Raw genomic sequence first — 225858 nt, forward strand, 5'->3', positions numbered from 1 at the left:
TGAAAGTCCCTTTCGCCCGGTAGCGTCCGGCGGAGGCTCCCACCGGGGCTCCGTACAGCGGAAGGTATTGACGATGCGAAGAACCTCTTCCCTGCGCCTGGCCATCGTGGGGGCCGCTGCAGCGGCCGTCCTGGCCACCGGCGCCGCTTCCGGCGCGGTGAGCGCCGCCCCGACCGGCGCAGCCTCTGCGGGCGCAGCAGCCTGCGAACCCGGCAGCACGCTGAGCACTGCTGCCCGCGTCGCCGACGGCGCCACCGCGCAGGAGCCGAAGCTCTACCCGGACAACGAGGCCAATGCCTACGGGGTCCTGCCCGACTCGGCCTACCTCGGCGACGGGAACGTCGAGGTCGAGACGGTCTTCCACTCCATCTCGGACCACCCCCTGACCGCGGCCGAGAAGCAGCGGATGACGACCATGATCAACGACCAGATGGACGTCCTCAACGCCGCGTTCTCTGGTCAGACCGCACCGGCCGCCGCGGACACCCCGTTCAGGTTCTCGCTGGCCAAGATCAACTGGGTCGTGGACCCCAGCTGGTACACCGTGGTGCCCGGCAAGAACGAGCGTGACATGAAGGCGGCCCTCCACGAAGGCGACTCCCGAACGCTCAACGTCTACTCCGCCGACATCGGCGGCGGGCTGCTCGGCTGGGCCTACTTCCCCAAGGGCTACAACAACGGCCGCGACTACATCGACGGCGTGGTGCTGCTCGACGAGTCGATGCCCGGTGGCACGGCGGGCAAGTACGCCCTCGGCGACACCCTGACGCACGAGGTCGGCCACTGGCTGATGCTGGAGCACACCTTCGCCCACGGCTGCTCGGCCTCGGGCGACTACGTCGCCGACACCCCGAAGGAGGCCCAGCCGCAGTTCAACTGCCCGGTGGGAGCCGACACCTGCGCCGCGCCGGGCAACGACCCGATCCACAACTTCATGGACTACACGCAGGACTCGTGCATGGACATGTTCACGCGCGGCCAGGCCGAGCGGATGAGCGACGCGTGGGTGGCGTTCCGCGCCAGTGGGGCCGGAAGCAAGGGCTGAGAGCCTTCCACGTTCGAGGTGGAAACGCCGAGGGAACCCGGCGTTTCCACCTCGAGGCACGATGTGGTGGTCGGGGTAGCCGGATTTGAACCGGCGGCCTTCCGCTCCCAAAGCGGACGCGCTACCAACCTGCGCCATACCCCGTTCCCGGCGAGCCGATTTCAGCACTCGCGAGAGCGGGCATTAGGCTAGCGCCTCGGATCCTCGGCCCCCGGCCGGGGTCCACGCGGGTGTAGCTCAATGGTAGAGCCCCAGTCTTCCAAACTGGCTACGCGAGTTCGATTCTCGTCACCCGCTCCACCCACGAAGCCGCAGGTCAGGGCCCTCCCCCGACCTGCGGCTTCGTCGTTCTCCGTTGCCTGACCACGGCGGCGTGCCCACTACGTGCCCAATCCGCAACGGTTCCTCGGGCGATCACGAGGCCCTGTCGGACTCATCGACGAGGTCCTCAACTCGCTCCACGAGCAGGTTCAGGGCGTCTGCGATGACCCGGTCCCGATCTGCGGTGCGGTGCTGGTAGATCAGCGCGGCCCGCATGCTCGAGTGGCCCATCCGCCCCATGAGCTCGCGTGTCGAGGCGCCCGTGGCAGCGGCCAGGTGGTTCCCGGTGTGGCGGAAGTCGTGGAAGTGGACCGCTTCCGAGATGTCAGCCTCGACGCGGGCCCGCTTCCAGCCCTGGGAGAAGTGGCTGCGGCGCGGGGACGAGCCCTTCGGCCCCACGAACAACCGGCCGTCATCTCCCGGTTCGGCGTAACGCTGGAGGTGGTCGACCAGCTCGTCAGCGACCCACCGAGGCAGTGCGACGGTTCGCGTTCCGGCGGCTGTCTTGGGTGCCTTCACGACCAGCGACCCATTGACCTCGGCCACCGCACGTCGGACGTGCAGCCGCGCCCCAGCCAGGTCGAGATCCGCCCGGGTCAGTCCCAGGAGCTCGCCGTAACGAAGGGATCCGAAGACGGCCAGGAGCACCATGGCCCGGTAGCGATGCTCGATGACGCCAGCGAGGCGAAAGACCTCGTCAAGCGCGAGCACAGGCCGTTCGGGTGTCCGGTCAACGCTCGCTCCCTTGATCCGGCACGGATTCCGCACGATGACCTCGTCGTCGACGGCCGTGGCGAAGATGGATCGCACCAACCGATAGGCCTTCGACGTCGTGCTCTGACCCAGTCCGCCATCGATGAGCCCCTGTCTCCAACCGCGGATCGGCGGACAGGTGCGCTTGGCGCCGCCCGGAACCAGTTCCAGCACAAGGGCATGCAGCTGGTTGACCTTGTACGTGTGCTCCTGCCCGATGGCACGGTGCCGGTCGACCAGGATCCGCAGCACCTCCCGCTGCGCGTCGGGGACCACCGGCCGCAGCCCGGTCATCCGGGTGCCGACCAAGGCGACCGAGTGGGCGTCCGTGGCGTCGGCCTTGCGGCCCTGCCCGGTGGCGAACACCCGGGCGCGGGCCGACAGGGCCGGCGGCACATCGACGACTTGCTCACCTGCAGCGATGAGCCGGTTCGCGACATGCCGGCCGATCCCGTTGCAGCCCTCGACCGCCCACGTCCGCTCCGGCCACGCCTGGACGTGGGCGAGCATTGCCGCGAAGCCCTCGAGGTCGGTGCCGAACCGTCCACCTCCCAGCACGGCCTCATCGGCGCTCATGACCTCGATCGTCACGCTGCGCTTGTGCGGGTCCACCCCGATCACCACCTGCGGTGGCTGACTCCTGTTCACGGTGACTCCTTGCTCTTGACCCGGTGTGGTTCGAGCGCGGAGGGCACCGCTACTTCCGGCAGCACAGTCCCTTCTTCAGCCTCTCCGGCCCTGCGGTGCCCGGGCGGCGCAAGCCAGATGAGAGTCACACCCCGAAGGAAGGACAGCCGCTGATGAGAGCGACCAACCCGGACACCTGGACCGAGCCTGCGCGGGCACCGATCCTGCCGTCAATGAAACAAGTACGCAGAGCGTGTGCCTAGTTCGAGCGCGGCTCAAGCGATCTGGGGGACGCTTTGGGTGGCAACGCCTACCCTGACCGCATGAAGCCTGTCGCCCTCACCGCTCTAAGGGCCGCAGTTGTCATATGCGGGGTGCTTGCGGTGGCGTGGCTGGTACAACGCTTCGTCTTCCTCCCAAGCATCCCGCTTTGGTGGCGCATGACGTGCGTGGCGGCTCCAATGATCCTCGGCATTGTCTTGGTCGGGCTGGCCGACCGGCTTGAGAGAACGAGACGCAGCCGACACCGTGGTTGAAGCGGCGTGGCGAGTGGAACGTCCACAACTGCCGCTGTTAGCGCCGTCATGCCGAGTTGAGGACGTTTCGACCGTGCCGATGAGCGAACAGCGGCGTGCTGGGTCGGCCTCGGTGGGAGTGTGTCCCCGTGCAGAGCTCGAAGCCCGGCCACAGGAGCCCGAACGGTTCGGACGTTGTCCCCCTGCGCGAGGCCACGCGTGCCTGGTTCCTGGTGTCCTTGCAGACCTTCGGTGGCCCGGCCGGGCAGATCGCCGTCATGCAGCGGATGCTGGTCGAAGAACGCCGCTGGATCGGTCAGCAGCGGTTCCTGTTCGCCCTCAGTTTCTGCACACTGCTGCCCGGCCCTGAGGCGCAACAGCTGGCGACCTACGTCGGATGGCTCCTCAACGGGATCCGAGGAGCCCTCATCGCCGGTGTGCTGTTTGTGCTCCCCGGAGTCGTGGTCCTACTCGCGCTCTCCGCCATCTACGTCGGCTACGGGGATACCACTGCGGTGGAGGCCGTTTTCCTCGGCTTGGGGCCCGCCGTCATCGCGATCGTTGTCCAAGCCCTCGTCCGGGTCGGCGGCCGGGCCCTAACCGCACGATGGAAGGTCGTCGTCGCCGCCTGTTCCCTCATCGCCCTGGCCTTCTTCGCCGCCCCCTTCCCGGTCGTGATCGCCGCCGCAGCCCTGATCGGGTGGCTGATCGGCCGCGCCACCAAGACCACCCCGCAGGCACCGACCGCCGAGAGAACCTCAGGGCCGCCACCCCTCATCAGCGACGCCGCACTCCACCACGAGCGGCCATCACAACGACACAGCCTGCTCGTGCTGGTCACCGGGCTGGTGCTCTGGTTAGCCCCCGTCGCCGCCGCAGCGGCCGCCTTCGGCACCAACAGCGTCTTCGTCGAACAGGGCAAGTTCTTCTCCGGTGCCGCCGTGGTCACCTTCGGCGGCGCCTACGCCGTCCTGGCCTACGTCGCCCAGCAGGCCGTCAACACCTACCACTGGCTGACCGGCAGCCAGATGGTCCACGGCCTCGCCCTCGCCGAAACGACCCCCGGGCCTCTCATCATGGTCGTCCAGTTCGTCGCGTTCCTCGGGGCCTATCACGACCCCGGCTCGCTGAACCCGTGGGTGGCAGCAGTCATCGCCTCGCTCCTGACGACGTGGGTGACGTTCGTTCCCTCGATCCTCTTCGTGGTCCTCGGAGCCCCCTACGTTGAGCGCCTCCGTGCCAACCACAGCCTCTCCGCGGCACTGTCGGGCATCACCGCCGCCGTCGTCGGCGTCATCGCCAACCTCGCTCTCTACTTCGCACTTCACACCCTGTTCTCCGACACCCAGCAGCACACGTGGGGACCGGTCAAAACGAGCCTGCCCGTCCCCGGAACCGTCGTCTGGTCCGCAGTGGCCATCACGATCCTCGGTTTCCTGACGACCTTCCGCCTCAAGTGGAGCGTCCTGCGAACGCTGGGCATATGCGCCCTCGCAGGGGTCGCGTGGCAGGTCGCCGGAGCCCTTACCTGACTGCCGAGCGTCCCCTCATGCCGCTGTCCCCGTGGTCATGCCGAGTTGAGCGCGTCGTACCGAGGCTACTTACCGCGCCCATCGCTGTAGTCGTCTCCGGCATTCTGCGTGGTGTTCCGCGGCGCTCGTCAGCATCCCGGGTTGCGTGCTGAACGCCAGAATCGGGGTTCGGCGTTTCCGCCCGTCGCCATCGGTCCAGATCACCGTGGAGGAGTCTGTGATCTCGACGATGGCGGTCCGCGGAATGGCTCGGCTGCGGAGGTACCCATGCACCACCAATTCGCCCTGTCGAGTCTGGGCCGAGAGGCGGTACCCACGGACGGCAAGGACGAGCCCTGGAACGCCAAGGAGAACCAGCGCTCGCTCGGCTCCCGTGCCAAGAGACAAGGGCAGGAGGGACAAGGCGATTGTGCAGACGCCCGGAAACGCATTCGCCACTCGGTTCGTGGGGCTCGGGCGCAGGATCACGCACGTAGTGTCCTGTGACAGGGATGCCGCCGGGCGCACGGACATGCCGCGATCCGCTCGGTCCTGTGATCGGGTGTCGAGCATCGGCTGACACACGACCGTCAAGCATCACCCGAGACAGGACACAGGCCTTTCGGCGCTGTTGCTGAATTGACCTCTAAGAAGATCAAGGCGCGGCTCCGCCGCGCTGGCCGGGCCTCGCGGCCCCGGCCGTGAGGGGAGCCTGGCCTCACCGACGAGCCGCCGACCCGACTCCGCAGCATCCGGCCGGCACCCCCGAGCCCGTCAAGGCCGCAGCTTCCAGCCCGGTCACGGTGCACACTCCGTGTACCGCCACAGCACCTCGTGATGCCCGGGCGGCCTTGACCTGCACGAGGGCCGACCTCCACTGCTCCGCCATCGGGTCGGCGCCTCTTCCTGGCCGTCCGCGTGCCCACTACGTGCCCAATGCGTGAGCGATCAGCGGCTCGACGGGGTACCCAGCGGTGTCTGGTTCGTGCTCAACCCGACGGCCGCGCAGGGGCTGGCCGCCCTTCCAAACTGGCTACGCGAGTTCGATTCTCGTCACCCGCTCCACCCACGAAGCCGCAGGTCAGGGGCCTCCCCCGACCTGCGGCTTCGTCGTTCCTGCCCTGCTCTCCCGTGCGGGCGTGCCACCCAGGTGCCCGATCGACGGGGGCCAGGCAGGAGCCTCCGGAGGGAGTTGCGGCCCTGCCCGGGGCCGGGTCGAGGCCGCATCGTGAACGGGTGGACAGTCGACGGCGCGTCGGTGCTCCGCGCCCGCCGCCCGAACTGGTGGACGGGCGCAGCCGCCGCGTGGTCGAGCTCTCGCCTGTCTGCTCAACCAGAACACCCGGTACCCCGGCGGTGCCGCGTGCCCGGGCGCGGTGCCAGCAGCCCTGCAGCCGTACCTGGACGAAGGGGCTGGGCTGGTGCAGATGCCGTGCCCGGAACAGCGCTCATGGGGTGGAGTGCGCCGGCCGCCCATGTTGTGGGTGCTCACCCACCGGCGGGCGGCCGCTGCGGCTCCGCTGGTGCTGCCGGTGATCGAGAGGTACCTGCGGTGGCGGTACGCCCGCCTGGCCGGCACCGTGGCGCGCGATGTCGCCGACGCCGCCGGTGCGGGCGTGGAGGTGGTGGCGGTGGTCGGGGTGGCAGGCTCGCCGAGCTGCGGCGTGAGGACCACCATGGACCTCGGTGTCGCCGCGCGACGGGTCGGCCGGTCGACCCACGACCTCACCAGGGCCTGGTTGACCGACGAGGTGGTCGCAGCTGCGGAGCGACCCGGTCGGGGACTGTTCACCACCGCGTTGCAGCGGCAGCTCGCCCGACGCCACCTGGACGTGCCGTTCACCGAGCACAGGCTGCCCGGCCCCGGCGACCCGGGAACCCGGTAACGGCTGGCGGAGGGGTCAGTCGCGGCGCAGTGCCCGTGCGATGGCGCCCGTGGCGTACAGCCCTTCCAGGGCCGCGCCCGGCGAGACCAGGCCGGATACCGGGGAGAGCACGACGTGCTCGAGCCCGGCCGCCTGGTACTCGCGCAGCCGGCGCACCGCCTGCTCGACGGTCCCCCACAGGAGCGGCCCCCGGGTGAGGATCTCGGTCGGGACGGCGGCGATGGCGCGCTCGAGGTCGGCCCTGTCCTGCTGCTCGGGCAGGAACTGCCCGAGGCCGGTGAAGTCGTCCCCGAACGGGTGGGTGGCCCCGACGGCCCGCCACTGGGCAGCGGGCACGACGAGCGCGAGAGCCCGGATGGGGCGGGTGTCGAGCATGGCGCGGGCCCCGGCCTCGGTGCGGGCGATGACGGTGAACCGGTGCAGCGCCGCGGTGACGGAGGCGGGGTTGCGTCCGGCCGCGGAGGCGGCGTCCCGCACGGTGGCCAGCTGGGTCGCGTACTGCTCGGGGCTGGTGACCATGGTCGGGTACCAGCCGTCGCCGTACCGACCGGCCAGGCTCAGGGTGCGGGGCCCGTGCGCGGCGACCCACACCCTCGGGTTCCGGCCCTTGGGGGCGCGCAGGTCCACGCGGGCGTCGTCGAGGCGGAAGTGCCGTCCGGTGAGGTTCAGCGGACCGGGCGCACCGGCGTCCAGGCAGAGTCGGATGACCTGCAGCGCCTCCTCGAGCCGACTGGTGCGCCCGGCGTACTCGAGCCCGTAGGGCGCGATGTTGAGCAGCTCCCCGGCACCGATGCCGAGCACCGGGGCCCTGTCGGTCATGTGCGCGACGGTCATCAGGGCCTGCGCGATGACGACGGGGTGACGTCGGATGGGGTCGGTGACGCCGACGCCGAGCTGCAGACGGCCGGCCCGGGAGGCGACCCAGCCCATGAGCGCCTGGTAGTCGAGGTGGTCGTGCGGGGTGGGCTTGCGCTTGGCCAGCCACGTGAAGTCCTGGTCCCAGAGCACGCTGGGAAACAGGTTCTGGAAGTGGTCGATGACCATGACCGAGTCCAGCCGCATCGCCCGAGCCGCCAGCAGGTAGGCCCGCACTGCGCTCAAGGGTGGTTGGGTGCCCAGCTGCAACCCGACCCGCACCCGTCCGCTCACCGGGACCGCCCCCCGCTGAGGACGGCACCGAGCCGGGCGAACTCGGTGCGCACGTGCTCATCGAGGTCGGCGGCGAACCCACGGGACAGGTAGAGCCCGAGGAGCGGATCGGCGACCCGGCCGGGCCCGGCCCACCCCGCCCGGACCGTGTGGCGCACCCGCACGGAGGGGACCTCGTCGCTGCGGGCAGGGGCGTCCTCGAGGTCGAGGCGCAGGCGCACCGGCAGCGGCACGCCCTGGTGCAGCTGCCACACCACCCGACGGTCCGCGACGACCTCGACGACCTTGCCGGCGAACCTCAGCCGCCGCCGTCCGACCCGCTCGTCCATCAGGACCCGGTCGCCGACGTGGTCGGGCCGGCGGCTGCGGAACGTGATGTGGAACCGGTCGTGCACCCCCGGCCACCACGACCGGTAAGCCGAGTCCGTCGGCTCCAGCATGAACCGCAGCACCTCACCCGCGCTGGCCCCGGGCACCACGGCTGTCGAGACGAGCTCGAGCACGATGCCACCTCCCGCCACAGTGACGAGCCTCGAGCCGCATCCGGTGCAGGCTCCCACCCCACGGTCGCCCGGCACGGCCGTCGTCGCCAGTGGCCAAGGTCCCGGCGCGGGACCCCGGGCGGGGCTCAGCCCGTGCGCCGCCCGCCCGAGAGCCGCACGACGGCCCGCAGGTCCGTGACGGACCGTCCCGCGGCGAGGCCCTTGGCCTCGAAACCGTCGTGGGGCCGCCACGCCGGACGCGCGGCCGCGCCGACCTCGAACGCGCGGTGGGCCTCGAGCTCGTCGAGGGCGTGCGCCGCGTAGCTCTCGTGGTCGGTGGCGACGAGCAGCGCGCCTCCCGGCTCGAGCCGTTCGGCGATGAGGTCGAGGGTGTGCTCGCGGATGAAGCGCCGCTTGAGGTGCCGCGCCTTGGGCCACGGGTCGGGGAAGAACAGGTGCACCGCGTGCAGCGAGCGCGGGGCGATGCGCGTCTCGAGCAGCGCGACCGCGTCACCGATGTGGGCCCACAGGTTCCGCACTCCCCGCGCGTGGGCCGCCGCGAGCATGCGCGCAACCCCTGGTGGGTGGACGTCGACGGCGAGGACGTCGTGCCCGGGGTGCTCCACGGCATACGCGATGGCGGCCGCTCCGTGGCCGCACCCGATGTCGAGCACGAGCGGGGCTCGGCGACCGAACGCCACCTCGGGATCGAGCGGCCCCTCCGGTATGCCGTGCCGCGGCCCGAGCTCCGCGAGCCGGCTCTGGGTGAGCGGAGACATCCGGCCGCGACGGGCGTTGTAGGTGCGCACGCGAGGCTCACTGGTCACGGGCGTCAAGGGTAGGTCACCGCAGGACCTGCCCTGCGCGGACCGGGGCCCGGCCGCGCGTGCGGCCGGGCCCCGGCAGGGGGAGCTCGTCGGCGTCAGGGAGTGACGGCCTCGAGGGCGTCGACCATGCCCGCACCGTAGAACCCGGTGCCCTTCGCGCCGCCCTCGCAGGTGGCGTCGGCGACCCCGTCGTCGGTGTAGTCGTAGACCTCGGGGCAGGCCAGGGTGTCGGCCTCCTGCTGCAGCGTCTTCACCGCCTGCTGGTTGCTCAGGCTGGTGTCGGCGCCGCGCACCAGCGCCACGACGCCGGCGGCGTGCGGTCCGGCCATCGAGGTGCCCTGCTTGTAGCCCCAGGTGCCGCCCTTGGTGGTCGAGAGGATCGCGTCGGCGGGGTTGGACTTCGGGGCGTTCCAGCTCAGCCAGGCGTCGCCGCCGGGGGCCGTGACGTCGATGACGTTGTAGCCGTAGTTGGAGTAGTAGGCCTTCTCCGCGGTCGGGCCCACGGAGGAGACGGTCACGACGTTGTCGAGCTCGGCCGGCATGTCGTAGCAGCGGTGGTCGGTGTAGCGGACCTCCGGCTCCTCACCGACCGGGTGGTTGTTGGGGCTGCCCGAGTCCTCGATCGGCTTAGACAGGTCCCAGCGCGAGTTGCCGGAGGAGGCGACGTTGACGACGTCCTTCTTCTCCGAGTACTTCAGCGCCCGCTCGACGGCCGTGATGACCGCCTTCTCGTCCTCGTTGGCCTTGCACCACAGGTAGTACGGGTCGATGAAGTAGGAGTTGTTCGTGACCTCCATGCCCTTCTCGGCAGCCCAGATGAAGCCGCAGATGGCGTACTCCGGGTAGATGTAGCCGTCGTCGTCGACCACCTTGACGGCGGCGAGCTTGACGTTGGGAGCGACACCGACGATGCCGACGCCGTTGCGCGCTGCGGCGATCGTGCCCGCCACGTGCGTCCCGTGGTCGGAGCCGCTGCGGCCCCACGCGCTCGGTGCGGTGTTGGGCACGCCCTTGTCGACGCAGCTCACCGACTGCGACGGATCGACGTTGGCGGCGAGGTCGGGGTGGTCGGCCTCGATGCCGGAGTCGAGGACGCCGACGGTGATGGCGCGGTTGCCGTCGGTCGTCAGGTGCGCCTTGTCGGCCTTGATCATCCGCATGTCCCACTGCTTGTCGTTCAGGGGCTCCGCGGTGTCGTCACCACCTGACGTGCCGGGACCGAGCCCGCTCACCGTGCCGGTGGCGGGCGCGGTCGGCGGCTGGAAGGCGTGCAGGGCGCGAGTGGGGCCGGCCGCGACGATGCCCGACTCGCCACGGGCGATGTCGTCGAACTCGTCGTCGGAGGCCTCGGCGATCACGACGCCGATCTGCGGCCACTCCATGGTGACGGTGCCGCCCGCGGCCTTGGTGGCGGCGACAGCCTTGTCGGTGCCGGTGCCGCCCTGGACGACGACGAACGAGGTCGGCGCGCCGAGCGGCTCGGCGACTGCGGGCGAAGCGGCGACGACGCCGACGGTGCCGACGGTGCCGCAGGCCGCGGTCAGGGACAGTGCGATGAGCTTGTGGCCCAGGCGTGATGTCGAAGGGGTCAAGACGGTGTCCTCCTGGTCGTGGGGTCTCGCGGGTGCGCACCCCCCTGTGGACCCTGACAAGTCGGACAAACCGGGGTCAATGGTCCGCGATTCAAGAAAGCGTCAAGATCCACGGGGGGTGCGGACCGGCTCGCCACCGTCCGCATCGCGAGAACCTGGACCGCGCATTCGATAACCAGTGGTTATGTCGGTGATAATGCGGCGTGCGCATCTCTCGTTTCCCCAGCATCGTCGACGACGTCAACGTCCGCCTCATCGCCGGTGGCGTCCTCGTCGTGTCCGCCCTGGCGCTGGCGACCGGCCAGTGGTGGCTGTATGCCGTCCTCGCTGCCGAGTTCGTCCTCCGCGCCGGATGGGGTCCGTCGGCCAGCCCGCTGGCCCGGGGCATCCAGCGCTTCGTCCGTCCGCGAGTGGCGGCCGCGCCGCGCTACACGGCGGGGCCGCCGAAGCGGTTCGCCGCGACCATCGGGGCGGTCATGACCGGCGCCGCAGCCATCCTCGGGCTCGTGGCCACCCTGACCGGGTCCTCGGCGGCCGGCACCGCGGTGCTCGTGATCGGCGTGGTCATGGTGCTCTTCCCCGCCCTCGAGGCCTTCTTCGGCTTCTGCGTCGGGTGCGTGCTGTTCGGCCTGCTCATGCGCACCGGGCTCGTGCCCGAGGAGATCTGCCTCGACTGCGCCGACCTGACCCGGCGCTCCTCCAGCACTGGGGCTCAGGCAGGCGCGTCCGCCTGAGCAGCCTGCGCCGGACCGGTCGCTGCGCGTCCGGTCAGCGGCGCCACACGATGACCGCCGCGCGGTCGTCGGTCTCGCCCGCCCGGGCTGAGACGCACATCCGCTCGGCCATGCCCTCGAAGCCGCGGGTGATCATCCGCTCGGCGGTGCCGAGCATGCGGTCGATGCCGTCGCGCAGGTCGCGGGTGCGGGTCTCGATCACGCCGTCGGTGTAGAGCAGCAACGCGTCACCGCGCTGAAGCATGCCGGTGGTGCGCGGGAAGCCGACCCCCTCGCTGACTCCGAGGACCGGCCCCTCCACGGCCTCGAGCATCTCCCAGCGGCCCGACCCGGCCGAGAAGCGGGCGACCGGCGGGTGACCCGCGGAGCCGATGCTGAAGGCACCGGTCTCGAGGTCGATGAAGGCGTGCGCCGCAGTCGCGAAGCCCTCGTCCCAGTGCTGGCGCATCAGGTAGGCGTTGGCTGCGGGTAGGAACCGGTCGACCGGCATGGATCCCAGCAGGCCACCGAAGGCGCCCGACAGGAGCAGCGACCGCGTCCCGGCTGCGACACCCTTGCCGGAGACGTCGACCAGGGCGATCTCCAGGCATCCGTCGGTCTTGCTCGTGACGACGAAGTCGCCCGAGAAGGAGTCGCCGTAGGCGGAGAGCACGCACAGCTCGGCGCCCCAGTCCTGCGGGAGGTCGGGCAGCTCGCCCTGGGTGAGCAGCCGGTCCCGCAGGTCGACGAGCATGGTCTCGCCGAGGCTCCCCTGCACGCCGAGCCGGGCCCGGGAGGTGGCCACGGAGAACATGATGACCATCACCAGCAGCAGCACCACGAAGGCGTTGAGGTAGACGAGCGGGTCGCCCTCGCTGCGCTCGATGGCCGCCCACGCGGCGCAGACCACCAGGACGCCGTCGACGACCGCCAGGTGGCGCGGCCGCAACAACAGGCCCGCCAGCACCGCGAAGGGGATGAACCCGGAGAAGGGCACGACGGTGGGCCACTGGTGCATCGCGATGGCGGCGAGCAGCGCGCCGACGCTGAGCACGGTCGCCGTGGCGGGCTGCACCGCCCGCGTCCAGATCGCGCTCGGGTGCGCACGGAGGTAGCGCTGAAGGCGGATGGCCCGCCTGCGGCGGGCCAACACCTCGCTATGGACTTCCACGTCGTACGGCACCTCGCAGCGGCCGGACCGCATCCGGACAGGGGGTCGATGCGGGCCGGCGCTCAGCCCGCCGGGACAGCCTAGTGACTGAGCCCTGCTCCGCCACCGTCAATCCACAGAACCCGGCAGGGGCGGCAGGGCACCGGACTGCTCGTAGGCGGTCAGCATGTCGATCCGCCGCTGGTGCCGGGTCTCGCCGGAGTACTCGGTGCCCAGGAAGGTCCGCACCATGGCCTTGGCCTCGTCGCTGCTGTTCATCCGGGCGCCGATCGACAGCACGAGCGCGTTGTTGTGCTCACGGGCCAGCCGCGCCAGCTCCTCGTTGTAGCAGAGCGCCGCCCGGATGCCGGCGACCTTGTTGGCGGCCATCTGCTCGCCGTTGCCCGACCCGCCGAGCACGATGCCGAGCGAGCCGGGGTCTGCAGCCACGCCCTCGGCCGCCCGCAGGCAGAAGACCGGGTAGTCGTCCTGTGCGTCGTAGTCGTGCGGGCCGTGGTTGGTCACTTCGTGTCCCTCCTCCTCGAGGAAGGCGACGAGCTCGCCGAGCAGCTCGTATGCGGCGTGGTCGCCGCCGATGTGGACGCGCATGGACGTTCTCCTCGTCAGTTCGGGCCTAGTCGAAGATCGGGCCTACCGTCCGGCTCCGCTTGAGCTCGAAGAACCCTTGCGTACCGGCCACCAGGACGCAACCGTCCCAGAGCCGCCCGGCGTCCTCTCCCTTGGGGGCCGGACTGACCACCGGCCCGAAGAACGCGACCCCGTTGACGGCCACCACCGGGGTGCCCACCTCGTCGCCGACGAGGTCGATGGCGCGCTGGTGGCTGGCGCGCAGCCGGTCGTCGACCTCGTCGCTGCCTGCGAACCGCGCGAGGCCGGGGTCGATGCCGACCTCGTCGAGCGCCGCGGCGACCACGGCGTCGAGGTCCTTCTCGTCCTGGACGTGGATCCGGGTGCCCATCGCGTCGTACAGGGGCTTGACGACCTTGTCGCCGTACTCACGGGCGGCGGCGATGACGACGCGGACGGGTCCCCAACCGCGGTCCATGAGCGCGCGGTAGTCCTCGGGCAGGTCGCGTCCCTCGTTCAGGACGGACAGGCTCATGACCGACCAGGTGACGTCAACCGGGCGGACCTGCTCGACCTCCGTCATCCAGCGCGAGGTCATCCAGGCCCACGGGCAGAGCGGGTCGAACCAGAACTCTGCGGCCGACCGGGTCCGGGTGTTCGTGGAGTCACTCATAGCGCAGCATTCTGCCATTTCCGGCGAATCAGGCCTCAACGGGCAGAGTGCCTCAGTCCCTGCCGGGGCCGCTGACCGGCGTGCCATCATGGCCGCCATCCACGCCCAGACCACCAGGAGACTTCCCGTGCCCGGCAAGAACCTGACCCGCGACGAGGCCATCGCCCGCGCCGCGATCGTGAGTGTCGACCACTACGACGTCGAGCTCGACCTGACCACCTCCGAGAAGACGTTCCGCACCCGCACCACGGTGACGTTCTCCAGCCCCGAGCCGGGCGCCTCCACCTTCATCGACCTCATCGCCGAGTCGGTCGAGTCGATCACGCTCAACGGCGAGTCGCTCGACCCGGCCGCGCACTTCGACGGCGTCCGCGTGCAGGTCCCCTCCCTCGCCGAGCACAACGAGCTCACCATCGACGCGACCGGCGTCTACATGAACACGGGCGAGGGCCTTCACCGCTTCGTCGACCCGGTCGACAACGAGGTCTACCTCTACTCGCAGTTCGAGGTGGCCGACTGCCGCCGCATGTTCGCCGTCTTCGAGCAGCCCGACCTCAAGGCCAGCTACGCGTTCACGGTCACGGCGCCGAGCCACTGGGAGGTCGTCTCCAACTCCCCCACCCCCGAGCCCAGCCCGGCCGGTGACGGCGTCGCCACCTGGGCCTTCGAGCCCACCCCGCGCATGTCGTGCTACATCACGGCGCTGGTCGCCGGCCCGTACGCCGTGGTGCGCGACGAGGTGGAGACCCGCAAGGGCACCGTGCCGTTGGGCATCTTCTGCCGCAAGTCGATGCTGCAGCACCTCGACGCCGACAACATCTTCGACTGCACCAAGCGCGGGTTCGCATTCTTCGAGAACGAGTTCGACAGCGAGTACCCGTTCGCCAAGTACGACCAGCTGTTCACGCCGGAGTACAACATGGGCGCGATGGAGAACGCCGGCGCCGTCACCATCAACGAGATCTACGTCTTCCGCGCCAAGGTCACCGAGGCGATCATCGAGCGCCGCGCGCTGACGATCCTGCACGAGCTGGCCCACATGTGGTTCGGCAACCTCGTGACGATGAAGTGGTGGAACGACCTGTGGCTCAACGAGTCGTTCGCCGAGTGGGCCTCCACGACCTGCCAGGCAGAGGCCACCCAGTGGGAGACCGCCTGGACCACCTTCGGCACCTCGGAGAAGGCGTGGGCCTACCGCCAGGACCAGCTCTCCTCCACGCACCCGATCGTCGCCCCGATCCGCGACCTCGAGGACGTCGAGGTCAACTTCGACGGCATCACCTACGCCAAGGGCGCCTCGGTGCTCAAGCAGCTGGTGGCCTACGTCGGCCGTGAGCCGTTCGTCGCCGGCCTGCGCAGCTACTTCGCCAAGCACGCCTGGGGCAACACCACCCTGGCCGACCTGCTCGACGAGCTGGCCGCCACCTCTGGCCGCGACCTCGACACCTGGAGCAAGCTCTGGCTCGAGACCGCCGGCGTCAACACGCTGCGTCCCGAGGTCGAGGTCGACGAGCAGGGCGTGATCACCTCGGCGCGGATCGTGCAGACGTATGCCGAGGGCTACGAGACGCTGCGCCCGCACCGCCTGGCGGTGGGCCTGTACGCCGTGGAGGGCGATGCCCTGGTGCGCACCGACCGCCTCGAGCTCGACGTCGACGGCGAGAGCACCGACGTGCCCGAGCTCGTCGGCAGGGCCCAGCCCGACCTCCTGCTCGTCAACGACGACGACCTGGCCTACGCCAAGATCCGTCTCGACGAGCGCTCGCTCGCCACCGCGTTGGCGCACCCCCGCGGATTCCAGGACAGCCTGCCGCGCGCGCTCGTGCTCGGCGCCGCCTGGGACATGACCCGTGACGCCGAGATGCCCGCGCGCGCCTTCGTCGACCTCGTGCTGGCCTCGCTGCCCGGCGAGACGGACTCCACCCTGCTGCGCACCCTGCTCGGCCAGCTCCAGACGACGGTGCTCCTGTACACCGCTGAGGAGCGCCGCCAGGAGACCCTCGCCCGCACCGTGGCGTCCCTGAAGGAGCTGGCGCGGCGGGCCGAGCCGGCCAGCGACGCCCAGCTCCAGCTCGTGACCACGTATGCCGGGATGCTCACCTCCGCCGACGACGCCGGCTACGTCCGTGGCCTGCTCGAGGGCACCGAGGTGCTCGACGGCCTGGCCATCGACACCGAGATGCGGTGGACGCTGCTGACCTCGATGGCGGCCGCCGGCGCAGCCGACGAGGCGCAGGTGCGCGCCGAGCGCGAGCGCGACAACACCTCGACCGGTCGCGAGCGCGAGGCCCGCGCGCTGGCGGCCCGCCCCACACCCGAGGCCAAGGCAGCGGCATGGGCGGCCGGGGTGGAGTCCGACCAGCTGCCCAACAGCGTGCTCGACGCGACGAGCCTCGGCTTTGGCCGTGCGGTCGACCCGACGCTGCTGCTTCCTTACGTCGAGAAGTACCACGCGATGCTGCTCGAGGTCTGGGGCAGGCGCACGCACGCGATCGCCGAGTCGATCGTCCAGCAGTTCTACCCGGCCGCCCTGGCGAACCAGGAGCTGCTCGACGCCACCCAGGCCTGGCTCGACGCCCACCACGACGCCCCCGCCGCGCTCGTGCGCCTGGTCTCGGAGAACCGCGACAGCATCGCCCGCGCGCTGCGGGCGCAGGAGCGCGACGCCCGGGGCTGACGCCGCACCGACTTTGTGCCGGGGGCTCGCCTCCCACGGTCACGGGCCGCCTCAGGCGCGCCCCCGGCATACGAGGTCGTTGGCTCGCTGCCTCGAGCGGGCCATCACGCGCCCCAGAGCGTGAGTCGGTTCACAGTGCCGTGCGCAGCGGGCGTGCCCGTTTCGAATCGGGCTGCCCGTCATGGGAACAATGGCCCGCATGACGTTGAGCTTGGTGCTGGACCAGTTCGTGGAGACCATCTCCGCGGTGACACCCGAGAGCGCGTGGGAGTGGTTCTCCGGCTGGCCCCTGATGGTGCTGGTGACCCTGCTCGCGGCCGTGGTGCTGCGGTGGCTGTTGAACCGCTCGATCGACCGGGTCGTCAACGTCACGCTGGCCAAGGCCGACGCCCGGCGGGAGAAGCAGGGCGGCCGTGCCAGCCGGGTGCTCAGCAACGCCACGGGCATCGCGCACGAGCGTCACCGCCAGCGCACCCTGACCATGGGGTCGCTGCTGCGCAACATCGTCACCATCGCCATCGCGATCCTCACGACCCTGACGATCCTGTCGACGGTCGGTGTCGACCTCGCCCCGCTGCTCGCCACCGCCGGTGTCGGTGGTGTGGCCCTCGGCTTCGGCGCGCAGAGCCTCGTGAAGGACTTCCTCTCCGGGATCTTCATGATCCTCGAGGACCAGTACGGCGTCGGTGACATCGTCGACACCGGTGAGGCCATCGGCACCGTGGAGGAGGTCTCGCTGCGGGTGACGCGGCTGCGCGACCCCAGCGGCGTCGTCTGGTACGTCCGCAACGGCGAGATCATCCGGATCGGCAACAAGAGCCAGGGCTGGTCGACCGCGCTCGTCGACATCCCGGTCTCCTACGCGGAGAACCTCGAGAAGGTCATCCCGCTGATCCGCGAAGTCGTGCACCGCCTCGACGAGGAGCCCGCGTGGAAGGACATGCTCCTCGAGGAGCCGCAGGTGCTCGGTGTCGAGTCCGTCAGCGGCACGGCCGTCACGATCCGAGTGCTGGCCAAGACCGCCCCTGAGCAGCAGTACGGCGTCTCCCGCGAGATCCGCGAGCGCGTCAAGGCAGCCTTCGACGCGGCCGGGGTGCAGGGGCCGCCGCTGACGCCGTTCGGACCTGCCGGGCGGTGAGTGAGAGACTGTCCCGGTGATTCCAGCGGGGCAGCAGCAGAGCTTCTACGACCAGGTCGGCGGGCACCAGACCTTCCGCAGGCTGGTGCACGAGTTCTACCGCGGGGTGGCCGGCGACCCCGACCTGCGGGCGCTCTACCCCGAGGAGGACCTCGGGCCCGCGGAGGACCGCCTGCGGATGTTCCTCGAGCAGTACTGGGGTGGCCCGACGACCTACTCCGAGCAGCGGGGCCACCCGCGGCTGCGGATGCGGCACGTGCCCTTCAAGGTCACGCCGACCCAGCGCGACCGATGGCTGCTGCACATGATGGCCGCCGTCGACACCCTCGGCCTCGCCCCGGCCGACGACCTCCTGCTGCGCGACTACCTCGAGCGGGCCGCCCACTCGCTCGTCAACGCCTTCGAGGACTGACGGCACCGTCTTTCGTCACGCCTCGCGCTCGACCCGGCAGAGGTTGCTGCCCCAGGGGTATGCAGCAACGTGGGTCGGCCGCAGCAACTCGTGCTAGCAGAGGTTGCTGCACGTCACGACCATGTGAAATTTCTTGCTTGATTCGCAAGACTTTGCGAAATGGAGTTCACTCCGCGCGCCAACTCGTGGATCATGGTGGCCCGTGACCGACGTTCTCGACTCCCCCGCCCGCACCGCTGAGCTGCTGCACGCGCCGGACTCCCCCGACGCCGCGTGGTGGCGCAGCGCCGTCATCTACCAGATCTACCCGCGGTCCTGGGCCGACGGCAACGGCGACGGCATCGGCGACCTGCCCGGCGTGACAGCGCGCCTGCCGTACCTCAAGGCGCTCGGTGTCGACGCGGTGTGGTTCTCCCCGTTCTACCGCTCCCCGCAGGCCGACGCCGGCTACGACGTGGCCGACTACCGCGACATCGACCCGCTCTTCGGCACCCTCGAGGACGCCGACGCCATGCTGGCCGCCGCCCGCGAGCTGGGCCTGAAGGTGATCGTCGACCTCGTGCCCAACCACTCCTCCGACGAGCACGAGTGGTTCCGGGCCGCGCTGGCCGCCGGCCCGGGCAGCCCCGAGCGCGAGCGCTACATGTTCCGCGACGGCCAGGGCGAGGACGGCAGCGAGCCGCCGAACGACTGGCACTCGGTCTTCGGCGGGTCGGCCTGGACCCGCGTCGAGGACGGCCAGTGGTACCTGCACCTGTTCGACTCCAAGCAGCCGGACTTCAACTGGGAGCACCCCGAGGTGCGCGCCGAGTTCGAGTCGATCCTGCGCTTCTGGCTCGACCGCGGCGTCGACGGCTTCCGCGTCGACGTGGCGCACGGCCTCATCAAGGAGCAGGGCCTGCCGCACTGGAGCGCCGACCTGCACCTGCTCGACGAGGGCCGCCACGGCGCCGACTCCCCCAAGCCCCCGATGTGGGACCAGGACGGCGTCCACGAGATCTACCGCCGATGGCGCGAGATCCTCAACTCCTACGGCCAGCCCGACCGCATCCTGTGCGCCGAGGCCTGGGTGGAGCCGCAGGAGCGCGCGGTGATGTACGTCCGCAGCGACGAGATGCACCAGGCGTTCAACTTCGACTTCCTCGGCACCGCCTGGCGTGCCGACGACCTGCGTGCGGTCATCGCGTCGTCGCTGCAGGCCGCGGACTCCGTGGGCGCGCCGAGCACCTGGGTGCTGTCTAACCACGACGTCGTGCGCCACGCCTCGCGCCTCGGCCTGCCGGTCGGCAGCAAGCGCCCCAACGGCATCAGCGCCGCCGACCCGCAGCCCGACCGCGAGCTCGGCCTGAAGCGCGCCCGCGCTGCGACCACCCTGATGCTCGGCCTCCCCGGCGGCGCCTACCTCTACCAGGGCGAGGAGCTCGGCCTGCCGGACTCCACCGACATGCCGCACGAGTACCGGCAGGACCCGGCCTTCCACCGCACCGGCGGTGAGGAGATCGGCCGGGACGGGTGCCGGGTGCCGATGCCGTGGCAGGGCGACGCCCCGTCCTTCGGCTTCGGCCCCTCGGAGAGCACCTGGCTCCCCCAGCCCGCGGTCTACGGCGAGTACGCCGTCGACCAGCAGGAGGGCGTTGCCGGCTCCACGCTCGAGCTCTACCGCCAGCTGCTCACCACCCGTCGGCAGCGTTCGCTCGGCACCGGTGGGCTGCGCTTCGTCGAGGGCTTCGGTGACGACGTGGTGGCCCTCGAGAACACCGGCGCCGGTGACGGCTCCACCCTGGTGCTGGCCAACCTCGGCGACGCAGCGGTGGCCCTGCCCGAGGGTGCCCGCGTGCTGGTCGCCTCCGGCCCGCTGGACGCCGACGGCCGCGTGCCCGCCGACACAGCGGTGTGGGCGGCGCTCTGACCCACCCGCCCCCGGCGCACCGGCACCGCTGACGAGAACGTCGGCGGCTCCCACGGCAGACTGAAGCCGTGAGAGCCGCCGACTTCCCGTACCTGGACGCGAGCACCCCGATCGGCCTCGCCCACCGCGGCGGCGCCCTGCACGCCGACAACCTCGACCTCGAGAACACCCTGGCCGCGTTCCGCACCGCGGTCCGGCTCGGCTACCGCTACCTCGAGACCGACGTGCACGCCACCGCGGACGGTCACCTGCTGGCGTTCCACGACACGCACCTCGACCGGGTCACCGACGCCTCCGGCGCCGTCGCCGACCTGCCGTATGCCGCGGTGCGCGAGGCCCGCATCAACGGCACCGAGGAGATCCCCCTCCTCGCCCACCTGCTCGAGGAGTTCCCCGACGCCCGGGTCAACATCGACGTCAAGGCCCCCGGTGCGGTCGAGCCGCTCGTGCGCACCATCCGCGAGCACGACGCGGTCGACCGGGTGTGCGTCGGGTCGTTCTCCGAGCGCCGGCTGCGCGCCGTCCGCCGCGCCCTCGGGCCCCGGCTGGCGACGGCCGCCGGGCAGGTCGGGGTGGCCGCACTCCGCTTCGGTCCTGGGGTGCTCACGCGGTGGCTGCGGACACCGTCCCCGGTGCTGCAGATCCCGCCGCAGCACACGGTGGCGGGCCGTCGGGTCACCCTCGTGACCCGGGGCCTGGTGGATCGGGTGCACCGCCACGGCAAGCATCTGCACGTGTGGACCATCGACGACCGCGAGGAGATGCACCGCCTCCTCGACCTCGGGGTCGACGGCATCGTCTCCGACCGCATCGACACCCTCGCGGAGGTCCTCACCGAACGGGGCGGCACGCTGGCGGGGTGAAACCACGGCCACATCGGGCAGCCGCAGGTCACGGGGACCAAAGACCTGACTTCAGGGAAATCCGCGAAAATGCCTGCGCGCCTACGTGACATCACCGTAATGTCGACGTCATCGACGGCCCCTGACCCCGGCCGCATCCTTACTCGTGGCGCTGCTCTGGACCGCACGGTGGCCCTGCCTCTACCCGGTGACCCCCACGTGGAGCAGCGCATGATCAACACGACCACGACCCCTCTCACCGCCGACCTGACCGACCTGGCGAGCGCGTCGGTGCGCGAGCTCCTCGGCATGCTGACGCACATCGAGGACAGCCTGCGGTCGACGCCGTTCCTCGTCTCGGACGGGCAGGCCATGGTGGTCAACCCCGAGGTGGCACCGCTGCTGTCGCGGCAGCGGTCGGTCGTGGCCCAGCTGCGCACCCGGCGGGCGACGTGGCGCGGGGGTCCCGGCCCAGCCGCTCGGGTGGGCGGGGCGACCCTCGCAGCAGCGAGATCGGCCTCGGCGTCGTGGCCGCGCCCGCCCTGGACGTAGGAGCAGAGCCCGCTTCTCGGGCGGCGCCTACGGACGCAGCCCCTCGGAGACCACCTGCTGGGCCACCGTGCGGAGCACGAGGTTGCGGTCGCGCGCGTAGCGCCGGATCCGGGCGAACGCCTCGTCGACGGTGATGCCCTCCGCGGCGGCCACCATGCCCTTGGCCTGCTCGATGACCACCCGGCTGTCCAACGCGGTCTGCAGCTGCTCGGCGAGCTGCTCCTGCTGGCGCAGCTTCGAGGCGTTGACGAGGTAGCCGGTCGCCATGTCGGCGAGGGCGGCGGCGGCGGCCACGTCCTCCTCGGGCCACTCCCGGGGCTCGCCGGCATACAGGCTCAAGGCGCCGACGCTCCACTCCCCCAGCCGCATCGGCACCGCGGCCACCGCGCGCAGGCCGAGCCGCTCCGCCGCCTCGGGGACACCCTCCCAGCCGGGCACCTGCTCACGAAGGTCCGTCACCGTGACCGCCGTCCCAGTGCGGTGGGCGTCCCAGGTCGGACCGGCCTCCAGCTGCTCCTGCAACCGCTCGAGGTCGGCCACGGCGTTGGGCAGCGCGCTCGCCAGGGTGAGGTGGCCGTCGACCGCGAGCGCCACCCCGCTGCCGGTGAGGCTGAGCACCGCGGTCACCCGGTCGGTGAGCTCCTCGAGCATCGTCTGCGTGTCGTAGGGCGTCAGCAGGGTGTGCGTGAAGGCGGAGAGCGTCTGGACGAACAGGGGGTGGTCGTACACCGCCTCGCCACCTCCTCACCCAGGTGCGGGGCCTCGCCCCGAGAGGAGCAGTATCGCGCAGGCGGCGCGCCCGTGCCGCCGGTTCGGGGCAACCCCGGGGCAGGGTGGGGCTCAGCGCACGAGGACGTGCCCGACCGGCGTGGACAGCCGTGTCCAGCGACCGTGCGCGAACACCGTGACCTCGGCGCCGGCCGGCGTGAACCCCAGCACGTATGCCGCGAAGGCACCGCCCGCCGGGAAGGGCGGCACGGTGGTGGTGCTGCGCTGCCAGACCCGCTGACGCAGCGCAGCCACCGCGTGGCCGCCGGCCTGCTGCGGGGTGCCCTGCGCCACCTCCTCGATCCCCTCGCGCGCGGCCTCGTTGACCACGTCGGCGGCGAGGCTGCCGACCCGCTCCCAGCCGCCGCGCGGTGGGGCCACCGCCGCCCACGGTGCGCGCACGCTCACCGGTGGCACGGCGAGCGCTGGCCGTCCGGGGTCGGTGTCGCGACGGGCCAGCCGGTCGGAGACCGCTGCCAGGGACACGATCACGTCGACGGCGGAGTCCTCGGCCAGCGGCATGGTGCGCAGGCCGATGACGGCGCCCTCCGCCAGCAGCCCGGTCCCGGGCAGCACGCCGACGTAGGCGGCGAGGGTGCGGCCGTTCGCCTGCAACCTGATGGCACCCTCGGGGTCCACGGACTTCGCCCGCGCCACCAGTGTGCCGAGGTCGGCGAGAGCCTCGGCGTCGGGGAACCGCAGGTCGGTCATCGACGGCGCCAGCGGAACGGCACCGGCTCGCCCTCGTGCCGCTGCAGGGTGGCCTTCTCCGCCTCCGCCAGCCGCCGCGGCTTGCCGTCGGTGAAGCTGTACAGCACCAGGGTCGTCTCGGCCCGGGCGTAGAGCGCCTCGCCGACCCCCGCCGGGTCGCGGACCTCGTACGCGAGGTCGAAGGAGGCGCCGCCGATGCGGGTGGCCCACATGTCCACGGCGATCGGGGCGTGCCGGAACTTCAGGGGGGCGAGGTACTCGATCTCGTGGCGCGCGACGAGGACTCCCTGGTCGAGCACCGAACGCTCGTCGCCGAACCACTCCTGGAACCCGATGACCCGCGCGTCCTCGAGCAGGCGCAGGAACTGCACGTTGTTGACGTGTCCGTAGGCGTCCATGTCGCTCCAGCGCAGCGGGACGTCGGCGCTGTATCGCTCCGCTCTCACGTTGGCCATGCGGGCCATCCTCCCATCCCGGCTTCGCCGCCTCGGGTCGAGGCTGTCCACAGGTCCCGGGGGTGCGGGGCCCGCTCTGTCGGCCACGCGGCATACGGTGGTGCGCATGTCTGCCACCACCGCAAGCACTGGCCTCACCGAGGAGGCGACCACCGTCCTGCGGCGCCTCGTCGGCCGCGAGGACGCCGCCTTCCGCGACGGCCAGCTCGAGGCCGTGGAGGCGCTCGTGGGGTCGCGCCAGCGGGTGCTGGTGGTGCAGCGCACCGGGTGGGGCAAGTCGGCGGTGTACTTCGTGTCGACCGCCCTGCGCCGGGCCCAGGGCGCCGGGCCCACCGTGATCGTCTCGCCCCTTCTGGCGCTCATGCGTGACCAGATCGGGGCGGCGCAGCGCGCCGGCATCCGCGCGGTGTCGATGAACTCGGCCAACGCCGAGGAGTGGGGCCGGGTCAGCGCGGCACTGGCCGCCGACGAGGTCGACGTCCTGCTGGTCAGCCCCGAGCGGCTCAACAACCCGCGCTTCCGCGACGAGCAGCTGCCCGACCTCGCGCGCCGGTGCGGCCTGCTGGTGGTCGACGAGGCCCACTGCGTCAGCGACTGGGGCCACGACTTCCGGCCCGACTACCGCCGCATCCGCGACCTGCTCACCACGCTTCCGGACCACACCCCCGTCCTGGCCACGACCGCCACCGCGAACGCCCGGGTCGTCACCGACGTCGTGGAGCAGCTGGGCGCGGGAGGCCACGAGGTGCTCACGCTGCGCGGTGGGCTGGCGCGTGAGTCGCTGCGCCTCGGGGTGCTGCGCCAGACCTCGCCCGAGCAGCGGCTGGCCTGGCTGCTCGCCCACCTCGACGACCTGCCGGGCAGCGGCATCGTCTACTGCCTGACCGTCTCCGCGGCCGAGGACGTCGCGGCCGCCCTGCGGGAGGCGGGGCACGCCGTGCAGGCCTACACCGGCCGCACCGACCCGGCCGACCGCGAGCGCCTCGAGGCCGCGCTGCGCGACAACGAGGTGAAGGCCCTGGTCGCTACCAGCGCGCTCGGCATGGGCTTCGACAAGCCCGACCTCGGGTTCGTGCTGCACCTCGGCGCCCCCTCCTCCCCCGTTGCCTACTACCAGCAGGTGGGTCGCGCCGGTCGCGCGACCGAGCGGGCCGACGTGCTGCTGCTGCCGGGGCCGGAGGACAAGGAGATCTGGGCGTACTTCGCGTCGGCCTCCATGCCGCGGCAGGACCAGGCCGACGCGGTGCTCAAGGCGCTGGCGGAGTCGTCACGGCCGCTGTCGACCGTGGCGCTCGAGACCATCGTCGACGTGCGCCGCACCCGGCTCGAGCTGCTGCTGAAGGTGCTCGACGTCGACGGCGCCGTGCAGCGCGTGTCGGGCGGTTGGACGGCGACCGGACAGCCCTGGGCCTATGACGCGGAGCGCTACGCGCGGGTCAGCGAGGCACGCCGGCGCGAGCAGGGCCTCATGCTCGACTACGAGCGCACCACGCAGTGCCGCATGGCCTTCCTGCAGGAGTCGCTCGACGACGCCACCGCCGCGCCGTGCGACCGCTGCGACGCCTGTGCCGGACCGTGGTTCCCGACCGACATCCCCGAGACCGCGGTCGTCTCGGCGCGCGGGCGGCTGGAGCGCGCCGGGGTCGAGCTCGAGCCGCGGTCACAGTGGCCGAGCGGCATGGATCGCCTCGGCGTGCCACTGAAGGGGCGGATCCCCGCGACGGAGGCCATGGAGACCGGGCGGGCCCTCGCACGACTGACCGACCTCGGGTGGGGGCAGCGGCTGCGCGGACTCCTGCGGGAGGACGCCCCGGTCGACGCCGAGCTGCTCCGGGCGTGCGTGCCGGTGCTGCGCGACTGGGGCTGGGCGCAGCGGCCGGCAGCCGTCGTCGCGGTCCCCTCGCGCAGGCGGCCCCAGCTCGTGCTGTCCGCGGCCCGGGGCCTGGCCGAGATCGGCCGGCTGCCCTTCCTCGGCTCGCTCGACCTCGTCGCGGAGGGGCCGGTGGGCGAGGCCGGTGGCAACAGCGCCTTCCGGCTCGCCGGGGTGTGGGGCCGGCTCGCCGTGGGACCGGCGCTTGCCGAGGCGCTCTCGCAGGTGCCCGGGCCGGTGCTGCTCGTCGACGACGTCGCCTCCTCGCGCTGGACCCTCACGGTGGCGTCGCAGGCGCTGCGGGAGGCGGGCGCCGAGGGCGTGCTGCCCTTCGTCCTCGCCGTCGAGGGGTAGCACCCAGGTCTGGCCCGCCGGCGGGCGCCGCGGGCGGGCGAGCACGAGCGGGCGCCCCGGGCGGGCGAGCACGAGCGGGCGCCCCGGGCGGGCGAGCACGGGCACCGGCTATCGTCGCCGGGTGACCACGAGCGACGAGAAGCCCCGCCTCGACCCCCTCGCCGACCTTCTCGACGTCCTCGACCTCGACGAGCTCGGCACCGCGCAGATCGCGGTCCGCGGCCTGCCCGACGACGACGAGACCGACCTCGGCGAGTCGCAGGCCCAGGTCTTCGTGGGCCGCAGCCAGCCCCAGCCCCACGGCCGGGTGTTCGGCGGGCAGGTGCTGGCCCAGTCCGTCGTCGCGGCGGGTCGCACGGTGGCCGACGTCGACGGCGGCCGGCGGTCCATCCACTCCCTGCACGCCTACTTCGTGCGCCCGGGTGACGACAGCCACCCGATCCGGTTCGCCGTGGAGCGGATGCGCGACGGCAACTCGTTCTCCACCCGGCGGGTGCACGCCATCCAGTACGGCAAGACGATCCTGTCGATGATCGCCTCGTTCCAGGCACCGGCCGAGGGACTCGACCACCAGGCCGAGATGCCGGCGGCGCCGGACCCCGAGATGCTGCCGTCGGTCGAGGAGACGCTCGGCACCATCGACCACCCCGCCGCGCAGTTCTTCGCCTACCAGCGACCGATCGACCTGCGGCACGTCGAGGGCCACCTCTACCTCAAGCCGGGAGCCCAGCGGGCGGCGCACCAGTCGGTCTGGCTCAAGGCGATCGGCTCGCTCCCCGACGACCCGCTGCTGCACGCGGCCGTCCTCGCGTACGCCTCGGACTACTCGCTGCTCGAGTCGGTGCTGCGCAAGCACGGGCTCGCGTGGTCGGACCGCCGGCTCCGCCCGGCGAGCCTCGACCACGCCATGTGGTTCCACCGCCGGGGTCGCGCCGACGACTGGATCCTCTACACCCAGCACTCGCCGTCGGCCTCCAGCGGCCGGGGGCTGGGGGCCGGCCAGATGTTCGCCCCGGACGGCACGCTCCTGGCCACCGTGGCGCAGGAGGGCATGATCCGCGTGAAGGACTCGTGATGCCCGAGCGCGACCCCGGGCGCTGGGTCGTCGACGACCTGCGGCCGCAGGACCGTGAAGCCTGGTCCCGCCTGCACAGGGGGTACCTCGAGTTCTACGAGTCGGCGCGTCCGGTCGAGGTCTCAACGGTCGTGTGGTCGTGGCTGATGGACCCGGACCACGAGCTCGAGGCTGTCGTGGTGCGGCCGGCAGCCGACGCCGAGCCCGTGGGACTGGCGCACTACCGGCCGTTCCCCAGGCCGCTCCACGGCAGCACCGCCTGCTTCCTCGACGACCTGTTCGTCGCCCCCGGGGAGCGGGGCACCGGCGCGGTGGACGCGCTGCTGGCGGCCCTGCAGGAGCGCTGCGGCGAGCGCGGCTGGAGCCACGTCCGCTGGGTCACCAGGGCGTCCAACACCACGGCGCAGTCGACCTACGACCGGCTGGCGGTGCGCACCGACCTCCTGACCTACGACCTCGACGCCGCGCCCCGGCCGCTCGAGACCGCTGACTGGTCCGTCGACTCCGCTCCCTGACGGAGCCGCACCACCGCGACGCCGTGGCCGGGCAGCCTCAGCCCCTGGTCGTCGACCGCGGTGGCTGCGGGGTCCCACGCGAGCAGCACCGAGCGGATGCCGGCCGGCACCGGAACCGTCTGCTCGGCCTCGTTGAGGTTGGCAACCGTGCAGACAGCGCCCCGACGCATGACCAGCCACCGGTTGTCGTCGTGGCAGGCAACCTCGACCCGGTCGAGCCGGCCGTCACCGAGGTCGGCCTCGCTGCGCCGCAGGGCGATCAGGTCGCGGTACCAGCCCAGCATCCGGGCGTGACCGCGCTCGCGGGCCTCGGCCCAGTCGAGCTGGCTGCGCCGGTAGGTCGCCTCGTCCTGCGGGTCCGGCACGTCGTCGAAAGCCCAGCCGTGCGACTCGAACTCGCTCCGACGACCCTCGGAGACGGCCTCGCGGAGCTCGGCGTCGCCGAAGTCGGTGAAGAACTGGAACGGCGTGCTCGCCGCCCACTCCTCACCCATGAACAGCATCGGCGTGTAGGGCGCGGTGAGGTAGAGGGCCGCGCCGACGGCCTGCTGTCCCGGCGAGGTGATCGCGCTGATGCGGTCGCCCACGGCGCGGTTGCCCACCTGGTCATGGGTCTGCAGGTAGGCCAGGAAGCGGCGGCCGTCGACGGCCGCTCGGTCGACCCGGGCGCCCCACTCGCTCTCGCGGAAGCTCGAGTACCGGCCGTCATGCAGGAACACCTGGGTGAGCGTCTTGGCCAGCACGGTGAGGGGACCACCGTCCGGCAGCGGCGGGCTGAAGCCCCCGAAGTCGGCGTAGTAGCCCTGGCGCTCCCCCGTCAGTGAGACGTGGAGGGCGTGGTGCACGTCGTCGTCCCACTGCGCGTCCATGCCCCGGCCGCCCTCGGAGGTCGGCGTGACCATGGCCGGGTCGTTGAGGTCGCTCTCGGCGATCAGCGTCAGCGGGCGCCCGAGCCGGAGCTCGAGGGCCTTGACCTCGTCGGCGAGCTGCGCCAGGACGTGCCGGTCGGAGTCGTCGCGCAGCTCGTGCACCGCGTCGAGCCGCAGCGCGTCGACGCGGAACTCCCCGAACCAGCGAAGCGCGTTGTCGATGATCCAGCGGCGGACCTCTTGGCTGCCCTCCTGGTCGAGGTTCAGCGCCGCACCCCACGGGGTGGCGTGCGCGTCGGTGAAGTACGGCCCGAAGGTGCCGAGGTAGTTCCCCGCGGGGCCGAGGTGGTTGTAGACCACGTCCAGGCACACCCCGAGCCCGCGCTGGTGGCAGGCGTCGACGAAGCGCTGCAGGGCAGCCGGCCCCCCGTAGGCCTCGTGCACGGCATACGGGGCGACGCCGTCGTAACCCCAGTTCCACCGGCCGTCGAAGGCGGCCACCGGCATGAGCTCCACGACGTCGACCCCGAGGTCGACGAGGTGGTCGAGCCTGCCGACGGCGGAGTCCAAGGTGCCCTCAGGGGTGAACGTGCCGACATGCAGCTCGTAGACGACGCCACCGAGCGTCCCGAGGCCCTGCTGCGGGCCCGCCCAGGTGCTGTCGGTCCACTCGTGGGCGCCGGTGTCGAAGGTGCGGCTCGGGCCGTGCACGCCGTGGGGCTGCCAGGCGCTGCGCGGGTCCGGGCGGGGCTCACCCCCGTCGACGCTGAAGGCGTAGTCGAGCGGCCCGCTCGCAGCCGTGGTCCGCCAGGTCCACCAGCCACCCCCTGCTGCCGTCATGGACTGGACCGCCGGGTCCTCGTCCGGGGAACCGACGTGCACGGCCACGCGCTGGGCGTCGGGCGCCCAGACCCTGAGCTCGTGGCTCCTCGATGCCTGGCCCGTGGGCCGGCCCCGGCCCGCCGTCGTCGTTCTGCTGCCGCGCTGTTCAGTACTCATCGCGGACAAGCAAAGCGACCGGCAGGCCGGCGAGCAACTCCGCCACCGGGATGCCCTCGCTGTCGTGGGTCGAGGTGGTCTGCCCCGTGAGCAGGTCGCGCCAGGTGCCCGGTGGCAGGGAGACCCGGTGGGCACCCCAGCCCCCGGCCGCCTCGAGGCCCGCGGCCAGCCTGGTCACCACGGCGACCGCCTGCACGCCGGACGCGTCGCCCCGACCGACACCGAGGGCGTGCGGGGTGGTCGCCGCGAGGGGCTCGTAGGCCGCGGCCTCGCCGGTGAACCACTCCGGGTGCTTGCGCCGCAGGCGCAGCGCCCGCGAGGTGACGAGCAGCTTGTCGTCGTCGAGGTCGGCGGGGGCCGCTCCCCCGTCGAGCGCCTCGAGCCGGCGTCGGCGCTCGGTGAAGTCGACCGGCCGCCTGTTGTCGGGGTCGACGAGTGAGAGGTCGACCAGCTCGGTGCCCTGGTAGACGTCGGGCACCCCCGGCATGACGAGCTGGAGCAGCTTCTGCCCCAGGACGGCCGCGCGGGTGTACTCCCCCGTCTCCTCGTGCCAGGCCTCGATGTGCCTTGCGAGCGCCGGGTCGGAAGCGAGCCCGTCGACGAAACGGGCAACGGCCTCCTCGTAGCCCTCGTCGGGGTCGGTCCACGTCGTGTGCGCCTTGGCCTCGCGGACGGCCTTGGTGGCATAGCCCTGGAGCCGCTCGCGGTCGATCGGCCAGGCACCCACGGCCGTCTGCCACAGGAGGTACTCGGTCGCAGCGTCGAGCCGCTCCTGCCGGTGGGGCTTCGCCAGCCGACGTGCCTCGTCGAGCCACCGCCCCCACTCGTGGGGACGCTCGGAGATGACGCCGATGCGGGCCCTGACGTCCTCGGAGCGCTTGGTGTCGTGGGTGGACAGCGTGGTCATGGCGGTCGGCCACGAGGCCAGCTGCCGCTCGGCGAAGTCGTGCAGCTCCCCCACGCCGGTGCCGAGGTGCGCCGGGTTGCCGCCGACCTCGTTGAGCGACACCAGCCGGACGTAGCGGTAGAAGGCGGTGTCCTCGATGGCCTTGGCCATCACCGGCCCACAGGTCTGCTGGAACCGCACCACGAGGTCGTCGGCTGCTGCCCGGTCGGCCGGCTCCGCGCCGGTGCCCAGGACCAGCTGGCGGATCCGGGAGAGGGTCCGGTGGTCCGAGTCGGCCAGCGTGGTCTCGGCCCGGTCGCACGCCTCCTCGACCACCGCGACCTGCTCGGACCGCGCCCGCTCCCCCGGCCTGATGTAGGCGCGGTAGCGGTCCATGGCGACGAGCAGCGCCTCGAGCGCGCGCCGCGACGCCGCAGGATCGAGGTCCGGGTCGACCCGCGCCACCAGACGCAGCAACCGGTTGACCTCGGCCGTCTGGATCCGTTCGACGACAAGGCGTTTCGCCTCGTCGATGATCTCCTCGAGGGCGCGGTGGTCGCCGGTCAGCTCGCGCGCCAGCGCGGTCAGGTCGCCCTCGGACGACGGGTCGACGAACACGCCGCCGACCCGCAGCAGGGTGTCGTAGCCGGTCGTGCCGGCACAGCGCCAGTCGTCCGGCAGCTCCTCGTGGCCCTCCAAGATCTTCTCGGCCACGACCCACGAGTCGCCGGTGGCCTCAGCGAGCCGGTCGAGGTAGCCGCGCGGGTCGGCCAGGCCGTCGGGGTGGTCGATGCGCAGGCCGTCGAGCTCGCCCTTGCGGACCAGCTCGAGCAGCAGGGCGTGGGTGGCGTCGAAGACCTCCGGGTCCTCGACCCGTACCGCCGCGAGCGTGGTGACGTCGAAGAAGCGCCGGTAGTTCAGCTCGTCGCCGCCCTCGCGCCAGTAGGCGAGCCGGTACGCCTGTGCCGCAAGCAGATCGGGAAGGTCGAGGCTCTCGGTGCCGGGACGCACGGGGAACTGGTGGTCGTGGTAGCGCACCACCGTCTCGTCGCCGTTCTGCCCGCCCGAGTGCTCGACGGCCAGCTCGCCGTCCGCCAGCACCTCCTCGAGCGCGGCGCCCAGCACCGGCATGAGCACCCGCCCGTCACCTGCCTCCCAGTCGATGTCGAACCAGTGCGCGAACTCGGAGTCCCTGCCCTCGCGCAGCAGCGACCACCACTGGTGGTTGAGGTATGCCGGCGACGGCACCGTCATGTGGTTCGGCACCACGTCCGCGACGGCGCGGACGCCGTGCTCGCGCAGCCGCGCCACCATCCGGTCGTAGGCCTCGCGACCGCCCGCCTCCTCGTTGAGCCGGCTGTGGTCGACGACGTCGTAGCCGTGCGTCGAGCCGGGGGCGGGCTGCAGCACCGGAGACAGGTAGGCGTGCGAAACTCCCAGCGCCGCAAGGTAGTCCGCTTGCGCGGACGCGTCCTCGAAGGTGAAGGTGGGCTGGATCTGCAGACGGTACGTGGCCGACGGGACAGGACGCCCGGGTGCCGGGCGGTGCGCCACGCGGCCGGACGGCATACCGGTCATCGGCGCCGCTCGGCGGCGCCTGCCGCAGACGTGGCCTGCCGCTCCAGGGGGCAGCGCAGCACCACGACGCTGCGTGCCTGCGCGGTCACCTGCGACCCGGGCGTGAAGACGAGCTCCGGGTCGATGTCCTGCGCGCCGGTGTCGATGTCGACCAGCCAGCCACCGCCGTAGTCCTCGTCGGGCAGGGTGAACCGCAGGGGCTCGTGGTGGCCGTTGAAGAGGACGAGGAAGTTGTCGTCGACGATGCGCTGGCCGCGGGTGTCGGGCTCGGGGATCGTCGAGCCGTTGAGGAAGACCGCCATCGACCTGGCGTAGCCGTTGGCCCAGCTCTCCTCGTCCATGTGCCCGCCACCGGGCTCGAACCACTCGATGTCGCCGACCTCCGACTCGCCGCCGTGGTCAGGACTGCCGGCGAAGAATCTGCGCCGGTGGAAGACAGGGTGCTCCCGGCGCAGCTCGATCAGGCGACGCGTGAAGTGGAGCAGGTCCAGCTGGTCCTCGTCGAGGTCCCAGTCGACCCACGAGATCTCGTTGTCCTGGCAGTAGCCGTTGTTGTTGCCGCCCTGGGTGCGACCGATCTCGTCGCCGTGCAGGAGCATCGGCACGCCCTGCGAGACCAGGAGCGTCGTGAGGAAGTTGCGTTGCTGGCGCAGGCGCAGGTCGGCCACCTCGGGGTCGTCGGTCGGCCCCTCGACGCCGCAGTTCCACGAGCGGTTGTGGCTCTCGCCGTCGTTGCCTCCCTCACCGTTGGCGTCGTTGTGCTTCTCGTTGTAGGACACCAGGTCTCGCAAGGTGAACCCGTCGTGGGCCGTGACGAAGTTGATCGACGCGATGGGGTGCCGGCCGTCGCCCTGGTAGAGGTCGGAGGAGCCGGTGATGCGCGAGGCGAACTCCCCGAGCGTTGCGGCCTCGCCGCGCCAGAAGTCGCGCACCGTGTCGCGGTACTTGCCGTTCCACTCGGTCCACAGAGGCGGGAAGTTGCCCACCTGGTAACCGCCCTCGCCGACGTCCCAGGGCTCCGCGATGAGCTTGACCTGGCTGACGACCGGGTCCTGCTGGACGAGGTCGAAGAAGGCCGACAGCTTGTCGACCTCGTGGAACTGGCGGGCCAGGGTGGCGGCGAGGTCGAAGCGGAAGCCGTCGACGTGCATCTCGGTGACCCAGTAGCGCAGCGAGTCCATGATCAGCTGGAGCACGTGCGGGCTGCGCATGAGCAGGCTGTTGCCGGTGCCCGTCGTGTCGTAGTAGTGCGCCTTGTCGTCGTCGACGAGCCGGTAGTAGTTGGCGTTGTCTATGCCGCGGAAGGAGAGCGTCGGGCCCATGTGGTTGCCCTCGGCGGTGTGGTTGTAGACGACGTCGAGGATGACCTCGATGCCGGCCTCGTGGAGCGACTTGACCATGCCCTTGAACTCGGCGACCTGCTCGCCGCGCGTGCCGAAGGCGGCGTACTCGTTGTGGGGCGCGAGGAAGCCGATGGTGTTGTAGCCCCAATAGTTCCGCAGACCCTTGTCGAGCAGGGTGAAGTCCTGCACGAACTGGTGCACCGGCATCAGCTCGATCGCGGTGATGCCGAGCTCCTGCAGGTGGGCGATGGTCACCGGGTGACCGATGCCGGCGTAGGTGCCGCGGATCTCCTCCGGGATGTCGGGGTGGTTCTGCGTGAGGCCCTTGACGTGGGCCTCGTAGATGACGCTCTCGTGGTACTGGTGCCTCGGCGACCGGTCCTGGCCCCAGTCGAAGAAGGGGTTGACGACAACCGACAGCATCGTGTGGCCAAGGCTGTCGTGAGTGTTGAGCTCGTCCGCGTTGTCGGCCTCGCCGTCCTCGAAGTGGTAGGAGAACAGGGACTCGTCGCCGTCGGACATGCCGTCGAAGGCCTTGGCGTAGGGGTCGAGCAGCAGCTTCGAGGGGTTGCACCGGTGCCCGTGGGCCGGGTCGTAGGGACCGTGCACCCGGTAGCCGTAGCGCTGGCCGGGCTGGACGCCCGGGATGTAGCCGTGCCAGACGAAGCCGTCGACCTCCGGGAGGTCGATGCGGGTCTCCTCGCCGTCGTCCCCGATCAGGCACAGCTCGACGCGCTCGGCCGCCTCGGAGAAGAGGGCGAAGTTGACGCCGGTGCCGTCGTAGGTCGCGCCGAGGGGGTAGGCGTTGCCGGGCCAGATCTCCATGGGTCCCTTTCATAAGGGGTGTGGGGTGCGGCGAAGGCCGCAGGACGTCCGAGGACGTCAGCGGCCTCAATCCGCCATTGTGCTGTATGCCGGGCGGCAGCACGATTCCTCCGCGGCCCCTGGACCACCTGCAGTAAGCGGCCGCTCAGTAAACTCGGGCCACCTGCCGCAACCCGAACCTGGAGGACCCATGAGCACCCCGCGCGTCGCCATCGTGACCGGAGCCGCCCGCGGCATCGGAGCCGCCACCGCCCAGCGCCTGGCGAAGGACGGCCACGCCGTCGCGGTGCTCGACCTCGACGAGGCGGCCTGCGCGTCGACCGTCGAGGCCGTCACGGCTGCCGGCGGCCGCGCCATCGCCGTCGGGGTGGATGTGTCGAAGGCGGACCAGGTCGAGGCCGCGGTCGCGCGCGTGGCCGACGAGCTCGGCGCGCCGACGATCCTGGTGAACAACGCCGGCATCATCCGCGACAACCTGATCTTCAAGATGACCGAGGACGACTGGGACGCCGTCATGGCAGTGCACCTGCGCGGCGCCTTCCTCATGACCAGGGCGGTGCAGGCCCACATGACGCAGGAGAAGTGGGGCCGGATCGTCAACCTCTCCTCCAGCTCGGCCCAGGGCAACCGCGGACAGGCAAACTACTCGGCTGCCAAGGCCGGCCTGCAGGGCTTCAGCAAGACGCTCGCCATCGAGCTCGGCAAGTTCGGGGTCACCGCCAACGCCGTCGCCCCCGGCTTCATCCAGACCGAGATGACCAGGTCGACCGCCGAGCGCATGGGCGTCTCGTTCGAGGACTTCATCGCCCACTCGGCGTCCCAGATCCCCGTGCAGCGGGTCGGCCAGCCCGAGGACATCGCCGCGACGATCTCGTTCCTCTGCAGCGAGGACGCCGGCTTCGTCTCCGGCCAGGTCATCTACGTCGCGGGCGGCCCGCTCGACTGACCAGCCGGCCCGAAGCCGACCCGCCCCGAGCCGCCTCCCACCTAGACTCCTCCCGCGCCGGCAGTCGGCGTGCGGGGCAGCGGCAGGGGGAAACGGCGATGGAACAGCCACCGCAGGTGGCCCGGCCCACGCGGGCGCCGATCGAGGTCCGCTGCGACAAAGCCGTGACGTCAGCCCTGACGCGCGCTGCCGTGGGACGGGCGCTGCTCGGCTGGACCGGCTTCGGGCTCGCGATGGCCGCTGCCCTGAGCGGGGCGACGGTCGGCCTGCTGTTCCGCTCCCTCGTCATGGCGGCCGTCGTGACGGCCGTGGTCATGGCGTTCCAGGTGGGGCTCGTCCTCCGGTACGCCCGCCGCAGCATCCGCCTCACAGCTGCCCCGGGTCAGGTGATCACCACCGCCTACGACGTCGAGGGGCGGCTCGTGCTGACCACCGCCCTCGGCACAGCCGTTCTCGACGCCGGGTCCGTGGACCGTGTCCGTCGCGGCCGCGCGACCGTGGCCTTCAGGTACCGGCGGAGCCGCGCCTGGGGGCTGCTCGCAGCCCGGCTGCTCACCGCCGACGATGCCGCGTTCCTGCTCGGCGACCCGGCCCCCTCCCGGCACCGCCCCCTGGCCCTGCGCAGCGCCGACGGTGTGATGAGCACCATCGGGCTCCTGCTCTTCCTCGCGTGGGCGGCCTTCGCTCCGGGGCTGGTGTCCCTGGTGCTGGCCGGCGCCGTGGCGCTGGCGTTCCTCGCCTTCCTCGCCGGACCGGCCCTCGCGGTCCGACGCGCCCTGCCCGTGGGAGAGCTGGTCATGGCCGACGTCACGGAGCGCGGCCTCGCCGTACACCAGCACCTCGAGCGCGCGTTCCTGCCGTGGCCCACGTTCCGCTCCGTCGGGGTGACCCGTCACGCCGTCGTCCTACGCGCCGGCACGGGTCACGTCGCCCTCCCCCGGGCTCTCTTCCCGGTGGGAGACCTCGGCCGCCTCCAGGACAGCGTCAGGAACGTCCAGACCAGCGCGGCTTGAGGGTGGCACCCCAGCCGGGCACCACGGCATACGCGGCGGTGGTCGACGGACGCCGGAACGAGGGCTCCCATGAGGGGGTTGACGAGGTCCGGAGAGAGGCGCATAGTTTCCCTATTGGTTAATAAACCGAATGGTTAAGGAACATGTCGCCCGACCCGCTCAGCACCACGTTCGCCGCCCTGGCGGACCCGACCCGTCGAGCGATCCTCGAACGCCTCGCCGAGGGGGACGCCACAGTCGGCGAGCTGGCCGAGCCGTTCGACATGACCCTGCCTGCCATCTCCAAGCACCTGGCCGTCCTCGAGCGGGCCGGCCTCATCGCCAAGAGCCGACACGGCCAGCAGCGCCTGTGCCGGATCACGGCCAACCCGCTGAAGAACGCGGACACCTGGCTGAACGAGTACCGCCGCCACTGGGAGGCCAACCTCGACAGCCTCGATGCCTACCTCACAAGGCTCCAGTCACAGGAGAAGAAGCCATGAGCAGCACGACCCACGAGCGCGCCACCGTCACCACCGAGGGCGCCGACATCGTCATCACCCGCCGCTTCCACGCCCCCGCCCGGCTCGTCTACGAGGTCATGACCACGCCCGAGCACGTCCGCCAGTGGTGGGGAGCCGGCTACGGCACCATGACCGACTGCGAGATCGACCTTCGGGTCGGCGGTCGGTGGCACTTCGCCCAGCTCTCCCAGGGCCAGGAGGTCTCGTTCTCCGGCGAGTACCTCGAGCTCGACCCGCCCCACCGCATGGTGCACACGGAGAAGTTCGACAACCTGCCCGACAGCGAGCCGTCGACCATCGTCACGACGTTCACCGAGGAGGACGGCGTCACCACGCTGCACGCGGTGTGCACCTACGACTCCCCGGAGACCGTCGAGCAGGTCGTGGCGACGGGCATGGAGGGCGGCCTCCAGTCGTCCTACGACGCGATCGACGACCTGCTCGCCCGCCTCGGCTGACAACCCGGAGGGCGCACGAAACGCAGCCGTATGCCGGCGTGCCCACACGGCATACGGCAGCGGGCGGTGGTGGCCGTCGCCACCACCGCCCGTTCGCGCGCAGGTCTGCTCAGAGGCCGAGGTCGCGGCCGATGAGCTCCTTCATGATCTCGTTGGAGCCGGCCCAGATCTTCGACACGCGGGCGTCGCGCCAGGCGCGGGCCACGCGGTACTCGTTCATGAAGCCGTAGCCGCCGTAGAGCTGCACGCACTCGTCGAGCACGTCGTTCTGCACCTGCGCGGACCACCACTTGGCCTTGGCCGCGTCGACGGGGGTCAGCTTCCGCTCGGCGTGCGCCTCGATGCAGTCGTCGACGAACGCCTGGGTGACCTCGAGCTTGGTCTGCAGCTCGGCGATCTTGAACTTGTTGTGCTGGAACGAGCCGACCGGCTGGCCGAACGCCTTGCGCTCCTTGGTGTACTCGATCGTCTCGCGGAGGATCTGGAAGGCGTGCGCGGTGTTGGCGACGGCCGCACCCACCCGCTCCTGCGACAGGCGCTGCATCATCGCGATGAAGCCCATGCCCTCCTCGCCGAGACGGTTGGCGTCGGGGACGCGGACGTTCTCGAAGAACAGCTCGGAGGTGTCGGCCTCCTCCTGGCCGACCTTGTCGAGCTTGCGGCCACGGCTGAAGCCCTCCATGCCCGCCTCGACCATGAACAGCGTGATGCCCTTGGCGCCCTTGGCGGGGTCCGTCCGAGCGGCGACGATGACGAGGTCGGCCTGGAAGCCGTTGGTGATGAAGGTCTTGGAGCCGTTCAGCACCCAGTCGCCCGAACCGTCACCCGCGGGCACCGCCGTGGTCTTGAGCGCCGCGAGGTCGGAGCCGCCCGAGGGCTCGGTCATCGCGATGGCGCAGATCAGGTCGCCGTTGGCCATGCCCGGCAGCCACCGCTCCTTCTGCTCCCGGGTGCCGAGGTCGACGATGTAGGGAGGGCAGACGTCGGAGTGGATGCCGAAGCACGACGAGACCGCGAAGTTGAACGCGGCGATCTCCTCGGCCACGACGGCGTTGAAGCGGTAGTCCTCGGCGCCCGCGCCCCCGAACTCCTCGGGGATGTCGAGCCCGAAGAGGCCCTGCTTCCCGGCCTCCTTCCAGATGTCGCGGTCGATCGACTTCACCTCGAGCATCTGCTCGGCACGCGGCTTGAGCGTGCGCTCGACGAACTCCCGGACGGAACTGCGGAAGGCCTCGTGGTCGGGGCCGTAGACGTTGCGGGGCATGATGCCTACCTCCAAGTAACTAAGCGCTTGCTTAGTCTGTGACGGCTGCGGCATGCTGTCAACCATGTCGACCCCCGGGCGCTCCGTGGACGCTGCGACCGACGCCGCCCAGCGGCTCATGGAGGCCGCAGCCGACGCCTTCGCCGCAAAGGGCTTCCACGCCACGACCACCCGCGACATCGCCTCCCGCGCCGGCCTCTCCCCCGCCGGCGTCTACGTGCACTTCGCGTCCAAGGAGGACCTGCTCTTCCAGCTCAGCCGCGAGGGCCACGAGGTGGCCCGCGACCTGCTCGTCACCGCCGCCGACACGGCTGGCACACCGACGGAGGCGCTGCGCGCGATCATGCGGGTCTTCTCGCAGTGGCACGCCGAGCACTTCCGGGTGGCGCGCATCGTCCAGTACGAGTTCCAGAACCTCACCCCCGAGCACCGGGAGGCGGTCCTCGGCCTGCGCAAGGAGATCGACGGCGTGGTCCGCGACGTGCTCACGAAGGGTGTGGCCAGCGGCGAGTTCAGCGTGACCGACGTGGCCGACACGGCCCTCGCCCTGCTGTCCATGGCCGTCGACGTGGCCCGCTGGTACGACCCTGAGATCAAGCGCACCCCGGAGGCGATCGGGCGCACCTACGGCGAGCTCGGCCTGCGGCTCGTGACCTGAGGCCATACCCGCGCACCCAACAGGCTCGCCGGTGGATGATGGGCCATGGGCTCCACCGGACCGACCGAGGTCACTGCCGAGGTCGAGCGCAAGTACGACGTCGACCCGGCGACGATCCTGCCCACCCTGGCCGGCGTCGACGGCATCGCCCGGGTCGGGCAACCGGTGGAGCACCTCCTGGAGGCCGTCTACTACGACACCGCGGGCCTCGACCTCGCCCGCAGCCGGATCACGCTGCGCCGCAGGACCGGCTGCGCGGACGCCGGCTGGCACCTCAAGCTGCCGGGACCTGATGACCTCCGCACCGAGGTGCGGCTCCCCCTCGACGCCACCGACGACCCCGCCGCCGTGCCCGAGGCGCTGCTCGAACCGGTGCGCACCGTGGTGCGCGACCGGCCCCTCGCCCCCGTGGCCCTGCTCCGGTCGCGACGTCGCGAGCAGGACCTCCTCGACGACCGCGGCAGGGTGGTGGCGCACCTGTGCGACGACGAGGTGGAGGCCGAGTCCCCGGCAGGACGCGGCGGGACCGAGCGCTGGCGTGAGTGGGAGGTCGAGCTCACCGGCGACGACACCGGGCTGCTCGACACCGTCGAGGAGCGGCTTCTGGCGGCCGGGGCCGCCCCGGCCGGCCACAGCTCGAAACTGCGCCGGGCCCTCGGCGACCGGTTGCCCCGGTCGACGACGCCACCCCCTGGACCCGACGGCCGGGGGTGGTCGAAGGCGAGCACGGCTGACGTCCTTCGTGCCTACCTCGGGGAGCACCGCGCGGCCCTGCACCACCACGACCCCGGCGTCCGTGCGGGTGACCCGGAGTCCGTGCACAAGATGCGCGTCGCGGCCCGACGGCTCCGCTCGGCCCTCACCACCTACCGCCCGGTGCTCGGCAGGGACGTGGCCGACCCCCTGCGCGCCGAGCTGCGGTGGCTCGGCCTGGCCCTGAGCGGAGCGCGCGACACCCATGTGCTGCGCTCACGCCTGAGCGGTGTGCTGGATGCCGAGCCGCCCGAGCTCGTGGTCGGGCCGGTCGTCGCGCGCCTCGAGCAGGAGCTCGGCTCCACCGAGCGCGATGGCCAGCGGTGCGCCGTGCAGGCCCTGGGGAGCAGCCGGTACTACCGGCTCCTGGACGCCCTCGACGCCGTCGTCGACTCGGACCCGGGTGACCGGGGCGACCGAGGGTACCTGGGCCACGCGGAGTCAGCCGGTCGCGCTGCCACCGAGGTCCCGGCACTGGTGCGGCGTGACTGGAGACGGCTGCGCCGAGCGGTCGAGGAGGTAGGGCGCGCGGCCGGCAGCGACGCCCACGACCGCGCCCTGCACGAGGCGCGCAAGAAGGCCAAGCGGCTGCGCTACGCGGCGGAGTCCGCCGCGACGGTCCGTCCCCGGGAAGCCACCGCCCTGGCCACCGCCGCGGAGGCCGTGCAGGAGGCCCTCGGCGAGCACCACGACACGGTCGTGGCCCGCGCACACCTGCGCTCGGTCGCCATGACGGCCCACCTGAGCGGCGAGAACGCCTTCACCTTCGGGCGGCTGCACGCGTTGGAGCAGTGGCGGGCGGCGCGCGCCGAGCAGGCCTTCGACGCGGCGTGGGCGTCGCTCTCGAAGCGCCGCCTGCGTCGCTGGCTGCGCCCCCCGCCGCACTGAGCAGGACGGCGTGGCGTCCTACGGGACCATGGCCCCTGCCGGTGCCACCGCGCCCGGGCGACCGTGCAGGGTGGAGGTGGTCGACATGTCAGCACCGGAGGTGCCTTCCAGACACCACCCGAGCAGGTCTGCTGCGGGGCCCGGGGGCTCGGGCAGCGTACGCCGGGCGGTGGTCGGTTGGGGCTTCTGGCTCTGGAGCGTGCCCGCTCTCGTGTTCCTGGTCGGGGCCGCGCGCCGCGAGTGGCCCGCGCTCTCCGGCCAGGGAGCCCTCAGGCCAGCACCCGCCGCATGACCGGTCGCGCCCGTGAGGTGCGACCGACCTCCTCGAACCCCGCAGCGACGAACGTCGACCGCGTCCCGTGGTACAGCTCGCTGGACGCCCGGCGCTCGCCGGGAGACACGGCGACGGGGTAGCCCTCGACAGCACTGGCTCCGTGGGCTGCCGCGAACTCCACCGCTGCCTCCAACAGGGCGCTCGCGGCACCACGGCGCCTGAAGCCGACCCGCACCACGAAGCAGGTCACGGACCACACGGACGGGTCGGCCAGGGTGTCGGCGCCGACGACCGCCGCCAGGGCCCGGTGACGCCCCAGCCGGGGGTACCCGGCTCGTGGCGCCACGGCCACCCACCCCGCCGGCTCCGCGTCCGAGTAGGCGAGCAGTCCGGGCGCGGCGGCCTCCGCGTCGAGGACCTGCGCCTGCAGCGCGTCACGGTTGGCCTCGCGGGTCGTCTGCCGCCAGTCCTGACCCGCAAGGCGGAAGAACTGACACCAACATGACGCCGGGTCGCCGCGGGTGCCGAAGACGGCGACGGCGTCGTCCCATCGAGCCGGTGTCAGGGGCTCGACGCGGACGACGCCGTCGGTGCTCAAGGCGCTCTGCGCGGCTGCGCTAGTCGCGCGTCAGCTTCCGGTACGTGACCCGGTGCGGCCGGGCCGCGTCGGCGCCGAGGCGGTCGACCTTGTTGGCCTCGTACGACTCGAAGTTGCCCTCGAACCAGTACCACTTGCTCGGGTCCTGCTCGTCGCCCTCGTACGCGAGGATGTGCGTGGCCACGCGGTCGAGGAACCACCGGTCGTGCGAGATGACCACCGCGCAGCCCGGGAACTCGAGCAGCGCGTTCTCGAGGGAGCCGAGCGTCTCGACGTCGAGGTCGTTGGTGGGCTCGTCGAGCAGCAGCAGGTTGCCGCCCTGCTTCAGGGTGAGGGCGAGGTTGAGGCGGTTGCGCTCACCACCGGAGAGCACCCCCGCCTTCTTCTGCTGGTCCGGGCCCTTGAAGCCGAACTGGGAGACGTAGGCCCGGGACGGGATCTCGACGTGGCCGACCTTGATGTGGTCGAGGCCGTCGGAGACGACCTCCCAGATGTTCTTCTCGGGGTCGATGCCGCCGCGGTTCTGGTCGACGTACGAGATCGAGACCGTCTCACCGACCTTGACGCTGCCCTCGTCGGGCTCCTCGAAGCCCACGATCGTCTTGAAGAGCGTGGTCTTGCCGACGCCGTTGGGGCCGATGACGCCGACGATGCCGTTGCGCGGCAGCGTGAACGACAGGTTGTCGATGAGGACGCGGTCGCCGAAGCCCTTCTTCAGGTCCTTGACCTCGATGACCGTCGAGCCCAGGCGCGGGCCCGGCGGGATCTGGATCTCCTCGAAGTCGAGCTTGCGCGTGCGCTCGGCCTCCGCGGCCATCTCCTCGTAGCGCTGCAGGCGAGCCTTGGACTTCGCCTGGCGGCCCTTGGCGTTCGAGCGCACCCACTCCAGCTCGTCCTTGAGGCGCTTCTGGAGCTTGGCGTCCTTCTTGCCCTGGACCTGCAGGCGCTCGGCCTTCTTCTCCAGGTAGGTCGAGTAGTTGCCCTCGTAGGGGTAGAGCCTGCCGCGGTCGACCTCGGCGATCCACTGCGCCACGTTGTCGAGGAAGTAGCGGTCGTGGGTGACGGCGATGACGGCGCCCGGGTAGGAGGCCAGGTGCTGCTCGAGCCAGAGCACCGACTCGGCGTCGAGGTGGTTGGTGGGCTCGTCGAGGAGCAGCAGGTCGGGCTTGCTCAGCAGCAGCTTGCACAGTGCGACCCGGCGACGCTCACCACCGGAGAGCACCGTGACGTCGGCGTCCGGCGGCGGGCAGCGCAGGGCGTCCATGGCCTGCTCGAGCTGGGAGTCGAGGTCCCACGCGTCGGCGTGGTCGATCTCCTCCTGGAGCTTGCCCATCTCGGCCATCAGCGCGTCGAAGTCGGCGTCCGGCTCGGCCATCTCCGCGGAGATCTCGTTGAACCGGTCGACCTTGCGCTTGATCTCGCCGAGGCCCTCCTCGACGTTGCCGAGGACGGTCTTCTCCTCGTTGAGCGGCGGCTCCTGCAGCAGGATGCCCACGGTCGCACCGGCGGCCAGGCGGGCCTCACCGTTCGACGGCTGGTCCAGCCCGGCCATGATCTTCAGGATCGTCGACTTGCCCGCGCCGTTGGGACCGACCATGCCGATCTTCGCGCCGGGGTAGAACGACATCGTGACGTCGTCGAGGATGACCTTCTCGTTGTGCGCCTTGCGGGCGCGGGTCATGACGTAGATGAACTCGGGCATGGGGGCAAGGCTATCTGTCCCGGCCCCCATGGCCCGAATTGCGTCAGGCGCTGGCCAGGGCCCCCACGGCCGGCTCGAAGGTGCCGTCCTCCTCCACGACGTAGTCGTCGGTCTCGGCGTCGAAGCCGGGCTCGCCGCTGGCCCGGGCGTGCGCGGCCTGGACGGCCTCGTCGGACATCCGGTCGGTGCGGTCGACCTGCGGCCGGGTGACCTTGGTGAAGCCCGTCGTGCCGTAGGACAGGTCGTGCCCGACGCTGTAGGCGTCGATCTCCACCGTGGTGGCCGGGGTGTCGTCCTGGCGCATCCACTGGTTGACCCGCATCCGGCCGTGCACGACGACGGGGTCGCCCTTGTGGAGCGAGTTCGCGACGTTGGCCCCGAGGGACCGGAAGGCCGTCACGTTGACGAAGCTGGTCCCGGCGTCCTCGAACTCGCCCGTCTGTCGGTTGACCCGCCGGGCGGTCGACGCGATGCGGAACGCCGCGAAGGGCACGCCGCCGGTCTTGGTGGTCCTGGCCTCCGGGTCTGCCACCAGCCGGCCGCACACGGTCACATAGATCTCGTTCACTGCTCTCACCTCATCTGGTCGGTGCTCCCCCGCGGGAGCGCGACCAGAGTCGCGGCGCGTCGGCCCACCGCGACACCGCCCGACCGCGCCCTGTGGACGGTGGGGCCGACGGTCTGCGGCTGTGGACGTCAGGCGCGGGCGCCGGACGTCAGGCGCGGGCGCGGTCCAGGTGCTCCCGGGTGGAGGCGTGCCGGCGCAGCACCTCCTGCACGGGGGCGATGATCCTCGCCCTCGCGACGCCGTCGACGGCATCGCGCAGCCTGCCGCCGATCAGCTCGGCACGGCGCCGGGCACCGACCTTGGCGAAGGCACGCGCCGCCAGCGCCAGCAGCCACCCGAACAGCAGGCCCCCGGCGAGGAGCAGGAAGGGCCACGGCAGGGGGCCCAGGCGCGGTGTGCCGATCTCCGGCAGCTGGAGCCAGCCGACGACCCCCAGCACCACGAGCCACACGAGCCCAACCAGCGACGCGAGCGCCAGCACGGTCTGGACGTAGCCGAGGACGCTCCACCACAAGGGGTCGCGGGCCCGCAGCGGCGTGCGCATGACGGCCTGGTCGAGGGAGTCCGCGAGCTCCGGCCCGGGCGGCGTCGCCGCGTCGGCGACGGCATCCGCCCAGGGCGCCGGCAGCCCCTCCGCGGCCCGGTCCCCCACCCGGCGGGTGGCGAGGTCCACGGCGGCGCGTGCCGCGGGCGTGGCAGGGGGCAGCGACGAGCGCCCGAGGGCGCTGCGCACGTCGGCTGCGCTGATGCCGGGCAGCGCCTTGGTGCCGTCCTTGGCATCTCCCTTGTCGAGGCGCAGCCGCTTGAGCGGGTCCGGGCGCAGGGCCCGCACCCAGCGCGTGAACGGCCAGCCGGTGCGCGACAGGGCCTCCTCGCGGTAGTCGCGCTCGACGGCGGACACGACAGTGGGTATGCCGGCGGCGCGGGACAGCGCCTCGACCAGCTCGTTGTCGTCGGAGTCGCCGACGGTCTTCTCGGAGTCGGCGACCCCCTGGCGCAGGCGACCCGAGACCGCGCGGATGTCGGCGGCGAGGCGATGCCGGGCAGCGTTCTGCCCGGCCACCGCAGCGGCCAGGCGCAGCCGGAGGTCCTCGACCCCGTTGCCCGTCCGGGCGGAGGTGGCCAGCACCTGCAGACCCTTCATCCCGTCGAGCTCGGCGAGGCGCACCAGGTCGGCCCGCACCGCCGAGACTGCGTCCCGCTCGAGCCGGTCGGTCTGGTTGAGCACGACGACCGTCACGGTGTTGTGCGTCGTCAGCGCCCTCAGGTAGTCGTCGTGCAGCCGCGCGTCGGCGTACTTCTGCGGGTCGGTGACCCACACGAAGACGTCGACGAGGGCGAGGATGCGTTCGGCCTCCCGGCGGTGCTCGAGCACCCGCGAGTCGAAGTCGGGCAGGTCGAGGAGCACCAGTCCGTCGAGGCTGCCGGTGTGCACCACATCGGCGCCGCCGGCGCCGGCCCCTGCGCTCTCGACGTGGTGGCGCTGCCCCACCGAGAGCCAGTCGAGCAGCTCCGTCGCGCTCTCCTCGCCCCACACCGCCGCAGTGGGGCGTGAGGTCGTGGGCCTGCGGGCACCCACCGGTGCCACGTCGGCGCCCACGAGGACGTTGAACAGGCTCGACTTCCCCGAGCCGGTCGCACCGGCCAGCGCGACCACGGTGTGGCCACCCCGCAGCGACGTGCGGGCCCGCACCTTCTCGATGACCTCGTGGCCGGCTGCCCGCTGCCCGGCGTCGAGCTGGCCGTTGCCCTCCTCGAGGGCCCGCGTCAGGGCCCGCGAGCGGTCGGCCAGCTCCTCGGCAGCGATCCCCTTGACCTGCTTGCTGCCCATCATCACCGGGCTCATCGAACCGCCTTCACCGCTGCTGCCGCGTCTGCCAGGCGCGCGGCCTGGTCACTGTCAACCTCAACGCCCGCGAGGACCTTCTCGTAGCGAGCCTGCTCACCGGCATACAGGTCGGTCACCCGCTCGAGCAGGCGCTGCCGGGCCTTGGCCGCCATCTCGCGCACCGCCTGGTCGCCGAAGATCGCCTCGAGCACCTTCTGGGCCAGGACGGCGGTGCCACCGGCGATGCCGACCTCGGCGCCGACGAGGCCACCGGTGTGGGCGAACGCCACCAACATGAGGATGACGCCGATGCCGTTGACCCCGTAGGCCGCGATGCGGGCGGTGGTCCGCCGGTCACGACCCTCGGCTCGCACGAGGTCGAGCACCTCGCCCTGCCAGTCGCGCACCATCCGCTCGATGTCCTCGGCCAGGTGCGGCGACGCCTTGGCCAGGTCGGGGTGCTCGGCGAGCAGCACGGCGCCTCCCGGCAGCGAGCGCCAGGCCCGCGCCGAGGTCGTCGCTGCGGACTGCGCGTGGGCCGACACGAGTGCGGCGACGCCGGTCTGCAGCGCCTCGCCGAGGTCGCCGCTGGGCGGCGGAGCGCCCTTGAGGGCGGCGGTGATCCGGTCACGCATCCGCGAGACCGCCGACTCCACCTGCCTGAAGAACTCGCCGGTGCCGACGAACTCCTGCCAGCGCGCGAGCACCTCGCCGCGCAGGAGGGTGCCGTCGGTCATGCCGTGCTCGACACCCTCGCGGGCGCCGGCATAGGCCTGCTCGTGTGCCGCGCGCAGCGCCTTGGCCGCCTCCCGCTGCCGGGTGCTGGCGTTGGCCAGCTCGACCGTGCGGCTGTCGAGTGAGTCGAGCGCACCGCCCAGGGTCTGCTTGACCACGCTGGCCCGGGCCCGCGCGTCGCTCGCCAGGGCGGACAGCCACGACTTCAGTCGGGTGACCGACCCCTCCGGCAGGCGACCCTCGGCGGTCAGGGCACTCTCGGGGATGCCGAAGATCGGGGCCGTCGCCAGGCCCTGCTCGCGGAGCATGGAGGCCAGGTGCGCGCGGATCTCGGTCATGGCCTCGGGCGGCACGCGGTCGAGGACGATCGCCACCGCGGTGCCCCGGTCGGAGGCCTCGCGCAGCAGGGCCCACGGGACGGCGTCGGCATACCGCGCCGCCGTGGTGACGAAGAGCCAGAGGTCGGCGGCGGCGAGCAGCTGGGCCGCCAGGGCGCGGTTGGCCGAGACGACGGAGTCGATGTCCGGTGCGTCGAGCAGCGCCATGCCCGGTGGGAGGGAGCGGGACGGCACGAGGCGCACCGAGCCCGCCCCGTCGTCGCCGGACCCACCACCGGTCACCCGGCTCAACCCCGGGAGGATGCGGTCGTCGACGAACCAGGCGTGGTCGTCGGGGTGGTGCACCAGCACTGGGGTGGTCGTCGTCGGCCGCAGGATGCCGGAGCGGCTCACCTCGGCGTCGACGATGGAGTTGACCAGGGTCGACTTGCCCGCGCCGGTGGAGCCGCCGATGACCGCCAGGAGGGGGGCGTCGAGCGAGGAGAGACGGGGCAGCACGTAGTCGTCGAGCTGGTGCAGCAGCGCGTCGCGGTGCGCCTTCGCCGTCTGCGACTCCGGGATCTCGAGCGGGAGCGTGGAGCCGGCCACTTCGCCGCGGAGAGCCGTGACGGCATGCAGCAGAACGTTCTCCTCGGCCCCTGACACACTCACACGCACAAGCCTAGCCAACCCGGGGCAAACCACCGGCACGGCAGGCCGGTGCACCGAGCCCGGGACTAGCGCCGACGGAAGTAGTCGTCGTAGCCGTTGGTCGTGGCGCCGTCGGGCGCGATCCACTCGACGGGCTCGACACCCTCGGCGGGGGCGAGGACCTCGACGGTGTCCGGGTCCGTGGCGGCCTCCCGGACGGGCGAGGGGTCGGCGGCGGCAACGGCGGACCCGTCACCGAGGCGCAGCCACCACAGGACGAAGAGGGCCTGGAGCACCAGCGCAACGAGGGGCCACGCCAGGGCGGACGAGCGCTGGAGCGGCGTGTCGAAGTCCGAGACCCCCTCGGGCGCCATCGTCCACGCCCAGGCCGCGCCCGCGACGAGGTGGCAGAGGGTGAGGACGACGGCCACGGCGCCCACGGCCGCCACCTCCCACCGCAGCACCGCGGCGCTGACCACCGGTCGCCGGTCGGCGAGCACGGCAGTCGCACCCACGAGCAGGCCGCCGGCGACCATCAGCGACAGGGGCGCCCGGAACACCGAGTAGCCGACGGCCATCGCCAGCCGGTCCCAGCTGAAGGCGTCCGGCCGAGTCTGCATGGTGGTCGGGTCCGGCTCCTGCCCCGCCATGAGGTACGACTCGCGGACCTCGAACACGGCCAGCACGAGCAGCAGCACCACTGCCACCTCGAGCAGCCGCACCGCCACCATCCGGAACTGCGCCTCGCTCATGGCGCCCGGTCGTCCCATGCGAGTCCCCCCTCGTCGCCACCGCCTCGCGGCGCCGGCGCGATCACAATAGGGCGCATGCGGATGTTCGTGGCGGTGGTTCCCCCGGACGAGGCCCTCGACCACCTCGCCGACTACCTCGAGTCGCGCCAGGAGGCCGGCGCCGAGCTGCGCTGGACCGACCCGAACCAGTGGCACGTCACGCTCTCCTTCATGGGCGAGGTGCCCGACCGGGCCGTCGAGCCCCTGGTCGAGCGCCTCGGGCGGCGAGCGACCCGCTTCGCGCCCGAGACGGTGCGCATCGAGGGCGCGGGGGCGTTCCCCAACCCCTACCGGGCGAGGGTGCTGTGGGCCGGCGTCGGCGAGGAGGTGGAGGGCGGCCTGCGGTCGCTCGCCACCGGCATACGGCACGCGTGCAGCGCCGCCGGGGCCGCGCCGGAGGGTGGCCGGTTCCACCCCCACGTCACCCTGGCCCGGCTGCGCCGGCCGATGGAGGCCACGCGGTGGCTGCGGGTGCTGGAGGCGTATGCCGGGCCGGACTGGACCGCGGGCGAGGTCAGCCTGATCGCGTCGCACCTCGGCGAGGGACGCGGCAACCGGCCGCGCTACGAGGAGGTCGCCACGTTCCCCCTCGGGCCCGGGCAGGGCGAGGCGGGCTGAGCGCCCCCGGCAGGACTCGAACCTGCGACCTCGGGATTAGAAGGCCCTTGCTCTATCCAGCTGAGCTACGGGGGCAGACCGGGGCCGGGCCCCGCCGCGCGCACAGTGTATGCGGAAGCCGGTGACGCACCTGCCATGATCTCCCCGTGGCGGACATCGAGGTCGTGTGGCGCAAGGTCAGCGACGACCCCGCGCTGGCAGACCTGCTCGACGACCGCGAGCGCGAGCGCGCCGCCCGCCGGGGCAACCCTGCCCGCTACACCACGGCCCATGCTCTCCTGCGCGCCGCGGTGGCCGAACGGGTCGGCGACACTCCGCGCGCCGTCGCCTTCGACCGCACCTGCGCCACGTGCGGCAGCCACCGCCACGGCAAGCCCACCGTCGTCGGCCACCCCGACCTGTCGGTGAGCCTGTCGTATGCCGGCGAGCTGGCCGTCGTGGCCCTCTCGCGTGCCGGCGAGGTGGGGGTCGACGTCGAGGTGGTCGACGACAGCGACTTCGAGGGTTTCGACGTGGTGACCCTCGACCCGTCGGAGGCTCCCGCCCTAGAGGACCTGACGGGCGGCGAGCTGGCACGGGCCCGGGCCCAGGTCTGGTCCCGCAAGGAGGCGGTGCTCAAGGCCTCCGGTCACGGGCTCGCCGTCGACCCCCGGCAGGTCGTGGTCTCCGGGCCCCGGGAGCCCGCGGCCCTGGTGGCGTGGAGGGGCGAGCACCCTCTCGGCAGCCCGGCGCAGCTCGCCGACGTGGCGCTCGGCGACGCGGGCCACGTCGCGGCGGTGGCCCTGCTGGCCTCCGAGCCGGCGACCGTGCGGGTCGTCAGCGCCTGAGCCGGCGCAGGGCCAGCTCGGCGAGCAGGGCTGCCGCGTCGGGCAGCAACGCGTCGTCGAAGGCCGCCCTCGGGGAGTGGTTGTCAGGGGCGTGCTCCCAGTCGTCCGACGGGCAGACGCTGAGGTTGACGTAGGCGCTCGGGACCTCTTGGGCCACGAACGAGAAGTCCTCCGAGCCCATCTCGGGCTCGAGCATGGTCGCGTACCGCTCGTGGCCGAAGAGGTCGACGATCGTCTCGTGGACGAACGCGTACTCGTCGGGGTCGTTGACCGTGACGGGGTAGCCGATGGTGAAGTCGACCTCGGCCTCGAGCCCGTGGGCAGCCGCGATGCCCCGGGCGAGCCGCTCGATGCGCTCCCGCACGGCCACCCGCGTGTCCTCGGACAGGGTGCGCAGCGTCGCCTCGAACACCGCGTCGTCGGGAATGATGTTGTCCTTCGTGCCACCGGCGATCCGCCCGACGGTGACGACCACGGGGTCGAAGACGTCGAAGCTCCGCGTGACCATCGACTGCAGCGCCACGACCATCTCGCAGGCCGCGGGGATGGGGTCCTTGGTGCGGAAGGGCGCCGACCCGTGGCCGCCCCGGCCGACCACCCGCACCCTCACCTCGTCCGCGGCCGCCATCAGCGGCCCCGGACGGCCGAACCAGACGCCGCGGGGGAACTCCGCCGAGTAGACGTGCAGCGCGTAGGCGGCGTCCACCCGTCGGCCGGCTGCCTCGAGGACCCCCTCGCGGATCATCGGCTCCGCCCCGCCCGGCCCCTCCTCCCCCGGCTGGAACATGAGCACGACGTCACCCGCGAGGTCGTCGCGCAGGGCGTGCAGGACCCGGGCGGCGCCGACGAGGCCTGCCACGTGGAGGTCGTGGCCGCAGGCGTGCATCAACCCCTCGTGCGTGGAGGCGTGGTCGATGTCGAGGTCCTCGGTGACCGGCAGGCCGTCCATATCGCCGCGCAGCAGCACCACCTGCCGTTCCCCGCCGTCGGCCGGCTCCGCCCCGCCGCGCAGCACCGCGACCACCGACGACAGCTCCTTGCCCACGCTGACCTCGAGGCCCAGCCCGTCCAGCGCGTCGAGCACGAGGCTCTGGCTGATCGGCAGCTCGTTCCCGAGTTCGGGGACCCGGTGGAGCCGGCGCCGGAGCGCCACGAGGTCGTCGGCGATGGACTGGGCGACGTGGAGGGTGCGCACCCGCGCAACGCTAGTACGCAGCCCCGGTGAACTCCCGGCGCCTCACGACGAGGGTGTCGAGCAGGCGCCGCTCGGACTCGAGGGCATTCGCGTCGGCGGCGCTGTGGTACATCCGCTGCCGCAGCAGGGCCAGCTCGCTGGCGGCGTCCTGGTAGGCACGCATCGAGGCGAGCGCAGCACGTCCTCCGGTCTGGCGCGCCCAGACCCGCGCCCCGCGCCGCAGCGACATGCGCGAGAGCATGTGGACCTCGCCGGGCGTCAGCCAGCCGGCATCGGCGTAGGGCATGAGGAACCGGCCGATGAGGCGACCCTCGCGAGCCCGGGCCCAGACCACCAGGCCGATGAAGGACAGGAAGATCGGGATCTCGACGAGGAGGAAGACGGCCACCAGGCCCTGTCCGCCGCTGATGGCCGCCAGGTTCCAGATGCCGTGCAGCAGCACCGCGAGCGCGAAGCCCGCCAGCGGCGCACCCAGCCGCACCCCCGCGCCCCGACTCGTGGCCGCCATGCCGACGCCGATGCCGAACACCACCGTGAAGATCGGGTGGGCGAACGGCGTGACGAGGCAGCGGGCGATGAAGACGCCGGTGAGCACCTGCTCGCCACCCTCGACGTAGGCCAACCCGAGGTACTGGATGTTCTCCGTGAAGGCGAAGCCCGCGGCGGCCACGCCTGCGTAGACCATCCCGTCGATCACGCCGTCGAACTCGCGGCGCCGCAGCTGCCACACGAGGAGGACGAACAGGCCCTTGGCCGCCTCCTCCACGACGGGGGCGACGAACACCGCGGTGGTCAGCCTTGCCTGCTCCGGGTCGGTCGCCGCCGAGAACACCACGTGGGCGCTCGTGTTCAGCAGGCCGGCCAGCACGGCGGCGATGAGCGCGCCCCACAGGAAGGCGGCGACGAGGTACTTGGTGGGCTCGGCCTCGAAGCGGTCGAGCCACAGGAAGGTCGGGATGACGATGGCCAGCGGGATGGCGGCCAGCAGGATCGCCAGGAAGGAGGTGAGGACGCCCAGCGTCATGCCGTAGTAGGCGGCGAGGACCAGGCCGGTGAGCGCGAACCCGACCACGGCGACCCCGGTGATGATCCAGCCGCGCAGCATCCCCCGCGAGGTGGCTCTTCCCGACACCGGCGCGGGCTGGTGTCCGGAGGCGCTGGGCGGCCCCCCGGCATACCCCTGCCGTTGGTGCGTCGGTCCCCACGTCATGGCGGCAGGCTAGTGCAGCCCACTGCGCGCGGCCGGTGTCCGCCGGTGGCCATAGGGTGTGCGCGTGGCACAGAACCCAACCGAGCGCTCCGTGAACGACCGGATCGTCTGGATCGACTGCGAGATGACCGGCCTGTCCCTCGAACGCGACGCGCTGATCGAGGTGGCGGCCCTGGTCACCGACTTCGAGCTCAACCAGCTCGGTGACGGCGTCGACCTCGTGATCGCCCCGCCGGCGGAGGCGCTCGAGCAGATGGACGACTTCGTGCGCGGGATGCACACCACCTCGGGTCTCCTCGACGACCTCGAGAAGGGCGTGACCCTCGAGGACGCGCAGGCGCAGGTGCTCGCCTACGTCCGCGAGTGGGTGCCCGAGCCGCGCAAGGCGCCGCTGGGAGGCAACACCGTCGGCACCGACCGCAACTTCCTCGCCCGCGACATGCCCGAGCTCGAGAGCCACCTGCACTACCGGATCATCGACGTCTCCTCGATCAAGGAGCTTGCCCGGCGCTGGTACCCGAGGGCCTACTTCAACGCACCGGCGAAGTCCGGTGGCCACCGGGCCCTCGCCGACATCCGCGAGTCCATCGCCGAGCTGCGCTACTACCGCGAGGCGGTGTTCGTGCCGCAGCCGGGACCCGACAGCGACAGCGCCAAGGAGATGGCCGCCCGGCACGTCATCGACCCGTGAGGGCCCCTGGCAGCGGGCCCGGGTGCCGGGTGGCCGAAGGGGTGGTCATGAGCACCCCTTCGGAGCAGGTAGCATAGGCGCCGCTGAATCCACGACCGGCGAAAATCCGGTCGTGTGGCTTGGTGGGTGTAGCTCAGCTGGTAGAGCGCTGCGTTGTGGTCGCAGATGTCGCGGGTTCAAGTCCCGTCACTCACCCCAAGGAGCTGTGGGTCCGGGCCTTCCCTGAGGGGAGGGCACGGGCCCACAGCTGTTTCGTGTCGCGGAACTTCCCATCGTGGCCCTCGTCGCGCCGTGGGCCGGGCGCGGTGTGCCGCAGGCCGTGGGCGAGGATGGGTCACGTGTTCATGGAGTCCGAGGGCAAGAAGCGACTGATCCGGATCTCGGTGTGGGTGGCGATCGCCTCGCTCCTGCTGGCCGTGCTGTCCTCCCTCGCCACGGCGCTCGCTGCCTCCGCCCACGCCGCGCTGCGGTCGATGACCCCGGGGGCCGGGTCGACGGTGACGACGCCGCCGACCACGGTGGTCCTGACCTTCAACGAGGTGATCAGCACCAGCTTCGCCACCGTCACCGTGACCGACGACGACGGCCGCTCGGTCTCCCGGGGCAGGCCGGCGGTGTCCGGGAAGACCGTGACCCAGCCACTGGCGGAGGTCGGGTCCGGCCGCTACACGGTGCTCTTCCGGGTCGTCAGCGAGGACGGGCACCCGGTCTCGCAGAAGGCGAGCTTCACCGTCGCGCTGCCCTCCGACACGAGCACGGCGCCGCCCGCCACCTCAGCGGCCCAGCCGACCTCCGCCACCCCCTCCTCGACCTCCAGCCCTGTGCCCGACACGGCTCAGGGGGTTGGCGGCAACGACGAGGAGTCGGGATCGAACGCCCTCCTGTGGGGCCTCGGAGCCGGCGCCCTCGCGGTCGCCGGAGCCGGCGCCGCGCTCTGGGGATGGCGGCGCCAGAAGGGCGAATGACGTGCTGGGACCGCCGATTTCGTCCTGCGGTCCGGGTGGTGCTAACGTTCTCTCCCGTTGCGCCATTAGCTCAATTGGCAGAGCAGCTGACTCTTAATCAGCGGGTTCGGGGTTCGAGTCCCTGATGGCGCACCACGCACCACCGACCACAGTCGGTCACGACAGGTCCCCGGGCTCACCAGAGCACCGGGGATCAGTTGTCTCTGGCGCGGACATCCTCCTCCGACTCTCCCTCCGGCGTATGACCCGAGTGGGCTACACCAACGGGAGTGCCTGAAGATCACCCCTTTGGGGAAGGTTGCTTCAGGCTGCCATCCCTACCGTTGAGTTCAATCAGTAGAACCGGGGCGGCACGAAGAGCGACAAGGCCCCGAGGATCGCGGTCCGCGGTACGGGACGCCACCCTCGGCGGCCGGTTCCACCTCGGCTGGAGGGGAGCGCACGATGACTGCATCGCCTGGTGCCATCAGGTCCGGGGGCATCGCCCGGGTCGCCGCGCCGCTCCCGCCCTCTGCCCCCCTGGCCGCCGGCCGAGCTTTCCCCGGCCCTGTCAGCGGCTCCTCCTGTGCTCCGGCCTCCCTGGGGGTGCTCGGCAGCGCCGGGACTGCTCGTGTTCTCACCGAAGGGAATTCGCCATGCGCCGGTTGATCGAGGTCGTGCTGAAGTTCCGGCTCCTCGTCGTTGCCCTTGCCGTCGGCCTCGTCGCCATCGGTGCGACGCAGCTGAGAGACCTGTCGGTCGACGTGCATCCGGAGTTCTCCCCCACCCAGGTCGAGGTGCAGACCGAGGCGCTCGGGCTCTCGGCCGAGGAGGTGGAGCAGCTCATCACGGTGCCGCTCGAGCAGGACCTCCTCGTCGGCGTGCCCTTCCTCGAAGAGATCGAGTCCGCCTCACTCCCCGGCCTGTCCTCGGTGGTCATGACCTTCGAGCCCGGCACTCCCCTGCTCGACGCGCGGCAGGTGGTGCAGGAGCGCCTCACCCAGGCGGTGGGGATCGCCGGCCTGCCCGCGGTGGCCAAGCTGCCCCAGATGATCCAGCCGGTCTCCGCCAACCGCCGGGTCTCCATGATCGAGCTGTCCTCCGAGTCGCTCAGCCAGATGGACGTGTCGGTGCTCGCCCGCTGGGTGATCGGGCCGCGGCTCATGAGCGTCCCCGGTGTGGCCAACGTGTCGGTCTGGGGCTTCCGCGACCGGCAGCTGCAGGTGCTGGTCGACCCGGAGGAGCTGCAGCGGAACAGGACCACCCTCTCCCAGGTCATCTCGACGGCCGGCAACGCCCTCGAGGTCTCCCCGCTGTCCTTCCTCGAGGCCTCCTCTCCCGGGACCGGCGGCTTCATCGACACGGTGAACCAGCGCCTCAACATCTTCCACGAGCAGACCATCACGACGGCTGAGGAGCTCGCCCAGGTGCCGCTGGAGCCGGCAGGCGAAGGTGCAGCCCCTGCCCCTGCCGGACGCACCCTCGGCGACGTGGCCAAGGTGGTCGAGAGCTCGCAGCCCCTCATCGGCGACGCGGTCTGCCCCGGCGGCGAGAAGTGCCTGTTCCTGGTGATCGAGAAGTTCCCGAATGCCAACACCCTCGAGGTCACGAACGGCGTCGACTCGGCCCTCGCGGCCATGAAGCCGGGCCTGGGCGACGTCGCCTTCGACACCTCGCTCTACCGTCCCGCCACCTTCATCGAGTCCTCCCTCCAGAACCTGGGCTGGGCCCTTCTGCTCGGCGGCGGGCTGCTCCTCCTGGTGCTCGGCCTGCTGCTGTGGGACTGGCGACGGCTCGTCATCAGCGCCGTGGCGATCGCGACCTCGCTGGGCGCTGCCGTCACGGTCCTGTACCTCACCGACACCACGGTCAACTTCATGGTGACCGCAGGCCTGGTGCTCGGCCTGACGGCCGTCGTCTACGACTCCGTGGTCGACCCCGACCGCCTGGCGCGGAGGCTACGCACCGGCCGCGGCTCCGTCGACGGCACCGGGGCGACGCCCGACCAGCGCGCGACCGTCGCCACCACCACCGCGGACACCCGCCGCACGCTCCTGTTCGCCACGCTCGTGGCGGCGAGCGCGACGATCCCGCTGTTCTTCGTGCAGCGCGAGGGCGAGGCGTTCTTCCCGCCGCTCATGCTCTCGTACCTGCTGGCCATCGGGGTCTCGATGGTGGTGGCCCTGACGATCACGCCGGTGCTGGGGCTGATGCTGCTCGGCCGAGGCTCCACCAAGAGCCCGGCGGCCCCCTGGCTTCGCCGGCTCTCCGGCGGGTACGAGCGCAGGGCCCCACGCCTGGTGGGCCGTACCGGTCTGGCCCTCGTCACCGCCGGACTGCTGGCCGTGGCCGGCCTCGCGGCCCTGCCGTTCCTGGACGTGTCGCTGCGTCCGACGCTGAAGGAGCGCGACGTGCTGGTGCAGCTCGAGGCCCCTCCCGGCACGTCGTTGCCGAAGATGAGTGAGCTCGCGCGGCAGGCCGTGGACGACCTGGGCGAGATCCCGGGGGTCACCAACGTGGGCGCGCAGGTCGGGCGTGCAGTGACGTCCGACCAGATCGTGAACGTCAACTCCGGTCAGGTGTGGGTCAAGGTCGGCCCGGACGCGGACTACGACGGCACGGTCGCAGCCATCGAGAGGACCGTCGGATCGCTGCAGGGCGTCTCGACCGACGTCCTGACGTACTCGGAGGAGCGGGTGACCGACATCCTCGGGCAGTCGGAGGATGACGTCACGGTTCGGGTCTACGGAGAGAACGAGCAGGTGCTCTCCGACAAGGCCGACGAGATCCAGCGCGCGGTGGCCGGCATCGACGGCGTCACCAAGGCAACCGTGGAGCGCCCCCTCGACGAGCCCACGGTCACGGTCAAGGTCGACCTCGCGCGGGCCCAGGCTGCCGGTGTGAAGCCCGGTGACGTGCGCCGGGCAGCGGCAACCCTGCTCGGCGGCATGACGGTAGGCAACCTCTTCGAGCAGCAGAAGGTGTTCGACGTGGTCGTCTGGGGTGCGCCTGAGATCCGGCAGAGCGAGCAGCAGATCGAGAACCTCCTCGTGGACACGCCCGACGGCGGCCACGTCCGCATCGGTGAAGTGGCGACCGTCGCCGTGGAGCCGAACCCCACCGTCATCCGGCACGAGTCGGTGGCCACCTACCTCGACGTTTCGGCGAGCGTCTCCGGGCGCAGCATCGAAGCCGTGCTCGACGAGGTGGACGACCGCGTGCACAAGGTCACCTTCCCGCTCGAGCACCACGCGGAGCTGCTCGGCGACCACAACACCTTCACCTCAGAGCAGACCCCTCTCATCTGGGTCTCCGTCGCCGTCCTCATCGGCATCTTCCTGCTCCTCCAGGCCGCCCTGCGCAGCTGGAGCCTGGCCTCCGTGGCGCTCGGCACGCTGCCGCTCGCCCTTGCCGGCGGCGCGGTCGCCGCCTGGGTGACCGGTGGCACCCTGACCATCGGGTCCATCGCCGGGCTGGTCGCCATCGTGGGGATCGCCACCCGTGCAGCCCTCGTGCTGCTCCACGGCTACGAGGAGCTGCACCGGTCCGAGGGTGTGCCATTCGGTCCGGGGCTCGTGGTGCGGGGCACCCGTGAACACCTCTCCTCCACCCTGGTCGCCCTCCTCGGCACCGCTGCGCTGTTCGCACCGCTGGCGGTCGCCGGCGACGCCGCCGGCCTCGAGATCGTCCAGCCCATGGCCGTCGTCGTCCTCGGTGGGATCGTGGCAACGGCGCTGGTCAACCTGCTCGTCGTGCCGGCCCTCTACCTCGCGCTCGGCCGCACCCCGGACGGGTCCCGGTGGACCGATGACCTGTCGGAGCCCGTCGTCCCGGCCCGCCGTGACGAGCCGGTGACCGAAGGGGTCATGCGCCGGGTCCGGCCGGCGCTCCTCGCGGCGCCGCTCGCACTCGGTCTGGCCGGGTGCGGCGGTGCCATCACCGACTCCTACGAGATCAAGCACGAGCCCGCGAGCGTGCAGACCGTCGCCGGGAGCGACCACCCGCGCGTGGTGCTGGAGGCGCAGGCGGCCAAACGGCTCTCGGTCGACACCACCACCGTCGTCAGGCGTGGCGACCACCTGGTGGTGCCGACTTCGGCGACCTTCGTCGATCCCGAGGGCCACTGGTGGGTCTACACCAGCCCCGAGCCACTGGTGTTCGAGCGCCACGGCATCACCGTGGCCACCGAGGCCGACGGCATGGCCTACCTCTCCGAGGGGCCGCCGGCCGGGACGAAGGTCGTGACGACCGGGGTCCCCGAGATCTACGGCGTCGAGGACGCGGTCGGCCACTGACGGCCGACCGAGGCAGAGAGGGCTCCAACCATGCGCTGGATCGTCGCGTCAAGCCTGAAGTTCCGCTACATCGTCGTCGCGCTCACCGCGTTCCTGATGTTCTTCGGGGTCCAGCAGGTGGGGAACACCGCCGTGGACGTCTTCCCCGAGTTCGCACCGCCGAAGGTCGAGGTGCACACCATCGCGGTCGGGCTCGCGCCGACCGAGGTGGAAGAGCTCATCACGATCCCCCTCGAGCAGTCCTTCAACGCGATCCCCGGCGTCGACACGATCCGGTCGCGCTCGGTCGAGCAGCTCTCCCAGGTCGTGCTGTTCTTCGACAAGGGCACCGACCTGCTCGAGGCGAGGCAGCTCGTCGCCGAGCGCATCGCCCAGGTCACACCGACGCTGCCCACGTGGGCGGCGCCACCGGTGATGCTGCAGCCGCTGTCCGCCACGAGCCGGGTGCTCAAGATCGGCCTGTCGTCGTCCGACCCCGAGATCGACATGATGGACCTGTCGATGGCGGCCTACTGGAAGATCCGGTCGCGCCTGCTGCGCGTGCCGGGTGTCGCCAACGTGCCGATCTGGGGCGAGCGGCTCGACATGCTCCAGGTGCGTGCCGACCCGCAACGGCTGGCCGAGCAGGACGTCACCCTCGAGCAGGTCATGACCACCACGTCGGACGCCCTCGACGCCGGGCTGCTGCGCTACTCCCCCGGTCACTTCATCGGCCGGGGCGGCTTCGTCGACGGAGCGGAACAGCGCCTCCAGGTGCGGCACGTCCAGCCCATCGTGACGCACGAGCAGCTCGCCGAGCTGCCGATCGTCACCGGTGACGGGCGCACGATCCGTCTCGACCAGGTCGCCGACCTCGTGCGCGACCACCAGCCACTCATCGGCGACGCGGTGATCAACGAGGGCGACGGGCTCATGCTCATCGTCGAGAAGCTGCCGTGGGCCAACACCCTCGACGTCACCAAGGGGGTCGAGCAGGCTCTCGCCGAGCTCGAGCCGGCGCTCACCGGCATCACCGTCGACTCGGCGATCTTCCGGCCTGCCACGTTCATCGAGGACGCGATCAGCAACCTGACGCGCGCCCTGTGGCTGGGCGCGCTGCTGATGATCGGGATGCTCATCCTGTTCCTCTATTCCTGGCGCACGGCGCTGGTCAGCGTCGTGGCGATCCCGCTGTCGCTCATCACCGCCATGCTGGTGCTGAACTGGAGCGGCGCGACGATCAACACGATGATCCTCGCCGGCTTCGTCATAGCCCTGGGCGACATCGTCGACGACGCCATCATCGACATCGAGAACGTCGTCAGACGCCTGAGGGAGCACCGCGCCAGCGGCGGCACCAGGTCGACCGCCCGCGTCATCCTCGACGCCTCGCTGGAGGTTCGTGGCGCCATCGTCTACGCCACGGTCATCGAGGTGGTCGCGATCCTGCCGATCTTCATGCTGGCCGGGCTGTCCGGGTCGTTCTTCCAGCCCTTGGCGCTGGCCTACGCCCTCGCCCTGCTGGCCTCCATGGTCGTGGCGCTGACCGTCACCCCCGCGATGAGCCTGATCCTCTTCCGCAGCGAGAAGTCGCTCGCCCACCGCGAGTCCCCGGTCGTCCCGCCCATGAAGCGCATGTACGAGCGGATGCTCGTGCGCGTGGTCAGGCGACCGCGGGCAGCGTACGCCGCCGTCGCGGTGGTCACCGCCGCCGGGCTGGCGGTCCTGCCGGTGTTGGGGCAGTCGCTGCTGCCCAGCTTCAAGGAGCGCGACTTCCTCATGCACTGGCTGGCCAAGCCCGACACCTCGCTCACCGAGGAGGTGCGCACCACCAAGGCCGTCAACGCCGAGCTGCTGACCATTCCGGGTGTCCGCAACGCGGGCTCGCACATCGGCAACGCCCTGCTCGGTGACGAGCCCTACGGCGTCTACTTCGGCGAGAACTGGATCAGCGTCGACCGGTCGGTCGACTACGACAAGACCGTCGACAGCATCAAGGGTGTCGTCGACGGCTACCCGGGCATCTACCGCGACGTGCTCACCTACCTCAAGGAGCGCATCCGCGAGGTCCTCACGGGCAGCAGCGAGCCCATCACCATCCGGGTGTACGGCCAGGACCTCGACGAGCTCCGCAAGAAGGCCGAGGAGGTCGACGCCATCCTCGGCGAGGTACCGGGGGTGGGCGACCACACGGTCGACTTCCAGGACAACATCCCCCAGCTCAAGGTCGAGGTCGACCTGGCGAAGGCGAAGCAGTACGGCGTCAAACCCGGTGACGTCCGCCGCGCCGCTGCCTGGATGATGGCGGGCGAGGAAGTCGGAGACCTGTACGTGGGCGGCAAGGCCTACGACGTGCAGGTCTGGACCGCCCCCGAGGTGCGCAGCAGCGTCACGGACCTGAAGAACCTGCCGATCGACACCCCGAGCGGCGAGCGCGTCAAGCTCTCGCAGGTGGCCGACATCACCATCGAGGCGGTACCGAACGTCGTGCGCCACGAGAACCTGTTCCGTGCCCTCGACGTCGAGGCCGGTCTCGACGGAACGCGTGACCTGGGGTCGGTGGTCAAGGACATCGAGAAGCGGATGGACCAGGTCGACTGGCCCCTGGAGTACCGGGCGGAGATGCTCGGGGAGTACACCGAGCGGCAGCAGGCCCAGCGAAGCCTGCTCATCGCGAGCGCCGTCGCCGCCCTGGTGATCTTCCTGCTCCTCCAGGTCTCCTACAGCAGCTGGCGCCTGGCGACGTTGTCCTTCCTCACGCTGCCGGTCGCGCTGGTCGGCGGCCTCCTGGCTGCCTACCTCTTCGGCGGCAAGGTGATCTCGCTCGGGTCGCTGGTCGGCTTCCTCACGGTCTTCGGCATCGTGGCCCGCAACGGCATCATGCTCATCAGCCACTGCCAGCACCTCGAACGCGAGGAGGGCGAGCCCTTCGGCCCCAACCTGGTCATCCGGGCGGCCAAGGAGCGGCTCGTGCCGATCATGATGACCGTGCTGACGACCGGGCTGGCCCTGATCCCGCTGCTGGTCACCGGGTCCATCCCCGGCCAGGAGATCGAGCACCCCATGGCGGTCGTCATCGTGGGCGGCCTCATCATGGCCACCTTGATCAACCTGTTCGTCGTGCCGTCTCTGTACCTGCGCTTCGCAAAGCGCCGGCCCCGTCCGTCCAAGGGCGCGCAGGATGCGGCCCAGCCGGCCTGACCCCACCACCCCCCAGGTATGCCGCGGACTCACCCCCGCGGCATACCCGTGCCCCGTCCACGGGGCACCACCAGGCGCTGGACACCCGCCTCCTCCGCCCGTCCTACGCCGGCATCGGACGAACGGGCAGGATGCTCGCGCGCCTGCGAGGGCAGGGCTGAGGTCTCCGTCACACTGGAGACCGGCGACCGGAGACGCTCCGGCGCCGGCAGGCGGCAACGGCGCCGGCTGTGGAGGACGAGCAGGGAGTGCAGTCATGCCCAAACCCGCTGGGTGGTACCCCGATCCGCAGGTCGAGCGGCAGCGTCGGTACTGGGACGGCCAGAAGTGGACGGAGCGCCGGGCACCCGTGGTGATCCCCCGCTCGAGCCCCTACCTCGAGCAGGTGCAGGCCCGCAGCACCCAGCACTAGGGCACCGGCTCAGAGGTAGAGACCGGTCTGCCCGTCCTGGACGCGCTGGGCGGCCACTGCGTGGATGTCCCGCTCCCGCAGCAGCACGTAGTCGCGTGACTGCAGCTCGACCTCGGCGCGCTCCTCGGGGTCGAAGAGGACTCGGTCGTCCACCTTCACCTGGCGCACGCTCGCGCCCACGGCGACGACCCGCGCCCACGCCAGGCGCCTGCCGACACTGGCCGTCGCCGGGATGACGATGCCACCGCCGGAGCGCCGCTCCCCCTCGGTCTCCATGGACACGAGCACGCGGTCGTGCAGCATCCTGATGGGGAGCCGCTCGGCGGGGTCCTTCCTGTCGGCCACCGGTTCAGCCGCGGCGGCGGCGCAACACGCCCAGGCCGATCAAGGCCACGCCGGCTGCGGCGAGCGCAGCCACCCGCTCGGTGCGGAGCTGGCCGTCAGGCGTCCGGGTGGCCTCGACGAGCTTGGCCTTCAGGCCCTCCACCTGGCGCCGCGCGACCTCCTTGGGCGAGGTGCGGTGCTGCAGCTCGTCGACGGTGCCGGCGAGACGCACACGTGCCGCCACGATCTCGGCCTCGATCTGGTCCACCGACCTGTTCTGGGTGCTCTCACTCATGCCTGGCTCCTTTGCGGCCTAGTTCAGTCGAGCCCGAGGTCACGGCGCAGCTTGGCGACGTGGCCGGTGGCCTTGACGTTGTACCACGCGTGCGAGACGGTGCCCTGCTCGTCGAGGACCACCGTGCTGCGGATGACGCCCTCGACGGTCTTGCCGTAGAGCTTCTTCTCCCCGAAGGCCCCCCACTTGCGCATGACCGCCTTGTCGGGGTCCGAGAGCAGCGTCAGGGTCAGCGCGTCGCGCTCCCGGAACTTCGCCAGCTTCTCCGGCTTGTCGGGCGAGACCCCGAGCACCTCGTAGCCGTCCCTGCGCAGCGACTCCAGGCTGTCGGAGAAGTCGCAGGCCTGCTTGGTGCAGCCGGGCGTCATCGCCGCCGGGTAGAAGTACACGATCACCTTGCGCCCGCGCAGGTCCGACAGCCGCACCTCACCGCCCTGGTCGTCGGCCAGGGCGAAGTCGGGGGCGGCGTCCCCGGGGGTCAGGCGGTCGCTCACGGTGTGGCTCCTCGGCAGATTCGTTATTGCAACTCATTTGCAATAAACTGATTTCCAGTTGGCCTCCAACGTATCCCAGCCGTCCCAGAAGCACCTCAGGAGTCGCTCGTGCACGTGCCAGACGGATTCCTCGACGTCCCCACGTCCTTGGCGACGGCCGGCCTGGCGGTCGTCGGCGTCGGGGTGGCACTCCGTGGCGCCCGGCGCGAGCTCGACGACCGCACGGCTCCCCTGGCCGGACTCGTGGCGGCATTCGTCTTCGCCGCCCAGATGCTCAAGTTCCCCGTCGGAGCAGGCACCTCGGGCCACCTGCTCGGCGGAGCCCTCGCTGCCGTGCTGGTCGGGCCCTGGACCGCCACGTTGAGCATGTCCGTGGTGCTCCTCGTCCAGAGCCTGTTGTTCGCCGACGGGGGGCTCACCGCGCTCGGCACCAACATCACCCTCCTGGGCATCGTCGGCGTGTGGACCGGCTGGCTGGTCTTCCGCGGCGCCCAGCGAGTGCTTCCCCAGCGTGCCTCGATGGTGGTGCCCGCGGCGGCGGTCGCCGCGCTCGTCTCCGTGCCGGCAGCGGCGCTCGCCTTCACGGCCCTGTATGCCGTGGGAGGCCAGGTGCCCATCCCCCTGGTCCCGCTCGCGATGACGATGGTGGGCTGGCACACGCTGATCGGCCTCGGCGAGGCGGCCATCACGGGCCTGGCGGTCTCCACCGTGGTGCTCGTGCGGCCCGACCTCGTGCACGGCGCCCGGCGAGTGCTCGCCCGACGGCACCTGGTCGTGGTCAGGCCCGAGCAGGACTCCGTGGCCGCATGAGGCGCGTCAGCACCCGAGCCCTCGTGGTCACCGGCCTGCTCCTCGCGCTGTTCCTGGCCGGAGTCGCCTCGTTCTACGCCTCCAGCCACCCCGACGGCCTGGAGTACGTCGCCGAGCAGGCCGGGTTCGCCGACACCGCGCAGGAGCACGCCGCGGCCGGCTCGCCGCTGGCCGACTACGCCACGAGCGGCGTCCCCGACCAGCGCGTCTCCGGCGGTCTCGCCGGTGTCGCGGGCGTCGTCATCGTCGGCGCACTCGGCGGCGGCCTGGCCTGGGTGCTCCGCCGCCGGCGCAGCGACGACCGGTCCGCGACATCCGAGCCGGGCGCGTCCGAGCGCGACCACCCGACCTCGGTGGGCAGGTAGCCGTGGGCGCCGGTCACGGACACCACCTGCACTTCCACGGGCACTCCCGCCTGCACCGGATGCCCGCGCACCTCAAGCTGGTCTCGATGCTGTCGTTCGTCGTGCTCGTGGTCGCCACACCACGTGAGCAGTACTGGGCCTTCGGTGTCTACGCCGCTCTGCTCCTGGGCGTCATCGCCGTCTCCGGCGTTCCCTTCGGCTACCTCGCCAGGCGCATGGTCGTCGAGGTGCCGTTCGTGGTCTTCGCCGCGCTCATGCCCTTCGTGGCAACGGGGCCGCGGGTCGAGGTCGGACCGCTGACGCTCTCCGAGCAGGGCCTGCTCGCCGCTTGGGGCCTGCTCGCCAAGGGCACCCTCGGCGTGCTGGCGTCGCTCACCCTCGGGGCGACCACCGAGCCGCGCGACCTGCTCGCCGGGCTCGAGCGGCTGCGCCTGCCGCACCAGCTGGTGCAGATCATGGGCTTCATGATGCGCTACCTCGAGGTGGTCACCAGCGAGCTGAAGCGCATGCGCATCGCCCGCGAGTCGCGCGGTTTCGCGGCCACCTCGGTCCGCGCCTGGCCTGCCCTGGCCTCCACAGCGGGTGCCCTGTTCATCCGCTCCTACGAGCGGGGCGAGCGCATCCACCTTGCGATGCTCTCCCGCGGCTACACCGGCCGACTCCCGGTGACCCACCACGCCACGGCGACGCCCGCGCAGTGGGCCCAGGCCGGCATACTGCCCGGCCTCGCCGTGGCCACGGCGGCAGTGGCGGTGGCGCTGTGAGCACGCCCGTCCTCGACGTCCGCGGACTGGCCTACGCCTACCCGGACGGCCACCAGGCGCTGTACGGCGTGAACCTCCACGTCCACCGCGGCGAGCGGGTGGCGCTGCTGGGCCCGAACGGCGCCGGCAAGACGACGCTCGTGCTGCACCTCAACGGCATCCTGACCGCCGGCGCCGGTTCGGTGGAGGTCTCCGGGCTTCCGGTGGCCAAGGAGAACCTGCTCGAGATCCGCCGGCGCGTCGGGGTGGTGTTCCAGGACCCCGACGACCAGCTCTTCATGCCGTCGGTGCGCGACGACGTCGCGTTCGGCCCGGCCAACCTCGGGCTGCGCGGGGCTGCGCTCGAGAAGCGGGTCGTCGACGCCCTCGACCGGGTCGGCATGGTCGACTTCATCGACCGCCCGCCGCACCACCTGTCGTTCGGGCAGCGGCGCCGGGTGGCGGTGGCCACCGTGCTGGCCATGGAGCCGGAGGTCCTCGTGCTCGACGAGCCGTCGAGCAACCTCGACCCGGCGTCGCGGCGCGAGCTCGCCGACATCCTGCGATCGCTCGACGTCACCGTGCTGATGGTCACCCACGACCTGCCCTACGCCTACGAGCTGTGTGCCCGGTCGGTGGTGCTCTCCGACGGCGTGGTGGTGGCCGACGGGTCGACCCGCGACGTGCTCACCGACGACGCGCTCATGGCGGCCCACCGCCTCGAGCTGCCGTTCGGCTTCGACCCGCGGATGATCCCGGCCCCCTGACCCTCCGGCCGGGACACCTACGCCTGCGCCCACTCGGGTCGGTCCGACCCCCACCGTCGGGCGGGCCACGCGAACTGCACCGGTCCGTCGCCGATCCGCAACGCCGGGCGCGCCTGCACGACACGGCCGTAGTCGGTGTCCGCCGTGGTCAGCCACGGCGAGGGGTCATTGACCGGGTGGGCCGGCGCGTCGAGGGCGTCGGTGCGCAGCAGCCAGTGTGCGGTGCGGGCGAGGTGCGCCTGCACCCGCCAGGTGCCACCGACCTCGGCGCGCCGGCGCAGCGCCGTCATGACGCCCGCTGCGAGCAGGTAGCCGGTGGCGTGGTCGAGCGCCTGGGCGGGCAGCACCCCGGGACGCTCGCCGTCGCCTGACTCGATCAGCGCGATGCCTGTGGCGGCCTGCACGATGCTGTCGAAACCTCGACGCGCGCCCCACGGGCCGTCGGGGGTCCAGGCGCTCAGCGAGGCGACGACCAGCGACGGGTGGCGCGCCGCCAGCACCTCGTTCTCGAGGCCGAACGCGGCGAGGGCTCCCGGCCGGTAGCCCGTGACGAGCACATCGGCTCGCTCCAGCAGTCCGTGCAACCGGTCGCGGTCCTGGGCCCGGTGCAGGTCCAGCAGCGTGGAGCGCTTGCCGCTGCCCGTGTCGATGTGCTGGGGCTCCAGCTCCGGCAGGGTCGGCGAGTCGACCCGCAGGACCTCGCAGCCGAGGAAGGCCAGCGTCCGCGTGGCGACGGGCCCGGCGATGACCCGGGTCAGGTCGAGCACACGGGGACGACGCGAGAGGGGCACCGTGGCGGCGGGGGCGACGGAGTCGACCGAGAGCACCGGGCGGTCCTGCACCGCCTGCGCCTGCTGGCCCGCGAACCACTCCCTGTGGTCGCGCACCCGCACGGCGACGCCGCCATCGCGGGTGACCCGGTCCTCGACGTCCTGCGCCGTGAGCTCGCCCACGGCCGCCCCCAGGCCCTCCCGGGTGGCGTCGCCCGGCAGCTGCAGGGCGTGCAGCAGCCGCTCGCGGTGGTGGGGGTAGTTGGCGTGGGTGCGGACCCACCCGTCAGCGGCCCGGAAGAAGCCCGACAGCGGCGCGAACGACTCGCGCGACCGGCCGTCGACGCTCAGGGAGGTGTCGCTGCGGAAGGCCACCGACACCGCGAGCGGGTCGACGAGCACGCGGTCCCCGCCCACGGCGGCCAGGCCGGCCAGACCGGCCGCGGCCACCGCTCCGCAGGCGAGGGTGTTGACCGGCAACCTCGACGGCAGGCCGTTTCCACCGGCCACGGCCAGCCGGTCGGCGGCAAAGTCCTCGTCGAGGTCGAGTGCCGGAAGGACCTCGCGCAGCAGGTGGTTCACCCTGGTGATGCTAGGCCGTGGCTGGGCGAGGTCGTGGTCGAGCAGGGCGGTCACCCTTTCGTGTGACCCCTTGGCGCCAATGGTTACGTGGTTGGGCGTATTTCCCTCCGCGCCCCTCTCGCTCCGCCCGGGAAGGTGCCACCATGTCGACGTGCGGTGGCAACCGCGCATGCGTGGGGAGGACCAGATGGGGGCGAGGGACATGCGCATGAGCTCACGGAAGTCACGGGTCGGGTTCGCCCTGGTGGGCAGCGTGGGCGCGCTCAGCCTGGCCGCGTCGCCGGCTGCGGCCGCACCGACGACGACGGCCCTCTGGCACATGGACGAACCGGCCGGCACCAGAACCATGGTCGACCACTCCGGCTGGCACAACGACGGCAGTGTCCCAGCGGGGGTCACGGCCGGCATCGCGGGAGCAGCCGGCAGCGCCTACCACTTCGACGGCCGCTCGCTGGTGCGGGTGCCGCACGACTCCTCCCTCAACCCGGGCACGGCGCCGATCACGATCACCGCCTGGATCCGGGTGCCTGCCAACCTGGTCACGGGCGACTACAACGTCGTCCAGAAGGGCGTGGCGACCACGACGGGCGGCGCCTACAAGCTGGAGATCCACGCGAGCACCACGACGAAGTTCGGCTTCCCGGCGTGCGCCTTCAACGGCCCGACCACGGCCAAGAACCGGGTCTACGGACCGGTGCGGGTCAACGACGGGAAGTGGCACCGGGTCGAGTGCCACCTGACTGCCACGCAGGCGTATGCCGTGGTGGACGGCCAGAGCGGGCCGGTGGCCAAGCGCGCGGTCAGCTCGATCTCCAACACCACCGACGTGACCCTGGGCGGCAAGCCGACCAACAAGCACTACTTCGTCGGCGACCTCGACGAGGTGTCGATCCGGATCGGCTAGCCGCGCACCGGCCTCGCGGCTGGGCGCCCCGGGCGCGTGGCCGCGGCCGGGGTATCGGACGACGGCGACCTCACCGCCCTGCGCGTGGACAACTCGAAGCTCGTGTTCCTCGAGCAGCGCGCCCCCGGAACCCTGCAGGTGTGGGCCGAGCCGTTCACGCCCTTGCGCGTCCCGAAGATGTTCAACCTGCGCACCGACCCCTACGAGCGCGCGGACGTCACCTCCAACACCTACTAGGACTGGATGTTCGACCACGCCTGGCTCTGCGTGCCCCTGCAGTCCTACGTCGCCGAGATGCTCCAGACGTTCGCAGAGTTCCCGCCGCGGCAGAAGCCCGCCACCTTCAGCCTCGATAGGTGCTGCAGAAGCTGCAGACCGGCATCCCCAGCCCATGAGCGAACCCGCGACGACCGTGCCTGCCGGTGCACCTCGGGCCGAGGACCTGGTGTGGGTCCCGGGGGGCACCTTCCGCATGGGCTCCGATGAGCACTACCCCGAGGAGGGCCCGACCCGCGACGTCGCGGTCAACGGCCTCCGGGTCTGCCGGCGCGGCCTTGTCCTGCCGACCGAGGCGCAGTGGGAGCACGCTGCGCGCGGAGGACTCGACGGCGCGGCCTCCACGTGGGGTGATGAAGCGGAGCCAGCCGGGCTGCGGCTCGCGAACTTCTGGCACGGGGACTTCCCGTGGCGGGCCGCCCGCGGGTACGGCCGCACGACACCCGTGGGGTCGTTTCCCGCCAACGGCTACGGGCTCTTCGACATGGCGGGCAACCTGTGGGAGTGGACCCAGGACTGGTACACCGAAGGACGCTGGCCTGACGTGTCCGCCTGCTGCGTGCCCAGGGACCCCCGGGGAGGCTCGCAGGAGGACAGCTACGACCCGGCGCAGCCGCAGTTCCGCGTGGCGCGGAAGGTCGTCAAGGGCGGGTCGTTCCTCTGTGCCGACAGCTACTGCCGTCGCTACCGCCCGGCCGCGAGGCGACCGCAGGTGGTGGACACCGGCATGAGCCACATCGGCTTCCGGTGCGTGAGCTCGCCGAGTGCGCAAGGCGGGACTTGAACCCGCACGCCCGAAGGCACAGGAACCTAAATCCTGCACGTCTGCCAATTCCGTCACTTGCGCGCGCGCCCACTGTAGTGGTGCGGCTGCGAGCGGTCGGCGGGGTGGCTGTGGTCCCAGGACGCGGCGGCGCTGTCCGAGGCGGGGCCTACTGTGGAGCCCATGGCATCACCAGCACTCGGCGCCCACGTCGACCAGGCCGACCCGATCAGCGCAGCCAAGGAGCGCGGCGCCACCATCGCGCAGTTCTTCCTCGGGGACCCGCAGGGCTACAAGGGGCCGGAGTGGGAGTACGCCGGTGGCCCCGAAGCGCTGCGGGCCGACGCCGAGGCGGCCGGCATCGAGCTGTACGTCCATGCGCCCTACCTGATCAACGTGGCGACGACGAACAACCGGATCCGCATCCCCAGCCGCAAGCTGCTGCAGCAGCACATGGACGCGGCCGCCTCGATCGGCGCCAAGGGGCTGATCGTCCACGGCGGGCACGTCAACAAGGCCGATGACCCCGAGAAGGGCTTCGACAACTGGCGCAAGGCGGTCGCGGCCACGGACCTCAAGGTCCCGCTGCTCATCGAGAACACCGCCGGCGGCGACAACGCGATGGCGCGCCACCTCGACCGGATCGGGCGGTTGTGGGAGGCCATCTCGGGAGCCGAGGGCTTCGAGATGGTCGGCTTCTGCCTCGACACCTGCCACGCGCACGCCGGCGGCAACGACCTGGCCACGGTCGTCGACGACGTCCGCGCCATCACCGGGCGCATCGACCTCGTGCACTGCAACGACAGCCGCGACGAGTTCGGCTCCGGCGCCGACCGCCACACCAACCTCGGATCAGGCCTCATCCACCCCGACGAGCTCGCCGCCGTGCTGCGCTCCGCCCGGGCGCCGGTGGTCGTGGAGACACCGGGCGGCGTGGAAGGTCAGACCGCTGACCTGGAGTGGGTGCGCCAGGAGCTCGCCTAGCGGCCCAGCAGCTCGCGCAGGTGCGGCACCATCGCACGGAACGCCTTGCCGCGGTGCGAGATCGCGTTCTTCTCCTCCTTGGACAGCTCGGCGCAGTGACGTGTCTGCCCCTCCGGGACAAGGATCGGGTCGTAGCCGAAACCGTTGGTGCCCCTGGGTTCCCGGGCGACGGTGCCCGGCATACGGCCCTCGGCGGAGCGCACGGTGCCGTCCGGCAGGGCGAGCACGGCTGCGCACACGAACGCGGCGCCGCGGTGCTCGTCCTTGACGTCGGCGAGCTGGTCGAGCAGCAGCTCGAGGTTGGCCCGGTCGTTGCCGTGGCTGCCGACCCAGCGGGCGCTGAAGATGCCCGGGGCACCGCCGAGCACGTCGACGGCCAGGCCCGAGTCGTCCGCGATCGCGGGCAGCCCGGTGGCCTGTGCCACCGCCACGGCCTTGAGGCGGGCGTTCTCCACGAAGGTGACGCCGTCCTCGACGACGTCCGGTGCGTTCGGGAAGTCGGAGGCACCGACGATCTCGAGGCCGAGCTCCTCGCAGACGTCGGCCAGGATGTGGCGCAGCTCCACGACCTTGTGGTGGTTGCGCGTGGCGAGCACCAGCTTCGTCATCGCACGCGCTCCCGAGGGGTCGCGGCGAGGGCGCCCTCCTGCAGGGCCGTCAGGTCGGCGCAGCCCTTGGCGGCGAGGTCGAGCAGGCCGTTGAGCAGGTCGCGGTCGAAAGGCTTGCCCTCGGCCGTGCCCTGCACCTCGACGTACTCCCCCGAACCGGTCATGACGACGTTCATGTCGGTGCCCGCGCCCACGTCCTCGGGGTAGTCGAGGTCGAGGACCGGCTCGCCGTCGATGATCCCGACGGAGATGGCCGCGACCGACCCGGTCAGCGGCTTGGCACTGGCCGACAGCAGCCCCTTGGCCCGGGCGTCCTCGATCGCGTCGACCAGCGCCACGTAGGCGCCGGTGATGGCAGCGGTGCGGGTGCCGCCGTCGGCCTGCAGCACGTCACAGTCGAGCACGATCGTGTTCTCGCCCAGCGCCTTGGTGTCGATGATCGCCCGCAGGCTGCGTCCGATCAGACGGGAGATCTCGTGGGTGCGTCCTCCGACGCGGCCCTTGCGGGACTCGCGGTCGCTGCGCGTGTTGGTCGATCGCGGCAGCATCTCGTACTCCGCTGTGACCCAGCCGGTGCCCTGTCCCTTCAGCCAGCGCGGGACGCCGGCGGTGAAGGAGGCGGCGCAGAGCACGCGGGTGCGGCCGAACTCCACGAGCACGCTTCCCTCGGCGTGGTCGAGCCAGTTGCGCGTGATGCGCACCTCGCGGAGCTGGTCGGGGGCGCGGCCGTCGTGACGAGTCATGGCCGCAAGGCTAGCGACCGGCCGCTGCGGGTCAGTCGTCGGCGTGCTCCGGCGGCCACACCACGGCGAACCGCTCGAAGACGCACTCCAGGTTGTCGTCGTAGTCCAGCCCCATGCGGGCGCACGACCGCTGCCAGTAGCCGCGGTGTGCGTCGAGCCACCACTCCCGGGTGCGCTCGCCCTCACCCTCGTCGTAGGCGAAGGCCTCGTCCACGCTGGCGACCGGCCCCACACGGAGCTCGAGGGAGCGCATCACCAGGCGCGGCTGACCGCGTCCGTCGCAGGCGATCCAGTGTGACCCGATGCGTGGGAGCTCCTCGTCGCCGTCGGCGAACTCGGCCACCAGCGCGGCGGTGGCGCGCTTGGGTCCGTTGATCACCGCCTCGAGCAGCTCGTCGGCCATCTCCGGGGAGTCGCCGAAGTACTCGGCCGGCGGCGACTCGGCGTCGTGGTGCCGGTCCGGGTGGGCCTTCGTGTACGCATCCCACATCCGCTCAGCGGCGGCCTCGTCGATGGTGATCACACAGCCACCCTAGGGCGACGTCACCTCACGCCGGGGCTAGATCGCGTAGGTGGCGTCGGGCCTGGCGAGCTCCACCTCGCCCGGCCACACCGCGGCGGCCTGCGCACGGCATACGGCCGGGTCGTTCCACGACGGCAGGTGGGTGAGCATCAGCCGCGACACTCCCCCGGCGTCCACCGCCGCCTGGGCGGCGCGGCTGCCGGAGAGGTGGATGTCGCGCGCGGCGTCGCGACCGTCGACGAACGCGGCGTCGGCGAGCACGAGGTCGGCACCGGTGAACAGCGGCGTGAGCGCGTCACAGGTGTCGGTGTCGCCGCTGTAGGCGAGGACCCGGCCGCCGGCCTCGACCCGGAACCCGTAGGTCTCGACCGGGTGGTTGACGCGGTACGGCGTCACGGTGAACGGTCCCACGGTCACCGGCTGCTGGTCGGTGAGCCCGTGGAAGACGAACTCGTGGTTCATCCCCCCGTCGTCGAGCCCGTGGTAGGCCAGTTCGATCCGCTCGGCGGTGTCCTTGGGCCCGTAGACCGGGAGCGGGTCCGGCAGCGGGCCCGACGGCTGGTACTTGCGCGTGACGTAGAGGCCGAGCAGGTCGACACAGTGGTCGGGGTGCAGGTGGCTGACCATCACGGCGTCGAGGTCGGCGGGGTCGATGTGGCGCTGCAGCGCGCCGAGCGCCCCGCTGCCGAGGTCGAGCAGGAGGTTGACGTCGCGGCCGTCGTGCTCGGCGCGCAGCAGATAGCTCGACGCCGGCGAGTTGGGGCCGGCGAACGAGCCCGAGCACCCCACGATGGTCAGCCTCATGCCGTCACCACCGAGGCGGGACGGGCGGCGACGGCCTCCGGGCCGAGGAACCGCCGGGCGAGCCGGGCGAACTCGTCGGGGTCGCCTGTGGTGAGGAACTCGTGCTCGGGTTCCGGCAGGTGGTCGGGCCGCAGCGCGTCGGCGTCGGCGAGCAGGCGGAAGACGTCCTTGGCGGTCTCCTCCGCGCTGGAGACCAGGGTGACGCCGTCGCCCATCACGTAGGAGATGACGCCGGTCAGCAGCGGGTAGTGCGTGCAGCCGAGGATCAGCGTGTCGACGCCGCGGTCCTGCACCGCCGCGAGGTAGTCGTGGGCGACGCCGAGCAGCTCCGGGCCGCTGGTGATGCCGGCCTCGACGAACTCGACGAACCGCGGGCACGGCTGCGAGGTGACCTCCACGTGGGGTGCCGCGGCGAAGGCGTCGACGTAGGCGCCGGACTGGTGCGTGCCGCGGGTGGAGATCACGCCCACCCGTTGGTTGCGGGTGGCCGCCGCAGCGCGTCGCACGGCCGGGCGGATGACCTCGACCACGGGCACGTCGTAGCGTTCGCGCGCGTCGTGGAGCACCGCCGCGCTGGCGGTGTTGCACGCGATGACGAGGGCCTTCACACCGCGCTCGACCAACCGGTCGAGGCACTCGAGGGCGAACTCGCGGGTCTGTGCGATCGGCCTGGGGCCGTAGGGCTGGCGCGCGGTGTCTGCGAGGTAGACCACCGGCTCGTGGGGCAGCTGGTCGAGGACCGACCGGGCGACGGTCAGCCCGCCGTAGCCGGAGTCGAAGATCCCGATCGGTGCATCTGCCACCGGACAAATGTAGTTCGGGGCACCGTCAGAGCCCGCCTCGACGGCGCGTCGCGTCGGTCACAGTGTGCTCACGAGCGGGCCGCGCAGGCGCCCGACACCGCGCCATCAGCCGCCGAGGGCGTGGGCCAGGGTCTCCTGGAGCCAGGTGAGGAAGTCGTAGACGGCGAGCGCGTAGACCGCGGGGTCGTCGTCGTCGAGCGAGGCCACCTCCGCCTCGAGCACGTCGAGGTCCTCGTCGGTGCGCAGCCCGAGGCGCTCGCCGAGGACGAGGCGCACGTCGGTGAGCGCCACCACCATCGCCACGGCCTGCGCCTGGTCGAGCTCGACGCGCTGGTCCGGGGCAGCGGCGAGGACCGCGATCGCGGTCGAGAGGTTGGCGACCTTGCGGGTGCGCAGTCCCTGCTCGGTGAAGCGGCGGAACTCGGCCGCGATCTGCTCGTCCTCACGGTGCGCGGCGGGCAGCAGGCGCTCGAGCGCGGGGTCACGCTGTTCCAGGTCACCGGGCGACGGCGGCACGCCGGGGGCCTGGTCCTCCGGCGAGACCGAGACGCCCCAGCCCGAGCCGCCGAGACCGGCGACGATCTGGTCGAACGCGTCGCCCCCGGCGTCACCGGGGGTGTCGGCCTCGGGCTCCAGGATCTCGCGGACCTGCTCCATCAGCCCGACGACGAGGCCCCGTTCGACGGCGTCGAGCTTGGCGACGAAGACCTCACCCTTGCGCTTGAAACCCCGCGCCACTCAGCTGTCCTTCTGGAAGGTGGCCCACAGGCCGTAGCCCTGGAGGGCCTCGGTGTCGGCCTCCATCTTCTCGCGCGTGCCGGTCGACACCACCGCCCTGCCCTTGACGTGCACGTCCATCATCAGCTTCTCCGCCTTGGCCTTCGAGTAGCCGAAGTAGGTCTGGAACACGAAGGTCACGTAGGACATGAGGTTGACGGGGTCGTTCCACACCAGGGTGATCCAGGGGACGTCGAGCTCGGCGTCCTCGCTGGTGGAGACGCTCTCCTGCTCTACGGGGGCGATCGACACCACCCCACAATAGGCTGCCGTCGTGACTGCATCGGCACCGAGCACGGCTCTGCTCACCGACCACTACGAGCTCACCATGGTCGAGGCCGCCCTGCGCAGCGGCGCCGCCTCGAGGGACTGCGTCTTCGAGGTCTTCGCGCGGCGGCTGCCGGAGGGACGGCGCTACGGCGTCGTGGCCGGCACCGGCCGGCTGCTCGACGCCATCGAGCAGTTCCGCTTCTCCGACGAGGAGGTCGAGCAGCTGCGGCGCACCCGGGTGGTCGACGACCCCACGCTGGAGTTCCTCGCCTCCTACCGGTTCCGGGGCGACATCTGGGGGTATGCCGAGGGCGAGTGCTACTTCCCCTACTCCCCCGTCCTCGTGGTCGAGTCCGACTTCGCGCACGGGGTGGTGCTCGAGACCCTCGTGCTCAGCATCCTCAACCACGACAGCGCAGTGGCCAGCGCCGCCTCGCGCATGACCTCCGCGGCCGGGGACCGGCCCTGCATCGAGATGGGCTCGCGGCGCACGCACGAGGAGGCGGCCGTGGCCGCCGCCCGCGCGGCATACATCGCCGGCTTCGCCACCACCTCCAACCTCGAGGCCGGCCGGCGCTACGGCGTTCCCACGGCCGGCACGGCCGCGCACGCGTTCACGCTCCTGCACGACGACGAGCGGGAGGCGTTCACCGCCCAGGTCGAGTCGCTCGGCAAAGGCACCACCCTGCTCGTCGACACCTACGACGTCGTCAGCGCCGTGCGGACCGCCGTCGAGATCGCCGGCCCCGAGCTCGGTGCCGTGCGGCTCGACTCGGGTGACCTGCTGAGCCAGGCCCGCGAGGTGCGCGCCCTGCTCAACGACCTCGGCGCCCAGGACACCAAGATCGTGGTGACCTCCGACCTCGACGAGTACGCCATCGCCGGGCTCGCGGCCGGACCGGTCGACCGCTACGGCGTCGGCACGTCCCTCGTCACCGGATCGGGCCACCCCACCGCCGGCATGGTCTACAAGCTCGTGGCCCGCACCGACGACGGCGGCACCATGGTCAGCGTCGCCAAGAAGAGCAAGGACAAGCAGTCGGTCGGGGGGCGCAAGTACGCGCTGCGCCGGCTCAACGCCAAGGGGTGTGCCGAGGCCGAGGTGATCGGCCTCGGCGAGCACCCGGCCGACGACGGCGACGACCGGGCGCTGCTCGTGCCCCTGGTGCGCGACGGCGAGGTCGTCGGCCGGGACGCGTGCACGATCGAGGCCGCCCGGGCCCGGCACGAGGCCTCCCGCGCCGAGCTGCCCGCCGCTGCGCACCGGCTCCAGCGCGGTGAGCCGGCCATCCCCACCCTGTTCGAGGACAACCTGCCCTGACCGCACTAGCGTGGGCGGTATGGCAGGCAGCTCGCGCGCGCTGATCATCGTCGACGTCCAGAACGACTTCTGCGAGGGTGGGTCGCTCGCCGTCGCCGGCGGGGCCGAGACCGCGCGCCGCATCAGTGAGCACGTGGGCACCCGTGGCGACGAGTATGCCGCGATCGTCGCCACGGCCGACTGGCACGACGACCCGGGCCTCCACTTCAGCGACCGTCCGGACTTCGTGGAGTCATGGCCGGCCCACTGCCGCATCGGCACCGACGGCGCGCTGTTCCACCCCGACGTCGCCGGTGCCCTCGACTCCGTCCACGCGGTCTTCCGCAAGGGACACCGCAGCGCCGCCTACAGCGGGTTCGAGGGCTTCACCGTCGAGGCGGACGAGCAGGTCGGCCTCGCCGCCTGGCTGCGCGGCCGCCGCATCGAGGAGGTGCACGTCGTCGGCATCGCCACCGACCACTGCGTTCGCGCCACCGCCCTCGACGCGGTGACGGAGGGCTTCGCCACGACGGTGCTGCTCGACCTGACAGCCGGCGTCGCCCCGGAGACCACCGAGCGTGCCCTGGCCCAGCTGCGCGGTGCCGGCGTCGCGGTCGACCGGTCGCGCCCCTGACCGCCCGCACCCGGTCGCTCGCCTGACCGCTCCGGACAGGCGGCGAGGCCCCGGCTGACGTGCTGAGTCGGTCGGGGCCTCGTCATGGTCGCCCGGTAGGACATTGCCGGGCTCACGCTGGCTGCTCCACCTTTCCCACCCTCGTCGGGGGCAGGTCCTCCGGCTTTCCCGGCAGGTGAGGGTCTCGCCGGCCAGCGAGGTCGCTCCCCGCGCCGGTTGCCGTCCCGCTGGCCGGCGGGACCGCTTCCTTTGCCGATTACGACAGTACCTTTATCCCTCCGGTACCCGGTTGTGCGAAAGGGACTTTGGTCCCGTAGGCATCCATGAGCCGGTGGCTGTGGCACCACGCGACCCGCCCGCAGGACCGCCCGAGCCCGCGACCTCGCGGCCCCTGACCTCACAGTCCGTCCGTCGCCGCTGTGCGCCCGGCGTTACGGACGTTTAACGGCGGGCGCGCTGCCGGGTAACACGCCGGCGCCAAGGTGGACCGCGTTCCCTTCACGACCACGCCGCCCAGCGCAAGGAGCCACCGATGACCGCGAGCCCCCGGGCCGAGCTCTCCTCCCTCGAGTCCCCCGCCCACCTGGCCCCGCCGACGCCGGCCGTCCCCCTCCACCGCTCCGGCCGGTGGATCGACCACTGGGACCCCGAGGACGCGGTGTTCTGGCGCGGTGGAGGACGCTCGATCGCCCGGCGCAACCTGGCCCTGTCGGTCTACGCCGAGTTCCTCGGCTTCTGCGTGTGGGCGCTGTGGAGCGTCGTCGTCCCCCAGCTGCCGGCAGCCGGGTTCAGCCTCACCCTCGACCAGCAGTTCTGGCTCATCGCGGTGCCGAGCCTCGTCGGGGCCACGATCCGGATCCCCTACACCTTCGCCGTACCGGTCTTCGGCGGCCGCAACTGGACCGTCATCTCCTCGCTGCTCCTGCTCGTGCCCGCCCTGGCCCTGGCCTGGGCCGTCACCCGACCCGAGACGTCGTTCGGGGTGCTGCTGGCCTGCGCCGCGCTGGCCGGGTTCGGCGGCGGCAACTTCGCCTCGTCGATGACCAACATCTCCTTCTTCTTCCCGGAGGCGGAGAAGGGACGGGCGCTGGGGCTCAACGCTGCCGGCGGCAACCTCGGCACTGGCGTGGTGCAGCTGGTCGTGCCGGCCGTGGTCGCCGTAGGGGCCGGCGTCCACCTGGAGCGAGCCGGGCTCGTCTTCGTGCCGCTGGCCCTGCTCGCTGCCGTGCTCGCCTGGCGCGGCATGGACAACCTCAGCGGCGCCAGGGCCGACTACCGCAGCTTCGCGGCCGCGACTCGCAGTCCCCACACGTGGGTGATCTCGTTCCTCTACATCGGCACCTTCGGCTCGTTCATCGGCTACTCCGGCGCCTTCCCCACCCTGCTGAAGACGCAGTTCCCCGAGGTGTCGACCTCGATCGCCTTCCTCGGCGCCCTCGTCGGGGCCCTCACCCGTCCGCTCGGCGGCATGGTGGCCGACCGCCTCGGCGGGGCACGGGTCACCATCGCCTCCTTCGCCGTCCTGGCCACCGGAGCGGTGGGCGCGGTCGCTGCGCTCGAACAGCACAGCTTCGCGCTCTTCTTCCTCTCGTTCATGGTGCTGTTCACCGGTGCCGGCATCGGCAACGGCGCGACCTACCGGATGATCCCGGCCGTATTCCGGTCCGGCGTCACCAGCGCCGCCCAGCTGGCGGTGGCGCGCAAGGCGGCCGCCGGCTGCATCGGCATCGCCGGCGCCGTCGGCGCCTACGGCGGCTTCCTCATCCCGCGGGGTTTCGCGATGGCCAAGGAGGCCTACGGCTCCCTCGTCCCTGCTCTCTGGGTGTTCGTGGTCGCCTACCTGCTCATGGCCGCCCTGACGTATGCCGTGTACGCCCGGCGCGGTGCCTCACTCGCCGCCGAGCGGGTGTGAGGACGAGATGACATCGCCCGGCGTCGAGACGCACTGCCCGTACTGCGCCCTGCAGTGCGCCCAGTCGCTGAGCCCGGCAGGGCCGGCGGTCGAGGTGTCCGGGCGCGACTTCCCCACCAACCGGGGAGGCCTGTGCCGCAAGGGCTGGACCTCCGCCGCGGTGCTGCGGGCACCCGACCGCCTGACCACACCACTGGTCCGCGACCCCGAGGGCACCCTGCGGCCGAGCACCTGGGACGAGGCGCTCGACCTGGTGGCCGGGCGGCTGCTCACCCTCCGCCGGGAGCACGGTGCCGACGCGGTGGCCGTCTTCGGCGGTGGCGGCCTGACCAACGAGAAGGCCTACCAGCTGGGCAAGTTCGCCCGCGTCGCCCTCGGCACGGCCAACGTCGACTACAACGGGCGCTTCTGCATGTCGAGTGCCGCGGCCGCCGCGAACCGCTCCCTCGGCGTCGACCGCGGGCTGCCGTTCCCCCTCACCGACCTCGGCGGCGCGGGGGCCGTCCTGCTGCTCGGCAGCAACCTCGCCGAGACCATGCCACCCGCCGTCCAGCACCTGGCGGGAGCCCGCGACCGCGGCGGCCTGGTCGTCGTCGACCCACGCCGCAGCGCGACCGCCCACCTGGTCGACGACGGTCGGGGCCTGCACCTGCAGCCCGTGCCCGGCACCGACCTGGTGGTGCTGCTGGCCCTGCTGCACGTCGTGCTGGCCGAGGGGCTGGCCGACGCGGCCTACCTCGCGCAGCGCACGACCGGGCTGCGGGAGGTGCGGCGCTCGGTGGCCGCCTGGTGGCCCGAGCGCGCCGAGCGCGAGTGCGGGGTGCCCGCCGACCTGCTGCGCCGCACCGCCCGGCTCCTGGCCGCCGCGAGCCCGGTGCATGGTGGCCCGGGCGCCTACGTGCTCACGGGGCGCGGGGTCGAGCAGTCGTCGCAGGGCACCGCGACGGTGACGGCTGCCATCAACCTCGCGCTGGGCCTGGGCCTGCCCGGGCGGGCCGGGTCCGGTTACGGCGCCCTGACTGGCCAGGGCAACGGGCAGGGCGGGCGCGAGCACGGCCAGAAGGCAGACCAGCTGCCCGGGTACCGGATGATCGACGAGCCGGCCGCCCGCCGGCACGTCGCCGGGGTCTGGGGCGTTCCGCCGGAGTCGCTGCCCGGCAAGGGCCTTCCCGCCGTCGAGCTGCTGAAGGCCCTCGGCTCGCCGACCGGGCCCCGCGCCCTGCTCGTGCACGGCTCCAACCTCGCGGTGAGTGCGCCCGACGTCGGGCAGGTCCGCGAACGGCTTCGCGGGCTGGACCTGCTCGTCGTGTGCGACTTCGTGCCCTCCGAGACGGCCGAGCTCGCCGACGTGGTGTTGCCGGTCACCCAGTGGGCCGAGGAGGAGGGGACGATGACCTCGCTCGAGGGCCGGGTGATCCGGCGGCGGCGGGCCCTCGCCCCGCCGGACGGCGTGCGGTCCGAGCTGTGGATCTGGTCGGAGCTGGCCCGCCGGCTGGGCTCCCCCGGGGTCTTCGACACCGACCCCTCGGTGGTGTTCGACGAGCTGGCGCGCGCGAGCGCCGGTGGCCGAGCCGACTACAGCGGCCTCAGCCACGCGCGGCTCGACACGGGTGAGGCCCTCCACTGGCCCTGCCCGGCCACCAGCGGCACGTCGCCCCACCCCGGCACACCGCGACTGTTCACCGACTCCTTCCCCACACCCGACGGCCGCGCCCGGCTGGTGCCCGTGGACCACCACGGCCCCCGCGACGACGTGCGCCCCGACGCGCCCGTCTACCTCGTCACCGGCCGGGTGCTCCAGCACTACCAGTCGGGTGCGCAGACCCGTCGGGTCGCCGAGCTGGTGGCCGAGGTGCCCGAACCCTGGGTCGAGCTGCACCCGCTGCTCGCGCAGCGCCTCGGGGTCGAAGAGGCCGCGCCCGTGCGGATCACCGGTCGGCGCGGCCAGGTGACCACCCGGGCCCGTCTCACCGACGCCATCCGTCCCGACACCGTCTTCATGCCGTTCCACTGGGGCGGCGCCGACAGCGTCAACCTGCTGACCAACGACGCCACCGACCCCGTCTCCGGCATGCCCGAGTTCAAGGTCTGCGCGGTCGACCTCGAGCTGGCACCCCACGAAACCGCAGCCGGGCGGGCTCAGCTCGGCCGGCAGAAGGAGGCCTTCACATGACCCGCGTCGTCGTCGTCGGCAACGGCATGGTCGGATCCCGGTTCGTCGAGGACCTCCTCGCTGCGGACACCGTCGGCCGCTTCAGCGTGACCGTCCTGGGGGCCGAGGGCTGCGAGCCGTACAACCGGGTCCTCCTCAGCGAGGTCGTTGCCGGGCGCTACCCGCTGTCGGCCCTCACCCTGCCGACCCCGACCGACCGACGCGTCGAGGTCCGGCTCGGGACCGCGGCGGTAGCGGTCGACCGCGACGACCGGTGCGTGGTCGACGCCGAAGGCGTCCGGCACCGCTACGACCACCTCGTGCTGGCGACGGGCTCGGCGGCGCGCATCCCGCCCCTGCGCGGCCTGACCTGCGACCCCGCCGGGTTGCCACGAGGTGTCCACCCGCTGCGCACCGTCGACGACGCCCGCGAGATCGTCGCGGCCACCCTCAACGCCCGTCGCGCAGTGGTGCTCGGCGCCGGGGTGCTCGGGCTCGAGGCGGCCTGCGGGCTGGCCGCGCGGGGCGTGCAGGTGACCGTGGTGCACCCCGCCCCGGCCCTGATGGAGCGCCAGCTCGACGGCGACGCCAGCCGGGCCGTGGAGGCCGCCATGGCTGCGATGGGCATCGACCACCGGGTGGGAGTGGGCGCCGAGGAGGCCGTGCTCGACGAGGGCACCTTGGTGGGGGTCCGCCTCGCCGACGGCGAGGTGCTCGCCGCTCAGCTGCTCGTGCTCGCCACGGGCACGGCGCCGTCCACCCGTCTTGCGGCGGCGTGCGGCCTCACGACCGACCGCGGGGTCGTCGTCACCGAGTCCCTCGTGTCACCCGACGACCGGCGTGTCTTCGCCATCGGCGACTGCGCCCAGCCGCCCGAGGGCGGCAGCGGCCTGGTGGCCCAGGGGTGGGAACAGGCCCGCCGGCTCGCCCGCCGGCTGGCCGGCACCACGAGCGACGCGGCAGCCGAGCCCGCCCCGGGCAGCGATGTCGTGCGCCTCAAGGCATCCGGGCTCGACGTGGTGGCCATGGGCGTGTGCGGCTCGCACCGCCCGGACAGCCCGGCGCACCGTCGGGTCAGGCTCACCGACTCCGCGTCGGGCCGCCACGTCGAGGTGGTCGTGGCCGACGGCGTGCTCGTCGGCGCCACCTGCGTCGGCGCCCCCGACGTGGGCGCCGACCTGGTGGCGGCCTACACGCGACGCACCCCGGTGCCGGCTGACCCTGCATACCTGCTGCTCCCCGCCCTCCCCAACGCGGGCGCCTCCGCAGGTTCCCCGGCCGGGCTGCCGGACGGCGCCACGGTGTGCCGCTGCAACAGCGTCACGAAGGGCGCCATCACGAAGGAGTGGGACCACGGCTGCCGCACCGTCGAGGACATCGCCGTTGCCACCCGCGCCACGACGGGCTGTGGTGGCTGCACCCAGGACGTCTGCGACCTCCTCGGCTGGCTGGGCGAGCGGGGCGGCGCCTCACAGCCAGGGGCCTCGGCCGGTGATCTGCGTTTTACGCCCGGGAAACACATGCTCCACAACGCAGAAACCGGGGCTTCCTAGCGTGGCCGCCATGGTTCAGACAGGCATCGCGCCCCGCCACCTCGTCGTCGTCGGTGGCGGCATGGTGGCCCGACGGCTCATCGACGCGCTCCGTGCCCGGGACACCGACGGCGAGTGGGCCGTCACCCTCCTGTGCGAGGAGCGCCGAGCCCCCTACGACCGTGTCGCGCTCACCTCTTACTTCACCGGCCGCGACCCGGAGGACCTCGCCCTCGGGGGGCAGGACATCTGGGACGACCCGCTCGTCACGATCCGGCGCGGCGTGGCGGCCACCGCCGTCGACCGCGACGCGCGGACGGTCACCACCTCCGACGGGCGCACCCTCTCCTACGACTCCCTCGTCCTGGCCACCGGCTCGTATGCCGCGGTGCCCCCGGTGCCGGGCAACGATCTTCGCGGTGCCTTCGTCTACCGCACCATCGACGACGTCGCCGACCTGCGCACCTACGTCGAGTCGCTGCGCGGCGAGCTCGACCGCCCGCTGCGCGGTGCCGTCGTCGGCGGCGGCCTGCTCGGCCTCGAGGCGGCCGGGGCGCTGCGGGCGCTCGACGTCGACGCCACCGTGGTGGAGTTCGCCCCACGGCTGATGCCGCTGCAGGTCGACGAGGGCGGCGGCGAGGCGCTGCGCCGGCTCATCGAGGGCATGGGCGTCTCGGTGCGCACCGGCACGGCCACGGCCAAGATCACCGACCGGCTCGGCCGGGTGGCTCGCATGCACTTCGCCGATGGACCGGCACTCGACGTCGACGTGGTGATCTTCGCGGTGGGCGTGCGCCCCCGTGACGAGCTCGCCCGCGCAGCCGGCCTCGACGTCGGCGAGCGGGGCGGCGTGGTGGTCGACGACACCTGTCGCACCATGGATCCCGCGGTCTGGGCGGTCGGGGAGGTCGCCTGCATCGGCGGACGCTGCCTCGGCCTGGTGGCACCCGGCTACGCGATGGCCGAGGTCGTCGCCGACCGGCTGCTGGGCGGCGAGGGCACCTTCCCCGGCGCCGACCTCTCCACCAAGCTCAAGCTGCTCGGCGTCGACGTCGCCAGCTTCGGCGACGCCTTCGCCCAGGAGCCCGGCAGCCTCGAGGTCGTCGTCTCCGACCCCGTGGCCGGCGTCTACAAGAAGCTCGTGATGTCCGACGACGCCAGGACCCTGCGCGGCGGCATCCTCGTCGGTGACGCGAGTGCGTATGCCGCGCTGCGACCGATGGTCGGCCGTGAGCTCGGCGGCGACCCGGTTGCCCACCTCGTGCCCGAGGGCGGCACGCCCGCACCAGCGGGGGACCTGCCCGACGATGCCGGCGTGTGCTCGTGCAACAACGTCACGGCCGGAGCCGTCCGCTGTGCCGTGACCGAGGGTGGCTGCACCGACCTCGCCGGGGTCAAGGCGTGCACCCGCGCGGGCACCTCCTGCGGGTCGTGCCTGCCGCTGGTCAAGAAGCTCGTCACCACCGAGCTCGAGAGGTCGGGCGTCACGGTGAGCAACGCGCTGTGCGAGCACTTCGACCTCTCGCGCGCCCAGCTCTTCGACGTGGCGCGCGTGCAGGGGCTGACGTCCTTCAGCGAGATCATCACCCGGCACGGCCGTGGCCGTGGGTGCGACATCTGCAAGCCGGTCATAGGCTCGATCCTGGCCTCGCTCGGCACCGGTCACATCCTCGAGGGCGAGCGGGCGACGTTGCAGGACACCAACGACCACGTCATGGCCAACCTGCAGAAGGACGGCTCCTACTCCGTGGTGCCCCGGATCCCGGGCGGCGAGATCACCCCCGAGGGACTGCTCGTGATCGGGCAGGTGGCCAAGGACTTCGGGCTCTACACCAAGATCACGGGCGGTCAGCGCATCGACCTCTTCGGCGCCCGCATCGACCAGCTGCCATCCATCTGGAAACGCCTGGTGGACGCCGGTTTCGAGTCCGGCCACGCCTACGGCAAGTCGCTGCGCACGGTGAAGTCCTGCGTGGGCTCGACCTGGTGCCGCTACGGCGTGCAGGACTCGGTCGGCCTGGCCATCGACCTCGAGCTGCGCTACCGAGGCCTGCGCGGCCCGCACAAGCTCAAGCTCGGCGTCTCGGGCTGCGCGCGCGAATGCGCCGAGGCGCGAGGCAAGGACGTCGGCGTCATCGCCACCGACAACGGGTGGAACCTCTACGTCGGCGGCAACGGCGGCTTCACGCCCCGGCACGCGCAGCTGCTGGCCGAGGACCTCGACACCGAGACCCTCGTGCGCACCATCGACAGGTTCCTCATGCTCTACGTCCGCACCGCCGACCGCCTGCAGCGCACCGCTGCCTGGGTGGAGGAGTACGAGGGCGGGCTCGACGCGATCCGGGCCGTGGTGCTCGACGACTCGCTCGGCATCGCCGCGGACCTCGACGCCGCGATGGCTGCGCACGTGGGGTCCTACGAGGACGAGTGGGCCGCGGCCCTGGCCGACCCGGAGAAGCTGCGCCGGTTCGCCTCGTTCGTCAACGCCCCCGACCAGCCCGACCCGTCCCTGGCCTACGTGGGCGAGCGGGGCCAGGCCCGTCCCGCCACCGACGAGGAGCGCACGAGCGGGGCCGTCCTCATCGCCGGAACCACCCTGGAGGTCCGCTCATGACGTCCACACCCACGACCACGCCTCCTGCGGCACAGGTCCCGGATGCCGCGTGGGAGGAGGTCTGCCACCTCGACCACCTGCCGCGCGAGCGGGGCGCCGCCGCCCTCGTCGACGGCGTCCAGGTGGCGCTCTTCCGCACCCACGACGACGCCGTGCACGCGCTGCAGCAGTACGACCCGTACTCCGGGGCCCACGTGATGTCGCGCGGCATCGTCGGCTCGCGAGGGCACGTGCCGACGGTGGCGTCCCCCATGTACAAGCAGGTGTTCGACCTGCGCACGGGTGCCTGCCTCGACCCGGTGGGACGCGAGCCGGTGCACCTGGCCGCCTACCCCGTCGAGGTCCGTGACGGCGTCGTGCTGGTCTCGCGCGAGCCGCTGCCCGCCCCCGGTGCGCCGTGACCACGCTCCTCGGCCTCGAGCTGGCCGGCCGCCCGGTGCTGGTCGTGGGCGGCGGACCGGTGGCAGCGCGCCGTGCCACGGCCCTGGCCGCGGACGGGGCGCTGGTCACGGTGGTGAGCCCGGTGCTCTGCGAGGACCTCGTGGACGCGTATGCCGCTGGCACGGTGGCATGGGTGGACCGTGAGATCCGGGAGGCCGACGTCGACGGCGTGTGGCTGGTGCAGGCCGCGACCGGCGACCGTCACGTCGACGCCCAGGTGTGCCGGTGGGCCACCGAGCGCCGGACGTGGAGCGTCAACACCGGTGCGGCTGAGTCCGGCACCGCCCGCACCCCCGCCACCACGACGCACTCAGGTCTGGCGGTCGCGGTGGTGTCGACGGGAGCGGCCGACCCCGCACGGGCGAGGACCGTCAGGGACGCCCTGGCCCGCACCCTCGAGTGCGAGCCGCTCGACCTTCGGCCCCGCCGCCGGACTCCCGGCACCGGGCGGGTCGTGCTCGTCGGCGGCGGACCGGGCGCTCCCGACCTGCTGACCGTCCGGGGCCGCCGGGCGCTCTCCGAGGCCGACGTCGTGGTCACCGACCGGCTGGGCCCCACCGCGCTGCTCGACGAGCTGCCCGCGTCGGTGGAGGTGGTCGACGTCGGCAAGACCCCCGGCCACCACGCCGTCACCCAGGACGAGATCAACGGCATCATCGTCGAGCACGCCGCCCGCGGGCGCACCGTGGTGCGGCTCAAGGGCGGCGACCCCTTCCTCTTCGGGCGCGGTGGCGAGGAGGTGCTCGCGTGCAGGCGCCACGGCATACCCGTCGAGGTCGTGCCCGGCGTCAGCAGCGCGCTCTCGGCCCCGGCCGCCGCCGGCATCCCCCTCACGCACCGTGGTGTCGCGGCCGGCGCGCACCTCACCCACGGGCACGGGACCCTGACCGCGGAGGCCGTCGCCTGCGTCGTCGACCGCACCGCCACCCTGGTCGTGCTGATGGGCATCGGGCTCCTCGCCCGCCACGTGGACCACCTCCTGGCGTCCGGTGCCGACCCCGCCACCCCCGTCGCCATCGTCGAGGACGGCACCCTGCGGACCCAGCGCACGACCCACGCGCCGTTGTCCGGCATCGTCGACGCCGCGACCGCCGCCAGGGTGCGGGCTCCCGCCGTCATCGTCATCGGCGACGTCGCCCAGCCGTCCCTGCTGGAGGTGCCGTGAGCGGCAGCCTGGGACAGGTCATGGCCGGCTGCGTGGTGCTCGTGACCGCCGACCGTCGTTCGGGCGAGCTCGCCGCCGCACTGACCCGCCGCGGGGCCACCGTCCGGCACGCGCCGGCGCTCAGCATCGTCCCCACCGAGCACGACGACCAGCTCCTCGCCGACACCAAGGCCCTCCTCGCCGAGCCTCCGGACGTCGTCGTCGTCACGACGGGGATCGGCTTCCGCGGCTGGGTGGAGGCGGCGGACGCCGCGGGTCTGGCCGACGACCTGCTGGCGGTGCTGGGCGAATCCCGTGTCATCGCGCGCGGGCCCAAGGCGCGCGGCGCGATCCAGGCCGCGGGGCTCCAGGCCGACTGGGTGGCCGAGTCGGAGACCTCGGCGGAGATCCTCGACACCCTGCTGCGCGAGGGTGTGGCGGGCCAGCGCATCGCCGTGCAGCACCACGGCGCAGGAGCGGACGGCCTCGATGTGGAGCTCGCTGCCGCCGGTGCCGACGTCGCGAGCCTCGTCGTCTACCGATGGGGCCCACCGCCCGACCCCGAGGCGCTGCGGACCTCCGTGGAGGCCGCCGCCGCCGGGGAGATCGACGCCGTGGTCTTCACCTCGGCTCCCGGCGCCCACGCCTGGCTGGAGTCCGCCGACGCCTGCGGGGTCGGCGAGCTCGTCCTCGCGCGCCTCCAGCAACGGCTGATGGTGGCAGCCGCGGTGGGACCCGTGACGGCGAAACCGTTGCAGGACAGAGGTGTCGCGCCGATCGTGCCCGAGCGCGGTCGCCTCGGGGCACTGGTGCGGACCCTCGTGGCGCACTACGACGAGGCCGCCACCGACGCGGTCTCCACGGTCGCGGGACCCCTGCAGGTGCGTCGCACCGTCGCCCTGCTGGACGGGCACGTGCTGCCGCTCTCCCCCACCAGTCTCGAGGTGCTGCGGCTGCTCGCCGGCGCGGCCGGCGACGTGGTGACCCGCGGGCGGGTGCTCGCGACCCTGCCGGGCGAGTCACGCGACCCGCACGCCGCCGAGGTCGCCGTCGCCCGGCTGCGGGACGCGCTGCCGGACCGACGGGTGGTGCAGACCGTCGTCAAGCGCGGCTACCGGCTCGCCCTCGCCTGACCGAGCCCACACCGCGCAGCCGGGACTCCGGAGCCTGCGCCTCGACCGGCGACGCGGGTCAGTGGCGACCGCCCTCCGAGGCGCCCTCGACCTTGATGGGGGTCCCGCCGGCCACCAGCCTCCAGTCGTAGACGGTGAAGGACGGCGGGTCGATGGTGCCCTGTGCCGTCACCCAGTCGATGATCGCCTGGCGGATCTCGAGCTGGGCGTTGTAGACGACCGGTGCCGCCTTCACCCCCGGGAAGTTGCCCCCGCCCGACTGCCGGTAGTTGTTGATCGCGATGATGAACTCGCCGGCGAGGTCGATCGGCTCGCCCGCGTACCGCAGGTTCGTGATCCGGCTCCCGGCGGCCTGGGCGATGTCGATGTCGTAGGAGAGGGAGGCGTCGAGGCCGGCCATGACGTCGTAGTTGTAGTCCGGCGTCCCACTAGGCGCCATGGCGGTCTTGGCGTTGGTGACCTCGTCGGGCGCGTAGGACGCCTTGGTGCCGTCGACCTGCTGGAAGTAGCCCGCCGAGAACTCGAGGTAGTCCTTGACCTGCTGGCCGGTGAACTTGATGCCGAGCAGCGTGTTGTCGTAGATGTACAGGCCTGCCACGTCCCGCACCGTGACGTCCCCGGCGGGGATGGCGGCGTCGCGGTTGAACGGCGCCGCGATCGACAGCACCGGCAGGCTGGCATCCGGGGTCCCGGCCAGCGCCTCCCGCACGACGAGCCCCTGCACGTGGTTGATGAAGTCGAGGGCGGCCGTGTCCTCGAAGCGGGCTGTCTGCGCCGACATCGCGGCCGTGCTGGTGCCGATCACCGAGTTCACGTAGGTGACGACGATGTCGTGGTCCTGCTGGAGCACAGCCGCGACCTCCTCGTCCTCGTCCACGGTGTTGGCGTTGAGCAGCGTCGCGCCCTTCTCGGCGATCTTCCAGCCGTCGCGCTCCCTCACGAGGTCGAAGTCCATGACGGCCAGGCGCATGCCCCACTTGTGCGGCTCCGTGAGCAGGACCTGGGCACCGGTCTTCCTGTTCTCCACGAACCGCTGCGGGATCTCCACGTGGGCGTGGCCGACGAGGACCGCGTCGATGCCGGGGACCTCCTCGGCCAGCTGGGTGGAGGCGTTCTCGGGGAACGGCAGCGCGTCACCGTAGGACGAGCCGGGGGTCGAGCCCGAGTGGCACGAGACGATGACGACGTCGCACCCGGCCTCCTTCAGGCGAGGCACCCACACCCTGCCCTGCTCGACGATTCCGTCGAAGCGCACCCGGCCCTCGACGTTGGCCTTGTCCCAGATCGCGACACCGGGCGTCACGAGCCCGAGGATGCCGACCTTGAGCGGCCTGGACTGGCCCAGCACCTTGATGGTGCGGATGAGGTACGGCGGGAAGACCGGTGCGCCGGTGTTCCAGTCCAGGGAGTTCGCGCTGAGCAGGGGGAAGTCGCACTGCTCCTCGAAGACGCGGAGCGTCTCGAGGCCGTAGTTGTACTCGTGGTTGCCGAGGGCCGCCGCGTCGTAGCCCATGGTGTTCATGGCCGTGGCCATCGGGTGCTTGGAGCCGCCGGTGATCGGGTCGACCTTGGCGTAGTAGTAGGACAGCGGGGTGCCCTGGATCGTGTCGCCGGCGTCGAGCAACAGGCACGACTCGGCCCCGCGCTCGGCCCGCACCGCCTTGACCAGGGTGGCGACCTTGGCCAGGCCGATGTCGTTGGAGTCGCGGTCGGTGTACTCGGCGTCCTTGAAGTAGTCCCAGTTGAAGACGTTGCCGTGCGTGTCGGTCGTGCCCATGACGGTCAGCCGGTACCGGCGGGGGTCGACGTGGCTGCCCCTGTCCTGCGCCGCGTCGGCGCGCCCCGGGGCCGCGAAGAAGGCCGCGCTGGCGCCGCCGACGACGGCGAGCCCGAGCATCTCCCGCCGGGAGCGCTCGAGCGAGGCGAGGCTGGCGATGGCGGTGGGGGACTTCGGTGACACGGTTGCCTCCAGTGCGGGCGTGTGCCGGGGTGCCGGCGCGCGGGGCGGAGGGCAGGGTGGCCCGCCGCGAGAGGCCACCCTAGGCCGGGCGCCGCCGCCGCGGAACCGACATGGGGGAAGATTTACCCGGACGATCAGACCGGAGTCAGCCGATGGAGTAGTCGCCACCACCGCTGTCGGGTCCGCGGCCCTGCCCGGCAGACCACGACCACGCGTACTTCCCGTCGTCGACGGCCAGGCCGCCCTCGCCCAGCTCGAGCGGCCGGAAGGTGTCGACCATGACGGCCGTCTCGTCGAAGTACTCCACCCCCAGCGAGGCCTCGGTCGCGCCCGGCTGTGGGCCGTGGGCGTGGCCGCCGGGGTGCACCGAGATCGAGCCGCGCGCGATGCCGGAGCCCCTGCGCGCCTCGTAGTCGCCGTCGACGTAGAACATGATCTCGTCGCTGTCGACGTTGGAGTGGTAGTAGGGCACCGGCACGGCCAGCGGGTGGTAGTCGACCTTGCGCGGCACGAAGTTGCAGATGACGAAGTTCCAGCCCTCGAAGACCTGGTGCACGGGCGGGGGCTGGTGGACCCGGCCGGTGATGGGCTCGTAGTCCTTGATGTTGAAGGCGTAGGGGTAGAGGCAGCCGTCCCAGCCGACCACGTCGAGGGGGTGGAAGGGCAGCGTGTGCACGGTGCCGACGATGCCGCCGGGGCCGTTGCCGCGGTGCTTGATGAACACCTCGGTCTCGTCACCGGCGCCGGCCCCGACGTCCTCCGCGAGCAGCGGTCCCTGCGGCCCGCGCAGGTCGCGCTCGCAGTAGGGCGCGTGCTCGAGGAACTGGCCGTACTTGCTGAGGTAGCGCTTGGGCGGCGCGATGTGGCTGTTCGCCTCGATGCAGTAGGCGCGCAGCGGCTCCTCCCCGTCGGTGACGGGGATCCAGCGGTGGGTGGTCGCGCGCGGGATGACGAGGTAGTCGCCCTGCACCACGTCGAAGGCCCCAAAGACCGTCTCCACCCGGGCCGCTCCGCGCTCGACGTAGACGCACTCGTCGCCGATCCCGTTGCGGTACCACGGGCTGGGGGCCCCCGCCACGGCATACGAGATGCGCACGTCGCCGTTGCCCAGCACCAGGCGCCGGCCGGTGACGACGTCGGTGGCGGGCACCTCCTCGGCGGTGAACAGCTCGTGCAGCCTGAGATGACGCGGCACCAGCGGGTGGTTGGGCGTGGTCGAGAGGTCGCCGACCTCCCACTCACGAGCGCCGGCGATGGTCGAGGGGATGTGGCGGTGGTAGAGCAGCGAGGAGTCCGAGGAGAAACCCTCCTCGCCCATGAGCTCCTCGTAGTAGAGCTCCCCCCGGACGCCGCCCTCGGCGGGGCGCCGGTGCTGCGTGTGCCGCTTGGGCGGGACGTTTCCCTGCTGCTGGTAGTGCGCCACTGGTCCACCTCACTGTGGTCAGGCTTGTGTGGTCATGGTGTCCACTTCGGGTGGGCGGTTCCACCCGAGCGCCACCCTAGTAGCCTGCCGCGCATGACACAGCCGTCGGATGCCGCAGCGCCCACGCGCGCGGAGCCGGCCCTCTTCGCCGGGCTCGTCGACGATGCCGCCGTCTTCCCACCGGGGCTCGCACCGCTCCCCGACGCGGTGCGTGAGCACCGCGCCCACCGCCAGAGCTGGTATGCCGCGATGGTCGGCCCGCTGCTCGTGCCGGTGTCCAGCGCGGGAGAGCTCGTGGAGCTGGTGCCACCCGGCGCGGAGCCGCTGCGGGTGGGCCTCATCGCACGGCCGGGCACCCCGCTGCACCTCGTCACCGACGCGCTGCACCTGCTGAGCGGCCACCCCCGGGTCGAGGTCGCCGCGGTCGAGCTGGGGTGGACCCCCGAGTGGCGCGACGTCGAGCTCGGTGACGTCACCCGGGCGCTCGAGGTGCCGCGCGGCGACGACCAGGCCCGCGCGCTCGACGACATCGCGACCGAGGCCGGTCGCGAGCCCGACGGCCGGCTGCTCGCGAAGTTCCGCACCGGGGCCACCCCCTCATGGGACTGGCCCGACGAGCACGAGCTGGCCGCGTTCCTCCACTCCGCTGTCGCACGCGACCTGCCGTTCAAGCTGACCGGGGGCCTGCACCACGTCGTCCGCGGCAGCCACACGGTGCACGGCCACGGCGAGGACCAGCACGGCCTGCTCAACGTGCTGTTGGCGGTGCACGCCGCGGCGCAGGGTGGCGAACCCGGCTCCCTCGCCGACCTGCTGGGGCAGCGCGACTCCGCCCCGCTGGCGCGCTCCGTCGCGGGGCTCGCCCCCGCCGCGTGCACGCGCGTGCGCAGCCTGCTCACGGCATACGGCTGCTGCGGGGTCACCGACCCGATCACCGAACTGTCCGCCCTCCACCTCGTCGAGGAGTCGTAAGTGACCACCTGGCTGGACCTGCCCGCTGACCACCCCTACGGGCTGGGCAACCTTCCCTACGGCGTCTTCTCGACGCCGGACCGCACGCCGCGGGTGGGCGTGCGGATCGGCGACTGGGTGCTCGACGCCGGCGCCGCCGCGGAGCTGGCAGGCATGGAGTCGGGCGAGGTCTGGCTGCAGCCCAGCCTCAACGCCTTTCTGGCAGAAGGGCGCTCCGCGTGGACCAGCGCCCGCGCGTGGCTGGTGGAGCTGCTGACCAACGAGGCTCGCCACGACTGCGTCGAGCCCCACCTCGTGCCGCTCGAGCAGGTCACCATGCACCTGCCTGTCGAGGTGGCCGACTACGTCGACTTCTACGCCAGCGAGCACCACGCCACCAACGTCGGGCGCATCTTCCGCCCCGACGGCGAGGCGCTGACCCCCAACTGGAAGCACCTGCCGATCGGCTACCACGGCCGTTCCGGCACGGTTGTCGTCTCCGGCACCGAGATCGTCCGCCCGCAGGGCCAGCGCAAGGCCCCCGCCGACGCGGTGCCCTCGTTCGGGCCGAGCATCCGGCTCGACATCGAGGCCGAGCTCGGTTTCGTCGTCGGCGGCGCGACGGCGGTCGGCGACCAGGTCGACGTCTCGGAGGCGGCCGACCACCTCTTCGGTGTGACGCTGCTCAACGACTGGAGCGCCCGCGACATCCAAGCCTGGGAGTACGTGCCGCTCGGACCGTTCCTCGGCAAGTCCTTCGCCACCAGCATCTCACCCTGGGTGGTCACCCTCGACGCCCTCGAGGCCGCCCGGGTGCCGCTGCCGGGCCAGGACCCGCAGCCGCTGTCCTACCTGCTCGGCGACGAGGGCAGCGTCTTCGGGCTCGACATCCACTACGAGGTGCTCGTCAACGGCACCGTCGTGGCCAGGCCCGAGTACCGCGACATGTACTGGTCACCGACCCAGATGCTGGCCCACCTGACGGTGAACGGCGCCTCCCTGCGCAACGGCGACCTCTTCGCCTCCGGCACGATCTCCGGGCCGGAAAAGGACACCCGGGGCAGCCTGCTCGAGCTCTCCTGGAACGGGCAGGAGCCGATCGGCCTCGACGACGGCTCCACGCGGACCTTCCTCGAGGACGGAGACGTCGTGACGCTGCGGGCCTGGGCCCCGGGTCCTGGAGGCAGCCGGATCGGCCTCGACGAGGTCACCGGCACGATCCGCCCCGCCCGTCAGCGGCCCTAGGGCCTGCCTCCTACACCTGGCGGGTGTCGACCACGTTGGTCTTGGCCATCAGGTCGTGGATGGCCTGCTTGCGCTCGTTGACCAGCGGGAGCAGGCCGTCGGCGACCTGGAGCAGCCCGACCAGCTGGCTCAGCAGCGGCAGGCTGGAGACCAGGTTGCCGCCGATCGGGATCACCGTGCGCGTGAGCGCCGCCTGCACCGGCAGCGGGCCGGGCCGCTCACGCAGCCGCACCCGCAGACCGAGGGCCTTCTTGCCGGGCGTGGCGCCGCTGCGCGTCGTGAAGAAGACCTCGTAGGCGATCGCGACGAGGGTGAGGACGACCGAGTACGCGACCAGCCACTTGATCATCTCGGGCGTCGCCGTGGGCGGCACCGCGCTGGTGTTCCCGGACTCCACCTCGCGCACGTAGTCCTCCATGGCCGGCCAGAGCTCGGCGAAGGCGCGGTAGAGGAAGTAGCCCGTCAGCGGCAGCGAGAGCACCCACACGATGATCCAGTCGATGAGTCGAGCCGCCAGCCGCTTCCACCAGCCGGCCAGCGGCTCGCCGTCCGGGGTGCGGGCCCGCGCGCCGTAGACGGTGGGGGCGGGGGGCATGTGCCAGCCGCCGGGACCGGGCTGCGGGGGCGGCGGGTACTGCTGCTGGCCCTGCCACTGCTGGGGCTGCTGGCCGGGCCAGCCCGGCTGGGCCTGCTGCTGCGGGGGCTGCTGGCCGGGCCAGCCGGGCTCGGTCTGCTGTTGCGGCGGTTGCCCGGTCCACTGGCCGGCCTCCGGGCCGCCCACGCCGGGCGCCGGGCGGGTGCTGCGCGGGGAGGTGTGCCGGGTCCACACGACGCCGTCGAAGTACCGCAGCTGCTGCGGGTTCTCCGGGTCGTCGTACCAGCCCGGGGAGTGCGGGTTCGCCATGGCGCCAGCCTCTCACGCAGCCCGCACACTCCCGCGCACGGGCTGCCCAGTTCGTGCATCCCCCATGTCCCCACCTACCGTGGACGGAATGAGCAGCAGTGACTCCGTCTTGCGCACCAAACCCGTGGAGGACGTGCTGGCCCAGGGCAGCGACGCCGGACATGAGGGCCCGCACGGGCACCACCGGCTCACGCGCAGGCTCGGCGCCAAGGACCTCATGGGGTTCGGCATCGGCATCGTCATCGGCACCGGCATCTTCACGCTCACCGGCGTGGAGGCCAAGAACCACGCAGGTCCCGCCGTCGTCATCTCCTTCGGCATCGCCGGCCTCGTGAGCCTGCTGGCCGCCCTGTGCTACGCCGAGATGTCGGCAGCGGTGCCCACCGCCGGAAGCGCCTACACCTACGCCTACGCCACGATCGGCGAGATCTTCGCCTGGATCATCGGGTGGGACCTCATCCTCGAGTTCGCCCTCGGCGCGGCGGTGGTCGCCCGCGGCTGGTCCGGCTACCTCGCCACGCTCTTCGACCTGCCACCCGCGCTGTTCAAGGAGGAGGCCACGGTCAACGTCGGCGCCATCGGCATCGTGCTGGTCCTGGGCATCGTCGCCATGGTGGGCATCCGCGAGAGCGCCCGGGTGACCAACCTGCTCGTCGTGGTCAAGGTCGCGATCTGTGCGTTCGTCGTGGTCGCCGGCCTGTTCTTCATCGACCGCGACAACCTGACCCCGTTCGTCCCGCCGTCGGAGCCGGTCGCCGAGAGCGTCTCGGGACTGGCCCAGCCGCTGAGCCAGGCCCTGTTCGGCCTCGAGCAGACGGCCTTCGGGTTCGCCGGGGTGCTCACGGCCGCCGCCGTCGTGTTCTTCGCCTACACCGGGTTCGAGGCCGTCGCCAACCTCGGCGAGGAGACCCGCAACCCGCGTCGCGACCTGCCGCTCGGCCTCCTCGGCACGCTCGGGCTGTGCACCGTGCTCTACATGGGCGTCTCGTTCGTGATCACCGCCATGGTCGACTACCGCCAGATCGACGAGAGCGCACCGATCGCGAGCGCCTTCGACGCCGTCGGCGCCGGCTGGGCCTCGGCCCTGATCTCCATCGCGGCCGTCGCCGGCCTCACCTCGGTGATCCTCGTCGACATCGTCGCGATGGGCCGCATCGGCTTCTCGATGGGCCGCGACCGGCTCCTGCCCCCGGCCATCGCCAAGGTGCACCCCACGTGGGGCACGCCCTACCGGATCACCGCCGTCGTCATCGTCCTGGTCGCCGTGCTCGCCGGCTTCATGCCGCTGGGCACGCTGGCCAACCTCGTCAGCATCGGCACCCTGTTCGCCTTCATCATCGTCTCGATCGCGGTGCCGATCCTGCGCCGCACCCGGCCGGACATGGAGCGGCCCTTCCGGGTGCCACTCTCCCCCGTCATCCCCGTCCTGTCGGCGCTCGCCTGCCTCTACCTGATGACGAACCTGTCGATCGAGACCTGGCTGCGCTTCGCCGCCTGGATGCTGCTGGGCGTGGTGCTCTACTTCGCCTACGGCCGCCGCAACGCCCGGCTCGCGCACCGTGAGGACGTCCCCGCCGCCTGACCTCACGCCACGGCAAGGGCCGGTGTGCCGGGTGGTGACCACCCGGCGCACCGGCCCTTGCACTGTGACGACTGTCGGAACAGCCTGTGGCTCAGAGGTTTCCGCGCTTCTCCTGCTCGCGCTCGATGGCCTCGAAGAGGGCCTTGAAGTTGCCCTTGCCGAAGCCGAGCGAGCCGTGTCGCTCGATGATCTCGAAGAAGACCGTGGGGCGGTCGCCGAGCGGCTTGGTGAAGATCTGCAGCAGGTAGCCGTCCTCGTCGCGGTCGACGAGGATGCCACGCTTCTTCAGCTCCTCGATCGGCGCGCGCACCTCGCCGATGCGGGCGCGCAGCTCAGGGTCCTCGTAGTAGGAGTCCGGGGTGTCGAGGAACTCGATGCCGTTGGCGCGCAGCTCGTCGACGGTGCGGATGATGTCGCCGGTGGCGAGCGCGAGGTGCTGGGCGCCGGGGCCGTTGTAGAACTCGAGGTACTCGTCGATCTGGCTCTTCCGCTTCGCGATCGCCGGCTCGTTGAGCGGGAACTTCACGCGGTGGTTGCCGTTGGCGACGACCTTGGACATCAGCGCCGAGTAGTCGGTGGCGATGTCGTCGCCGATGAACTCGGCCATGTTCACGAAGCCCATGACGCGGTTGTAGAAGGCGACCCACTCGTCCATCTTGCCGAGCTCGACGTTGCCGACGATGTGGTCGAGGGCCTGGAACAGGCGCTTCGGCGCGCCCTCGCGCTTGACATAGGTCGAGGCCCTGGCGACGTAGCCGGGCAGGTACGGGCCGGTGTACCTCGAGCGGTCGACGAGGGTGTGCACGGTCTCGCCGTAGGTGCCGATGGAGGCGATGCGCACGGTGCCGTGCTCGTCGGTGAGGTCCTCCGGCTCCCGCACGACGCGGGCGCCGGCACGCTTGGCCTGCTCGATGCACTTGTCGACGTCGGGCACCTCGAGCGAGATGTCGACGACGCCGTCGCCGTGCTTGGCGTGGTGCGCGATCAGCGGGCTGTCCGGCGACACGGCGCCGTTGATGACGAACCGGATCGAGCCGGACTTCAGCACGAAGGACTTGTGGTCGCGCTGGCCGTTCTCCGGGCCGGAGTAGGCGACGAGCTCCATGCCCCAGGCCGACTGGTAGTAGTGCGCGGTCTGTGTCGCGTTGCCGACGACGAAGACGATGGCGTCCCACCCGGTCACGGGGAACGGGTCCTTGCTCTCGTCGTACTCGACGAGGCCGACGAGCTGCTTGAGCTGCTCGAGGTCGAGGTTGGCCTCGCGCTCCTGCGGGGTCAGGTCCAAGCTGGTGTCAGTCATGGGCGGCAGCGTGCCGTCACGCCCGACTCATGTGCAAGTGTGCGAAGTTCGGCTGGACAGAATGCGCACAGTGCTGGCTGCCACCCCGGTTCTCATAGACAATCTGCTCATGCCCTCGACCTTCTTGGACAAGCTCGACGCCCGACTGCTGGCCCTCTTCGCCGAGAAGCCACAGATCGGCGTGCTCGGCGCCTCCCGCGAGCTCGGCGTCGCCCGAGGCACCGTGCAGGCCCGGCTCGACCGGCTGGGCGAGCGCGGCGTGATCCGCTCGTGGGCGCCCCAGCTCGACCCCGCCGCCATGGGCTACCCGGTGTCGGCGTTCTGCACCCTGGAGATCCGCCAGGGCAGGGGCCACTCCCCCGTCGTCGAGCACCTGTCGGCGATCCCCGAGGTGCTCGAGGCCCACACCATCACCGGCTCCGGCGACCTGCTGGTGCGGGTGGTGGCGCGCGACAACCCCGACCTGCAGCGGGTGATCGACCAGGTGGTCGACGACCGGCACGTCATCCGGGCCTCGACCGTGATCTCCCTCGCGACGCGCATCGACCACCGCACCCTGCCGCTCGTGGCCGAGGCGGCCTCCGGCTCCTAGCAGGGCCCGAGCGGCCGGTGCGCCCGCACTCGCCGCCCGCCACCTCCCGCGACGCGCGGTCAGTCCTCGATGCGGAAGCCCAGCTTGACGGTCACCTGCCAGTGCGCGACGGCACCGTCGACGAGCTGCCCGCGGATGGCGCCGACCTCGAACCAGTCGAGGTGCCGCACCGTCTGCGCCGCCTTGTTGACGGCGTTGTTCACCGCGGCCTCGATGCCCTCAGGCGAGCTGCCGACGACCTCGGAGATCCCGTACACGTGGTTGGCCATGGCCCGTCCTCTCGTCTTCCCCGCGCCCGTCCGGACGCCACGACCACGCTAGCCGGGCTCGGCTCCGGCCGGGAGGGATGTGCGCAGGGTGCGCCGAGGATCAGCGCCTGCCGACGAACCAGGCCCGGATCTTCTCGATGCGTGCGGCCACCTGCTCGGACGTCGCCTCGTCGAGGGCCGGTCCCCCGCAGGCCCGCCGCAGGTCGGTGTGCACCACCGCGTGCGGGGCGCCGGACTTGCGCGCGTAGGCCGCTACCAGCTTGTTGAGCTCCTTGCGCTGCGTGGCCAGCGCGCGGTGCGCAGCCACCGGTTCGGCCGCCTTCTTGGGCCGCCGGGTGTTCTGCGCCGCCTGGCGCTCGTGCAGCAGCAGCGCGACCTGGTCGGGCTCGAGCAGGCCCGGCAGGCCGAGGTACTCCTGCTCGTCCTCGGAGCCGACCTCGGCGTTGAGCCCGAACTGCTTGGCGTCGAAGAGCACGTGGTCGAAGTGCGCGTCGGACTCGAGGGCCTCGAAGCCGGGCGCGTCGATGTCCGCGGTCTTGAGGGTGCGGTTGACGGCGGCGACGAGCGCGTCCTCCTCCGACCACATCGACCCTTCGTCGTCAGCCGTCCTGGGCCGGTCGAGGGCGTGGTCGCGCTCGTCCTCGAGCCGAGCCGCGTGCTCGAGGATCGTGGCCACGCTCGGCAGGAACACCGAAGCCGTCTCGCCGCGCTTGCGCGCCCGCACGAAGCGCCCGACCGCCTGGGCGAAGAACAGCGGGGTGGAGGTGGAGGTGGCGTAGACGCCCACGCACAGACGCGGCACGTCGACGCCCTCGGAGACCATGCGCACCGCGACCATCCAGCGGTCGTCGCTCGCCGAGAACTCCTCGATCCTCGCCGAGGCCCCGGCGTCGTCGGAGAGCACGACGGTGGGCTTCTTGCCGGTGATGCCCTCGAGGATCTTGGCGTAGGCCCGTGCCGCCGTCTGGTTGGAGGCGATGACCAGGGCGCCGGCGTCCGGCACCCCACGCCGCACTTCGGTCAGCCGCTTGTCGGCGGCGGCGAGCACGGCGGGGATCCACTCGCCCTTGGGGTCGAGAGCGGTGCGCCAGGCCTGCGCCATGGCGTCCTTGGTGAGCGGCTCGCCGAGGCGGGCGGCGATCTCGTCGCCGGCCTTGGTGCGCCAGCGCATGGCGCCGCCATAGGCCATGAAGAGCACGGGCCGCACGACCCCGTCACGCAACGCCTCGGCATACCCGTAGGTGTAGTCGGAGGCCGACCGGCGGATGCCGTCCCGGTCCTCCTCGTAGCGCACGAACGGGATCGGGGAGGTGTCGGAACGGAACGGCGTGCCGGTCAGGGCGAGGCGGCGCACGGCGGGCTCGAAGGCCTCGCGGATGGCGTCGCCCCAGGAGAGGTTGTCGCCGCCGTGGTGGATCTCGTCGAGGATCACCAGCGTGCGCTCGGCCTCGGTGCGGGTGCGGTGCAGCGAGGGTCGGCTGGCCACCTGGGCGTAGGTCAGCGCCACACCGTCGTACTCGTGGCTGTGCCGGGCCGAGGAGTTGGAGAACCGCGGGTCGATGTGGATCCCGACCCGGGCCGCGGCGTCGGCCCACTGCGTCTTGAGGTGCTCGGTCGGGGCCACGATGGTGACCGCGCTGACGACGCCGCGACCGAGCAGCTCGGTGGCCACCCGCAGCGCGTAGGTCGTCTTGCCGGCGCCGGGCGTCGCGACGGCGAGGAAGTCCTGCGGCCCCTGCTCGAGGTAGGTCGACAGGGCGTCCGCCTGCCAGGCACGCAGCTTCGACGCCGTCCCCCAGGCGGCCCGCTCCGGGAACGCTGGTGACAGGTTCGAGGCAGCCGCAGTACTCATAGGCCGGCAACGATAACCGGATCCGGCGGGCGACATGCCGGGGCCCCGCCATCACCGGCGGGGCCCCGAAGGTGTGCTATCCCAGAAGGATTCGAGCAGCGACCGGCTAGCCGCGGTAGGCCACCCAGGCGTTCTGCATGCGCACGTGCTGGCCCGTGGAGAAGGTGTCCATGCAGGCGTCGTCGGTGTAGTCCATGAAGTTCCGGATCGGGTCGAGACCGGTGGCGGTGCAGGTGTCACGGCCCGTCGGGCAGCCGTAGGCCGGGGAAGCCTCGGCCGGGGTGTCGTCGACGTAGTCGCCGCTGCCGGTGCAGCCACCCTGGAACGTGTGGTAGAGCCCGAGCCAGTGGCCGACCTCGTGCGTGGCGGTGTCGCCCTGGTTGTAGGGCACGGCGGTGCCGCCGGGGATGCTCTCGTCGAGGATGACCACCCCGTCCATGGCGTCGTAGCTCGACTTCGGGAAGGTCGCCCACCCGAGCAGCCCACCCTGGAGGTTGGCGCTGTAGACGTTCAGGTCGGCCATGGTGCCCTTGCGCAGGGCCCGCTTCATGTCGCGCTCCTGCTTGGAGCCGTTGCGCAGGTTGTACCACTGGCTGTTGGTGGTCGTGTCGGTCCCGACCAGCGTGAAGGTGAAGCCGCTGCCGGAGTAGGCGCTGTTGAGCACGTTCATCTGCCCGCTGATGTCGCTCGCGCTGAGCTTGCCGTTGGTGCCGTCGGTGATGACGTGCCAGTAGACGTTGACCGTCCCCGCCTGGAAGGCGCCACCACCGCCCGGCTTGCGGGCCTCGCCGTTCGGGTCCTTGGTGTAGCCCTTCGCAGCCAGCGCCCGGGCCAGGTCGGCCTCCATCGCCCTGGTCTGGGCCGAGGTGAGCTCGTGCGGGTCCTTGGCGGCTGCTGCGCCTCGACCGGCGGTGACGCTGTCGGTGTGCGTCGCGCAGTCGGCCGCCACCGAGTCGGTGCCGGCCATCGTGACGGCCTGGGCGCCGGCGGGAGCCGCCAGGGCCGCGGCGGCGAGCAGGAGGCTCGAGAGGGCAAGACGGGAGCGTGCTGGCATGGACGTCCTTTCACGGGTCGCCGTGCCAGGGGTGTGGCACGGGCTGAACACCCGAGGGACGCTAGGCCGCGCTCATCGACCGATCGGCCTGCAGCAGGCCCGGATTCGGTAAAAAGTCCGCCAGCGCTGGGCCTACTCCTCGCCGTCCTGCGGAGCCCGCAGGCCGTCGTAGATCTCCTTGCAGACCGGGCAGACGGGGAACTTCTGCGGGTCCCGGCCCGGCACCCAGACCTTGCCGCACAGGGCCGTCACGGGCTCTCCGGACAGCGCGCTCTCGAGGATCTTCTCCTTGCGCACGTAGTGGGAGAAGCGCTCGTGGTCGCCGGGCTCCTGCAGCTGCTCCTCGACCTGCTCGCGCTCGATGACGGCCGTCGAGGTCGACGGCTGGGCCGAGGGTGCGTGCGGGTCGTCGAGAGGGATCTGCGGCTCGCTCATGCGCCCGAGTCTAGGCGCTGCCCGAGCTCTCCTAGTTCATCTCCGGGTCCGGGGGGAACGTCGAGACCAGGGCGAGGTGGTCGCGCTGGCGGCGCAGCACGCGCTTCCACAGGTCGAGCGGGTGGTCGGCGAAGGCGTCACGCGCCTCGGCGTCCACGACGTACCAGCTGCCCGTCTCCACCTCCTCCTCGAGCTGCCCGGGCGACCACCCGGCATACCCGGCGAAGATCCGCAGGCCGGCGATCTCGGGGACGACGAGCACGGGAGGGGTGTCGAGGTCGACCAGGCCCACGCTGCCGAAGAGCCGCTTGACGCCCATGGGCTCCTCACCGTCGCCGGGCACCGTGACGAGGCCGAGCGCCGTGTCGAGCCCCACCGGTCCTCCCTCGAAGAGCACGCCGGGGGGCGTCACGTGCTCCTGCCACATCGGCAGAACCGCGTCGACCGGCGCCTCCATGGGGTGGTTCAGCACCACGCCCTGGGCGCCGTCGGCGTCGTGGTGGAGCAGCAGCACCACGCTGCGGTGGAAGACGCCCTCCCCGATCTGGGGGGTGGCCACCAGCAGCCGCCCGGCCAGGTACTCGCTCTCCACGCGCCCATTCTTGCGGACAGCCGAACGGCCCTTCGTCGGGTCACCCGACAAAGGGCCGTTCGGCCTGCTGCACGCAGGGTATGCCGTGGGTCAGCTCCGCGCGCCGCGGAACCCGCCGCTGCGCTCCCCGCGGTGGGCGGGGCGACCGCCCTGCCCGCGGTAGCCGCCGCGCTGCCCGCCCCGGGCGCCGTCGCGAGGGCCACCCGGACGGCGGCCGCGCTTCTCGCCCTCGAGGACCCGGCGGACCTGGTCCTCGGGGACGGGGATGCCGCTGGGGCTCACGGCGCCGGTCGCCGCCAGGCGCTCGTCACCGGGGACGGCCCTGGTCGGCATCGCGTCGATGCCGGCCTCGCGGGCCATGCGCTCCATGCCCTTGCGCTGGTGCGGCAGCGCCAGGGTCACGACGGTGCCCTTGTCGCCGGCGCGCGCCGTGCGGCCCGAGCGGTGCAGGTAGTCCTTGTGGTCGGCCGGCGGGTCGACCTGGAGGACGACCGAGACGTCGTCGACGTGGATGCCGCGGGCCGCGACGTCGGTGGCCACGAGCACCGGCAGGGTGCCGTCGCGGAACGCGCCGAGCACCCGGTTGCGAGCGCCCTGGTTCAGGCCACCGTGCAGCGCGGCGGCGAAGACGCCCTGCTCGCGCAGCTGGAGGGCGACACGGTCGGCACCGAGCTTGGTGCGCACGAAGACGACGGTGCGGCCCTCGCGGTTGGCGACCTCTGCCGTGATCGTCTTCTTGTGCATCGGGTCGATGAGCAGCACGTGGTGCTCCATCGTCGTGACCGAGGCCTTGGCGTCGTCGGTGGAGTGCGTCACCGGGTCGGTGAGGTAGCGGTCGACGAGCTGGTCGATCCCGTTGTCCAGGGTGGCCGAGAAGAGCAGCCGCTGGCCGCCTGCAGGCATCTGGTCGAGGATCGCGGTGACCTCGGGCATGAAGCCCATGTCGGCCATGTGGTCGGCCTCGTCGAGGATGCAGACCTCGATGTCGCCGAGCTCGACCGCGCCGCGCTCGAGGAGGTCCTTGAGCCGGCCCGGGGTGGCGATGAGCAGGTCGAGGCCGCGGTTCAGGGCGTTGATCTGCGTCGTGTACGACAGGCCACCGGCGACGAGCTTGTGGCGCAGGCCGAGGACGTGCACCAGCGGCTCGAGCGCGTCGGAGACCTGCATGGCCAGCTCGCGGGTCGGCACCATGACGAGGGCGCGCGGACGGCGCGGGGCCGCCTTGTTGCCGTCGGCGAGGCGGGCCAGCGTCGGCAGGCCGAACGCGAGCGTCTTTCCGGAGCCGGTCTGGCCGCGACCGAGCACGTCCTTGCCGGCCAGGGCGTCCGGGATCGTCGCGGTCTGGATCGGGAACGGCGTTGTGATGCCGTCACGGGCCAGGCGCGTGACGAGGGCCTCGGGCAGGCCCATCGCGGCGAACCCGTTGTCCTCGGTCACCGACACGGGGCCGTCGACCTCCTTGCGGGTGGCCTTGACCCAGGTGTCGGCCTCCATGCGCTCGGACTCGGGGTCGACGAACTCCTCGCGGGGTGCGCGGTCAAAGCGGTCGGTGCGCTCGAAGCGACGGGGGCCGCGGTTGTCGAAGTCGCGACGCGGGCCGCGGTCGCCGAAGTCGCGACGCGGGCCGCGGTCGCCGAAATCGCGACGCTGCGGGCGCTCGTCACGTGAGAACTCACGACGCGGGCCGCGGTCGTCGCGCTCGAAGCGCTGCGGGCGCTCGTCACGCGAGAACTCACGACGCGGGCCGCGGTCGTCACGGTCGAACCGACGCGGGCGGTCGTCGCGCTCGAAGCGCTGCGGGCGCTCGTCACGTGAGAACTCACGACGCGGGGCGCGGTCGTCACGGTCGAACCGACGCGGGCGGTCGTCGCGCTCGAAGCGCTGCGGGCGCTCGTCACGCGAGAACTCACGACGGGGGGCGCGGTCGTCACGGTTCCACGAGCGGGCCGGACGGCTCTCGCGGCCGTCACGGTCGACCCGGCGGGGCCGGTCGTCGCGCTCGAAGCGCTGCGTACGCTCGTCACGGGAGAACTCGCGACGGGGGGCGCGGTCGTCGCGGTCGGACCAGCGAGGCGAGCGCTCGGCGCGCGGCGCCTTGCCGGCATACCCCGTCTTGGCGGAGGTGGCGGACTGGCCGCGGTGCGGCTTCTTGGGACCGCGCTTGGCCTCAGCCTTCTGGGAGGGGGTCCAGCGGGCCTTCTTGGGCGCGCCGGAGGAGGTGTTCTTGGGCACAGGTGTTCAACTCACTTCAGGTGACTCGAGGTAGACACGTCTCGAGCCACCTGGCGAGGGCGACCGGTGTAGACGAGCCTCAGGCGCTTCGCGCCCGGCGGACCGGATCGACAGTTGTCATCCGGCGGGCCCATTCGGCATTCGGGGAGCAGTCATGTCCGACGACTGCGGTGGCGACCTTGCCACATGGCGCTGCCAGCGCCGCCGATCTGGGCCCGACCAGTCTACCAGCGCAGCCGGGTGCCCCCGACCACGGCGAGCGTGACCCCGACCACGACGCCGGAGAGGTCGGCGACGGCGTCGCCGAGGTCTCCAGAGCGGTTCGGCAGCACGAAGTGCTGCAACGCCTCCGAGAGCGGGGCGTGCAGGGCGAGGGGCACGAGCAGGTATGCCGGTCGGAGGCCGGCCAGCAGCCCGGCCGCCGCCGGGAGGGCGAAGAGCAGGACGTGGACGACCTTGTCGCTCCAGACGACCGGGCCCTCCACGCTCACCCGCGGCCAGTAGAGGGCCGCGAGGTGGGCGACCGCCACCAGGACGAACAGCAGGAGCCAGAGCTGCCGCAGGCCGTCCCGCCGCGTCCGGCTCTCCCCCAGGTCCTGCACACTCATGGCCCCCGACCCTACGTGGTGGCTGCGCCTGGTCGGAACGCGCGACGGAATCCCGACACGGTGCGCGCTGTTGTCACCGGGCGTGAGCGCTCCCGCCCTGCCCCTGTCCCTGCTGGACTTCGTCGACATCCCTGCCGGTGTGCCGGCGTCCTCGGCGGTCGAGCGCACGGTGCGCACCGCGCAGGCCGCCGACCGGCTCGGCTACTCGCGTTTCTGGATCTCCGAGCACCACAGCTTCACCGGCCTCGGCAGCAGCTCGCCCGAGATCCTCATCGCGCACATCGCCGGCGCCACGAACGGCATCCGCGTCGGCGCCGCGGGAATCATGCTGCCCAACCACTCCCCCCTGAAGGTCGCCGAGTGGTTCAAGACCCTGGAGATGCTGCACCCCGGAAGGATCGACCTCGGCCTCGGGCGCGCGCCCGGCACCGACCAGCTCACCGCCTTCGCGCTGCGTCGCTCGCGCGAGGCCCTCACCGCCGACGACTTCCCACAGCAGGCCGCCGAGCTCATCGCCTTCCTGACCGACCGGTGGCCCGACGGGCACCCCTTCGCCGCGGTGCGCGCCACGCCCCTGGTCGACACCCAGCCCGAGCTGCTCATGCTCGGCTCGAGCGGCTGGGGCTCGAGCTTTGCCGCCGCCAACGGCATGACGACGGTGTTCGCCCACCACATGAGCCCCGAGCTGGCCGTGGCGGCGCTGCGCTCCTACCGCGAGAGCTTCGTGCCGTCCGAGCTGGGCAGCGAGCCGCGCGTGATCATCTCGGCGCTGGCCCTCGCGACCGACGACCCGGAGGTGGCCGAGGAGTTCAAGGCGGGCTGGGCCCTGGGCATGCGCCGCATCCGCAGCGGCGACACCACCCGGCCGACCGTCGAGGAGGTGCGCGAGTTCCGCCGCAGCGACGACTGGGCCCGCGTGGCACCCTCCCTCGCGGGACGCGTCTTCGCCGGCAGCCCCGCCCAGGTCAGGGAGGGGCTCACCGCGCTGGCGAAGGAGGCGGGAGCGGACGAGGTCACCGTCGTCTGCCCCACGCCCGACCACGCCGCCAAGCTGCGCAGCCTGGAGCTGCTCGCCGGCGAGTTCGGGCTCACCCCGCGATGACCGGGGCGGCCCCCTCCCGGACGGCCGCCTCCACGGCGGCGGCGACGACCTTCGTCACGTCGGGGTGGAAGACGCTGGGGATGATGTAGGCCGGGTTGAGCTCGTCGGGGTGCACCACCGCGGCGAGCGCGTCGGCTGCCGCCAGCAGGACGTCGTCCGTGATGGACGTCGAGTGGGCGTCCAGCAGGCCGCGGAAGACGCCGGGAAAGACCAGGACGTTGTTGATCTGGTTGGCGAAGTCCGAGCGGCCGGTGGCGACGACGGTGGCGTGCTGCGCCGCCGCGATGGGGTCGACCTCGGGCTCCGGGTTGGCCATGGCGAAGACGATCGCGTCGTCGTTCATCGTGGCGATGTCGTCGCCGGTGAGGATGTGTGGTGCGGAGACACCCACGAAGACGTCGGCGCCGACGAGGGCGTCCTTGAGGCTGCCCTGCATGCCCTCGGTGTTGGTGTGCGTCGCCGACCACATCAGCGCGGGGTGCTCTCCGGAGGCGATGTCCTCGCGCTCGGGGTGCAGGATGCCGTGGTAGTCGGCGACGATCACGTTGGACGCCCCGGCCTTGAGGAAGAGCTTGAGGATCGCCGTTCCCGCGGCACCGGCGCCGCTCATGACGATGCGCACCGTCCTGAGGTCCTTCTTGACGACCCGCAGCGCGTTCTCGAGGGCGGCCAGCGCGACGATGGCGGTGCCGTGCTGGTCGTCGTGGAACACGGGGATGTCGAGCTCCTCCCGGAGCCTGGCCTCGATCTCGAAGCAGCGCGGCGCCGAGATGTCCTCGAGGTTGATGCCGGCGAAGACCGGGGAGATCGCCTTGACCGTGCGGATGATCTCCTCGGTGTCCTGGGTGTCGAGGCAGATCGGGAACGCGTCGATGTCGCCGAACCGCTTGAACAGCGCGGCCTTGCCCTCCATCACCGGCAGGGCCGCCAGCGGCCCGATGTTGCCGAGCCCGAGGACCGCCGAGCCGTCGGTGACGACGGCGACGGTGTTGCGCTTGATGGTGAGCCGCCGCGCGTCGGCGGGGTTCTCCGCGATGGCCGTGCAGACCCGGGCCACGCCCGGGGTGTAGATCAGCGAGAGGTCGTCGCGGTTGCGGATCGGCACCTTCGACTCGATCTTGAGCTTGCCGCCGAGGTGGGCCAGGAACGTGCGGTCCGAGACCTTCCCGATCTCCACGCCGTGCACGGTGCGCATGGCATCGACGATCTCGTCGGCGTGGGCGGTGTCACGGGCCGCGGCCGTGACGTCGACGCGCAGCCGGTCCGGCCCCGACGCGGTCACGTCGAGACCGGTGACCAGGCCGCCGCTCTTCTCGATGACACCCGTCAGCTCGCTGACGGCGGTGGCACGGGCGGGCAGGACGAGGCGGACGGTGATGGAGTTCGAGACGGAAGGGAGGGCGGCCATGGCGACCATTGTGTCGACTACCCCGCGGTAGCCCGAATCCCGCCCCGCCACGGGCCACGTCGGCGGCGCTCCCGGGCCGACCGTCGGGCGGTGGCCACCACCAGCGCGAGCGCACCGAGGACGAGCGCCCAGTGCGGGGCGCCGACCAGCATGACCCGGTCGGCTCGCGGCGCGGCCTCGCTCGGCCTGTCTCCCCGCGACGCGACGACGTCCTCCCACCAGAAGCCCCACCGGTTCGCCCCGGTGCGCGGCGTCGGGGGCCGGGCGGGCTGCAGCACGAGGGCCCCGAGGTCGACTCCCCCAGTCGCGTTCGGGTCGCCGCTGCGGTGCTCGTCGATCCAGCCGATCCGGACCGTGCCGTCACCCGGCCAGCGCACCCTCCACATCCGGGTGTCCACCCGGCCCTCGCCGACGGTGTCGACGTCGAGCCCGACGGAGGAGTAGAGGTAGGTGAGCGGCCACAGCGCCAGCAGCAGCAGGAGCACGACGACGGGCAGGCGCCGCCCCAGGGCGCCGCCCGCCCGCGCGTGCTTCCATCCCGTCCCCCGACCGCCCGCCTGCCCCATGCCGACCAGTGTGGACCCGGGGCGCTCGCTCAGGTGCGAGGTTGGCCACTCCCGCGTGCGCCTCGGTGGCGGGTCACGCCCACCGCGACGATGACGGCGGCGAGGCCCAGGCTCAGGGCCAGCTCGAGGCGGTGGCCCTCCTGCACGAGCATCAGCAGGAGCACGCCGCCGATGAAGCCGATGGTGCAGTAGGTCAGCCACGGGTACAGCCACATGCGCACCTGCGGCGCGTGGCCCTCGCGGTCGAGCTGGCGCCGCATGCGCAGCTGCGACATGGCGATGACGAGGTAGACGAACAGCGCGATGGCGCCGGAGCTGGCCAGCAGGTAGCCGAAGATCGTCTCCGGCAGCATGTAGTTGCCGAGCACGCCGAGGAAGCCCACCACGGAGCTGGCGATGATCGCGCTCGCGGGGACGCCGCGGGGGGTCGTGCGCGACCACGAGGCCGGGGCGTCACCGCGGGTGGACAGCGAGAAGGCCATGCGGGAGGCCGTGTAGAGCGCCGAGTTCAGGCAGGACGCGACGGCCGTGAGGATGACGAACTCCAGCACGGTGGTGAGCCGGCCGAGGCCCATCTGCTCGAGCGTGAACTGGTAGGAGCCGGAGTCGCCGGCGGCGAGGCCCTTGGCGTTCCAGGCCACGAGGGAGACGACCACGAAGATCGAGCCGAGGTAGAAGAGGCTGATGCGCCAGATCACCGAGTTCACGGCCTTGCGGATGCCGCTCTCGGGGTGGGGTGACTCGGCAGCCGCGATGGTCACGATCTCGGTGCCCATGAAGGTGAACATCGTGATGAGCATGGCGGCGAACACCGAGCCCAGCCCGTTGGGCATGAACCCGCCGTCCTGCCAGAGGTGGCCGACGCCGCTCGTGTGCGATCCGGGCAGCAGGCCGAGGATGGCGGCCACGCCCAGCGCGATGAAGGCCACGATGGCCACGACCTTCACCAGGGCGAACCAGAACTCGAACTCGCCGTAGTTGCCGACGCTGAGCAGGTTCGTCCCCACGAGCACCGCGGTGACCACCAGGGCGAAGGCCCACTGCGGCACCGCGGGGAACCAGTCACCCAGGATCAGCGCCCCAGCGGTGGCCTCGACCGGGATGACGATGACCCAGAACCACCAGTAGAGCCAGCCGATCGAGAACCCGGCCCAGCGGCCCAGCGACCGGTCGGCGTAGGTCGAGAAGGAACCCGTGTCCGGCTGGGCGGTCGCCATCTCCCCGAGCATGCGCATCACGAGGACGACCAGGGCGCCGGCCAGCGCGTAGGAGACCAGCACCGCCGGCCCGGCCGTCGCGATGGCCTTGGCGGACCCGACGAACAAGCCCGCGCCGATGACCCCGGCGATCGAGATCATCGTGATGTGACGAGGCTTCAGGCCGGCGTCGAGGCCACCAGCCTGGGGCTGGGAGGAGGCACCGTTGGCGGTTCCTGCCGCCGACCCGTGGACGGCTTTCCCGGTCGCGGACGCGTGGACGTCGGTGTGCTGGTCTGTATGGCTCACGCCAGCAGGGTCCCGAAACCACCCCAACGACGCAAACCGGGCAGGTCAGCCCCCGGACGGCACCCGGGCCGCCAGCAGGTAGCGCTCGTCGTCGATGTCGCGGCCCCACAGCACCGGGTCGGTGAGCTGGACGACGTGCACGTCCTGGGCAACCTGCTCGACCGCGGCCCGCAGGTCGGCGGACCGCACGCCCCCGGCCCACGGCATCCGGTCGGGGTCGTCGAAGCTGTCGTCCCCAACCGAGCTCCAGCGTCCCTCGACCAGGACGAGCCGCCCCCCGGGCCGAAGTGCCTCCGCCCAGGCGGCAAGGGCCGCGTGCGGGTCGGGCAGGGTCCACAGGATGTGCCGGGCGAGCACCGCGTCCGCGCTGCGCGGCTCGAGCGGCGGGGCGCTGACATCGGACTGGTGGACCTCGACGGCGGACCCGAAGTGGGCCGTCTTCGCCCTGGCCCGGCGCACCATCTCGCCGGACAGGTCGTAGGCCCGCACGCGGTGCCCCAGCTCGGCGGCGAGGGCGGTCAGCGTCCCCGTGCCGCAGGCGAGGTCGACGACGTCGCTCGGGTGCGGCGGCAGCCACATCCGCAGCAGGTCCTTCCAGGCGGCTCGCGTGTCCGAGTCCAGCAGACCGTGGTCGGGCTCCTGGTCGTACTCGGCCGCGTACTCGTCCCAGTACCGCGCGATCTGCTCGGGGTTCATGCAACTCCTCGTCGGGGGCCTTCGACGCAGCGGTGCCGCGCCTTTGCAGCGCCCCATCCCATCACGCGCCCGGCCGGCGTGGCGAGGCGCTCCCCTCGAGCCCGCCCTAGTCTGTGCCGTGTGGCCACCGTGAGCGGCAGCAACGACACCGGCGCCGGAACCCCGCCTGACGTCTGCGTCGAGGTGACCGGCTCCGGCGTCGCGAGCGCCGTGCCCGACGTCGTGCGCCTCGACGTCGGCGTCCGCTGCGACGCCCCCGACGTGGGGGCCGCCCTCTCCGACGCGGGGGCCCGCGCCGCCGCGGTCGCGCAGGCGGCGCGCGACCACGGCGTGGAGACGCACGACGTGCAGACCACCGGGGCCGGCGTGCGGCCGCGGCACGACCGCGACGGGGTCGAGGTCGTCGGCTACTCGGCCCACCAGAGCCTGCGGCTCGCCGTCCGCGACCCCGAGCGCCTGGGCGCGCTCGTGGACGCCTTCGCAGGCGTGGCAGGCAACGCGCTCACCATCGACCGGATCTCCCTCGAGGTGTCGGACCCCGAGCCCCTGCGGCGACGGGCGCGCCGTGCCGCCTTCAAGGACGCACAGGCCAAGGCAGAGGAGTATGCCGCCCTGGCCGGGCGCACGCTCGGGAAGGTGACAGCCCTGACCGATGTTGTGCAGGGTGGGCCCCAGCCCCGCTACGAGCTCATGGCGGCCCGGGCGGGCTCGTCCGGCGCCCTGCCGGTGGAGCTGGGAGAGAACACGGTGACCGCGACCGTCGTGGTCCGATGGGATTGGACGTAGCACATGGCCAGCACGACCCTGACCGCAGAGAACTTCGAGAAGACCGTCCTTGACGAGGAGATCGTCCTCGTGGACTTCTGGGCAGAGTGGTGCGGCCCGTGCCGCCAGTTCGCGCCCGTCTTCGAGGCCGCGTCGGAGCAGCACGACGACATCGTGTTCGGCAAGGTGGACACCGAGGCCGAGCAGGCCCTCGCGCAGGCCGCCAACATCACGTCGATCCCCACCCTGATGGCCTTCCGCGACGGCATCCTCGTCTTCGCGCAGCCGGGCGCCCTGCCCGCCTCCGCCCTGCAGCAGGTCATCGAGGGTGTGCGCGGGCTCGACATGGAGGCCATCCGGGCCGAGATCGCCGCCGAGCAGAACGGCGACACCAGCTCCCCCCAGCCGTGACGGCGCGATGAGCTGGGTGCAGGCCCTCGGCTGGGCCGGCTCGGCGCTGCTGGTCTTCTCGATCCTGCAGGCGCGCGTGCTGCGCTTCCGGGTGCTCAACCTGCTGGCCTGCCTGATCCTCGTCGTCTTCAACGCCATCCTGCAGATCTGGCCCATGGTCGCGATGAACGTCGTGCTCTCGGCCATCAACGTCTGGTTCATCCGTCGGCTGCTGTCCGACCGCACCGACGAACGGGCCTACGAGGTGCTCGAGGTGGCGGCCGACGACACCTACCTCCAGCACTTCCTGCGCGTGCACGCCACCGACATCGCCCGCTTCTTCCCCCGATTCGGCGAGGCGACACCGCGCGGTGACCGCACGGCATACCTCGTGCAGAAGGGGAACGAGACGGTGGGCGTGGTCGTGGTGCGCGACGCCGGCGACGCAGTGGCGCAGGTCGACCTCGACTACGTCACCCCGCGGTTCCGCGACTTCTCCCCCGGCGAGTTCGTCTACCGCAGGAGCGGGCTGTTCACCCGCCGCGGCTTCCGCCGGATCGTCACCCCTCCGGGGATGGTCAACCCCTACTACGAGCGGTTGGGGTTCACCCGCGCGGGCGACTCCTGGACGGCCGAGCTGGCCTGAGCCCCGGCCGCCTCCTCGCCGCGGGCCCGTCGCACGGTGAGGAAGAGCCGGTGGGCGGTTACCACCACGATCAGCCAGGCCAGCCCCAGGGTCCAGCCGACCATGACGTCGGTCAGCCAGTGGTGGCCCAGGAAGACCCGGCTCAGCCCCATCGCACCGACGAAGGCGCCACCGGCGACGAGCACCGCCGCACGGACGCGCGCGCTGTCGAGCCGTCGCAGCAGCAGGTAGACGAGCAGGCCGATGAGGACGGTGGAGTTCAGGGTGTGGCCGCTGGGGAACGACGGCGACTCCTCGTAGGGCGGCACGGCGAGGTGCAGCGGCGGGCGGGCCCGGCCGATCAGCTCCTTGCCCGAGACGGTCATGGCCAGCGACCCGGCCGCCGCCACCAGGGTGAGGACCAGCGGCGTCCAGGAGCGCCACAGCAGCACCATGGCGAGCACGGCCACGGTCACGAGGACCGGCATTCCCACCGCGCCCCCGATGTCGGTGAAGGCCGTGACCGCCTCGTTGAGGCCGGGACTGCGCCAGCGCACCGCCTGCTCGAGCACGGGCTGGTCGAGCCCGGCCACGCCGTCGTTCTCGGTCACAGCCTCGTAGACCTCGGCCGAGACGGACGTGAGCAGCACGACGAGCACGCCGCCGATCGCCGCCGTGACGACGAGGACCCAGCGCGCGGCCGTCCAGCGGGCGAGCGAGAACGCCACGCGCACCAGCCAGCGCCCGGGCTCCGAGCGCCACTGGGCGAGGTCGCGCTGGCCGATCCGCTCCTCGGAGAGGGTGTCGCCGCGAAGTCGCATGTCCCATTGTCACCGACCTCCGCAGACCCGGCGCGGCACGCCCTTCCCGAACGACCGGCACAACCTCACGGAAACGTCTTGGGCCCCACCGGAAACCGGTGGGGCCCAAGACGCGAGCTCAGCGTGATGTGGTCACTGTGGTGGAGGTGGCGGGAATCGAACCCGCGTCCATTGACGGGAAACCAGGGCTTCTCCGGGTGCAGTGCGCTGAGGATTTTCTCGGCCCCAGAGCTCGCGCGCACACGTCCTCTGACAGGCCCAGTCGAGTGAGAGTCCCGCGCAGTCCCCCGACATGACTGCGCAGCAAGCTACCTAGCTGACGCCAGGATCTCGGTCAGTAGCGAACCGAGGCTGACGGACTTCGAGGCTCGCTCAGGCGGCGAGGGCGAAGTCGGTGCGCTTGGAATTGGCACCTATTGGTTTGCAGGGGGCGTTGACGAGATGACCCTGCATCCTCGACCCGCTTCCCCTGGAATGCCGACCAATGTCGAAACCGATCACCCCCATGCTCCCGCACGGGGTGTGTCCACATCACGCTGTTCACTTGTCAAGCTGCTCACACAGTATCCCTCTCAACACCTCACGGGCTCAAATCCATTCCCACTGAGGCCCATCCGTGTCCGGGACCGGTCCGAACCACGTGCGACACACACCGGGGTGCGGAACTGGCGGGACCGCAGCAGGGACCCGGCAGCACCGCTACACCCATAGGAGCAACACCATGACGCGTCACCGCATCCTTGCCGTGGTCGCCAGCGCGGCCCTCGCCTCCGTCGCCGGACTTGCCACGGCCACGTCGGCCTCAGCGAACTCTGGCGCAGACCACGACAAGTCCCTGGGGACCAAGAGCCTGGCGAAGGTCCTCGCCGCCGACGGGTCCGGATTCGACCGCAACCCGTGGGACTACGACATCGTCGACAACGCCGTCCACGCGGTGCTGAAGGCCAAGCCGAAGTCCCCGGTGAAGCTTCTCGCCGACGGCCGAGTGCCGTTGACGGCTTTCCTTCCCAACGACCGGGCGTTCGAGCGGCTCGCCACCGACATCACCGGCAAGCGCTACGACAGCGAGAAGGACGTGTTCGGCGCCGTGGCGTCGCTGGGCATCAGCAAGGTCGAGACGGTCCTGCTCTACCACGTGGTTCCGGGCGCGACGGTCGACTACCGCGCGGCGCTGCGCAGCGACGGCGAGAAGCTCAAGACGGCCCAGGGCGGCAGGCTCACCGTCGACGTGCGGGGCGACCACCGGGTGTTCCTGGTCGACGCCGACCGCGACGACCGCAACGCCAAGGTCGTGCAGCCGAACATCAACAAGGGCAACCGGCAGATCGCCCATGGCATCTCGCAGGTCCTGCGCCCTGTCGACCTTCCCTGACGGACCGCAACGACTGCGGGCCGCTCCCCCGGCTGGGGAGCGGCCCGCAGTGGCGTGGGTGGCCGGTCAGCCGCCGAAGTCCTGGGTCCAGTAGTGGCCGTACGAGCCACCCTTGGCGTAGCCGACCCCCAGCTGGCGGTAGGAGCAGTTGAGGATGTTGGCACGGTGGCCGGGGCTGTTCATCCAGCTCTTCATGACCGCGCCGGCGGTCGACTGGCCGGCCGCGATGTTCTCCGCGATGGCTCCGCCGCCGTAGCCCGCGGCCCGGATGCGGTCCGAGAAGGACCGGCCGTCCTGGCTCGTGTGGGAGAAGTAGTCGGTGGCGGCCATGTCGGCGCTGTGGCCCTGGGCGGCCCGCTGCAGGGTCGAACTGCTCGAGAGCGCGCCACAGCCGGCCCTGGCGCGTTCGTCGTTGACGAGGGCGAGCACCTGCGAGGCGACCCCGCTGGAGGTTGCGACCGGTTTCGGTGACGGCTTCGGCGCGCTCGTGGTGCGCGGGGCAGTGGTCCGCGGTGACGGCTTGGGGGCCGCCTGGACCGGCTTGGGCGCAGTGGTCCGCGAGGCAGCCCGGGCCGGCGCAGTGGTGGTGCGCGCAGGGGTGGCCTTGGGCTTGGGGCTCGCCTTGGGCGTGGCCTTCGTGGTGGTCGGCGTCGCGGTGGCAGGGGTCGTCGTGGGTGCCGCTGTCGCCTCGGTGGCCGACGTCGCCGGGCTGGGGTGGGCGCTCGCAGCGGTGTCGTCGCGTCCGAACGCCAGGACCGCGCTCCCGCTGCCGACGAGGAGCGCGGCTACGGCCGCTGCCCCCACGAGTCGTCGCTTACCGGCACCCGGGTGGGCGCTGTGCCGTGCCATTCAAACCTCGCAAACCGTCCCTTTTGCCTCGGACGGGGCGACACCTTACGCGAGACGGGCGATGACGACGACATTCCGCGTGGTCTGCTCCTCGCGCCCCGTCGCGCGGTAGCAGGCGAGGAGCAGCAGGCGGCCGGGAATCGCGGCCGCCACGGTGGGGGTCTTCGTGAGGTCGGTCTTGAGCACGGTGAAGGAGCTGTCCACGAGGTAGCGCAGGCGGCCGGTGCGCGTGGTCACGTAGACCGCGTCCCCGCGCTCGAGCTCCTTGACGCGGTTGAAGACGGCCGGCTCCTTCCAGGTGTGGCCGTAGAGGTAGACGGTGTTCTCGGTGTGGCTGCCGGGCGTGCCCCCACCGGTCCACCACGCGACGTCCCACAGCGTCGAGGGTTTGATCGCGCCCCCCTGCGCGGCGACCTCGGCCGGTGTGTACGGCGTGACGTCCGCCCTCAGCCGGATGGATGGCGCCTCGAGCAGGCGTGGCGCGCTCGGCGGCACGAACGGGCGCGACTCGTCCGCGGGACGCGAGAAGGACTGCGGCGGCGCGGGTGCCGAACCGGCCGCCAGGCCGTCGGTCAGCTCGTCTGCCGCCCGCTCCGGACCGGGCGCCGAGGTGCTCGGCTCCAGCCCGAAGGCCAGGCGCACCTGAGGCGCGCTGATGCCGAGCAGCGCGACGGCCGCCGCCACCAGGACGGTGACGGCGGCCGTGCGGCCGTAGCGCCGCTTCACGCGTGCTCTCACGGCAAGGGCTGGACTACTCGGTGGCCCGGCGCCGGAGGGACAGCAGACCGGCGGCCAGCATCAGCAGGGCACCGGCGCCGACGAGCCCAGCCTGCGGCTGGTAGGAGCCCTGCAGGTCAGCGCCATCCGTCTGGGCCGCGGGGACCACGTTGGGCGGCAGTGCTCCCACCTCGGGCTCGACCGGAGCCTCCTCGGGCACGGTCGGGCTGCTCGTGGCGGGCGGGGTGGCGCCGGTGTCGGGGCTCTCCGGAGTCGTCGGCGGCGTGCTCGGCGTCGGCGTGCTCGTCTCGGTGGGCTTCGGCGTCTCCTTGTCGTCGTCATCGTCGTCGTCGCGGTCACGGTCCTTGCAGACCCACTTGCCGTCCACCTTCTTGGCGTACTTGTCGGTGCGCCCGTCCTTGCGGGTGTGCATCCCCTTGCCGGTCTCCTCGTCGATGTGGCGCGAGGCGTCGTCCGGGTAGATCAGGTTCCACCCGTTGCCGAGCTCGCCCTTGCCCTCGACCGGGTGACAGACCCACCGCTTGTCGTCGTCCTTGCCGTCGTCGTCATCATCGTCGTCGTGGTCACGGTCCTTGCAGACCCACTTGCCGTCCACCTTCTTGGCATACCGGTCGGTGCTGCCGTCCTTGCGGGTGTGCATCCCCTTGCCGGTCTTCTCGTCGATGTGACGGGAAGCCTTGTCCGGGTCGATCAGGTTCCACCCGTTGCCGAGCTCGCCGTTGCCCTCGACGGGGTGGCAGATCCACGGCTTGTCGTCGTTGCCGCCCTGTGCGGAGTTCCCGCTTGCCTGGGCAGGCGAGACGAACCCCAGCACGAGCGCGATGAGTCCCACCAGCCCGATGAGCAAGGCCGGGCGTGTGGGACGGAACGCGTAGACCACGGCTGTGGCCCTTGAGTCCTGCATGGCACCCCTCTTTTCCTAGACAGCTGCTGGCGCGGCGCCACTGCGACGTCCCGCGCGCCCCTGGCCACGGCGTGGCCATTGACCGTGCCCAGCGTCTGCCCACGGAGGGATGAGACACAGACGCATCGGATGTAGGGCGTCCTGCAGCTATCTGCGTAGGACAGAAGGGTGAAAGAGTCGGCCTGCGCTCCTGCAGGAGGACTAGGAGCCGGCTCCCATGTGGGCGACGACCACGACGTTGCGTGTGGTGCGCTCCTCACGGCCGGTCTCCCGGTAGCAGCCGAGGAGCAGGAGGCGGCCGGGTCTGCGTTCCACGACGGTGGGGTGGTCGGTGAGTGCGACCTTGTCGACGGTGAACACGTCGTCGACGACGTAGCGCAGGCGGCCGGTGCGGGTCGTCACGAACACCGGCTCCCCCGGCTCGAGCTCCTTGATGCGGTTGAAGACGGCCGGCTCCCTCCAGGTGTGCCCGTAGAGGTACACGGTGTTGTCGGCGTGGCTGCCGGGCGTGCCGCCTCCGGTCCACCAGGCGACCGCCCACAAGCTTGAGGGATCCACGGCTCCGCCCTGCTCGGCGACCTGCTCAGGGGTGTAGGGGGTGACTTTGGCGGCGAGCCCGATCGAGGGCGCCTCGAGCACGCGGGGGGCGCTCGGCGGGACGAACGGGCGGGACGCGGCCGCTGGCCGAGAGGAGGACGGCCGCGCCGCCGGCGGAGCAGACGCCACACCGGCCGTCCGCCCCGCCCCGGCCGCGCGCGTGTCGGCGGACCCGGCCTGCTCCCGCAGGTGCAGCGGAATGACGGCGAGCAGGGCGACTGCCGCCGCCACCAGCAAGGTGGCGGCGGCCGTCCGACCGCGTGGCCGGTGCCTGCTCGTCCTCATGGGCCGGTCGTTGTCCACGGGCTGGCTGCCCGGAGACGCCTCAGTTGTTCGTGCGGCGCCGGAGCGAGAGCAGCCCAGCGGCCATGAGCAGGAACGCACCGGCAGCGACCAGCGCGGACTGCGCGCTGCTCCAGCCGTCGTCCTCTCCCACGAGGCCGGCCCCATCGGTCGCTGCCTGGGGCACCACGTTCCCGGCGAGCGCGCCGACCTCCGCCTGACCTGCCGGGGCGAGCGCCTCGGGCTGGCTCGGGAGGCTGGCGGCCTCCTGCGGGGGTCCCGGCGCTGCCGCTGGCTCGCTCGCGGGCGGCGTGAAGGCACCGGTGTCCGGGCTCTCGGTCACGGTGGCGGTCTCGGTGACCGTCTCGGTGGCCGTCTGAGTCCTGGTCTCCTCCTCGTCCTCCTTGTCGTCCTTGTCGTCCTTGGCCTTGTCCTCGTCCTTCTTGTCGTCCTTGGCCTTGTCCTCGTCCTTGTCGTCGTGGGTGGCCTTGTCCTCGTCCTTCTCGTCGTCCTTGGCCTTGTCCTCGTCCTTGTCGTCGTGGGTGGCCTTGTCCTCGTCCTTCTCGTCGTCCTTGGCCTTGTCGCGGTCCTCCTTGTCGTACGTCGCCTTGTCGTCGTACTTCGCCTTGTCGTGGTCGTCGTACGTCGCCTTGTCCTTGTCGTCCTTGGCCCCGTTCTTGTCATCCGTGGCCTTGTCCGACGCCTTCGTCTCCGTCGTCGGGTGCGACTTGGGCTTGTCCTTGTCCTCCGCGTTGTCGGAGTACGTCGTGCTGTGGCTCGGCTTTCCCTTGTCCGCCTTGCCCTCGCAGCTCCCGGGGTCGCCGGCCTGCGTGGAGGCGTTGTAGCCCGCCTTGTCGTTGTTGCGGTCGCCTGCGTAGCAGGCCCCCTGCGTGCCGCTGTCACCTCCGCCAGGCCCGCCGGCCTGCGCCGACAGCGGCGCGATGAGACCGAAGGCGACGGCGATGAGTCCCGCGAGCCCAGCTGTCAGCGCTGCGCGTGTGGGACGGAATCTGTAGACCACCGGGGTGGCCTGATGGTTGTGCATGACGTCCCCCTTTCCGAGACGACCGGTGCACGGCACCGGGACCGGGGCCCTGGGCGGCCTGGACGCCGCTCCGGCGGCACTCGGCCCACCACTCAGGCTCCGCGGGGGTCGCGAAACAGGCCCAGAGGCATTCGTTCTACGACCGGCTCAGCCCTGATAGGTCACAGGGGTGACCCTCCCGGGCCGGCACCGAAGACCCTCAGGCACCGGCGAGCTGGGCCGTGACCACGACGTTGTGCGTCGTGTCGTCCTCGAGCCCGGTCTCCCGGTAGCAACCGACCAGCACGAGGCGGCCTGGCCGCGCCGCACGGACCGCCGGGTGGTCGTCGAGCGCCTGCTTGGCCACGGTGAAGGTGCCCTCCACGACGTACTCCAGGCGTCCGGTTCGCGTGGCCAGGATGACCGACGCGCCCTTCTCGAGCTCCTTGATGCGGTTGAAGACCGCAGGCTCCCGCCAGGTGTGGCCGTACAGGTAGACCGTGTTGTCGGCGTGGCTCCCCGGCGTCCCGCCGCCGGTCCACCACGACACCGTCCACAGCGTGACGGGTTCGACCGCTCCGCCGTTCGCCGCGACCTCGGCCGCCGTGTACGGGCTCACCGTGGCGCGGAGGGCGATCGACGGCGCCTCGACCACCGTCGGCGGGCTCTGGCGCATGAAGGTCCTCGACTCCTCCGCCGGCCGGGAGAAGGACTGTGGAGGCGCCGGAGCCACCGTGGCGGCCCAGGTGGTCGGCGCGGCAACCGGTGTGCCGGTGGGCTCGGTCCGGGCGCGCAGCTGCAGCGGGGAGGTGGCCAGCAGGGCCGCTGCCGCCGCAACCAGGGCGGTGGCTGCGGCCGTCCTGCCACCGGACGAGCGGTGCCGACCGGCCCTCACCGCCGGCTACTCCTGCGCCCGCTGCCGTCGCCCCGACAGCAGACCGCTGGCGACCAGCAGCAGCACCCCGGCACCCACGAGCGTCGCCTGCAATCCGGTCCAGCCAGCCTGCCGCTCACCGGCGCCGACCAGGTCGGCACCGTCGGTCTGGGCCCTGGGCACGACGTTCTCCTCGACCGTGCCCACCTCCGGCGCAGCCCGGCCGGGAGTCGTCGGCGCCACGCTGGCGGTCTCCTGCGGGGCCCCCGAAGGTGCCGGGCTGGTGGAGGTGGTCGCCGGCTCGGTGGCACCCGTCTCCGGCACCTCGGTGCTCGTCGTCCCGGTCGGCTCCGTGGCGGTGGTGGCTTGCGTCGGCTCTGACGTCGTCTCACTCGGCTCGGACGTCGTCCCCGTCGTCGGGCTGGTCGGCCTACCCTGACACGCCCACCAGGCGCCGTTCCACACGGCATACCTGTCGGTGCTGCCGTCCTTGCGGGTGTGCTGGCCGACCCCGGTCGCCTCGTCGATGTGCGAGGAGTCCTTGGAGGGGTCGACCAGGTTCCAGCCGTCGCCGGCCTCACCGGCACCCTCCACCGGGTGGCAGATCCAGGGCTTGGCGCTGGGCTCGACCCCGCCTCCCTGGTTGTCCCCGGCCCGCGCCGACAGCGGGGCCAGCAGCCCCACCACGATCGCGACGACCCCGAGCAGTGCCACCACCACGACGTGGCGTGTCAGGTGGAACGTGAAGACCGCCGGGGCGGTCCGTCCTTCTCTCATGACGCCCCCTTCCCAACGACCGGTGCCGGACGGCACCGTGAGCCCGGGAGCCCTGGAGGGCCCGTGCCGCTCGGCGGCTCTCGGTCCACTGCCAGCCTCTACTGGCCGGTAACGTGCGCCCAGAGTCGTTGGGCCTGCGTTCTACGCCATTTCGCGCAGAGAGAGCCGTCCTTTCCGACGAGGCGACCCGGTCCGCATCGCGGTCTCGACATCTCACGTGGCGAAATACCTCACTAGGATTCCGAAGGCACGCCCGCCGAGCCCCCGGAGGTCCCCCGTGTTCAGCAAGGTCCTCGTCGCCAACCGTGGCGAGATCGCCGTCCGCGCATTCCGAGCCGCCACCGAGCTCGGGGCCAAGACCGTCGCCGTCTTCCCCTACGAGGACCGCAAGTCCGAGCACGTCCTCAAGGCGGACGAGGCCTACCAGATCGGCGAGCAGGGACACCCTGTGCGCGCCTACCTCGACCCCAGGGCGGTCGTCCGCACGGCCGTCGACGCCGGCGCGGACGCCGTCTACCCCGGCTACGGGTTCCTCAGCGAGAACCCCGACCTCGCCGAGGAGTGCGCCGCCCACGGCATCACGTTCGTGGGGCCCCCGGCGAATGTGCTCCACCTGACCGGCAACAAGGCGCGAGCCATCGCTGCGGCGAAGAAGGCCGGGCTGCCCACGCTGCGCAGTGCGGATCCGGGCACCGACGTCGACGCCCTCGAGGCCGCCGCCCGCGAGATCGGCTTCCCGGTCTTCGTCAAGGCCGTCGCCGGTGGGGGTGGCCGCGGCATGCGCCGGGTGGAGCGCCCCGAGGACCTCCGCGAGGCCATCGAGGCGTGCATGCGCGAGGCCGAGTCGGCCTTCGGCGACCCGACCGTGTTCCTCGAGGAGGCCGTGGTCAGCCCCCGCCACATCGAGGTGCAGATCCTCGCCGACGCCGCCGGCAACGTCATCCACCTCTTCGAGCGCGACTGCTCCGTGCAGCGACGGCACCAGAAGGTCGTCGAGATCGCACCAGCCCCCAACCTCGACCCCGAGCTGCGGGAGCGCATCTGCGCCGACGCCGTCGCCTTCGCCCGGGAGATCGGCTACGTCAACGCCGGCACGGTCGAGTTCCTCCTGGCCCCGGACGGCCGCTACGTCTTCATCGAGATGAACCCCCGCATCCAGGTGGAGCACACGGTCACCGAGGAGATCACCGACGTCGACCTCGTGGGCGCCCAGCTGCGCATTGCCAGCGGCGAGACCCTGGCCGACCTCGGGCTGTCGCAGGACAGGCTCCGGATCCGCGGCGCCGCGCTCCAGTGCCGGATCACCACCGAGGACCCGGCCAACGAGTTCCGGCCGGACACCGGCCGGGTCACGACCTACCGCTCCGCCGGTGGTGCCGGCGTCCGCCTCGACGGAGGCACCGTCTTCGTCGGCGCCGAGATCGGCGCGCACTTCGACTCCATGCTGGTCAAGCTCACCTGCCGCGGGGCAGACTTCCCCACCGCGGTGCGACGAGCCCGCCGGGCCCTGGCCGAGTTCCGCATCCGCGGCGTGACCACCAACATCCCGTTCCTGCAGGCCCTGCTCGAGGAGCCGGACTTCCAGGCCGGGCGCCTGAGCACCTCCTTCATCGACGAGCGGCCCGAGCTGCGCACGGCCCGCGTGCCGGCCGACCGCGGCACGAAGCTGCTGACCTACCTCGCCGAGGTGACCGTCAACCAACCGCACGGCCCCGCCCGCACCCGGGTCTCGCCGCGCGGCAAGCTGCCCCCGCTCGACCGCGAGGTCCCCCCGCCGCCCGGGGCTCGCGACCGCCTGCTGCGCCAGGGCCCGGAGTCCTTCGCGCGGTCGCTGCGCGAGCAGGTCGCCGTCGCCGTCACGGACACCACCTTCCGCGACGCCCACCAGTCACTGCTCGCGACCCGGATCCGCACCCGCGACCTGCTGCACGTCGCCCCGCACGTCGCCCGGATGACGCCGCAGCTGCTCAGCGTGGAGGCCTGGGGCGGCGCCACCTACGACGTCGCCCTGCGGTTCCTCTCCGAGGACCCCTGGGACCGTCTCGCCGCCCTCCGGGAGGCCATGCCCAACCTGCCGCTGCAGATGCTGCTGCGCGGACGCAACACCGTCGGCTACACGCCGTACCCGACGAAGGTGACCGACGTCTTCGTCCACGAGGCCGCCCGCACGGGCATCGACATCTTCCGCATCTTCGACGCGCTCAACGACGTGGGCCAGATGCGCCCGGCGATCGAGGCGGTCCGCGACACCGGCACGGCGGTCGCCGAGGTGGCCCTGTGCTACACCGGCGACCTCACCAGCCCGGGCGAGAAGCTCTACACGCTCGACTACTACCTGCGCCTCGCCGAGCAGATCGTCGAGTCGGGCGCCCACGTCCTCGCCATCAAGGACATGGCGGGCCTGCTGAGGGCACCGGCCGCCAGGACACTGGTGACCGCCCTGCGCGAGCGGTTCGACCTGCCCGTGCACCTGCACACGCACGACACCGCGGGTGGCCAGCTCGGCACGCTGCTGGCGGCCATCGACGCCGGCGTCGACGCGGTCGACGTGGCGAGCGCCTCCATGTCGGGCACCACCAGCCAGCCGCCGATGTCGGCGCTGGTCGCGGCCACCGACGGCACCGAGCGGGCGACCGGGCTCGACCTGCAGGCCGTCTGCGACCTCGAGCCCTACTGGGAGGCCGTGCGCCACCTCTACGCGCCGTTCGAGTCCGGCCTGCCGTCCCCCACCGGACGCGTCTACACCCACGAGATCCCCGGCGGCCAGCTGTCGAACCTTCGCCAGCAGGCCATCGCCCTCGGCCTCGGCGAGCGCTTCGAGTCCATCGAGGACACGTACGCCGCGGCCAACCGGATCCTCGGCAACATCGTCAAGGTGACGCCCAGCTCGAAGGTCGTGGGCGACCTCGCCCTGGCGCTGGTGGGCGCCGGCGCCGACCCGGCCGACTTCGAGGCCGACCCCACGGCATACGACATCCCTGACTCGGTCATCGGCTTCCTCAACGGCGAGCTCGGCGACCCGCCCGGCGGGTGGCCGGAGCCGTTCCGCACCAAGGCCCTCCAGGGCCGCACGGCCAAGCCGCGCGTGACCGAGCTGTCCCCCGAGGACGAGGAGGCGCTGCGGCTCCAGCCACGCCCGACCCTCAACCGGCTCCTCTTCCCCGGCCCGACGAAGGACTTCGCCCGCTCGCGCGAGGCGTACTCCGACCTCGCCGTCCTCGGCACCCGCGAGTTCCTGCACGGGCTCGAGATCGGCGTCGAGCACGAGGTCGACCTCGAGCCGGGCAAGCGCCTGCTGCTCAGCCTGCAGGCGGTCTCGGACGCCGACGAGCGCGGCATGCGCACGGTGATGTGCACCCTCAACGGGCAGCTGCGCCCGGTGCAGGTGCGCGACGAGTCCGTGGCGGTGGAGGTGCGGGCCGCCGAGAAGGCCGACCCGTCCGACAAGGGACAGGTCGCGGCGCCGTTCGCCGGGGTGGTCAGCCTCGCCGTCGAGGAGGGTGCCACCGTCGAGGCCGGGGCCGTCGTGGCCACCATCGAGGCGATGAAGATGGAGGCCAGCATCACGACCCCGGTGGGGGGCACGGTCAAGCGGCTCGCCATCGGGTCGCAGCAGCAGGTCGAGGGCGGTGACCTCCTGCTCGTCGTGGGCTGAGCGCAGCGCTCTCGACGAGCCCTTCGTCCGGTTCGCGGTTAACGTGGCGGTGGCGCCGGCTCCACGAGGGCCGGTGGCGACCAGTAACCGGACGAGCTCGAAGGAGAGTGCCATGGGACTCGGCGACAAGATCGAGAACACCTCTGAGGACATGCAGGGCAAGGCCAAGGAGGCCGCCGGCAAGGCCACCGACGACGAGCGTCTCGAGGCCGAGGGCCAGATGGACCAGTCCAAGGCCGACCTGAAGCAGGCCGGCGAGAAGGTCAAGGACGCCTTCAAGAACTGACCAGCCGTATGCCGAGGGGCCGGGTCCGCGTGGACCCGGCCCCTTCGCGCGCAGCAGGACCTACCAGGAGCCGCCGGAGCTGCCGCCACCGCCACCGCCGGAGAACCCGCCACCGCCGGAGAACCCGCTCGTGCCTGACGAGCCCGGGGTGCTGGTGAAGGTGCCCCCGGCGCTCGTGGCGAAGGAGTCCATCCCGGACGCCAGGTTGCTGAAGCTGCCGAAGCCGTGCGGCCCGCTGTACCACCACGGCGACGCCACGGTGTGCCCGGCTGCCGCCGCGGCGGCAGCCACCTGCTCGAAGGTCTCGGCCCACTTCTCGGCCACCCCGAAGACGATGGCGTAGGGCAGGTAGCGGCTGAAGATGTCCTGGGCCTCCTCCCAGCGGATCTGGGAGGCCTCCGCCGTCACGAGGTACTCCCGGAAGCCGAGCGACTGCGCCAGGACGGCGCTGCCCTCGGCGGTGCGGGCCGCCATGCGCCGGCCGAGCAGCCAGAAGATGCCGCCCGCCACGACCACGCCGCCGGCGAGCACCGCCGCCGGAGACACCGGGAACCCGCTCCCGGCCAACATGGCCGACAGCCCGGAGCCGAACCAGAAGGTGGCGAGGACGCCGCCGAAGACCAGGAACGTGCCCAGACCGGTCCAGACCGAGCGCTGGGCCTCCGGCGACCGGCGGAACCAGCCGCGGCGCACCGCCTCGTCGTACATGCCGGCCTGCACGCTCTCGAGCGTGGGCTTGAAGCGGTTCTTGAGCCCGGACAGGAGCACGTCGTCACTCGTCGAGAAGATGCCCTCGAGCAGCCTGATCTCGTACGGGTGGAGGGCCTCCTCCCGCTCGCGGGTGCTCGCCGTGCGGGTCAGGCGCCAGTCGGTGCGGCCGAACAGGCCGCTCTCGGTCTCCTCGAGCCTCAGGTGGCCGCGCACGGCGAGGTCGACGACCGTCGCGGCGACGTCCACGGTGTTCGCGTGCTCGTCGACGATCGTGCCGAGCATGCCGGGCTGCACTCCCTTGGGTGGCGTGAACTGCACGGCGACGGGCGCGGTCGGGCCCTGCACGACCTGGTGCTGCTGGCCGACACCCGGGGTGAGCCCCGGGGTGATCCCGGCGTACTGCTCGTCGCGGCCGCGGCTCCAGACGAGGTAGGCCATGAGCGCGGCGGCGAGCACGGGCAGGGCCACGCCTGCCCCGATGCTGAGCGCACCGAGCGCCCGGGCGGTGCTGGAGGTGACCACCGTCCCGTCCTCGGTCACCGCGCCCTCCCGCAGGGCTGGCTCGAGCGTGCCGAACGCGGTGCGGGGCAGGGACGCCAGGATCGAGACGCCCTGCTGCGGCGGCACCGTGCCCGCCGAGAACTCGGCCGTCTCCCCCGGCGTCGAGCTGCAGCGCTGCGTCGACCCGAGCTCGCCGAAGAAGCAGTCCGTGCGGTCGACCGGTGCGGGTCCGTGGACCGTCGCCGACACGTTCTCGTAGGTGTCCTCGTTCGAAGGGTCCACCAGGTTGAAGTAGAACTCGGCGTGGTCGTCGAAACCGTTCAGGTAGTCGGCGAGGGTGTAGCGCACGACGTACGTCTGGGTGCCGGAGACGGTGCGGTCGGGGTCGCCCACCCGGATGCGGTTGAAGGCGCCGAACGTGGTGACGGAGACGTCGTCGGGTGCCCCGCTCGGTGACTGCGCCGAGACGTTGCTCATCTCGTAGACGCGGTAGGTGTCCTCGCGGTCCTGGTAGCCCGCCCGCACCTTGATGAGCCGCTCGATGCCGTGGCGTTCCTCCCCGGTGGGGAACTGCCACGTGATGTTCTCGGTGACGTCGACCGAGCCGTCGGCGTTGAGCTCGAAGTCGACGTGGAAGCGGGTGGCCCTGTCGTCGGCCGGGAGCGCTGACGCGGGGCCGGCCACGAGCGCGGCCACCGCGAGCACGAGGGCCAGCACGGCACCGAGCCGCACCCCGCGGCGGCGCACCCGCGGCACACCGGCCGGTCTGTCGCCCGGCCATCCCCCCGCTGCACGCACCGTCAGTGGTCCCGCCCTCGGGAGTGCAGCGCGCGCTGGGCCTCCCGCTGGTCCTGCTTCTCGCGCAGAGCGTGCCGTTTGTCGTAGGCCTTCTTGCCTTTGGCGAGGGCGATCTCCACCTTCGCGCGGCCGTCCTTGAAGTACAGCGAGAGCGGGACGATCGTGTGCCCGCTCTCGCGGGTCTTGGCCGCCAGCTTGTCCAGCTCCACCCGGTTGAGCAGCAGCTTGCGCCGCCGCCTGGGGGTGTGGTTGGTCCACGTCCCGTTGAGGTACTCGGGGATGTGCACCCCCTCGAGCCACAGCTCGTCGCCGTAGAAGGTGGCGTAGCCGTCGACGAGGGAGGCCCGGCCCATGCGCAGCGACTTCACCTCGGTGCCGGTGAGCACGACGCCGGCCTCGTAGGTGTCCTCGATGAGGTAGTCGTGGCGCGCCTTGCGATTGCTCGCAACGAGCTTGCGCCCCTGCTCCTTGGCCACTGCCCTGTCCTGCCTCTGCTCTCGCGTGCTGCGCGCACACCGGTATGCCGTGCGGGGCCACGCTACCTGTTCGTGGCCTGCTGCCGCTGCGCCGTTCTCAGGCCGGGGTCAGAGCCACTTGCGCGGGTCGACGGGGTTTCCGTCCTCGCGGGTCTCGAAGTGCAGGTGGCAGCCGGTGGAGGTGCCCGTGGTGCCGGCGTAGCCGATGACCTGGCCACGGCCGACGTGGCCGCCGGTGCGGGCGAAGTCCGACAGGTGGTTGTAGGTCGTCACCAGGGAGACGCCGCTGTGCACGCCGTGGTCGACCACCAGCTGGTTGCCGTAGCCGCCGGCGACACCCGCGGAGATGATCGTGCCCGAGGCCGCCGCGAAGATCGGTGTGCCGCAGTTGTTGGCGTAGTCACGGCCGGCGTGCAGGCGCCAGTAGTTCAGCACCGGGTGGTAGCGCATGCCGTACTCGGAGGACACCGGGGCGTTGCTGGGGGCGGAGAGGAAGCCGCCCGAGGGCTTTGCCGCCGGGGGCGGGGGCGGCACGTAGCGTCGCTTGGCCTTGCGGGCGGCGGCCCGGGCGGCCGCCTCGCGGGCGGCCCGGGCCCGGGCGGCGGCGATCTTGGCGGCGCGGGCCCTGGCGGCGAGCACCTTCTTGAGGCGGTTGGACTCCGCCTGCATGCCGGTGAGCCTGCGCTGCTCCGCGGCCTTGCGGGCGGCCACCCTGGCGGCCTGGGCCTTCTGCTGCGCGGCGAGGCGGTCGAGCTGCACCTTGGCGGCCGACGCCTGCGCGCGGGCACCCGCCGCCGCCTTGAGCGCCTTCTCGGCAGCCACCTTGGCGCGGGCGCTGTCGCGGCGCAGGGCCTCGACGTGGGCCTTCTGCGCCGTGGCGGCGGCCTGCACCGTCGAGAGGCGGTCCAGCGACTTGTTCTGCACGCTCATGACCGTGTCGGCCATCGCGATCTTCGTGGCGAAGTCGTCAGGGCTGGTGGCGCTGAGCGCCACCGACAGCTGGCCCATCCCCTGGTCCTGATACATCTGGGCGGCGAAGTGGGCCACCCGCGCGCGGGTGTCGGCGATCTCGGCGTCGGTCCTGGCCAGGGCGTCGACGGCGCGTGCCTCGTTGGCCCGGGCCACCTGCAGGGCGAGGGCCATCGCGTCGTTGTGCTGGTCGGCCTTGGCCAGGGCGGCGTTGGCCCTGTCGAGCTTCGCCTGGGCGGCCGGGAGCGCCGCCTGCGTGCGGCGCAGCGCGATGTAGGCCGCCGAGAGGTCCGCCGACGTCTCGTGCAGGTCCTCCTTGAGTTGGGCGATCTCGCGGTCGACCTTGCGCTTCTGGTCCTTGGGGTCGGCCGCCGTGGCCCCCAGCGGCGGCGACATGAGCGTGAAGGCGCAGGCGAGCGCGGTGCCCGCCGTCAGCAGGCGCACGCGTCCGGGCATGGCGCGGCGGGGCTCATTCACACTCATAGGCCACATTGGTAACACAGACACCATCGGTTTGGGTGCATTGGGGTCAGATCCGGCCTCTTCGTCCGAGCGCTCCCCCGCGTGGACGGCCACCCGGCCGGGCGGGTCAGACGCGCAAGTAGCGCCACAGCGTGACCCAGGAGGTGCCGATGGAGAGCACGGCGACACCGGCGGCCATCCACGGCGTGATCGCCCAGACGTCCGAGACGCCGATGAACGCCTGGTCGAGGATGAGCTGGTTGAGGTAACGGTTGAAGCCGTAGTTGGCCGTCGCCCACAGCAGGCCGGTCGCCGCGGCGGCGCCGAGCAGGGCGCTGATGAGCGTCTCCATCATGAACGGGAACCGGATCGTGAAGTTCGACGCGCCGACCAGCTTCATGATCCCCGTCTCCCGCCGCCGGCTGAAAGCCGCCTGCCGGATCGTCGTCGCCATCAGCAGCACCGCGCAGAGCACCATCAGCGCCGCGAGGACGAAGGAGAAGATGGTGATGTAGTTGATGCCCTTGAAGAACTTGTCGAGCACCTTCTTCTGGTCCTGGACCGTCCCGACGCCGGGCGCGCCCTCGAACGAGCTGACGATGACCTCGTACTTGGTCGGGTCGCTCAGCTGGACCCGGAAGTTCTGCGGGATGTCGCCGACCCGGACGTTGCCGGCGAGCGGGCTGTTGCGGAACTGCTTCTGGAACCGGTCGAACGCCTGCTGCTCGGACTCGTAGTAGACGTTCTTCACGAGCGGCCGCATCTGGTCGAGCTGGGCCTTGATCGCGTTCTTCTGCTCCTCGGTGACCGCCCTCTTGTCACAGGCGGGCTCACCGGAGTCCTCGGTGCACATGAAGATCGTCACCTGCACGCGGTCGTACCAGTAGCCCTTGAAGGTGTCGGCCTGGCGCTGGGCGAGCAGCCCGAGGCCGAGCAGGTACATCGAGACCATGGTCACCAGCACCACCGAGATGGCCATGGACAGGTTTCGCCGGAAACCGATCCAGATCTCGCTGAGGATGAACTGCAGTCGCATCAGTGGGTCTCTCGTGTGCTCGGGTGTCGTTGGTGTGCCGGGGCGCGGGTCCTGTGGGATGCGGCGGTCAGCGCGCCGCGCCGTACACGCCCTTGTTCTCGTCGCGGATGACCTCGCCGCCGGCGAGCTCGACGACCCGCTTGCGCAGCTGGTCGACGATGTCGTCGTCGTGGGTGGCCATGACGATCGTGGTGCCGGTCCGGTTGATCCGGTCGAGCAGCCGCACGATCTCGAGGCTGTTGGTGGGGTCGAGGTTGCCGGTGGGCTCGTCGGCGAGCAGGATCGCCGGCTTGTTCACGAAGGCCCTGGCGATGGCGACGCGCTGCTGCTCGCCGCCGGACAGCTCGTGGGGGAAGCGCTTCTCCTTGCCGGCGAGTCCCACCATCTCGAGGGTCTCCGGCACGACCTGTCGGATGGCGTGGCTGGACTTGCCGAGCACCTGGAGCGCGAACGCGACGTTCTGGTAGACGGTCTTGTTCGGCAGCAGGCGGAAGTCCTGGAACACCGTGCCGATCTCCCGGCGCAGGCGGGGCACCTTGCGGTGCGGCAGGCGCCCGAGCTCATGGCCGGCGACCAGCACCGACCCCCTGGTCGCCTGCTCCTCCCGCAGCGCAAGGCGCAGCAGGGTGGACTTGCCCGAGCCGGACTGCCCGACGACGAAGACGAACTCGCCGCGGTTCACCTCGAGGTTGATGTCGTGCAGCGCAGGGCGCGAGGAGCGCGGGTAGACCTTGGTGACGTGCTCGAAACGGATCATGCGGGGTGACGGCCTCACGGCTCGGGGACTTCGGCGGCACCCTTGCCTGTCCCTGAGGTCACTGGGAGACCGAGGGCCACGCGGGGGGCATCGTCGAGGATAGGTCGCGGATCACCGCAAACCCGGCAGCCCTGTCCACTCGGCGTTGCGTTGTGACCGAGTGGACGAGGCCGGGGTCAGGCGTTCGCCTTCTGCTGCTCCTTGCGCCAGCGGATGCCCGCCTCGATGAAGTCGTCGATGTCCCCGTCGAAGACCGCGCTGGGGTTGCCGACCTCGTGCTCCGTGCGCAGGTCCTTGACCATCTGGTAGGGCTGCAGCACGTAGGAGCGCATCTGGTCGCCCCAGCTGGCCTTCACGTCGCCGGCCATCTCCTTGCGCTCTGCGGCCTCCTCGGCCTGGCGCTGCAGCAGCAGCCGCGACTGGAGCACGCGCAGCGCCGCGGCGCGGTTCTGGATCTGCGACTTCTCGTTCTGCATCGAGACGACGATGCCGGTGGGAATGTGCGTCATGCGGACCGCCGAGTCGGTGGTGTTGACGCTCTGGCCGCCGGGACCCGAGGAGCGGAAGACATCGACCTTGATCTCGTTCTCGGGGATCTCGATGTGGTCGGTCTGCTCGATCAGCGGGATGACCTCGACCGCCGCGAAGCTGGTCTGGCGCCGGCCCTGGTTGTCGAACGGGCTGATCCGCACGAGCCGGTGGGTGCCGGCCTCCACGGAGAGGTTGCCGTAGGCGTAGGGGACGTTGACCTCGAAGGTGGCCGACTTCAGGCCGGCCTCCTCGGCGTACGAGGTGTCCATCACCTTGGTCGGGTAGCCGTGCCGCTCGGCCCAGCGCAGGTACATGCGCATCAGCATCTCGGCGAAGTCGGCCGCGTCGACGCCGCCGGCACCGGCGCGGATGGTGACGACCGCCTCGCGCTCGTCGTACTCGCCGGAGAGCAGCGTGCGCACCTCGAGCTCGCCGAGGGCCTTCTTGATGGCCACGAGCTCGCGCTCGGCCTCGGCGATCGTCTCGGCGTCACCGCCGTCCTCGGTGCCCATCTCGACCAGGGTCTCGAGGTCGTCGATGCGGGCGTCCATGCCCACCACGCGGTCGCGCTCGGCGTTGGCGCGCGAGAGCGCCGACGTCACCTGCTGGGCGGCGTCGGGGTCGTCCCAGAGGTCCGGCGCCGACGCCTTGGCCTCCAGGTCCTTGATCTGGGCCTGCAGGGCGTCGAGGTCCGTGACGCCGCGGACCGAGTCCATGGTCGCGCGGAGCTCTTTGATCTCTTGGGTGAAGTCGACTGCCACGAACAGCAAGCCTACGGCAGCCGGAGCCCTCCCCGAACCGGCGACCTCCTCCGCTGCCCGGCGACCTCCTCCGCTACCCGGCGGTCGAGCGGAGCAGGTCGCGGGTAACCTCCAGCTGCCCGCGGTGCTGGGCGAGCTCCTCGTAGACGTGGAGGAGCACCTCGCCCTGGGTCTTCGGCGCATCGTCCTCCGGTGGCGGGTTCACCGGCGGCATACCCGGCCGCGCAGCGGCGACCCACCCGGCGAAGGCCTCGCGCAGCCGGTCGGTGTCGGCCGCGAGGTCGGCGACCCGGCCAGTCGCGGTGAACTCGGCGTCGCGGTCGCGCGGGATGACCTCGCCGAGGTTCACCGTCGAGGCCCAGCGCCCGCAGACACCGAGGCAGTGGGTGAGGATCGCGAACGGGCTGTTGGCGCCGGGCAGGTCGGGGCGCCGGTTGGCGAGGTCGTCGCCGAGGTCGACCACGATGTCGCGCATGGCCACCAGCGCCTCGTCGCAGTAGCGCAGGTAGGTCTCGGGCGTGATCACGGCAGGTGCCCCTCGGTGGTGGTCACGGCCTGCCGGTCTCGAGCAGCCGCACGAAGCCGGCCTCGTCGAGGATCGGGCGCCCGAGCTCGCGCGCCTTGTCCTCCTTGGAGCCGGCGTTCTCCCCCACGACGACGTAGTCGGTCTTCTTCGAGACCGAGCCGGCCGCCTTGCCGCCGCGGGCCAAGATCGCCTCCTTGGCCTCGTCGCGGGAGAATCCCGCGAGCGACCCGGTGACGACCACGGTGAGACCGGTGAGCGTCTGCTCGACCGACTCGTCGCGCTCGTCCTCCATGCGGACGCCGTCTTTGGCCCACTGCTCGACGATGCGCTGGTGCCAGTCGTTCTCGGGCAGGTCGAACCACTCGCGCACGGAGTCGGCGATCACTCCCCCGACCCCCTCGACCCCGGCGAGCTCCTCGCGGCTGGCGCCGCGGATGGCGTCCATCGACCCGAAGTGCTGCGCCAGCGCCCGGGCCGCGGTGGGCCCGACGTGCCGGATGGACAGGCCGACGAGCACCCGCCACAGCGGCTGCTGCTTGGCGGCCTGCAGGTTGGCGACCAGGCGCTTGCCGTTGGCCGACAGCACCCGGCCGTCGACGACCGACTCCGGGGCGTCGGTCTTCTTCGCCGCCCGCGTGTAGAGGGGCACCCGGGCGATGTCCTGCTCCGTCAGGCCGAACAGGGTGCTCTCGTCGTCGATGACGCCCGACTCGAGCAGGGCGATGGAGCCCTCCCACCCCAGTGCCTCGATGTCGAACGCGCCCCGGCCTGCCAGTCCGAAGACCCGCTCGCGCAGCTGCGACGGGCACGAGCGCGCGTTGGGGCAGCGGATGTCCTTGTCTCCCTCCTTCTGCGGGGCGAGCTTCGTGCCGCAGGAGGGGCAGTGGGTCGGCATGACGAACTCGCGCTCGCTGCCGTCGCGCAGCGCGACGACCGGGCCGAGGATCTCGGGGATGACGTCGCCGGCCTTGCGCAGCACCACGGTGTCGCCGATGAGCACGCCCTTGCGCTTGACCTCGTGGGCGTTGTGCAGCGTGGCCATCTCGACGGTGGACCCGGCCACGACCACGGGTTCCATGACCCCGAACGGGGTGACCCGGCCGGTGCGCCCGACGTTGACCTGGATGTCGAGGAGCTTGGTGTTGACCTCCTCGGGCGGATACTTGTAGGCGATCGCCCAACGGGGCGCCCGGGACGTGGAGCCGAGCGCGCGCTGCACCGCCAGCTCGTCGACCTTGACGACGATGCCGTCGATCTCGTGCTCGACGCTGTGCCGGTTCTCGCCGTAGTGGGTGACGAACTCCTGCACCTGCTCGACGGTGTCGAGCACGCGGTAGTGCGAGGAGACCGGCAGGCCCCACTGCGCCAGCAGCTCGTACCCGTGCGACTGCCGGGTCAGCTCGAAGCCCTCGCGGTAGCCGATGCCGTGGACCAGCATGTGCAGCGGACGGCTCGCCGTGACGCGGGGGTCCTTCTGCCGCAGCGATCCCGCGGCCGAGTTGCGCGGGTTGGCGAACGGCGCCTTGCCCGCCTCGACGAGCGAGGCGTTCAGGTCGGCGAAGGCCTCGAGCGGGAAGTAGACCTCGCCGCGGATCTCCACGCGGGCGGGGTGGTCGGTGCCGGCGAGCCGGTGCGGGATGTGCTCGATGGTCCGGACGTTGTTGGTGACGTCCTCGCCCGTGCGGCCGTCGCCGCGGGTGAGCGCCCGCACCAGTCGCCCGTTCTCGTAGAGGAGGTTGACGGCGAGTCCGTCGATCTTCAGCTCGCTGAGGTAGTGGAAGTCGGCGCCGCCCGCGTCGCGGGTGACGCGGGCGGCCCACGCCGCCAGCTCCTCGGGGCTGAAGCAGTTGTCGAGGCTGAGCATGCGCTCGAGGTGGTCGACCGCCGCGAAGTCGGTGGAGAAGGTGCCGCCCACCTGTTGGGTCGGGCTGTCGGGGGTGCGCAGCGAGGGGTAGGCCTCCTCCAGCTCCGTCAGGCGCCGGATGACCCCGTCGTACTCGGCGTCGCTGATCGTCGGCGCGTCCTTGACGTAGTAGTTGAACTGCGCCTCGGTGGCCTTCTGCGCCAGGTCGACCCACTCGTGGTGGAGCTCCTGCGGCACCTCGCTGACGATCTCGCTCACGTGCCCATCCTGCCGTAGCCCCCCGACAGCTGCTTCTACCGATGGGTAGCCAACCGTCGCGCGCAGCAACCAAGATGGGCGGGGTCAGCGTCGACGCGAAGGAGCCCCGATGACCAACCTCGCCAGCAACCTCGTCCGCACCGCCGAGCGCCACCCCGACGTGGTGGCGATCAAGCTCGACGCGGCCGAGCTGACCTGGAGCCAGCTCCACCAGCTGGCGGGCAAGGCGGCCGGGGCCCTGCGGGAGGCGGGACTGAAGCCCGGCGACCGGGTCTCGCTGATCCTGCCCAACGTGCCCGCCTACCCGATCCTCTTCTTCGGCACCCTCCTCGCCGGCGGCATCGTCGTGCCGATGAACCCGCTGCTCAAGGCCCAGGAGGTCGAGTACTTCTTCACCGACTCGGGGGCGTCCTTCTCCTTCGTCTGGCCCGACTTCATGCAGGAGGCCGTCAAGGGCGCTGCCAACCCCGGCACCCAGGTCATCGCGAGTGGGCCGATGGGCCCCAGCGAGGAGGACCTCCCGCCCGGGGGGCCGCGCCTGGCGCCGGTCGACCGCGACGACGACGACACCGCCGTCATCCTCTACACCTCGGGCACGACGGGGAAGCCCAAGGGAGCCGAGCTGACGCACAGCAACCTGCACCTGAACGCGATGCGCTCGGCGTCCGACATCATGCAGATGGGCCCGGACGACGTGGTCATGGGCTGCCTGCCGCTCTTCCACGTCTTCGGACTCACCTGCGGCCTCAACGCGGCGACGGTCTGCGGGGCCACCCTGACCCTCATCCCCCGGTTCGACCCCGCCAAGGCACTCGAGGTCGTCGCGCGCGACAAGGTGACCATCTTCCAGGGCGTGCCCACGATGTATGCCGCGATGCTGCACCACCCGGACGCGGACAGCGCCGACGCCTCCAGCCTGCGCACCTGCGTCTCGGGCGGCTCGGCAATGCCGGCTGAGGTCATGCGCGCCTTCGAGGAGAAGTTCGGCTGCCAGATCCTCGAGGGCTACGGCCTGTCGGAGACCTCACCGGTCGCCTCGTTCAACATGCCCGACCGACCCACCAAGCCGGGCACCATCGGCCGGGCCATCCCCGGGTGTGAGATGAAGCTGGTCGACCTCGACGGCAGGGACGTGGGGGTCGGCGAGGTCGGGGAGATCGCGATCCGCGGCGACAACGTCATGAAGGGCTACTGGAACAGGCCCGAGGCGACCGCCGAGGCGATCCCCGACGGCTGGTTCCGCACCGGCGACCTCGCCACCGTCGACGAGGACGGCTACTACACGATCGTCGACCGCAAGAAGGACATGATCATCCGCGGCGGCCTCAACGTGTACCCGCGCGAGGTGGAGGAGGTGCTTTACCAGCACCCCGACGTCCTCGAGGCCGCGGTCGTCGCGATCCCGGACGAGCTGATGGGCGAGGAGATCGGCGCCGCAGTGGCCCTCAAGCCCGGCTCCGGCACGACCGTCGACGACGTCCGAGACTTCGTCAAGGAGCGGATCGCCGCGTACAAGTACCCACGGGTGGTCTGGACCATGGACGAGCTGCCGAAGGGACCGACGGGCAAGATCCTCCGGCGGGAGGTCAAGGCGCCCGCGGCTGCTCGGATGGAGGCCACGGAGGAGGCCGCTGCCGAGCAGAGGTCGTCGACCGAGGGCTGAGCCGCCCGCTGAGAGCTGCGCTGGCTGCGCCACTGATCCTCTGGCTGGGTCAGTGGCGCAGTCGTGCGCGCAAGTGCCGTCAGCCGGCTGGGGACGTGCGGCGTCGGGCCGGCAGGCCGATGACGACGGCGGAGCCGAGGACGATCGCCGCGCCGAGCACCTGCGGCCAGGCCAGCCGCTCGTCCAGCAGCGCCACACCGAGCACCACGGACACCACCGGGATCAGGTAGGTCACGGTGGCACCGACCGTCGCGCCGGCCGCCCGCACGACGTCGAACTGCAGCACGTAGGCGAGGCCGGTGCCGACCACGCCGAGGGCGAGCACCGCCAGGAGCGGCCACAGCGCCGAGTCGGCGGTGGCGTCGGGCCGCACCGACCAGGGCGCGGCATACCCGTCGCGGTTCAGCGCCCACCACAGCAGGAGCACGGCGACGATCTGCACCGACGACGCGAGCAGCTGGGCGGTGGGCATGGCCAGTCCGCCGAGGTCGGCCTTGGCGAGGTTGCGGCGCACGTAGGTCCAGCCCACGCCGTAGGAGGCGCCGGCAACCAGGGTCATGCCGAACCCCACCGGGTCGGGGCGGCCGAGCGCCTGCCAGGGCTGGAGGATGACCAGCACCCCGACGAACCCCGCGAGCACGGCCGCCAGCTTCCGCCCGGGCAGGCGCTCCGCCGGCAGCAGGAGCAGCCCGAAGAGCACGGTGGCGAGCGGCGTCGTCGCGTTGCCGATGCCGGCGAGCGCCGAGGAGACCCGCTCCTCGCTCGCCGCGAAGAGCGAGAACGGCAGGGTGCCGAGGAAGAAGCCGGTCACCATCAGGTGGCCCCAGACGCGGCGGCCCCGCGGGAGGGTGCCGCGGGTGACGGAGAGCAGGACGAGCAGCGCGGACACCCCGGCGAGGATGCGCAGGCTCGCGATCTGCAGGGGCGCCAGCGAACGCAGCCCGATCTTCATGAGCAGGAAGCTCGAGCCCCAGATGCCCGCCAGGAGCAGGAACTTCACCTGCCAGGGCACCCGCGCGACCTTGACCGTCGGGACCGGCAGGACAGGGGGTGCGGCGGTCGTCATGGGCTCCTCAGCTCTCGGCTCTAGCTCGCTGCTCGCTCGGACAGTTCTCTGGCCACCTCGACGGCCGACCGTTGAACGTCGCGGGCCCCCGCCGGTGTGAGCCCGGCCAGTCCGCAGGCCGGGCTCACCACGATGTCAGCGAGCCCTGACAGCGGTAACCCCGTTCTCTGCCAGGCCTGCACGATCTGCCGCCACGCCCCCGCGGTGGTGCCGCTGCCGTCGGTCGGCAGGCACCCGGCATACAGCGTGGTGCCGCCCTCGACGGTCGCCGCGACCGACTCCCACCGGGCGGGGTTGAGGGAGGTCGTGTCGAGGGCGATGGCGCCGACGCCCGTCGAGCGCAGGAGGGGCAGCGGTATGCCGGGGTCGCAGCAGTGCAGCACCGTGCTGCGCTCCCCCGCGGCAGCGAGCACCTGCTCCAGGCCCTGCCGCGCGACCTGGGGGTCGACCGGCCGCAGGTGGCCGTAGCCCGAGGCGGTCGGCAGCCGTCCGGCCAGCACGGCCGGCAGCGACGGCTCGTCGACCTGGAGCACCACCGCGGCCCCGGGAACCAGCCGCTCGACGTCGGCGAGGTGCCTGCGGATCCCCTCGGCGAGCGACTCCGCCAGGTCGCGCACGGCCCCCTCGTCGGCCAGCGCCCGCTCGCCGCGGTGGAGGCGGACGCCGGCGGCGAGGGTCCACGGGCCGGCGACGGCCACCTTCAGCTCGCCCGCGTAGCCGTCGAACACCTCGGCGAGGTCGTCGAGGTCGCGGCGCCAGAAGGAGGCAGTGCGATGCGCGTCCCTGCCGGGACGGTCGACGAAGCGCCATCCCGACGGCTGCAGGTCGACGGCGAGGTCGACCAGCAGGCCGGCCGCCCGCCCGAGCATGTCGGCGCCGGGGCCGCGTGCGGGCGCCTCAGGGAGGTAGGGCAGGCCCTCCTCGACGAGCAGGCCGTGAACCGTGCGAAGCGCCTCGCGCAGGTCGGTGCCAGGCCAGGATCCGATGCCGGTCGCGCGTGTCACGCTCAGACCCTAGTGCGGGCCGTGGCGCCCCTCCGCGGGCGCCCCGGCCGCCTCGTCGAGCTCGGCCAGCAGGCGCTTCGGGGCCACCGAGCGCCAGGCGTCGTCGACGATCTCCTCGACGCGATCCCAGTCGACGTCCGCGACGTCGAGGTAGATGCCCACCCAGCCGCGGGTGCCCACGTAGGGCGGGCGGAAGTAGCGCGTCGGGTCCTCGGCGACGAGCGCCTCCTGCGCACCGTCGGGCGCCGCCGCCCAGAAGGCCTCGCGGTCGTCGTGGTGGTGGTCGGCATACATGACGAAGGACATCCGGCCGCCGGCGAACCAGGTGGGCTCACCGTGGCTCGTCCGCTCCTCGGTGGCCGGGAAGGCGGTGCAGAGCCCTCGCACCCGCTCCAGCGGCGTCATCGGCGTGCCCCACCGACGCGCTGCCCGGCGCGGGCCATCACCAGCCTCACGGTGTCGAGCGTATCGGCTCGGACGTCGAGAACCGGCCCCTGCGGTACGCCCTTCGTCGACGACTCCAGCCGAAGGCGTAGGCACGATGCCCATCGACGTACAGCCACCGTTCTAGGGCCGTCCCGTCTGCGTAGCCCCTTCGGGTCAACTTCGCCCCAATGCCTTCCCCTGCCCCCCGACCGCACGGTCAGGATGGGGAAGGGCGCCGGACGTTCGGAGGGGAGCAGCATGCGACAGACGGCGATTGCAGTGGCCGCGGCCGCCGGGTTCGCGCTGCTGGTCATCACCCAGATCCCTCAGGGAGAGCCGGTCAGCAGCGCCGAGGGGTCTGCCCCTCAGGCCCGGCCCTGGGTGTGGCAGGACGAGGGCGCCACTTCGATCCCGCGCCCTCCGGACGGCACGCCCGCAGCATCCGCCGACCCCTACGCGGCCGAGCGCGGCCGAGCGCTCAAGGACGCCTACAGCCTCGCTGCCTCAGCCGTTCCCACCGGGTGTGGCCTGACGCCGGTCGTGCTGGCTGCCGTCGGTCAGGTCGAGTCCGGCTCGGCCGGGGGCCGGGCGGTCGGGCCGGACCACCGCCTCGACCCGCCGATCTACGGACCACTGCTCGACGGCGGCTCCCGGGCCGCGGTCCCGGACACCGACGGGGGGTCCTTCGACGGCAGCAAGGAGTGGGACCGCTCCATGGGCTTGATGCAGATGCTGCCCGACACGTGGTGGGCCGTGGGGGTCGACGGAGACGGTGACAGCCTGGCCGACCCCCAGAACGTCTACGACGCGGCCCTCGCGGTCGGTCGCCACCTCTGCGACGGCGGCCGAAGCCTCGCCAGCACCACCGGCCTTCGAGAGGCCGTCTACGCCTACCGCGGCTCCGCCGGGTACGTCGAGGCGGTGCTGGACTGGGTGCAGTACTTCACGGCCCACGGCCTGGAGTCGCTCGGTGACGTCGGCACCTCCGCACCGCCCGAGGTCAGGGCCGCGGAGCTCGACGCCCCCACGGTGGTGGCCGCCATGCCCGGACAGCCCACCGTCACCGCCGAACCGGCCGGTGCTGTGGACGTCGCGGCGCTCCTGCCTCCGAGCCTGACCAACACGCGTGGCTCCGGCTCGTTCACCGTGGCTCGGCCGAGGAGCACCTCCTCGACGACCAGCGGCAGCACGGCTCGCCCGGCCACGACGACGACCACCCCACCCCGCCCGTCCAACATGCCGACGACCACCACCCCGCCGCTGCCCACCACGACGACCCCACCGCCGACCACCACCACGCCACCACCGACCACCACCACGCCGCTGCCCACCACGACGACGCCGTTGCCCACCACGACCACGACCGTCCCGCCGCCCGTGACGACGACCAACCCTCCGACGACGACGGACCCGCCACCTCCGCCGACCACCACCAGCGACCCGCCGCCACCACCCCCCACGACCACCAGCGACCCGCCGCCACCACCACCGAGCACCACCAGCGACCCGCCGCCACCACCACCGAGCACCACCAGCGACCCGCCGCCACCACCACCGAGCACCACCAGCGACCCGCCGCCACCTCCCCCCACGACCACCAGCGAGCCGCCGCCCACGACGACGGAACCGAGCACCACGTCGTACTCCGCGACCACGACGACGACGCCCTGAGGTCGTGCCTGGCGCCGGCCCGGACGGCGGCCCGGACAGCTCCGACAGACAGACCGACCGGTCAGCGCTGCAGTGAGGCCGACCTGATCGTCGCGGAGCCCACCACTCGCGTGCCCTCGTAGAGGACCACGGACTGCCCGGGGGCCACGCCGCGAATCCGCTCGGCGAGCCGCACCTCGACGCGGTCACCGTCGGCCCAGGCCGTGGCCGGGACCTCCTCGCCGTGGGCGCGCAACTGCGCCCCCACCTCGATGACGCCCTCGGGCGCCGGGCCGCACCAGCGGGCGTGGTCGCCGGTGACGGCGTTGACGCCGAGCAGGTCGGCGGTGCCGACCACGACGGTGTTGGTGCGCGCGTCGACGTCGACGACGTAGCGGGGCCGCCCGTCCTGGCTGTGCCTGGGAAGGCCGAGCCCGCGGCGCTGGCCCACCGTGTAGCCGTAGGCCCCGGCGTGGGCGCCGACGACCTGGCCCGACTCCGCGTCGACGATGTCCCCCGGCTGCTCGCCGAGCCGCTCGGTGAGCCACCCGCGGGTGTCGCCGTCGGCGATGAAGCAGATGTCGTGAGAGTCGGGCTTCGAGGCGACGTAGAAGCCGCGCTCCTTCGCCTCGGCGCGGATCTGCGGCTTGGTCGTGTCACCGAGGGGGAAGAACGAGCGGGCCAGCTGATCGGCGCTCAGCACCCCGAGCACGTAGGACTGGTCCTTGGCGCGGTCGACGGCCCGGTGCAGCTCGCGGCCCCCGCCGGGCCGCTCGACCACCTGGGCGTAGTGGCCCGTGGCCACGGCGTCGAACCCCAGGGCGAGCGCCTTGTCGAGGAGGGCTGCGAACTTGATCTTCTCGTTGCAGCGCAGGCAGGGGTTCGGCGTGCGGCCAGCGGAGTACTCGGCGACGAAGTCCTCGACGACGTCGCGCCTGAACCGGGCTGCCATGTCCCAGACGTAGAACGGGATTCCGAGCACGTCGGCCACGCGTCGGGCGTCGCCTGCGTCCTCGATCGTGCAGCACCCCCGAGCGCTCTCCCGCAGCGTGGCTGCGCTCTGCGACAGCGCCAGGTGCACGCCGACGACCTCGTGGCCGGTCTCGAGCATCCTGGCCGCAGCGACGGCCGAGTCCACTCCGCCGCTCATCGCGGCGACGACGCGCATCAGCTCGCCACCCCTGCAGCCCGCCGGGCCCGTTCCACCGCACCCGGCAGTGCCGCGAGGACCGCGTCGACGTCGGCGTCGCTCGACGTGTGGCCGAGCGTCAGCCGCAGGGCGCCGCGCGCCTCCTGCTCGGGGACCCCCATGGCGAGCAGCACGTGGCTGGGCTGCGGGACGCCGGCCTGGCACGCCGAGCCCGTGGAGCACTCGACGCCTGCGGCGTCGAGCAGGTAGAGCAGGGAGTCACCCTCGCAACCGGGCACGAGGAGGTGCGCGTTGCCGGGAAGGCGCCGCGTGCGGTCGCCAGGCTCCCAGGCGCCGCTCACCGTGATCCCGTAGCCGAGGTCGAGGGCGGAGCTGATCAGGCGGTCGCGCAGGTCGACGACGCGGGCCGACTCCTCCTCCAAGCGGGCTACGGCCTCCTCGACGGCGACGGCGAACCCGCGGATGGCGGGTGCGTCGAGCGTGCCGCTGCGGACGTGCCGCTCCTGGCCTCCGCCGTGGCTCTGCGCCACCAACCGCATGCTGCGCTTGACGACGAGGGCACCCACTCCGAGCGGTCCGCCGACCTTGTGCCCCGTGATGGTCATGAGGTCGAGGTCGCTGCCGGCGAAGTCGACCGGGAGGTGTCCGAGCGCCTGGACGGCGTCGCTGTGCACCGGTATGCCGTGCGCGTGGGCGACCCGGGCGATCTCGCGCACCGGCTGCACCGTGCCGACCTCGTTGTTGGCCCACATCACGCTGACGAGCGCGACCGTGTCGGGGTCCTCCGCGATGGCGGCACGGACGGCGTCGGCGCTGATGACCCCCAGCGGGTCGGGCTCGACCCAGGTGACCGTGGCGCCCTCGCGCGCGACGAGGTGCTCCACGCAGTCGAGCACGGCGTGGTGCTCGACGCCGCTCACGACGAGCCTGGTGCAGGCAGGGTCCTGGTCGCGACGGGCGAGGTAGGCGCCCTTGACGGCGAGGTTGTCGGACTCCGTCCCCCCCGAGGTGAAGACGACCTCCGACGGGCGGGCGCCGATCGCCCTCGCGAGCCGCTCCCTGGACTCCTCCACCACCCTGCGCGCAGCCCGGCCGGCGGTGTGCAGGGACGAGGCGTTGCCCGTGACGGCGAGCTGCTCGGCCATGGCCGCGACTGCCGACGGCAGCATCGGCGTCGTGGCGGCGTGGTCGAGGTAGGCAGTCACCCGCAAAGTCTACGTGGCGGCCCCCGACGCCCGACGTGGCGCGAAGCTGCGGGACCGCACCGCCCGACTGCTCGTCCGCCGACGCTGACCGTTCCTTGACGGTGGAGGCCGTAACCCGCCGTGCGTGGGTCTCGTTGGCCGTGGGAGTGAGCGGCACCGTCGCCGCCCCGTCCCCGAGAGGAACCCATGCGCACCGTGAAGAGACCCGCCGCCGTCGCGGCCGCCGGCCTGACCCTCCTGGCCCTGGCGGCCCCCGCGTCAGGCTCCGTGCTGCCCGGCGGCAGCGCGCTTGCCCCGGTCCAGCCCTGGCTGGCCCAGCAGCTGGACGTGCTGGGCGCAGCCTCCCCCACCACGGTGCTCGTGCACGGCACGGACCTCGCCGCCGCGAAGGACGCCGTGCGCGCGGCGGGCCTCACGACCAGGACGACCTTCGACCGCATCGGCGTGGTCGTGGCGACGGGTCTGCCCGCGCAGGTCGAGCTGGTCCGCAGCCAGCCCGGGGTCACCTACGTCGAGGGCAACCAGCCCATCGAGCTCTCCATGGCCACGTCGAACACCGCGACCCGGGGCGCCGAGGCCCGCACCACGCTCACCGGTGCGGACGGCACCTCCCTCGACGGCAAGGGTGTCTCCGTCGCCGTCATCGACTCCGGTGTGGATCCCAGCCACCCCTTCCTGGCCAACGAGGACGGCTCGTCGGCAGTGGTGAAGAACATGAAGGTGGTCTGCGAACCCCTGACCGAGACGGCCTGCACCGTGCAGGACGCCGGGTCGCTCGACACCGACACCACCGCCGCCGGCGGGCACGGCATGCACGTGAACGGCACGGTTGCCGGCCGTGACGTCACGCTCTCGGACGGCACGAAGATGCACGGCGCCGCCCCGGGCGCCAACCTGGTCAGCCTCAGCACGGGCGCGGTGCTCTTCATCGTCGGGGCCGACGCGGCCCTCAACTGGGTGCTCGAGAACCACGACGCACCCTGTGGCGAGGGGGTCCCGGCAGCGCAGTGCCCGCCGATCAAGGTGACCTCGAACTCCTACGGCCCGAGCGGTGGCGGTGAGTTCGACGCGAACTCGGCCACGGTCAAGCTGCAGCGTGAGCTGGTGAAGGAGGGCGTGGTCACGGTCTGGGCCAACGGCAACGACGGCGGCGACGGCTCCGAGAGCATGTCCAACCCGCCCGGCATGGACCCGACCCCCGGCATCATCAGCGTGGCTTCCTACTTCGACCAGAACACCGGCACCCGCGACGGCGTGGTGTCGGACTTCTCCTCCCGCGGCAAGGAGGGCGACCTCGCGACCTACCCCGACATCTCGGCCCCGGGTGAGGACATCACCTCCTCGTGCCGGATCACCATGCCGATCTGCTCCACCGGCCTCGACCCGCAGGAGGGGGGCGACTACAACACCATCAGCGGTACCTCGATGGCGACGCCCCACATCTCCGGCATCGTCGCGCAGCTGTTCCAGGCCAACCCCGGGGCGACCCCGGCCCAGATCGAGGCGGCCATCGAGTCCACGGCCTACAAGTTCACCGACGGCGCCCCCTACGAGGGTGGCGACCCCAACGGGACGACCTCCTTCGACAAGGGCCACGGCCTCGTCGACGTCGTGGCCGCGGCCACCGCGGTGAGGGGCACGGCCTCGACCTCCTCGGCCAAGCGGAAGCGCCGCTGAGGCCCCCGAGCCACTCCTGGCCCCGTCCACGGCAAGGCGGCCCCGGACGAGATCGTCCGGGGCCGCTCTGCGTGTCCCGGTCGCATGACGCGCGACGGCGGCACACCCGTCCTAGCCTGAGTAGGACCCGGCCACCCAAGGGGGAACCATGGCAGCAGATCCGGCCGTCGCAGCACCCGTCACAGCACCCGTCACCGCACCTGGCTCCGTGAACCCGCTGGCCTGGCGCAACGCCCTCGTCAGCGCCGCGGCGCTCTGGGTGGGGGTGGTGCTCGTCCTGCTGGTCCTGAACCGCCCCTACACCGCACTCACCTACATCGGCCCGCTCCTGCTGTGCGGCGGGGTGATGGCGCTGGTCGCCCGACGGTTGCCGGTGCGGGTGCCCCTCGCCGTCTACCCCGTGGTCGTGCTGGGCCTCGCGACGGTGCTGAACGCGCCCGTGCTCGACCTGGTGTTCTAGCGATCCATCGGCGGCGCGAAGCACCCCCAGCCCCGCTGGTGGGCCGACGTGGGCCCGGGCGCCGACGCGAGGAGCCCCCGTATGCCGCGTCGGCGGCATACGGGGGCTCGTTCGGTGTGCGGGCCGGTCAGCGCTGCGTCATCAACCCCGTGCGGCCTTGACGGCCTCGGTGGCCTGCGGCAGCACCGAGAACAGGTCGCCGACGACGCCGAAGTCGACGAGCTCGAAGATCGGCGCCTCCTCGTCCTTGTTGATGGCGACGATCGTCTTGGACGTCTGCATACCGGCCCGGTGCTGGATGGCACCGGAGATGCCGCACGCGACGTACAGCTGCGGGGAGACCTGCTTGCCGGTCTGGCCGACCTGGCTGGTGTGCGGGTACCAGCCGGCGTCGACCGCGGCACGCGAGGCGCCCACAGCAGCGCCGAGGGAGTCGGCGAAGTCCTCGACCTTGGAGAAGTCACCGCCGGTGCCACGGCCACCGGAGACCACGATCGCGGCCTCGGTGAGCTCGGGACGGCCGGTGGCCTCCTTGGGCTTGGACTCGGTGATCCTCGCGGCCTTCGCGGCGTCGGAGATGCTCACCTCGACGACCTCGTCGGCGGCCGCACCGGCGGCCTCCTCGGGGGCGGCCGAGTTCGGCTTCACGGTGACGATCGGGGTGCCCTTGGTGACGGTGGCCTTGACCGTGTAGGAGCCGGCGAAGACGGACTGGGTGGTGGAGACGCCACCGCCCTCCCCCGCCTGCACGTCGACGGCGTCGGTGATCAGGCCCGACCCGGTCTTGATGGCCAGGCGGGCGGCCACCTCCTTGCCGGCGCTGTTGCTCGGGATGAGCACGGCGGCGGGCGAGGTCTTCTCGACGAGCTGGGCGAGCACCTCGGCCTGCGGCGCGACGAGGTGGTCGGTGACGTCGGCGGACTCGATGCGGTAGACCTTTTCGGCGCCGTAGCGGGCCAACGTCTCCTTGGCGGCCTCGAAGCCGTCGCCGATGAAGACGGCGGAGGGCTCGCCGAGGCGGCGGGCGATGGTCAGCAGCTCGGAGGTCGTCTTGCGGACGGTCCCGTTGGCGTGGTCGACCAGGACGAGAACTTCAGCCATGTCTGTGTACCTCTCTTCTCTCTGGCCGGCTCAGATGAACTTCTGCGCGGACAGGAACTCGGCGAGCTTCGTGCCGCCGTCACCCTCGTCGGTGACGATCTGGCCCTGCTCGCGCGGGGGACGCTTGGTGAACGACTCGACCTTGGTCCAGGCCGCGTCGAGGCCGACCTGCGAGGCGTCGATGCCGAGGTCGGCCAGGCTCCAGGTCTCGACCGGCTTCTTCTTGGCGGCCATGATCCCCTTGAACGAGGGGTAGCGCGGCTCGTTGATCTGGTCGGTCACCGACACCAGGGCCGGCAGCGAGGCGACGATGGTCTCGGAGGCGGCGTCGCCGTCACGACGGATGGTCACCTGGCCCGCGTCGATGCTCAGCTCGGAGGCGAAGGTCACCTGCGGAAGGCCGAGGCGCTCGGCGAGCATCGCCGGGACCACGCTCATGGTGCCGTCGGTGGAGGCCATGCCCGTCAGGACGAGGTCGGCGTCGCCGATCTTCTTGACGGCCTCGGCCAGCACGAGCGAGGTGGCGACGGAGTCGGAGCCGTGGATGGCCTCGTCGTTGACGTGCACGCCCTTGTGGGCGCCCATCTGGAGGGCCTTCTTCACGGCGTCGGCGGCCTGGTCCGGTCCGACGGTCAGCACGGTGACCTCGCCCTCGCCGGCCTCGACGATCTTGAGGGCCTCCTCGACGGCGTACTCGTCGAGCTCGGAGAGCAGGCCGTCGACACCCACGCGGTCAGTGGTGTTGTCCGACTCGTTGAACGTGCGCTCGGACTGTGCGTCCGGCACGTACTTGACGCAGACGACGATGTTCATGCGTGATCGTCCTCTTCCATGTGAGGGATGAACGGGTGGTGCTTGGTCGCCGACCATCCTTACAGGGGACCTGTGGTTTCGGCATGCCGCCGTCGCGTGACGCTCAACACGCGTGACCACGAGCGTGCCGTGCGTCACGCTCGTGGTCAGGGCTTGGCCGCGCTACTCCATCCAGAAGACCTCGACGAGCACCACGAGGGCGAGCAGCACCGGGAAGAGCGCGAGCGGCAGCCACAGGAACCTGCGGGCCTCGTGCCTCAGCTTCGCGACGATGCCCATGAGGAACGCCACGAGGGATGCCGCCAGGCCACCGAGCAGTGCGACTCCGGCCTGGTAACCGACGAAGGTGTCGGAGATGGCCGCGTCACCGCCGACGGCCAGCGCGACAAAGAAGATGGTGTAGGAGAGGACCAGCACGGCCGCCGCCACGGCGGCCACGACGACAGCTGCACGCCCCAACCCGGCCGATGCGTGCCGCGGGCCGGCCGTCGGGTTCGTGGGCCCGGGAAGAGGACTCGCTGTCATCGAACTCACCTCACCTGCGTGACTCTTCTCCCTGCAGCACCAGCGTCCGCCCCCGGTTGCAGGTGCCCCAGAGCCGAAGGGCCTCAGCGCGGGCCGTATCCGGGTGCGCGGCTGTCGCCGGCCCACGAGGCGGGTGTCGCAGTGTGTGGCGTGCGGCAGACTTGCCCCTTGTGACTTCAGCCGTGCCCGGGGCCTTCTGCCTGGTCCTGCACTCGCACCTGCCGTGGCTGCCCGGCCACGGGGTGTGGCCCCTGGGCGAGGAGTGGCTGCACCAGGCGTGGGGCGAGTCCTACGTGCCGCTCGTCGCCGAGCTCGACGCCCTCGCGGCCGAGGGGCACCGCGACGTGCTGACCCTGGGTGTCACCCCGGTGCTCACCGCGCAGCTGGACCACCCGCGGATGCTGAGTGACGTCGCGACGTGGGCGGGCCTGTGGGAGATGCGTGCCCGCGAGATGGGCTTCGACGCCGACCCGCACCGACGGGCCATGGCCGCCTACGAGTACCACGCCGCCGCGAGGACGTGCGAGCTTCTCGCGTCGCGGTGGGCCGGGGGCGGGTCGCCCGTCCTGAGGTCCCTGCGGGACGCCGGGGTCGTGGAGCTGCTGGGCGGGCCCGCAGCCCATCCCTTCTTGCCCCTGCTCCTGTCCGAGGTGGCCGAGCAGGCGCTCGAGGCGGGGCTCGCGGACTCGCTGTGGCGACTGGGACAGCGGCCGGGAGGGATCTGGTCGCCGGAGTGCGGCTTCTCCCCCGAGCTCGCGCCCGTGCTGCACCGGGCCGGCGTCCGGCACTTCGTCGTCGACGAGCAGACCGTGCGCGACGCCGGCGGCCACCCCGGGGCGGCCTGGCGGGTGAAGGGCACCGACCTCGTCGCCATTCCGCGCGACCTGTCGGTCACCGACCTCATCTGGTCCTCGCGCAGCGGCTACCCGGCGTCGGGGCCCTACCGCGACTTCCACGCCCGCGAGGAGTACACCGGGATCCGGCTGTGGTCGGTCACCGGGCACGGAGTGGACCGAGCCCACAAGCGGCCCTACGACCCGGCCGGGGCCGACGCGCAGGTCGACCGCGACGTGGCCCACTTCGTCGACGCCGTGCGGGCGCGCCTGCTGGGCCACGTGGACCACGGGGGTCGCCCGGGGCTGGTCGTGGCGGCATACGACACCGAGCTGTTCGGGCACTGGTGGCACGAGGGGCCGGTGTTCCTGGGCCGTGCGGTCCGGGCCCTGCGCCGGGCCGGCGTGACGGTGACCACGGTCGAGAAGGCCGTCGCCGAGGGCCACGTCGCCGCTGAGCTCGAGCTGGGGCCGGGGTCATGGGGCGCCGGCAAGGACTTCTCGGTCTGGGACAACCCTGCCGTGGCAGACATCGCCGCGGAGAACGAGCACCTGCAGCGGCGGTGGCTGCAGGTGCTGGAGGCCGAGCGGGCCGCGGGCCGCCTGCGCCAGCGCCGCCCCGACCTCGACCAGCTCGCCTGCACCTTGTTCAACGCCCTCTCCAGCGACTGGGCCTTCCTCGTGACGCGCGGCCAGTCGGTCGACTACGCCCGACGCCGGGCGGCGCAGCACGCCCGTGACGTGCACACCCTGGCCGACCTCGTCCTGGCAGGCCGGCACGAGGAGGCACTGGCGGAGGCGGGGCGGCAGGCCGGTGCCGACCGCACCTTCCCGGCGCTCGACGTCCGCACCCTCGCCAGCTGAGGTCGACCTCCCACACGGCCGCCTGCCGCCCCTGCCGCCCCCGCAGCAAGGTTCGCCCAACCTTGCGGTCGGGGCCGAAGGTTCGCCCCGGCGGGGAAGGTTGGGCGAACCTCGCGCCCCCACCAGGGCCGGAGCTCAGGTGCGGGTCCTGACGACCTTCCCCGGCACGCCCGCCACGATGGACCGCGGCGGGTAGACCCCGCGCGCCACGGCTGAGGCGGCCACCACCGACTGGGCGCCGAGGTCGGTCCCCCGGGTGACGACGACCTTGGTGCCCAGCCAGACGTCATCGCCGATGCGCACGGGCGACTTCACGATGCCCTGGTCCTTGATGGGCTGCTCGAGGGACTCCGTCTTGTGGTCGAAGTCGCAGATGTAGACGTCGTCGCCGAACAGGCAGGCGCGGCCGACATCGATGTCGAGCCAGCAGTTGATGGTGTTGCGGATGCCGATCACGGACTTGGACCCGATGCGCAGGGTGCCCTCGTGCGCCCGGATGCGGGCATGGGCGCCGACGTGGGTGTAGGCGCCGACGATGATGCGGGCGTAGCCCTCCCGCACCTCGAAACGGACGTCGGGACCGATGAAGACCGGCCCTTCGAACCGCAGCGACGGGTAGCGAAGGCTGGCCCGCGCCATGCGCAGGTAGCTCGCCAGGTGGTGCCTCGTGTAGGCGCGGTTGGACAGCGCCCAGCCCACCCAGCGCAGCCAGGCCGCCGGGCGCGGCAGCCGGGCAGAGGGCCGGCGCGGCTCGTCGTGGTCGCGCGGCGAGACGTCGGCAGCCCCGGCCATGGTCACAGCCACGGACCCGTGTCAGCCGGGCTTCACGCCGGTGATGCCGACGTTGTAGTAGAGCTGCTCGGGGACCACCGTGGACAGCAGGCGGTCGAGCGCCGAGAGGCGCTTCCAGGACCCGTAGGCGAACATCGCCCAGCTCCACCCGAGCGCTCCCGGCCTCACGGCTGCCTCGAAGGTGCGCACCGGCCATCCGAAGAGCGCGGCCGTCAGCTCCTCGGTCTGCGTGCGCACGTCGACGGCGCCGGCGCGCAGCGCCGTGCGGCTGAGTGCGGCCGGGTCGAACGTGTGCAGGTCGACGACGGCCTCGAGCGCGGCGGCGCGGGACGACGCGTCGAGCTGCTCACGCTCCCTGGCCCACTTCCCGCGCAGCGGCGGGAGGTGCGTGGCGGCGGTGGTGGCCTTCCACGTCAGGCGACCGAGGCGCCTCGCGTACCAGTCCCCCACCCGCGTCGGCTCCCCGGCGATGACGAAGCGACCGCCGGGCTTGAGCACGCGGAGGACCTCACGCAGCGCCTGCTCCACGTCAGGGACGTGGTGGATGACGGCGTGCCCCACGACGATGTCGAAGGTGTCGTCGTCGTAGGGAATCCGCTCGGCGTCGGCGACACGGCCCTCGACGCTGAAACCCAGCTTCTCGGCGTTCGCCTTCGCGGCCTCCACCATGCCGGGCGAGAGGTCGGTGACGTGCACCTCGTCGAGGATGCCGGCCTGGCGCAGGTTCAGCGAGAAGAAGCCGGTGCCTGCGCCGAGCTCGAGGGCGGTGCCGTACGGCGCCGACGGGAGCTCGCCCACGACCGCCTCGAAGCGGTCACGGGCGTAGTCGATGCAGCGCTCGTCGAAGGAGATCGACCACTTCTCGTCGTAGGTCCGCGCCTCCCAGTCGTGGTAGAGCACCTGCGCGAGCTTGTTGTCCTCGTAGGCCCTGCTGACCTCAGCCGCCGACACACCCATCGCTAGGCGCCCTCGAACTTCGCCTTGCCCGGCCCGTTCTCGACGAAGGACCGCATGCCGATTTCCCGGTCCTTCGTGGCGAACAGGGAGGCGAACTGCATGCTCTCGATCTCGAGGCCGGTGTCGAGGTCGACCTCGAGCCCCCGGTCGATGGCCTCCTTGGCCGCCCGCAGGGCGAGCGCGGGCCCCCCGACGTACTGCTCGACGCGGGCCCGCGCGGCGGCATACACGTCGTCGGCCTCGACCACCTCGTCGACCAGGCCCATCGCGAGCGCCTCGTCGGCGGAGACGAACCGGCCGGAGAAGACGAGGTCCTTGGCCTTTGCCGGTCCGACGACACGCGACAGGCGCTGGGTGCCGCCTGCACCCGGGATGACGCCGAGCAGGATCTCGGGCTGACCGAGCTTGGCGTTGCGGGCGGCCACGCGGAAGTCACACGTGAGGGCCAGCTCGCAACCACCGCCGAGGGCGTAGCCGGTGATGGCCGCCACCGTGGGCTTGGGGATGCGGGCGACCGCGGCGAACGCGGACTGCAGCCGGCGGGAGTGGAAGACCATGTCGGGGTACGACATGGTCTCCATCTCCTTGATGTCGGCGCCGGCGGCGAAGACCTTCTCGCCGCCGTAGACGATTGCTGCGCTGATGTCGCGACGCTCGGTGACCTCTCGGGCCGCCTCGCGGAGGGCCTCCTGGATCTCCACGTTGAGCGCGTTCATCGGCGGTCGCTTGAGGAGGATGGTGGCGATGCCGCCGTCGACCTCGACCGACAGCAGCTCGCTCATGCGGGGTCGCCCTCCGGCGCCGGCTGGCCGGAGCCGGGGCCACCACCCTCGCCGCCGCCGAGGATGCGCTCGTGCCACATCTGCACGCCGGCCAGGACCAGCTGGATCGTCACGCCGACCAGGGCGGTGAGGTCGGACTCGGGGCTGACGACGTGCTCGCCCGTGACGACGAGCGTGCCGTTGGCGATGCCGGTCTTGACGATGTTGAGCTGCAGGGTGATGTCGTTGCAGGTCTGCAGGCGCAGCAGCGGGTCGGACGGCACGGCGTCACCGATCGCCCACTGGCCGAAGACGCGCATGATCTGGAAGTCGCCCTCGGTGCAGCGGACGAACAGCTGCTGGTCCTGGACCGTGAAGGCCACGTCGCCGTCGGAGTCGATGTCCGGGTTCAGCCCCTGGTCGATGAGCACGTCGAGGACGCGGCCCCGGAGCGGGTGCTCGTCCGGCGGCGGGGGGAAGTTCGGCAGCGAGGTGGGATCGGTCATAGGTGCAACCGTAACCACTGCCTAGGCTGAGGGCCATGTCGCACCCCCCACGCCCCGTGCGCCATCTCCCGCCGCCTCTGGGCATGACGCTGGTCGACGGCGGCGCCGAGTTCGCGGTCTACGCGGGGCACGCCACCTCCGTGCAGGTCTGCCTCTTCGAGGAGGGCGACTTCGACGGCGTCACCGAGCGCCGGATCCCCCTCACCGAGCACGTCCACGGCATCTGGCACGGCTTCCTCGAGGGGGTCCGCCCGGGCCAGCGCTACGCCCTGCGCGCAGACGGCCCGTGGGACCCCTCCGAGGGTCTGCGCTACAACAGCGCCAAGCTGCTCCTCGACCCCTACGCCCGCGCCATCGAGGGCGACGTCGTGTGGCTGCCGCCGGTCTTCGGCCACCGCGTCGACGGCTCGCTCACCGGCGACGACGAGGTGCCGGGCACCGACGACAGCGCCGCCTTCGTGCCCCGCTGCGTGGTCGTCGAGGACCATTTCGACTGGGGCGACGACGTCCGCCCCAACCACTCGCCGGCGGACTCGGTCATCTACGAGACGCACGTCCGCAGCCTCACCCGGCTGCACCCCGAGGTACCCGAGCCCCTTCGGGGCACGTATGCCGGGATGTGCCACCCCGCGGTGCTGCGTCACCTCGCGGACCTCGGCGCCACCGCGGTGGAACTGCTGCCTGTGCACGCCTTCACCACGGAGCCGGAGCTCGCCCGGCGCGGTGCGACGAACTACTGGGGGTACAACACCCTCGGGTTCTTCGCCCCCCACGCCGCCTACGCCGCGGCCAGCGAGCCGCAGCGGGTGCTCGACGAGTTCAAGGGCATGGTCAAGGCGTTCCACGCCGCCGGCATCGAGGTCATCCTCGACGTGGTCTACAACCACACGGCGGAGCAGTCCCGGCGCGGCGCGACCCTGTCGTGGCGGGGCCTGGACAACCGCGCCTACTACCGGCTCGACGAGCGCGGGCACGACGTCGACGTCACTGGCTGCGGCAACACCCTGGACCTGCGGCACGCCATGGTCTGCCGGATGGTGCTCGACTCGCTGCGCTACTGGGTGCAGGAGTGCCACGTCGACGGCTTCCGCTTCGACCTCGCCGTCGCCCTTGGCCGCCTTCGGAACGACGACTACGACCCCGACCACCCCTTCCTCGTCGCCCTGCGCACCGACCCGGTGCTGTCCCGGGTCAAGCTCATCGCCGAGCCGTGGGACGTCGGCCTGCACGGCTGGCGCACCGGCCAGTTCCCGCCGCCGTTCTCCGAGTGGAACGACCGGTTCCGCGACACCGCCCGCACGTTCTGGCTCCAGGACGTGGCGGCGGTCAAGGCCGGCCACCAGGGCCACGGGGTCCAGGAGCTGGCAACGCGCATGGCGGGGTCACAGGACCTCTTCGGAGCCCGGGACCGGGCACCGACCGCCTCGGTCAACTTCGTCACGGCCCACGACGGGTTCACCCTCGCCGACCTGACCCGCTACGACGTCAAGCACAACGAGGCCAACGGGGAGCACAACCACGACGGCCACGGCGACAACCGGTCGTGGAACCACGGCACCGAGGGCCCCTGCGAGGCCCTGGAGGCGGTGCGGCGCCGCTCGATGCGCAACCTGATGGCCACGACGCTGCTGGCCACCGGGGTCCCGATGCTGGGCGGCGGCGACGAGCTGGGCCGTACGCAGGGCGGCAACAACAACGCCTACTGCCAGGACAACGCCATCTCGTGGGTCGAATGGGACCTCGCCCCGTGGCAGGAGGACCTGCTCGCGACCACCGCGTTCCTGTCACGGCTGCGGCGTGAGTACCCGGCCCTGCGCCAGCGCACGTTCTTCACCGGTCGCGAGGTGCACGAGGACGGATCGACCGACCTGGCGTGGTTCGACGCCGAGGGCGACCCGATGCGCGGACCTGCGTGGGAGGACCGCGCCACCCGCACCCTGCAGATGCTGCTCAACGGCGCCTGGATCGGCCACCGCTCCGTGCTCGTCGTCATGCACGGTGGGCCCGAGGACACCAAGGTGCGCCTGCCCGACGTGCCCGGGCTCACGGCCTACGAGCTCGTGTGGGACAGCGCGCTCGAGCGCCCAGAGGCACCCGGCACGCCGACTCCGCCGGGAGCGGTCCCCGTGACCGCGGCGAGCCTGCAGGTCTACCGCGCCGCGGACCCCACCTGACCCCTGCCCGGGCGGGACCGGGCCGCGGACGACGAGGGCCCCGCACCGGCAACCGGTGCGGGGCCCTCGTGCTGAGGCGGGCTGGCTCGGCTCAGGCGTTGGCGACCAGGCCGAGCTCACTCGTGCTCGCCAGTCCCTTGTGCTTCGGCAGGATGCGCACGGTGTAGCCGAAGGAGCCCGTGCGGGAGAGGGCGAAGTCCCCGGCGAACTGGTGGCGGCCGCCCTCGTAGGACTCGACGAAGTCCAGCGACTCCATCTCGACGTCGGTGAGGTCGTCCGAGTCCTGCGCGTGGCCGTGGACGACCTGCACGTCGACCTCGTCGGGCGAGAGTCCGTCGAGGGAGACGTAGGCACGCACGTGCAGGGTCTCCCCCACCTGCGGGGAGTCGGAGACGCCCGAGGACTCCACGTGGTCGACGCGCACGCCCTCCCACGCGTCCCGCACGCGGCCCTTGTAGGCCGCGAGCTCGCGGGCACCGCCGAACGACGGGCCGTTCAGGGCCCAGCCGGCGCGGGCCGCGGGGCCGTAGAGCGTCGTGGTGTAGTCGCGCACCATCCGGCTCGCGAGGACCTTGGGGCCCAGCGTCGAGAGGGTGTGCGTGATCATCGAGACCCAATTCTGCGGCAGGCCGTCGGCGTCACGGTCGTAGAAGCGCGGCGCCACCGAGTTCTCGATGAGGTCGTAGAGCGCGGCCGCCTCGAGGTCGTCACGCCGGTTGGCGTCCTCGACGCCGTCCGCGGTCGGGATGGCCCAGCCGTTCTCGCCGTCGAACCACTCGTCCCACCAGCCGTCGAGGATGGAGAGGTTCAGGCCGCCGTTGAGGGCCGCCTTCATGCCGGACGTGCCGCACGCCTCGAACGGGCGCAGCGGGTTGTTGAGCCAGACGTCGCAGCCCGGGTAGAGGTACTGCGCCATCGCGATGTCGTAGTTCGGGAGGAACACGATGCGGTGGCGGATCTCCGGGTCGTCGGCGAAGCGCACCATCTGCTGGATGAGCTGCTTGCCGGTCTCGTCGGCCGGGTGCGACTTGCCGGCGATGACGAGCTGGATCGGGCGTTCCGGGTCGAGCAGGAGCCGCTTGAGACGCTGCGGGTCGCGCAGCATGAGGGTGAGCCGCTTGTAGGTCGGCACGCGCCGGGCGAAGCCGATGGTCAGCACGTCGGGGTCGAGCACGTCCTCGACCCAGCCGAGCTCGGCCGGGCTCGCGCCGCGCTTCTTCCACGACGAGCGCACCCGACGGCGCGCCTCGAGCACCAGCTGCTCGCGCAGCTCGCGCTTGGTGGACCAGATCGCGTCGCGCGGCACCTCGTGCACGCGCTCCCAGGCGTTCTCGCGCTCGAGGTCGGAGGTGCCGATGTACTTGTCAGCGAGCTCGTAGACCTTGCGGTCGACCCAGGTGCCGGCATGCACGCCGTTGGTGATGCTCGTGATCGGCACCTCGCTGTCGTCGAAGCCCGGCCAGAGGCCGTCGAACATCTCGCGGCTGACGACGCCGTGCAGCTGGGAGACGCCGTTGGCGCGCTGGGCCAGGCGCAGGCCCATGACCGCCATGTTGAAGATGCCCGCCTCTCCACCGGGGTAGTCCTCGGCGCCGAGGGTGAGCAGCCGGTCGACCGGAACGCCCTCGATGGCCTGCTCGCCGCCGAAGTGCAGCTCGATGAGCTCGGTGGTGAACCGGTCGATGCCGGCCGGGACCGGGGTGTGGGTGGTGAACACCGTGGCGGCGCGCACCGCCTCGAGCGCCTCGTCGAAGGACAGGCCGTGCGCGGACGTCAGCTCGTGGATGCGCTCGACGCCCAGGAACCCGGCGTGGCCCTCGTTGGTGTGGTAGACGTCCGGGGTCGGGTCGCCGGTCAGGCGCGCCCACAGGCGCAGCGCGCGCACACCGCCCATCCCGAGCAACATCTCCTGCTGGAGGCGCTGCTCGCCGCCGCCGCCGTAGAGCCGGTTGGTGACGTTGCGGGCGGCCTCGTCGTTCTCGGGGACGTCGGAGTCGAGCAGGAGCAGCGGCACGCGGCCGACCTGGGCCCGCCACACGTGGGCGTGCAGGTCACGCCCGCCGGGCAGGCGCAGCGTGATGACGGCGGGGGTGCCGTCCTCCTCGCGAAGGAGCGAGATCGGCAGGCCGTCGGGGTCGAGGACGGGGTAGGTCTCCTGCTGCCAGCCGTCACGGTTGAGGCTCTGCTTGAAGTACCCGGTCTTGTAGAACAGGCCGACGCCGACGATCGGGACGCCGAGGTCGGAGGCGGTCTTGAGGTGGTCGCCGGCCAGGATGCCGAGGCCGCCGGAGTACTGCGGAAGCACCTCGGTGATGCCGAACTCGGGGCTGAAGTAGGCGATCGCCCTCGGCGCCCCGCCCTCGACCTGCTCGGCCCAGGCCTGGTACCAGCGCGGCTCGGAGAGGTAGGTGTCGAGGTCGGCCTTGGCGGAGTTGACCGCACCGACGAACTCGGAGTCGGCCGCGAGGTCGGCCAGCTCCTGGGGGGACAGGGCGGACAGGAGACGGACGGGGTCCTGGCGCACCTTCTGCCAGCGCTGGGGGTCGATCCGCTCGAAGAGATCCCGCGTCGGGGGGTGCCAGGACCACCGGAGGTTGCTGGCGAGGTCCCCGAGCGCCGCGATGGGCTCGGGCAGGACGGTGCGGACACTGAAGCGACGGATGGCCTTCACGACGCGGGATCATACGCCCTGCCATGACGGTTTCTTGCAGATCTTTCAAAGAACTTTCACAGCCGCCCCACCCGCCTCGCGCGCCCGCCGGGGTCACGTGCCCAGCAGGTGGTCCACCTACCTGCGGGAACGTGCAATCACCTGCAAAACCGGTAGCGTCGGGCGCGTGACTGCGACCCCTCCAGCAACCACACCGGCCTCACCGGACGTGACCAGCTCCGGCACCCGCCCGTCCGGCCAGCAGCCTCCCCGCTCAGTCCCCCCGCAGACCCCGATCGGCCGCATCCCCGTGCAGGACGTGCGGCCGGTCGTCGACCACGGGGCCAGGCCCGCGAAGTCCGTGGTGGACGAGGTCTTCACCGTGACCGCCACCGTCTTCCGCGAGGGCCACGACGCCGTCAACGCCTCCGTGGTGATCGTCGACCCCGCAGGACGCGAGTGCGTGCTGCCGATGCGCTGCACCAACGAGGGCCTGAACCACTGGGAGGCCGACGTCGCGGCCGACGCCCCGGGCCTGTGGTCCTACCGGGTCGAGGGCTGGTCCGACCCGTACGGCACCTGGGAGCACGACGCGACCATCAAGGTCAACGCCGACGTCGACACCGAGCTCATGCTCGAGGAGGGTGCCCGCGTGCTCGAGCGGGCGCTCGAGGAGGTGCAGCGCACGCCCGAGCAGGCCCAGCCGCTGCGTGACGCCGTCACCGGCCTGCGCGACGCCCGGCGCCCGGCGCAGGCCCGGCTCCACGCGGGCATCGACCCCCTGGTCCACGCCGAGCTCGCCGCCCGCCCGCTGCGCGACCACGTGAGCCCCTCCCCGACCTACCCGCTGCTCGTCGAGCGCGAGCGCGCGCTCTACGGCGCGTGGTACGAGATCTTCCCGCGGTCCGAGGGGGCGAGGTTCGACCCGAAGACCGGCCGGTGGACGAGCGGCACCCTGCGCACGGCTGCCCAGCGCCTGCCGGCCATCGCCGGCATGGGCTTCGACGTCGTCTACCTGACCCCGATCCACCCGATCGGCACCACCGCGCGCAAGGGACCCAACAACACCCTCGACGCCGGTCCCGACGACCCCGGCAGCCCCTACGCCATCGGCTCCCCCGACGGCGGCCACGACGCCATCCACCCGGACCTCGGCACCTTCGCGGACTTCGACTTCTTCGTGGCCGAGGCGCAGCGCCAGGGCCTGGAGGTGGCGCTGGACATCGCGCTGCAGTGCTCCCCCGACCACCCCTACGTCACCTCGCACCCCGAGTGGTTCACCACCCGCGCCGACGGCACCATCGCCTATGCCGAGAACCCGCCGAAGAAGTACCAGGACATCTACCCGCTGAACTTCGACAACGACCCCCAGGGGTCCTACGCGGAGATGCGCCGGATGGTCCAGGTCTGGATCGACCACGGCGTGAAGATCTTCCGCGTCGACAACCCGCACACCAAGCCGGTCGAGTTCTGGCAGTGGATCATCCAGGACGTCGCCAACGACCACCCCGACGTCATCTGGCTGTCGGAGGCGTTCACGAAGCCGGCGATGATGCACACCCTGGCCAAGGTGGGCTTCCAGCAGTCCTACACGTACTACGCCTGGCGCAACCAGAAGTGGGAGCTGGAGGAGTACTGCCGCGAGCTGGCCGGGGACGCCGCGGCATACATGCGCCCGTGCTTCTGGCCGACCACGCACGACATCCTCACCCCCTACATGCAGTTCGGCGGCCCCACCGCCTGGAAGCTGCGCGCCGCCCTGGCGGCGATGCTCGTGCCGACCTACGGCATCTACGCCGGCTACGAGCTCGTCGAGCACGTGGCCCGCCCCGGCGTCGAGGAGCAGATCGACAACGAGAAGTACCAGTACAAGGACCGCCGGTGGCTGGACTACGAGCCGGGCGGGCCCAAGGAGGGCCAATCCCTCGCGCCGTACATCACGCGGCTCAACGAGATCCGCAAGGCGCACCCGGCCCTGCACTGGCTGCGCAACCTGGTCTTCCACCACGTCGACGACGCCAACATCATGGCCTTCTCGAAGCGTCGCACCCTGCCCGACGGGAGCGAGGACGTCATCGTGGTCGTCGCCAACCTCGACCCGCACAGCACGCGGGAGTCCACCGTGCACCTGAACATGCCGGCGCTCGGCTTCGACTACGGCGACACGTTCGCGGCGCACGACCTCATCACGGATGAGTCCTGGCACTGGGGGGAGCACAACTACGTCAGGCTGGGCCCAGCCGGGGAGCCCGTCCACGTCCTCGCGATCCGGAGGTTCTAGCCAGTCATGCAGGGTCTCAACCTGTCCCAGCCCGGGCTCAAGCACGACACCGAGTGGTTCAAGACCGCCGTGTTCTACGAGGTGCTCGTGCGCGCCTTCGGCGACTCCAACGGCAGCGGGTCCGGCGACTTCACCGGCCTGATCAACCGGCTCGACTACCTGCAGTGGCTCGGCGTGGACTGCCTGTGGCTGCCGCCGTTCTACGCCTCGCCGCTGCGCGACGGCGGCTACGACATCGCCGACTACACCGCCGTGCTGCCCGAGTTCGGCACCCTTCCGGACTTCCAGGAGCTGGTGTCGCAGGCGCACGCCCGCGGCATCCGGGTCGTCACCGACCTGGTGATGAACCACACCAGCGACCAGCACCCGTGGTTCCAGGCCTCCCGCGCCGAGCCGGACGGCCCGTACGGCGATTTCTACGTGTGGTCCGACAGCGACGAGGGCTACCCCGACGCGCGCATCATCTTCATCGACACCGAGGTCTCGAACTGGACGTTCGACCCGGTGCGCCGGCAGTTCTTCTGGCACCGGTTCTTCTCGCACCAGCCGGACCTCAACTTCGAGAACCCGGCCGTGCAGGAGGCGATGTTCGACGTCGTCCGGTTCTGGATGGACATGGGCATCGACGGCTTCCGGCTCGACGCGGTCCCCTACCTCTTCGAGGAGGAGGGCACCAACTGCGAGAACCTGCCCCGGACGCATGAGTTCCTCGCCAAACTGCGCGAGATGGTCGACCGCGAGTACCCCGGCCGCATCCTGCTCGCCGAGGCCAACCAGCCGCCGGCGGAGGTCGTCGACTACTTCGGCACCGAGGAGGCGCCGGAGTGCCAGATGTGCTTCCACTTCCCGGTGATGCCACGGCTCTACTACGCGCTGCGCGAGGAGAAGGCGTCGCCGATCATCGACGTCCTCGCCGACACCCCGCCCATCCCCAAGGGCACCCAGTGGGGCACGTTCCTGCGCAACCACGACGAGCTCACCCTCGAGATGGTCACGCCCGAGGAACGGGCCGCGATGTACGGCTGGTACGCCCCCGACCCCCGCATGCGCGCCAACGTCGGCATCCGTCGCCGCCTGGCACCGCTGCTGGACAACAGCCGCCCCGAGATCGAGCTGATCCACGCGCTGGTGCTGTCGCTGCCCGGCTCGCCCTGCCTCTACTACGGCGACGAGATCGGCATGGGCGACAACATCTGGCTCACCGACCGTGACGCCGTCCGCACCCCGATGCAGTGGACGCCTGACCGCAACAGCGGCTTCTCCGTCGCCGAGCCCGGCAAGCTCTACCTGCCGGTGATCTCCTCGCTCGTCTACCACTACAACAACGTCAACGTCGAGGCCCAGATGGCGCACAGCTCCTCGCTGCTGCACTGGGTCCGCGCCATGCTCGGCGTCCGCCGGCAGCACCCGGTCTTCGGCCTCGGCAGCTTCGAGGTCTGCCCGTCCGACAACGACGCCATCCTGTCGTTCGTGCGGATCCACGAGCCCGACGACGGCTCGGCGGGAGACGCCGTGCTCTGTGTCAACAACCTCTCGTCGCGACCGCAGGCCACCGAGATCCGGCTGCCCGAGCAGTTCAAGGGCGCGCAGCTCGTCGACCTGTTCGGCGGCACGGGCTTCCCCAAGGTCACCGACGACGGCACGACCACACTGACGCTCGGCTCGAGGGACTTCTTCTGGCTGCGCCTCGACACCGGTGCCGCTCGTGGCTGAGATCCACCAGGCGACCCTGGAGCCGACGAAGCTCGAGCTGCTCCCCGAGTGGATGGCCCAGCAGCGCTGGTATGCCGCCAAGGGCCGCGTCCCGAGGCTGCGTCGCCTGTGGTCGTGGCGACTCGACGACCCGGCCGGTGAGGTGGGCATCGAGACCCTCCTCGTGGTGGACGAGTCCGGTCCCGAGCCGGTCGTCTACCAGGTGCCCCTCACCTATCGGGGCGCCCCGCTCGAGGGCGCCCACCACGCGCTCGTCGGCACGACGGAGCACAGCGTGCTCGGTCGGCGCTGGGTCTACGACGCCCCTCACGACCCGGTCTACGCCCGAGAGCTGCTCGAGCTGGTGCTCGGTCGCGCCGAGCCGCAGGCGGGCTCGGCCTCCCACACGCCCGAGCCGGCCGTGGTCGGGAAGCCGCATCCCTCGTGGACGGCGCAGACGACGGTGCGCCGGACCCGGGTGCTCACCGGTGAGCAGTCGAACACATCGGTCATCTACGACTGCGTGGACGAGGACGGCGCGTCGAAGCCGTTGATCCTCAAGGTGTTCCGCACGCTCCAGTCGGGCGAGAACCCCGACGTGGTCGTGCAGGGCGCACTGGCCGAGGCCGGCACCGAGCGCGTCCCGGGCATGGTCGGCAGCATCAACGCCACGTGGCCCGCGACCGTGGAGGGTGGGCCCGAGGCGCACGGCCACCTCGCGTTCGCGCAGGAGTTCTACCCCGGCACCGAGGACGCCTGGCGCGTCGCCCTGCGTGCCGTCGCCGCGGGCCACGACTTCAGCGACGAGGCCCGCGACCTCGGTGCCGCCACGGCCGAGGTGCACGCCCTGCTCGCCCGGGCCCTGCCCACCGAGCCGGTCTCCCCCGAGGCCGTCGCGCAGACGATCGCCAGCATGCGCTCGCGCTACGTCGCCGCGGCTTCCGAGGTGCCCGCCATCGCGGCCTACGACCAGGAGATCGCCGAGGTCTTCGACCGAGCGGCCCGGGCGCCCTGGCCGGTGCTGCAGCGCATCCACGGCGACTACCACCTCGGGCAGGTGCTCCAGGTGCCCGGTCGCGGCTGGGTGCTGCTCGACTTCGAGGGCGAACCCCTGCGGCCGCTGGCCGAGCGGGTCAGCCCCGACCTCACCGTGCGCGACATCGCCGGCATGCTCCGCTCGTTCGACTACGCCGCCGGCTCGTGGGAGCAGTCCCACCCCGACGGCTCCGCACGCGAGTGGGCCGAGGCCACCCAGGCGGCCTTCCTCGACGGGTATGCCTCGGCCGCCGGGCGGGACCCGCGCGAGGACGCCGACCTGCTGGCAGCCTTCCAGCTGGACAAGGCGCTGTACGAAGTGGTCTACGAGGCCCGCAACCGACCCACATGGCTGACGATCCCCACCGACGCCGTGGTCCGACTTCTCGACGAGGCCAGGAAGGCACCCTGATGAGCCCGATGCTGCCCAAGCGACCGAAGAAGGCCAAGCCGGAGGACGTGAGCTCCACCGAGCCCACGCCGCAGGGCACCGAGCCCGCGAACGAGACCGTCTCGCCCGAGGACGTCCTGCCTCCCCTCGGTGGGACCTCGGCCGCCGACGAGCCGCCCGCCCCGACCCCCGCGGACGCCGTGCAGGACGCGCCGACCGACCCGGAGCCGCGGCAGGACCAGCCCGCTCCCGCACCGCCGGACATGTCGGGGGCGATCGAGGCCCTCGCGACCGGGCGGCACCAGCAGCCGCACGACCTGCTCGGCCAGCACCTCGAGCACGGCGGGCTGCGCCTGCGGGTGTACCGCCCCATGGCGCGCAGCGTCGCCGTCCGGTTCGAGGACGGTGAGCGGCTCGACCTGCACCACGAGGCGCACGGCGTCTGGACCGCGGTCCGTGAGGGCTGCGACCGCACTATGGACTACCGCGTCCACGTCGCCTACGACGACGGCATCGAGCACGAGCAGGACGACCCCTACCGCTTCGCGCCCACCCTCGGCGAGGTCGACCGGCACCTGATCGGCGAGGGCCGCCACGAGCAGCTCTGGACCGTGCTGGGCGCCCACGTGCGCGAGTACGACGGCCCGCTGGGCGCTGTGCGCGGCACCTCGTTCGCCGTCTGGGCGCCCCACGCCCGCGCGGTCCACGTCGTCGGCGACTTCAACGGCTGGGACGCGATCCGCCACCCGATGCGTCTCCTCGGCGAGTCAGGCGTCTGGGAGCTGTTCATCCCGGGCGTCGGCGAGGGCACGCGCTACAAGTACGAGATCCGCGGCTCCGACGACGTCGTGCGGTCCAAGGCCGACCCCATGGCCCAGGCCGCCGAGGTGCCGCCGGCGACCGGCTCGGTCGTGACCCGTTCGCAGTACGAGTGGGGCGACCACGCCTGGATGGAGCGACGCCGCGCCAACGACTCCCACAGCGGTCCGATGAGCATCTACGAGGTCCACCTGGGCTCCTGGCGCAAGGGGCACAGCTACCGCGACCTAGCGGAGCACCTGGTCAACTACGTCTCCGACCTCGGCTTCACCCACGTGGAGTTCATGCCGGTCATGGAGCACCCCTACGGCCCGTCCTGGGGCTACCAGGTCACCGGTTACTACGCCCCCACGGCCCGCTTCGGCACGCCCGACGACTTCCGCTACCTCGTCGACCGGCTCCACCAGGCTGGCATCGGCGTCCTCCTCGACTGGGTGCCCGCGCACTTCCCGCGCGACGCCTGGGCGCTGGCCAAGTTCGACGGGCAGGCGCTGTACGAGCACCCGGACCCGCGCCGCGGCGACCAGCCCGACTGGGGCACCCACATCTTCGACTTCGGCCGCATGCAGGTGCGCAACTTCCTCGTCGCCAACGCGATCTACTGGCTTGAGGAGTTCCACATCGACGGCCTGCGGGTCGACGCCGTGGCGTCGATGCTCTACCTCGACTACTCCCGCGAGGAAGGGCAGTGGCTGCCCAACCAGTACGGCGGCCGCGAGAACCTCGAGGCGATCGGCCTGCTGCAGGAGACCAACGCCACCACCTACAAGCGGGTGCCCGGCATCGTCACCGTGGCCGAGGAGTCGACCTCGTGGCCCGGTGTCACGAAGCCGACCGACGCCGGCGGCCTCGGCTTCGGCCTGAAGTGGAACATGGGCTGGATGAACGACACCCTGCGCTACATCGGGCAGGACCCCGTCCACCGGCAGTACCACCACAACCTGCTGACCTTCTCGCTCATGTACGCCTACAGCGAGAACTACGTGCTGCCCATCAGCCACGACGAGGTCGTCCACGGCAAGGGCTCGCTGCTGCGAAAGATCCCGGGCAGCCGCTACGACCAGCTCGCCACCCTGCGCGCCTACCTCGCCTACATCTGGAGCCACCCCGGCAAGCAGCTGCTCTTCATGGGCAGCGAGTTCGCCCAGGAGGCCGAGTGGGCCGACGGCCGCGAGCTCGACTGGTGGCTGCTCGACCACCCGGCTCACTACCGGGTGCACAACCTGGTCAAGGAGCTCAACCGCGTCTACCGGTCCAACCCCGCCCTGTGGGCCCTGGACTCCTCCCCCGCCGGGTTCGAGTGGCTCAACGCCGACGACAACGCCGGAAACACGTTCTCCTACCTGCGTTTCGGCAACGAGGACCGAGGGAGCGGCCCCGTCGTGGCTGTCGCGGTCAACTTCAACGGCATGGCGCGCGAGAGCCTGCGGCTCGGAGTCCCGCGCCCGGGTCGCTGGAAGGTCGTCCTCGACACCAGCGGCTACGACGAGTTCGGCACCCCCAGCCAGGCCGACACCGTGCTCGAGGCGCAGCAGCAGCCGTGGGACAACCAGCCCTGGTCGGTGGAGGTCCGCGTCGCTGCCCTGTCGGCCGTGTGGCTGGCACCGGTCGAGGAGCCGGCCCTCGCCGGGTCGGCGCAGGAGCAGGGCGCGCTGACCACCGGGGAGGGCTGACATGTCCGATGCAGCGTCACGAGCCGGGCAGCCGGCCCAGCCGTCCGACCTGGTGGACGTCGCCCATCTCGTCACCGCCTACTACACGCTGACCCCCGACCCGGAGGACGTCGACCAGCAGGTCGCCTTCGGCACCTCGGGTCACCGCGGGTCGAGCCTGAGGACAGCCTTCAACGAGGCGCACATCCTGGCGACGACGCAGGCCATCGTCGACTACCGGCGCGAGCGGGGCTACGACGGGCCGCTGTTCGTCGGCCGCGACACCCACGGCCTGTCCGAGCCGGCCTGGGCCTCCGCGCTCGAGGTGCTCGCCGCCAACGACGTCACCGTGCTCGTCGACGACCGCGACGGCTACACGCCGACCCCGGCCGTCTCCCACGCGATCCTCACGGCGAACGGCGGCCGCACCACCGGCTCGGGGCTCGCCGACGGCATCGTCGTCACGCCGTCGCACAACCCCCCGGCCGACGGCGGCTTCAAGTACAACCCACCGCACGGAGGCCCGGCCGACACCGACGCCACCAAGGCCATCGCCGCGCGCGCCAACGCGCTCATCGCGGGTGGCCTGAAGGACGTGCGCCGTATGCCGTTCAGCCGGGCCCGCGCGCACGCGCAGCCCTACGACTTCCTCGGCACCTACGTCGACGACCTGCCGAACGTGGTGGACGTGGCGCGCATCAAGGACGCCGGGGTGCGGATCGGCGCGGACCCCCTCGGTGGCGCCAGCGTCGCCTACTGGGCCGAGATCGCCGAGCGCCACGGCATCGACCTCACCGTGGTGAACCCGCTCGTCGACCCGACGTGGCGCTTCATGACCCTCGACTGGGACGGCAAGATCCGCATGGACTGCTCGTCACCCTCGGCCATGGCGTCGCTGATCGACAAGCGCGACCTGTACGACATCGCCACGGGCAACGACGCCGACTCCGACCGGCACGGCATCGTCACGCCCGACGCGGGCCTGATGAACCCCAACCACTTCCTGGCTGTCGCGATCCGCTACCTCTTCGGTGGCGCACGCCCGGGCTGGCCCGCGGGCGCCGCCATCGGCAAGACCCTGGTCTCGTCGTCGATGATCGACCGCGTGGCCGAGGAGGTCGGAGGCCGCCTCGTCGAGGTGCCCGTGGGCTTCAAGTGGTTCGTGCCGGGTCTCCTCGACGGCAGCTTCGGCTTCGGCGGGGAGGAGTCCGCCGGGGCGTCGTTCCTGCGCAGGGACGGCCGGGTCTGGACCACCGACAAGGACGGCATCATCCTCGCCCTCCTCGCCTCGGAGGTCCTGGCCGTCACGGGCAGGACCCCCAGCCAGCACTACGGCGAGCTGACCGCGAAGCACGGCGACCCGGCATACGCGCGCATCGACGCACCGGCGAACCGGGAGCAGAAGGCCAAGCTGGCCGCACTCTCCCCCGAGGACGTCACCGCCGAGGCGCTCGCCGGTGAGCCGATCACAGCCAAGCTCACCGAGGCGCCCGGCAACGGGGCCGCGATCGGCGGCCTGAAGGTGACGACCGAGTCGGCGTGGTTCGCCGCCCGACCCTCCGGCACCGAGGACGTCTACAAGATCTACGCCGAGTCGTTCCGCGGCCCCGAGCACCTGGCCCAGGTGCAGGCCGAGGCCAGGGACGTCGTCGGCGCCGCGCTGGGAGGCTAGAGCGTCCAGCCCTTGGCGGCGTAGGCCTCACGACCACGCGCGGTCAGGTCTGTCAGCTCGTCGAACAGGCCCTCGTCGACCCGGGTGAAGTTGAAGCATGACTTGCCCTGCATCCGCCGGCGCAGGTCGGGCGAGACCGCGGCGGCGAGGTCGGGCTCGGTGTAGACCGGCATCAGGTAGTAGCTGACGTAGCGCTTCTGCTGCTTCACGCCGGCGAAGAACATCCCGTCCGGATACCTCTCGTGCGGGGCCCCGAGCAGCATGTAGGAGTCCTCGGGCGAGGGCGCGTCCTCCTTGCGGGAGGTCGGCCGGTTCGCGTCGGTGGGGTTGGTGCTGGCGGTGAACGCGTCCTCGTGGACGGCCAGTCGCCGCCGGAGCTCGGCAAACACCGCGGGCAGGTCTGCTGGGGGCATGCCGCCAGCCTAGCCGCGGCGGAATATAGACCTACGTCAATTGGTTGATCCCTGCATGAGCCGCGAGAACCGAGACCCCAGCACCCCTGCCCGCGCCTTCCCCCGGTCCTCCCCGTCGGGCCCTAACCTGGCCACCCTCGACCAGCTCCGCGCGGTCCGACGCCGGCGCGCCCTGCCGACGCACGCGCTGCGCCGCCCGGTCCCCGGCGAGAAGGTCGCCTGCTGAGGCCTACTCCGCCGGCACGGCAGGGGCAGGGCCCCCCACCGCGGCCTCGTCCGCCGCGGACTCCCCCGCACCGAGCCGCGACCTCTCGTCCCTGAGCCACAGCCGCACCAGGCCGCCGAAGTGCCCTTCGAAGCGGTCCCACTCGTGAGGCGGGTAGGTCTGCTGGATCGTGCTCGTGAGCAGCTTGCGGAAGTCGTCGGAGTCCACCCACTCGAGCACCATCTCGTCGACGTGCGGCAACGCCGTCGCGCAGAACTCCTGGTAGCGCTCCGTCTCGAAGTACTCGTCGGCCAGTCGCTGGTAGGCCGCGAGCTTGCCGGCGTAGTCGAGTGAGGCGTCGTCGGCCACCGCGAACCAGGGGCCGGTGTCCACCTGCGTGCGGGGCTTGCGGTCCGTCGCCAGGCAGTAGACCGACCAGCGCAGCAGCGCCTTCATGGCCCACGGGAAGTAGTAGTGCAGTGAAGTGACCGCCACGTCGGGGCAGGCGTTGGCGTAGTCGATCGGGTAGACCACGCCATCCTTGACGAGCATCTCGCAGGAGTTGAACTCCCAGCGGAAGAACGCGTTGACCGTCTGGGCGATGGTGACCGCCTCGGAGCCCACCTGCTCGCTGAGGAAGCCGTGCCGCACGGCATACCGGTTGTGCATCGGCTCGTCCGGCTGGAACTGCATCACCATCGTCTCGGGGCCGATGGTCAGCGCCCGGGCGAAGACCTCGAACCCGTCGACGGCCTTCTGCAGATGCATGAGCATCTCGCCGGAGTCGTCGTAGGAGCGGTGCAGGTCGTCGCGGTTCCTGATCATCGACACCCCGCGCCAGGCGCCACCGTCGAACGGCTTCATGAACATCGGGTAGCCGAGGTCGTCGGCGATCCGGTCGAGGTCGAAGCCCTTGTTGTACTTGGCCGACGTGAAGGCCCAGCGGGCGTTGTCGACGGGGTTCTTGTAGGGCACGAGCACCGTCTCCGGCACGTGCATCCCCAGCCGCATCAGGGCGCAGTAGGCCGAGTGCTTCTCCATCGACTGGAACGTGAACGGGCTGTTGAGCAGGTAGACGTCGTCCATCAGCGCGACCTTCTTGAGCCACTCGCGCGGGTGGTAGTACCAGTGAGCCAGCCGGTCGATGACCAGGTCGTGCCGCGGTCTGTCGCGCAGGTTGAACGGCTCGATGGTGACCCGCTCCGTGCGCACCCGGTGGGCGCTGCCGTCCGGGGCGCTGACCACTCCCAGGCGGCTCGCAAGCGCCTCGAACGCGGTCGGCCAGTCCCCCTCCGCTCCCAGCAGCAGTCCGATCAGGTGTTCGTGCGTCGCAGGCATGGGGGTCTCCCGTCCGGTGTCAGCCGTCGAGGATCATCCTGTCGCGCCCCAGCATTTCCGCAAGAGATCGGTGGTGGCCGGGGGGCGCCACGCTGGGCGGCGAGCAGGCCGTGGCCGCCGAACGCCGGCGCCGCGTCAGAACAGCGCGCTCATGAGCGAGCCGCGCGCCTTGCGCACGCGCTCGTCGTGCGGCCCCACCACGGCGAAGAGCTCGAGCAGGTGCGTGCGCACCCGCTCGCGGTCGTCGCCGCCGGTGGCCTTGACCAGGTCGATCAGGCGCAGGAAGGCGTCCTCGACGTGGCCGCCGAGCAGGTCGAGGTCGGCCACCAGCGTCTGCGCGTCGATGTCGCCCGGGTTGTCTGCGGCGGCCTGGCGGGCCTGCTGGAGGTCGACACCGGCCGTCCGCTGCATGAGCCCCACCTGCGCCAGGCCGAGCTCGGCGTCGGAGTCGGCCGGGTTCTGGGCCAGCGCCTTGCGGTAGGCGTCGGCAGCGGCACCGAGGTCGCCGCGCTCGATCGCGTCGTAGGCCTCCTGGTGCAGCGGCGGCAGCGGTGGCTCCTCCGGCTCGGCGCCGGCGGGCTCGCCGACCTCGACCCGACCCGTCACGCCGTGCTGGACGGCCAGCGCGAGCAGCTCGTCGATGACCGGGCGGATCTCCTGCTCGCCCTGGATGCCGGCGAAGAGCGGCACGGGCTGCCCCTGCACGAGGCCGATGGTGACCGGCACGGACTGGATCTGGAAGGCGCGCAGCAGGCCGGGGTTGTCGTCGACGTCGACCGAGACGACCTGGAAGCGGCCACGGTAGCTGTTGGCCACCGCGACGACGGTCTCGAGGTAGGACCCCGACTCGGGGAGGCGGGCGGACCAGAGCACCACCACGGCCGGCACGCTGACCGAGCCGCTCAGCACCTCGGAGAAGTTGGCGTCCGTGCCCTGCACGACGAGGTTCGAGCCGGCGGCCCCGGGCCCGCCACCCGCGCGCTGCCCACCGGCCTCGGCGGCACCCGGCGCGCCCGTTCCCGAGCCGGCGGCTCCGGCGCCTCCCCTGGGGGCCTGGAGTCCGGACAGGTCGACCGCGCCCCGCAGGGCGCTGGGGTTGAACGGCTGCTCAGTCATGGGGCCGATTCTGCCGCAGGTTGGACCGGGGTGGTCACTCGCCCTTCGCGGAGACCAGCGTCTCGTCGACGGCGACCAGGCTCGCGGTGCCGGACTTGGGCGGCACGGTGAACACGACCGTCTCGTAGGTGCGCATCTGGGCCTGGTCGCCCAGGGTCTTCTTCCCGATCAGCTTCTGGAAGTCCTCGCTGGGCGTCAGGGACTTGCCGCTGGGCTTCAGGGCGATCGTGTCGGTGCGCTCGAGGAGGCCGAAGACCACCGCTCCCCCGTCCTTGAGCGAGATGGCGACCGTGCTCTCCGGTTGGGGCACGTGCTTCTGCGTCAGCGTCGCCAGCTTCGAGAGGGACTTCGCCTGGGACCTGGCGTTCGCCCGGACCGACTGGGCGAAGGCATCCGAGCCGTTGACGTGTGGCGCAGCCGTGGCCCTGGGGTAGCCCAGGCTCGCGGCGTACTCGGCCAGCAGCGCCTCCGGGGTGATGGCCAGGCCCTTGCCCGAGGGGTTCAGCGGCGAGCCCTGGTCGAGGCTGTCGAGGGCAGCCACGCTGGTGCCCGGCTGCATGGGAGCGCTGGATGCCAGCTTGAACGGCTCGGTGGCGCTCTCGGAGACCAGCAGGTTGAGGGCGGTCCTGCCGTCCTCGCGGCTGCTCTGCACGAGCATGACGCGCGGCCACGCGTTGCCACGCGAGATGCCGAGCACCTTCGGCGCCTCCGGCTTGGTGACCGGCTCGGTGGCGGTGGAGCCTGCCCTGGCGAGGCGGCTGTCGGCGTTGGAGACGGTGAGCGCGGCGCCGGTGAGCGCCTTGGCCCGCAGCTCCTTGGCCTGGGCGCCCGACGCCTCCCGGGCGCGGGCGGCATCGGTCAGCACGCGGGCCGCGATGGCCTCGGCTGACTCCGCGCTGACCGGCGCGGTGTCACCCACCTCGCGGGGCGCGTCCTGCACCCCGACGAGGGCGTCGCCGACGCCGCACCCGGCGAGCGCGAGGGTGGTCAGGGCGGCGCCGGTCAGGCCGGTCACGGCACGGCGCGTCGGCCGCTGGGAAGCGATGTGGTTCAGGCGTTTCATGGGCGTCCCTCCTCGGAGGTGGGGCGGGCGGCTGCGGTCGGGGCGTCCGGCAGCACGGCGGTCGGGGTGTCCGGCCGGTCGACGGTCGGGGCAGGGGCGTCGGGCCGGCTAAGCTCAGCAGCTCCGCTCCGCCCGCGTGCGTAGCCCGGCTGCCACAGGAACCCGACACCCGCCGCGATCATGAGCAGCCCCAGCAGCAGTGCTGTGAGGGCCTCCACCGACCAGGCCTGCCGCTCCCACTCGACGGTGAGCTCGGCGAGGTCGGCAGGCTTGCCCGACGCGGTCGCGATGACGACGGCCTCGGGCGCGTCCTCCTGCCGCACCTCCATGCTGGCGCTGCCCTTGCCGCTGGCCTGCTGGCGCCACACGTCCGCGGATGCGAGCTCCGGGGCGGACCCCGAACCCCGCTGCCCGGTCTCGAGCTGCCAGCCGCCGACCGAGACGCCGGTGACAGAGGTGGCCGCCGCCTTGCCCGCGAGGGAGGCGGCGTCGCTCGGGGTGCCGCGGCCGATCCAGACCTCGCCCCCGTCCTTCGCCCGGGCGGTGATGGACACCGGGCTGTCGACGCGGTTGAGCACGGCGGGGTCGAGCACGACGATGCGGCTGCTGGAGGGCGTGGCCGTGAAGGTGGCCGTGCCGGAGAGACCGAGGTGCGCGAGGAACCACAGGCCGACACCGGCCAGCACGAGGCCCGCGGCGGTCAGCACGCCCAGCGCGGCCCGCTTGGACACTGGTGACACTACTGCTTGCTTCCTTACGTGAGAGGGCCGGCCGCCATGCAGGTGGGGCGGTCGGCATCCCTCCACCATGACCCAGACCGCGCCGGAGGGCCAAATCGCGGCCCTCGTTTGCGTGCGGCTGGTGGCATCATCGGCGGGATGACGTCACGTGAGCCCTCCTCCCGCGCCCGGCGCCCTGGCCGCCCCCGCGAGGCGGCGACCGAGCACGCCATCACGCGTGCGGCGCGCGACCTGCTCGCGGAGCAGGGGCTCGGGGGGCTCACCATGGAGCAGGTCGCCGCGCGGGCGGGCGTGGCCAAGACCACCGTCTACCGGCGCTGGCCCTCGAAGGTGGAGCTGGCCGTGCACGCCGTCGCGGTGACCTTCGACACCATCGACACCGGCGACCGCGGCTCGCTCGCCGCCGACATGCGGGCCGGCATCGAGGAGGCGGCGCGGCTGCTGCGCGACCCCTCCACCGGCGGTGCGTATGCCGCCCTGCTGGCCGAGTCGGCCCGCGACCCCGAGGGGGTGGGCGCTGCGGTGCGGGCCCAGCTCTCGACGCGGCTGCACGCCCTGGTGGCGACATCGGTCGAGCGCGCCGTCGCCCGGGGCGAGATCCGGCCCGAGATGGCCGACGTCGACCTGCTCGCCGACGTCGTGGTCGGGGCCGTGCTGCACCGGTCGCTGGCCACCGGGGTCCCGGACGAGGCGTTCGTCGACGGGCTCATCGAGCTGCTCGCCGACGTGGCCTACGCCCGGCTGCTCCTCGCGAAGCGGCAGGCCACCAACCCGCTGCGGCCCCCGGCGAGCTGACTCGGGGCGCGTCCGGCGCGAGGTGACCCCGCGGCATACCCCTGCCCTGCCAGCCGGTGTCAGAAGCGGGCGGGCTCCCGATAGACGCCCCACTCGTCGCGCAGGGCGTCGCAGATCTCGCCCAGGGTCGCCTCGGCGCGCACGGCGTCGAGCATGGCGGGGACCATGTTCTCGCTGGTGCGCCCGACCTCGACCATGTGCTGCACGGCGGCCCGCACCGCCGTCTCGTCGCGGGCGGCCTTGCGCTCCTTGAGGGTGGCCACCTGCTCGTGCTCGACCTCGTGGCTCACCCGCAGGATCTCGAGCTCGTGGCTGACCGAGTCGGTGTGGCAGTTGACCCCGACCACCTTCTTGTCGCCCTTCTCGAGCGCCACCTGGTACTGGAACGCGGCCTCGGCGATCTCGGACATGAACCAGCCCTCCTCGATGCCGCGCAGGATGCCCTTGGTCATCGGCCAGTTGCCGCCGTCCCGCACGCCGGTGTTGCTGCGCACGAGCTCCGCCAGGGCCTCGGTGTCCTGGCTGGTGAGGTCGCTGCCGCCGAGGGTGAGGATGCGGTCGAAGATCTTGTTGGCCTCGGCCTCGATGGTGTCGGTGAGCTGTTCGATGTACCAGCTGCCGCCGAGCGGGTCGGCGACGTTGACGACGCCGGTCTCCTCCATGATCACCTGCTGGGTGCGCAGCGCGATCTCGGCGGCCTGCTCGGTCGGCAGGGCCAGGGTCTCGTCGAGGGCGTTGGTGTGCAGGCTGTTGGTGCCGCCGAGCACCGCCGCGAGCGCCTCGACGGCGGTGCGCACGACGTTGTTGTAGGGCTGCTGCGCGGTGAGCGAGACGCCCGCGGTCTGGGTGTGGAACCGCAGCCACTGGGCCTTCTCGGTCTTCGCCCCGTAGACGTCGCGCATCCAGCGGGCCCAGATGCGACGGGCCGCGCGGAACTTGGCGATCTCCTCGAAGAAGTCGACGTGGCTGTCGAAGAAGAACGACAGGCCCGGCGCGAACTTCTCGATGTCGAGGCCGCGCGACAGGCCGAGCTCGACGTAGCCGAAGCCGTCGGCGAGGGTGAAGGCGAGCTCCTGCGCGGCCGTCGAGCCGGCCTCGCGGATGTGGTAGCCGGAGACCGAGAGCGGCTTGTAGGCCGGGATGTTCTCGGCGCAGTACTCCATGAGGTCGCCGATCAGGCGCAGGTGCGGCTCGGGCTCGAAGAGCCACTCCTTCTGCGCGATGTACTCCTTGAAGATGTCGGTCTGCAGCGTGCCGTTGAGCACCCCGAGGTCGACCCCCTGGCGCTCGGCGGCGACGAGGTACATGCAGAAGACCGGCACGGCGGGGCCGCTGATGGTCATCGAGGTGGTGATGTCCTCGAGGGGCAGCTCGTGGAACAGGACCTCCATGTCCTTGGCCGAGTCGATCGCGACCCCGCAGTGCCCGACCTCGCCGAGGCTCATCGGGTCGTCGGAGTCGCGGCCCATGAGGGTCGGCATGTCGAACGCCACCGACAGGCCGCCGCCGCCGCGCGCCATGATCATCTTGTAGCGCTCGTTGGTCTGCACGGCGTTGCCGAAGCCGGCGAACTGCCGGATCGTCCACGCCCGTCCGCGGTAACCGGTCGGGTAGAGCCCGCGGGTGAAGGGGAACTCCCCCGGCCACCCGATCGACTCGGGCACCTCGGCGCCGTCGGCCGGGCCGTAGACCGGCGCGACCTCCATGCCGGAGAGCGTGGTGAAGTCGGCGTCGCGCACCTGGCCCCTGGCCGCGGCGGCGTCGTAGCGGGCCTGCCAGCGGGCGGCACCAGAGGTCTCGGGAGTGGGGGTCTCAGCCATGCCCGCCAATTTACTAGGACGTCCAACTAAATGTCACGGCCCGCTCCTCAGCGGACTCTGTTTGCCGCAGGCGCCACAACCTTCTCGGGTCACCCGACAAACGGTCGCTTCACCCCGCGTGGCACGTGGGGTGAAGCGCACCTTTCTCGGGTGCCCCGAGAAGGGTGCAGCAGCACGGGGGCCGAGAGGGTATGCCGCGGGGCCAGGTCAGGCGTCGAAGTCACGCGCGCCGACGCGCACCTTGCGCAGCAGCTCGAAGAGCTGCTCGTGCTCGGCGGGGCTCAGCATCCCGAGGCCGAACCGCGCCTCGACCAGCTCCCTGGTGGCCGCCTCCATGGCGTCGCGACCGGCCGGGGTGATGACGGCCAGGGTGCCGCGCCCGTCCTGCGGGTTGGGCACCCGCTCGACGAACCCCTGGGCGGCCAGGCGCTGCACGATGTTGGTCGCGCTGGTCGGATGCACCATGAGCCGCTGGCCGATCTTGCCCATGCTGAGCCGTCCCTCGCGGCTGAAGGCGAGCAGCACCAGCGCCTCGTAGCGGGCGAACGACAGCCCGTGCCGGCCGACCAGGGCGTCGAACTCCGTGAGCAGCAGCTGCTGCACCCGCATGATCGAGGTGGCGCTGGCCATCGCCAGCGGCTGAGAGGTGCGGCCCCAGCGCTGGGTCCACAGCTGCGCCGCCCGGGTGATCGGGTCGAAGGGCAGGCGGATCTGCTTCGGCACGGCGACAGGCTAGTGCGGCGCGGACCGCACGAGCGTGAGTCGTCCATCATCGAGGTGGAGCTCGCTGTCCGCCTGTGCGGCCGCCTCCGGGTCGTGCGTCGCCATCACCACGGCCGCCCCGCGGTCGGCGTGCGCCCGCAGGAGGGCCAGCACCTTCTCGCGGTTGTCGTGGTCGAGCTCGGAGGTCGGCTCGTCGGCGAGCAGCACCCGCGCCTGCAGGGCCAGCCCGCGGGCGACCGCGACGCGTTGCTGCTGGCCGCCCGAGAGCTCCTCGACGAGGTGGCCCCCCGATTCGTGGAGGCCCACGGCGGCGAGCGCAGCGTCGGCGCGGGCCACCGCCTCGTCGGCCCCGACGCCGGCCGCCACGAGCGCCATCACGACGTTCTCGTGCGCCGACAGGATGGTCGCCAGCCCGTTGCCCTGCGGGATGAGCGCGGCCGACCGCGCCGCGCCGTCGTCGCGACCACGGACCTCCTCCCCGTCGATGCGCACGACGCCCCGGGCGAGCGGCACGGCCCCGGCGACCGCCCACAGCAGCGAGGACTTGCCGGCCCCGGAGTGCCCGGTCACCGCGACGAGGTGGCCGGGGCGCGCCACCAGGCTCGCGCCGGTGACCGCCACGACCGGCCCGTAGGCCACGGTGACGTCCTCGACCTCCACCAGCGCGCCCGCCACCTTCGTCGACGCAGCCGTGGCACCTGCTCCCGCACTCATTGGCCCTGACCGTCCTCTCGGTGGATCGTCCACACACCGCCCTCCTCGTGCACCCGCACCAGGGCGCCCGGGGGGAAGGCCTCCATGGCGTGCGGTGGAAGCGGCAGCGACCCGTCGGCGGCGACCACGGCGAACTCCTGCCCCGCCCGGCCCTCGCCGCCGACCCGGCCGTCGCGGATGGTGACCGTGCGCGGCATACGGGCTGCCACCTCGGGGTCGTGCGTCACCACGACGACCGTCGTGCCCATCTCGGAGTTGATCTGGGCCAGCGCGTCGAGCACGGTGTCGCGCGCCTCGTGGTCGAGCTGGCTGGTCGGCTCGTCGCCGAGCAGCAGACCCGGGCGGGTCGCCACCGCGACAGCGACCGCAGCGAGCTGCAGCTGGCCCGGCGTCAGGGTGCCGAGCGGGGCGTTCGAGCGCTCGTAGAGCCCGACCAGTTCGAGCACCTCTGCGGCAGTGGGCAGCTCGCGTCGGCGGGACTGGGCGGCTGCCTGCGCGAACTCCACGTTCTGCCGGGCGCTCAAGTAGGGCAGCAGGTTGCGAGCCGCGCCCTGGAGGACCAGGCCCACGTCGGCGGAGCGGAACTCGTCGAGCTCCTCCTCGCTCATGGTCGACAGCTCGCGCTCACCCACCCGGATGCGCCCGGCGCTGGGCCGGAGCAGGCCGCCGAACAGGGTCAGCAGCGTCGACTTGCCGGCCCCGGAGGGCCCGAGCAGGCCGACCATCTCGCCAGCGCCGACGGTGAGGTCAACGCCCGAGAGCGCCGCGACGTCGTGCCCCTCCGCGCGGTAGATGTGCACCAGCCCGGTCGTGCTGACCGTCAGGCCCGCCGGCGCGTTCAGGGTCGTGCTCACAGCAGCTCCCGGATCCGGCCGAGGGTGAAGCGCCCGCCGAGCGAGCGCGCGACGACGAGCCCGACCGCGCCGAGCAGCAGCAGCGCGAGCAGCGTCGCAGCAGCGACGGCGGGCCAGGCGGGCGACAGGTCGAGGGCGGGCACCGGCGCCGGCCGGTTGAAGAGCGGGATGAGGGGCATCGCCAGGTGGGCACCGAGCAGCCCGCTGACCGCGCCCACGCCGACCCCGACGCCCACGACGACGAGCTGCTCGCTGCGGGCGGCCCGCCTCAGCACGGGCAGCGGAACCCCTGCCATCCGCATCGCCGCGAAGTCCCTCGCCACGGCTCGCCAGCCGGTGGCGGCGACCACCACCACGGCGAGCGCCGCCATGAGCAGCGCCAGGGCGCCGGTCACCAGGGCGAGCTGGAGCCCCCAACCGGCGGCCGAGCGGTCGTAGGACTGCTTCGTCTCGGCGTAGGAGCGCACACTGAGGACGTTGATCCCACTGTCCGACAGGCCTTTTCGCACCTTCTCGACCAGGGCCGGCGAGTCGCTGCCCAGCCATGCCTGCAGGCTGCCCGAGCCGGCGAGGCGCCCTCCCAGCCGGCCGAGGGTCTCGTAGTTGACGAGCACGCCGCGGTCGCCCAGCACGGGCAGGGCCGGCGCCTCCTGGGTCCGGGTCATCGTGGTGGGCAGGCCGGCCAGGCCGGAGGCGGTGAACTGCTGCACCGTGCCGCCGGGCGGCACCGGTCCGGCGAGGACGGCCGGAACGCTGGCCGGGACGTCGGCGTGGGCGAGGCGGAGCACCACACCGGAGCTGACCACGTCGAGCACGAGCCGTTCGGCGCTCGAGCCCTCCGCCGCCCGGAGCTGGTCGTCGGGGGCGGCATCGACCTTCAGCGAGGGCTGCCACCGGTCGGCCTCACCGATGTCCAGCGCGCGCCCGTCCAGCGCCATGCCCGACAGCGCCAGCTGCCCCCGCGCCACGGCCGTGCTCTCCTGGCGGTTGGCCTCCCACGGGTTGCCGCGCGGGCCCGAGGGCGTGAGGTCCGCCCGCACGGTGAGCGAGTCGAGACGGCACCCGTCCGGACACAGCACGGGGGCGGCGAGCTCCACCGGCCGCCGGCTGCCCAGCGGCACCACACCCAGGTCGCGGGTCAGGCGCTGGCCGTCAGGGGTGGTCACGACGATGCCGAGCAGCACCCGTCCGGCCGGTGCAGGGGCTCCCCCACCGGCCTCCGTGACGGTGAGAGACGGCTCGACGGTCACGCTCAGCGTGGTGCCGTCGAGCCGCACCGGCTCGACGGCCGGTGGCGCCAGCGCCGCCAGCTTCAGGGCCTCCTGGTGCGGTGGCGGGAAGGCGACCTCCTCGAAGCCCCGCGGCACGACGGCGATGGTGGCCGTCGCCGACACGTCGCGGGGGCGCACGATCGCCACCGGCGTCACGTCGCCCCCCGTGGGGTCCACCGCGGCGAGCGCGCGCTGGAGCGAGGCAGGCTCCACCGCGTCGGTGAGGAGCACCACCGGCGCCCCCGCCTCGAGCTGCGCCCTCGCCTCCCGGTTGCGGTCGGCGACGGTGACGGCGTTGGCGGCGAAGACCGCGAGCGCCGTGGCCACCGTGATGATGGTGAGCACCTTGCGCACCGCGGGGCGTCGGGCGAGCTGGTATGCCGTGAGCGCCGGTCCCACGCGTCCGCGCCGCACGTGCGTGGCGCCCGCGGAGGCGGCGGCGCGGACGACGACGTGCGCCACCACCAGCCCGGCGGCCAGGGACAGCAGCGTCGGCGTCACCAGCGCGAGCGGTCCGGCGTCGGAGGTCGTGGCGAGGCCGACGAGCCCGGCCGCGGCCAGGGCGGCGACCACGATGTCCACCACGGGAAGCCGCCGGCTGGCGCGCGCGTGGGCCACCCGGCGCAGCAGCGAGGAGATGGGTTCGCTGAGCACGGGTTGCGCGGCGAGCCACACCGCGCCCAGGCCGACGGCGGCCGCGGCGAGCAGGGCGAGGAGGACGCCGAGGGGGAACTCGAACGGAACGCCAGGTGGGAGCAGCACGCGTCGGGCGGCCTCGTTGAGGCCGACCGCGAGCGCCAGGCCCAGCGGCAGGCCGAGCAGGACGGTCAGGCCCAGCTCGCTGACGACCAGCCACCTCGCTCCGTCGCGGCTGCGCCCGCGCAGGCGGGCGAGCGCCACCTCGGGGCGGCGCTGCTCGACCGCGGCTGCGGCCACCGACAGCAGCACCACCGCGGCGAGGAGGGCGAGCTGGGCCATGAGCAGCGGCACGACGAGCCGCACCTGCTGCTGACCGTCACGGATGCCGGCGAGCAGCGTGGCCATGGGGCTCTCGACCTCGATCGAGCCGGAGTCGGCACGGGTCTGCGCGATGGCACGCGCCGCGGAGGGCACGTCGTCGAGGGTGAGGCCCGCGCGGTCCAAGGGGTACTGCACGGTCAGGCGCGCGTTGCCCCATGCCCCGTCGAAGGTCTGGGCCGCGGTGATCCACGAGTCGAGGGCCGGGGTGTCTCCGCCGTCGATGGTGCCGCCCGAGCGGCCGTCGAGCTTCAGGCGCATCCAGTAGGCGCCGTCGGGCACCTGCTCGTAGACCCCGACCACCGTGAGTGCCTGCGGAACCGCTCCCGTCGGAGCGTCCCGCTCGGTCACGGTGAAGCGGTCCCCCGGCGCCCACTGCCAGAAGGCCGCCTCGGCCGCCGTCACCGCGATCTCGCCCTTGGCGGCCGGGCACGCGCCGGCGGTGATGCGGACGTGCTCGCACATGCCGTCGCGGTAGATGAGGTCCAGCGGCGCACCGGGCCGGTTCGGGAAGACCTGGAAGACCACCTGGCCGTTGTAGGTGCCGATGCCGGGCTGGTGCAGCTCACGCACCCCGGCCGGTACGACCTCGGACAGGCGGGGCAGGGCCAGGTCGGGGGCGGTGGGTGTGCGGGTGGCCTTGACCGTCAGGGCGGTGTCGGCAGGGTCCGCCTCGAAGACGGCCTGGCGCAGCAGCCCCTGTTCGAGGGCCCGGGTGTAGAGAGGGGCGAGCGCGGCGCAGGTGGCGATGAGTGCCGAGAGGAGCATGAGGGCCGCTGCCTGCGCCCGGCGGTAGCGGATGGCCGCCCACACGTCGACGAGCCTCCTTCGCAGATCCACCGTCCGACCAACCAAACCCTAGGGCTCGCGGGCTCCGCGAGGACGGGGTTTGCGGGCCACGGTCTGGCAACGATCGAGGGTGGGCGCACCGCCCAGCGGGGCGAAGGGCCCTGTCCGCCGGAGCAGACGCTGGCAAGGCTGGCCCCATGACCACGACAAGCCCCACTCCTGCTGTGTCCGCAGCCACCGGGCCGGTGCCGTCCGCGCCGACGTCACCGGGCCAGGCGCCGCCTCTGCTCGACCCCGAGCGCCGGGCCCAGGTGGACGCGGTGGTCGACACTGCTGCCGAGGCGGCCCGGCGCTTCCGGGAGCTCGACCAGGAGCAGGTCGACCGCATCGTGCTCGCGATGGTGCGCGCCGGCGTGCGCGCCGCCCCGCGGCTGGCCCGCAGCGCGATCGAGGAGACCCACTTCGGCGTCTTCGAGGACAAGGTGGTCAAGAACTACGTGGCGACCGAGTTCCTCTACGACTACCTCAAGGACAAGCGCTCGGTGGGCGTCATCGACGAGGACGTCGAGCGCAACATCGAGTTCGTCGCCGACCCGATCGGGGTGGTGCTGGCCATCACGCCTGTGACGAACCCCACCTCGACCGTGCTGTACAAGGCGATCGTGGCTGCCAAGACCCGCAACGCCGTGCTGTTCCGCCCCTCCCCCATGGCCACCCGCTGCGCGGCCGAGGCCCTCGAGGTGGTGCGCGAGGCCGCCGAGGCGGCCGGTATGCCGCCGGGTGCGCTCCAGCTCATCCCGGACGCCGCCCGCGAGGTGACCCACTACCTCTTCAAGCACCCCTTGATCGACTTCATCTGGGTGACCGGCGGGCCGAAGATCGTGGCGCTGGCCAACGCCGCCGGCAAGCCCGCCCTGAGCGTCGGCCCGGGCAACGCGCCGATCTACCTGCACCGCACCGCCGACATCAGGGGCGCGGTCGTCGACATCCTCATCTCCAAGACCTTTGACGCCTCGGTGATCTGCCCGGCGGAGCAGACCTGCATCATCGACGAGCCGGTCTACACCCAGACCATGGCCGAGTTCGAGCGGATGGGCGCGCACCTGCTGACCAGGAAGCAGACCGAGCAGCTCGCCGAGTTCGCCTTCGGCTGCACCGACCCGGTGAACCTCGCCGCCCTGGGCCAACCCGCTCCCGAGCTCGCCCGGCGCGCCGGCTTCGAGGTCGACGCGTCGGTGAAGGTGCTGCTCGCCCCCCTTCCGACCGACCTCAAGGCCCTGTCGGCCCACCCCCTGCTCAGGGAGAAGCTCATGCCGGTGCTGGGCATCGTGCGCTCCCCCGACCCCGAGCACGCGATCGCCGCCGCCGTCATGGTCACCGAGCACGGCGGACTGGGCCACACCTCCGCGATCTACGCGAACGACGACGAGGTCATCGCGGCATACGGCAAGGCCCTGCGCACCGGCCGGATCCTCGTCAACGCGCCGACGGCGGTCGGCGCCCTCGGCGGCGTCTACAACAACCTCACGCCCACGTTCTCACTGGGCTGTGGCACCTGGGGCGGCTCGTCCACGACGGAGAACGTCAACTACCGGCAGCTGCTCAACGTCAAGGTGCTCTCGCGCCGGCGCACCCCGCCGCAGTGGTTCCGTGTGCCGTCCCAGACGTTCTTCAACGCCGGTGCCCTGCAGAACCTGAGGGAGCTCGAGACCAGCACCGCGGTGGTCGTCACGGATGCCCTGTGCGAGGAGCGCGGGGTCGTGGACCAGGTGCGGGCGATGCTGCGCGCCGAGCACGTGCACGTCTTCAGCGAGGTCGAGCCCGAGCCGGGCGAGGACGTCATCCGACGCGGTGTGGAGCTGCTCCGCCGGGTGCAGCCCGACCTCCTCGTGGCCGTCGGCGGCGGGTCGGTCATCGACGCCGCCAAGACCATGCGCCTCTTCCACGAGCACCCCGAGACCGACCTCGACGAGCTCACCCTGCCGTTCCTCGACCCGCGCAAGCGCGTGGCCGACTACCCCAAGGACGCGCGCCACCCGGTGCTGCTCGTCGCCGTGCCCACCACCTCCGGCACCGGCTCCGAGGTCTCCCCGGCGGCCATCGTGACGGTCGGAGAGCGCAAGGAGACCCTCGTCGACTACGGCCTGGCGCCCGACATGGCGATCGTCGACCCGCTGCTGGCCGTGTCGATGCCGCCGCGGGTGACGGCCGACAGCGGGGTCGACGCCCTCACCCACGCGCTGGAGTCGGCGGTCTCGATCTTCGCCTCCCCCTACACCGACGCGTTCTGCGTCCAGGCGGCCCGGCTCATCTTCGACGCCCTGCCGAAGGCCTACCGCGACGGCGCCGACCTGCAGGCGCGCACCGACATGGCCAACGCGGCCACCCTTGCGGGCCTGGCCTTCTCGAACGCCTTCCTCGGCGTGAACCATGCCCTCGCCCACGCGGTCGGGGCCCGCTTCCACATCGCCCACGGCCGGGCCAACGCGATCTTCCTGCCGCACGTGCTGCGCTACAACAGCAGCCTGCCCACGAAGTTCATGCCCGCACCCGGCTACTCGGCCTACGTCGCCCCCGAGCGCTACGCGATGCTCGGCCGGGTGATCTTCGGCGGTCGCGACGCCGAGACCAGCCGGAGGCGCCTCTTCGACGCCGTCGACGGCCTGCTGCGAACCGTGGAGATGCCGCGCACGCTGGCCGAGGCCGGAGTCGACGAGGTCGAGTTCGAGGCCGCCCTGCCGGAGCTGGCGTTCACGGCCTTCCAGGACCTCGACAACCGCACGAACCCGAGGATGCCGCTGCTGGCGGAGATCACCGAGCTGCTCCGCCGCGGCTACCACGGCTAGCCCGGCTCGGGGCGGCGCTCAGGCCTGCGCCTCGATCGCCGCCTCCAGCCGCTCGACCTTGCCGGTCAGCTCGCCCGTGTGGCCCGGACGGATGTCTGCCTTGAGCACCAGGCTGACGCGCGGGCCGTGGGCGGCGACGGCGTCGACGGCCGCCTTCACCACGGCCAGGCACTCGTCCCACTCCCCCTCGATCGTGGTGAACATCGAGTCGGTGCGGTTGGGCAGGCCCGACTCGCGCACCACTTTCACGGCGGCGGCGACGGCCTCGCTGACCGAGCCGGTGGAGTCGGCGGCGACGGACGGGGCGACGGAGAAGGCGACGAGCATGCCCACACCGTATGCCTGCGCGCGGCAGACCGGAGGTCAGGAGGCGTCGACACGGAGGAAGCACGGGGACACCTCAACCGGCCGGAAGCCGAGGCGCTCGTTGATGCCCACCATGTGCGCGTTCTGCTCGGCGTTGCACGTCGAGATGCGGGTGCGGGTGGTGCCCAGCGCGTCGCCGAGGTGTGCCTGCAGCTGCTTGAGTCCGCGAGCCTTGACCGCCATGCCGAGCCTGTGCCCCCGGTGGTCGCGCCGCACCAGGGTGCCCCACTGGTAGACGTTCGGTGGGTCGTCGCGCGGGATCACCAGGTCGTTGTAGGCCACCACCTCGCCGTCCGGCGCGACGGCGAGCGTCGAGATCATCGTGCGTCCCTGCCGGCGCAGCTGTGCCTCTCGCTCGCGCAGCACGTCGCGGTCGATCCGCTCCTCCTCGAAGTCGAGGGTGCCGGTGGGGGCGTCGACGCCGAGCTGCGACTTCGTGCGGCACAGCGAGTCGACGAGGTCGTCGGGGATCGGCCCGTCGAAGGACACGATGCAGTAGCCCTCGTGGTGCGCCGCCGAGTCGGCGATGAGCCGGTCGAGCTCGGCCTCGTCGACGGGAAGCGGCAGGTGCCGGCGGATCTCGGTGTTGGCGAGCGTGAAGCCGTGCTTCTCGGCGAACTGCCGGTAGGGGTGGTCGTCGCGACGCTCGAACGGGTAGGACGTCTCGATGATGTGGTGGGTGCGCCGCTCCGCGCGGCACCGCTCGAGCAGGTGCTCGAGAACCACCGACCCGATGCCTCGGCGGCGCCGCTGCGGCTCGACCCAGGGCATGACCCAGGCCATGTGCCGGTTGTCGTGCTTGGGCAGGCTCGCCATGCCGGCACCGACGATCTCGTCCCCGTCGACGGCCACGACGCCCCAGACGTGCTCGGCCGGGTCACCCTCGGTGAAGAGGATGCGGGCCTCTTCCAGCGACCACATGCCGGCGAGCGGTCGCTCGAAGCGCTCGGCGCTGTCCATGACCTCGTGGAAGCGCCGGAACTCGGCGTCGTCGTCGAGCTCGACCGGGCGGATCTGCATGGCTTCCACGGTAGGGAGCCGCCTGTGCTGTGTGCCAACGCTTTTCCGTGGGCACCTCAGCCGGGCAGCTGTGGCCTGCCCCGGTGCTGCTCCCACTCCGGCGCCAGCACCGACATCAGCACGGAGTCGACCCACTCGCCGTCGAAGCGCAGCGCGTCTCGGCGCACTCCCTCCCTGACGAAGCCCACCTTCTCGTAGGCCCGCTGGGCCCGCGGGTTGAAGGCGTAGACCTCGAGGCTGACCCGGTGCAGCCCGACCACCTCGAAGGCGTGGGCGAGGAGCAGCCGCGTGGCCTCCGTGCCCAGGCCCCGGTCGCGGCCGCGCGGGCCGATGAGGATGCGGAAGTTGCAGGAGGCGTTCTCCGGCTCCCACTCGTTGAGCACGGCCTCGCCGACGCATTGACCCGTCGCGGCGTCGACGATCGCGAGGTCGAGCCGGTCGTCCTGTTCGCCCCGGGTGGAGTACCACCCACGCAGCCGCTCCTCGCCGAAGGCCGCGTCGGGCACCGCTGCGCTGCTGTTGACGCTGCCGGTCAGGCGCCCGACCTCGGGGTCGGCGATGGCCTCGGCCAGCGCTGGGAGGTCGGCTTCCAGGAACGGACGCAGGACGGCCCGTTCCCCGGTCAGGGTGGGCTTGTCGGCGAAGGTGACCGTGGCCATGGGCCGCACGGTAGTGGGCGCCTCACCGGCGAGCCACAGGTTTGGCGCAGGACCGCTGGGGCCGCGGTGAGGGCCGCGGGGCCGCGCTCAGGGCTCAGTCCCCGCCGCCGTTCGCCTCCCGGTCGATGAGCAGCCTGTCCCCGTCCTGCACCAAGGTGAGCACCTTCTTCTCGGTGCTCTTGTCGCCGTCGCCCTTCTGGTAGACCAGTGTGACGTTGGCGGTGAGCGCCTCGGCGTCGGCCTTGACGTTCTTGACGTCCACGGAGTCGATGCCGCTCCAGAACTCCTCGTACCCGTCGCGACCGCCCGCCTTGGCCTGCATGCGCGGGGTGAGCTGCTCCCACGTCGCGTCGCGGTTGCTGGTGACCTCGGCGAAGTAGCCGCGGACGAACTGCTCGATCTGCCGGTCCGATACCGCGGCGTCCTCGGTGGTCGTCGTGGTGGTGGTCGGAGGCTCGGTGGTCGTCGTGGGCGGCTCGGACGTGGTGGGGCTGGGTTCCTGCGTGGTCGTGGCCGGCGCAGTCGTCGACGGCGTGCCGCTGGGGCTGGCGGTGCCGGTTTCGTCACCGAGCTGGCTGAAGAGGTAGCCCCCGCCCAGGGCGAGGAGCAGCAGTGCCGCGACCAGCAGCGGCACCCAGCGCCGCGAGCGCCGGGTGTCGTCCCCGCCGTTCTGCGGCACCGCCGCAGGCAGCGGCGTCGGGTCCGGGGTGGGCGGTCCGTATGCCGCCGCGGCACCGGCCGCAGGCATGGCCTGGGTGGGCTCCTGGGCAGCGGGGATGACCTCGGTCGCCGCGGCTGCGGCGGCGCCCGCGAGGGGCATGGTGAGGTCTCCGCTGCCGATCTGGCCCAGGCGGGCAGCAGCGGTGGACATGTCCCAGCGCTGCGCGGGGTCGATGTGCATCATCGCCTCGATGGCGCCGCCGAGCTCACCGGCCTGCTGCATCGGCTGGGGCTCGCCCCTGGCGATGTCCTGCAGGAGCGCGATCGGGTTCGACCGTGGCGCGAAGGGCGGGCGCGCCTCCACCGCGGCATACAGCGTGGCGCCGAGCGCCCAGACGTCGGAGGCCGCGTCGGGGTCCTCGCCCCGGGCCAGCTCGGGCGAGAGGTAGCCCGGCGTGCCGGTGACGAAGCCGGTCTGGGTGAGCGCTTCGTCGCCGAGACCACGGGCGATCCCGAAGTCGCTGATCTTCGGCCTGCCGGACCGGTCGATGAGCACGTTGCCGGGCTTGATGTCGCGGTGGACGATGCCCCGCTCGTGCGCGCGGGACAGGGCAGAAGCCAGCTGCGCACCGATGTCGGCCGCCCGGCGCGGGTCGAGCGCGCCCTCACGTGCGATGAGGTCGGCGAGGGTCTCACCCTCGACGTACTCCATGACGAGCCAGGGCGCGTTCTCGTGGTCGACAACGTCGTAGACGGCGACGGCGTTGGGGTGGTTGAGGGCGGCAGCGGAGCGGGCCTCACGCATCGCGCGGCGGGTCTCGTTGGCCGACTCCCCCGGCAGCGCCCCGATCTGCTTCACGGCGACGTCGCGGCCGAGCCGATTGTCGCGGGCGAGCCACACGGTGCCCATGCCGCCGCGCCCGATGGCGCGCTGCACCTCGTACCGACCGGCGATGAGCTGCGGGTCCATGGAGTCCTTTCTGTGACCGCTTGGTCGACGGGTAGACCGTTCGGTCGACCCCCCACCCTACGGGGACCGGGCAAACGGATCATCTTCGCAGGTGGCGGGCGCCCCCGGCGCCGGCTGCTCTCAGGCGAGGGCGGCGACGACCTGGTCTGCGGCGGCATACGGGTCGGTCTTGCCGTCCACGACGTCGGCGGCGAGCTCGTCGACGCCGTTGCCGTGCCGCAGGTCGCCCATCTTGGCGCGCAGCTGCTGGAGCGCGATCGACTCGATCTCGTCGCCGGCGCGGCGCACCCGGCGGTCACGCAGGGTGCCGGTCTCCTCCATCCAGGCGACGTGCTTGTCGAGGGCCTCCATGACCTCCTCGACGCCCTCGCCCTTGGCCGCGACCGTCTTGACGACGGGCGGACGCCACAGGCCGGGCTCGGTGCGGTCGCCGAGGCTGATCATGTGGCGGATGTCGCGCACGGTGGCGTCGGCGCCCTCGCGGTCGGCCTTGTTGACCACGAAGACGTCGCCGATCTCGAGGATGCCCGCCTTCGCAGCCTGGATGCCGTCGCCCATCCCGGGCGCGAGCAGCACGATGGTGGTGTCGGCGAGGCCGGCGATCTCGACCTCGGACTGCCCGACGCCCACCGTCTCGACGAGAATGACGTCGCAGCCGGCGGCGTCGAGCACGCGCAGCGCCTGCGGGGTGGTCCACGACAGACCGCCGAGGTGGCCGCGCGAGGCCATCGAGCGGATGTAGACCTCGGGGTCGAGGGCGTGGTCCTGCATGCGCACGCGGTCGCCGAGCAGCGCGCCGCCGGAGAACGGCGAGCTCGGGTCGACGGCCAGCACGCCGATCCGCTTGCCGCGGGCCCGGAAGGCGCCGACGAGGGCGTTGGTGCTCGTGGACTTGCCGACCCCGGGGGAGCCGGTGATGCCGATGACGTGGGCGGTGCTGCTGTGGGGCGCGAGCGCGGCCATCACCTCGCGCAGGGCCGGGTGGCCGTCCTCGACGAGGGAGATGAGGCGGGCGACGGCCCGGGGCGAGCCTGCCCTGGCCGACTCGACCAGGGCAGGGACGTCGACGGTGCGAGCGGCCAAGGTCAGCCGTTCTGCTTCGGGACGCGGACGATGAGGGCGTCGCCCTGGCCGCCGCCGCCGCAGAGGGCGGCCGCGCCGACACCGCCGCCGCGGCGCTTCAGCTCGAGCGCGAGGTGCAGGGCGATGCGCGCGCCGGACATGCCGATGGGGTGGCCCATGGCGATGGCACCGCCGTTGACGTTGACCTTGTCGAGGTCGAGGCCGAGCATCTTGGCCGAAGCGAGGCCGACCGCGGCGAACGCCTCGTTGATCTCGACGAGGTCGAGGTCGGCGGGGCTGATGCCCTCCTTGGCGCAGGCCTTCTCGATGGCCAGGGCGGGCTGCTGCTGCAGGCACGAGTCGGGGCCGGCCACGATGCCGTGGGCGCCGATCTCGGCGACCCAGGCCAGGCCGAGCTCCTCGGCCTTGGCCCTGCTCATGACGACCACGGCGGCGGCGCCGTCGGAGATCTGCGAGGCCGAGCCGGCGGTGATGGTGCCGTCCTTGGCGAACGCCGGGCGCAGCTTGCCGAGCGAGTCGGGCGTGGTGTCGGCGCGGATGCCCTCGTCGGCCTTGAACTCCAGCGGGTCGCCCTTGCGCTGCGGGATGGACACGGCGACGACCTCGTCGTCGAACAGGCCGTCCTTCCACGCCTTGGCGGCGAGCTGGTGGCTGCGGGCCGAGAACTCGTCCTGCTCCTCGCGGGTGAACGCCACGTCGCCGGTGTTGGCGTCCTCGGTGAGCGAGCCCATCGCCTGGTCGGTGAAGGCGTCCCACAGGCCGTCGAAGGCCATGTGGTCGCGCACGGTGACGTCGCCGTACTTGTAGCCCTCTCGGGACTTCTCGAGCAGGTGCGGGGCGTTGGTCATCGACTCCTGGCCGCCGGCGACGACGATGTCGTACTCGCCCGCGCGGATCATCTGGTCGGCCATGGCGATCGCGTTGATGCCGGAGAGGCAGACCTTGTTGATGGTCAGGGCCGGGACGCTCATCGGGATGCCGGCCTTGACCGCGGCCTGGCGGGCGGGGATCTGGCCGGCGCCGGCCTGCAGCACCTGGCCCATGATCACGTAGTCGACCTGCTCGGGGCTGACGCCGGCCTTCTCCAGGGCGCCCTTGATCGCGAACCCGCCGAGGTCGGCGCCGGAGAAGCCCTTGAGCGAGCCGAGCAGGCGGCCCATCGGCGTGCGCGCACCCGCGACGATCACTGAGGTGGGACGGTCAGACATGAGATGAGCCTCCAGCGCCGTTGGTCGAGATTCCTCTCGCAACTCTAGCCGCGGCACACCGGCCGTCGCCTGTGGCCCTCGCCACCTCCGCCCCGGGCCTCACTGCAGGTCGGAGCGCGCGGTGGACTCGACGGTGAGGGTGACCGAACCGCCCAGTCCGCGCAGCACGCCGCCCACGAGCGGCAGGTCGGCCTCACCGACCAGCCGGACCACCGCGCTGCGGCCGTCGGGCGACCCGGTGCCCGCGGCGACCCGCCAGTCCAGCATGCCGACCGGGAGCGGCCTCTCGGCGAGGTAGGCCTCGGCCGTGGCGCGAACGGTCTCGTCACTGACGGGGACGGCATCGCCCAGCCCGCCCTCGTAGGCCCTCGCGTCGAGCGAGTCCGCCGCGTCGAGGGCGGCGCCGTCGGCGGCGTCGAGCAGGCGCATCCGCGAGAGCTGCACCGAGGTCACCGCCACGGTGCCCACGACGAGCATGGCCGCCACGAGCGTGAACCCGAGGATGAGCAGCGTGACCTGACCGGACTCCCGCGAGGCGCCCCCGCGGACGAGGCGTGCGCGCAGCCGTGCCACGGGCGAGTGCCCGGCGCCGGTCGCCCGAGGCTGTCGGGACGACGGAGGGCTCATGGCCGGCCTCGGAACCGGTCGACCACCGCGACGTGGGAGGCGCTCAGCGGGACCTCGAGAGGGATGACGTCCCGGGCGAACGACGGGACCAGTGGCAGTGGCACGGTGACCACCGTGGTCAACTCCACGCGCCCCTCCGCTCGAAGGCAGGGCGTCCCGTCACAGGCCAGCGTGAGCCGGCCGGTGTCGCCGAAGCCCTGGTCCTCGAACGCGATCGCGGCCGCCGCCTCGGCGCGCCGCTCGGCGTCGGCCTGTGTGGTGGCGGTGGTGAACGCACGCCCGGCCTCCCGCGCGGCGGCCGACACGGCATACGCACCTGCCTGCAGCCGTCCCAACGTCATGACGAGGTAGATGAGCGGGATCAGCATCAGCACGGCAAGGAAGACGAACTCCACCACGGCACTGCCGCCCTCCCCCGGGTGAGCGGTGGCCCGCCCCGCCGCCCACCGGCGCGCAGGCAGCGCCGTGAGCCGGCATCGGCGTTCGCCACGCACGGACCGTGTCACTGCCCCTCCAGGAACGCCCGCCCGGTGACCCGCAGGCGCCCATCCGGCCCGAGCGGGCCGATGACGGGAAGCGGGGCCGCGACGTCGACCGCCACCGCCTGCACCCCGCCGACGTCGACCACGCGGGCCGTGACCTGGCCGGTGTAGCGGTCGGACAGCGAGGCCCGGATGAGCTCGCGCGCGCGGTCAGCGCCGTCCGCAGGGTCGGCGTCCGCGCGGGCGCCGAGACGAGCGCCCTCGGCGGCGCAGGAGATCAGGGTGTTGCGGATGTGCAGTGCCAGGCCCAGCTGGAAGACGGCCACGAAGAGCACGGCCACGAGGCCGGAGACCATCGCGAAGTCCGCCACGGCACTGCCACGCTCGTGTCCGGGCGCGGGGCTCGGGCTCGGGCTCGCCATCGTCGCGTCTCCCATCCGTCACCGGGGTTTGCCGTTCGCCCGGTCTCAGGGACCGGTGACCGAGTTCATCGCCCGCTGGAAGAGGGTCTGCAGCTGGTCGTCGGCGACGGCCCACAGCACACTGACCAGGCCCGCGGTCATGAGGGTGATGAGCACCCAGCCCGGCACGTCGCCGCGCTCTCCGGAGGCGGGGTGCCCGGTGACCTGCTGCGCGGCCCGCCGCGTGCGGACCAGTGATCTGGTGATCGTCTCCATGGGGTGGTTCCTCTCCTGGGGTTGCTGTCGGGCTCTCGGTCAGAGGGTGAAGCGGAGCAGTGAGAAGCCGGGGAAGACGGCGAACAGGACGGTCACCGGCAGGACCATGAAGACGACCGGGACCCCTGTGGACAGGGACACCCATTGCTAGAGAATGCCCCTGTGGCGCCCAGGGAAGTCTTCGTCTACGCCCGCCAGTCCCTCGACCGGACCGGCGCAGGCATGGCCATCGACCGGCAGGTGAAGGAGTGCAGGGCATTCGCCCGAGCCAAGGGATGGCGCGTGGCCAAGGTCTTCTCTGACAACGACATCAGCGCTACCACGGGCGCCGCGCGGCCGGGCTTCGAGGCCCTCCTCAAGGCGAGCCCGGAGGCCATCCTGGTCTGGCACATCGACCGTCTCGTCCGCCTGACCAAGGACCTCGAGCGGGTCATCGAGCTTGGCGTCCCCGTCCACGCCGTCAAGGCCGGGGAGCTCGACCTGTCCAACCCTGCCGGCCGAGCCGTGGCCCGGACCATCACCGCATGGGCTACCTACGAGGGCGAGCAGAAGGCCCTCCGCCAGGCCGCGGCGAACCGGCAGCGGGCCGAGGCCGGCGAGGTCGGCTGGACCAGGAGACCCTTCGGCTTCGACAGGGAGGACGGTCAGATCGTCGTCGTCGAGGCCGAGGCCGCCGAGTTGAGGAAGGCGGCCGCGCGGGTCCTGGCAGGCGCGACCCTCGCCTCCATCGTGAAGGACCTCAATGTCCGCGGGGTCAGGACCTCCACCGGCTCGGCTTGGACCGTTACGGGGATCCGGCGACTCCTCCTCAACCCAAGGACCGCCGGCCATGCGGTCTACCGGGGCTCAAGGGTCGGAGAGGGGGCGTGGCCCGCCATCATCGAGGACGACACCCAGAAGGCCCTGGCTGCGATCCTCCGCGACCCAGCCCGACGCAAGCAGACCTCCACGAAGGCGAAGCACCTCCTGTCGGGCATCGCCGTCTGCGGCATCTGCGACGAGACCATGATGGCGTCGGCCTCCCCCAGGGGCCCGATCCTCCGGTGCCCGGGCCTCCACCTCTCGAGGCTGGCCGCGCCCATCGAGGCCATCGTCGAGGCGGTCATCCTCGAGCGCCTGTCGCGACCCGACGCCGCTGGCCTCTTCGCCAGCGGTGAGGACGTGGCAGACCTCCAGGCCGAGGCCGACGTCCTGCGGACGAGGCAGAGGGACCTCGCCGCCCTGCTGGCGGAAGGCCTCCTGCCGGTGGCCGAGGTGCGGGAACAGGCGCGCGCCTTGGGGGGCCGCCTGGGCGCCCTCGAGGACCGGATCCAGGCTGCCCTGGGCCAGAGTCCCGGGAGCCGGCTCGCGGCCTCAGAGGACGCCAGAGGGACGTGGGCCCAGCTCGGGGTCACGGCCCGGAAGTCCATCGTCCGCGAGCTCCTCGAAGTGCGGGTCCTCCCGGCGGGCAAGGGCGCGCGGTTCAGCCCCCGGCACCTCGACATCAGGTGGCGGCGCGGCTAGCCCCGTATACCCGGGGTATACCCAAAGGCGTTGAACCAGAACGCCTTTGGCGAGGGGCTCAGATGGTGGCCGGCCCGGAAACCGGCTGGCAACCTGCCTTGGGACTTGCCAGTATGTAAGTCACCTTGGGCCCTCAACCCGATCCCCTAATCCCTCGGGGGGGTTGAGGACCGCCGGACCTCTTCGGCCCGGCGGCGCTGATCTGGGGCGCGGAGTACCGCGGCGCCTCAGACGAGGTGATGCCCGATGGAAGTCAGCCCCTACGAACTTGCCCGCCTACGGGGCCTCCATCTTGCCGCGCTGAACCGGCGCCAGGACGAGGAGGCTGGCCGCCTCAAGGCCGAGATGGGCGTGATCCGCGCCGCCGAGGCTCTCGACAAGTACGGCGACCTCGACGACGACCAAGCCGCGCGGCTCAAGGCCTTTGTGGACGAACGGACCCGGCGATGAGCCCGGACGTGGAGGCCTACGTCCGCCGCCTGGTGGCCCAAGCGCCTCCCCTGACGGCTGAGCAGCGTGATCGGATCGTCCTGATCTTCAAGGGCGTTCGGCTATGAGCCAGACGACCATTGACTCCCCCGGCGCGGAGGAGACCTGCGACTGCTGCGGCGACTTCTACGGCGACTGCCTCTGCTCCTCCGAGTGCGAGGACTGCCTCTTCGACGAGGGCCAGTCCTCCGAGGACGACGGCGGTGACGACTGGTGACCGTCGAGCCGTGGCCCGCCGGCCGAGCGGATCGCCTCCGCAGGATCGCCGATATATGGGCGGACGCAGACCCATCTGTCGGCGAGTTCATCGAGGGATGGCTCGAGGCCTTCCCGACCCGACCTAGCGACGCCGAGCTTCTTGACCGCATGGGCATCACCGCCGAGGAGATGAAGGCCTACCCCGAGCAGGCGCGGCACCTCCTGGAGTACTTGCGGTCGGTCGACAGCGGCCTGCTCCAGCGGGTGAACAAGGATCTCTTCGCCGAATGCCTCGGCAATGCCCTTCGTCATTTGAGGAGGGGGAAGACCCGTGGGCTCGCTCGATGATGCGGTTGCCGCCGCCCAAGAGGCGGCCATGCAGCCAGATGAAGCCGAAGACTTTGCCCCCCAAGGATCTTGGCGACCGGTGGACCTCGAGCGGTTCCGCGACGGGACGTGGGAGCCGGTCCTCCCGGAGGTCGGCCAGCGGACCGACGGCCAGGGGGTCCTGTACCGGGGCCGTGTCCACACCATCATGGGCGAGACCGAGGCCGGCAAGACCTGGCTGGCCCTCCTCTTCGTCTGGCAGGAACTCGAGGCCGGGGCGGTCGTCCTGTACCTCGACTTCGAGGACACCGAGGAGACGGTCGTCGGCCGTCTCATCATGCTCGGGGTCGACCCGGAGGTGATCGCTGAGCGGCTGGTCTACGTCCGGCCGGCCGAGCCCCTCGGGCCGGCAGCCCAGGTCGACTTGGCGGCGGTCCTCGAGCTGGGGCCGAGCTTGGTGGTCCTCGACGGCGTGACCGAGGCGATCGCCACTCTCCAGATGGAGACCATGGGCAACGACGGCGCGGCTGGCCTCAATCGCCACCTGCTCCGACACCTCAAGGCCTCCGGCGCAGCGGTCGTGACCCTCGACCACGTGACGAAGTCCTCGGAGAACCGGGGCAGGTACGCCATCGGCGGGGTCCACAAGATCAACGCCCTCGACGGAGCCGCCTTCTCCCTGGAGTCGGTCCGACCCTTCGGCGTCGGCCTCAACGGCGTGACCAGGGTGAGGATCGCCAAGGACAGGCCTGGAGGCCTGCGGCGGGCCTCGGCGCCCGACGGGTCCATGCAGTGGTTCGGCGACCTCGAGATGGAGCCTCTGACGAAGGACCGGATCCACCTGGCCCTCCGGCCGGCCCTTCGCCAGCCAGGGGACGACCGGCCGGCCGAGGAGAACCTGCCGCGCGCGCGGATGGAGAAGATCAGCCGCGCCGTCGAGGAGTACATGGAGGCGAACGACGGGCAGGGCCTGTCCTGGACGACGATCCAGAGCCTCATCGGCGGCAAGGCCGAGGCGAACCGGCTGGCCCGTGCCCACCTGATCAGGCTCAACCACCTGACGGACAAGGGTCCTCACCGGGTGATCCGGCCCTTCCGGGATGTCACCGAGAAGGGGGGTCACGCCGCGCCGCCGTGACCCCCTCCGTGACCCCCCTTGGGGCGAAGGGTCATGACCCCCTCCGTGACCCCCTCCTCGAGCACGGCGTGACCCCCCGTGACCCCCTCCATGACCCCCTCCATGACCCCTGGCGTGACCCCCCGTGACCCCCTCCCTTTAAGGGGGTCACAGGGGGGTCGGGGTCGGGACCAAAGGTATTCGAAGACAAGGAGATTCGATGAAGGAGCAGCAGCTCGGCCGATGCCCGGCTCCCTCCTTTCCCTGGCGATGGCGCGACGGGAAGGACCGCCACTGCCTGGACCACCGGCCCATCGACCCGGCCCTGCCCGAGGGCCAGGTCGTCACGGGCCTGCCGGAGCCCAGCCGGCGCGGCTCCGACCAGACCGCCGAGGAGGCGCGGAAGGCCCGGGACCTCGACCCCGGCCGCCGGCCCTGGGCCTCGATCGAGCTGGAGGGCCGCTGATGGCTCCGCAGTGGATATCCCACGGCGAGAACCGGGCGCGGTGGAACCGGGTGAAGGAGCCCGTCCGCCAGGCAGCCCACGGGAGGCCCTGCCCCAGGTGCCACGTCGCCATGGACGTCTCGATCCCGTACCGCGACAAGCAGACCGGCCAGGTCAACGGGTCCTACGTATCCGTGGACAAGGTGGTCCCCCTGTCCAAGGGGGGTAATCCCTTCGACCCGGGGAACCTCCGGGCCATGCACCTGCGCTGCAACTCGAGCCGGGGCAACGGGGACCACGGGCAGAACCAGCCGAGGACCTCGACCCCGTGGTGAGGACCCAGCTCGGCCGGCTCGAGCCGCGGGCCCGAGGACCAGGACCCCCAAACGTGGCCCAAGAGCCAGGCTCTCGCGGCCTCAGACCCGAAACCTGGACCAGAACCCATCCGAGGCCCATTCGCGCGCTCTCTGGGCCTCAGAGCATGTCGACCGACAAGGGGTAGGGGGCTCAAAAGTTCAACGTCGAAGCCCCCTCCTTCACCCGCGCAGCGAACGCGTTTCTCTCCGGCATGAACAAACCAAATACCCATCGCAGACGAAGACCCCTCTCAGAGAACGGAATTGACCATGACGAAGACCTGCCACCAATGCGGCAAGGACCGGCCGGCATCGGCCTTCTACCCGGCGCCAGCCAAGCGCGATGGGTTGTCGTCGACCTGCATCGCTTGCCGGATCCTCGGCATCCCCGACGAGGAGCTCCGGGTCGCCCGGATCCGGGCCAGGAAGGGGGCCCAGGCGTGAGCATGGTGTCGATCTTCTGGGCCGACGGCGAGATCCAGGACCTGACCCCCGGCGAGGGCGAGGTGGCCGGCGTCGAGCTGGCCGACCTCATGCTCATCTGGACGGCCCTCGGGATCGTGGAGCCGATGAACGGCCCGGGGATGTTCCGGGCCAAGGTGACGAAGGCCCAGGCCCAGGAACGGCTCCGGGCCCTCCAGGCCGAGGTCGACCGCGCGATCCTCGGCGGGTAACCGGCTGGACCCCTGGCCGGCCCGGCCTTACGGTCAGCCCCGAGGCTGCTGTCTCCTTCCGCTGGGACGGCCCCAGGCACCGCCTGGGGCCTCCTGGGGAAGGATCTCCGCCCGAGGGCACCGCCCCGGCCGAGGCATCGGGCACCGGCCCCACCGAGGTCCGTCCGGCCGGCTCCGGCTCGAGCTCCGCTCGCCGAGCACAGAGGCCCAGGCCTCTCCTTCAACATTCCTCTCTCCTGCAAAGGATTTCGCCATCATGAGCAAGCCCAATCTGGTCCGCGCGTCGGACCTCGAGAACCTGCCCCTCTCCGAGAAGGTGGCCAAGGTCAAGGACGCCCTCCTGGCCCGCCACAACGCCCTCGACGAGATCGCCACCCGATCGGCCCAGGAGGGGCGCGAGCTCCTCGCCTCCGAGGCCCGGGAGGCCCAGGCCCACCGGTCCGAGATCGAGGCCCTCAACGACCTCCTGCCGGACTTCGGGTCGCAGATCCAGGGGTCTGGCCAGTGGACCTCCGGCGACGGCTCCGGCAACCGCTCGCACGGCCCGGTCGACTCGTCCGTCTACAAGGACGACCAGCCCCTCACTCGGGGCCAGTCCTTCGAGGGCCTGATCCGGTCCAAGGGCCTCCACCTCGTCGACGGCGAGGAGGTCGACCTCAGCCTCCGGAAGGTCCTCCGTGGCGTCGTCCTCGGTGACTGGAAGGACGCCGAGGCGGAGCAGCGAGCCATGTCCGGCCTGACCGCCGCGGCCGGCGGGGTCATGATCCCGACGGTCCTGTCCGCCCGGATCATCGACCTGGCCCGGGCCCAGACCCGCGTCCTCCAGGCCGGCGCGGTCATCGTCCCGATGGCCAACCGGAAGGTCGACGTCGCCAAGTGGGCCGGCGACCCCGAGCCGGGTTGGAGGGCCGAGGGCTCGACCATCGACGAGTCCGACGGCCTCCTCGACAAGGTGACCCTGACGGCCAAGTCCCTCGCGGTCCTGACGAAGGCCACCCGGGAGTGGCTCGAGGACACCGACGGCGACGCCGCCCTGATGAACGCCTTCGCCCGGTCCTTCGCCCTAAAGGTCGACCACGCCGGCCTCTACGGGGCTGGCGGCGACGAGCCCCAGGGTGTCAAGGGGGCCGCCGGCGTCAACGTCCAGGCCATCGACACCAACGGCCTCGCCCCGACCTGGGACACCCTGGCCCAGGCCGTCGGCCGCCTGCGGGACCTCAACGAGGACCCCAACGCCCAGATCATGGCCGACCGGACCAAGCGCGGCCTCGAGCTTCAGCGGGAGAACGGCTCGACCGGCCCCTACCTGGCCCCGCCGGTCTACCTCGACGGCGTGAGCCGCCTGTCCACCAGCCAGGTCCCGACCAATCTCGACGAGGGCACCTCGGTCGGCGTGGCATCGGACCTGTTCACGGCGGACTGGCACCAGCTCTTCGTCGGCGTCCGGACCAACCTGCAGATCCGGGTCCTCTCCGAGCGGTACGCCGACACCGGCCACGTGGGCTTCGTCGGCTGGTACCGCGGCGACGTGGCCGTGGCCCGGGCCGAGGCCTTCGACGTCGTGACCGGCCTCCTCGAGGCCTGATGGACTTCGGGCTGGCCCGTCAACGGCGCGCCCTGGCGGAGGTTCTTCCTGTGGAATCTTCCCTCCGCCGGGGACCGAAGGTCTGGAGGCACCTTTCCCTCCTCTGGAGGGCCTGAGAAGGACCTGCGGGCCAGCTCGAAACCAGACGAGGCCCCCTGTCACCCGCGATCCGGGCGGCAGGGGGCCTTTCCATGTGCCAGGCGGCCCGTCTGGGCATCCTCTGGGCATGAGGGGGCCCGGGTAGGGGCGCCCGGTCCCGCCCGTTGCTCTCTTGGTGAAGGCGGGACACCAGAGGGGCCCAAACCGGTGCGAGTTGTGCCTCTGAACCGTCGCAGAGCGGACGAACGGGTGTGATCCACGTCACACCCGCGAGGGTCCAGTCGCGGCCTCGGGCGGTTTCCAAGGCAGTCTTCGAGGCCGCACACTGATGTGAACCGAGGCGAGCCAGCCCCGGCGATGATTAACAAGTCCACACGGACAACCACGAGGGCCAAGTGTTGCCGCACTTGGCCCTCGAGGTCCCCTAGGGGACCACTTGCAGGAAGATCTAAGAACAGGATGGAGCAAATGGAAAGCGCCAGCGTACATCTCTACAGATGTAGTCACCACCTCTCCAAGCGTCGCGTTCGGGTGCCCGCCGCGATCGTCATCATCATCGTGGTCATGGCCAAGGTCTGGCCCACGCTAGAGGTGACCTTCAAGTTCGGCAGCTGAAACCGGCAACGCCTACCGGCGTCGTCTTCCTGCCAAAGGCGACGCCCACCAAGGCAAGCGCCCGACCCAGAGCGGTTGGGCGCTTGTCCCTTGTCTGGGGGTAGCAAACGGGTGGCACCTCAAGGTGGGGACTCAAGGCTCCTCGGCAACGGTCAGGTGACGAGGTCGGTGACCGCGGAGGAGGCCGTGGAGGAGGCTTGGGCTTGAAGACTTGATCTTCATGGGCGCTTGCCCGGCGACCGCGCGGGCGACCGCCAGCGAGTCGGCGTGAACCTGGTCGTCGGTATATCCGCTGATGGGCAGGCCCTCGCCCTCCTCGGCAATGGCATCGGCTGCGTCCGAGAGGTCCACGTCAACGACCACCCGACCATCGGGGAAGACCCCGATGGTCACGGGCAGGCCGACGACGTAACCACGCGGAGGGGTCCTGCGCCCCATCACTCCGCCTTGGTGGCGGGCTTGGCGGCGCGGGAGGCCTGGGCGGTCTTCTGGGCCTCCGCCTTCCTGGTTGCCTTGAGGGAGGCCTCCTTGGCCTTCTCCTCCGCCTTCTTCGCCGCCTCAGCGGCCTTCTTCGCCTTCTCCTCGGCCTGCCGCTTGGCGGTGTCCTCCTTGGCCGCCGCCTTCTTCGCGGCCTGGGCGTCCACGTGGGCCTTGATGACGGCCTTCTGGTCCGCGTCCCCTTCGGCGGCGAGGAACCGGACGACCTCCCCGACCCGACCAACGGTGCAGCCGACCTTCTGGGCCAGGGCCGCGCGGGACAGGTTGGGGTCCTTCCTCAGGGCCTCCACGATGGCCTCCCCCTTGGCCCCGCCGGCCTTGACCTTGAAGGCGGACTTGGGGGCCTCGACCTTCGGGGCCTCTGCGGCCTTGGTGGGAGCGGGCTTCGGGGCCTGGGCGGACTTGGCGGCGGTGGGCTTAGCGGTCATTGTTCTTTGTCCTCTCCTGATGAATTCGAACACCTGTTCGAACTTCGTTGATGGAAGGACCGTCTCAGACCCGGATGGTCTTCGCACATACCCCGGAAGGGACTATTTCCGGCATAGTCACGACGAGCTAGCTGCTCGGGGTATGACCGCGCCCCGGCATTCCAGACCGACCCCCAGGGGGAAGGGAGCCCTTCGTCCGGACACCGGGGCGCGGCGACCACCAAGGGGAGGACGATTCCCTATGGGGTGGGGTCAGGGACGGCAGTGGGCCACGGTCACTCACCCACGACGGCCGGACAGTTGATGGTCCCGGCCGGGGCCTGGTTCGCCGGCATGATGTTGATACCCGAGCCGGGGTCGAACGGGTGGACCACGCCATCGGGCGTCAGATCGTCGGTGGCCGAGATCCGCATCGAGACATTGGCCCCCTGGCCTGAGCCGTAGGTGGTCCGCGGGACGTCCGCGCCGCAGCCGGTGAGAAGCTCGGCCTTCCATCCGGCCGGCAGGTTCGGGATGGCCAAGCCGGTGATCACGCCCTCCACGCCGCCCGAGCCCGTTGACTTGATGAAGACCTTGCCGTCCACGACACAGGCGTCACCGGGAAGCGCGTCGTTGACCTCGAAGGTGACCTTCGTCCCGTCCCCAGACGGGGTGACGGCACAGATTCCGGCGGTGCTCCCCACGCCGTCCCCGTCACTGGCATCGATGTCGAGGGTCGCGATCTGCCACAGGGGCTCGAAGGCGCCGGCCTTGACGTGGCCGTCCATCTGCGCCTTCCCGACGAAGGCGGCCCAGCCGATCCCGCCAATGAGGGCCAGGGCCCCGCCTGCCGCGGCGGCCTTCTTCTTCCTCGAGTCGAAGGCCGGCCCGATGCTGAGGTTCTTCCTCATGGTGTTTCCCCTTCCGGTTCGTTGATGTCGCCGGCCTCCAGGAGAGCCCGGCTCCTGGACCGTAAGACCCGAGGGCAGGCAGAGCACACAGCCGAATCACCCTCTCTTCGTTGGTGATTCGACGACGGGGCTTTCCCCCAGCCCGTCGTTCAACCGTGGCAAGGAGTCACGGGAGGGTCAAGGGGGGATCGGCCGAACGGACGACCGAAGGGTCGGCCGCGCGGGCTAATCTCCCTGGCCCGCATGGGCCAGGGTAGGGCGGTGCGGCACCACCAGGCGCCGATCCCGTTGCCAGAGAAGGGGATCGACGCCTGGTGGGCTACCGGGTCAGCCGCCGAGCCGGAGGTACAGCTCGAGGCCCGGGACCAACTTCGCCAGCACGACCACGATCACGAGAATCGCGGGCGGGGTGTAGACGACCGGCCGGCGAAGTGATCCAATGTGACGGCAGGGCGCAACCTGCCGTACGGTGGAAACCATCATCGAGATATCCCTTTCATGGGGTGTCGGCTTCAGGCCCGGGCTCCTACCCCCGGGCCTTTAGCTTGTTGATTTGGTTCTTGATGTCGCGGTCGCCGTTGACCACTACGGGAAGCATAAGCGGCGAAGCCGACGCCTCTCGGCGAGTCGTCGGGCGTGGCGCCGCTGCCTACCTCAGCAGGCTAATGCCGTCACTGACACAAGCCGCTGTTCGGACGATAGGCCCTGCGTGGGTGCCTGCAAACCCGGTCCTGTGGACAACGCGTGGACGGGCGCCGTTCTTCTCCTCCACTCCCCCGACGAGCGCCAAGACCAGCCCCCGTGGACGGTGATCTCGGAGGCCTCCTGCTCACGCAGAGAGGACTCGGGGCGAGGAATGTGGGTAAGTGACGACCGGGACCATCATGAGGATCTCCTTCTTGCCGCCCTCCTCCATCACCGCCCGCCGCCCGGCCTCGCGCACGTCCTGCGCCTGCGCGCGAAGCACCTCCGCAAGGGGCGTGCCACGCTGGACGGCCACGACCATGCCGTCGACGAATCGCGCCAGGCTGGGCAGGCCGGTCCTGTCGGCCAGTCCCTGCAGTGCGGTCGGCAGGTTGGCGCCTGCGCGGGCGTCGGCGAGGCAGCGGCCCAGCTCGCCGGCCAGTTCGCCCCTGGAGAGCCGGCAGACGCGCTCGAGCGCCCCGACGGCCCCCTCGCCCGCACCCACGGCCAACGCCAGGAGCTCCGCCACTGTGGGGAACTCGGCCAGCATCCTCGCCTCGCGCCGGTTGGCCTCGCGGGACAGCCACTGGTCGCGCGCCACGATGCCGATGCCGGCACCACACAAGGTCATCATCACCAGCGGGACGAGCGAGCCACCCTTGTTGAGCCAGATGCCCATGCCCAGACCGGCACCCCCGACCGTGCCGAGCGCACCCCAGACGACCTGCTCGGCCCGGAAGCGGTCGACGTCCGGGGCCAGCCCTGCCCGCAGGAGGCGCCGCCGCACCGACGCCGATCCGCCCAGCAGCCGCTCGATGCCCTGGGCGAGGTCGCGGACCACCGGCCGCAGCAGCACCGCGAGCGCACTGGCGCCATCGACGTGGTTGCCTGCGAGGAGACGCGAGGGCTTGGGCGCATCGCGCAGGTAGGGGTGGAGCCGGTGCTCCAGGCGCGGCCGCCGGTGCAGGGGCAGGCCCAGCCACACCAGCGCGAGGCCCAGGCCGAGCATGAGCCCGAGGCCCGCGCCGGGCCCGGACAGCCCATCGACGCCCAGCAGGCCCGTCATCGCAGGACCCGCTCGTCCTCGGGCAGCCGGCCGATGTGCACCATGATCCGGTAGGCGGCGATGGACACCGCGGCGCCCGTCGCCAGAACCACGGCGCCCAGGGCGGTGCCGTAGGCCTGCACCGACTCGCCCCGCGACGCCATGAGGGCCAGCACCACCCACGGGGCGGCCACGGCGAGGCGGGCGGCGTTCACGGTCCAGCCCTGGCGCGTCTCGAGCTCTGCCCGGGTGCGGGCATCCTCGCGCAGGAAGGCCGACAGGGTGCGCAACAGCCGGCCGAGGTCGCTGCCGCCGACCTCCCGGGCGATGCGCAGCGACTCCACGAGACGGTCGCCGACGGGGTCGCTGAGCCGGTCCTTGAGGCGGTCGAGGCAGTCGTGGAAGCGCCCGGTGGTCCGGTAGTCCTCGGCGAAGCCACGGAAGGCCGGCCGGAACTCCTCGGGGCCTCGCTGCCCCAGCTGGGACAGCGCCTCGGGAAGGGCGAGACCGGCGCGGACCGCAGAGGCGATGTTGTCGACCGCGTCGGGCCAGAGGTCACGCATCACGGCCCGCCGGCGACGCGCGCGCATCCGGACCAGGGCCAGCGGGGCGTAGCCCGCCATCACGGCGAAACACACCGCGATGGGCACCACCGTCGTCAGTGCCAGCACGGCGACGAAGACCACGACCAGGGCCGTCACACACGCGAACACCAGCGTCCGTGGACGCATCCCCTCGTAGCCCGCCTGGACGAGGTCGTCCCGGAGCCGGTCCGCGAGCCCTGAGCGGCGAGCCGTCGGTGCGGCCGCGGCATCCGGCACCCAGCAGGACCACCAGATGAAGAAGACGCCGATGCCGAGCAGGAGCCCGAGGAGGAGACCGCGCACCGGCTACTCCTGGGCCAGGAGGGCCGACACGTCGTAGCCGGCGCGCTCGAAGCGGTCGAGGTGCGGTGGGAAGCCGTCAGCCCGGCGCAGCACCCCGTCGCGCTGGACGAAGAGGTCAGCGATCTCGACGACGTCACCCTCCACGCGCCCGGGCACCGCGGCGATCTCGCGGACGCGTCGCACGCCGTCGTGCTCGAGCGCGGCGTGGACGACCAGGTCGATGGAGCCTGCGACGGTCGGCACCACGAAGCGGCTGCTGACGTTCTCGCCGGCGAGCAGGGGCAGCGTGCACATCTTCGTGACGGCCTCCCGCGCGGTGTTGGCGTGGATGGTGCACATGCCGGGCAGGCCGCTGTTCAGCGCGATCAGGAGGTCGAGGCTCTCGGCCTGCCGGACCTCGCCGACGACGATGCGCGACGGGCGCATCCGCAGCGCCTCCTTCACCAGCCGGCGCAGGGGAACCTCCCCCGTGCCCTCGAGGCTGGGCTGGCGGCACTGCATCGCGGCCACGTCACGCAGCGGGATCTTCAACTCGAAGACCTCCTCGCAGGTGACCACCCGCTCCCGGGCAGGGATGGCGGCGCCCAGGCAGTTCAGCAGCGTGGTCTTGCCGGCCTGCGTGCCTCCGGCCACGAGGATGTTGAGCCCGCTGACGACCGCTGCCTCGAGGAAGCGGGCCGCCTGCCGGGTCAGCGTGCCCAGCGCGACGAGGTCGTCGAGGTGGTCGGCCTTGACGACGAACTTGCGGATGTTGACGTGCCAGTGGGCCCGCGTGATGTCGGGGATCACCACGTGCAGCCGCGACCCGTCCGGGAGCACGGCGTCGACAAAGGGCGAGGAGAGGTCGACCCGCCGGCCCGAGGTCTTCAGCATGCGCTCGACGAGGTCGCGGACGTCGTCGTCCGTGAGGATCGTGTTGGTCAGCTCGGCGACGCCGCCCCGTGCCACGAAGACCCGTGACGGCTCGTTGATCCAGATCTCCTCGATCGCGGGATCGTCGAAATACGGCTGCAGCGGACCGAACCCGGCGACCGCGTCAAGCACCGACTTCACGGCCCCCTCGACACTCGTCAGGGTCGGCAGCCCACCGTGCAGCGAGCGCTCGTCGTAGTCGGCGACCGCCTCGCGCACCAGGCGGTCGACCTCCCGGGTGTCCCGAGCCGGGTCCAGACCGGTGCGACGGATCAGCTCGCGCACCTCCGACTCCACGCGGCCCACGGCCTCCACGAGCACCCCCTTGCCGAACGCACCTGACGACACCACCCCGACCCTCGCCGTCCTCGCCAAGCAGGCCGGCTCACGCATCGTAGGGGGAATGCCCGGTGCGTGCCCTTTGTCCACAGGGCGAAGAATTGGTTACCGGCCGATGAGGGCGGTGAAGGACACCTTGGCCAGGCCCACGAACGCGCGCTGCCCCAACTCGAGTGGCTTCGACAGTCGCGGCAGCCAGGGCCGGACCGCCGAGCTGACGCCTGGCACGGGGAGACATGGACCGCATCCGGCTACCTTCCAGTGGCAGCCTCCGCCGCTCTTCGGCAACCACGTCCAACTGCCGCTTCGCCTCGGCACCTTCCCGGTCGGTGAAGCCCGGCTACGGCAGGCGCTCCAGCTCCGCGAGCACCAGGGTGCCCAGCTGCCGTAGTCGCGCCCAGGCACGGCGCCGTCGTGCGTCTGGCTACCTCCGCGGCGTCATGACCGTCGCGATGTTGGAGTAGCCCGACACCCCGGCGTCATTCCACGCCAGCACGCGGTAGCGGTACGTCACGCCCGCCTTCAGCCCTGAGTTCGTGTATGCCGTGGAGCCGGCGGCGAGGGAGGCGACGGTCGCGAAGGTGGTGCAGCTTCCGCCCCTGCACCGCTCGACCCGGAAACCGCTCTCGTTGCCGGAGGTGTCCGTCCACGCCAGGCGAACCTGGCTCTTGGACAGCGCCGTTCCAGTCAGCCCGGCCGGCGCCGAGGGCGCGGCGAGAGCGGGCTCGGGGGGGCTGGATCCATCCAAGCCCCCGAACATGTCGGCACGGAAGGTGCCGGAGCCGGAGAAGGACTCCACCCGCAGGGTCCACGTTCCGGCGGCGGCGCTGGAGATGCCGAGCGACTCGAAGCGCCCCGGTGCAGCGCAGTGGCCGTTGGACGCCTCGAGCATGCAGCGGCTCACCGCCACAACGGTCCCCGTGGGGTTGACGAGGTAGGCGTCGAGGTCAGGCGCCCATTCGTACCCACCCCAGCAGGCACCGCCGACCGGCAAGGCACACGTGGCGGCGCCGTTGGTCGTCTGCAGCGTCACGGCCAGCGGACGCCCGGCCGTGCGGACCTCGATGGCGACGTCGCGCGTGGCGGCCGAGCCGACCGAGCCCTCGACGAGCCGGTGGCCCGGCCAGGCTGAGGCGCCCGCCGCCGCGCCCCCGAGGGCCGCGAGGAACGCACGGGTGTCCACCAGCCCATGGCCCCACTCGTTGTCCGCGCCCACTGCGCCTGCGTCGTGCGCCGTGGTCTGCAGCGCTGACTTGATGGCGGCCGGGCTGCTTCCCGGCGCAGCCTCCAGGCCCAACGCCACCGCGCCTGCGACGAAGGGCGTCGCCATCGAGGTGCCGGAGTACGCGACGTACGAGGTGGGGGCGTTGGCCTTCGCGGCGACGACACTCAGGCCCGGTGCCACGACGTCTGGCTTGAGCCGCGCGGCGGGGTTGGCCGTGGGACCCCGCCCGGAGAACCCGGCGAGGTACAGCCCGACGTCGGTGTCGAGCCCTCCCGCCACCGTGGTCTCGTCCGACGCGGCACCGACGGTGATGACGTCGGTGGCGACGCCGGGTGCAGTGATCGTGCCGGGGGCGTCCCCGCTGTTCCCTGCGGCCACCACGACGACCTTGCCCGCGGCGGCTGCGGCGTTCGCCATCTGGCTGCCGATGTCCGATCCGTCCCCGCCCGGGCTGCCGAGCGACATCGAGATGACGCGCACGTCGCTGCGGCCCGCACACCACTCGATGGCAGCGGCGACGTCGGCGTCCGAGCCGGACCCAGACGAGTTGAGCACCTTGGCGCCGATCAGTGACGCCGCTCGGGCCACGCCGCCGTACTGTCCCGCGACCGCGGACCCTGTGCCGTCGCCGGCCGCGATGCTCGAGACATGGGTCCCGTGCCCGTGGTCGTCGTACGGTGCGGCCTGGCCGCTGACCCAGTCCCTCCAGCCGACCACCCGCCCGGCGAGCTGCTCATGGTTCGGGTCGATGCCGGTGTCAATGACGCAGATGCCCACTCCGTCCCCGTCGAGGGTCCCGTCACCGCCGCTGTATGCCGCCCGCGCGGCCGTCACGCCGTAGCCCTCCTCGCCGGCGACGTCGGCCGCGGTGGCCACTCCGTCCAGCTCCACCCGGGTGACCCCGGAGAGGGCTGCCAGCGCCGCCACGCGACTCGCTGCGACCGACCCGGAGAACGCCCGCACCAGCGAGTAGCTGTGGTCCACGGTGAGCGACGGATCCGCGCGCCGGGCATCGGCAGGGGTGGCACCCTGCACGATGACCCGGACCCGGTCGCCCGGGCTCCGGGCCGCGAGCGCAGCCTCGAGGTCGTCGGCGAGCTTGTTGCCGTCCCTGTCGCCCTTGCCGGCACCGCGGGGGGCTGAGCCGGCACCAGTGGCGTGGGGACTGGTGGCGCCCGGCCCCGGTGCGGGTGTAGGCGCAGCGGCCGCCGTGTCGGACAGGGCCGGGGCGAGCGCGACGAGCGCGACGGCACACCTCGTGGACAGGTGACGCAGGAACTGGGACATGGCATTCCCCTTCGGCAGGCACCTGACGCGCTGACGCGCGGCCCGAAGGCCACGTCTCTGCAGGATCGGCCATGAGAGGGGATGCCAGCATCCGCCTTCGGATGGAGCAGCTGCTCAGTCGCTTGGCCGATGCCGGAGCCCGGGTGGCTTCGTGCCAGCGTGACGCGATGCCTGGTCACCACGTGCAGCCGCGACCCGTCCGGGAGCACGGCGTCGACGAAGGGCGAGGAGAGGCCGACCCGCCTCCTAGGGGGAATGCCCCGGTGCGTGCCCTTTGTCCACAGCGCGGTCGCGGTTTCGACCTGACGCCGGGCAGCGGGTAAGGTCCCCGGGTCCAGCTGACCGCCCCGCCTCTCGCGGTGGCAACAGCCGTGGCGAGGACGAGGTGCCCCCGGTCCCCGGGCACCGGTCCTCTCCTGCCCCCGCCGGGTGCGTGCCGCACCTCCGGCGGCCGATGCCGCCTGCCCTCCCTCGGGGGCTCCTCCGGCTGGGCGGTCAGGTCCCCGCACCGGAAGAACTCATGCCCGCCTCACCTGTCACCCGCTCCCTCGTCACTGCAGCCGCAGCACTCGTCGCCGCCGCCTCCGCCTGCGGGGGGCCCGCGGCCCCCGCTGGTCCTGCGGGACCACCGGAGCGCGATCCCCGGCTCGCCGCCGAACGGGCGGCCCAGTACCGGGAGACCGGCCAGGTCAGGGAGGCCAGGGACGAGGTGGTCCGTGCCGACGCGAGGTCGGCGGCGGTGGAAGAGGCGCAGCGAGCACGAGCCGCGGCGGCGCGAGCAGCACGCAAACAGGCCGAGGCGCGCGCCCAGGCAGCCAAGGAGCGGGCCGCCCGCTCGGCGGCCCGCGCGAAGGCCGAGCCCGCGCCCTCCGCGGCACCGGCTCGCACCTCCTGGCCGGCCCTCAACCGTGCCATCGCCTCCATCCCCGGCTACCGCGACGGCATCGCCATCTGGCAGGTGTCGTCTCAGTACGGCCACTACGGCATCACGGACGCCAACCGGCCCGGCGCGGCGAGGATCTTCATCTCGCCCAACGTGCCCGCCGACCGCCTGTACTCGGTCGCCGCCCACGAGTACGGGCACGCCGTGGTCATCGCCAACTACGGGACCGGGTACGGGCCCTACACGGAGTACAGCCGCGACATGGCCAACTGGTTCGGGGGCGACCGCGTCACCGGCCTCGAGCGGGCGGCCGACTGCATGGCACGGCTCCTCGGGGCCTCCTGGCTGCACTACACCAGCTGCACCGACCCCACCGCGCAGAAGGGGGCCCGCATCCTGCTCGACGGAGGCAGGCTCTGACCCGTCCGCGCTGGACGCCGGCACCGAGCGGCCTGCATCCTACGGCTCCTCGCGGAGCGCCCCTCCCGTCCTCCACAGGCGGTGGACAAGCCGGATCGGCCGGTCACCGCCCCTCCTAGCGTCGCTCCCATGCACCTTCAGATGACGGTGGTGTGGGCCGACGGGGGGCGGGGCCCACTCGAGGTCCTCGTGGACGCACCCGCGGGGGCCACCGTCGCCGACCTCCGTCGCGCGCTGCAGGGCCATGTGGGCCCGCACCTCCCCGAGGGACAGTGGCGGCTGCGGGCCACCGGGACGCCGGTGCGAGACGCGGACGCGGTGGGTGAGGGCGCCCTGCTCGACGGCGCCGTGCTGACAGTGCTCCCCGGCGGCGGGGACCAGCCGGCACCCGGCCCGGGTGGCGGACACGGCAGTCGGCCCGGGCATGCCAGCCCCCTCACCCTGGCCGTGGTCTCCGGCCCTGACGCCGGACGGGAGTTCACCCTCGCCCCAGGCTCGGTCCGGGTCGGCCGGGGCGCCGGCGCCGACCTCACCGTGGCCGACCCCGACCTCTCCCGGACCCACGCCCTCCTCACCGTGGGCGCCGACGGGGTCCACGTGGCCGACCACGCATCCACCAACGGCACGCGCGTCGACGGTTGCCCCGTGCCCGACGCAGGCCGGCTGCTCCGCACCTCCGAGACGGTCGCCATGGGGTCCAGCCGGTTCCGGGTGCGCACCCCGCACCGGCAGCCCGCAGCGGTGACTCCCGCACGTGACGGGAACCGGCTCGTCAACCGCAGCCCCAGGATGGCCCGGACGGCGCAGCCGGCCACCTTCACGATCCCCGCGGCACCGCCCCGCCCGCACCGGCCCCGCCTTCCGTGGGTGGCGATGCTCGTGCCGCTGCCCATCGGCGTGGTCCTGGCGCTGCTGTTCTCCCCTGCCATGCTGGCGTTCGCGCTCATGACCCCGGCGCTCATGGGCGCCACCGCGATCACGGACCGCGTGCACGGAAAGCGTTCGTATGCCGCGCAGCTCGCGGAGCACGAGGCGGCCGTACGGCGGGTGCGCGCCTGCGCCGCAGTCGCCGTGGCGGAGGAAAGGCGGGCCCGCCAGCGGGTGCTGCCCGACCCCGCCGAGGTGCTGGCCCTGGCCTGCACCCCGTCCACCCGGCTGTGGGAGCGGCGCCGCTCGGACCCCGACGTCCTCGAGCTGCGGCTCGGCACGTGGACGGCACGCGCGCAGGTCAGGCTCGTCAGCGCAGGGCAGGACGCGCCGCCGGAGCACCTCGAGTCACCGGACTCCCCGTGTGCGGTGCCGCTCGGCACTCTCGGTGTCCTCGGGATCGCAGGTCCCCCAGCACAGACCGCAGCAGTCGGCCGCAGCCTCGTCGGCCAGGTGGCCGCCCTGCACTCCCCGCGGGATGTCGAGATCTGGCTCCTGGCCGCCCGACGGGCGGACTGCGCTGCGTGGCAATGGCTCTCGCGCCTGCCCCACAGCCGCGTTCGCGACACGCAGCGACGGTTCGCCTGCCTCGAGACGGGTGGGTCCGCCGTCGCCGCGGCGGTCCAGGAGCTGCGGGTCGCCGTGGACCAGCGCCGTCAACAGCGCCAACCCGGCCAACCGTGGACCGGCGAACGCACCCTCGTCATCCTCGCCGGTGCAGGCCTGCTGCGTGAGCAGCCCGGCGTGGCGGGGCTGCTGGAGCACGGACCGCCGGTGGGCCTGGCCTTCCTCGCCCTCGACGAGGAGGCGGGGCGGCTGCCGAGCGAGAGCGCGGCGGTGGTCGAGGCCCCGACGGCGGGCATGAAGGCCACGCGGTGGCGGCTCGCCACCCACGGCGACCCCCAGGGTCACTCCCTCGTGGTGGACCAGGTCGGGTCGTGGTGGGCCGACCGCCTCTCCCGCTCCCTCGCCCCTCTGCGCGACTCCACGCCCGAGGATACCGAGAGCGGGTTGCCGCACGAGGTCGGGCTGCTCGACCTGCTGCCATTCGACGCGCGGGACCCGCACGCGGTGCAACGGCAGTGGGCTGCCCAGCCCGCCACCACGCAGGCACCCGTCGGCGTCGCGGCCGGCGCGACACACAGCATCGACCTCCGCCGCGACGGTCCCCACATCCTCGTCGGCGGCACCACCGGGTCGGGCAAGTCCGAGTTCCTCCGCACCCTGGTCGCGGGGCTGGCCGCCGGCAACCGCCCCGACCGGCTCGCGTTCGTGCTCGTCGACTACAAGGGCGGCGCCGCCTTCGGCGAGTGCGCAGCCCTCCCCCACACGACCGGTCTGGTCACGGACCTCGACGCCCACCTGACCGCGCGTGCCCTCACCTCCCTCGGTGCCGAGCTGCGGCGCCGCGAGGCGCTCTTCGCGGCCGTGGGCGCACGTGACCTCGACGACTGGGAGCGGCGACGCGGGCCGGAGCACGCGTCGGTGCCGCGACTCGTCATCGTCATCGACGAGTTCCGCGTGCTGGCAGAGGAGTTCCCCGACTTCATCACCGGACTGGTCCGTGTCGCCGCCGTCGGACGGTCACTGGGCGTGCACCTCGTCCTGGCGACGCAGCGTCCCGCCGGTGTGGTCTCCGCCGACATCAAGGCCAACGTCAGCCTCCGCGTCGCGCTGCGGGTCCGTGACCGGGCCACTCCGACGACGTCATCGACAGCTCCGCCGCTGCGAGCATCAGCGAGGCAGCACCCGGCCGCGCCTTCGCGCGCAGCGGCAGCGAACCGCCGCAGCTGTTCCAGACGGCCAGGGTCGCCGGCGCCGCGTCGTCACAGCTGAGGGAGGGACCGCTCAGCGTCCTGCCAGTCGACTGGGCCGCCGGTCCCCCGAAACACCCTGAAGTCCAACAGCGGCGCGGCGCCGACCCCGGTGACCCTCGCGCCGGTGCGAGTCCCGACCGGCGCGACGGCCGGGACCACCCGGAGGACTCGGACCTCTCGGTCCTGGTCGCGAGCCTGCGCACGGCCGCCGCGGCCATGGCCATCGTTCCTGTCGCGCCACCCTGGCTGGCCCCGCTCCCCGAGCACCTCACCGCGGACAGCCTCCCCGGGGTCGGGGCGCTGGGCGAGTGGGTGGTGCCGCTGGGCCTCGCGGACCGCCCGGCCGAGCAGCGCCAGGAGCCGCTGCTGTGGGACCTCGCCGAGGCGGGGCACTGGGCGGCGGTGGGCACCAGCGGCAGCGGCCGCACCGGCTTCCTCCGCCTGGTGGCGGGCGCGGCGGCACGGCGGCTCACCCCCGCGCAGCTCCACCTGTATGCCGTGGACGGCGGCCTCGGGGGCCTGCGTGGCCTCACGAGCCTGCCCCACACCGGGGCCGTCGTCTCACGCGACGACCGCGCACGGCTCGAGCGCCTGGTGCGCCGGCTGGAGGCAGAGCTCGCCAGACGGCAGCACCTGATGAGCCGGCACGGCCACTCCTCACTCACGGACTGGCGCGCGGCAGCAGCCTCCGCCCCGGGCACGACCCCGCCGCCCCCCGCCACCGTGCTGCTCCTGGTCGACGACTGGGACCTCGTGGTGCACGAGCTCGACGCCGCCGACCACGGCCTGCTCAGCGACCGCCTCGTCACCCTCCTGCGGGTCGGTGCCGCCGTCGGCCTGCGCGCGGCCGTGACGGGAGACCGCGCCGTGCTCTGCGGGCGCACCACCTCCCTGTTCGCTCGGCGCCTGGTGCTGCGGCTGGCCGAGCCGGGGGATGCCGTGCTCGCCGGGCTGGGCCGCGACGCGCTGCCGAGGGTGCAGCCGCCTGGTCGCGCCGTGGTGGCCCCCGACGGCACGGTCGTGCAGCTGGCCGAGCCCCCGGCACCGGCGACGGTGCCGGCGGGCGCGGTGGAGCACCTGCCCCCGCCGCTGCGTCCGCTGCGGGTCGAGCCGCTCCCGGCACAGGTCGGCCTGGACGCCCTCGGCTCTGTGGGCGACCTGCGCGCCGGTCAGGTCACGGTCGGCATCGGGGGCGACGACCTGCGGCCGGTGGGACTGAACCCGCAGCGAGACGGTCGGCTCTGGCTGGTGGCCGGGACGCCCCGCAGCGGCAAGTCGACGGCGCTTGGCACGTTGGCCGCCTCACTGCTGCGCGCCGGGCGGCCGGTCGCGCTGGTCACGACGCGGCCCGGGCCGCTCGACGGGATTCGCGGCACCCGGGGCGTCGTCTGCTGGGCCTCGCCCGACGACATCGTCTCGCTGGAGTCGGCCCACCGAGCGGACCCGGACCTCGCCGTGCTCGTCGACGACGCCGACCAGCTGCTCGACACCCCGGTCGAGCCCATGCTGCGCGACCTGGTCCGTGCCGCCCGTCAGGGGTCCGGGCTCGTGGCGTGCTCGGCCGGCACGAGCACCCTGCTCACGCAGTACCGCAGCGTCGCCGTGGAGGTCGCCCGCAGCCAGACCGGGCTCCTGCTGGGCCCGCGCGGTGTGGGGGACGCCGAGCTCTTCGGGCTTCCCGGCCGGGGCCTCGCGCCGGCCGACCGCGTGCCGGGGCGGGGCCTGCTCGTAACGGCCGCAGCGACGGTCGAGGTCCAGGTGGCGACGGTGGCCGAGCCCGCCCCGGCTTCGCAGACGGCCTGAGCTCACGACCGCTGCGGCGATCATGCCGTGGTCACGACTCGGGGTTGGAGGTGCCGGCCGCGACGGCGGAGGCGATGCCGGTCAGCGCGACGGCAGCGACGACGAGGGCGATCAGCCCGCGCCCGCTCTGCACGAGCCCCCAGGCGACCGGCAGGAGCAGCAGGTTCCACACGACCGTGGGGGTCTTCGGCCAGTCCGCACCGGCGACCCAGAACCGGGCGATCGCCAGGAGGCCGATGGCGAAGACTGCGACGAGCACGACCTCCATGACCACGCGTGTGGGGCTGTCGGACCCGGACGACGCCAGCTCGACGAGCGAGAAGACGCAGAACCCCAGCAGGAACAGCCCCTGCAGCGCGCACACCGCACTCGCCACCACCCGGGAACGGTCCACGCTGTGGGACGACGGGCGATCGGAGGGGCTGGGGGCGGCACTCACGGGCGTCAGGCTAGCCGAGCGCCACCGGCCCTCCACCGCGCAGATCCGGCGGCAGCGGGTCCGGGTTGTGACCAATCCCTCAGGCAAATCGGCACGTTTCCTGCAAGAAACCCCTGTGAAAACCTCGCGTCATCTGTGAGGGTGGAACAGAAAGCCGCCGCTGTGCCGTTGGCAGAGACGTGTGTCTTCCCCGAGAATGACCGCACCCCTGCGTTTCATCCTCCCCACACCGTGGGCCTCTTCGCTAGCATGGCCGATCGGCTGTGCGACCCGAGCGGCGCATGACCCCCGCACGACGCAACGACGCGCCTTGCCAGCCGACCACCCCCACCGGCACCCCCTGCGACACCCCGCAATGACAAGGAGCACGATCTTCATGGACTGGCGCGACCGCGCTGCCTGCCTCGACGAGGACCCGGAGCTGTTCTTCCCGATCGGGAACACCGGCCCGGCGATCCTGCAGATCGAGGAAGCCAAGGCCGTCTGCCGACGCTGCGAGGTGGTCGACACCTGCCTGAAGTGGGCCATTGAGTCCGGTCAGGACGCCGGCGTCTGGGGCGGCATGTCCGAGGACGAGCGCCGCGCCCTCAAGCGCCGCAACGCTCGCGCCCGCCGCGCCGGCTGAGTCCCCCACCGCACGCCGCGCTGGGGCTTCCCCCGCGCGGCGTTTTCGCGCCGCCTGACGGCCCACCCGGCATACCCGGCACCGCCCTCAGGCCGAGGACTCCCTGCTGAGCGGCCGGAGCCGGGCGACGAAGCGCACCCGCGTGCCTCGCGGCTCCGCCGGCTCCCACGTGATGCGCCCGCGCAGGTCCTGCACCAGCGACTGGACGATCTGCGTCCCGAGGCCTGAGCGGCCCGGCGCGAAGTCCGGCGGCAGCCCCGCGCCGTCATCGGTGATGCTCACCTCGAGCACCTCGTGGCCGTCCTCGCCCGAGCGCTTCGCCGCCACCTCGATGGTCCCGCCCCGCTCGGCGAGCGCGTGCTCGGCGGCGTTCTGGATCAGCTCGGAGAGGATCATCGCCAGCGCGGTCGCGTCCTCGGCGCGGAGCAGGCCGAACTCGCCGACGATGTGGGAGTGGATCGGGTGCTCGCCCCGGGCCACCTCGACCACGGCCTTGAGCCCCTGGCTGGCGATCTCGTCGAAGTTCACCCGCTCGTCGAAGCCCTGGCTGAGCGTCTCGTGCACCAGCGCGATGACGCCGACGCGGCGCACCGCCTCCTCGAGGGCCGTGCGCCCCTCACCCGCCGGCAGCCGGCGGGCCTGCAGGCGCAGCAGGGCAGCCACGGTCTGGAGGTTGTTCTTCACCCGGTGGTGGATCTCCCGGATGGTGGCGTCCTTGGTGATGAGCTCGCGCTCACGACGCCGCAGCTCGGAGACGTCGCGGAGCAGCAACAGCGCCCCCGTGCGCTGGCCGGCCTCGGTGAGCGGAATCGCCCGCATGGAGACGCTCGCACCTCGCGCGCCCACCTCGGTGCGCCACGGCGCCCGGCCGGTCACGACCAGTGCGAGCGACTCGTCGACCGGCGACTCGTCGCGCAGCAGGTCGGCCACCACCTTGGCCAGCAGCTCACCGATGACGTCCCCGACGTGGCCGAGCCGGTGGATCGCCGACAGCGCGTTGGGACTGGCGTACGTGACCTCGCCGTTGACGTCGAGCCGGATCACGCCGTCACCGACGCGGGGCGCGCCACGGCGCAGCCCGGTGGGGGCGGCGGCGTGCGGGAACTCGCCGGCCGCGATCATCCGTGCCAGCGCGTCCGCGATGGCCTGGTAGGTGAGCTCGAGGCGGCTCGGCGTGCGCATGGCCGCGAGGTTCGTATGCCGGGTCAGCACCGCCAGCGCGCGGCCCCCCTTCACGACGGGGATGGCCTCCTCGCGCACCGGCATGTCTTCGCGGAAGGTCGGCTCCTTGGCACGCACGATCCGCTGCCCCGAGTACGCCTGGTCCAGCAGTGCGTGACGACCCCGGTGGCTGCGCCGGCCGACGACATCCTCGAAGAACACCATCTGTCCGGTCGTCGGCCGCACGTGCGCCACGGCCAGCCAGCCCTCGACACCGCCGGGCACCCACAGCACGAGGTCGGCAAAGGACAGGTCGGACAGCAGCTGCCAGTCACCCACGAGCAGGTGGAGCCACTCGACCTCGGCGGGAGCGAGGTCGGTGGCTTCGGAGAGCGCCTCGTTGAGGGTGGGCACGACAGGCAGCCTAGTGATGGCGCTGCGGGAGCCCGGGGTCAGGCCGTGACCTGGTCGCCCTCGCGCAGCAGGCCCGGCTCCACGACGTCGGCGTAGACCCCGACGCACATCTCCCGCTCGGCCCCGACCACCTTGAGCAGCCCGTCGAGCGCCGGGAGGCCCACCTGCTCGAGGTCGACCATGCGGCAGCGCTCGATGCGTTCGACCGGCCTCAGCACGACGTCCCCCACCCGCACCTCGCGCCCCAGCCATCCCTCCTCCTCGAAGGGCTGAGCCGTCTCCACGACGAGGTTCACCCTCAGGTGCCGAGGGTCCACCGGCCCGTCCAGCTCGCACAGCGCGCCCAGCGCGCGCAGCGTCGCGGTGCCGACCAGGCTCACCTGCCCCGCGTCCTGGTGCGCGATGTCGGACTCGGGCGCGACCTCCACCTCCTCGCCGAAGTGCTCCGACAGGGCGAGGTCGGCCGAAGCCTCTCCAGCGACGACCTGCCGCCCGTCCGGCAGCACGACCTCCACGCGGTCGCCCACGGTGCGGGCCGCCAGCGTGAACACCTCGTCCATGCGGCGGAACCGGTTGGTGCGCTTGCCGCTCGCGAGCCGGCCCTCCTCGTCGTAGACCGCCCACTCCCGGTCCCCCACCAGGCCCCGCCCGTCGAGGGCCGCCGACTCCAGGCGCTCCCCCGCCATCGACTTCACGGGGAAGCGCCACACCTCGACGAGGCGGCCCAACATCACCACCGGCCCGTCGTCCGCCACGCCTAGACGGCCGCGCCCGCCCGGATCACCGAGCGCAGCGTGCGGAGGGCGACCGACAGGGCAGCGATGTTCGGCCGCTCGAGGCGCTCGATGCCTGCCAGCGCGTTCCGGGCCCGGGCGAAGGACTCGGCGTTCGCGTGGGCCCACTGCTCGTAGCGCTCCGCCGGCGGCTTGTCCGCGTCGCTCGCGTCGATCGCGGAACGCACGAGGGACTCCAGCACGGCATACAGGTCGTCTCGCAGCGCACCGCGCGCCAGCGCGTCCCACCGGTCGTCGCGCGGCAGGTTGGTCACGCGGCCCAGCATGAGGTCGATGCCGAACCTCTCGGAGACGACGAAGTACAGCGGCGCGACCGACTCCGGCGACTCCCCCGTGTCGGTGGCGATGTCGACGATGTCGAGCAGCGAGAACTGGTCGAGCAGGCTGGCCGACCGGTGCGCGAGCTCCGCGGGGATGCCGAGGTGCTCGAAGGCCAGCGCGTTGCGCTCCATCCGCTTGAGCTCGGCGCCCTTGAGCATGTCGGGGATGCGGGGGGCGAACTCTCGCACGACAGCCTCGAACCGGGCCACCTCCTTGGCCACGTCGAGGCGCGAGGGCCGCGAGGTGAGGAACCAGCGGATCGACCGGTCGATGAGCCGGCGGAACTCGAGGTAGAGCTGGGTCTGCACCTCGGTGTCGACCTGGTTGTCGAGGGCCTCGACGGCTGCGACGAAGCCGGGCAGGTCGAAGATCTCGCGGGCCACCACGAAGGCGCGCGCGATCTGCTCGGGCGTCGAGCCCGTCTCCTCCATGGCCCGGAACGCGAAGGTGATGCCCCCGCGGTTGACCATCGAGTTCACCACCGCGTTGGTGATGATCTCCCGGCGCAGCGGGTGCTGCGCGAGCGGTTCGGCGAACTGCTCACGGATCGGCTCCGGGAAGTACTCGGCCAGCGTCGCCTGGAACCACGGGTCGTCGGGCAGCTCGGACTCGAGCAGGTCCTCCTTGAGGGCCAGCTTGGAGTAGGCGACGAGCACCGAGAACTCCGGCGACTTCAGCCCCAGCCCCTCGCTCGCGCGCCGGTCGAGCTCGGCGTCGGACGGCAGGAACTCGAGCTCACGGTCGAGGTCTCCGCGCTCCTCGAGCCAGTGGATGAGCCGCTGGTGCACGGGCAGCATGCCGTGCTCCTGCGCCCGGGCGTTGCCGAGCAGGATGTTCTGCTCGTAGTTGTCGCGCAGCACCTGCGCCGCCACCTCGTCGGTCATCGAGGCCAGCAGCTTGTTGCGCTGCTTGAGGGTCATGTCGCCCTCGCGCGTGAGGCCGGTGAGGAGGATCTTGATGTTCACCTCGTGGTCGGAGGTGTCGACACCGGCGGAGTTGTCGATGGCGTCGGTGTTGATCCGCACCCCGTGCAGCGAGGCCTCGATGCGCCCGAGCTGCGAGAACCCGAGGTTGCCGCCCTCGCCGACGACCCTGCAGCGCAGCTGGTGGCCGTTCACCCTGATGGCGTCGTTGGCGCGGTCGCCGATCGAGGAGTGCTCCTCGCTGGCGGCCTTGACGTAGGTGCCGATGCCGCCGTTCCAGAGCAGGTCCACCGGCGCCTGGAGGATGGCCTTCATGAGCTCGGCCGGCGTCATGGTCCGGGCGGCCTCGGGCAGGCCCAGGGCCTCGGTCATCTCCGGGGTGATCGAGATCGCCTTGAGCGACCGGTCGAACACGCCGCCGCCCTTGCTGATCAGCGTCTCGTCGTAGTCGGCCCAGGACGACCGCGGCAGCTCGAACAGCCGCCTGCGCTCCGGGAACGAGGTGGCCGCGTCCGGGTTCGGGTCGACGAAGATGTGCCGGTGGTCGAACGCGGCCACCAGGCGGATGTGCTCGGACAGCAGCATGCCGTTTCCGAAGACGTCGCCGCTCATGTCGCCGATGCCCACGGCGGTGAAGTCCTGCGCCTGGGTGTCGACGCCCATCTCGCGGAAGTGCCGCTTGACCGACTCCCAGGCGCCGCGGGCGGTGATGCCCATCGTCTTGTGGTCGTAGCCGGCGCTGCCACCGGAGGCGAACGCGTCGTCGAGCCAGAAGCCGTAGGACTGCGCGACGCCGTTGGCGATGTCGGAGAAGGTCGCTGTGCCCTTGTCGGCCGCGACCACGAGGTAGGGGTCGTCCGTGTCGTGGCGCACGACGTCTGCGGGAGCGACCACCTCGCCGCCGACCCGGTTGTCGGTGATGTCGAGGAGGCCGGAGATGAACATCTTGTAGGACGCCACGCCCTCGGCCAGCCACGCGTCGCGGTCCAGCGTCGGGTCGGGCAGCTGCTTGGCGTAGAAGCCGCCCTTGGAACCCGTCGGCACGATGACGGCGTTCTTGACCATCTGCGCCTTGACCAGTCCGAGCACCTCTGTGCGGAAGTCCTCGCGCCGGTCGCTCCAGCGCAGGCCGCCGCGGGCGACCGGGCCGAACCGCAGGTGCACGCCCTCGACCCGCGGGCTGTAGACCCAGATCTCGAAGGCCGGCCTGGGTGCCGGCAGGTCGGGCACCGCCTTGGGGTTGAGCTTGAGGCTCACGTAGGACTTCGCCCCGCCGTCCTGCGCCGACTGGTAGTAGTTCGTGCGCAGCGCAGCCCGGATGACGCCGAGGAAGGCGCGGATGATCCGGTCCTGGTCGAGGGACTTCACACCGTCGAGCGCCCGCTCGATGTGCCCCGCGACCTGCTCCTCGGCGGCGGTGCGGTCGGCACCGGCCGCACCGGCATACCGGCTCGGGTCGAACCGTTCCTCGAACAGCTCCACCAGCATCGCGGCGATGGGCAGGTTCTGGACGAGGGCGTTCTCGAGGTAGTCCTGGCTGAACGTGGACTGGGTCTGGCGCAGGTACTTCGCGACCGTGCGGATGATGACGACCTGGCGCCAGGTCAGCCCGGCGCCGAGGACGAGGGCGTTGAACCCGTCCGACTCGGCGTGGCCGTTCCACACGGCGCCGACGGCCTCCTGGAACAGCTCACGCGTTCGGTCGCGCGAGTCCCCTGTCCAGACCTTCTCGTTGCGCACCCGCAGGCCGAAGTCGTAGATGTGCACGGTGACGCCGTCGGCGCGGGAGATCTCGTAGGGACGCTCGTCGACGACCTCCACCCCGAGATGGGTGAACATCGGCAGCACCTGGGTCAGCGACAGGGGGCCGCGGCGGTAGAGCTTGAAGCGCCGCTCGTGGCTGGGGGCGCCGGGCTCCTGGTACATGTTCAGCCCGGTGGCCTCCTCGGTGTCGAGGGCCTCCATGTGGCGGATGTCGGCGACGCCGACCCGGGGCGTGAAGTCCTCCTTGTAGGCCTCGGGGAAGGCCCTGCCGTAGAGGCCGGTGAGCCGGGCCGCGGCCTCCTCGCCGTGCTCGGTGCGAGCCGCCTCCGACAGGTCCTCGTCCCAGGTGCGGGTGGCGTCGATCAGCTGCTTCTCGAGGACGTCCTGGTCGACCTCGGGGATGCGCTGGCCCTGCGGGACGCGCACGACGAAGTGCAGGCGGGCCAGCGCGGACTCCGAGACGCGGGTCGTGTAGTCGACGCTGGCGCCCGAGAACGCGTTGCGCAGGATCGTCTCCATGCGCAGCCGGACGGCGGTGTTGTAGCGGTCGCGCGGGATGTAGACCAGGCACGACATGAACCGGCCGAACTCGTCCTTGCGCAGGAAGAGGCGGGTCTTGCGGCGCTCCTGCAGGTGGAGCACGGCGGTCGCGTTGTCGTGCAGCTCGTCCTGGTCGGCCTGGAACAGCTCGTCGCGCGGGTAGGTCTCGAGCACCTCGAGCAGGTCCTTGCCCGAGTGCGAGTCGGTGGCGAAGCCGGTGCGCTCGAAGATCGCGTTGATCTTGTCCTGCAGCACGGGGATCCGCGTCACCGACTCGGTGTAGGCGGTGGAGGTGAAGAGACCGAGGAAACGCTTCTCCCCGGTGACCTCGCCCTGCTCGTCGAAGGTCTTGATGCCGACGTAGTCGAGGTAGGTCGAGCGGTGCACGGTGGCGCGGCTGTTGGCCTTGGTCACGATCAGGAGCTTGGGCTCGCGCGCCACCACGCTGGCCTGCTCGCTCAGGCGCACTCCCTCGGGGCTGCTGTCGTAGCGGAGCAGACCCAGGCCGGAACCCTGCACGGCGGTGAGCACGTCCGTGCCGTCCTCGCGGCCGAGCCGGTACTCGCGGTAGCCGAGGAACGTGAAGTGGTTGTCGGCGAGCCAGTCGAGGAGGCGTCGGGTCTGCTCCACCTCCCCCTCGGGGATGCCCACCGGCGGGCTGGCCCTGAGCGCGTCGGCGACCTCGCTGCACTTGGCGCGCATCTTCGGCCAGTCCTCGACGGCCTCGCGCACGTCGGAGAGCACCCGGCGCAGGTTGGCGGCGATCTCCTCGCGCTCCTCTGCGTGGCTCTCACGGTCGACCTCGATGTGCATCCACGACTCGCGCACGACGCCGAACCCGCCCTCGGGCCCGAGGTCGACGCCGGAGTCACGGGTGCCGCGGCCGATGATCTCCTCGAGCTCACCGGCAGCGTTGCGGCGCACCACGATCAGTGGGTGCACGATGAGGTGGACGGTGCGCCCCATCCGACCCAGCTCGGCCGTCACCGAGTCGACGAGGAAGGGCATGTCGTCAGTGACGATCTGCACGACGGTGTGGCCGCTGGCCCACCCCTGCTCCTCGACCTCGGGGTTGAACACCTCGACGTTGACGGTGCCGATGGGCCGGGTCTTGGCCAGCTCCTGGTGGTGGGTCGCCGCACCCAGCAGGTCCTCGGGCGCCCGGGCGAGCAGGTCCTCGGTCGCGACGTGCCGGTAGTAGCCCTGCAGGAACGTCTCGAGCCCCTCACCCCCCGCGTGGGCCCCCAGCTCGGCCGCGGCGTGCAACAACTGATCTCGAGACTGCTCCAGCGATGCAGACATGCTTGTGGTCGTGTTCCTCCGTCGTCGGGTGGGCCCACGCCTTTGTGCGCCCGGGACGAGCCTAGCGCCGATCGCGACGGGGCAGGACGGGACCGGCCCTTGCCCGCCCGGGGACGGCTGGGGGGCGCCTCCGTCAATCGGGTGACTCTTCGGCGCGCGGATTACGGCAGGTCACACTAGGTTTCCGGGGAAGTTGGTGCCACAGTGGCACCACGTTCCTTACGGACAAAGGAGTAGCGCACGTGATCGTCCTCGGCATCATCCTCCTGATCCTCGGCCTGCTGGTCGACAGCCTGAGCATTCTCACCACGCTTGGGATCATCCTCATCGTCATCGGCCTCATCCTCGCCATCCTTGGCGCCACCGGCCGCGCCGTCGGCGGACGCAAGTACTGGTACTGACGACGCGGGGCAGCGCCCCGCGTCCACACACGACGGCCCTCGCCACCCACCTGTGTGGGTAATGGCGGGGGCCGTTGCCTGTGCGTCACTACAGTGCTCCTATGCCGTCGTCGTCCGTGGACCCCGAACGGCTCCTGGGGCTCGGCGCCACCCTCGAGAGCCTGCGCAGCGTGGCGCGTGCCGGCGCCGAGGAGGTGCTCGGGCACTTCCCCGAGGTGGGCGACCGCCCCACCCAGAACGCGCTCGACGGCCTGCTCGAGCAGCTCGCCGACACGTTGCGCGCCGTGGACGCCGAAGCCACCGAGCTGGCGGGCCGGCTGCGGATCGCCGCGACCTCCCAGCGGGCGACCGCCCTTCCCGCAGCCCCCGTCACCGACGACGTCTCGGCGCCGCCCAAGGGGCTGTTCCGGTGACCGCCGCGCTGCACGGTGACCCCGCTTCGTGTTCGCAGGTAGGCGGCTCGCTGCGACGGCTGGCGGCCGACCTGCGCTCGGCCGGCGCGGCCTCCGGGCAGGCGCACGCCCTGCTCGGCGAGGACTGGTCCGGACGCGTGGCCCGCAGCGTGGGTCGCCGCACCCGCACCCTGGTCGACGCCGCGACCGCGGCCACGGAGGAGCTCGACCGGGTGGGCGCCCTGCTGCAGGACCACGCGACGGACCTCGCAGAGGCGCTCCAGCAGGCTCGTGCCGTCGAGGAGGCGGCACAGCAGGCTGGGCTGGCCGTGGCGGACGGGAGGGTGGTGCCCCGCTGGGGTGTTGCCGGCGTCGCCGACGAGGAGGCCCTCGGCGTCCGCGAGGCCCGTCGCTCCGAGCTCCAGGCCCAGCTCGACCACGCCGTGCTCCAGCTGACCCGGCGGCGCGCCCGGCTGACCGCCGCCCTCGAGGCCGCGCGCTCGGTGCTGGCCCACCACTCGGCAGCGTTGCGCGAGTAGCCTCGGAGCTGTGCAGAGCGGCCCGCGCATCGACCTCAACTCCGACCTCGGCGAGTCCTTCGGCCGCTGGGAGCTCGGCGACGACGAGGCCGTGCTCGCCATCGTCACGAGCGCCAACATCGCCTGCGGCTTCCACGCCGGCGACCCTGCCGGGCTGCTGCGCACCTGCGAGCAGGCCGCTGGGCGCGGCGTCGTGGTCGGCGCCCAGGTGGCCTACCGCGACCTCGCCGGGTTCGGCCGCCGGTTCATGGACGTCGAACCCGCGGAGCTGACCGCCGAGGTGGTCTACCAGATCGGGGCCCTGCAGGGGATGTGCGTGGCCGCCGGCACAACCGTGCGCTACGTCAAGCCGCACGGCGCGCTCTACAACGCCGTCGTGCACCACGAGTCCCAGGCCGCGGCGGTCGTCGAGGCGGTCCGCCGCTACGACCCGACGCTGGCCGTGCTGGGCCTGCCCGGCTCGGTGCTGCTCGACCTTGCCCGCGAGGCCGGGATCCGCACCGTCGCCGAGGCGTTCGCCGACCGCGGCTACACCCCCGAGGGGACGCTGGTGCCGCGCACCCAGCCGGGCGCCCTGCTGCACGACCCGCTGGAGATCGCCCAGCGCACCGTGCGGCTGGTCACCGAGGGCAAGGTCACCGCCGTCGACGGCACCGACATCGAGCTGAGCGCCGACTCGGTCTGCGTGCACGGCGACACCCCGGGAGCCGTCGCCATCGCGACAGCGGTCCGCGAGGCCCTCACGGCCGCCGGGGTCGCGATCAGCCCCTTCATCGCATGACCGCACCCGCCGTGCACGCGTGCGGCGACACCGCCCTGCTCGTCGAGGTGGCCGACCTCGGGCAGGTGCTGGCCCTGCTCGAGGCCGTCTCCGACCGGCGTGAGGCAGGAGCCCTCACCCGCCTCGTCGACGTGGTGCCCGCCGCACGCACCCTCCTGCTCATCGGTGAGGGCCCCCCGCACCTTCCGGCGCTGCGCGAGCAGGTGCGCGAGCTCCTGGACGAGTGGCGACCGCCGGCGCCCGGCGCGCCCATCGCCACCCACGGTCCGCATGTGCGAATCATGGTGCGCTACAACGGCCCCGACCTCGACGCCGTCGCGTCGTTGACCGGCCTCAGCGTCTTCGAGGTGGTCCGCGCACACACGGGGACGGCGTGGACCGTCGGCTTCGGCGGATTTGCCCCCGGGTTCTCCTACCTCGTCGGCGGTGACCCCCGGTTGCGCGTTCCGCGGCACGAGGAGCCGCGCACCCGCGTGCCGGCCGGAGCAGTCGGGCTGGCCGGGGCGTTCAGCGGGATCTACCCCAGGCCCTCCCCCGGTGGCTGGCAGATCATCGGCGAGACCGACGCCGTGCTCTGGGACGTCGGCCGCGAGCCACCGGCGCTGCTCCGACCGGGTGCCACCGTGGAGTTCGTCGACGCCGACGGCGAGGGTATGCCGTGACGGTCACCTCGGGCGGGCCGGCCCCGGCGCTGCACGCCGAGCTCGAGGTGCTCGAGACCGGGCCCCTCTCCCTGCTGCAGGACCTCGGCCGCCCCGGCCTGGCGGCATACGGGGTCGGGCGATCGGGCGCGGCCGACCGGGGCGCGTTCCTCCTCGGCGCCCGACTGCTCGGCCAGGGACCCGGCCACGCCGCCGTCGAGGTGACCCACGGCGGGCTCGTGATGCGCGCCCGCGGGAGCGTGACCGTCGTGCTCACCGGCGCTCCGGCCCCCGCCTCCGTCGATGGACGTCCTGCGCCCCACGCCGCGCCCTTCCTCCTGCGAGCCGGGCAGACGCTTCGGCTCGGGCCGCCTGTCGCCGGGCTGCGCACCTACCTGTCGGTGCGCGGCGGCTTCGCCGTCGAGCCGGTGCTGGGTTCGCGCTCCACCGACATCCTCTCCGGCATCGGCCCTCCGCCGCTGCGCCCCGGCGACGTGCTGCCCGTGGAGCCGCCCGTGGGCGAGCCGACCGTTGACGTGGCCCCGGTGGCCCCTCCCACCGACGGCCTCGTCGTGCTGCAGGCCGTGTTGGGCCCCCGAGCCGACTGGCTGGCCGACCCCACGGCCCTGGGCGAGCAGACGTGGACGGTCTCGTCGCGCAGCGACCGGGTCGGCCTGCGCCTCGAGGGCACCGCACTGGCGTGGCACCCCGACCGGGCCGACGACGAGCTGCCGAGCGAGGGCGTCGTGCGTGGCGCGGTGCAGGTGCCCGCGGGTGGGCAGCCGGTGCTCTTCCTCGCCGACCACCCGGTGACCGGGGGCTACCCCGTGGTGGCTGTGGTCGTCGAGACCGATGTCGACCGTGCCGCGCAGGCCGTGCCCGGCCAACAGCTCAGGCTGCGCCTCCAGCCGCCCTAGGTCACAGCCGCGGGCCCGCCGGTGGCCCCGCCTGTGTCGGCGGGGTGTGGGGCGGGGTCACGCTGGCTCCTGCGCGGCGCGTCGGGCGAGGAGCTCGTCGTAGGAGCCCCGGGTGAGGTCCCATTCGACCCGTTCCCCGGGCGCGTCCTTGACGACCCGGCCGGCGTAGCGGCGGTTGTGCACGACCGTGTGGTGCCGCTCGCACAGCAGGGCCGCGTTGCCCAGGTTCGAGGGGCCGGCATCTGCCCAGTGCACGAGGTGGTGGGCGTCGGTCCACTGCGGCGGGGCGTCACAACCGGGGTAGGTGCACCCGCCGTCGCGGAGCCAGAGCCGCTTGGTCTGGGCGTCGCTGAGGTACCGCTTCTCCAGGCCCCAGTCCACGACCTCACCCCGACCGTTCAGCACGATCGGGATCACGGAGCCGTCGCAGCACAACCGGCGCACGGTCTCCGGGGCCAGGTGGGTGCCGGCGTCCAGCCCGCCCAGGGTGGTGGCCGCGCCTAGTCGGTTCCTGAGGTCGTCGTAGCTCATGGTCAGCAGCAGGGTGGTCTTGTTCGTCCTGCCCGCCTCGTCCCCGGCCGCCACCGCCCGCCGCGCCAACGTCACCAAGGCGTCGCCGCGGCGACGGTCGCTGCTGCGCAGGTCGCGTTCGCCGTCGACCGGCTTCGGGGCCGACAACGGCCCCAGCGCGGCCTCCAACGCAGCCTTGCCCTCGACGTCGAGGGTGAGCCGGTACTCGAACGTCTCCGCGCCGGTCTCCCGCGGCTGGGACAGGGAGATGAACGCCTTGCCCAGGTTCTGCTGGTCCTGCAGCACCCCCTGGCGTCCGTACCTGGCCAGCAGGGCGTCACGCAGCATCCGGCACCCGGACGGGCCGTGCTGCTCGGCCATGCTGACCAGGCCCTCGAGCACGTGGGGTTCGGCGCCCTCGGCCAGCAGCGGCCGCAGCTTGTCCGCCTCCGAGACGACCGCCGCCGCCGACCACACCGGCAGCCGGCCCGCGTCCACCGCCTCCTTCACTGGGGCGTTGACCCGCTTCTGGAACCCCTGCGCGACGCTGACGATGGTCCCCGCCCCACCGGCCCTCGTCGACGGCGCGTGGTGGCGCACCCACTGGGTCACCGTCATCGCCGCCGCCCCACCGGAGGTCTCCCCGCGGTCCATCGCCTCCCGCACCACCGCGACCCGCACCGCATCGCACGCCATGCCCAGCGCGTCGACCTCGCTCACCAGCCCGGCCAGCCCGTCGGGCCCGCCGCCCGACGGCGTCTGCCACAGCACCTCACCGAGCGCGGACAGGGAGGAGTGCGCAGCCGCGATCCGTTCGCGGTGCTCGGCCAAGGTCGGGCCGTGGCTCAGGTTCTCCTCCATGACCACAACATAGGGGCAAGCACCGACAGCCCAACTGGACCCGAAAGCGACGGCCACCGTTGCGGCGCAACGGATTCGACGGCATACAACAGCACGGTCTGCAAGCCGCGGAGCCGCGCCTGTGGACAACGTGACCACCCACGACGCCCTGTGGACAAGCAGTGCACGGCAGGCCGCGCAGGAGCCGGACACCCCGGCCGTGGTTACGATCGACGACGAACCCACCCGTCCCCAACGTCTGGAGTGTCAGTGAAGATCTCGCACACCGTCGAGTTCCCCGCCCCGCCCCACGAGGTCTTCGAGATGCTGGCGGAGCCGCGGTTCCAGGAGGCCAAGTGCGGTGCGACCGCGGCGCTCGAGCACGCCGTCTCGGTCGAGCTGTCGGGTGACCGCACCATCATCAAGACCGAGCGGGTCCTTCCGACGCACGGCTTCCCCGACTTCGCGAAGTCGATGGTGGGCGAGACCCTCAAGGTGGCCGAGACCCAGGACTGGGGTCCGGCGATGCCAGACGGCAGCAGGGAGGGGTCCATCAAGCTGCACATCCACGGCGCCCCCATCACGCTGGGCGGCAAGCTCCGGCTCCAGCCGGGCGGTGCGGGCACGGTCCAGCACATCGACGCCGACCTCAAGGCTCACGTGCCGCTCCTCGGGGGCAAGATCGAGAAGGCCGCGGCCCCGCCGATCGAGGCCGCCATCGAGATCGAGCACCAGACCGGCGTGAAGTGGCTGAGCGGCGAGCAGGGCTGAGCCACACGGCATACCGCGTCACACCCCGCACGGCCGGACACGGCGAGAGGGCCTGGAACCACTGCGGTTCCAGGCCCTCTCGGTATTCGCGGGCGCCCCGTCAGGGCGGCGCGCTCAGCCCATGTGCGGGTACTCGTGCGCGGTCGGCGGGTTGAACGTCTCCTTGATGGAGCGCGCCGAGGTCCAGCGCAGCAGGTTCTGCGCAGCGCCCGCCTTGTCGTTGGTGCCGGAGGCGCGACCGCCGCCGAACGGCTGCTGGCCCACGACGGCGCCGGTCGGCTTGTCGTTGACGTAGAAGTTGCCGGCGGCGAAGCGCAGGCGCTCGGTCGCGTCGGCGATGGCGACCCGGTCCTGGGCGATGATCGAGCCGGTCAGGCCGTAGGGCGCGAAGGCCTCCATCTGGTCGAGCACCTTGTCGTACTGGCGGTCGGGGTAGACGTGCACCGACAGGATCGGACCGAAGTACTCCGTCCTGAACGACTCGTCGGTCGGGTCGGCGATCTCGAGCACGGTGGGGCGCACGAAGTACCCCTCGCTGTCGTCGTACTTGCCGCCCGCGACCACGTCGACACCTGAGGTGGCGTGCGCCCGGTCGATCGCGGCCGCGTGCTTGCCGAACGCGCGCTCGTCGATGACCGCGCCCATGAAGTTCGACAGGTCGGTGACGTCACCCTGCTTCAGGCCCTCGGTGATCGAGACCAGGTCGGCCTTGATGCGCTTCCACAGCGACTTCGGCACGTAGGCCCGCGAGGCGGCGGAGCACTTCTGGCCCTGGTACTCGAAGGCGCCGCGGATCATCGCGGTGCGCAGCACGTCGGGGTCGGCGGAGGGGTGGGCGAGGATGAAGTCCTTGCCACCGGTCTCCCCCACCAGGCGCGGGTAGGTGCGGTAGGTGGTCAGGTTGGCGCCGACCTCCTGCCACAGGTGCTGGAACGTCGCGGTCGAACCGGTGAAGTGGATGCCCGCGAGGTCGGGGTCGGTGAGGGCGACCTTGGAGACGTTGATGCCGTCGCCGGTCACCATGTTGATGACGCCGGGCGGCATGCCGGCGGCCTCGAGCAGCTCGAGGGTCAGCTGAGCCGCGAACTGCTGGGTCGGCGACGGCTTCCACACGACCGTGTTGCCCATCAGCGCCGGGGCGGTCGGCAGGTTGCCGGCGATGGCGGTGAAGTTGAACGGGGTGATCGCGTAGACGAAGCCCTCGAGCGGGCGGTGGTCGGTGCGGTTCCAGATGCCCTTGGAGTTGAGCAGCGGCTGCTCGGCGAGGATCTGGCGCGCGAAGTGCACGTTGATGCGCCAGAAGTCGATGAGCTCGCAGGCCGCGTCGATCTCCGCCTGGTAGGCGGTCTTGGACTGGCCCAGCATGGTCGCGGCGTTGAGCCGGGCGCGCCACGGGCCGGAGAGCAGCTCGGCGGCCTTGAGGAGGATGGCGGCGCGGTCGTCGAAGGAGAGCGCGCGCCAGCCGGGGGCGGCGGCCTTGGCGGCGTCGACGGCCGCGCGGGCGTCGTCGACGGTGGCGTTGCGCATGGTGCCGAGGACCTTGCGCTTGGCGTGCGGCTGGCGCACGTCGATCTTCTTGCCCGTGCCCATCACCCGCTTGCCGGCGATGGTGTGCGGCAGGTCGATCCGGTCGCTGCCGAGCTCGGCGAGCGCCACCTCGAGGGCGGCCCGCTCGGGGCTGCCGGGCGCGTAGTCGAGCACCGGCTCGTTGACGGGGGCGGGCACCTGGGTGACGGCATCCATGGGGGGCTACTCCAGACAAGTCTCTCGGCGGTGAGTGCGCCCCTATGGTGTCACGTATGCCGCCACTGGAGTTTCCGCCCGAGCTCACCGTCCACGACTTCGGGGGGCCGGAGGGAGCCACCACGCTGGTGCTCATGCACGGGCTCACCGACTCCGGCGAGTGCTGGACCGACGCGGCGGCCCGGTGGGTGCCGCGCTACCGGGTGCTCGCCTGGGACGCGCGCGGCCACGGGACCTCGGCGCGGTTCACGCGTGAGCAGCTCGACGCCGGAGTCGGCGAGACGATGCTCGCCGACGCGGTGGTGCTGCTCGAGGCCCTGCGCGAGCAGGGGGTCGAGCGACCGGTGCTCGTCGGCCACTCGATGGGCGGCGGCACCGCCGGCTCGGTCGCGGCCACCCGGCCCGACCTCGTGCGCGCCACGGTGCTCGAGGACCCCGCGCTGGGCGAGGACCCCACCGAGTCGATGGACGACCGGCTGCTCGTGGGCGACCAGCGGGTGACCGACGCGCAGGAGTGGCACGACGACCCGGAGGGGGCACTGGCCAAGGGGATGGCGGACAACGAGGGCTGGCCGCCCTCGGAGTATGCCGGCTGGGCCAGGGCCAAGACCCGGACCGACCTCGCGATGCTCGCCACCGGCCAGGCGCGCGTCCGCCGCACGTGGCAGGAGGTGGCGTCCGAGATCGCCGTCCCGTCACTGGTGCTCACCTGCGACGACCCGCTGCTGTGGGACGACGCGAGGCGCGACGAGCTGCGGGGCCTGGGCAACCCGAACCTGCAGGTGGAGAAGGTCGACGGAGCCGACCACTGCATCCGCCGGTCGAAGCCGGACGCCTTCCACCGCCTGGTCGACCCGTGGCTGGAGCAGCACGCGTGAGCTCACCGCTCGCCGTACGCGAGCTGGGCGGGACTATGCCGCCTCGACGAGCGGGAACGGCACGGTGAGGATGCCGGCCCGCACCTTGAGGTGGTAGCGCGTGCGGCCGCGCTTGACCACCTCGCCGACGACGCCGTAGTACTTGCCCGGCGC

General features: G+C 71.9%; 202 protein-coding genes, 6 tRNA genes, 1 other RNA gene and 2 pseudogenes (1 of these 211 running past the window's edge). 95 read left to right on the forward strand and 116 right to left on the reverse strand.

Annotated features, from left to right (window positions below):
• The first annotated feature begins 73 nt into the window (after positions 1 to 73).
• Complete coding sequence (locus P2F65_RS14430) at positions 74 to 1045, forward strand: zinc metalloprotease (protein ID WP_275809076.1); 972 nt, start codon at positions 74 to 76, stop codon at positions 1043 to 1045.
• Between the two features lie 67 nt (positions 1046 to 1112).
• Here P2F65_RS14430 and P2F65_RS14435 read toward each other — a convergent pair.
• Positions 1113 to 1189: transfer RNA gene (locus tag P2F65_RS14435), tRNA-Pro, on the reverse strand.
• Between the two features lie 82 nt (positions 1190 to 1271).
• Here P2F65_RS14435 and P2F65_RS14440 point away from each other — a divergent pair.
• Positions 1272 to 1345: transfer RNA gene (locus P2F65_RS14440), tRNA-Gly, on the forward strand.
• 114 nt (positions 1346 to 1459) lie between these two features.
• Here P2F65_RS14440 and P2F65_RS14445 read toward each other — a convergent pair.
• Positions 1460 to 2767 (reverse strand): transposase, encoded by a 1308-nt coding sequence (locus tag P2F65_RS14445; protein ID WP_275809079.1) that lies wholly within the window; start codon positions 2765 to 2767, stop codon positions 1460 to 1462.
• Between the two features lie 643 nt (positions 2768 to 3410).
• Between P2F65_RS14445 and chrA the strand changes: the two genes are divergently transcribed.
• The gene (chrA, locus tag P2F65_RS14450; protein ID WP_275809081.1) at positions 3411 to 4793 is read left to right on the forward strand and encodes a chromate efflux transporter; all 1383 of its coding nucleotides are present in this window, start codon (positions 3411 to 3413) and stop codon (positions 4791 to 4793) included.
• Positions 4794 to 6247: 1454 nt separating this feature from the next.
• Complete coding sequence (locus tag P2F65_RS14455; RefSeq protein ID WP_275809085.1) at positions 6248 to 6658, forward strand: hypothetical protein; 411 nt, start codon at positions 6248 to 6250, stop codon at positions 6656 to 6658.
• A gap of 15 nt (positions 6659 to 6673) precedes the next feature.
• Here the strand turns inward: P2F65_RS14455 and P2F65_RS14460 are convergent, their stop codons facing one another.
• The 4 genes from P2F65_RS14460 to P2F65_RS14475 all read right to left on the reverse strand — a co-directional run bounded on the left by P2F65_RS14460 (position 6674) and on the right by P2F65_RS14475 (position 10708).
• The gene (locus P2F65_RS14460) at positions 6674 to 7807 is read right to left on the reverse strand and encodes an LLM class flavin-dependent oxidoreductase (RefSeq protein ID WP_345803703.1); all 1134 of its coding nucleotides are present in this window, start codon (positions 7805 to 7807) and stop codon (positions 6674 to 6676) included.
• Entirely contained in the window at positions 7804 to 8328 is a 525-nt protein-coding gene (locus tag P2F65_RS14465; RefSeq protein WP_275809088.1) for a hypothetical protein, read from the reverse strand. Before P2F65_RS14465 ends, P2F65_RS14460 begins: the two co-directional genes overlap by 4 nt.
• A 107-nt stretch (positions 8329 to 8435) precedes the next feature.
• A complete protein-coding gene (trmB, locus tag P2F65_RS14470; RefSeq protein WP_275809091.1) occupies positions 8436 to 9116 on the reverse strand; it encodes a tRNA (guanosine(46)-N7)-methyltransferase TrmB in 681 nt (226 codons plus the stop codon).
• A 95-nt stretch (positions 9117 to 9211) separates the two neighbouring features.
• A complete protein-coding gene (locus tag P2F65_RS14475; protein ID WP_275809093.1) occupies positions 9212 to 10708 on the reverse strand; it encodes a S8 family serine peptidase in 1497 nt (498 codons plus the stop codon).
• A 203-nt stretch (positions 10709 to 10911) separates the two neighbouring features.
• Here P2F65_RS14475 and P2F65_RS14480 point away from each other — a divergent pair, with 203 nt between their 5' ends.
• Positions 10912 to 11442: a DUF4395 domain-containing protein gene (locus P2F65_RS14480; RefSeq protein ID WP_275809096.1), complete on the forward strand. Its 531-nt coding sequence runs from the start codon at positions 10912 to 10914 to the stop codon at positions 11440 to 11442.
• Positions 11443 to 11476: 34 nt separating this feature from the next.
• On the opposite strand, the gene P2F65_RS14485 is transcribed toward P2F65_RS14480, so the two are convergent.
• From P2F65_RS14485 to P2F65_RS14495, 3 genes are all read right to left on the reverse strand, one after another.
• On the reverse strand, positions 11477 to 12592 hold the full coding sequence (locus P2F65_RS14485; RefSeq protein ID WP_275809099.1) for a PP2C family protein-serine/threonine phosphatase: 1116 nt from the start codon (positions 12590 to 12592) through the stop codon (positions 11477 to 11479).
• Positions 12593 to 12700: 108 nt separating this feature from the next.
• Complete coding sequence (locus tag P2F65_RS14490) at positions 12701 to 13180, reverse strand: ribose-5-phosphate isomerase (RefSeq protein ID WP_275809104.1); 480 nt, start codon at positions 13178 to 13180, stop codon at positions 12701 to 12703.
• Between the two features lie 25 nt (positions 13181 to 13205).
• Positions 13206 to 13832 (reverse strand): disulfide bond formation protein DsbA, encoded by a 627-nt coding sequence (locus P2F65_RS14495; protein ID WP_275809106.1) that lies wholly within the window; start codon positions 13830 to 13832, stop codon positions 13206 to 13208.
• 127 nt (positions 13833 to 13959) lie between these two features.
• Between P2F65_RS14495 and pepN the strand changes: the two genes are divergently transcribed.
• The 6 genes from pepN (at position 13960) to P2F65_RS14525 (ending at position 21362) form a co-directional block, all read left to right on the forward strand.
• Positions 13960 to 16509: an aminopeptidase N gene (gene pepN / locus P2F65_RS14500; protein WP_275810679.1), complete on the forward strand. Its 2550-nt coding sequence runs from the start codon at positions 13960 to 13962 to the stop codon at positions 16507 to 16509.
• Positions 16510 to 16708: 199 nt separating this feature from the next.
• Positions 16709 to 17647 carry a mechanosensitive ion channel family protein gene (locus P2F65_RS14505; RefSeq protein WP_275809109.1) on the forward strand — a complete coding sequence of 313 codons (939 nt, stop codon included), beginning with the start codon at positions 16709 to 16711 and terminating at the stop codon, positions 17645 to 17647.
• Positions 17648 to 17663: 16 nt separating this feature from the next.
• Positions 17664 to 18059, forward strand: coding sequence for a globin (locus tag P2F65_RS14510; RefSeq protein ID WP_275809112.1), 396 nt, complete (start codon positions 17664 to 17666; stop codon positions 18057 to 18059).
• A gap of 202 nt (positions 18060 to 18261) precedes the next feature.
• Positions 18262 to 19968: a glycoside hydrolase family 13 protein gene (locus tag P2F65_RS14515; RefSeq protein ID WP_275809115.1), complete on the forward strand. Its 1707-nt coding sequence runs from the start codon at positions 18262 to 18264 to the stop codon at positions 19966 to 19968.
• Between the two features lie 68 nt (positions 19969 to 20036).
• On the forward strand, positions 20037 to 20831 hold the full coding sequence (locus tag P2F65_RS14520; RefSeq protein WP_275809117.1) for a glycerophosphodiester phosphodiesterase family protein: 795 nt from the start codon (positions 20037 to 20039) through the stop codon (positions 20829 to 20831).
• 210 nt (positions 20832 to 21041) lie between these two features.
• Positions 21042 to 21362, forward strand: coding sequence for a hypothetical protein (locus P2F65_RS14525; protein ID WP_275809120.1), 321 nt, complete (start codon positions 21042 to 21044; stop codon positions 21360 to 21362).
• Positions 21363 to 21389: 27 nt separating this feature from the next.
• Here the strand turns inward: P2F65_RS14525 and P2F65_RS14530 are convergent, their stop codons facing one another.
• The 3 genes from P2F65_RS14530 to P2F65_RS14540 form a co-directional block, all read right to left on the reverse strand.
• Positions 21390 to 22091, reverse strand: a complete 702-nt coding sequence (locus P2F65_RS14530; RefSeq protein ID WP_275809123.1) for a GAF and ANTAR domain-containing protein — start codon at positions 22089 to 22091, stop codon at positions 21390 to 21392.
• Between the two features lie 111 nt (positions 22092 to 22202).
• Positions 22203 to 22841 (reverse strand): hypothetical protein, encoded by a 639-nt coding sequence (locus P2F65_RS14535; protein ID WP_275809126.1) that lies wholly within the window; start codon positions 22839 to 22841, stop codon positions 22203 to 22205.
• Positions 22838 to 23296, reverse strand: a complete 459-nt coding sequence (locus tag P2F65_RS14540) for an acyl-CoA thioesterase (protein WP_275809129.1) — start codon at positions 23294 to 23296, stop codon at positions 22838 to 22840. The genes P2F65_RS14535 and P2F65_RS14540 overlap by 4 nt, the downstream gene beginning before the upstream one ends.
• A gap of 106 nt (positions 23297 to 23402) precedes the next feature.
• Between P2F65_RS14540 and P2F65_RS14545 the strand changes: the two genes are divergently transcribed.
• The 3 genes from P2F65_RS14545 to P2F65_RS14555 all read left to right on the forward strand — a co-directional run bounded on the left by P2F65_RS14545 (position 23403) and on the right by P2F65_RS14555 (position 27110).
• Positions 23403 to 25520 (forward strand): RecQ family ATP-dependent DNA helicase, encoded by a 2118-nt coding sequence (locus P2F65_RS14545; protein ID WP_275809132.1) that lies wholly within the window; start codon positions 23403 to 23405, stop codon positions 25518 to 25520.
• A 121-nt stretch (positions 25521 to 25641) separates the two neighbouring features.
• On the forward strand, positions 25642 to 26595 hold the full coding sequence (locus P2F65_RS14550) for an acyl-CoA thioesterase II (RefSeq protein ID WP_275809135.1): 954 nt from the start codon (positions 25642 to 25644) through the stop codon (positions 26593 to 26595).
• Entirely contained in the window at positions 26595 to 27110 is a 516-nt protein-coding gene (locus P2F65_RS14555) for a GNAT family N-acetyltransferase (protein ID WP_275809138.1), read from the forward strand. Before P2F65_RS14550 ends, P2F65_RS14555 begins: the two co-directional genes overlap by 1 nt.
• Here P2F65_RS14555 and treZ read toward each other — a convergent pair.
• From treZ to glgX (P2F65_RS14570), 3 genes are read right to left on the reverse strand one after another with little or no spacing between them, the layout of a single operon-like run.
• Positions 27044 to 28978: a malto-oligosyltrehalose trehalohydrolase gene (treZ, locus tag P2F65_RS14560; protein ID WP_275809141.1), complete on the reverse strand. Its 1935-nt coding sequence runs from the start codon at positions 28976 to 28978 to the stop codon at positions 27044 to 27046. The two genes, P2F65_RS14555 and treZ, sit on opposite strands and share 67 nt — an antisense overlap.
• Positions 28968 to 31442 carry a malto-oligosyltrehalose synthase gene (gene treY, locus P2F65_RS14565; RefSeq protein WP_275809144.1) on the reverse strand — a complete coding sequence of 825 codons (2475 nt, stop codon included), beginning with the start codon at positions 31440 to 31442 and terminating at the stop codon, positions 28968 to 28970. Before treY ends, treZ begins: the two co-directional genes overlap by 11 nt.
• On the reverse strand, positions 31439 to 33610 hold the full coding sequence (gene glgX / locus P2F65_RS14570) for a glycogen debranching protein GlgX (protein ID WP_275809147.1): 2172 nt from the start codon (positions 33608 to 33610) through the stop codon (positions 31439 to 31441). Before glgX (P2F65_RS14570) ends, treY begins: the two co-directional genes overlap by 4 nt.
• 190 nt (positions 33611 to 33800) lie before the next feature.
• Between glgX (P2F65_RS14570) and fabG the strand changes: the two genes are divergently transcribed.
• From fabG to P2F65_RS14590, 4 genes are all read left to right on the forward strand, one after another.
• Positions 33801 to 34556: a 3-oxoacyl-ACP reductase FabG gene (gene fabG, locus P2F65_RS14575; RefSeq protein WP_275809150.1), complete on the forward strand. Its 756-nt coding sequence runs from the start codon at positions 33801 to 33803 to the stop codon at positions 34554 to 34556.
• A gap of 98 nt (positions 34557 to 34654) precedes the next feature.
• Positions 34655 to 35569, forward strand: a complete 915-nt coding sequence (locus P2F65_RS14580; RefSeq protein WP_275809153.1) for a hypothetical protein — start codon at positions 34655 to 34657, stop codon at positions 35567 to 35569.
• A gap of 143 nt (positions 35570 to 35712) precedes the next feature.
• Positions 35713 to 36051, forward strand: coding sequence for a metalloregulator ArsR/SmtB family transcription factor (locus P2F65_RS14585; protein WP_275809156.1), 339 nt, complete (start codon positions 35713 to 35715; stop codon positions 36049 to 36051).
• Positions 36048 to 36530: an SRPBCC family protein gene (locus tag P2F65_RS14590; RefSeq protein WP_275809159.1), complete on the forward strand. Its 483-nt coding sequence runs from the start codon at positions 36048 to 36050 to the stop codon at positions 36528 to 36530. The genes P2F65_RS14585 and P2F65_RS14590 overlap by 4 nt, the downstream gene beginning before the upstream one ends.
• A gap of 109 nt (positions 36531 to 36639) precedes the next feature.
• Here the strand turns inward: P2F65_RS14590 and P2F65_RS14595 are convergent, their stop codons facing one another.
• Positions 36640 to 37794, reverse strand: coding sequence for an acyl-CoA dehydrogenase family protein (locus P2F65_RS14595; protein ID WP_275809162.1), 1155 nt, complete (start codon positions 37792 to 37794; stop codon positions 36640 to 36642).
• A 64-nt stretch (positions 37795 to 37858) separates the two neighbouring features.
• On the opposite strand from P2F65_RS14595, the gene P2F65_RS14600 reads away from it, so the two are divergent.
• Together P2F65_RS14600 and P2F65_RS14605 are read left to right on the forward strand one after the other, a co-directional pair.
• On the forward strand, positions 37859 to 38452 hold the full coding sequence (locus P2F65_RS14600) for a TetR/AcrR family transcriptional regulator (RefSeq protein WP_275809165.1): 594 nt from the start codon (positions 37859 to 37861) through the stop codon (positions 38450 to 38452).
• Between the two features lie 45 nt (positions 38453 to 38497).
• Complete coding sequence (locus P2F65_RS14605; RefSeq protein WP_275809168.1) at positions 38498 to 40093, forward strand: CYTH and CHAD domain-containing protein; 1596 nt, start codon at positions 38498 to 38500, stop codon at positions 40091 to 40093.
• Positions 40094 to 40362: 269 nt separating this feature from the next.
• Here P2F65_RS14605 and P2F65_RS14610 read toward each other — a convergent pair whose 3' ends face one another.
• The 6 genes from P2F65_RS14610 to P2F65_RS14635 form a co-directional block, all read right to left on the reverse strand.
• A complete protein-coding gene (locus tag P2F65_RS14610) occupies positions 40363 to 40965 on the reverse strand; it encodes a GNAT family N-acetyltransferase (protein ID WP_275809171.1) in 603 nt (200 codons plus the stop codon).
• A 19-nt stretch (positions 40966 to 40984) separates the two neighbouring features.
• A complete protein-coding gene (gene ettA, locus P2F65_RS14615) occupies positions 40985 to 42667 on the reverse strand; it encodes an energy-dependent translational throttle protein EttA (RefSeq protein WP_275809174.1) in 1683 nt (560 codons plus the stop codon).
• Positions 42668 to 42710: 43 nt separating this feature from the next.
• Positions 42711 to 43235, reverse strand: a complete 525-nt coding sequence (ssb, locus tag P2F65_RS14620) for a single-stranded DNA-binding protein (protein WP_275809177.1) — start codon at positions 43233 to 43235, stop codon at positions 42711 to 42713.
• Positions 43236 to 43383: 148 nt separating this feature from the next.
• Positions 43384 to 45081, reverse strand: a complete 1698-nt coding sequence (locus P2F65_RS14625) for a GTPase (RefSeq protein WP_275809180.1) — start codon at positions 45079 to 45081, stop codon at positions 43384 to 43386.
• Positions 45078 to 46787, reverse strand: coding sequence for a GTPase domain-containing protein (locus tag P2F65_RS14630; RefSeq protein WP_275809183.1), 1710 nt, complete (start codon positions 46785 to 46787; stop codon positions 45078 to 45080). The genes P2F65_RS14625 and P2F65_RS14630 overlap by 4 nt, the downstream gene beginning before the upstream one ends.
• A 65-nt stretch (positions 46788 to 46852) precedes the next feature.
• Entirely contained in the window at positions 46853 to 47536 is a 684-nt protein-coding gene (locus P2F65_RS14635) for a hypothetical protein (protein WP_275809186.1), read from the reverse strand.
• A 57-nt stretch (positions 47537 to 47593) separates the two neighbouring features.
• Here P2F65_RS14635 and thpR point away from each other — a divergent pair, with 57 nt between their 5' ends.
• A complete protein-coding gene (gene thpR, locus P2F65_RS14640) occupies positions 47594 to 48175 on the forward strand; it encodes an RNA 2',3'-cyclic phosphodiesterase (RefSeq protein ID WP_275809189.1) in 582 nt (193 codons plus the stop codon).
• A gap of 1 nt (position 48176) precedes the next feature.
• Here the strand turns inward: thpR and P2F65_RS14645 are convergent.
• Positions 48177 to 48250 (reverse strand) — tRNA-Arg (locus tag P2F65_RS14645).
• 71 nt (positions 48251 to 48321) lie between these two features.
• Between P2F65_RS14645 and P2F65_RS14650 the strand changes: the two genes are divergently transcribed.
• Positions 48322 to 49002, forward strand: coding sequence for a 4'-phosphopantetheinyl transferase superfamily protein (locus P2F65_RS14650; protein ID WP_275809192.1), 681 nt, complete (start codon positions 48322 to 48324; stop codon positions 49000 to 49002).
• On the opposite strand, the gene P2F65_RS14655 is transcribed toward P2F65_RS14650, so the two are convergent.
• Positions 48992 to 50197 carry a M20 family metallopeptidase gene (locus P2F65_RS14655; protein WP_275809195.1) on the reverse strand — a complete coding sequence of 402 codons (1206 nt, stop codon included), beginning with the start codon at positions 50195 to 50197 and terminating at the stop codon, positions 48992 to 48994. The two genes, P2F65_RS14650 and P2F65_RS14655, sit on opposite strands and share 11 nt — an antisense overlap.
• A 10-nt stretch (positions 50198 to 50207) precedes the next feature.
• Positions 50208 to 51407, reverse strand: coding sequence for a PrsW family intramembrane metalloprotease (locus P2F65_RS14660; RefSeq protein ID WP_275809198.1), 1200 nt, complete (start codon positions 51405 to 51407; stop codon positions 50208 to 50210).
• Between the two features lie 64 nt (positions 51408 to 51471).
• On the opposite strand from P2F65_RS14660, the gene orn reads away from it, so the two are divergent.
• The 7 genes from orn (at position 51472) to P2F65_RS14695 (ending at position 60929) form a co-directional block, all read left to right on the forward strand.
• Complete coding sequence (orn, locus tag P2F65_RS14665) at positions 51472 to 52098, forward strand: oligoribonuclease (protein ID WP_275809201.1); 627 nt, start codon at positions 51472 to 51474, stop codon at positions 52096 to 52098.
• Positions 52099 to 52220: 122 nt separating this feature from the next.
• Positions 52221 to 52296, forward strand: a tRNA-His gene (locus tag P2F65_RS14670).
• A 146-nt stretch (positions 52297 to 52442) separates the two neighbouring features.
• Entirely contained in the window at positions 52443 to 53063 is a 621-nt protein-coding gene (locus tag P2F65_RS14675; RefSeq protein WP_275810681.1) for a copper resistance CopC family protein, read from the forward strand.
• A 59-nt stretch (positions 53064 to 53122) separates the two neighbouring features.
• Positions 53123 to 53198: transfer RNA gene (locus tag P2F65_RS14680), tRNA-Lys, on the forward strand.
• Positions 53199 to 53698: 500 nt separating this feature from the next.
• Positions 53699 to 57337 carry an efflux RND transporter permease subunit gene (locus P2F65_RS14685; RefSeq protein WP_275809204.1) on the forward strand — a complete coding sequence of 1213 codons (3639 nt, stop codon included), beginning with the start codon at positions 53699 to 53701 and terminating at the stop codon, positions 57335 to 57337.
• 30 nt (positions 57338 to 57367) lie between these two features.
• Positions 57368 to 60517, forward strand: coding sequence for an efflux RND transporter permease subunit (locus tag P2F65_RS14690; RefSeq protein ID WP_275809207.1), 3150 nt, complete (start codon positions 57368 to 57370; stop codon positions 60515 to 60517).
• A 256-nt stretch (positions 60518 to 60773) separates the two neighbouring features.
• Positions 60774 to 60929, forward strand: a complete 156-nt coding sequence (locus tag P2F65_RS14695) for a DUF2510 domain-containing protein (RefSeq protein WP_275809209.1) — start codon at positions 60774 to 60776, stop codon at positions 60927 to 60929.
• Positions 60930 to 60938: 9 nt separating this feature from the next.
• Here P2F65_RS14695 and P2F65_RS14700 read toward each other — a convergent pair whose 3' ends face one another.
• The 3 genes from P2F65_RS14700 to bcp are packed head-to-tail and all read right to left on the reverse strand — an operon-like array spanning position 60939 to position 62042.
• The gene (locus P2F65_RS14700) at positions 60939 to 61232 is read right to left on the reverse strand and encodes a co-chaperone GroES (protein WP_275810683.1); all 294 of its coding nucleotides are present in this window, start codon (positions 61230 to 61232) and stop codon (positions 60939 to 60941) included.
• A 46-nt stretch (positions 61233 to 61278) separates the two neighbouring features.
• Positions 61279 to 61548 (reverse strand): DUF3618 domain-containing protein, encoded by a 270-nt coding sequence (locus P2F65_RS14705; protein ID WP_275809212.1) that lies wholly within the window; start codon positions 61546 to 61548, stop codon positions 61279 to 61281.
• 23 nt (positions 61549 to 61571) lie between these two features.
• Entirely contained in the window at positions 61572 to 62042 is a 471-nt protein-coding gene (bcp, locus tag P2F65_RS14710; protein ID WP_275809215.1) for a thioredoxin-dependent thiol peroxidase, read from the reverse strand.
• A gap of 108 nt (positions 62043 to 62150) precedes the next feature.
• On the opposite strand from bcp, the gene P2F65_RS14715 reads away from it, so the two are divergent.
• Genes P2F65_RS14715 through P2F65_RS14730 form a run of 4 tightly spaced genes read left to right on the forward strand, consistent with a single transcriptional unit; the run spans position 62151 to position 64727 of the window.
• Positions 62151 to 62852 carry an energy-coupling factor ABC transporter permease gene (locus P2F65_RS14715; protein ID WP_275809218.1) on the forward strand — a complete coding sequence of 234 codons (702 nt, stop codon included), beginning with the start codon at positions 62151 to 62153 and terminating at the stop codon, positions 62850 to 62852.
• The gene (locus P2F65_RS14720; RefSeq protein WP_275809221.1) at positions 62849 to 63217 is read left to right on the forward strand and encodes a PDGLE domain-containing protein; all 369 of its coding nucleotides are present in this window, start codon (positions 62849 to 62851) and stop codon (positions 63215 to 63217) included. Before P2F65_RS14715 ends, P2F65_RS14720 begins: the two co-directional genes overlap by 4 nt.
• 2 nt (positions 63218 to 63219) lie before the next feature.
• Complete coding sequence (cbiQ, locus tag P2F65_RS14725) at positions 63220 to 63981, forward strand: cobalt ECF transporter T component CbiQ (protein WP_275809224.1); 762 nt, start codon at positions 63220 to 63222, stop codon at positions 63979 to 63981.
• Entirely contained in the window at positions 63978 to 64727 is a 750-nt protein-coding gene (locus P2F65_RS14730; RefSeq protein WP_275809226.1) for an ABC transporter ATP-binding protein, read from the forward strand. The genes cbiQ and P2F65_RS14730 overlap by 4 nt, the downstream gene beginning before the upstream one ends.
• Positions 64728 to 64744: 17 nt before the next feature.
• Here the strand turns inward: P2F65_RS14730 and P2F65_RS14735 are convergent, their stop codons facing one another.
• Entirely contained in the window at positions 64745 to 66133 is a 1389-nt protein-coding gene (locus P2F65_RS14735; protein ID WP_275809229.1) for a CoA transferase, read from the reverse strand.
• A 154-nt stretch (positions 66134 to 66287) separates the two neighbouring features.
• On the opposite strand from P2F65_RS14735, the gene P2F65_RS14740 reads away from it, so the two are divergent.
• From P2F65_RS14740 to P2F65_RS14750, 3 genes are all read left to right on the forward strand, one after another.
• Complete coding sequence (locus P2F65_RS14740) at positions 66288 to 66983, forward strand: LamG-like jellyroll fold domain-containing protein (protein ID WP_275809232.1); 696 nt, start codon at positions 66288 to 66290, stop codon at positions 66981 to 66983.
• An 84-nt stretch (positions 66984 to 67067) separates the two neighbouring features.
• Complete coding sequence (locus tag P2F65_RS14745) at positions 67068 to 67220, forward strand: hypothetical protein (RefSeq protein ID WP_275809236.1); 153 nt, start codon at positions 67068 to 67070, stop codon at positions 67218 to 67220.
• A gap of 154 nt (positions 67221 to 67374) precedes the next feature.
• Entirely contained in the window at positions 67375 to 68043 is a 669-nt protein-coding gene (locus P2F65_RS14750) for an SUMF1/EgtB/PvdO family nonheme iron enzyme (protein WP_275809239.1), read from the forward strand.
• Here P2F65_RS14750 and P2F65_RS14755 read toward each other — a convergent pair.
• A tRNA-Leu gene (locus tag P2F65_RS14755) sits at positions 68025 to 68106 on the reverse strand. The two genes, P2F65_RS14750 and P2F65_RS14755, sit on opposite strands and share 19 nt — an antisense overlap.
• A gap of 99 nt (positions 68107 to 68205) precedes the next feature.
• Here P2F65_RS14755 and P2F65_RS14760 point away from each other — a divergent pair.
• The gene (locus P2F65_RS14760; protein ID WP_275809242.1) at positions 68206 to 69006 is read left to right on the forward strand and encodes a deoxyribonuclease IV; all 801 of its coding nucleotides are present in this window, start codon (positions 68206 to 68208) and stop codon (positions 69004 to 69006) included.
• Here the strand turns inward: P2F65_RS14760 and rdgB are convergent.
• The 7 genes from rdgB to clpS all read right to left on the reverse strand — a co-directional run bounded on the left by rdgB (position 69003) and on the right by clpS (position 73516).
• Positions 69003 to 69614: an RdgB/HAM1 family non-canonical purine NTP pyrophosphatase gene (gene rdgB / locus P2F65_RS14765; protein ID WP_275809245.1), complete on the reverse strand. Its 612-nt coding sequence runs from the start codon at positions 69612 to 69614 to the stop codon at positions 69003 to 69005. The two genes, P2F65_RS14760 and rdgB, sit on opposite strands and share 4 nt — an antisense overlap.
• Positions 69611 to 70357 (reverse strand): ribonuclease PH, encoded by a 747-nt coding sequence (gene rph, locus P2F65_RS14770; RefSeq protein WP_275809248.1) that lies wholly within the window; start codon positions 70355 to 70357, stop codon positions 69611 to 69613. The genes rdgB and rph overlap by 4 nt, the downstream gene beginning before the upstream one ends.
• Positions 70358 to 70388: 31 nt before the next feature.
• Complete coding sequence (locus P2F65_RS14775; protein WP_275809250.1) at positions 70389 to 70880, reverse strand: ASCH domain-containing protein; 492 nt, start codon at positions 70878 to 70880, stop codon at positions 70389 to 70391.
• A gap of 36 nt (positions 70881 to 70916) precedes the next feature.
• A complete protein-coding gene (locus P2F65_RS14780) occupies positions 70917 to 71684 on the reverse strand; it encodes an MBL fold metallo-hydrolase (protein ID WP_275809252.1) in 768 nt (255 codons plus the stop codon).
• Positions 71681 to 72487 (reverse strand): glutamate racemase, encoded by an 807-nt coding sequence (murI, locus tag P2F65_RS14785; protein WP_275809254.1) that lies wholly within the window; start codon positions 72485 to 72487, stop codon positions 71681 to 71683. Before murI ends, P2F65_RS14780 begins: the two co-directional genes overlap by 4 nt.
• 105 nt (positions 72488 to 72592) lie before the next feature.
• A complete protein-coding gene (locus P2F65_RS14790) occupies positions 72593 to 73225 on the reverse strand; it encodes a DUF2017 domain-containing protein (RefSeq protein WP_275809256.1) in 633 nt (210 codons plus the stop codon).
• The gene (gene clpS, locus P2F65_RS14795; RefSeq protein ID WP_275809258.1) at positions 73226 to 73516 is read right to left on the reverse strand and encodes an ATP-dependent Clp protease adapter ClpS; all 291 of its coding nucleotides are present in this window, start codon (positions 73514 to 73516) and stop codon (positions 73226 to 73228) included. It lies immediately after the preceding gene.
• A gap of 22 nt (positions 73517 to 73538) precedes the next feature.
• On the opposite strand from clpS, the gene P2F65_RS14800 reads away from it, so the two are divergent.
• From P2F65_RS14800 to P2F65_RS14840, 9 genes are all read left to right on the forward strand, one after another.
• Complete coding sequence (locus P2F65_RS14800) at positions 73539 to 74855, forward strand: nicotinate phosphoribosyltransferase (protein ID WP_275809260.1); 1317 nt, start codon at positions 73539 to 73541, stop codon at positions 74853 to 74855.
• A 19-nt stretch (positions 74856 to 74874) separates the two neighbouring features.
• Positions 74875 to 75468 carry an isochorismatase family protein gene (locus P2F65_RS14805; protein ID WP_275809262.1) on the forward strand — a complete coding sequence of 198 codons (594 nt, stop codon included), beginning with the start codon at positions 74875 to 74877 and terminating at the stop codon, positions 75466 to 75468.
• 532 nt (positions 75469 to 76000) lie between these two features.
• Positions 76001 to 77380 carry an MFS transporter gene (locus tag P2F65_RS14810; RefSeq protein WP_275809266.1) on the forward strand — a complete coding sequence of 460 codons (1380 nt, stop codon included), beginning with the start codon at positions 76001 to 76003 and terminating at the stop codon, positions 77378 to 77380.
• 7 nt (positions 77381 to 77387) lie between these two features.
• Positions 77388 to 79553 carry a molybdopterin oxidoreductase family protein gene (locus P2F65_RS14815; protein ID WP_275809269.1) on the forward strand — a complete coding sequence of 722 codons (2166 nt, stop codon included), beginning with the start codon at positions 77388 to 77390 and terminating at the stop codon, positions 79551 to 79553.
• Positions 79550 to 81085 (forward strand): FAD-dependent oxidoreductase, encoded by a 1536-nt coding sequence (locus P2F65_RS14820; protein WP_275809272.1) that lies wholly within the window; start codon positions 79550 to 79552, stop codon positions 81083 to 81085. Before P2F65_RS14815 ends, P2F65_RS14820 begins: the two co-directional genes overlap by 4 nt.
• A 10-nt stretch (positions 81086 to 81095) precedes the next feature.
• The gene (nirB, locus tag P2F65_RS14825; RefSeq protein WP_275809275.1) at positions 81096 to 83678 is read left to right on the forward strand and encodes a nitrite reductase large subunit NirB; all 2583 of its coding nucleotides are present in this window, start codon (positions 81096 to 81098) and stop codon (positions 83676 to 83678) included.
• Positions 83675 to 84079 carry a nitrite reductase small subunit NirD gene (gene nirD / locus P2F65_RS14830; RefSeq protein ID WP_275809278.1) on the forward strand — a complete coding sequence of 135 codons (405 nt, stop codon included), beginning with the start codon at positions 83675 to 83677 and terminating at the stop codon, positions 84077 to 84079. The genes nirB and nirD overlap by 4 nt, the downstream gene beginning before the upstream one ends.
• Positions 84076 to 85284 (forward strand): uroporphyrinogen-III C-methyltransferase, encoded by a 1209-nt coding sequence (cobA, locus tag P2F65_RS14835; protein ID WP_275809281.1) that lies wholly within the window; start codon positions 84076 to 84078, stop codon positions 85282 to 85284. The genes nirD and cobA overlap by 4 nt, the downstream gene beginning before the upstream one ends.
• Positions 85285 to 85304: 20 nt before the next feature.
• Entirely contained in the window at positions 85305 to 86396 is a 1092-nt protein-coding gene (locus P2F65_RS14840; RefSeq protein ID WP_275810685.1) for a uroporphyrinogen-III synthase, read from the forward strand.
• Positions 86397 to 86454: 58 nt separating this feature from the next.
• On the opposite strand, the gene P2F65_RS14845 is transcribed toward P2F65_RS14840, so the two are convergent.
• Together P2F65_RS14845 and P2F65_RS14850 are read right to left on the reverse strand one after the other, a co-directional pair.
• Positions 86455 to 88356 carry a 5'-nucleotidase C-terminal domain-containing protein gene (locus P2F65_RS14845; RefSeq protein ID WP_275809284.1) on the reverse strand — a complete coding sequence of 634 codons (1902 nt, stop codon included), beginning with the start codon at positions 88354 to 88356 and terminating at the stop codon, positions 86455 to 86457.
• Positions 88357 to 88501: 145 nt separating this feature from the next.
• Positions 88502 to 89779 carry a homogentisate 1,2-dioxygenase domain-containing protein gene (locus tag P2F65_RS14850; RefSeq protein WP_275809287.1) on the reverse strand — a complete coding sequence of 426 codons (1278 nt, stop codon included), beginning with the start codon at positions 89777 to 89779 and terminating at the stop codon, positions 88502 to 88504.
• A 93-nt stretch (positions 89780 to 89872) separates the two neighbouring features.
• On the opposite strand from P2F65_RS14850, the gene P2F65_RS14855 reads away from it, so the two are divergent.
• Positions 89873 to 90751, forward strand: coding sequence for a hypothetical protein (locus tag P2F65_RS14855; protein WP_275809290.1), 879 nt, complete (start codon positions 89873 to 89875; stop codon positions 90749 to 90751).
• Positions 90752 to 91975 carry a fumarylacetoacetase gene (gene fahA, locus P2F65_RS14860; protein WP_275809293.1) on the forward strand — a complete coding sequence of 408 codons (1224 nt, stop codon included), beginning with the start codon at positions 90752 to 90754 and terminating at the stop codon, positions 91973 to 91975.
• A 10-nt stretch (positions 91976 to 91985) separates the two neighbouring features.
• Here the strand turns inward: fahA and P2F65_RS14865 are convergent, their stop codons facing one another.
• Positions 91986 to 92879, reverse strand: coding sequence for an RDD family protein (locus tag P2F65_RS14865; RefSeq protein WP_275809296.1), 894 nt, complete (start codon positions 92877 to 92879; stop codon positions 91986 to 91988).
• 88 nt (positions 92880 to 92967) lie between these two features.
• Here P2F65_RS14865 and P2F65_RS14870 point away from each other — a divergent pair, with 88 nt between their 5' ends.
• Positions 92968 to 94461: an amino acid permease gene (locus P2F65_RS14870; protein ID WP_275809298.1), complete on the forward strand. Its 1494-nt coding sequence runs from the start codon at positions 92968 to 92970 to the stop codon at positions 94459 to 94461.
• 91 nt (positions 94462 to 94552) lie between these two features.
• On the opposite strand, the gene hppD is transcribed toward P2F65_RS14870, so the two are convergent.
• Positions 94553 to 95761 carry a 4-hydroxyphenylpyruvate dioxygenase gene (gene hppD / locus P2F65_RS14875; RefSeq protein ID WP_275809301.1) on the reverse strand — a complete coding sequence of 403 codons (1209 nt, stop codon included), beginning with the start codon at positions 95759 to 95761 and terminating at the stop codon, positions 94553 to 94555.
• A 109-nt stretch (positions 95762 to 95870) separates the two neighbouring features.
• Between hppD and P2F65_RS14880 the strand changes: the two genes are divergently transcribed.
• Positions 95871 to 96353: an Lrp/AsnC family transcriptional regulator gene (locus P2F65_RS14880; RefSeq protein ID WP_275809304.1), complete on the forward strand. Its 483-nt coding sequence runs from the start codon at positions 95871 to 95873 to the stop codon at positions 96351 to 96353.
• Between the two features lie 59 nt (positions 96354 to 96412).
• On the opposite strand, the gene P2F65_RS14885 is transcribed toward P2F65_RS14880, so the two are convergent.
• The 7 genes from P2F65_RS14885 to P2F65_RS14915 form a co-directional block, all read right to left on the reverse strand.
• On the reverse strand, positions 96413 to 96622 hold the full coding sequence (locus tag P2F65_RS14885; RefSeq protein ID WP_275809307.1) for a dodecin: 210 nt from the start codon (positions 96620 to 96622) through the stop codon (positions 96413 to 96415).
• A gap of 100 nt (positions 96623 to 96722) precedes the next feature.
• Entirely contained in the window at positions 96723 to 98474 is a 1752-nt protein-coding gene (locus P2F65_RS14890) for a DEAD/DEAH box helicase (protein ID WP_275809310.1), read from the reverse strand.
• A gap of 106 nt (positions 98475 to 98580) precedes the next feature.
• Positions 98581 to 99528: a zinc metalloprotease gene (locus tag P2F65_RS14895; protein ID WP_275809313.1), complete on the reverse strand. Its 948-nt coding sequence runs from the start codon at positions 99526 to 99528 to the stop codon at positions 98581 to 98583.
• Positions 99529 to 99660: 132 nt separating this feature from the next.
• Positions 99661 to 99963, reverse strand: coding sequence for a DUF3039 domain-containing protein (locus tag P2F65_RS14900; RefSeq protein ID WP_275809316.1), 303 nt, complete (start codon positions 99961 to 99963; stop codon positions 99661 to 99663).
• A 31-nt stretch (positions 99964 to 99994) separates the two neighbouring features.
• A complete protein-coding gene (locus tag P2F65_RS14905; RefSeq protein WP_275809319.1) occupies positions 99995 to 100555 on the reverse strand; it encodes a YqgE/AlgH family protein in 561 nt (186 codons plus the stop codon).
• A 90-nt stretch (positions 100556 to 100645) separates the two neighbouring features.
• The gene (locus tag P2F65_RS14910) at positions 100646 to 102787 is read right to left on the reverse strand and encodes a DEAD/DEAH box helicase (RefSeq protein ID WP_275809321.1); all 2142 of its coding nucleotides are present in this window, start codon (positions 102785 to 102787) and stop codon (positions 100646 to 100648) included.
• A gap of 224 nt (positions 102788 to 103011) precedes the next feature.
• On the reverse strand, positions 103012 to 103395 hold the full coding sequence (locus tag P2F65_RS14915; protein ID WP_275809324.1) for a VanZ family protein: 384 nt from the start codon (positions 103393 to 103395) through the stop codon (positions 103012 to 103014).
• Between the two features lie 82 nt (positions 103396 to 103477).
• Here P2F65_RS14915 and P2F65_RS14920 point away from each other — a divergent pair, with 82 nt between their 5' ends.
• On the forward strand, positions 103478 to 104497 hold the full coding sequence (locus P2F65_RS14920; RefSeq protein WP_275809327.1) for an LLM class flavin-dependent oxidoreductase: 1020 nt from the start codon (positions 103478 to 103480) through the stop codon (positions 104495 to 104497).
• Here P2F65_RS14920 and P2F65_RS14925 read toward each other — a convergent pair.
• From P2F65_RS14925 to P2F65_RS14940, 4 genes are read right to left on the reverse strand one after another with little or no spacing between them, the layout of a single operon-like run.
• The gene (locus tag P2F65_RS14925) at positions 104484 to 105905 is read right to left on the reverse strand and encodes an NAD-dependent malic enzyme (protein ID WP_275809330.1); all 1422 of its coding nucleotides are present in this window, start codon (positions 105903 to 105905) and stop codon (positions 104484 to 104486) included. The two genes, P2F65_RS14920 and P2F65_RS14925, sit on opposite strands and share 14 nt — an antisense overlap.
• Before the next feature lie 17 nt (positions 105906 to 105922).
• Positions 105923 to 106471 (reverse strand): hypothetical protein, encoded by a 549-nt coding sequence (locus P2F65_RS14930; RefSeq protein WP_275809333.1) that lies wholly within the window; start codon positions 106469 to 106471, stop codon positions 105923 to 105925.
• A gap of 29 nt (positions 106472 to 106500) precedes the next feature.
• Positions 106501 to 107976 carry an amino acid permease gene (locus tag P2F65_RS14935; protein ID WP_275809336.1) on the reverse strand — a complete coding sequence of 492 codons (1476 nt, stop codon included), beginning with the start codon at positions 107974 to 107976 and terminating at the stop codon, positions 106501 to 106503.
• Positions 107977 to 108021: 45 nt separating this feature from the next.
• Positions 108022 to 108672, reverse strand: a complete 651-nt coding sequence (locus P2F65_RS14940) for a class I SAM-dependent methyltransferase (protein WP_275809339.1) — start codon at positions 108670 to 108672, stop codon at positions 108022 to 108024.
• A gap of 120 nt (positions 108673 to 108792) precedes the next feature.
• Between P2F65_RS14940 and P2F65_RS14945 the strand changes: the two genes are divergently transcribed.
• The 3 genes from P2F65_RS14945 to P2F65_RS14955 are packed head-to-tail and all read left to right on the forward strand — an operon-like array spanning position 108793 to position 110473.
• A complete protein-coding gene (locus tag P2F65_RS14945) occupies positions 108793 to 109458 on the forward strand; it encodes an SIMPL domain-containing protein (protein WP_275809342.1) in 666 nt (221 codons plus the stop codon).
• Between the two features lie 3 nt (positions 109459 to 109461).
• Positions 109462 to 109848, forward strand: a complete 387-nt coding sequence (gene trxA / locus P2F65_RS14950) for a thioredoxin (protein ID WP_275809345.1) — start codon at positions 109462 to 109464, stop codon at positions 109846 to 109848.
• A gap of 7 nt (positions 109849 to 109855) precedes the next feature.
• A complete protein-coding gene (locus P2F65_RS14955; RefSeq protein WP_275809348.1) occupies positions 109856 to 110473 on the forward strand; it encodes a hypothetical protein in 618 nt (205 codons plus the stop codon).
• Here the strand turns inward: P2F65_RS14955 and P2F65_RS14960 are convergent.
• Both P2F65_RS14960 and ssrA read right to left on the reverse strand, forming a co-directional pair.
• Positions 110416 to 111273, reverse strand: a complete 858-nt coding sequence (locus P2F65_RS14960) for a phosphatase PAP2 family protein (protein WP_275809351.1) — start codon at positions 111271 to 111273, stop codon at positions 110416 to 110418. The genes P2F65_RS14955 and P2F65_RS14960 overlap by 58 nt on opposite strands.
• A 138-nt stretch (positions 111274 to 111411) precedes the next feature.
• Positions 111412 to 111778, reverse strand: a transfer-messenger RNA (tmRNA) gene (gene ssrA, locus P2F65_RS14965).
• A gap of 216 nt (positions 111779 to 111994) precedes the next feature.
• On the opposite strand from ssrA, the gene P2F65_RS14970 reads away from it, so the two are divergent.
• The gene (locus tag P2F65_RS14970) at positions 111995 to 112645 is read left to right on the forward strand and encodes a fasciclin domain-containing protein (protein WP_275809354.1); all 651 of its coding nucleotides are present in this window, start codon (positions 111995 to 111997) and stop codon (positions 112643 to 112645) included.
• A 66-nt stretch (positions 112646 to 112711) separates the two neighbouring features.
• Here the strand turns inward: P2F65_RS14970 and P2F65_RS14975 are convergent, their stop codons facing one another.
• From P2F65_RS14975 to P2F65_RS15005, 7 genes are all read right to left on the reverse strand, one after another.
• A complete protein-coding gene (locus P2F65_RS14975; RefSeq protein ID WP_275809357.1) occupies positions 112712 to 113494 on the reverse strand; it encodes a CAP domain-containing protein in 783 nt (260 codons plus the stop codon).
• Between the two features lie 45 nt (positions 113495 to 113539).
• On the reverse strand, positions 113540 to 114232 hold the full coding sequence (locus P2F65_RS14980) for a class F sortase (RefSeq protein WP_275809360.1): 693 nt from the start codon (positions 114230 to 114232) through the stop codon (positions 113540 to 113542).
• A gap of 13 nt (positions 114233 to 114245) precedes the next feature.
• Positions 114246 to 115136, reverse strand: a complete 891-nt coding sequence (locus tag P2F65_RS14985) for a hypothetical protein (RefSeq protein WP_275809363.1) — start codon at positions 115134 to 115136, stop codon at positions 114246 to 114248.
• A gap of 201 nt (positions 115137 to 115337) precedes the next feature.
• A complete protein-coding gene (locus P2F65_RS14990) occupies positions 115338 to 116018 on the reverse strand; it encodes a class F sortase (protein ID WP_275809366.1) in 681 nt (226 codons plus the stop codon).
• Between the two features lie 40 nt (positions 116019 to 116058).
• On the reverse strand, positions 116059 to 117060 hold the full coding sequence (locus tag P2F65_RS14995; RefSeq protein ID WP_275809368.1) for a hypothetical protein: 1002 nt from the start codon (positions 117058 to 117060) through the stop codon (positions 116059 to 116061).
• 199 nt (positions 117061 to 117259) lie between these two features.
• Positions 117260 to 117934 (reverse strand): class F sortase, encoded by a 675-nt coding sequence (locus P2F65_RS15000; protein WP_275809371.1) that lies wholly within the window; start codon positions 117932 to 117934, stop codon positions 117260 to 117262.
• A gap of 6 nt (positions 117935 to 117940) precedes the next feature.
• On the reverse strand, positions 117941 to 118690 hold the full coding sequence (locus tag P2F65_RS15005; RefSeq protein WP_275809374.1) for a hypothetical protein: 750 nt from the start codon (positions 118688 to 118690) through the stop codon (positions 117941 to 117943).
• Between the two features lie 277 nt (positions 118691 to 118967).
• Between P2F65_RS15005 and P2F65_RS15010 the strand changes: the two genes are divergently transcribed.
• Both P2F65_RS15010 and P2F65_RS15015 read left to right on the forward strand, forming a co-directional pair.
• Positions 118968 to 122345 carry a pyruvate carboxylase gene (locus tag P2F65_RS15010; RefSeq protein WP_275809377.1) on the forward strand — a complete coding sequence of 1126 codons (3378 nt, stop codon included), beginning with the start codon at positions 118968 to 118970 and terminating at the stop codon, positions 122343 to 122345.
• 112 nt (positions 122346 to 122457) lie between these two features.
• The gene (locus P2F65_RS15015; RefSeq protein ID WP_275809380.1) at positions 122458 to 122631 is read left to right on the forward strand and encodes a CsbD family protein; all 174 of its coding nucleotides are present in this window, start codon (positions 122458 to 122460) and stop codon (positions 122629 to 122631) included.
• A 60-nt stretch (positions 122632 to 122691) separates the two neighbouring features.
• Here the strand turns inward: P2F65_RS15015 and P2F65_RS15020 are convergent, their stop codons facing one another.
• From P2F65_RS15020 to ligA, 8 genes are all read right to left on the reverse strand, one after another.
• The gene (locus P2F65_RS15020) at positions 122692 to 124599 is read right to left on the reverse strand and encodes a DUF2207 domain-containing protein (RefSeq protein ID WP_275809384.1); all 1908 of its coding nucleotides are present in this window, start codon (positions 124597 to 124599) and stop codon (positions 122692 to 122694) included.
• Between the two features lie 44 nt (positions 124600 to 124643).
• Positions 124644 to 125117, reverse strand: coding sequence for an SsrA-binding protein SmpB (smpB, locus tag P2F65_RS15025; RefSeq protein WP_275809387.1), 474 nt, complete (start codon positions 125115 to 125117; stop codon positions 124644 to 124646).
• Positions 125118 to 125225: 108 nt separating this feature from the next.
• Positions 125226 to 126563 carry a M23 family metallopeptidase gene (locus tag P2F65_RS15030; protein WP_275809390.1) on the reverse strand — a complete coding sequence of 446 codons (1338 nt, stop codon included), beginning with the start codon at positions 126561 to 126563 and terminating at the stop codon, positions 125226 to 125228.
• A gap of 112 nt (positions 126564 to 126675) precedes the next feature.
• Complete coding sequence (gene ftsX / locus P2F65_RS15035; RefSeq protein ID WP_275809393.1) at positions 126676 to 127584, reverse strand: permease-like cell division protein FtsX; 909 nt, start codon at positions 127582 to 127584, stop codon at positions 126676 to 126678.
• 67 nt (positions 127585 to 127651) lie between these two features.
• Positions 127652 to 128341 carry a cell division ATP-binding protein FtsE gene (gene ftsE, locus P2F65_RS15040; RefSeq protein WP_275809396.1) on the reverse strand — a complete coding sequence of 230 codons (690 nt, stop codon included), beginning with the start codon at positions 128339 to 128341 and terminating at the stop codon, positions 127652 to 127654.
• 176 nt (positions 128342 to 128517) lie between these two features.
• Positions 128518 to 129633, reverse strand: a complete 1116-nt coding sequence (gene prfB, locus P2F65_RS15045) for a peptide chain release factor 2 (protein ID WP_275809399.1) — start codon at positions 129631 to 129633, stop codon at positions 128518 to 128520.
• Between the two features lie 73 nt (positions 129634 to 129706).
• A complete protein-coding gene (locus P2F65_RS15050) occupies positions 129707 to 130159 on the reverse strand; it encodes a DinB family protein (protein ID WP_275809402.1) in 453 nt (150 codons plus the stop codon).
• 22 nt (positions 130160 to 130181) lie between these two features.
• A complete protein-coding gene (ligA, locus tag P2F65_RS15055) occupies positions 130182 to 132281 on the reverse strand; it encodes an NAD-dependent DNA ligase LigA (protein ID WP_275809405.1) in 2100 nt (699 codons plus the stop codon).
• Positions 132282 to 132390: 109 nt separating this feature from the next.
• On the opposite strand from ligA, the gene P2F65_RS15060 reads away from it, so the two are divergent.
• Complete coding sequence (locus P2F65_RS15060) at positions 132391 to 133944, forward strand: long-chain fatty acid--CoA ligase (RefSeq protein WP_275809408.1); 1554 nt, start codon at positions 132391 to 132393, stop codon at positions 133942 to 133944.
• Positions 133945 to 134023: 79 nt separating this feature from the next.
• Here P2F65_RS15060 and P2F65_RS15065 read toward each other — a convergent pair whose 3' ends face one another.
• The 3 genes from P2F65_RS15065 to P2F65_RS15075 are packed head-to-tail and all read right to left on the reverse strand — an operon-like array spanning position 134024 to position 136419.
• The gene (locus tag P2F65_RS15065) at positions 134024 to 135010 is read right to left on the reverse strand and encodes a DMT family transporter (RefSeq protein ID WP_275809411.1); all 987 of its coding nucleotides are present in this window, start codon (positions 135008 to 135010) and stop codon (positions 134024 to 134026) included.
• Positions 135011 to 135030: 20 nt separating this feature from the next.
• Complete coding sequence (locus tag P2F65_RS15070; protein ID WP_275809414.1) at positions 135031 to 136014, reverse strand: methionine synthase; 984 nt, start codon at positions 136012 to 136014, stop codon at positions 135031 to 135033.
• Positions 136015 to 136023: 9 nt separating this feature from the next.
• Entirely contained in the window at positions 136024 to 136419 is a 396-nt protein-coding gene (locus P2F65_RS15075) for an MmcQ/YjbR family DNA-binding protein (protein ID WP_275809417.1), read from the reverse strand.
• 279 nt (positions 136420 to 136698) lie between these two features.
• On the opposite strand from P2F65_RS15075, the gene P2F65_RS15080 reads away from it, so the two are divergent.
• Positions 136699 to 138111, forward strand: coding sequence for a lytic transglycosylase domain-containing protein (locus P2F65_RS15080; RefSeq protein WP_275809419.1), 1413 nt, complete (start codon positions 136699 to 136701; stop codon positions 138109 to 138111).
• A 61-nt stretch (positions 138112 to 138172) separates the two neighbouring features.
• Here P2F65_RS15080 and mnmA read toward each other — a convergent pair whose 3' ends face one another.
• Both mnmA and P2F65_RS15090 read right to left on the reverse strand, forming a co-directional pair.
• The gene (gene mnmA / locus P2F65_RS15085) at positions 138173 to 139258 is read right to left on the reverse strand and encodes a tRNA 2-thiouridine(34) synthase MnmA (RefSeq protein ID WP_275809422.1); all 1086 of its coding nucleotides are present in this window, start codon (positions 139256 to 139258) and stop codon (positions 138173 to 138175) included.
• Positions 139258 to 140445 (reverse strand): cysteine desulfurase family protein, encoded by a 1188-nt coding sequence (locus tag P2F65_RS15090; RefSeq protein WP_275809425.1) that lies wholly within the window; start codon positions 140443 to 140445, stop codon positions 139258 to 139260. Before P2F65_RS15090 ends, mnmA begins: the two co-directional genes overlap by 1 nt.
• A gap of 186 nt (positions 140446 to 140631) precedes the next feature.
• Between P2F65_RS15090 and P2F65_RS15095 the strand changes: the two genes are divergently transcribed.
• Both P2F65_RS15095 and P2F65_RS15100 read left to right on the forward strand, forming a co-directional pair.
• A complete protein-coding gene (locus tag P2F65_RS15095) occupies positions 140632 to 142122 on the forward strand; it encodes a S8 family serine peptidase (RefSeq protein ID WP_275809428.1) in 1491 nt (496 codons plus the stop codon).
• 148 nt (positions 142123 to 142270) lie between these two features.
• On the forward strand, positions 142271 to 142582 hold the full coding sequence (locus P2F65_RS15100; protein WP_275809432.1) for a hypothetical protein: 312 nt from the start codon (positions 142271 to 142273) through the stop codon (positions 142580 to 142582).
• A 141-nt stretch (positions 142583 to 142723) separates the two neighbouring features.
• Here the strand turns inward: P2F65_RS15100 and P2F65_RS15105 are convergent, their stop codons facing one another.
• The 3 genes from P2F65_RS15105 to P2F65_RS15115 form a co-directional block, all read right to left on the reverse strand.
• Positions 142724 to 143683 carry an electron transfer flavoprotein subunit alpha/FixB family protein gene (locus P2F65_RS15105; protein WP_275809435.1) on the reverse strand — a complete coding sequence of 320 codons (960 nt, stop codon included), beginning with the start codon at positions 143681 to 143683 and terminating at the stop codon, positions 142724 to 142726.
• Between the two features lie 30 nt (positions 143684 to 143713).
• A complete protein-coding gene (locus tag P2F65_RS15110) occupies positions 143714 to 144496 on the reverse strand; it encodes an electron transfer flavoprotein subunit beta/FixA family protein (RefSeq protein ID WP_275809438.1) in 783 nt (260 codons plus the stop codon).
• A gap of 162 nt (positions 144497 to 144658) precedes the next feature.
• Positions 144659 to 145021 (reverse strand): hypothetical protein, encoded by a 363-nt coding sequence (locus P2F65_RS15115; protein WP_275809441.1) that lies wholly within the window; start codon positions 145019 to 145021, stop codon positions 144659 to 144661.
• 170 nt (positions 145022 to 145191) lie between these two features.
• On the opposite strand from P2F65_RS15115, the gene P2F65_RS15120 reads away from it, so the two are divergent.
• A complete protein-coding gene (locus tag P2F65_RS15120; RefSeq protein ID WP_275809444.1) occupies positions 145192 to 146718 on the forward strand; it encodes a 1,4-alpha-glucan branching protein domain-containing protein in 1527 nt (508 codons plus the stop codon).
• 135 nt (positions 146719 to 146853) lie between these two features.
• On the opposite strand, the gene P2F65_RS15125 is transcribed toward P2F65_RS15120, so the two are convergent.
• Genes P2F65_RS15125 through P2F65_RS15140 form a run of 4 tightly spaced genes read right to left on the reverse strand, consistent with a single transcriptional unit; the run spans position 146854 to position 149734 of the window.
• A complete protein-coding gene (locus tag P2F65_RS15125) occupies positions 146854 to 147510 on the reverse strand; it encodes an acyltransferase (protein WP_275809447.1) in 657 nt (218 codons plus the stop codon).
• A gap of 21 nt (positions 147511 to 147531) precedes the next feature.
• On the reverse strand, positions 147532 to 148461 hold the full coding sequence (locus tag P2F65_RS15130; protein WP_275809450.1) for a class I SAM-dependent methyltransferase: 930 nt from the start codon (positions 148459 to 148461) through the stop codon (positions 147532 to 147534).
• 8 nt (positions 148462 to 148469) lie between these two features.
• The gene (locus tag P2F65_RS15135; protein WP_275809453.1) at positions 148470 to 149249 is read right to left on the reverse strand and encodes an enoyl-CoA hydratase-related protein; all 780 of its coding nucleotides are present in this window, start codon (positions 149247 to 149249) and stop codon (positions 148470 to 148472) included.
• The gene (locus P2F65_RS15140) at positions 149246 to 149734 is read right to left on the reverse strand and encodes a hypothetical protein (protein ID WP_275809456.1); all 489 of its coding nucleotides are present in this window, start codon (positions 149732 to 149734) and stop codon (positions 149246 to 149248) included. Before P2F65_RS15140 ends, P2F65_RS15135 begins: the two co-directional genes overlap by 4 nt.
• 35 nt (positions 149735 to 149769) lie before the next feature.
• On the opposite strand from P2F65_RS15140, the gene glgX (P2F65_RS15145) reads away from it, so the two are divergent.
• Entirely contained in the window at positions 149770 to 151908 is a 2139-nt protein-coding gene (gene glgX, locus P2F65_RS15145) for a glycogen debranching protein GlgX (protein ID WP_275809459.1), read from the forward strand.
• Between the two features lie 91 nt (positions 151909 to 151999).
• Here glgX (P2F65_RS15145) and glgP read toward each other — a convergent pair whose 3' ends face one another.
• Positions 152000 to 154579 (reverse strand): alpha-glucan family phosphorylase, encoded by a 2580-nt coding sequence (glgP, locus tag P2F65_RS15150; protein WP_275809461.1) that lies wholly within the window; start codon positions 154577 to 154579, stop codon positions 152000 to 152002.
• A gap of 208 nt (positions 154580 to 154787) precedes the next feature.
• Between glgP and P2F65_RS15155 the strand changes: the two genes are divergently transcribed.
• Genes P2F65_RS15155 through pgm form a run of 5 tightly spaced genes read left to right on the forward strand, consistent with a single transcriptional unit; the run spans position 154788 to position 164100 of the window.
• Entirely contained in the window at positions 154788 to 156839 is a 2052-nt protein-coding gene (locus P2F65_RS15155; RefSeq protein ID WP_275810687.1) for an alpha-1,4-glucan--maltose-1-phosphate maltosyltransferase, read from the forward strand.
• Positions 156840 to 156845: 6 nt separating this feature from the next.
• On the forward strand, positions 156846 to 158552 hold the full coding sequence (gene treS, locus P2F65_RS15160) for a maltose alpha-D-glucosyltransferase (protein WP_275809464.1): 1707 nt from the start codon (positions 156846 to 156848) through the stop codon (positions 158550 to 158552).
• Positions 158545 to 159978, forward strand: coding sequence for an aminoglycoside phosphotransferase (locus P2F65_RS15165; RefSeq protein WP_275809468.1), 1434 nt, complete (start codon positions 158545 to 158547; stop codon positions 159976 to 159978). The genes treS and P2F65_RS15165 overlap by 8 nt, the downstream gene beginning before the upstream one ends.
• Positions 159978 to 162449, forward strand: coding sequence for a 1,4-alpha-glucan branching protein GlgB (gene glgB, locus P2F65_RS15170; protein ID WP_275809471.1), 2472 nt, complete (start codon positions 159978 to 159980; stop codon positions 162447 to 162449). Before P2F65_RS15165 ends, glgB begins: the two co-directional genes overlap by 1 nt.
• A gap of 1 nt (position 162450) precedes the next feature.
• Positions 162451 to 164100: a phosphoglucomutase (alpha-D-glucose-1,6-bisphosphate-dependent) gene (gene pgm, locus P2F65_RS15175; RefSeq protein WP_275809475.1), complete on the forward strand. Its 1650-nt coding sequence runs from the start codon at positions 162451 to 162453 to the stop codon at positions 164098 to 164100.
• Here pgm and P2F65_RS15180 read toward each other — a convergent pair.
• The gene (locus P2F65_RS15180) at positions 164097 to 164513 is read right to left on the reverse strand and encodes a hypothetical protein (protein ID WP_275809478.1); all 417 of its coding nucleotides are present in this window, start codon (positions 164511 to 164513) and stop codon (positions 164097 to 164099) included. The genes pgm and P2F65_RS15180 overlap by 4 nt on opposite strands.
• Positions 164514 to 164568: 55 nt before the next feature.
• Here P2F65_RS15180 and P2F65_RS15185 point away from each other — a divergent pair, with 55 nt between their 5' ends.
• Positions 164569 to 164739, forward strand: a complete 171-nt coding sequence (locus P2F65_RS15185) for a hypothetical protein (protein WP_275809481.1) — start codon at positions 164569 to 164571, stop codon at positions 164737 to 164739.
• A gap of 3 nt (positions 164740 to 164742) precedes the next feature.
• On the opposite strand, the gene P2F65_RS15190 is transcribed toward P2F65_RS15185, so the two are convergent.
• The 4 genes from P2F65_RS15190 to P2F65_RS15205 all read right to left on the reverse strand — a co-directional run bounded on the left by P2F65_RS15190 (position 164743) and on the right by P2F65_RS15205 (position 168975).
• Positions 164743 to 166056, reverse strand: coding sequence for a hypothetical protein (locus tag P2F65_RS15190; protein ID WP_275809484.1), 1314 nt, complete (start codon positions 166054 to 166056; stop codon positions 164743 to 164745).
• 135 nt (positions 166057 to 166191) lie between these two features.
• Positions 166192 to 167172, reverse strand: a complete 981-nt coding sequence (locus tag P2F65_RS15195) for a tetratricopeptide repeat protein (protein ID WP_275809487.1) — start codon at positions 167170 to 167172, stop codon at positions 166192 to 166194.
• A 34-nt stretch (positions 167173 to 167206) separates the two neighbouring features.
• Positions 167207 to 168235, reverse strand: a complete 1029-nt coding sequence (locus P2F65_RS15200) for a hypothetical protein (RefSeq protein WP_275809489.1) — start codon at positions 168233 to 168235, stop codon at positions 167207 to 167209.
• Positions 168232 to 168975 (reverse strand): hypothetical protein, encoded by a 744-nt coding sequence (locus P2F65_RS15205; protein WP_275809492.1) that lies wholly within the window; start codon positions 168973 to 168975, stop codon positions 168232 to 168234. Before P2F65_RS15205 ends, P2F65_RS15200 begins: the two co-directional genes overlap by 4 nt.
• Positions 168976 to 169113: 138 nt before the next feature.
• Here P2F65_RS15205 and P2F65_RS15210 point away from each other — a divergent pair, with 138 nt between their 5' ends.
• Positions 169114 to 169770: a TetR/AcrR family transcriptional regulator gene (locus tag P2F65_RS15210; protein WP_275809495.1), complete on the forward strand. Its 657-nt coding sequence runs from the start codon at positions 169114 to 169116 to the stop codon at positions 169768 to 169770.
• 59 nt (positions 169771 to 169829) lie between these two features.
• Here the strand turns inward: P2F65_RS15210 and P2F65_RS15215 are convergent, their stop codons facing one another.
• From P2F65_RS15215 to P2F65_RS15225, 3 genes are all read right to left on the reverse strand, one after another.
• On the reverse strand, positions 169830 to 171590 hold the full coding sequence (locus P2F65_RS15215; protein ID WP_275809498.1) for a methylmalonyl-CoA mutase family protein: 1761 nt from the start codon (positions 171588 to 171590) through the stop codon (positions 169830 to 169832).
• Between the two features lie 207 nt (positions 171591 to 171797).
• The gene (locus tag P2F65_RS15220; RefSeq protein ID WP_275809501.1) at positions 171798 to 172313 is read right to left on the reverse strand and encodes a MarR family transcriptional regulator; all 516 of its coding nucleotides are present in this window, start codon (positions 172311 to 172313) and stop codon (positions 171798 to 171800) included.
• Between the two features lie 9 nt (positions 172314 to 172322).
• On the reverse strand, positions 172323 to 173027 hold the full coding sequence (locus P2F65_RS15225; RefSeq protein ID WP_275809504.1) for an ATP-binding cassette domain-containing protein: 705 nt from the start codon (positions 173025 to 173027) through the stop codon (positions 172323 to 172325).
• A 25-nt stretch (positions 173028 to 173052) separates the two neighbouring features.
• Between P2F65_RS15225 and P2F65_RS15230 the strand changes: the two are divergent.
• A pseudogene (locus P2F65_RS15230) lies at positions 173053 to 173178 on the forward strand (septum formation initiator family protein); the annotation flags it as partial.
• 169 nt (positions 173179 to 173347) lie between these two features.
• Here the strand turns inward: P2F65_RS15230 and P2F65_RS15235 are convergent.
• Positions 173348 to 173881 (reverse strand): annotated as a pseudogene (locus tag P2F65_RS15235) (ATP-binding cassette domain-containing protein); the annotation flags it as partial.
• Complete coding sequence (locus P2F65_RS15240; protein ID WP_275809506.1) at positions 173878 to 177009, reverse strand: FtsX-like permease family protein; 3132 nt, start codon at positions 177007 to 177009, stop codon at positions 173878 to 173880. The pseudogene P2F65_RS15235 and the gene P2F65_RS15240, both read right to left, overlap by 4 nt.
• A gap of 146 nt (positions 177010 to 177155) precedes the next feature.
• On the opposite strand from P2F65_RS15240, the gene adhE reads away from it, so the two are divergent.
• Positions 177156 to 179804, forward strand: a complete 2649-nt coding sequence (gene adhE / locus P2F65_RS15245) for a bifunctional acetaldehyde-CoA/alcohol dehydrogenase (protein ID WP_275809509.1) — start codon at positions 177156 to 177158, stop codon at positions 179802 to 179804.
• Between the two features lie 18 nt (positions 179805 to 179822).
• On the opposite strand, the gene P2F65_RS15250 is transcribed toward adhE, so the two are convergent.
• The 10 genes from P2F65_RS15250 to P2F65_RS15295 all read right to left on the reverse strand — a co-directional run bounded on the left by P2F65_RS15250 (position 179823) and on the right by P2F65_RS15295 (position 187556).
• The gene (locus P2F65_RS15250) at positions 179823 to 180131 is read right to left on the reverse strand and encodes a thiamine-binding protein (protein ID WP_275809512.1); all 309 of its coding nucleotides are present in this window, start codon (positions 180129 to 180131) and stop codon (positions 179823 to 179825) included.
• Positions 180132 to 180167: 36 nt separating this feature from the next.
• Positions 180168 to 181325, reverse strand: a complete 1158-nt coding sequence (locus P2F65_RS15255; protein ID WP_345803704.1) for a GNAT family N-acetyltransferase — start codon at positions 181323 to 181325, stop codon at positions 180168 to 180170.
• The gene (locus tag P2F65_RS15260; RefSeq protein WP_275809518.1) at positions 181247 to 181849 is read right to left on the reverse strand and encodes a GNAT family protein; all 603 of its coding nucleotides are present in this window, start codon (positions 181847 to 181849) and stop codon (positions 181247 to 181249) included. Before P2F65_RS15260 ends, P2F65_RS15255 begins: the two co-directional genes overlap by 79 nt.
• Positions 181850 to 181943: 94 nt before the next feature.
• Positions 181944 to 183479 (reverse strand): serine/threonine-protein kinase, encoded by a 1536-nt coding sequence (locus P2F65_RS15265; protein WP_275809521.1) that lies wholly within the window; start codon positions 183477 to 183479, stop codon positions 181944 to 181946.
• Between the two features lie 120 nt (positions 183480 to 183599).
• Positions 183600 to 184562, reverse strand: a complete 963-nt coding sequence (gene meaB, locus P2F65_RS15270) for a methylmalonyl Co-A mutase-associated GTPase MeaB (protein WP_275809524.1) — start codon at positions 184560 to 184562, stop codon at positions 183600 to 183602.
• 2 nt (positions 184563 to 184564) lie between these two features.
• Positions 184565 to 185770 (reverse strand): acetyl-CoA C-acetyltransferase, encoded by a 1206-nt coding sequence (locus P2F65_RS15275; protein ID WP_275809527.1) that lies wholly within the window; start codon positions 185768 to 185770, stop codon positions 184565 to 184567.
• A 99-nt stretch (positions 185771 to 185869) separates the two neighbouring features.
• Complete coding sequence (locus P2F65_RS15280; RefSeq protein ID WP_275809529.1) at positions 185870 to 186397, reverse strand: pilus assembly protein TadG-related protein; 528 nt, start codon at positions 186395 to 186397, stop codon at positions 185870 to 185872.
• Complete coding sequence (locus tag P2F65_RS15285) at positions 186394 to 186795, reverse strand: pilus assembly protein (protein ID WP_275809532.1); 402 nt, start codon at positions 186793 to 186795, stop codon at positions 186394 to 186396. Before P2F65_RS15285 ends, P2F65_RS15280 begins: the two co-directional genes overlap by 4 nt.
• Before the next feature lie 104 nt (positions 186796 to 186899).
• Entirely contained in the window at positions 186900 to 187301 is a 402-nt protein-coding gene (locus P2F65_RS15290; RefSeq protein WP_275809535.1) for a TadE family protein, read from the reverse strand.
• 45 nt (positions 187302 to 187346) lie between these two features.
• The gene (locus tag P2F65_RS15295; protein WP_275809538.1) at positions 187347 to 187556 is read right to left on the reverse strand and encodes a hypothetical protein; all 210 of its coding nucleotides are present in this window, start codon (positions 187554 to 187556) and stop codon (positions 187347 to 187349) included.
• Between the two features lie 162 nt (positions 187557 to 187718).
• Here P2F65_RS15295 and P2F65_RS15300 point away from each other — a divergent pair, with 162 nt between their 5' ends.
• From P2F65_RS15300 to P2F65_RS15350, 11 genes are all read left to right on the forward strand, one after another.
• Complete coding sequence (locus P2F65_RS15300; RefSeq protein ID WP_275809541.1) at positions 187719 to 189059, forward strand: recombinase family protein; 1341 nt, start codon at positions 187719 to 187721, stop codon at positions 189057 to 189059.
• A 246-nt stretch (positions 189060 to 189305) separates the two neighbouring features.
• Entirely contained in the window at positions 189306 to 189509 is a 204-nt protein-coding gene (locus P2F65_RS15305; RefSeq protein ID WP_275809543.1) for a hypothetical protein, read from the forward strand.
• A gap of 103 nt (positions 189510 to 189612) precedes the next feature.
• Positions 189613 to 189765, forward strand: a complete 153-nt coding sequence (locus P2F65_RS15310) for a hypothetical protein (protein ID WP_275809546.1) — start codon at positions 189613 to 189615, stop codon at positions 189763 to 189765.
• Positions 189762 to 190094: a hypothetical protein gene (locus P2F65_RS15315; protein WP_275809549.1), complete on the forward strand. Its 333-nt coding sequence runs from the start codon at positions 189762 to 189764 to the stop codon at positions 190092 to 190094. Before P2F65_RS15310 ends, P2F65_RS15315 begins: the two co-directional genes overlap by 4 nt.
• A 79-nt stretch (positions 190095 to 190173) precedes the next feature.
• A complete protein-coding gene (locus P2F65_RS15320; protein WP_275809552.1) occupies positions 190174 to 191211 on the forward strand; it encodes an AAA family ATPase in 1038 nt (345 codons plus the stop codon).
• A gap of 199 nt (positions 191212 to 191410) precedes the next feature.
• On the forward strand, positions 191411 to 191656 hold the full coding sequence (locus tag P2F65_RS15325; RefSeq protein WP_275809555.1) for a hypothetical protein: 246 nt from the start codon (positions 191411 to 191413) through the stop codon (positions 191654 to 191656).
• A 110-nt stretch (positions 191657 to 191766) separates the two neighbouring features.
• Complete coding sequence (locus tag P2F65_RS15330) at positions 191767 to 191970, forward strand: hypothetical protein (RefSeq protein WP_275809558.1); 204 nt, start codon at positions 191767 to 191769, stop codon at positions 191968 to 191970.
• Positions 191971 to 192261: 291 nt separating this feature from the next.
• On the forward strand, positions 192262 to 192435 hold the full coding sequence (locus P2F65_RS15335; protein WP_275809560.1) for a hypothetical protein: 174 nt from the start codon (positions 192262 to 192264) through the stop codon (positions 192433 to 192435).
• Positions 192432 to 192665 carry a hypothetical protein gene (locus tag P2F65_RS15340; RefSeq protein ID WP_275809563.1) on the forward strand — a complete coding sequence of 78 codons (234 nt, stop codon included), beginning with the start codon at positions 192432 to 192434 and terminating at the stop codon, positions 192663 to 192665. Before P2F65_RS15335 ends, P2F65_RS15340 begins: the two co-directional genes overlap by 4 nt.
• Positions 192666 to 192921: 256 nt before the next feature.
• Entirely contained in the window at positions 192922 to 194250 is a 1329-nt protein-coding gene (locus tag P2F65_RS15345) for a phage major capsid protein (protein WP_275809566.1), read from the forward strand.
• Between the two features lie 567 nt (positions 194251 to 194817).
• Positions 194818 to 194964, forward strand: a complete 147-nt coding sequence (locus P2F65_RS15350) for a hypothetical protein (RefSeq protein ID WP_275809569.1) — start codon at positions 194818 to 194820, stop codon at positions 194962 to 194964.
• Positions 194965 to 195096: 132 nt separating this feature from the next.
• Here P2F65_RS15350 and P2F65_RS15355 read toward each other — a convergent pair whose 3' ends face one another.
• From P2F65_RS15355 to P2F65_RS15385, 7 genes are all read right to left on the reverse strand, one after another.
• A complete protein-coding gene (locus P2F65_RS15355; RefSeq protein WP_275809572.1) occupies positions 195097 to 195402 on the reverse strand; it encodes a hypothetical protein in 306 nt (101 codons plus the stop codon).
• Positions 195402 to 195890, reverse strand: a complete 489-nt coding sequence (locus P2F65_RS15360) for a hypothetical protein (RefSeq protein WP_275809575.1) — start codon at positions 195888 to 195890, stop codon at positions 195402 to 195404. The genes P2F65_RS15355 and P2F65_RS15360 overlap by 1 nt, the downstream gene beginning before the upstream one ends.
• Positions 195891 to 196165: 275 nt before the next feature.
• Positions 196166 to 196780, reverse strand: a complete 615-nt coding sequence (locus P2F65_RS15365; protein WP_275809578.1) for a hypothetical protein — start codon at positions 196778 to 196780, stop codon at positions 196166 to 196168.
• 829 nt (positions 196781 to 197609) lie between these two features.
• Positions 197610 to 198530, reverse strand: a complete 921-nt coding sequence (locus tag P2F65_RS15370) for a type II secretion system F family protein (protein ID WP_275809581.1) — start codon at positions 198528 to 198530, stop codon at positions 197610 to 197612.
• On the reverse strand, positions 198527 to 199396 hold the full coding sequence (locus P2F65_RS15375; protein ID WP_275809584.1) for a type II secretion system F family protein: 870 nt from the start codon (positions 199394 to 199396) through the stop codon (positions 198527 to 198529). The genes P2F65_RS15370 and P2F65_RS15375 overlap by 4 nt, the downstream gene beginning before the upstream one ends.
• A 3-nt stretch (positions 199397 to 199399) precedes the next feature.
• Complete coding sequence (locus P2F65_RS15380; RefSeq protein ID WP_275810689.1) at positions 199400 to 200623, reverse strand: ATPase, T2SS/T4P/T4SS family; 1224 nt, start codon at positions 200621 to 200623, stop codon at positions 199400 to 199402.
• A gap of 448 nt (positions 200624 to 201071) precedes the next feature.
• Positions 201072 to 203159 carry a S8 family serine peptidase gene (locus tag P2F65_RS15385; RefSeq protein WP_275809587.1) on the reverse strand — a complete coding sequence of 696 codons (2088 nt, stop codon included), beginning with the start codon at positions 203157 to 203159 and terminating at the stop codon, positions 201072 to 201074.
• A gap of 520 nt (positions 203160 to 203679) precedes the next feature.
• On the opposite strand from P2F65_RS15385, the gene P2F65_RS15390 reads away from it, so the two are divergent.
• From P2F65_RS15390 to P2F65_RS15400, 3 genes are all read left to right on the forward strand, one after another.
• Positions 203680 to 204462: a hypothetical protein gene (locus tag P2F65_RS15390; RefSeq protein ID WP_275809590.1), complete on the forward strand. Its 783-nt coding sequence runs from the start codon at positions 203680 to 203682 to the stop codon at positions 204460 to 204462.
• 129 nt (positions 204463 to 204591) lie between these two features.
• Positions 204592 to 207225, forward strand: coding sequence for an FtsK/SpoIIIE domain-containing protein (locus tag P2F65_RS15395; protein ID WP_275809593.1), 2634 nt, complete (start codon positions 204592 to 204594; stop codon positions 207223 to 207225).
• Between the two features lie 197 nt (positions 207226 to 207422).
• Positions 207423 to 209009, forward strand: a complete 1587-nt coding sequence (locus tag P2F65_RS15400) for an FtsK/SpoIIIE domain-containing protein (RefSeq protein ID WP_275809596.1) — start codon at positions 207423 to 207425, stop codon at positions 209007 to 209009.
• Between the two features lie 31 nt (positions 209010 to 209040).
• On the opposite strand, the gene P2F65_RS15405 is transcribed toward P2F65_RS15400, so the two are convergent.
• Positions 209041 to 209448 (reverse strand): hypothetical protein, encoded by a 408-nt coding sequence (locus P2F65_RS15405; protein ID WP_275809599.1) that lies wholly within the window; start codon positions 209446 to 209448, stop codon positions 209041 to 209043.
• Between the two features lie 376 nt (positions 209449 to 209824).
• On the opposite strand from P2F65_RS15405, the gene P2F65_RS15410 reads away from it, so the two are divergent.
• Positions 209825 to 210073, forward strand: a complete 249-nt coding sequence (locus P2F65_RS15410; RefSeq protein ID WP_056882623.1) for a WhiB family transcriptional regulator — start codon at positions 209825 to 209827, stop codon at positions 210071 to 210073.
• Between the two features lie 87 nt (positions 210074 to 210160).
• On the opposite strand, the gene P2F65_RS15415 is transcribed toward P2F65_RS15410, so the two are convergent.
• The 3 genes from P2F65_RS15415 to P2F65_RS15425 are packed head-to-tail and all read right to left on the reverse strand — an operon-like array spanning position 210161 to position 217292.
• The gene (locus tag P2F65_RS15415) at positions 210161 to 211648 is read right to left on the reverse strand and encodes a PAS domain-containing sensor histidine kinase (protein ID WP_275809607.1); all 1488 of its coding nucleotides are present in this window, start codon (positions 211646 to 211648) and stop codon (positions 210161 to 210163) included.
• 38 nt (positions 211649 to 211686) lie between these two features.
• The gene (locus tag P2F65_RS15420) at positions 211687 to 212403 is read right to left on the reverse strand and encodes an MOSC N-terminal beta barrel domain-containing protein (protein WP_275809610.1); all 717 of its coding nucleotides are present in this window, start codon (positions 212401 to 212403) and stop codon (positions 211687 to 211689) included.
• Positions 212404 to 212405: 2 nt separating this feature from the next.
• Positions 212406 to 217292 (reverse strand): NAD-glutamate dehydrogenase, encoded by a 4887-nt coding sequence (locus P2F65_RS15425; protein ID WP_275809612.1) that lies wholly within the window; start codon positions 217290 to 217292, stop codon positions 212406 to 212408.
• Between the two features lie 242 nt (positions 217293 to 217534).
• Between P2F65_RS15425 and P2F65_RS15430 the strand changes: the two genes are divergently transcribed.
• From P2F65_RS15430 to P2F65_RS15455, 6 genes are all read left to right on the forward strand, one after another.
• Positions 217535 to 217693 carry a DUF6131 family protein gene (locus tag P2F65_RS15430; protein ID WP_275809614.1) on the forward strand — a complete coding sequence of 53 codons (159 nt, stop codon included), beginning with the start codon at positions 217535 to 217537 and terminating at the stop codon, positions 217691 to 217693.
• Positions 217694 to 217794: 101 nt separating this feature from the next.
• The gene (locus P2F65_RS15435; RefSeq protein WP_275809617.1) at positions 217795 to 218106 is read left to right on the forward strand and encodes a hypothetical protein; all 312 of its coding nucleotides are present in this window, start codon (positions 217795 to 217797) and stop codon (positions 218104 to 218106) included.
• Positions 218103 to 218624, forward strand: a complete 522-nt coding sequence (locus P2F65_RS15440) for a hypothetical protein (protein ID WP_275809619.1) — start codon at positions 218103 to 218105, stop codon at positions 218622 to 218624. Before P2F65_RS15435 ends, P2F65_RS15440 begins: the two co-directional genes overlap by 4 nt.
• A gap of 10 nt (positions 218625 to 218634) precedes the next feature.
• Positions 218635 to 219405 carry a 5-oxoprolinase subunit PxpA gene (locus P2F65_RS15445; RefSeq protein ID WP_275809623.1) on the forward strand — a complete coding sequence of 257 codons (771 nt, stop codon included), beginning with the start codon at positions 218635 to 218637 and terminating at the stop codon, positions 219403 to 219405.
• Positions 219402 to 220067 carry an allophanate hydrolase subunit 1 gene (locus P2F65_RS15450; protein WP_275809626.1) on the forward strand — a complete coding sequence of 222 codons (666 nt, stop codon included), beginning with the start codon at positions 219402 to 219404 and terminating at the stop codon, positions 220065 to 220067. Before P2F65_RS15445 ends, P2F65_RS15450 begins: the two co-directional genes overlap by 4 nt.
• On the forward strand, positions 220064 to 220963 hold the full coding sequence (locus P2F65_RS15455; RefSeq protein ID WP_275809629.1) for a biotin-dependent carboxyltransferase family protein: 900 nt from the start codon (positions 220064 to 220066) through the stop codon (positions 220961 to 220963). Before P2F65_RS15450 ends, P2F65_RS15455 begins: the two co-directional genes overlap by 4 nt.
• A 57-nt stretch (positions 220964 to 221020) precedes the next feature.
• Here P2F65_RS15455 and P2F65_RS15460 read toward each other — a convergent pair whose 3' ends face one another.
• Entirely contained in the window at positions 221021 to 222334 is a 1314-nt protein-coding gene (locus tag P2F65_RS15460) for an HNH endonuclease signature motif containing protein (RefSeq protein WP_275809632.1), read from the reverse strand.
• Positions 222335 to 222583: 249 nt separating this feature from the next.
• Here P2F65_RS15460 and P2F65_RS15465 point away from each other — a divergent pair, with 249 nt between their 5' ends.
• Positions 222584 to 223084, forward strand: a complete 501-nt coding sequence (locus P2F65_RS15465) for a DUF2505 domain-containing protein (protein WP_275809635.1) — start codon at positions 222584 to 222586, stop codon at positions 223082 to 223084.
• 114 nt (positions 223085 to 223198) lie between these two features.
• Here P2F65_RS15465 and pruA read toward each other — a convergent pair whose 3' ends face one another.
• A complete protein-coding gene (pruA, locus tag P2F65_RS15470; RefSeq protein WP_275809638.1) occupies positions 223199 to 224827 on the reverse strand; it encodes an L-glutamate gamma-semialdehyde dehydrogenase in 1629 nt (542 codons plus the stop codon).
• Between the two features lie 56 nt (positions 224828 to 224883).
• Here pruA and P2F65_RS15475 point away from each other — a divergent pair, with 56 nt between their 5' ends.
• The gene (locus P2F65_RS15475; protein ID WP_275809641.1) at positions 224884 to 225705 is read left to right on the forward strand and encodes an alpha/beta hydrolase; all 822 of its coding nucleotides are present in this window, start codon (positions 224884 to 224886) and stop codon (positions 225703 to 225705) included.
• 33 nt (positions 225706 to 225738) lie between these two features.
• On the opposite strand, the gene P2F65_RS15480 is transcribed toward P2F65_RS15475, so the two are convergent.
• On the reverse strand, positions 225739 to 225858 hold the end of the coding sequence (locus P2F65_RS15480) for a SprT-like domain-containing protein (protein WP_275809644.1). It continues 645 nt past the right edge of the window; the window shows 120 of its 765 coding nt (coding positions 646-765); its start codon lies beyond the right edge, outside the window — the gene reads right to left on this strand; it ends in the stop codon at positions 225739 to 225741.

The organism is Knoellia sp. p5-6-4, from assembly GCF_029222705.1.
Taxonomy (GTDB): domain Bacteria; phylum Actinomycetota; class Actinomycetes; order Actinomycetales; family Dermatophilaceae; genus Pedococcus_A.

What these genes read in the sequence shown, in the direction of transcription:
- P2F65_RS15210 (WP_275809495.1), top strand. Translation starts at nt 169,114, where the DNA reads ATGACGTCACGTGAGCCCTCCTCCCGCGCCCGGCGCCCTGGCCGCCCC.
- P2F65_RS14540 (WP_275809129.1), bottom strand. Translation starts at nt 23,296, where the DNA reads ATGGCCAACGTGAGAGCGGAGCGATACAGCGCCGACGTCCCGCTGCGC.
- P2F65_RS15435 (WP_275809617.1), top strand. Translation starts at nt 217,795, where the DNA reads ATGCCGTCGTCGTCCGTGGACCCCGAACGGCTCCTGGGGCTCGGCGCC.
- P2F65_RS14840 (WP_275810685.1), top strand. Translation starts at nt 85,305, where the DNA reads ATGGCCGGCTGCGTGGTGCTCGTGACCGCCGACCGTCGTTCGGGCGAG.
- P2F65_RS15385 (WP_275809587.1), bottom strand. Translation starts at nt 203,159, where the DNA reads ATGTCCCAGTTCCTGCGTCACCTGTCCACGAGGTGTGCCGTCGCGCTC.
- P2F65_RS14870 (WP_275809298.1), top strand. Translation starts at nt 92,968, where the DNA reads ATGAGCAGCAGTGACTCCGTCTTGCGCACCAAACCCGTGGAGGACGTG.
- P2F65_RS14690 (WP_275809207.1), top strand. Translation starts at nt 57,368, where the DNA reads ATGCGCTGGATCGTCGCGTCAAGCCTGAAGTTCCGCTACATCGTCGTC.
- P2F65_RS15180 (WP_275809478.1), bottom strand. Translation starts at nt 164,513, where the DNA reads ATGCCCCCAGCAGACCTGCCCGCGGTGTTTGCCGAGCTCCGGCGGCGA.
- P2F65_RS14940 (WP_275809339.1), bottom strand. Translation starts at nt 108,672, where the DNA reads ATGAACCCCGAGCAGATCGCGCGGTACTGGGACGAGTACGCGGCCGAG.
- P2F65_RS15125 (WP_275809447.1), bottom strand. Translation starts at nt 147,510, where the DNA reads ATGGCCGGGGCTGCCGACGTCTCGCCGCGCGACCACGACGAGCCGCGC.
- mnmA (WP_275809422.1), bottom strand. Translation starts at nt 139,258, where the DNA reads ATGCGCGTCGTCGCCGCGATGAGCGGCGGAGTGGACTCGGCCGTCGCT.
- P2F65_RS15330 (WP_275809558.1), top strand. Translation starts at nt 191,767, where the DNA reads ATGGACGTCTCGATCCCGTACCGCGACAAGCAGACCGGCCAGGTCAAC.
- P2F65_RS14900 (WP_275809316.1), bottom strand. Translation starts at nt 99,963, where the DNA reads ATGAGCGAGCCGCAGATCCCTCTCGACGACCCGCACGCACCCTCGGCC.
- P2F65_RS14685 (WP_275809204.1), top strand. Translation starts at nt 53,699, where the DNA reads ATGCGCCGGTTGATCGAGGTCGTGCTGAAGTTCCGGCTCCTCGTCGTT.
- P2F65_RS14955 (WP_275809348.1), top strand. Translation starts at nt 109,856, where the DNA reads ATGAGCTGGGTGCAGGCCCTCGGCTGGGCCGGCTCGGCGCTGCTGGTC.
- P2F65_RS15395 (WP_275809593.1), top strand. Translation starts at nt 204,592, where the DNA reads ATGCACCTTCAGATGACGGTGGTGTGGGCCGACGGGGGGCGGGGCCCA.
- fabG (WP_275809150.1), top strand. Translation starts at nt 33,801, where the DNA reads ATGAGCACCCCGCGCGTCGCCATCGTGACCGGAGCCGCCCGCGGCATC.
- P2F65_RS15115 (WP_275809441.1), bottom strand. Translation starts at nt 145,021, where the DNA reads ATGACAGCGAGTCCTCTTCCCGGGCCCACGAACCCGACGGCCGGCCCG.
- ftsX (WP_275809393.1), bottom strand. Translation starts at nt 127,584, where the DNA reads ATGCGACTGCAGTTCATCCTCAGCGAGATCTGGATCGGTTTCCGGCGA.
- P2F65_RS15005 (WP_275809374.1), bottom strand. Translation starts at nt 118,690, where the DNA reads ATGAGAGAAGGACGGACCGCCCCGGCGGTCTTCACGTTCCACCTGACA.
- P2F65_RS15250 (WP_275809512.1), bottom strand. Translation starts at nt 180,131, where the DNA reads ATGCTCGTCGCCTTCTCCGTCGCCCCGTCCGTCGCCGCCGACTCCACC.
- P2F65_RS14455 (WP_275809085.1), top strand. Translation starts at nt 6,248, where the DNA reads ATGTTGTGGGTGCTCACCCACCGGCGGGCGGCCGCTGCGGCTCCGCTG.
- P2F65_RS15350 (WP_275809569.1), top strand. Translation starts at nt 194,818, where the DNA reads ATGGAAAGCGCCAGCGTACATCTCTACAGATGTAGTCACCACCTCTCC.
- P2F65_RS15360 (WP_275809575.1), bottom strand. Translation starts at nt 195,890, where the DNA reads ATGACCGCTAAGCCCACCGCCGCCAAGTCCGCCCAGGCCCCGAAGCCC.
- P2F65_RS15075 (WP_275809417.1), bottom strand. Translation starts at nt 136,419, where the DNA reads ATGACGCCGCTGGAGCGGGTGCGAGGGCTCTGCACCGCCTTCCCGGCC.
- P2F65_RS14535 (WP_275809126.1), bottom strand. Translation starts at nt 22,841, where the DNA reads ATGACCGACCTGCGGTTCCCCGACGCCGAGGCTCTCGCCGACCTCGGC.
- P2F65_RS14740 (WP_275809232.1), top strand. Translation starts at nt 66,288, where the DNA reads ATGAGCTCACGGAAGTCACGGGTCGGGTTCGCCCTGGTGGGCAGCGTG.
- P2F65_RS14660 (WP_275809198.1), bottom strand. Translation starts at nt 51,407, where the DNA reads ATGACGTGGGGACCGACGCACCAACGGCAGGGGTATGCCGGGGGGCCG.
- P2F65_RS14590 (WP_275809159.1), top strand. Translation starts at nt 36,048, where the DNA reads ATGAGCAGCACGACCCACGAGCGCGCCACCGTCACCACCGAGGGCGCC.
- P2F65_RS15280 (WP_275809529.1), bottom strand. Translation starts at nt 186,397, where the DNA reads ATGAGCCCTCCGTCGTCCCGACAGCCTCGGGCGACCGGCGCCGGGCAC.
- P2F65_RS15425 (WP_275809612.1), bottom strand. Translation starts at nt 217,292, where the DNA reads ATGTCTGCATCGCTGGAGCAGTCTCGAGATCAGTTGTTGCACGCCGCG.
- P2F65_RS15355 (WP_275809572.1), bottom strand. Translation starts at nt 195,402, where the DNA reads ATGGGGCGCAGGACCCCTCCGCGTGGTTACGTCGTCGGCCTGCCCGTG.
- P2F65_RS14890 (WP_275809310.1), bottom strand. Translation starts at nt 98,474, where the DNA reads ATGAGTACTGCGGCTGCCTCGAACCTGTCACCAGCGTTCCCGGAGCGG.
- P2F65_RS15390 (WP_275809590.1), top strand. Translation starts at nt 203,680, where the DNA reads ATGCCCGCCTCACCTGTCACCCGCTCCCTCGTCACTGCAGCCGCAGCA.
- P2F65_RS14820 (WP_275809272.1), top strand. Translation starts at nt 79,550, where the DNA reads ATGACCCGCGTCGTCGTCGTCGGCAACGGCATGGTCGGATCCCGGTTC.
- P2F65_RS15460 (WP_275809632.1), bottom strand. Translation starts at nt 222,334, where the DNA reads ATGGAGGAGAACCTGAGCCACGGCCCGACCTTGGCCGAGCACCGCGAA.
- P2F65_RS14930 (WP_275809333.1), bottom strand. Translation starts at nt 106,471, where the DNA reads ATGGGGCAGGCGGGCGGTCGGGGGACGGGATGGAAGCACGCGCGGGCG.
- P2F65_RS15105 (WP_275809435.1), bottom strand. Translation starts at nt 143,683, where the DNA reads ATGGCTGAAGTTCTCGTCCTGGTCGACCACGCCAACGGGACCGTCCGC.
- P2F65_RS15310 (WP_275809546.1), top strand. Translation starts at nt 189,613, where the DNA reads ATGAGCCAGACGACCATTGACTCCCCCGGCGCGGAGGAGACCTGCGAC.
- P2F65_RS14880 (WP_275809304.1), top strand. Translation starts at nt 95,871, where the DNA reads ATGCCCTCGACCTTCTTGGACAAGCTCGACGCCCGACTGCTGGCCCTC.
- ftsE (WP_275809396.1), bottom strand. Translation starts at nt 128,341, where the DNA reads ATGATCCGTTTCGAGCACGTCACCAAGGTCTACCCGCGCTCCTCGCGC.
- P2F65_RS14695 (WP_275809209.1), top strand. Translation starts at nt 60,774, where the DNA reads ATGCCCAAACCCGCTGGGTGGTACCCCGATCCGCAGGTCGAGCGGCAG.
- P2F65_RS15190 (WP_275809484.1), bottom strand. Translation starts at nt 166,056, where the DNA reads ATGCCTGCGACGCACGAACACCTGATCGGACTGCTGCTGGGAGCGGAG.
- glgB (WP_275809471.1), top strand. Translation starts at nt 159,978, where the DNA reads ATGAGCCCGATGCTGCCCAAGCGACCGAAGAAGGCCAAGCCGGAGGAC.
- treY (WP_275809144.1), bottom strand. Translation starts at nt 31,442, where the DNA reads ATGACCGGTATGCCGTCCGGCCGCGTGGCGCACCGCCCGGCACCCGGG.
- ettA (WP_275809174.1), bottom strand. Translation starts at nt 42,667, where the DNA reads ATGCCCGAGTTCATCTACGTCATGACCCGCGCCCGCAAGGCGCACAAC.
- P2F65_RS14545 (WP_275809132.1), top strand. Translation starts at nt 23,403, where the DNA reads ATGTCTGCCACCACCGCAAGCACTGGCCTCACCGAGGAGGCGACCACC.
- P2F65_RS15185 (WP_275809481.1), top strand. Translation starts at nt 164,569, where the DNA reads ATGAGCCGCGAGAACCGAGACCCCAGCACCCCTGCCCGCGCCTTCCCC.
- P2F65_RS14895 (WP_275809313.1), bottom strand. Translation starts at nt 99,528, where the DNA reads ATGCCAGCACGCTCCCGTCTTGCCCTCTCGAGCCTCCTGCTCGCCGCC.
- P2F65_RS15335 (WP_275809560.1), top strand. Translation starts at nt 192,262, where the DNA reads ATGACGAAGACCTGCCACCAATGCGGCAAGGACCGGCCGGCATCGGCC.
- P2F65_RS15400 (WP_275809596.1), top strand. Translation starts at nt 207,423, where the DNA reads ATGGCCATCGTTCCTGTCGCGCCACCCTGGCTGGCCCCGCTCCCCGAG.
- P2F65_RS15135 (WP_275809453.1), bottom strand. Translation starts at nt 149,249, where the DNA reads ATGAGCGAGCTGCTGTCGGTCGAGGTCGACGGCGGCATCGCCACCATC.
- thpR (WP_275809189.1), top strand. Translation starts at nt 47,594, where the DNA reads ATGCGGATGTTCGTGGCGGTGGTTCCCCCGGACGAGGCCCTCGACCAC.
- rdgB (WP_275809245.1), bottom strand. Translation starts at nt 69,614, where the DNA reads ATGACGAAGCTGGTGCTCGCCACGCGCAACCACCACAAGGTCGTGGAG.
- P2F65_RS14490 (WP_275809104.1), bottom strand. Translation starts at nt 13,180, where the DNA reads ATGCGCGTCCACATCGGCGGCGACCACGCCGCATACGAGCTGCTCGGC.
- P2F65_RS15305 (WP_275809543.1), top strand. Translation starts at nt 189,306, where the DNA reads ATGGAAGTCAGCCCCTACGAACTTGCCCGCCTACGGGGCCTCCATCTT.
- P2F65_RS14810 (WP_275809266.1), top strand. Translation starts at nt 76,001, where the DNA reads ATGACCGCGAGCCCCCGGGCCGAGCTCTCCTCCCTCGAGTCCCCCGCC.
- glgX (WP_275809147.1), bottom strand. Translation starts at nt 33,610, where the DNA reads ATGGAGATCTGGCCCGGCAACGCCTACCCCCTCGGCGCGACCTACGAC.
- P2F65_RS15015 (WP_275809380.1), top strand. Translation starts at nt 122,458, where the DNA reads ATGGGACTCGGCGACAAGATCGAGAACACCTCTGAGGACATGCAGGGC.
- P2F65_RS14705 (WP_275809212.1), bottom strand. Translation starts at nt 61,548, where the DNA reads ATGAGTGAGAGCACCCAGAACAGGTCGGTGGACCAGATCGAGGCCGAG.
- P2F65_RS15370 (WP_275809581.1), bottom strand. Translation starts at nt 198,530, where the DNA reads ATGACGGGCCTGCTGGGCGTCGATGGGCTGTCCGGGCCCGGCGCGGGC.
- P2F65_RS15110 (WP_275809438.1), bottom strand. Translation starts at nt 144,496, where the DNA reads ATGAACATCGTCGTCTGCGTCAAGTACGTGCCGGACGCACAGTCCGAG.
- nirB (WP_275809275.1), top strand. Translation starts at nt 81,096, where the DNA reads ATGGTTCAGACAGGCATCGCGCCCCGCCACCTCGTCGTCGTCGGTGGC.
- P2F65_RS15345 (WP_275809566.1), top strand. Translation starts at nt 192,922, where the DNA reads ATGAGCAAGCCCAATCTGGTCCGCGCGTCGGACCTCGAGAACCTGCCC.
- P2F65_RS15095 (WP_275809428.1), top strand. Translation starts at nt 140,632, where the DNA reads ATGCGCACCGTGAAGAGACCCGCCGCCGTCGCGGCCGCCGGCCTGACC.
- P2F65_RS15410 (WP_056882623.1), top strand. Translation starts at nt 209,825, where the DNA reads ATGGACTGGCGCGACCGCGCTGCCTGCCTCGACGAGGACCCGGAGCTG.
- P2F65_RS15225 (WP_275809504.1), bottom strand. Translation starts at nt 173,027, where the DNA reads ATGAGTGCGGGAGCAGGTGCCACGGCTGCGTCGACGAAGGTGGCGGGC.
- P2F65_RS14970 (WP_275809354.1), top strand. Translation starts at nt 111,995, where the DNA reads ATGACGCGTCACCGCATCCTTGCCGTGGTCGCCAGCGCGGCCCTCGCC.
- P2F65_RS14525 (WP_275809120.1), top strand. Translation starts at nt 21,042, where the DNA reads ATGATCAACACGACCACGACCCCTCTCACCGCCGACCTGACCGACCTG.
- P2F65_RS14885 (WP_275809307.1), bottom strand. Translation starts at nt 96,622, where the DNA reads ATGGCCAACCACGTGTACGGGATCTCCGAGGTCGTCGGCAGCTCGCCT.
- P2F65_RS14595 (WP_275809162.1), bottom strand. Translation starts at nt 37,794, where the DNA reads ATGCCCCGCAACGTCTACGGCCCCGACCACGAGGCCTTCCGCAGTTCC.
- P2F65_RS14915 (WP_275809324.1), bottom strand. Translation starts at nt 103,395, where the DNA reads ATGAGTGTGCAGGACCTGGGGGAGAGCCGGACGCGGCGGGACGGCCTG.
- P2F65_RS15325 (WP_275809555.1), top strand. Translation starts at nt 191,411, where the DNA reads ATGAAGGAGCAGCAGCTCGGCCGATGCCCGGCTCCCTCCTTTCCCTGG.
- P2F65_RS15200 (WP_275809489.1), bottom strand. Translation starts at nt 168,235, where the DNA reads ATGAAACGCCTGAACCACATCGCTTCCCAGCGGCCGACGCGCCGTGCC.
- trxA (WP_275809345.1), top strand. Translation starts at nt 109,462, where the DNA reads ATGGCCAGCACGACCCTGACCGCAGAGAACTTCGAGAAGACCGTCCTT.
- P2F65_RS14495 (WP_275809106.1), bottom strand. Translation starts at nt 13,832, where the DNA reads ATGAGTGACTCCACGAACACCCGGACCCGGTCGGCCGCAGAGTTCTGG.
- P2F65_RS14625 (WP_275809180.1), bottom strand. Translation starts at nt 45,081, where the DNA reads ATGAGCCCGGTGATGATGGGCAGCAAGCAGGTCAAGGGGATCGCTGCC.
- adhE (WP_275809509.1), top strand. Translation starts at nt 177,156, where the DNA reads ATGACCACGACAAGCCCCACTCCTGCTGTGTCCGCAGCCACCGGGCCG.
- P2F65_RS14585 (WP_275809156.1), top strand. Translation starts at nt 35,713, where the DNA reads ATGTCGCCCGACCCGCTCAGCACCACGTTCGCCGCCCTGGCGGACCCG.
- P2F65_RS15265 (WP_275809521.1), bottom strand. Translation starts at nt 183,479, where the DNA reads ATGGACCCGCAGCTCATCGCCGGTCGGTACGAGGTGCAGCGCGCCATC.
- P2F65_RS15260 (WP_275809518.1), bottom strand. Translation starts at nt 181,849, where the DNA reads ATGGCCACGGTCACCTTCGCCGACAAGCCCACCCTGACCGGGGAACGG.
- P2F65_RS14675 (WP_275810681.1), top strand. Translation starts at nt 52,443, where the DNA reads ATGGAGTCCGAGGGCAAGAAGCGACTGATCCGGATCTCGGTGTGGGTG.
- P2F65_RS14430 (WP_275809076.1), top strand. Translation starts at nt 74, where the DNA reads ATGCGAAGAACCTCTTCCCTGCGCCTGGCCATCGTGGGGGCCGCTGCA.
- P2F65_RS15275 (WP_275809527.1), bottom strand. Translation starts at nt 185,770, where the DNA reads ATGTCTGACCGTCCCACCTCAGTGATCGTCGCGGGTGCGCGCACGCCG.
- P2F65_RS15195 (WP_275809487.1), bottom strand. Translation starts at nt 167,172, where the DNA reads ATGACTGAGCAGCCGTTCAACCCCAGCGCCCTGCGGGGCGCGGTCGAC.
- P2F65_RS14760 (WP_275809242.1), top strand. Translation starts at nt 68,206, where the DNA reads ATGGCATCACCAGCACTCGGCGCCCACGTCGACCAGGCCGACCCGATC.
- P2F65_RS15215 (WP_275809498.1), bottom strand. Translation starts at nt 171,590, where the DNA reads ATGGCTGAGACCCCCACTCCCGAGACCTCTGGTGCCGCCCGCTGGCAG.
- P2F65_RS14700 (WP_275810683.1), bottom strand. Translation starts at nt 61,232, where the DNA reads ATGCTGCACGACCGCGTGCTCGTGTCCATGGAGACCGAGGGGGAGCGG.
- P2F65_RS14990 (WP_275809366.1), bottom strand. Translation starts at nt 116,018, where the DNA reads ATGAGGACGAGCAGGCACCGGCCACGCGGTCGGACGGCCGCCGCCACC.
- P2F65_RS14505 (WP_275809109.1), top strand. Translation starts at nt 16,709, where the DNA reads ATGACGTTGAGCTTGGTGCTGGACCAGTTCGTGGAGACCATCTCCGCG.
- nirD (WP_275809278.1), top strand. Translation starts at nt 83,675, where the DNA reads ATGACGTCCACACCCACGACCACGCCTCCTGCGGCACAGGTCCCGGAT.
- P2F65_RS14750 (WP_275809239.1), top strand. Translation starts at nt 67,375, where the DNA reads ATGAGCGAACCCGCGACGACCGTGCCTGCCGGTGCACCTCGGGCCGAG.
- P2F65_RS15080 (WP_275809419.1), top strand. Translation starts at nt 136,699, where the DNA reads ATGCGACAGACGGCGATTGCAGTGGCCGCGGCCGCCGGGTTCGCGCTG.
- P2F65_RS15295 (WP_275809538.1), bottom strand. Translation starts at nt 187,556, where the DNA reads ATGGAGACGATCACCAGATCACTGGTCCGCACGCGGCGGGCCGCGCAG.
- P2F65_RS14605 (WP_275809168.1), top strand. Translation starts at nt 38,498, where the DNA reads ATGGGCTCCACCGGACCGACCGAGGTCACTGCCGAGGTCGAGCGCAAG.
- P2F65_RS14985 (WP_275809363.1), bottom strand. Translation starts at nt 115,136, where the DNA reads ATGCAGGACTCAAGGGCCACAGCCGTGGTCTACGCGTTCCGTCCCACA.
- P2F65_RS14600 (WP_275809165.1), top strand. Translation starts at nt 37,859, where the DNA reads ATGTCGACCCCCGGGCGCTCCGTGGACGCTGCGACCGACGCCGCCCAG.
- P2F65_RS15060 (WP_275809408.1), top strand. Translation starts at nt 132,391, where the DNA reads ATGACCAACCTCGCCAGCAACCTCGTCCGCACCGCCGAGCGCCACCCC.
- P2F65_RS15290 (WP_275809535.1), bottom strand. Translation starts at nt 187,301, where the DNA reads ATGGCGAGCCCGAGCCCGAGCCCCGCGCCCGGACACGAGCGTGGCAGT.
- treS (WP_275809464.1), top strand. Translation starts at nt 156,846, where the DNA reads ATGCAGGGTCTCAACCTGTCCCAGCCCGGGCTCAAGCACGACACCGAG.
- P2F65_RS14815 (WP_275809269.1), top strand. Translation starts at nt 77,388, where the DNA reads ATGACATCGCCCGGCGTCGAGACGCACTGCCCGTACTGCGCCCTGCAG.
- hppD (WP_275809301.1), bottom strand. Translation starts at nt 95,761, where the DNA reads ATGACTGACACCAGCTTGGACCTGACCCCGCAGGAGCGCGAGGCCAAC.
- pruA (WP_275809638.1), bottom strand. Translation starts at nt 224,827, where the DNA reads ATGGATGCCGTCACCCAGGTGCCCGCCCCCGTCAACGAGCCGGTGCTC.
- P2F65_RS14925 (WP_275809330.1), bottom strand. Translation starts at nt 105,905, where the DNA reads ATGGCCGCCCTCCCTTCCGTCTCGAACTCCATCACCGTCCGCCTCGTC.
- P2F65_RS14960 (WP_275809351.1), bottom strand. Translation starts at nt 111,273, where the DNA reads ATGCGACTTCGCGGCGACACCCTCTCCGAGGAGCGGATCGGCCAGCGC.
- P2F65_RS14635 (WP_275809186.1), bottom strand. Translation starts at nt 47,536, where the DNA reads ATGGGACGACCGGGCGCCATGAGCGAGGCGCAGTTCCGGATGGTGGCG.
- P2F65_RS14805 (WP_275809262.1), top strand. Translation starts at nt 74,875, where the DNA reads ATGGCAGGCAGCTCGCGCGCGCTGATCATCGTCGACGTCCAGAACGAC.
- P2F65_RS15475 (WP_275809641.1), top strand. Translation starts at nt 224,884, where the DNA reads ATGCCGCCACTGGAGTTTCCGCCCGAGCTCACCGTCCACGACTTCGGG.
- P2F65_RS14975 (WP_275809357.1), bottom strand. Translation starts at nt 113,494, where the DNA reads ATGGCACGGCACAGCGCCCACCCGGGTGCCGGTAAGCGACGACTCGTG.
- treZ (WP_275809141.1), bottom strand. Translation starts at nt 28,978, where the DNA reads ATGAGTACTGAACAGCGCGGCAGCAGAACGACGACGGCGGGCCGGGGC.
- P2F65_RS14780 (WP_275809252.1), bottom strand. Translation starts at nt 71,684, where the DNA reads ATGAGGCTGACCATCGTGGGGTGCTCGGGCTCGTTCGCCGGCCCCAAC.
- glgX (WP_275809459.1), top strand. Translation starts at nt 149,770, where the DNA reads ATGTCGCACCCCCCACGCCCCGTGCGCCATCTCCCGCCGCCTCTGGGC.
- P2F65_RS15450 (WP_275809626.1), top strand. Translation starts at nt 219,402, where the DNA reads ATGACCGCACCCGCCGTGCACGCGTGCGGCGACACCGCCCTGCTCGTC.
- P2F65_RS14995 (WP_275809368.1), bottom strand. Translation starts at nt 117,060, where the DNA reads ATGCACAACCATCAGGCCACCCCGGTGGTCTACAGATTCCGTCCCACA.
- P2F65_RS14865 (WP_275809296.1), bottom strand. Translation starts at nt 92,879, where the DNA reads ATGGCGAACCCGCACTCCCCGGGCTGGTACGACGACCCGGAGAACCCG.
- P2F65_RS14855 (WP_275809290.1), top strand. Translation starts at nt 89,873, where the DNA reads ATGACACAGCCGTCGGATGCCGCAGCGCCCACGCGCGCGGAGCCGGCC.
- P2F65_RS14580 (WP_275809153.1), top strand. Translation starts at nt 34,655, where the DNA reads ATGGAACAGCCACCGCAGGTGGCCCGGCCCACGCGGGCGCCGATCGAG.
- P2F65_RS15065 (WP_275809411.1), bottom strand. Translation starts at nt 135,010, where the DNA reads ATGACGACCGCCGCACCCCCTGTCCTGCCGGTCCCGACGGTCAAGGTC.
- P2F65_RS14720 (WP_275809221.1), top strand. Translation starts at nt 62,849, where the DNA reads ATGAGGCGCGTCAGCACCCGAGCCCTCGTGGTCACCGGCCTGCTCCTC.
- P2F65_RS14555 (WP_275809138.1), top strand. Translation starts at nt 26,595, where the DNA reads ATGCCCGAGCGCGACCCCGGGCGCTGGGTCGTCGACGACCTGCGGCCG.
- rph (WP_275809248.1), bottom strand. Translation starts at nt 70,357, where the DNA reads ATGACTCGTCACGACGGCCGCGCCCCCGACCAGCTCCGCGAGGTGCGC.
- P2F65_RS15140 (WP_275809456.1), bottom strand. Translation starts at nt 149,734, where the DNA reads ATGACCGATCCCACCTCGCTGCCGAACTTCCCCCCGCCGCCGGACGAG.
- P2F65_RS15365 (WP_275809578.1), bottom strand. Translation starts at nt 196,780, where the DNA reads ATGAGGAAGAACCTCAGCATCGGGCCGGCCTTCGACTCGAGGAAGAAG.
- pgm (WP_275809475.1), top strand. Translation starts at nt 162,451, where the DNA reads ATGTCCGATGCAGCGTCACGAGCCGGGCAGCCGGCCCAGCCGTCCGAC.
- P2F65_RS15100 (WP_275809432.1), top strand. Translation starts at nt 142,271, where the DNA reads ATGGCAGCAGATCCGGCCGTCGCAGCACCCGTCACAGCACCCGTCACC.